The sequence below is a fragment of the Janthinobacterium sp. OK676 genome (assembly GCF_900103595.1).
In the GTDB taxonomy this organism is placed as follows: Bacteria; Pseudomonadota; Gammaproteobacteria; order Burkholderiales; family Burkholderiaceae_D; genus Janthinobacterium.
This window is the reverse complement of sequence record NZ_FNHA01000007.1, coordinates 170,376-333,720: the sequence shown is the minus strand read 5'-3', so window position 1 is coordinate 333,720 and position 163,345 is coordinate 170,376. Positions and strand designations below refer to the sequence as shown.

The 163,345-nt window shown below is 63.1% G+C and carries 153 protein-coding genes, 3 tRNA genes, 1 pseudogene and 1 riboswitch (1 of these 158 running past the window's edge); of the genes and pseudogenes, 55 read left to right on the top strand and 102 right to left on the bottom strand.

The window, feature by feature from the left end; genetic code table 11:
- Positions 1-2: 2 nt before the first annotated feature.
- The 23 genes from BLU39_RS16345 to BLU39_RS16235 form a co-directional block, all read right to left on the bottom strand.
- Positions 3-78, bottom strand: a tRNA-Gly gene (locus tag BLU39_RS16345).
- Between the two features lie 209 nt (positions 79-287).
- The gene (pgsA, locus tag BLU39_RS16340) at positions 288-872 is read right to left on the bottom strand and encodes a CDP-diacylglycerol--glycerol-3-phosphate 3-phosphatidyltransferase (protein WP_034749601.1); all 585 of its coding nucleotides are present in this window, start codon (positions 870-872) and stop codon (positions 288-290) included.
- 127 nt (positions 873-999) lie between these two features.
- Positions 1,000-2,880, bottom strand: a complete 1,881-nt coding sequence (gene uvrC / locus BLU39_RS16335; RefSeq protein WP_092714703.1) for an excinuclease ABC subunit UvrC — start codon at positions 2,878-2,880, stop codon at positions 1,000-1,002.
- Positions 2,881-2,904: 24 nt separating this feature from the next.
- A complete protein-coding gene (gene acpS / locus BLU39_RS16330; RefSeq protein ID WP_092714701.1) occupies positions 2,905-3,300 on the bottom strand; it encodes a holo-ACP synthase in 396 nt (131 codons plus the stop codon).
- A 19-nt stretch (positions 3,301-3,319) separates the two neighbouring features.
- On the bottom strand, positions 3,320-4,084 hold the full coding sequence (gene pdxJ / locus BLU39_RS16325; protein ID WP_092714699.1) for a pyridoxine 5'-phosphate synthase: 765 nt from the start codon (positions 4,082-4,084) through the stop codon (positions 3,320-3,322).
- A 30-nt stretch (positions 4,085-4,114) separates the two neighbouring features.
- Positions 4,115-4,957: a DNA repair protein RecO gene (gene recO / locus BLU39_RS16320; protein ID WP_092714697.1), complete on the bottom strand. Its 843-nt coding sequence runs from the start codon at positions 4,955-4,957 to the stop codon at positions 4,115-4,117.
- A 28-nt stretch (positions 4,958-4,985) separates the two neighbouring features.
- Positions 4,986-5,888: a GTPase Era gene (gene era / locus BLU39_RS16315; RefSeq protein ID WP_046683972.1), complete on the bottom strand. Its 903-nt coding sequence runs from the start codon at positions 5,886-5,888 to the stop codon at positions 4,986-4,988.
- Between the two features lies 1 nt (position 5,889).
- Positions 5,890-6,705, bottom strand: a complete 816-nt coding sequence (gene rnc, locus BLU39_RS16310; RefSeq protein WP_034749615.1) for a ribonuclease III — start codon at positions 6,703-6,705, stop codon at positions 5,890-5,892.
- A 74-nt stretch (positions 6,706-6,779) separates the two neighbouring features.
- Positions 6,780-7,697 (bottom strand): signal peptidase I, encoded by a 918-nt coding sequence (gene lepB / locus BLU39_RS16305; RefSeq protein WP_092714695.1) that lies wholly within the window; start codon positions 7,695-7,697, stop codon positions 6,780-6,782.
- 3 nt (positions 7,698-7,700) lie between these two features.
- Entirely contained in the window at positions 7,701-9,491 is a 1,791-nt protein-coding gene (gene lepA / locus BLU39_RS16300; RefSeq protein ID WP_034749621.1) for a translation elongation factor 4, read from the bottom strand.
- A gap of 303 nt (positions 9,492-9,794) precedes the next feature.
- A complete protein-coding gene (locus BLU39_RS16295; RefSeq protein ID WP_092714693.1) occupies positions 9,795-10,040 on the bottom strand; it encodes a glutaredoxin family protein in 246 nt (81 codons plus the stop codon).
- Between the two features lie 54 nt (positions 10,041-10,094).
- Complete coding sequence (locus tag BLU39_RS16290; protein ID WP_092714691.1) at positions 10,095-11,591, bottom strand: DegQ family serine endoprotease; 1,497 nt, start codon at positions 11,589-11,591, stop codon at positions 10,095-10,097.
- A gap of 231 nt (positions 11,592-11,822) precedes the next feature.
- A complete protein-coding gene (locus BLU39_RS16285) occupies positions 11,823-12,146 on the bottom strand; it encodes a sigma-E factor negative regulatory protein (protein ID WP_092714689.1) in 324 nt (107 codons plus the stop codon).
- Positions 12,147-12,218: 72 nt separating this feature from the next.
- Positions 12,219-12,842 carry an RNA polymerase sigma factor RpoE gene (rpoE, locus tag BLU39_RS16280; protein ID WP_035820241.1) on the bottom strand — a complete coding sequence of 208 codons (624 nt, stop codon included), beginning with the start codon at positions 12,840-12,842 and terminating at the stop codon, positions 12,219-12,221.
- A gap of 66 nt (positions 12,843-12,908) precedes the next feature.
- The gene (locus BLU39_RS16275; RefSeq protein WP_139178314.1) at positions 12,909-13,457 is read right to left on the bottom strand and encodes a hypothetical protein; all 549 of its coding nucleotides are present in this window, start codon (positions 13,455-13,457) and stop codon (positions 12,909-12,911) included.
- A 121-nt stretch (positions 13,458-13,578) separates the two neighbouring features.
- Complete coding sequence (gene fabF, locus BLU39_RS16270) at positions 13,579-14,829, bottom strand: beta-ketoacyl-ACP synthase II (protein WP_092714685.1); 1,251 nt, start codon at positions 14,827-14,829, stop codon at positions 13,579-13,581.
- Positions 14,830-14,858: 29 nt separating this feature from the next.
- Positions 14,859-15,098, bottom strand: coding sequence for an acyl carrier protein (gene acpP, locus BLU39_RS16265; protein ID WP_008449912.1), 240 nt, complete (start codon positions 15,096-15,098; stop codon positions 14,859-14,861).
- A 178-nt stretch (positions 15,099-15,276) separates the two neighbouring features.
- Complete coding sequence (gene fabG, locus BLU39_RS16260) at positions 15,277-16,020, bottom strand: 3-oxoacyl-ACP reductase FabG (protein WP_034749638.1); 744 nt, start codon at positions 16,018-16,020, stop codon at positions 15,277-15,279.
- 53 nt (positions 16,021-16,073) lie between these two features.
- Positions 16,074-17,015, bottom strand: coding sequence for an ACP S-malonyltransferase (fabD, locus tag BLU39_RS16255; protein WP_092714682.1), 942 nt, complete (start codon positions 17,013-17,015; stop codon positions 16,074-16,076).
- Positions 17,016-17,148: 133 nt separating this feature from the next.
- Positions 17,149-18,147 carry a beta-ketoacyl-ACP synthase III gene (locus BLU39_RS16250; RefSeq protein WP_034749645.1) on the bottom strand — a complete coding sequence of 333 codons (999 nt, stop codon included), beginning with the start codon at positions 18,145-18,147 and terminating at the stop codon, positions 17,149-17,151.
- 15 nt (positions 18,148-18,162) lie between these two features.
- Entirely contained in the window at positions 18,163-19,230 is a 1,068-nt protein-coding gene (gene plsX, locus BLU39_RS16245; protein ID WP_076566622.1) for a phosphate acyltransferase PlsX, read from the bottom strand.
- Positions 19,231-19,440: 210 nt separating this feature from the next.
- Positions 19,441-19,623, bottom strand: a complete 183-nt coding sequence (gene rpmF / locus BLU39_RS16240) for a 50S ribosomal protein L32 (RefSeq protein ID WP_034749653.1) — start codon at positions 19,621-19,623, stop codon at positions 19,441-19,443.
- A 235-nt stretch (positions 19,624-19,858) separates the two neighbouring features.
- Complete coding sequence (locus BLU39_RS16235; protein ID WP_092714680.1) at positions 19,859-20,356, bottom strand: YceD family protein; 498 nt, start codon at positions 20,354-20,356, stop codon at positions 19,859-19,861.
- A 222-nt stretch (positions 20,357-20,578) separates the two neighbouring features.
- On the opposite strand from BLU39_RS16235, the gene BLU39_RS16230 reads away from it, so the two are divergent.
- Complete coding sequence (locus BLU39_RS16230) at positions 20,579-21,187, top strand: Maf-like protein (protein WP_092714766.1); 609 nt, start codon at positions 20,579-20,581, stop codon at positions 21,185-21,187.
- A 94-nt stretch (positions 21,188-21,281) separates the two neighbouring features.
- Positions 21,282-22,031 carry an SAM-dependent methyltransferase gene (locus tag BLU39_RS16225; protein WP_046683962.1) on the top strand — a complete coding sequence of 250 codons (750 nt, stop codon included), beginning with the start codon at positions 21,282-21,284 and terminating at the stop codon, positions 22,029-22,031.
- A gap of 76 nt (positions 22,032-22,107) precedes the next feature.
- Here the strand turns inward: BLU39_RS16225 and BLU39_RS16220 are convergent, their stop codons facing one another.
- Positions 22,108-23,025, bottom strand: a complete 918-nt coding sequence (locus BLU39_RS16220; protein ID WP_092714677.1) for a 23S rRNA (adenine(2030)-N(6))-methyltransferase RlmJ — start codon at positions 23,023-23,025, stop codon at positions 22,108-22,110.
- Between the two features lie 275 nt (positions 23,026-23,300).
- Between BLU39_RS16220 and BLU39_RS16215 the strand changes: the two genes are divergently transcribed.
- Complete coding sequence (locus tag BLU39_RS16215; RefSeq protein ID WP_092714675.1) at positions 23,301-23,732, top strand: thioredoxin family protein; 432 nt, start codon at positions 23,301-23,303, stop codon at positions 23,730-23,732.
- A 3-nt stretch (positions 23,733-23,735) separates the two neighbouring features.
- Here the strand turns inward: BLU39_RS16215 and BLU39_RS16210 are convergent, their stop codons facing one another.
- A complete protein-coding gene (locus BLU39_RS16210) occupies positions 23,736-26,009 on the bottom strand; it encodes a xanthine dehydrogenase family protein molybdopterin-binding subunit (RefSeq protein ID WP_175539334.1) in 2,274 nt (757 codons plus the stop codon).
- Between the two features lie 17 nt (positions 26,010-26,026).
- The gene (locus BLU39_RS16205; protein ID WP_092714673.1) at positions 26,027-29,143 is read right to left on the bottom strand and encodes a bifunctional diguanylate cyclase/phosphodiesterase; all 3,117 of its coding nucleotides are present in this window, start codon (positions 29,141-29,143) and stop codon (positions 26,027-26,029) included.
- A gap of 259 nt (positions 29,144-29,402) precedes the next feature.
- Here BLU39_RS16205 and BLU39_RS16200 point away from each other — a divergent pair, with 259 nt between their 5' ends.
- Positions 29,403-29,909, top strand: coding sequence for a DUF1993 domain-containing protein (locus tag BLU39_RS16200; RefSeq protein ID WP_092714671.1), 507 nt, complete (start codon positions 29,403-29,405; stop codon positions 29,907-29,909).
- A 104-nt stretch (positions 29,910-30,013) separates the two neighbouring features.
- Here the strand turns inward: BLU39_RS16200 and BLU39_RS16195 are convergent, their stop codons facing one another.
- Both BLU39_RS16195 and BLU39_RS16190 read right to left on the bottom strand, forming a co-directional pair.
- The gene (locus BLU39_RS16195; protein WP_092714669.1) at positions 30,014-30,208 is read right to left on the bottom strand and encodes a DUF1289 domain-containing protein; all 195 of its coding nucleotides are present in this window, start codon (positions 30,206-30,208) and stop codon (positions 30,014-30,016) included.
- Positions 30,208-30,780 (bottom strand): DUF1415 domain-containing protein, encoded by a 573-nt coding sequence (locus tag BLU39_RS16190; protein WP_034749682.1) that lies wholly within the window; start codon positions 30,778-30,780, stop codon positions 30,208-30,210. Before BLU39_RS16190 ends, BLU39_RS16195 begins: the two co-directional genes overlap by 1 nt.
- Before the next feature lie 327 nt (positions 30,781-31,107).
- Between BLU39_RS16190 and BLU39_RS16185 the strand changes: the two genes are divergently transcribed.
- The 5 genes and pseudogenes from BLU39_RS16185 (at position 31,108) to BLU39_RS16165 (ending at position 36,072) form a co-directional block, all read left to right on the top strand.
- Positions 31,108-32,517 (top strand): transglycosylase SLT domain-containing protein, encoded by a 1,410-nt coding sequence (locus BLU39_RS16185; protein WP_092714667.1) that lies wholly within the window; start codon positions 31,108-31,110, stop codon positions 32,515-32,517.
- Between the two features lie 103 nt (positions 32,518-32,620).
- A complete protein-coding gene (fabI, locus tag BLU39_RS16180; RefSeq protein WP_092714665.1) occupies positions 32,621-33,409 on the top strand; it encodes an enoyl-ACP reductase FabI in 789 nt (262 codons plus the stop codon).
- Between the two features lie 72 nt (positions 33,410-33,481).
- Positions 33,482-33,758, top strand: a pseudogene (locus BLU39_RS16175) (hypothetical protein).
- Positions 33,759-33,763: 5 nt separating this feature from the next.
- A complete protein-coding gene (locus tag BLU39_RS16170; protein WP_092714663.1) occupies positions 33,764-34,285 on the top strand; it encodes a helix-turn-helix transcriptional regulator in 522 nt (173 codons plus the stop codon).
- A 380-nt stretch (positions 34,286-34,665) separates the two neighbouring features.
- Complete coding sequence (locus tag BLU39_RS16165) at positions 34,666-36,072, top strand: DEAD/DEAH box helicase (RefSeq protein WP_076566600.1); 1,407 nt, start codon at positions 34,666-34,668, stop codon at positions 36,070-36,072.
- 87 nt (positions 36,073-36,159) lie between these two features.
- Here the strand turns inward: BLU39_RS16165 and BLU39_RS16160 are convergent, their stop codons facing one another.
- The 4 genes from BLU39_RS16160 to BLU39_RS28660 form a co-directional block, all read right to left on the bottom strand.
- Complete coding sequence (locus tag BLU39_RS16160; RefSeq protein ID WP_070255772.1) at positions 36,160-36,618, bottom strand: acyl-CoA thioesterase; 459 nt, start codon at positions 36,616-36,618, stop codon at positions 36,160-36,162.
- A gap of 84 nt (positions 36,619-36,702) precedes the next feature.
- A complete protein-coding gene (locus BLU39_RS16155; protein WP_092714661.1) occupies positions 36,703-37,071 on the bottom strand; it encodes a hypothetical protein in 369 nt (122 codons plus the stop codon).
- 129 nt (positions 37,072-37,200) lie between these two features.
- Complete coding sequence (locus BLU39_RS28665) at positions 37,201-37,338, bottom strand: hypothetical protein (RefSeq protein ID WP_175539333.1); 138 nt, start codon at positions 37,336-37,338, stop codon at positions 37,201-37,203.
- A 239-nt stretch (positions 37,339-37,577) separates the two neighbouring features.
- Positions 37,578-37,751 (bottom strand): hypothetical protein, encoded by a 174-nt coding sequence (locus BLU39_RS28660; RefSeq protein ID WP_175539332.1) that lies wholly within the window; start codon positions 37,749-37,751, stop codon positions 37,578-37,580.
- A 136-nt stretch (positions 37,752-37,887) separates the two neighbouring features.
- On the opposite strand from BLU39_RS28660, the gene BLU39_RS16150 reads away from it, so the two are divergent.
- The 3 genes from BLU39_RS16150 to BLU39_RS16140 all read left to right on the top strand — a co-directional run bounded on the left by BLU39_RS16150 (position 37,888) and on the right by BLU39_RS16140 (position 41,393).
- Positions 37,888-39,120, top strand: coding sequence for a glycosyltransferase (locus BLU39_RS16150; protein WP_139178313.1), 1,233 nt, complete (start codon positions 37,888-37,890; stop codon positions 39,118-39,120).
- A 188-nt stretch (positions 39,121-39,308) separates the two neighbouring features.
- Entirely contained in the window at positions 39,309-40,292 is a 984-nt protein-coding gene (locus tag BLU39_RS16145) for an EDSAP-1 family PEP-CTERM protein (protein ID WP_092714658.1), read from the top strand.
- 108 nt (positions 40,293-40,400) lie between these two features.
- Positions 40,401-41,393 (top strand): EDSAP-1 family PEP-CTERM protein, encoded by a 993-nt coding sequence (locus tag BLU39_RS16140; RefSeq protein ID WP_092714656.1) that lies wholly within the window; start codon positions 40,401-40,403, stop codon positions 41,391-41,393.
- Positions 41,394-41,409: 16 nt separating this feature from the next.
- Here the strand turns inward: BLU39_RS16140 and BLU39_RS16135 are convergent, their stop codons facing one another.
- From BLU39_RS16135 to BLU39_RS16115, 5 genes are all read right to left on the bottom strand, one after another.
- The gene (locus BLU39_RS16135; RefSeq protein ID WP_092714653.1) at positions 41,410-42,510 is read right to left on the bottom strand and encodes a nitroreductase family protein; all 1,101 of its coding nucleotides are present in this window, start codon (positions 42,508-42,510) and stop codon (positions 41,410-41,412) included.
- Positions 42,511-43,380 carry a ThiF family adenylyltransferase gene (locus BLU39_RS16130; RefSeq protein ID WP_092714651.1) on the bottom strand — a complete coding sequence of 290 codons (870 nt, stop codon included), beginning with the start codon at positions 43,378-43,380 and terminating at the stop codon, positions 42,511-42,513.
- Positions 43,381-43,462: 82 nt separating this feature from the next.
- Positions 43,463-45,037: a methyl-accepting chemotaxis protein gene (locus BLU39_RS16125; RefSeq protein WP_092714649.1), complete on the bottom strand. Its 1,575-nt coding sequence runs from the start codon at positions 45,035-45,037 to the stop codon at positions 43,463-43,465.
- A gap of 121 nt (positions 45,038-45,158) precedes the next feature.
- Entirely contained in the window at positions 45,159-45,356 is a 198-nt protein-coding gene (locus tag BLU39_RS16120; protein ID WP_010399555.1) for a hypothetical protein, read from the bottom strand.
- Positions 45,357-45,450: 94 nt separating this feature from the next.
- A complete protein-coding gene (locus tag BLU39_RS16115; protein ID WP_092714647.1) occupies positions 45,451-48,285 on the bottom strand; it encodes a M16 family metallopeptidase in 2,835 nt (944 codons plus the stop codon).
- Between the two features lie 185 nt (positions 48,286-48,470).
- Positions 48,471-48,621: riboswitch (FMN riboswitch) on the top strand.
- A gap of 95 nt (positions 48,622-48,716) precedes the next feature.
- Between BLU39_RS16115 and ribB the strand changes: the two genes are divergently transcribed.
- A complete protein-coding gene (gene ribB / locus BLU39_RS16110) occupies positions 48,717-49,364 on the top strand; it encodes a 3,4-dihydroxy-2-butanone-4-phosphate synthase (RefSeq protein WP_092714644.1) in 648 nt (215 codons plus the stop codon).
- A gap of 4 nt (positions 49,365-49,368) precedes the next feature.
- Here the strand turns inward: ribB and BLU39_RS16105 are convergent, their stop codons facing one another.
- The gene (locus BLU39_RS16105) at positions 49,369-50,739 is read right to left on the bottom strand and encodes an MFS transporter (RefSeq protein WP_092714642.1); all 1,371 of its coding nucleotides are present in this window, start codon (positions 50,737-50,739) and stop codon (positions 49,369-49,371) included.
- Positions 50,740-50,854: 115 nt separating this feature from the next.
- On the opposite strand from BLU39_RS16105, the gene BLU39_RS16100 reads away from it, so the two are divergent.
- The 5 genes from BLU39_RS16100 (at position 50,855) to BLU39_RS16080 (ending at position 55,756) form a co-directional block, all read left to right on the top strand.
- Positions 50,855-51,730, top strand: coding sequence for a LysR family transcriptional regulator (locus BLU39_RS16100; protein ID WP_092714640.1), 876 nt, complete (start codon positions 50,855-50,857; stop codon positions 51,728-51,730).
- 64 nt (positions 51,731-51,794) lie between these two features.
- Positions 51,795-52,610, top strand: a complete 816-nt coding sequence (locus tag BLU39_RS16095; protein ID WP_175539338.1) for an MlaE family ABC transporter permease — start codon at positions 51,795-51,797, stop codon at positions 52,608-52,610.
- 51 nt (positions 52,611-52,661) lie between these two features.
- Positions 52,662-53,672: an MlaD family protein gene (locus BLU39_RS16090; RefSeq protein WP_092714636.1), complete on the top strand. Its 1,011-nt coding sequence runs from the start codon at positions 52,662-52,664 to the stop codon at positions 53,670-53,672.
- Complete coding sequence (locus tag BLU39_RS16085; RefSeq protein WP_092714634.1) at positions 53,669-54,340, top strand: hypothetical protein; 672 nt, start codon at positions 53,669-53,671, stop codon at positions 54,338-54,340. The genes BLU39_RS16090 and BLU39_RS16085 overlap by 4 nt, the downstream gene beginning before the upstream one ends.
- Positions 54,341-54,427: 87 nt before the next feature.
- A complete protein-coding gene (locus tag BLU39_RS16080; RefSeq protein ID WP_092714632.1) occupies positions 54,428-55,756 on the top strand; it encodes an ATP-binding protein in 1,329 nt (442 codons plus the stop codon).
- Here the strand turns inward: BLU39_RS16080 and BLU39_RS16075 are convergent.
- From BLU39_RS16075 to BLU39_RS16040, 8 genes are all read right to left on the bottom strand, one after another.
- Positions 55,753-57,078 carry a response regulator c-di-GMP phosphodiesterase, NosR family gene (locus BLU39_RS16075; protein ID WP_092714760.1) on the bottom strand — a complete coding sequence of 442 codons (1,326 nt, stop codon included), beginning with the start codon at positions 57,076-57,078 and terminating at the stop codon, positions 55,753-55,755. The two genes, BLU39_RS16080 and BLU39_RS16075, sit on opposite strands and share 4 nt — an antisense overlap.
- Before the next feature lie 14 nt (positions 57,079-57,092).
- The gene (locus BLU39_RS16070) at positions 57,093-58,556 is read right to left on the bottom strand and encodes an ATP-binding protein (protein WP_092714630.1); all 1,464 of its coding nucleotides are present in this window, start codon (positions 58,554-58,556) and stop codon (positions 57,093-57,095) included.
- 14 nt (positions 58,557-58,570) lie between these two features.
- Positions 58,571-59,410, bottom strand: coding sequence for an HDOD domain-containing protein (locus tag BLU39_RS16065; RefSeq protein ID WP_092714628.1), 840 nt, complete (start codon positions 59,408-59,410; stop codon positions 58,571-58,573).
- The gene (locus BLU39_RS16060) at positions 59,407-59,751 is read right to left on the bottom strand and encodes a hypothetical protein (protein WP_092714626.1); all 345 of its coding nucleotides are present in this window, start codon (positions 59,749-59,751) and stop codon (positions 59,407-59,409) included. Before BLU39_RS16060 ends, BLU39_RS16065 begins: the two co-directional genes overlap by 4 nt.
- A complete protein-coding gene (locus tag BLU39_RS16055; protein ID WP_092714624.1) occupies positions 59,744-60,589 on the bottom strand; it encodes a response regulator in 846 nt (281 codons plus the stop codon). Before BLU39_RS16055 ends, BLU39_RS16060 begins: the two co-directional genes overlap by 8 nt.
- A gap of 149 nt (positions 60,590-60,738) precedes the next feature.
- The gene (locus BLU39_RS16050; protein ID WP_139178312.1) at positions 60,739-61,203 is read right to left on the bottom strand and encodes a hypothetical protein; all 465 of its coding nucleotides are present in this window, start codon (positions 61,201-61,203) and stop codon (positions 60,739-60,741) included.
- Between the two features lie 81 nt (positions 61,204-61,284).
- Entirely contained in the window at positions 61,285-62,547 is a 1,263-nt protein-coding gene (locus BLU39_RS16045) for a DEAD/DEAH box helicase (protein WP_092714620.1), read from the bottom strand.
- Positions 62,548-62,627: 80 nt separating this feature from the next.
- On the bottom strand, positions 62,628-63,686 hold the full coding sequence (locus BLU39_RS16040; RefSeq protein WP_175539331.1) for an Lnb N-terminal periplasmic domain-containing protein: 1,059 nt from the start codon (positions 63,684-63,686) through the stop codon (positions 62,628-62,630).
- 164 nt (positions 63,687-63,850) lie between these two features.
- Here BLU39_RS16040 and BLU39_RS16035 point away from each other — a divergent pair, with 164 nt between their 5' ends.
- A complete protein-coding gene (locus BLU39_RS16035; RefSeq protein WP_217635078.1) occupies positions 63,851-64,561 on the top strand; it encodes a hypothetical protein in 711 nt (236 codons plus the stop codon).
- A gap of 34 nt (positions 64,562-64,595) precedes the next feature.
- Positions 64,596-64,952, top strand: coding sequence for a glyoxalase superfamily protein (locus BLU39_RS16030; RefSeq protein WP_092714755.1), 357 nt, complete (start codon positions 64,596-64,598; stop codon positions 64,950-64,952).
- A 3-nt stretch (positions 64,953-64,955) separates the two neighbouring features.
- On the opposite strand, the gene BLU39_RS16025 is transcribed toward BLU39_RS16030, so the two are convergent.
- Entirely contained in the window at positions 64,956-66,125 is a 1,170-nt protein-coding gene (locus BLU39_RS16025) for a mandelate racemase/muconate lactonizing enzyme family protein (protein WP_092714616.1), read from the bottom strand.
- A 99-nt stretch (positions 66,126-66,224) separates the two neighbouring features.
- On the opposite strand from BLU39_RS16025, the gene BLU39_RS16020 reads away from it, so the two are divergent.
- Positions 66,225-67,145: a LysR family transcriptional regulator gene (locus BLU39_RS16020; protein WP_092714614.1), complete on the top strand. Its 921-nt coding sequence runs from the start codon at positions 66,225-66,227 to the stop codon at positions 67,143-67,145.
- Between the two features lie 42 nt (positions 67,146-67,187).
- Positions 67,188-68,051, top strand: a complete 864-nt coding sequence (motA, locus tag BLU39_RS16015) for a flagellar motor stator protein MotA (RefSeq protein WP_035820336.1) — start codon at positions 67,188-67,190, stop codon at positions 68,049-68,051.
- A gap of 15 nt (positions 68,052-68,066) precedes the next feature.
- Here motA and BLU39_RS16010 read toward each other — a convergent pair whose 3' ends face one another.
- The 4 genes from BLU39_RS16010 to BLU39_RS15995 form a co-directional block, all read right to left on the bottom strand.
- A complete protein-coding gene (locus tag BLU39_RS16010; protein WP_092714612.1) occupies positions 68,067-68,465 on the bottom strand; it encodes a VOC family protein in 399 nt (132 codons plus the stop codon).
- A 58-nt stretch (positions 68,466-68,523) separates the two neighbouring features.
- Positions 68,524-69,966 (bottom strand): aminotransferase-like domain-containing protein, encoded by a 1,443-nt coding sequence (locus BLU39_RS16005; protein WP_092714610.1) that lies wholly within the window; start codon positions 69,964-69,966, stop codon positions 68,524-68,526.
- A gap of 9 nt (positions 69,967-69,975) precedes the next feature.
- Complete coding sequence (locus tag BLU39_RS16000; RefSeq protein WP_092714608.1) at positions 69,976-70,560, bottom strand: LysE family translocator; 585 nt, start codon at positions 70,558-70,560, stop codon at positions 69,976-69,978.
- A 483-nt stretch (positions 70,561-71,043) separates the two neighbouring features.
- A complete protein-coding gene (locus tag BLU39_RS15995) occupies positions 71,044-71,376 on the bottom strand; it encodes a DUF6572 domain-containing protein (protein WP_092714606.1) in 333 nt (110 codons plus the stop codon).
- A 157-nt stretch (positions 71,377-71,533) separates the two neighbouring features.
- Between BLU39_RS15995 and BLU39_RS15990 the strand changes: the two genes are divergently transcribed.
- The 8 genes from BLU39_RS15990 to BLU39_RS15965 all read left to right on the top strand — a co-directional run bounded on the left by BLU39_RS15990 (position 71,534) and on the right by BLU39_RS15965 (position 81,941).
- Positions 71,534-72,883 (top strand): transposase, encoded by a 1,350-nt coding sequence (locus BLU39_RS15990; protein ID WP_092714604.1) that lies wholly within the window; start codon positions 71,534-71,536, stop codon positions 72,881-72,883.
- A 123-nt stretch (positions 72,884-73,006) separates the two neighbouring features.
- On the top strand, positions 73,007-73,483 hold the full coding sequence (locus BLU39_RS15985) for a hypothetical protein (protein WP_139178311.1): 477 nt from the start codon (positions 73,007-73,009) through the stop codon (positions 73,481-73,483).
- A 244-nt stretch (positions 73,484-73,727) separates the two neighbouring features.
- On the top strand, positions 73,728-74,120 hold the full coding sequence (locus tag BLU39_RS15980) for a hypothetical protein (RefSeq protein ID WP_139178310.1): 393 nt from the start codon (positions 73,728-73,730) through the stop codon (positions 74,118-74,120).
- A gap of 465 nt (positions 74,121-74,585) precedes the next feature.
- The gene (locus BLU39_RS28235; RefSeq protein ID WP_139178309.1) at positions 74,586-75,017 is read left to right on the top strand and encodes a hypothetical protein; all 432 of its coding nucleotides are present in this window, start codon (positions 74,586-74,588) and stop codon (positions 75,015-75,017) included.
- A gap of 44 nt (positions 75,018-75,061) precedes the next feature.
- A complete protein-coding gene (locus BLU39_RS28230) occupies positions 75,062-75,649 on the top strand; it encodes a hypothetical protein (protein WP_139178308.1) in 588 nt (195 codons plus the stop codon).
- A gap of 517 nt (positions 75,650-76,166) precedes the next feature.
- Complete coding sequence (locus tag BLU39_RS29185) at positions 76,167-76,364, top strand: phage tail protein (RefSeq protein WP_139178307.1); 198 nt, start codon at positions 76,167-76,169, stop codon at positions 76,362-76,364.
- A gap of 48 nt (positions 76,365-76,412) precedes the next feature.
- On the top strand, positions 76,413-76,574 hold the full coding sequence (locus tag BLU39_RS28655) for a hypothetical protein (RefSeq protein WP_175539330.1): 162 nt from the start codon (positions 76,413-76,415) through the stop codon (positions 76,572-76,574).
- A 324-nt stretch (positions 76,575-76,898) separates the two neighbouring features.
- Positions 76,899-81,941, top strand: a complete 5,043-nt coding sequence (locus tag BLU39_RS15965) for a diguanylate cyclase domain-containing protein (RefSeq protein ID WP_092714594.1) — start codon at positions 76,899-76,901, stop codon at positions 81,939-81,941.
- Positions 81,942-81,966: 25 nt separating this feature from the next.
- Here BLU39_RS15965 and BLU39_RS15960 read toward each other — a convergent pair whose 3' ends face one another.
- The 3 genes from BLU39_RS15960 to BLU39_RS15950 form a co-directional block, all read right to left on the bottom strand.
- Positions 81,967-83,466: a nucleobase:cation symporter-2 family protein gene (locus BLU39_RS15960; protein WP_254788991.1), complete on the bottom strand. Its 1,500-nt coding sequence runs from the start codon at positions 83,464-83,466 to the stop codon at positions 81,967-81,969.
- Positions 83,467-83,740: 274 nt separating this feature from the next.
- Positions 83,741-84,169, bottom strand: a complete 429-nt coding sequence (locus BLU39_RS15955; protein ID WP_092714592.1) for a hypothetical protein — start codon at positions 84,167-84,169, stop codon at positions 83,741-83,743.
- Between the two features lie 55 nt (positions 84,170-84,224).
- A complete protein-coding gene (locus tag BLU39_RS15950) occupies positions 84,225-84,659 on the bottom strand; it encodes a FeoC-like transcriptional regulator (RefSeq protein ID WP_139178306.1) in 435 nt (144 codons plus the stop codon).
- A gap of 149 nt (positions 84,660-84,808) precedes the next feature.
- On the opposite strand from BLU39_RS15950, the gene BLU39_RS15945 reads away from it, so the two are divergent.
- Complete coding sequence (locus tag BLU39_RS15945) at positions 84,809-85,522, top strand: S24 family peptidase (protein WP_092714588.1); 714 nt, start codon at positions 84,809-84,811, stop codon at positions 85,520-85,522.
- Between the two features lie 44 nt (positions 85,523-85,566).
- On the opposite strand, the gene BLU39_RS15940 is transcribed toward BLU39_RS15945, so the two are convergent.
- The 10 genes from BLU39_RS15940 to BLU39_RS15895 form a co-directional block, all read right to left on the bottom strand.
- Complete coding sequence (locus BLU39_RS15940) at positions 85,567-87,453, bottom strand: propionate--CoA ligase (RefSeq protein WP_092714587.1); 1,887 nt, start codon at positions 87,451-87,453, stop codon at positions 85,567-85,569.
- A gap of 45 nt (positions 87,454-87,498) precedes the next feature.
- The gene (locus BLU39_RS15935; protein ID WP_092714585.1) at positions 87,499-87,870 is read right to left on the bottom strand and encodes a hypothetical protein; all 372 of its coding nucleotides are present in this window, start codon (positions 87,868-87,870) and stop codon (positions 87,499-87,501) included.
- An 18-nt stretch (positions 87,871-87,888) separates the two neighbouring features.
- Positions 87,889-88,725 (bottom strand): hypothetical protein, encoded by an 837-nt coding sequence (locus BLU39_RS15930; protein ID WP_092714583.1) that lies wholly within the window; start codon positions 88,723-88,725, stop codon positions 87,889-87,891.
- Between the two features lie 14 nt (positions 88,726-88,739).
- The gene (locus BLU39_RS15925; protein WP_092714581.1) at positions 88,740-90,266 is read right to left on the bottom strand and encodes an MBOAT family O-acyltransferase; all 1,527 of its coding nucleotides are present in this window, start codon (positions 90,264-90,266) and stop codon (positions 88,740-88,742) included.
- Between the two features lie 137 nt (positions 90,267-90,403).
- Complete coding sequence (gene prpF / locus BLU39_RS15920; protein ID WP_092714579.1) at positions 90,404-91,594, bottom strand: 2-methylaconitate cis-trans isomerase PrpF; 1,191 nt, start codon at positions 91,592-91,594, stop codon at positions 90,404-90,406.
- A 99-nt stretch (positions 91,595-91,693) separates the two neighbouring features.
- Positions 91,694-94,288, bottom strand: a complete 2,595-nt coding sequence (gene acnD, locus BLU39_RS15915; RefSeq protein ID WP_092714577.1) for a Fe/S-dependent 2-methylisocitrate dehydratase AcnD — start codon at positions 94,286-94,288, stop codon at positions 91,694-91,696.
- 11 nt (positions 94,289-94,299) lie between these two features.
- Positions 94,300-95,454 (bottom strand): bifunctional 2-methylcitrate synthase/citrate synthase, encoded by a 1,155-nt coding sequence (gene prpC, locus BLU39_RS15910; protein ID WP_035819899.1) that lies wholly within the window; start codon positions 95,452-95,454, stop codon positions 94,300-94,302.
- A gap of 71 nt (positions 95,455-95,525) precedes the next feature.
- A complete protein-coding gene (prpB, locus tag BLU39_RS15905) occupies positions 95,526-96,413 on the bottom strand; it encodes a methylisocitrate lyase (protein WP_092714575.1) in 888 nt (295 codons plus the stop codon).
- A 344-nt stretch (positions 96,414-96,757) separates the two neighbouring features.
- A complete protein-coding gene (locus tag BLU39_RS15900) occupies positions 96,758-97,006 on the bottom strand; it encodes a hypothetical protein (protein ID WP_034751890.1) in 249 nt (82 codons plus the stop codon).
- Positions 97,007-97,129: 123 nt separating this feature from the next.
- Complete coding sequence (locus tag BLU39_RS15895; RefSeq protein WP_092714573.1) at positions 97,130-97,366, bottom strand: hypothetical protein; 237 nt, start codon at positions 97,364-97,366, stop codon at positions 97,130-97,132.
- 175 nt (positions 97,367-97,541) lie between these two features.
- Here BLU39_RS15895 and BLU39_RS15890 point away from each other — a divergent pair, with 175 nt between their 5' ends.
- Together BLU39_RS15890 and BLU39_RS15885 are read left to right on the top strand one after the other, a co-directional pair.
- On the top strand, positions 97,542-98,399 hold the full coding sequence (locus BLU39_RS15890; RefSeq protein WP_092714571.1) for an MBL fold metallo-hydrolase: 858 nt from the start codon (positions 97,542-97,544) through the stop codon (positions 98,397-98,399).
- A gap of 121 nt (positions 98,400-98,520) precedes the next feature.
- A complete protein-coding gene (locus tag BLU39_RS15885; protein WP_092714569.1) occupies positions 98,521-99,951 on the top strand; it encodes an MFS transporter in 1,431 nt (476 codons plus the stop codon).
- Between the two features lie 14 nt (positions 99,952-99,965).
- On the opposite strand, the gene BLU39_RS15880 is transcribed toward BLU39_RS15885, so the two are convergent.
- On the bottom strand, positions 99,966-100,871 hold the full coding sequence (locus BLU39_RS15880; protein ID WP_092714567.1) for a LysR family transcriptional regulator: 906 nt from the start codon (positions 100,869-100,871) through the stop codon (positions 99,966-99,968).
- Between the two features lie 6 nt (positions 100,872-100,877).
- Entirely contained in the window at positions 100,878-102,326 is a 1,449-nt protein-coding gene (locus tag BLU39_RS15875; RefSeq protein WP_092714565.1) for a M20/M25/M40 family metallo-hydrolase, read from the bottom strand.
- 175 nt (positions 102,327-102,501) lie between these two features.
- Between BLU39_RS15875 and BLU39_RS15870 the strand changes: the two genes are divergently transcribed.
- The 3 genes from BLU39_RS15870 to BLU39_RS15860 all read left to right on the top strand — a co-directional run bounded on the left by BLU39_RS15870 (position 102,502) and on the right by BLU39_RS15860 (position 104,697).
- Positions 102,502-103,032 carry a GNAT family N-acetyltransferase gene (locus BLU39_RS15870; protein WP_092714563.1) on the top strand — a complete coding sequence of 177 codons (531 nt, stop codon included), beginning with the start codon at positions 102,502-102,504 and terminating at the stop codon, positions 103,030-103,032.
- 120 nt (positions 103,033-103,152) lie between these two features.
- Entirely contained in the window at positions 103,153-103,599 is a 447-nt protein-coding gene (locus BLU39_RS15865) for a glycine zipper 2TM domain-containing protein (RefSeq protein WP_092714561.1), read from the top strand.
- A 147-nt stretch (positions 103,600-103,746) separates the two neighbouring features.
- Positions 103,747-104,697 (top strand): PP2C family protein-serine/threonine phosphatase, encoded by a 951-nt coding sequence (locus BLU39_RS15860; protein ID WP_092714558.1) that lies wholly within the window; start codon positions 103,747-103,749, stop codon positions 104,695-104,697.
- Here the strand turns inward: BLU39_RS15860 and BLU39_RS15855 are convergent.
- Entirely contained in the window at positions 104,678-105,097 is a 420-nt protein-coding gene (locus tag BLU39_RS15855; RefSeq protein WP_092714556.1) for a DUF2177 family protein, read from the bottom strand. The genes BLU39_RS15860 and BLU39_RS15855 overlap by 20 nt on opposite strands.
- A 311-nt stretch (positions 105,098-105,408) precedes the next feature.
- Between BLU39_RS15855 and BLU39_RS15850 the strand changes: the two genes are divergently transcribed.
- The 5 genes from BLU39_RS15850 to BLU39_RS15830 all read left to right on the top strand — a co-directional run bounded on the left by BLU39_RS15850 (position 105,409) and on the right by BLU39_RS15830 (position 112,183).
- Positions 105,409-107,013 carry an FHA domain-containing protein gene (locus BLU39_RS15850; protein WP_254788990.1) on the top strand — a complete coding sequence of 535 codons (1,605 nt, stop codon included), beginning with the start codon at positions 105,409-105,411 and terminating at the stop codon, positions 107,011-107,013.
- 389 nt (positions 107,014-107,402) lie between these two features.
- A complete protein-coding gene (locus BLU39_RS15845) occupies positions 107,403-107,996 on the top strand; it encodes a metal-dependent hydrolase (protein ID WP_092714554.1) in 594 nt (197 codons plus the stop codon).
- 116 nt (positions 107,997-108,112) lie between these two features.
- On the top strand, positions 108,113-108,631 hold the full coding sequence (locus BLU39_RS15840) for a sigma-70 family RNA polymerase sigma factor (RefSeq protein WP_092714551.1): 519 nt from the start codon (positions 108,113-108,115) through the stop codon (positions 108,629-108,631).
- On the top strand, positions 108,631-109,593 hold the full coding sequence (locus tag BLU39_RS15835; protein WP_175539329.1) for a FecR domain-containing protein: 963 nt from the start codon (positions 108,631-108,633) through the stop codon (positions 109,591-109,593). The genes BLU39_RS15840 and BLU39_RS15835 overlap by 1 nt, the downstream gene beginning before the upstream one ends.
- Before the next feature lie 115 nt (positions 109,594-109,708).
- Entirely contained in the window at positions 109,709-112,183 is a 2,475-nt protein-coding gene (locus BLU39_RS15830) for a TonB-dependent siderophore receptor (RefSeq protein ID WP_092714547.1), read from the top strand.
- Between the two features lie 9 nt (positions 112,184-112,192).
- Here BLU39_RS15830 and BLU39_RS15825 read toward each other — a convergent pair whose 3' ends face one another.
- The 4 genes from BLU39_RS15825 to BLU39_RS15810 form a co-directional block, all read right to left on the bottom strand.
- Positions 112,193-113,080 (bottom strand): pirin family protein, encoded by an 888-nt coding sequence (locus BLU39_RS15825; protein WP_092714545.1) that lies wholly within the window; start codon positions 113,078-113,080, stop codon positions 112,193-112,195.
- Entirely contained in the window at positions 113,077-113,475 is a 399-nt protein-coding gene (locus BLU39_RS15820; RefSeq protein WP_092714543.1) for an OsmC family protein, read from the bottom strand. Before BLU39_RS15820 ends, BLU39_RS15825 begins: the two co-directional genes overlap by 4 nt.
- A gap of 126 nt (positions 113,476-113,601) precedes the next feature.
- Positions 113,602-115,923, bottom strand: a complete 2,322-nt coding sequence (locus BLU39_RS15815; RefSeq protein WP_092714541.1) for an SUMF1/EgtB/PvdO family nonheme iron enzyme — start codon at positions 115,921-115,923, stop codon at positions 113,602-113,604.
- Positions 115,924-115,942: 19 nt separating this feature from the next.
- On the bottom strand, positions 115,943-118,258 hold the full coding sequence (locus tag BLU39_RS15810; RefSeq protein ID WP_092714539.1) for a coiled-coil domain-containing protein: 2,316 nt from the start codon (positions 118,256-118,258) through the stop codon (positions 115,943-115,945).
- Positions 118,259-118,590: 332 nt separating this feature from the next.
- On the opposite strand from BLU39_RS15810, the gene BLU39_RS15805 reads away from it, so the two are divergent.
- The 3 genes from BLU39_RS15805 (at position 118,591) to BLU39_RS15795 (ending at position 120,851) form a co-directional block, all read left to right on the top strand.
- Positions 118,591-118,827: a hypothetical protein gene (locus BLU39_RS15805; protein WP_092714537.1), complete on the top strand. Its 237-nt coding sequence runs from the start codon at positions 118,591-118,593 to the stop codon at positions 118,825-118,827.
- Positions 118,828-119,016: 189 nt separating this feature from the next.
- The gene (locus tag BLU39_RS29255; protein WP_332870859.1) at positions 119,017-119,712 is read left to right on the top strand and encodes a YXWGXW repeat-containing protein; all 696 of its coding nucleotides are present in this window, start codon (positions 119,017-119,019) and stop codon (positions 119,710-119,712) included.
- Between the two features lie 107 nt (positions 119,713-119,819).
- Positions 119,820-120,851, top strand: a complete 1,032-nt coding sequence (locus BLU39_RS15795; protein WP_175539328.1) for a transporter — start codon at positions 119,820-119,822, stop codon at positions 120,849-120,851.
- Between the two features lie 60 nt (positions 120,852-120,911).
- Here the strand turns inward: BLU39_RS15795 and rnk are convergent, their stop codons facing one another.
- On the bottom strand, positions 120,912-121,319 hold the full coding sequence (gene rnk / locus BLU39_RS15790) for a nucleoside diphosphate kinase regulator (protein WP_162835757.1): 408 nt from the start codon (positions 121,317-121,319) through the stop codon (positions 120,912-120,914).
- A gap of 10 nt (positions 121,320-121,329) precedes the next feature.
- Positions 121,330-121,455, bottom strand: a complete 126-nt coding sequence (locus BLU39_RS29180; RefSeq protein WP_269799991.1) for a hypothetical protein — start codon at positions 121,453-121,455, stop codon at positions 121,330-121,332.
- A 453-nt stretch (positions 121,456-121,908) separates the two neighbouring features.
- Between BLU39_RS29180 and BLU39_RS15785 the strand changes: the two genes are divergently transcribed.
- Entirely contained in the window at positions 121,909-123,801 is a 1,893-nt protein-coding gene (locus BLU39_RS15785) for a putative bifunctional diguanylate cyclase/phosphodiesterase (RefSeq protein ID WP_092714535.1), read from the top strand.
- Positions 123,802-123,931: 130 nt separating this feature from the next.
- On the opposite strand, the gene BLU39_RS15780 is transcribed toward BLU39_RS15785, so the two are convergent.
- Positions 123,932-125,608, bottom strand: a complete 1,677-nt coding sequence (locus BLU39_RS15780) for a peptide chain release factor 3 (RefSeq protein ID WP_092714743.1) — start codon at positions 125,606-125,608, stop codon at positions 123,932-123,934.
- A 174-nt stretch (positions 125,609-125,782) separates the two neighbouring features.
- Here BLU39_RS15780 and BLU39_RS15775 point away from each other — a divergent pair, with 174 nt between their 5' ends.
- A complete protein-coding gene (locus BLU39_RS15775; RefSeq protein ID WP_092714533.1) occupies positions 125,783-127,840 on the top strand; it encodes a methyl-accepting chemotaxis protein in 2,058 nt (685 codons plus the stop codon).
- A gap of 225 nt (positions 127,841-128,065) precedes the next feature.
- A complete protein-coding gene (locus BLU39_RS15770; RefSeq protein WP_076571666.1) occupies positions 128,066-128,875 on the top strand; it encodes a Crp/Fnr family transcriptional regulator in 810 nt (269 codons plus the stop codon).
- 64 nt (positions 128,876-128,939) lie between these two features.
- On the opposite strand, the gene BLU39_RS15765 is transcribed toward BLU39_RS15770, so the two are convergent.
- From BLU39_RS15765 to BLU39_RS15710, 12 genes are all read right to left on the bottom strand, one after another.
- On the bottom strand, positions 128,940-130,355 hold the full coding sequence (locus tag BLU39_RS15765; protein WP_092714531.1) for a sensor histidine kinase: 1,416 nt from the start codon (positions 130,353-130,355) through the stop codon (positions 128,940-128,942).
- 144 nt (positions 130,356-130,499) lie between these two features.
- Positions 130,500-131,132 carry a response regulator gene (locus tag BLU39_RS15760; RefSeq protein ID WP_034783185.1) on the bottom strand — a complete coding sequence of 211 codons (633 nt, stop codon included), beginning with the start codon at positions 131,130-131,132 and terminating at the stop codon, positions 130,500-130,502.
- A gap of 201 nt (positions 131,133-131,333) precedes the next feature.
- Positions 131,334-131,738 carry a MerR family transcriptional regulator gene (locus BLU39_RS15755; RefSeq protein ID WP_092714529.1) on the bottom strand — a complete coding sequence of 135 codons (405 nt, stop codon included), beginning with the start codon at positions 131,736-131,738 and terminating at the stop codon, positions 131,334-131,336.
- Positions 131,739-131,748: 10 nt separating this feature from the next.
- Positions 131,749-132,096, bottom strand: a complete 348-nt coding sequence (locus BLU39_RS15750; RefSeq protein ID WP_010399205.1) for an integration host factor subunit alpha — start codon at positions 132,094-132,096, stop codon at positions 131,749-131,751.
- Between the two features lie 170 nt (positions 132,097-132,266).
- On the bottom strand, positions 132,267-134,693 hold the full coding sequence (gene pheT, locus BLU39_RS15745; protein WP_092714527.1) for a phenylalanine--tRNA ligase subunit beta: 2,427 nt from the start codon (positions 134,691-134,693) through the stop codon (positions 132,267-132,269).
- 78 nt (positions 134,694-134,771) lie between these two features.
- The gene (pheS, locus tag BLU39_RS15740) at positions 134,772-135,788 is read right to left on the bottom strand and encodes a phenylalanine--tRNA ligase subunit alpha (RefSeq protein WP_034751917.1); all 1,017 of its coding nucleotides are present in this window, start codon (positions 135,786-135,788) and stop codon (positions 134,772-134,774) included.
- A gap of 147 nt (positions 135,789-135,935) precedes the next feature.
- On the bottom strand, positions 135,936-136,295 hold the full coding sequence (gene rplT / locus BLU39_RS15735) for a 50S ribosomal protein L20 (RefSeq protein ID WP_010399214.1): 360 nt from the start codon (positions 136,293-136,295) through the stop codon (positions 135,936-135,938).
- A gap of 26 nt (positions 136,296-136,321) precedes the next feature.
- Positions 136,322-136,519, bottom strand: coding sequence for a 50S ribosomal protein L35 (rpmI, locus tag BLU39_RS15730; RefSeq protein ID WP_038493025.1), 198 nt, complete (start codon positions 136,517-136,519; stop codon positions 136,322-136,324).
- Between the two features lie 227 nt (positions 136,520-136,746).
- Positions 136,747-137,268, bottom strand: a complete 522-nt coding sequence (gene infC, locus BLU39_RS15725; RefSeq protein WP_071650129.1) for a translation initiation factor IF-3 — start codon at positions 137,266-137,268, stop codon at positions 136,747-136,749.
- 51 nt (positions 137,269-137,319) lie between these two features.
- Complete coding sequence (thrS, locus tag BLU39_RS15720; RefSeq protein WP_092714741.1) at positions 137,320-139,227, bottom strand: threonine--tRNA ligase; 1,908 nt, start codon at positions 139,225-139,227, stop codon at positions 137,320-137,322.
- 213 nt (positions 139,228-139,440) lie between these two features.
- Positions 139,441-139,517 (bottom strand) — tRNA-Val (locus BLU39_RS15715).
- A 63-nt stretch (positions 139,518-139,580) separates the two neighbouring features.
- Positions 139,581-139,657, bottom strand: a tRNA-Val gene (locus BLU39_RS15710).
- A 137-nt stretch (positions 139,658-139,794) separates the two neighbouring features.
- Between BLU39_RS15710 and BLU39_RS15705 the strand changes: the two genes are divergently transcribed.
- The gene (locus tag BLU39_RS15705) at positions 139,795-140,259 is read left to right on the top strand and encodes a hypothetical protein (protein ID WP_092714525.1); all 465 of its coding nucleotides are present in this window, start codon (positions 139,795-139,797) and stop codon (positions 140,257-140,259) included.
- 3 nt (positions 140,260-140,262) lie between these two features.
- Here the strand turns inward: BLU39_RS15705 and BLU39_RS15700 are convergent, their stop codons facing one another.
- Positions 140,263-141,375 (bottom strand): acyltransferase family protein, encoded by a 1,113-nt coding sequence (locus tag BLU39_RS15700; RefSeq protein WP_175539327.1) that lies wholly within the window; start codon positions 141,373-141,375, stop codon positions 140,263-140,265.
- Between the two features lie 148 nt (positions 141,376-141,523).
- On the opposite strand from BLU39_RS15700, the gene BLU39_RS15695 reads away from it, so the two are divergent.
- Positions 141,524-142,477 carry a M14 family metallopeptidase gene (locus tag BLU39_RS15695; protein WP_254788989.1) on the top strand — a complete coding sequence of 318 codons (954 nt, stop codon included), beginning with the start codon at positions 141,524-141,526 and terminating at the stop codon, positions 142,475-142,477.
- Here the strand turns inward: BLU39_RS15695 and BLU39_RS15690 are convergent, their stop codons facing one another.
- Together BLU39_RS15690 and sugE are read right to left on the bottom strand one after the other, a co-directional pair.
- On the bottom strand, positions 142,478-142,807 hold the full coding sequence (locus tag BLU39_RS15690) for an SMR family transporter (protein WP_092714736.1): 330 nt from the start codon (positions 142,805-142,807) through the stop codon (positions 142,478-142,480).
- Positions 142,808-142,830: 23 nt separating this feature from the next.
- Positions 142,831-143,151, bottom strand: coding sequence for a quaternary ammonium compound efflux SMR transporter SugE (gene sugE / locus BLU39_RS15685; RefSeq protein ID WP_046684095.1), 321 nt, complete (start codon positions 143,149-143,151; stop codon positions 142,831-142,833).
- 212 nt (positions 143,152-143,363) lie between these two features.
- Between sugE and BLU39_RS15680 the strand changes: the two genes are divergently transcribed.
- The 5 genes from BLU39_RS15680 (at position 143,364) to BLU39_RS15660 (ending at position 147,272) form a co-directional block, all read left to right on the top strand.
- Positions 143,364-143,723 carry a DUF1304 domain-containing protein gene (locus BLU39_RS15680; RefSeq protein WP_092714521.1) on the top strand — a complete coding sequence of 120 codons (360 nt, stop codon included), beginning with the start codon at positions 143,364-143,366 and terminating at the stop codon, positions 143,721-143,723.
- A gap of 163 nt (positions 143,724-143,886) precedes the next feature.
- Positions 143,887-144,468: a hypothetical protein gene (locus BLU39_RS15675; RefSeq protein ID WP_139178305.1), complete on the top strand. Its 582-nt coding sequence runs from the start codon at positions 143,887-143,889 to the stop codon at positions 144,466-144,468.
- A gap of 74 nt (positions 144,469-144,542) precedes the next feature.
- Positions 144,543-145,715, top strand: coding sequence for a helix-turn-helix transcriptional regulator (locus tag BLU39_RS15670; protein ID WP_092714517.1), 1,173 nt, complete (start codon positions 144,543-144,545; stop codon positions 145,713-145,715).
- Between the two features lie 139 nt (positions 145,716-145,854).
- Positions 145,855-146,151, top strand: coding sequence for an ArsR/SmtB family transcription factor (locus BLU39_RS15665; protein ID WP_092714515.1), 297 nt, complete (start codon positions 145,855-145,857; stop codon positions 146,149-146,151).
- A 56-nt stretch (positions 146,152-146,207) separates the two neighbouring features.
- The gene (locus BLU39_RS15660; protein ID WP_092714513.1) at positions 146,208-147,272 is read left to right on the top strand and encodes an alkene reductase; all 1,065 of its coding nucleotides are present in this window, start codon (positions 146,208-146,210) and stop codon (positions 147,270-147,272) included.
- Positions 147,273-147,379: 107 nt separating this feature from the next.
- On the opposite strand, the gene BLU39_RS15655 is transcribed toward BLU39_RS15660, so the two are convergent.
- Positions 147,380-147,601, bottom strand: coding sequence for a hypothetical protein (locus BLU39_RS15655; RefSeq protein WP_092714511.1), 222 nt, complete (start codon positions 147,599-147,601; stop codon positions 147,380-147,382).
- 249 nt (positions 147,602-147,850) lie between these two features.
- On the opposite strand from BLU39_RS15655, the gene BLU39_RS15650 reads away from it, so the two are divergent.
- Positions 147,851-148,462, top strand: a complete 612-nt coding sequence (locus BLU39_RS15650; RefSeq protein WP_092714509.1) for a 1-acyl-sn-glycerol-3-phosphate acyltransferase — start codon at positions 147,851-147,853, stop codon at positions 148,460-148,462.
- Here BLU39_RS15650 and BLU39_RS15645 read toward each other — a convergent pair.
- From BLU39_RS15645 to tssK, 12 genes are all read right to left on the bottom strand, one after another.
- Entirely contained in the window at positions 148,459-149,019 is a 561-nt protein-coding gene (locus BLU39_RS15645; RefSeq protein WP_232731122.1) for a HupE/UreJ family protein, read from the bottom strand. The two genes, BLU39_RS15650 and BLU39_RS15645, sit on opposite strands and share 4 nt — an antisense overlap.
- Complete coding sequence (gene ureG, locus BLU39_RS15640; protein WP_092714505.1) at positions 149,016-149,654, bottom strand: urease accessory protein UreG; 639 nt, start codon at positions 149,652-149,654, stop codon at positions 149,016-149,018. The genes BLU39_RS15645 and ureG overlap by 4 nt, the downstream gene beginning before the upstream one ends.
- Before the next feature lie 23 nt (positions 149,655-149,677).
- A complete protein-coding gene (locus BLU39_RS15635; protein WP_092714734.1) occupies positions 149,678-150,358 on the bottom strand; it encodes an urease accessory protein UreF in 681 nt (226 codons plus the stop codon).
- Complete coding sequence (gene ureE, locus BLU39_RS15630) at positions 150,358-150,882, bottom strand: urease accessory protein UreE (RefSeq protein WP_092714503.1); 525 nt, start codon at positions 150,880-150,882, stop codon at positions 150,358-150,360. The genes BLU39_RS15635 and ureE overlap by 1 nt, the downstream gene beginning before the upstream one ends.
- Positions 150,883-150,895: 13 nt before the next feature.
- Positions 150,896-152,596 carry an urease subunit alpha gene (ureC, locus tag BLU39_RS15625; RefSeq protein ID WP_092714501.1) on the bottom strand — a complete coding sequence of 567 codons (1,701 nt, stop codon included), beginning with the start codon at positions 152,594-152,596 and terminating at the stop codon, positions 150,896-150,898.
- A gap of 1 nt (position 152,597) precedes the next feature.
- Positions 152,598-152,927, bottom strand: a complete 330-nt coding sequence (locus tag BLU39_RS15620) for an urease subunit beta (protein WP_034751935.1) — start codon at positions 152,925-152,927, stop codon at positions 152,598-152,600.
- Positions 152,928-152,948: 21 nt separating this feature from the next.
- The gene (locus tag BLU39_RS15615) at positions 152,949-153,251 is read right to left on the bottom strand and encodes an urease subunit gamma (protein ID WP_034751936.1); all 303 of its coding nucleotides are present in this window, start codon (positions 153,249-153,251) and stop codon (positions 152,949-152,951) included.
- 26 nt (positions 153,252-153,277) lie between these two features.
- The gene (locus tag BLU39_RS15610) at positions 153,278-154,144 is read right to left on the bottom strand and encodes an urease accessory protein UreD (RefSeq protein WP_092714499.1); all 867 of its coding nucleotides are present in this window, start codon (positions 154,142-154,144) and stop codon (positions 153,278-153,280) included.
- A 130-nt stretch (positions 154,145-154,274) separates the two neighbouring features.
- Entirely contained in the window at positions 154,275-156,479 is a 2,205-nt protein-coding gene (locus BLU39_RS15605; protein WP_092714497.1) for a two-component system response regulator, read from the bottom strand.
- Between the two features lie 175 nt (positions 156,480-156,654).
- Positions 156,655-158,820 carry a sensor histidine kinase gene (locus tag BLU39_RS15600; RefSeq protein ID WP_092714494.1) on the bottom strand — a complete coding sequence of 722 codons (2,166 nt, stop codon included), beginning with the start codon at positions 158,818-158,820 and terminating at the stop codon, positions 156,655-156,657.
- On the bottom strand, positions 158,817-161,873 hold the full coding sequence (locus tag BLU39_RS15595; protein ID WP_092714492.1) for a sensor histidine kinase: 3,057 nt from the start codon (positions 161,871-161,873) through the stop codon (positions 158,817-158,819). Before BLU39_RS15595 ends, BLU39_RS15600 begins: the two co-directional genes overlap by 4 nt.
- 162 nt (positions 161,874-162,035) lie before the next feature.
- Positions 162,036-163,345: the 3' portion of a type VI secretion system baseplate subunit TssK gene (gene tssK, locus BLU39_RS15590; protein WP_314606617.1), read on the bottom strand. 67 nt of this gene lie beyond the right edge of the window; the window shows 1,310 of its 1,377 coding nt (coding positions 68-1,377); its start codon lies off the right edge, out of view — the gene reads right to left on this strand; the stop codon is at positions 162,036-162,038.

Here is a 163,345-nt window from a genome sequence, read left to right as displayed (position 1 = left end):
ACTGGAGCGGGAGAAGAGTCTCGAACTCTCGACCTCAACCTTGGCAAGGTTGCGCTCTACCAACTGAGCTACTCCCGCGTCATCAACAACAGGCCAGCATTATAGAGGGATTACAGGGGCTGTCAACGGGCAATATCTGGTCTTTTGCAAAATATTTGGGGTCAGACGAGGACGCCGAGTCCCGTCGAGTCTGACCCCGGTCTTTGCTCAAGGGTTGTATACGGCGCTGAAATAGCCCAACCCAAAGGCAAAAATGCTGGGGTCGCACCCGAAGGGTACGACCCCTTTCAATGAAGATTGCCGGCCTTTTCCTTGATGAGCGGCCACGCCAGACGCAGGTAATAGAACATCGACCACACGGTCAGCACGCAGGCGATCCACAGCAGCTTCTCGCCCCACACGTGGGTGTCGATCGCGCCAAAGATCACTTCGTGGTACAGCAGCAAGGGAATGGCCGTCATTTGCGCGGCCGTCTTGATCTTGCCGATCGAGCTGACGGCCACCGATTTCGAGGCGCCGATCTGCGCCATCCATTCACGCAGCGCGGAAATCGTGATTTCGCGGCCGATGATGATGAAGGCCAGCACGGCATTGACACGGTCCAGCTGCACCAGCACCAGCAAGGCGCCCGCCACCATCAGCTTGTCGGCGACCGGATCGAGGAAGGCGCCGAAGGCCGACGTCTGGTTCCAGCGCCGCGCGAGGAAGCCGTCGAACCAGTCGGTCACGGCCGCAACGATGAAGACCAGGGTGGCGACCAGGTTCTGGTCGCCATGCAGCAGCATCGACGGCGGTAAATAAAACACGCCGACGACGAGCGGTATCAGGGCCACGCGCAGCCAGGTCAGAAGGATGGGAATATTAAAAGGCATAAGAGAGCAATCGGCCGACGGGTAAATTGAACATGAAGAAAGCGTGAAGAAAGCGCCACTAGTCTACATGGCCCCAAGGTATTAGCCTAGTCCGCTTGCCGCAGCGCCGGAGCAGGCCACTGATCCATCAATGTAATTGCTTGTAGATCTCTTCCGCCAGTTGCGTGGAAATGCCTTCCACCGACATCAGATCCTCGACGCTGGCGTCGACGACGCCGCGCAAGCCGCCAAAGCGCGACAGCAGTTTTTGCCTGCGCTTGGCGCCGATGCCTTCGATCTCTTCCAGGCGTGACGTCTGGCGCGTCTTGGCCCGCTTGGCGCGCATGCCGGTGATGGCAAAGCGGTGCGCCTCGTCGCGGATTTGCGCGATCAGCATCAGGGCCGCCGATTCCTTGCCCAGTTCCTGCGGCGCGCGGCCATCGACAAACAGCAGGGTTTCCAGGCCAACCTTGCGCCCTTCCCCCTTGGCCACGCCGACGATCAGGCTGATATCGAGTCCCAGCTCGGCAAACACCTGGCGCGCCATCTCGATCTGGCCCTTGCCGCCGTCGATCAAGACCACGTCGGGCATCACGCCGTCGCCATTCGCCACCTTTTCGTAGCGGCGCATCAGGACCTGGCGCATGGCCGCGTAATCGTCGCCGGGCGTGATGTCGTTGATGTTGTAGCGGCGGTATTCGCCGTTCTGCATGGCGTGGTGGTGGAACACGACGCACGACGCCTGCGTCGCCTCGCCCTGCGTATGGCTGATGTCGAAACACTCGACGCGCAGGCTGTCGAGGTCTTCCGTTTCCAGGCGCAGTGCCTCGGCCAGCGCGCGCGTGCGCGACTGCTGCGACCCCTGCTCCGACAACAAGCGCGCCAGCGAAATCTCGGCGCCCTTCTGTGCCAGTTCCAGCCACTGGCGGCGCTGTCCCTGCGGCTGGAAAATCAGGTTGATGCGGTGGCCGCACTGCTCCATCAGCGCCACCATCAAAGCCGGCTGGTCGAATTCGACATTCAGGATCAGGGTACCGGGGATGAATTTTTCCGTGTAGTGCTGGGCCAGGAAGGCGGCCAGCACTTCCACCTCGATGGCTTCCTCGGCAATCGCCGCTGCATCGCTGAGCTGGCTGGGGAAGTAGGCGCGGTCGCCCAGGTGGCGCCCGCCGCGCACCATGGCCAGGTTGACGCAGGCGCGCCCGCCCTGGACCAGCACGGCGATGATGTCGACATCGGCGTCGCCCGTCGTTTCCATGCTTTGCTGGTGCAGCACGCGCGACAGCGACGCGATCTGGTTGCGCACCACCACGGCCTGCTCGAATTTCAGCTCGGCGGCAAACGCATGCATCTTCTTTTCCAGGTCGGCCAGCACTTCGCTCTGGCGCCCGCGCAGGAAGCGCGCCGCGTTTTCCACGTCGTTTTTATAGTCTTCCTTGCTGATCAAGTCCACGCACGGCGCGCTGCAGCGGCCGATCTGGTGCAGCAGGCAGGGCCGCGTGCGGTTCGCAAACACGCTGTCCTCGCAGGTGCGGATGAGGAACACCTTTTGCAGGATCTGCATCGATTCCTTGACGGCCCAGGAACTGGGGAACGGCCCGAAATACTGGTTTTTCTTGTCCACCGCGCCCCGGTAATACACCATGCGCGGCGCATCGCCATTCGTGATTTTCAAATACGGATACGACTTGTCGTCGCGGAACAGGATGTTGTAGCGCGGCTGCAGCGCCTTGATCAGATTGTTTTCCAGGATCAGCGCTTCCGCCTCGCTGTGCGTGACGGTCGTTTCCAGGCGCGCGATGCGCTCGACCATCATGGCGATGCGGGGACTGGCCAGGTTCTTCTGGAAATAGCTGGAGACGCGCTTTTTCAGGTCGCGCGCCTTGCCCACGTACAGCACCTTGTCGGCGGCATCGAAATAGCGGTACACGCCGGGCAGGTTCGGCAGCTTGGCGACGGTGGCCAGCACCTGCGCGCGCGGATCGGGCGGCGTTTCTGTGGAATTGAGGTCGGATATTGCTTCAGTCATTGCTGGCTCATTGCGCAATCATAGTTACACTGCTTGCTCCACGATCACGAACGCGACCGCATACTCTTCTTCATCGCTGATCGTCACTTGCGCGCTCAGGCGGTGTTTTTCCATGAATTCGGCCAGCACGCCGCTGCAGACGATCATCGGCTTGCCGCTCGGGTGGTTCAGCATCTGCGCGGCGGGCCACGTCATGGGCATGCGCAAGCCCAGGCCGATGGCCTTGGAAAACGCTTCTTTTGCCGCGAAGCGCGTGGCGAGGAAGCGCACGCCGCGCACGGCATTCTTGGCGCTGCGGGCGCGGAATTTTTCCAGCTCCTGCGGTCCCAGTATCTTTTTCGCGAAGCGCTCGCCATGGCGCGCCAGGGCCGCCTCGATGCGCGGGATCTTGCAGATATCGGTACCGATGCCGTAGATCATGCTGCCTCCTTGCTATCGCTTAATAGGCGCTGTGCCCGAGGCGCGTGGCCACCATGATGGCCTTCATTTCGCGCACGGCGTTTTCCCAGCCGACAAACACGGCATGCGCGACGATGGCGTGGCCAATATTCAGTTCCGCAATATCGGGAATGGCGGCAATCGCCTGCACATTGGTGTAATGCAAGCCGTGGCCCGCGTTAACCTTCAAGCCGCGGCCCACGCCGAACAGCACGCCCGCCTTGATGCGTTCCAGCTCCGCCAATTGCTCGGCGCCCTCGGTGTCCGCGTAGCGGCCCGTATGCAGCTCGATCACGGGCGCGCCGAGCTCGGCAGCGGCGGCGATCTGCTGCTCGTCCGCATCGATGAACAGGCTCACGCGGATGCCCTCGCCCTGCAATTGCTGCACGGCCGCCTGCACTTCCTTGAAGTAGCGCACCACGTCCAGCCCCCCTTCCGTCGTCACTTCCGTGCGTTTTTCCGGCACTAGGCAGACGTCCGCCGGCTTGATGCGGCAGGCGAAGTCGATCATTTCCTGCGTCACGGCCGCTTCCAGGTTCATGCGTGTAAGCAATTGCGGTGCGATGGCGATCACGTCCGCATCCTTGATGTGGCGGCGGTCTTCGCGCAAATGCAGGGTGATGGCGTCGGCGCCCGCCTGCTCGGCCAGCAAGGCCGCGCGGATCGGGTCCGGATACGCGGTGCCGCGCGCATTGCGCAAGGTGGCCACGTGGTCGATATTGACGCCCAGGTCGATGACGGGGCCGGAAGGCTGCAAAAAGCTCATATGATGGTGTCCGTAAAGTGCTGAAGTCTATTACAGCTGCATTAAATCGATCAGTATCTGGCGCGTGTTCAAGGTGGCGCCTCCCAGTTGATGGGCCAGCAAAAAGCGCATCAGCAGCTTGCTTTGCGCCTGCGTGGCCGCGTCAAGATAATCTTCGCGCTCCATGTCGAGCAGGGTCTTGCCCGTGATCCTGGGCCAGGCGTCGGCGGCGCGCGCCGGGCGCGGCCCCCGCTCCGGGTCGACCACATAGACCTGCCCCGCATCGACGGCCTGGCGCGTGCCCGTGCAGCGCGTCAGGTCGGCCGCCACGCCCGTTTCCTTGAGCAGGGCGCGTTCGAACTTGCGCAGCACGATGGGCGCCGGCTCATTGTGCGCCAGTTGATTCAAGGTGGCAACGTAGTGGTCGAACAGGACGGGATGCGGGTCGTCGCGCGCCAGCAATTTCACCAGCAATTCGTTCAGATAAAAGCCGCACAGCAAGGCGGTCTTTTCCAGCGGCAGCATGCCGCCCACCCACTCGGCGCCCGTCAGGATGCGCAATTCGGATTTGCCCGTCCAGCCGGCCTGCAGGGGCTGGAAGGTCTGCAGCACGCCGCGCAACTGCGAATGGGGACGCTTGGCGCCCTTGGCGACGAGCGCGATGCGGCCGTACTCGCGCGTAAACACGTCGACGATGAGGCTGGTTTCTTTATGCGGATAGCTGTGCAGCACGAACGCGGGCTGGCCCGTGACCTTGCCGTCGCGCGCGGGCGGACGGCTGCGCCGGGGCGCGGCGGATGCGGCAGTTGCGGCCGGCGGCGCAATGGCCGCCGGCGCAGGGACAACGATGGAGGCTGGCGCAGGATCGTGCAGCGCTGGCGTGGTGGTGCTCATGCGTGTGGCGTCGCCCCCGGGTTGCGGATTACTCGTAGCCGTAGGCGCGCAAGCCCGCCTCGTTGTCGGCCCAGCCCGACTTGACCTTGACCCAGATTTCCAGGTACACGGGGCCGCCGAACAGCTTTTCCATATCCAGGCGGGCCTGGGTGGACACTTCCTTCAGGCGCGCGCCCTTGTTGCCGATGATCATGGACTTGTGCGTATCGCGCTCGACGAGGATGGCGGCGAACACGCGGCGCAGATCGCCTTCCTGCTCGAATTTCTCGATCAGCACGGTGCTCGTGTACGGCAGTTCGTCGCCGACAAAGCGGAACAGTTTTTCGCGCACGATTTCCGAGGCGAGGAATTTTTCGCTGCGGTCCGTGATGTCGTCCGGGCCGAAGATCGGCTGGTTTTCCGGCAGGAAGCGCTTGATTTCGTTCTGCAAGCCTTCCAGCTGGAAATGCAGCTTGGCGGAGACAGGCACGATGGCGGCGAAGTCGCGCATGGCGGCAACCTTTTGCGCGAACGGCAGCAGCACGGCCTTGTCTTTCACGCGGTCCGATTTATTGATGACGAGGATGCACGGCACTTCCTTCGGCAGCAGGTCCATCACTTGCTGGTCGGCCGGGCCAAACGTCCCCGCCTCGATCACATACAAAATCACGTCCGAGGAAATCAGGGTGTTGGTGACGGTCTTGTTCAGCGTCTTGTTCAGCGCGTTCGAGTGGCGCGTCTGGAAGCCAGGCGTGTCGACGTAGATGAACTGCGCGTCCGGCACCGTCTGGATGCCCGTGATGCGGTGGCGCGTCGTTTGCGCCTTGCGCGAAGTGATGCTGACCTTCGCGCCGATCAGCACGTTCATCAGGGTCGATTTGCCCACGTTGGGGCGGCCCACGATGGCGATATAGCCGCAGCGGAAGTTGTCGGGCATTTTGGTGGCTGTCATGCTAGTGTCGATTCTGTTTAGTGTGAGCGGCGATCGCCGGGGCTGCAGGAGCTTGCGCGTCGTCGCTCTGGATGGTGGCAATGCCGGCCAGCTTGAGCTGGGCGGCGCGCGGTTTGGGCTTGCGGCTGGCGGCAGGCGACTTCAGCAGCGCCTGCTCGGCCACGTCCAGCGCCAGTTTGGCGGCGGCTTGCTCACCGGCGCGGCGGCTTCCGCCACGGCCGTAGACCTGGATGTTCAATTTCGGCACCAGGCATTCGATCTCGAATTCCTGGCTGTGGGCGGCGCCGTGGGTGGCCACCACGTTGTACTGTGGCAGCGAAATTTTCTTGCTTTGCAAAAACTCCTGCAGCAGGGTCTTGGCATCCTTGCCCAGGGTTTGCGGATCGACCGAATCAAGGATGGGGATGTAGAAAGCGCGGATCACCGTGCTGGCCGCATCGAAACCCGTATCGAGGAAGATGGCGCCGAGCAAGGCTTCGAGAGTATCGGCGAGAATCGAAGGACGGCGGAAACCGCCCGATTTCAGTTCGCCTTCGCCCAGGCGCAAGAATTGCGACAATTCCAGCTTCTGCGCGATTTCATACAGCGACTGCTGCTTGACCAGATTGGCGCGCAGGCGCGACAGATCGCCCTCGTCGATGGACTTGAAACGTTCGTACAGGATGGAGGCGACCACGCAGTTGAGGATGGAGTCGCCGAGGAATTCCAGCCGCTCGTTATGCAAACTGCTGTGGCTACGATGCGTCAAGGCTTGCTGCAACAGGCCAGCATCCTGGAACGTATAGCCTAAACGGGTTTGCAATAGCTGAAGATTCATTGTTGTTTCTGTGTCATCTGAGTAATTCGGCTGGCCGCCGCGCGGGGAATCGGCGCGACAGCCATGCGGGCGGCTTAGTGTATGCCACCCACTCTTTTCGGATTGCTGAAGTTCATCCACACGAGGAAAGCCTTGCCGACGATGTTCTCGTTCGGCACGAAGCCCCAGTAGCGGCTGTCCGCGCTATTGTCGCGGTTGTCACCCATCATGAAGTAGTTGCCTGCCGGTACCACGCACGTGAAGCCGTCTTCGTTGTAGTCGCAAGCCTCCTTGTGCGGAAAATCCTTCACTTCGCGCAAGTTCAACGTAGGAGCCGGCTCGTCGTTGAGGATGCGGTGGCTGACGCCCGTCAGGTTTTCTTCCAGCTGCTTGTGGTACACGGTGCTTTCGTCGTCCAGGTAGTCGTCCAGCGGCGTGTACGCCACTTCCTTGCCGTTCACCGTCAAGCGCTTGTTTTCATAGGTGATTTTATCACCGGGTACGCCGATCACGCGCTTGATATAGTCTTGCGACATGTCTTTCGGATACTTGAACACCATCACGTCGCCGCGCTGCGGATCGTTGACTTCAATGATGCGCTTGTTGACGATGGGCAGACGGATGCCATAGGTGAACTTGTTCACCAGGATCAGATCGCCCACCAGCAAGGTCGGCACCATCGAGCTCGACGGGATCTTGAACGGCTCGTACAAAAACGAGCGCAGGCAGAACACGAGCGCGATGACGGGGAAGAAGCTGCCCGAGTACTCGACCCAGGTCGGCTGGCGCAACAGGGCCGCCTCGATGCTGGCGCGGCTGCCGCCCGCATCGGACTTGATGCCCTCGGCGGCCAGCTTGGACTGGCGCGCATCGAACTCGGCCAGGGCACGGTCGGCCGCCTTGCGGCGCTGCTTGGACAGATAAAACACGTCCAGGCACCAGACCAGGCCCGTCAACACCATCAGCACGAACAGGATTAAAGCGAAATTTCCTAAAATCACTTGCAGGTTCATTGATTAACCATCCACTTGTAAAATTGCCAGGAATGCTTCTTGCGGGATCTCCACGGAACCCACTTGCTTCATGCGTTTCTTGCCCGCTTTTTGTTTTTCCAGCAATTTTTTCTTGCGGCTGATGTCGCCGCCATAGCACTTGGCCAAGACGTTCTTGCGCAAGGCTTTCACGTTCTCGCGCGAAATGATGTTCGCGCCGATGGTCGCTTGAATCGCCACGTCGAACATCTGGCGCGGGATCAGTTCACGCATCTTGGCGGCCACCTGGCGGCCACGGTACTGGCTGTTCGAACGGTGGACGATGATGGCCAGCGCATCGACTTTTTCGCTGTTGATCAGCATGTCGACCTTGACCACGTCGGCCGCGCGGTATTCCTTGAACTCGTAATCCATCGAGGCATAGCCGCGCGACGTCGATTTCAGGCGGTCGAAGAAGTCCAGCACGATCTCGGCCATCGGCATTTCATACACGAGCTTGACCTGGCGGCCGTGGTAGCTCATGTCCATCTGGATGCCGCGCTTGCCGATACACAAGGTGATCACGGAGCCCACGTATTCCTGCGGCATGTACAGATTGACCGTCACGATAGGCTCGCGCACTTCCTCGATGCGCGACGGATCGGGCATCTTCGATGGATTGTCGACGTTGATCATGGTGCCGTCGCGCTGGATCACTTCATACACGACGGTTGGCGCCGTGGTGATCAGGTCCATGTCGAATTCGCGCTCGAGGCGCTCCTGCACGATTTCCATGTGCAGCAAGCCCAGGAAGCCGCAGCGGAAGCCGAAGCCCAGCGCCTGCGACACTTCCGGCTCGTACATCAGGGCCGCGTCGTTCAGTTTCAGCTTTTCCAGCGAGTCGCGCAGCGCGTCGTACTGGTTCGCTTCCACGGGGAACAGGCCGGCGAACACTTGCGGCTGCACTTCCTTGAAGCCAGGCAATGGCGCGGCGGCGGGACGGTTGGCCAGGGTGACGGTGTCGCCCACTTTCGCCGCCTTCAATTCCTTGATGCCGGCGATGATGAAGCCCACCTGGCCTGCCGACAATTGCGGCAAGGATTGCGAACGGGGCGAGAACACGCCGATGTCTTCCACCAGTTGCACCGAATCGGTGGCCATCAGGCGAATCTTGTCTTTCGGTTTCAGGGTGCCGTTGATGACGCGCACCAGCATGACCACGCCCACATAGGCGTCATACCAGGAGTCGACGATCAGCGCCTGCAGCGGCGCATCGGGGTCGCCCTTCGGTGGCGGCACCTTGACGATCAGTTGTTCGAGCACGTCGAGCACGCCGAAGCCCGTCTTGGCCGAGCAATGCACGGCATCGCCGGCGTCGATGCCGATCACGTCTTCGATCTCGGCAATCGCGCTCGGCGGGTCCGCGTTCGGCAAGTCGATCTTGTTCAGGACGGGCACCACTTCCACGCCCAGGTCCAGCGCCGTGTAGCAGTTGGCGACCGTTTGCGCTTCCACGCCTTGCGACGCGTCCACGACCAGCAGCGCGCCTTCGCACGCCGACAGCGAGCGCGACACTTCATAGCTGAAGTCGACGTGGCCCGGCGTATCGATCAGGTTCAGGTTGTAGATCTGGCCATCGCGGGCCTTGTAGTGCAGGGCCGCCGTTTGCGCCTTGATGGTAATGCCGCGCTCGCGCTCCAGATCCATCGAATCGAGCACCTGCGCCTCCATCTCGCGGTCGGACAAGCCGCCGCACAATTGAATGATGCGGTCAGCCAAGGTCGATTTACCGTGGTCAATATGGGCGATGATGGAGAAATTGCGTATGTTGTTCATTAACTAATATATGTGCGAGTGACGACACTGCTTAACAGGAATCAAGGGGATCATGCCCGGGCCAAACCCGGCGCCCCGCTCATGATAAAAAAAGCGCTCCGAGCAGGACATCTGCATGCCCAGGCGAGCGCTTTTGAAGCGACAGAAGCTGCTGCCTCGGACAGTAGCTTTTTCGACCTCCCCATTTTACCGGATTTCAGAGTAGAAAGCCCGTCTTATGAGGCCAGCACCGGGGCAAGCCGACATTTTCCGCTGTTTTCGGCACCAGAATGGTGCAATGCAGTGTCAATATTGACAATCAAGCTACAGCAGGCAGCGCCGCACGGCCGCCTCGTCGAGAAAATAATGGCATAGCTCGGGCTGCGCCAGGTCGCCGAACAGCACCGGCACGAGCTCGTCAAAACGCGCCAGCAGCGAGGCGTCGGGCGACGCGTCGATGTCGACCACGTCCACCGTAAACGGTTTTCCGGGCGGCTGCAGCAGGAGCAAGGCGTCGAGCATGTCCTGGCAAAGGTGGCAATAACTGCGGGAATAGAGGGTGAAGTGCATGGCGGGCAGGATACCGCATCCCGGCCGCAGCCGGAGTGCGGGATGATCACATGGTTACTTCGCCGACGGGCGCAGCGACACGAATTGCGCCGTATCGCCACGACGCACCAGCACGGCCGACGTCTTCTTCGGGTCGAGCTTGGCGACCAGGGCATTGAACTGTTTAGCATCTTTCACGGCAACGTTATTCAGTTGCAAGATCACATCGCCAGGCTGCAGGCCGGCCAGGGCCGCCACGCCATCGGCATCGTCGACCAGCACACCCGCGTCGATCTTCAGTTCCTGTTTCTTCGCGGCCGGCACGTCGCTGACCTTCAGCCCCAGAGCATTGACGGCTTGCGCTTCCGGCTCCTTGACACCCTTCTTCGCCGTTTTTTCGCTTTCCAGCTCGACGACGGTGACGGGGATGTCCTGCTGCGCACCCTTGCGCCAAACGGTCAGCGTGGACTTGCCGTTGACGGCGGCGCCACCCACCAGGCGCGGCAGGTCGGAGGAACGCTCGATCTGGGCACCGTTGAATTTCAGGATGATGTCGCCCGGCTTGATGCCCGCCTTGTCGGCCGGACCGCCCGGCTCCACCATCGACACTTGCGCGCCCTTGGCGTTCGGCAAGCCCAGCGACTCCGCCACGTCCTTGCTCACTTCGCCGATCTGCACGCCGATGCGCCCGCGCACGACCTTGCCCGTCTTTTTCAGCTGCTCGCCCACGCGCATGGCTTCATCGATGGGCACGGCAAACGAGATACCGTTGTAGGCGCCGGACAGGGTGGCGATCTGCGAGTTGATGCCGATCACTTCACCGCGCATATTGATCAGCGGACCACCCGAGTTGCCGGGGTTGACGGCCACGTCGCTCTGGATCAGGGGCAGGTAATCACCCGTGTCGCGTGACTTGGCGGAAATGATGCCGGCCGTTACCGTGTTTTCCAGGTTGAACGGCGAGCCGATGGCGATGACCCACTCGCCCACGCGTATCTTGTTCGAGTCGCCGATGGTCAGGCGCGGCAGGTTGCCGCCCTCGATTTTCAGCAGGGCCACGTCGGTGCGCGCATCGGCGCCGATCACCTTGGCCTTGAATTCGCGCTTGTCCGTGAGGGTTACGTAGACTTCATCGGCGCCATCGACCACGTGGGCATTGCTCAGCACATAGCCATCGGCCGAGATGATGAAGCCGGAACCGACACCGCGCTGCACTTCCTGCTCTTGCGGCACGGCGCGGCGACCACCGCGTGGCGCCTGCTGGCGCGGCGTCGGCATGGCGCCGCCAAAGAAGCGGCGCAGGAATTCCTGCATTTCCTGCTCATCCTGGCCGCCCATGCCGGGGCCGTTCATCTTCAGGCGCTCGGTGGTGCGGATATTTACGACGGCCGGGCCGACGGCGTCGACCAGGTCCGAGAAATCAGGCAGTTTTACGGCAGGCACGGCGGCCTGCGCCTGTGGCGCCAGGCCCAGCATGGTGGGAGCAAGGAAGACGCCAGCCGTACCGAACAATAAGGCGGAAAGCGTCTTCACTGAAAACGACTTGCTGGCGGCACACATGTTTTTTTTCATGGAAAGTATCTTTTCGAATATGTAAACGGATCAAAACGGATCAGGCGATTGCCTGCGTGCATGATTGGCCGTCACGACGGAACCCCGAGGGCAAACACACCCCGCAGCGCGCATGGCAGCAACAATATATCGCAAAAGCAAGATATTGCCTGTTCACAGTGTCAATCGTACCGAAGTCCAGTGTCAAGAGGGCGACGGGAACGTTAAGCCTGGCATAAGATGGAAAATGCGTCAGCGCTGCGCCAGCGGCCCCGCCTCCAGCGGCTCGGCAGTGCCCGGCGGCACGAGGGCGGCGGACAGGGGCAGCAGCGGCTCGGCATGGGCAGCCGCCGCCTCGGCGGCCAGGCGGCTGGCCAGCCCCGCATGGAACCGGGCGCTCAGTGGATGACCGCACTGCTCCGAACGCAGCACGTCGCCGATATGGCGATAGGCCTCCCATACTTGCCGCCCCTCATCCGTGTCGAGGGCGGCAAAAGCCAGTTCGAGTTCGCTCGCCGCCAGCTCGCCATCGGCCAGGGCGGAAATAGTCTCGTGCAATCGTGTATGCGTATCCATGATGGGTCCTGCCATTTCAAGAAGATCGGTGCGGAAACCGGACGCAGCCATGCCAACCTCATACTCCCCAGATTACCAACGCTTGTCAATTGGCATGTCCAGCAACGGTTTCAATTTCTCCGCAATCACTTCGCGCGCGCGAAATATCCTGCTGCGCACGGTGCCGATGGGGCACGCCATGATCTCCGATATTTCTTCATAGCTCAGGCCCTCGATTTCGCGCAGGACGATGGCCGTGCGCAATTCGATGGGCAGCACATCCATTGCCGCATTGACGGTAGCCGCAATCTGCTTGCTGGCCAGCACCGATTCGGGTGTATTGTTGTCGCGCAATTTATTGCCATCATCGAAGGATTCCGCCTGCTCGGCGTCGGCATCGCTGGACGTGGCAGCGCGCCTCCCTTGCGTAACGAGATAATTCTTGGCCGTATTGATGCCGATGCGATACAGCCAGGTATAAAACGCGGCCTCGCCGCGAAAATGGCGCAGCGCCCGGTACGCCTTGATAAAGGTTTCCTGCACCACATCTTCGGCCTCCGCCGGGTCATGCACAAGGCGCGACACAAGACGCATCAAGCGACGCTGGTATTTCGATACCAGCACATCGAATGCCCGTTTGTCGCCAGCCTGCACCCGCTCGACCAGCAACTGATCATACTCGCGCTCTGTCCTCACGCCCAATGTCCCTGTAGTCATGCAGCGTGGGCGCCTGTATGGATATAGAGTTGGCCCGCTGCAAGAAGTTCAGTGTTCACCCCACATTTATTCTTCCCCACCGCGCGCTGCGATGGCCCGGCACGCCACGGCCAGCGGGCGGAAGGCGGCGCAGCTGCCTCCGCGTTGCACCAGTACCTCCGTGCGCCGCCCTGCGGCATCGGCCAGGCACAGCACCAGCAGTGACGGCCACAGGGTCGAGCCCGGCAACAGGCGCAGGCCCGGCACTGCCGGAGACACCGCCACAGCCGGCTCCGGCATCTCGCTGGCATCCATTTCCGGCGCCCCGCCATGCTCCAGATATACCGCCAGCCGCAACTGGCCAACCGGCGAAATATCAAGCGTCTGCGGCTTTCTGCGCCTGCGCGGCAAAGCCAGCAAAAACACGCCGCCAGCCGCACTCAGCAGCGCGCCACTCCAGCCCAGCGCATACCCGCCCACCAGGTGGCCGGGGCCGGCACCGGCGTCGGACAGGCCCGCAACGGGCCACGTGCCGCTCAAGGGCCAGGCGGCCAGCAAGGCGCACGATCCCAGCACCGCTTGCAACAGACGCAAACAGACAGGCGTGCGGATGACAGCCGCTACTGCGATTGACATACTTCATGGGAAAAAAAAGGCGCGCCGGCAACATGCCGGGCAAATTCAGGCGCCAACGAACGTTGGCGCCGAATCAGCGCTCACTACGGTTTGACCGTAGCGAGCGCTTGAAAGTTCCTGCTTATTTCGCTTTACCGAAAATCAGCGTGCCATTCGTTCCGCCGAAGCCGAACGAATTCTTCACTGCATAATCGATCTTCATATCCCGCGCCGTGTTGGCACAGAAATCGAGATCGCAAGCCGGATCCTGGTTGAAGATGTTGATGGTCGGTGGCGACACCTGATGGTGCAATGCCAGGACCGTAAACACCGCTTCCAGACCGCCCGCGCCGCCCAGCAAATGGCCCGTCATCGACTTGGTCGAGTTGACAACCAGATTCTTGGCGTGCTCGCCGAAGGTGCGTTTGATGCCCATCACTTCCGCCACGTCGCCTTGCGGGGTCGACGTGCCGTGCGCGTTCAGGTACTGAATCTGATCCGCGTTCAAGCCTGCGTTATCGAGGGCCGCGATCACCGATTTGCTGCCGCCGCTACCATCTTCCAGCGGCGAGGTCATGTGATAAGCATCTGCGCTCATCCCGAAACCATGCACTTCGGCATAGATCTTGGCACCACGGGCCACCGCGTGCTCGTACTCTTCCAGCACCATGACGCCAGCGCCCTCGCCCAGCACGAAGCCGTCGCGGTCGGTATCCCACGGACGCGATGCCGTTGCCGGATCGTCGTTGCGGGTCGACAAGGCGCGTGCCGAGGCGAAACCGCCCAGGCCCAGCGGCGACACGGTCGATTCAGCACCGCCGGCGATCATGACGTCGGCATCGCCGTACTCGATCATGCGCGCTGCGGCACCGATGCTGTGCAAACCGGTGGTACACGCAGTAACGATCGCCAGGTTCGGGCCCTTCAGACCATATTTGATCGAAAGGTTGCCAGAAATCATGTTAATGATCGAGGCAGGCACGAAAAATGGCGAGATACGGCGCGGACCGCGCTTTTCGTACTCGGACTTGGTTTCCTCGATCAGCGGCAAGCCGCCGATACCGGAACCGATGATCACGCCGATGCGCTCGGCGTTTTCTTCGGTCACTTCCAGGCCGGAGTCCTGCATCGCCTGGATGCCCGCAGCCATGCCGTAATGGATAAAGGTATCCATGTGGCGGGCTTCCTTACCGGAGATGTATTCTTCGATATTGAAGCCTTTGACTTCACCAGCAAAATGCGTGGTGAATGGCTGTGCATCAAACTTGGTAATCGTGGCAATGCCGGATTTACCTTCAATGATTGCGCCCCACGCCTCGGCAATAGTATTGCCGACAGGTGAAACGCAGCCCAGGCCGGTGACAACAACACGACGGTTTTTAGAACGGCTCAAGCGATTCTCCTGAAGTCGGTCAGACAGGCTTAGGCCTTGACGTGTGCGGTGGCGTAGTCGATCGCCTGTTGCACGGTGGTGATTTTTTCAGCTTGTTCGTCAGGGATTTCCATTTCGAATTCGTCTTCCAGGGCCATGACCAGTTCCACGGTGTCCAGGGAATCGGCGCCGAGATCGTCGACGAAGGAGGATTCGATTTTGATGTCTGCTTCTGCAACGCCCAGTTGCTCAGCGACGATTTTCTTAACGCGTTGTTCGATATCCGACATGTTATGGCTCCAAAGTGTGTGTTACGGAAAGTGCGCGCATTTTATCAGGTTTGCGCGTCCGAATACTAATTTCGGTGTCTGCTGCTAATTCGACCGAAGCTGCTGCTAAAAGATGCGATTATAGACAAAAACGGTCGTTGAATCATGCCACAAACGCCCGCCCCGCCTATCTTTCACATCAATTCATGTACATTCCGCCATTCACGTGCAGGGTCGTGCCCGTGATATAGGCCGCTTGCGGCGAGGCCAGAAAGGCTACCGCTGCCGCCACGTCTTCCGGCTTGCCCAGGCGTGACAGGGGAATTTGCGTCAACAGGGCCGCGTGCTGCTCTTCGCTCAGGGCCTTGGTCATGTCGGTATCGATGAAGCCCGGCGCGATGCAGTTCACGGTAATGTTGCGGCTGCCGATTTCGCGCGCCAGGGCGCGGCTCATGCCTTCCACGCCGGCCTTGGCCGCCGCGTAGTTCATTTGCCCCGGATTGCCCGACGACGCCACGACCGACGTGATATTAATGATACGCCCAGTTTTGGCTTTCATCATGCCGCGCAGTACGGCGCGCGACAGGCGGCCGACGGCCGACAGGTTGGTGGAAATGACGCTGTCCCACTCTTCATCCTTCATGCGCATGGCCAACTGGTCTTGCGTGATGCCCGCATTGTTGACGAGGATGGACAGGCTGCCGTAGGTTTTCTGCACTTCATCGACGACGGCGGCGCAGCGCGCCGCATCGGTCACGTTCAGGACCAGGCCCTTGCCCGTGACGCCTTCGGCGGCCAGGTAATCGGTGATCGCTTGCGCGCCGCTTTCCGAGGTGGCGGTGCCGACCACGGTCGCGCCCTGTTTGCCCAGTTCGGTGGCGATGGCGCGGCCGATGCCGCGCGAGGCGCCCGTGACCAGCACGACTTGATTTGCTAAATTCATGAGTATCCTTAAAGATGGCTGACGGCAGTCACAGCTGCGCTGCCGTTTGCTGTTTACTTGAGCTGCGTCAAAATGCGTTCCAGCGATGCCTGGTCGACGATGGCGTCGCCCACGAGCACCGGATCGATGCGCTTGGCCAGGCCCATCAGGACCTTGCCCGGACCGCATTCGATCACTTGCGTGATGCCGTCGGCAGCGACCTTTTGCATGGTTTCCACCCAGCGCACGGGGCTGGCCGCCTGGCGCACGAGCGCATCCTTGATGCCGGCAACGTCGTTGACGACGGCCACGTCGACGTTGTTGATCAGCGCGATTTGCGGCGCCGAGAACGTCAAGCCGGCCATGTACTCGCGCAAGCGGTCCGATGCAGGCTTCAGCAGCGACGAGTGGAATGGCGCGGAAACGGGCAGCTTCATGGCGCGCTTGGCGCCCTTGGCCTTGGCCAGTTCGCAGGCGCGCTCGACGGCAGCCGTATGGCCGGCGATGACCACTTGCGCTGGCGCATTGAAATTGACGGGTTCGACCACGAGGGCCGGGTTTTCCGCCGCCGCTTCCGCACACACGGCGCGCACGTCGTCGTCCGACAGGCCCAGCACGACAGCCATCGTGCCCTGCCCGACGGGCACGGCTTCCTGCATGGCCTGCGCGCGGAAACGCACGAGCGGCACGGCATCCTTGAAGTCGATGACGCCGGCGGCGACCAGCGCCGAGTATTCACCGAGGCTGTGACCGGCGACGACCGTCGGCACGGAGCCGCCGGCCGCCAGCCAGGCGCGGTAGAACGCCACGGCCGCCGTCAGCATCACGGGTTGCGTGTTGGTAGTCAGGTCCAGCTCTTCCTTCGGACCTTCGGCGATCAGCTTGCCCAGGTCGAATTGCAGGGCGTCCGACGCTTCGGCCACGGTTTGCGCAACCACGGGGTTGCCGGCGAAACCGTCGAGCATCGCGATCGCTTGCGAGCCTTGGCCTGGGAAAACAAATGCAAATTGTGTCATGTCGACTCCGTTTTTTTACTATTTATTCAGCGAACCAAATGCAACTGCTGGGGTACGTCCCTGCGGGATCGGAATTCACTCCACTGGAGTGCATTCCCCCGACGGGTCGGACCCCGAAATCAGCCTCCGGCCATCACATCTTTGCCAACACGGCGCCCCAGGTAAAGCCGCCGCCCACGCCTTCCATCATGACGTTGTCGCCCTTCTTGACCCGGCCATCGCGCACGGCGATGTCGAGTGCCAGCGGGATCGAGGCGGCCGAGGTGTTGCCATGCTGATCGACGGTGACGACCATCTTTTCCAGTGGCAAGCCGAGTTTCTTGGCCGTGCTGTTCATGATGCGGATGTTCGCCTGGTGCGGGATCAGCCAGTCGATCTGGTCCGACGTCATGTTGGCGTGTTCCAGGGCTTCGTGCGCGACTTTTTCCAGCACGGACACGGCCAGCTTGAAGACGGCCGGGCCATCCATGTAGAGGAAGGCGCTGCCGTCGAGCGCGCCGCCAGCCAGGCTGCCCGGCACGCTGAGGATGTTCGAGTGGCGGCCGTCCGCGTGCAGCTTGGTGGCCAGGATGCCCGGTTCCTTCGACGCCGTCATGACGATGGCGCCGGCGCCGTCGCCGAACAGCACGCAGGTGCCGCGGTCGTCGAAATTGAGGATGCGCGAAAACACTTCGGCGCCGATCACCAACACGTTTTTATGCATGCCCGACTGGATGAAGCTGTCGGCCGTGGCCACCGCATACACGAAACCGCTGCAGACGGCTTGCACGTCGACGGCGGCGCAGTTGTTCGTGATGCCCAGCTTGTTTTGCACGATGCAGGCCGTGCTGGGGAAGCTGCCGAAGAAATCGGGGGTCGAGCTGGCGACGATGATCAGGTCCAGGTCGTTGCCGTTCAGGCCAGCCATTTCCAGGGCCTTCTTGGCCGCTTCCACGCCCAGGTCCGAGGAATTTTGCGTTGGCGCCGCGTAATGGCGCGCCGAAATGCCGCTGCGCGAGACGATCCATTCATCGGACGTCTCGATGCCCTTGGCGGCGAGCTGTTCGGTCAAGTCCTGGTTGGTGACGCGCTTTTCCGGCAAGTAGCTGCCGGTGCCGATAATTTTGCTGTAAGTTTTGCTAAAAACAGTCATGCAAGTACCCGTCCACTAAATGGTAGAGCTTGTTGATGTAGGTTCGTCCGGAACTGGCGTGCGCGGCATCAGCTCGGCGATCAGGCTGGCCAGGTGCGCTTGCACGTCATTTTTTGCCGCATCGAAAGCGCGGCGCAAGGCCCATTCAAACGAATAGGCATCGGCGCTGCCGTGGCTCTTGAAGACGAGACCACGCAAGCCCAGCAGGCTGGCGCCGTTGTAACGCGAAGGATTCAAGCGGTTGCCGATGGCTTTCAGGGCCCCGCGGGCGATCAGCGCGCCCAGCATGGTGATCGGATTGCGCTTGAATTCGGAAGTGAGCACGTCTTTCATGAAGCGCGCCAGGCCTTCGATGGCTTTCAGGGTGACATTACCGACGAAACCGTCGCAGACGACGATGTCGGTCGTGCCCTTGAAGATATCGTTGCCTTCCACGTTGCCGTAGAAGTTCAGCGCGCCACGCTCGTGGTCGGCCTGCAGCAGCTTCGAGGTGAGTTTCACCACTTCATTGCCCTTGATATCTTCCGTGCCCACGTTCAGCAAGCCGATCGTCGGCCGTTCGATACCTTCCATGGCGGAAACGAGCACGGAACCCATGATGGCGAACTGGTGCAAGTGATGCGGTTCGCAATCGACGTTGGCGCCCAGGTCCAGCATGTAGGTGGGGCCGTTCTTTTGATTCGGCAAGATGCTGCAGATGGCCGGGCGGTCGACACCGGACATGGTTTTCAATACATAGCGCGACACGGCCATCAGGGCTGCCGTATTACCGGCGGAAACGGAGGCTTGCGCTACGCCGTTCTTGACCTGTTCGATGGCCACGCGCATGGAGGAATCCTTCTTGCGGCGCAGGGCCACTTCCAGGGGATCGTCCATGGTAACTTGTTCGGAGGCATGCAATACCGACAGGCGCGGATGCGTGTCGGCTTTATGTTTCTTCAGTTCGGCACGGATCACGTCTTCCAATCCAACAAGGATCAGTTCGGCTTCAGGTTCATGTTTTACGAAGGAAATTGCTGCGGGGATAGTGACTGAGGGACCGTGATCTCCGCCCATGCAGTCGATAGAAATTTTGATTGTCATTTGTGTTGATTCAATACCGCTGCGGGCGTGCGGCAAGATGTGAATCGGACTGGAGCATATGCAGGGCGCAACATATCATGCACAGACCTGGACAGCGTGATTCAAAATGACGGGTGTGCAAGATGAATTGCAGCCGATAAAAAAGAAGAAGCGGCGCCACGCCGAATAACCACGCAACACCGCTTTCATCTTACCCAACAAAAACGTCGATTACTCGTCGTTTTTGGTCTTCAACACTTTACGGCCACGATAGAAGCCGTTAGGGCTGATATGGTGACGCATGTGTGTTTCGCCGGTAACTGGCTCGACGCTCAATTGCGGCGCGACCAGGAAGTCGTGCGAACGGTGCATGCCGCGCTTGGAAGGGGTTTTCTTGTTCTGTTGAACTGCCATGATGACTCCTAATACATAAGTTCTAAAATTTTAGCACAATCGATTGGCAAATACATGCGAATCGAGTATCCCAGCGGTAAAGACTACCCGAAAATAGCCCGGACCGACATCGTTTATTACAACTACATTTCACTACACTTGCCATACTCGATTACTACACGCGTTTGACACGTTCTCTAAGCGGGATCTCACAAACCTGCGGTTTTTGAGGCCCCCTATAAACTACAACTACTACTTATTCTGGCTTCAAGTCTTTCAGGGCCGCAAACGGCGACTTCTTTTCAGTCTTGAGAGCATCGAGCTGCGCCGTATCGGGGCAGACGTCATGTTTGGGTACCTGCGGCAGGGCCAGCAAGGCTTCATCTTCGATCAGGGCCGCGGCATCCATGCTGCGGCTGCCGACGATCACGTCGATCGATTCATCGTTGATAATTTCTTCGATCTCGTCCGCGTGCTCGTCATCCTTGCCCAGCATCAGAACAGTCGAAGAATCGATCACGTAAGCATACGGAGTCAGGCAGCGCTGGCAAACCAGCTGAACGGTGCCGTTGACCGACAAGGTCAGTTGCGGGTAGCCCAGCTTGCTGGTGCCGCCGACGATCTTCCAGGCGATCTCGCCGGAACTATCTGCACAATCCTTGGTCAACCGGGTCATTTCAGCGACAGGAGTTACACCCTCGCGGCTCCCGCTGATACGACAAAAATCAAAGGCGTCGATCACAAAAGCATTCATTGGTAGAAAATTTCCCCGGAAAACCTGCGATAATAACAGGGTTTTTAGCACGGAGTCAAAGGCTAAGCATCTTTTTTGACGCAATCATTGCCATCAACATGACATTTCATCAACACCGTCATGCCGCATGGAGCCTCAGTTGTGGGCTCTGCGCCCTGGAATTTGCGTGAAATCCCACTGACATCGACCAGCGCGGCCATGCCGGCCGCCATCCACTACCGAATGATACCAACTTCCGCCCCATCGCGCTTGATTCTTGCATCGAGTTCGACCTACCGCAAGGAACTGCTGCAACGCCTGCGCCTGCCTTTCGAGGTGGCCGTCCCCGATCTCGACGAAAGCCCCCTGCCGGGCGAAAGCCCCAGCGCCACGGCCCTGCGCCTGGCCCAGGCCAAGGCGCAGGCCGTGCTCGACCGCTACCCTGGCAGCCTCGTCATCGGCTCCGACCAGGTCGCCACCCTCGACGGCGCGCAGATCGGCAAGCCCGGCAACCATGCCAATGCCTTGCTGCAACTGCAAACCATGCGCGGACGCGAGACCGTGTTCCACACGGCACTGTGCCTGCTCGACGGCCGCCAGAATCCTCCCGTGGCGCAAGTGGAAGACGTCCAGACCCTCGTCACGGTGCGCGACTTGCCCGACGTCGAACTGGACGCCTACCTGCGCATCGAACAGCCGTACGACTGCGCCGGCAGCGCCAAGAACGAAGGCCTGGGCATCGCCCTGCTCGAACGCATAGCCACCACCGACCCGACCGCCCTCACCGGCTTGCCGCTGATCGCCCTCACAAGCATGCTGCGCAAGGCGGGTGTGACGTTTTTTACATTTTAATCACCCTGGGGTCAGACCCGACGGGGGAGTGCGTTCCAGTGGAGCGCACTCCGATCCCGAAGGGACTGACCCCGGCCAATACAAAGCTAACAATATGACCGGCACCCTGTACCTGATTCCCAACCACCTCGGCCTGTCCGACGGCGCAAGCGACCCGCTGAGCCACATCATTCCAGAGCAAGTACGGCAGATCACGTCGCAGCTCGATTATTTCGTTGCGGAAAACGCCAAGACGGCGCGCGCCTTCTTGAAATTGATCGGCAACCAGCATCCGTTGGCCAAGCCATTGCAGGAAATCACGATTTCCGAACTGAACGTGAACACCCCGGCGCAAGCGCTGGCCGGCTTGCTGGCGCCCCTGCTGGCGGGCCGCGACGCGGGCCTCGTCTCGGAAGCGGGCGTGCCCGCCGTGGCCGATCCCGGCGCCGACCTGGTGCGTCTGGCGCATCAGCACGGCATCAAAGTACGCCCGCTGGTGGGCCCCTCGTCGATCCTGCTGGCCGTGATGGCCAGCGGCTTGAACGGCCAGAGCTTCGCATTCAACGGCTACCTGCCCACGGACGCCGCCCTGCGCGCCAAGCGCATCAAGGAACTGGAAAGCCGCTCGCGCAATGAAAAGCAGACCCAGCTCTTCATTGAAACGCCGTACCGCAACGCCGCCATGCTCGAAGCCCTCGTGGCGCAATGCGCGCCATCGACCCTGATCTGCGTCGCTACCGACCTGAGCCTGGACACGGAAAGCGTGCAGACGTGGAATGGCGGACAGTGGAAGAAACAATTAGCCGCCGGAAAGGCGCCTGATTTCCACAAGAAACCGACCGTGTTCTTACTGCTGGGACAGTAATCTCCCGATCATAAAAAAACGCCACGATCAAATGATCGTGGCGTTTTTTATTGCGGCACTACCAAGCAGAGTATGACTACACTCTTCTTGTGCCTGTATTTTTCTGGCCGCCCTTGCCCGTTTCCAACACAAACTTCGCGCCATCGTCACGGCCCAATACCTTCACCAGGTACGGCATGACTTCGCGCAACATCGGCTCCAGGGTGTACGGCGGATTCAAGATGAACATGCCGCTGCTGTGCAAGCCGAAACCATCGGGCGACGGCGTGTTGACCGTCAGGGTCACGTGCAGCCAGTCCGAGCTGGGCAGCTGCTTGAGCTTGTCGGCGAACTGGCGCGATTCCATGCGTTGCAGCACCGGGTACCAGACGGCATACATGCCGGACGGGAAGCGCACGAGGGCGTCGGCCAGGGTGTCCTTGACCTTGCGGTAATCCATCTTGTCTTCATACGGCGGGTCGATCAGCACCAGCGCGCGGCGCGATGGCGGCGGCAGCAGGGCTTTCAGGCTCTGGAAGCCGTCGGCCTTGGTGATGAGCACGCGCTTGCCGCGCACGGTCGGACGCTCGCCCTGGGCCAGCGCATGCGCCTCGACCTTGCGGAAATTGTCGGCCAGAATCTTGGCGTCCGCCGGATGCAGCTCGAACAGGCGCAGGCGGTCTTGCTCACGGCTGACCTTGTCGGCGCAGTACGGCGAACCCGGGTAGTAGCGCATCTTGCCGCTCGGATTCATTTCCTTGATCAGCTTCATGTACTCGGCCAGCGAGGCCGGCCAGTCCGTGCGGTCCCACAGGGGCGCGATGCCCGTTTCGTATTCGGCGTTTTTCGAGGCATAACCGCCGTCGAGCGCATACACGCCTGCGCCGGAGTGGGTATCGATATAACTATAGGCGGTATCTTTTTGATTCAGATATTGCAACAACTGAATCTGCACATAATGCTTCAACACATCGGCGTGATTACCCGCGTGAAAGGCGTGGCGGTAACTCAACATAAGCTGGCTAATTCCATAATAAAAATAAACAAAGGCGGGAGCGCTGACACCGGGCAGGGCATGAAAACAGACTGGAGGGGTCAGGCTGCGGGGCCAGGAAACAGCTAGGACCAGCGTAATCAGCGCGCAATTATCAGCATTATCCACCAGAAAGGTGTATAGCATCAAAAAACACGGCTAAACAAGCCCATGCATTCCCGGGACTGGCATCGCCGGGCGCGGTAGAATACGCGCATCGGGCGCCCGCGCCCATCCGCCCACTAATAGAAACGACCATGCACAGCCTGACCCTCACGACCGATAACCGCGCCGACGTCGCGGCAACCCTGGCCGGTCCGCGCTGGACGGTGGCCTGCCTGTGCGCGCTGTGGTGCGGCACTTGCGGCACCTACCGCGCCACGTTCGAGGAGCTGGCCGCGCGCCACCCGGACACCGTCTTCGTCTGGATCGACATCGAAGACCAGGCCGACGTGGTGGGCGACCTCGACATCGACAACTTTCCCACCCTGCTGATCCAGCGCGAGGACAATGTCGCCTTCTTCGGCACCGTGCTGCCCGACGGCGGCCTGGCACACCGCATGGTGCAGGCGCAGCAGGCGCTCAGCAGCGAAGAACTGGCGGCGCTGGCCACCAGCACGCAGGAACGGCGCGACTGGCAGCAGGACTGTAATCTGCGCCATTTGCTGGCCGCCACCCTGGCAGAGTAAACGTCACGCCAGGCGCAGCGGCAGGCTGCGCAGCCTTTTCCCCGTCAAGCTGAATACGGCGTTGGCCACGGCCGGCGCAATCGGCGGCGTGCCTGGTTCACCCACGCCTTCGGGGTGTTCCGCGCTGGCGATGATGATGGTTTCCACATGCGGCTCCTGCCCCATGCGCAGCACGGGATAGTCGTGGAAGTTGGCCTGCTCCACTCTTCCCTCCTTGAAGGTGATCTCGCCGCCCAGCGCCGCCGACAGGCCGAACAGCACGGCCGATTCCATCTGCTGGGCGATGATGTTCGGATTGACGGCAATGCCGCAATCGATGGCGCATACGACGCGCTGCACGCGAATTTCTCCGTTTTCCACGGACACCTGCGCCACTTGCGCGACGATGCTGCCGAACGACTGGTGCAAGGCCACGCCATGCGCATGGCCGGGCGGAGGAGTTCCTGCCTTGGCAACTGCCGCGTCGAGCACGGCCAGGTGGCGCGGATGCTTGGCCAGCATGGCGCGGCGGAAAGCGACGCCATCCTGCCCTGCCGCATGGGCCAGTTCGTCGATGAAGCTTTCCTTGAAGAACGCGTTGTGCGAGTGCCCGACCGAGCGCCAGTAGCCGACCGGCACGGCGCTGTCGGCGATCACGTGGGCGATGCGCTGGTTGGCGATTTCATACGGCATGTCGAATTCGCCCTCGGCCGTCGTCTTGTCCGGCCCCGCGCCGGGCAAGCCGAAATTGCGCTGCAAAAACTGGTGCGTGATGGAGCCGCTGACGGATTTGTTGTCCCAGGAGGCGATGCGGCCATGCTCGTCGAGGCGGGCCGCAAAGCGGGCCAGCGCGGCGGGACGGTACATATCGTGCTTTGTGTCCTGCTCGCGCGTCCACACCAGCTGCACGGGCGCGCCATCGCACTGCAGCGCGATGGCCACGGCTTGCGCGACCATATCCACTTCCAGGCGGCGGCCGAAACCGCCGCCGAGCAGCAGCACCTCGATGCTGACGTCCTTCGCATCGACGCCGGCCACTTTCGCCGCCACGTCGACGGCGATGCCGGGCGCCTGCGTCGAGGCCCACAGCATCACCTTGCCATTTTTCACCTGCGCGGTGCAGTTGACGGGCTCCATGGCGGCGTGCGCGAGGAACGGCGCGCGGTACTCGGCGCTGACCTGCCGCATGCCCTGCACCGCCTTGCCCTCGACTTCGCCGCTGGCGTGGTAGGCATATCCGGCTTCGCTATCCAACAGGCGGGCAAACTCCGCGTAGACGCCGGCGCTGGACAAGTTCGCCTGCGGGCCAGCCTTCCACTGCGTCGGCAAGGTGGCCGCCGCCTGCTTGGCGCGCCACCAGGTATCGGCCACCACGGCCGCGCACGAAATGCTGCGCTGCGCCAGCTGCGGCGTCAGGTCCAGCACTTTTTTCACGCCGGGCATGGCGAGTATGGGCGCCGCGTCGAACGCGGACAGGGTATCGCCCAGGCGCGGCGGCAAATGCAGGGCCGCATACAGCATGCCGGGCGGACGCGCATCGATGCCGAAACGCGCGCTGCCATTGACTTTCGATGGCGTATCGCGGCGCGGCGCCGGCTGGCCGATCAGCTTGAAATCCCTGGGCAGTTTCAGCACGGGCGTGCCCGGATCGATAGCGGCGGCGCGCTGCGCCAGGCTGGCGTAGCTGGCGCGCCGGCCGTCCGGGTGCAGCACTTCGCCGTCCTGCGTGCGGCACTGCGCGGCCGGCACCTGCCACAGCGCGGCGGCAGCGCTCACCAGCATGGCGCGCGCCGATGCCCCCGCCTCGCGCATGGGACCCCAGCCATCCTTCACGCTCGACGAGCCGCCCGTGACGATCACGCCCAGTTCGCGCGCCGCCTTGGCCACCGTCCACTGCGCCAGCGCTTTGACGCGGCCGTGGTCGTCGGGGTGGAAAGGCAAGCCATCCTGGAGCATGGCGACATTGCCGAAGATTTTATCCATGGGCGCCTGGATCAGCCTGACGCTGGCCAGCGGCACGTCGAGTTCCTCGGCCACCAGCATCGGCAAGGCCGTATGCACGCCCTGCCCCATCTCGCTGCGCGGCATGGCCAGGATCACCGTGCCATCCGTTTGGATCGCCAGCCAGCCGTTGAGGGCCACGGCGCCATCCTGCAGCGGCAGCGGCGCGCTGCCGTGCAGACGCTGGCGCGGCGGCAGCACGCCCCAGCCCAGCACCAGGGCGCCCACGCCGGCCACGCCGAGACCCAGGCCGCCGAGCAGGAAACGGCGGCGCGACGTGTTTTTTTCTGCGGCCATGGGATACCCTTTATTAGTTAATGATCGATCCAGCGCTCCAGCATATCCTGAGCCAGCACCGGACGGCTATAAAAATAACCTTGCGCCAGTTTGCAGCCATGGCGCAGCAGGAAGGCGGCCTGCTCTTCCGTCTCCACGCCTTCGGCAATCACCGACAATTGCATGCTCTTGCCCAGCTGGATGATGGCAATCGCAATCGCTTCGTCGTTGACGTCCGTCGAGATATCCTTGATGAAGGAGCGGTCGATCTTCAGGGTCTGCACGGGCAGCTGTTTCAGATACGCGAGCGAGGAATAGCCGGTGCCGAAGTCGTCGATGGCCAGGCCCACGCCGATGGCGTGCAAGTCGTTGATGAAACCGAGGGCGTCGCCCGTGTTCATGATGACGGATTCCGTCACTTCCAGCTGCAGGCGCTGCGGCTCGAGGCCCGTTTCCTTCAATATGGCGGCCACCATGCCGGCGATGCTGCCCCGCTCGAACTGTTTTACCGATAAATTCACGGCCATCTTCGGCACGTGCAAGCCCTGCGCCTGCCAGCGCACCATCTGGCGGCATGCTTCGTCGAGCACCCATTTGCCCAGCTGGTTGATGAAACCGCTGTCCTCGGCCAGCGGGATGAAGCGGGCCGGCGGCACCAGGCCCAGTTCCGGGTGGTTCCAGCGCACCAGCGCCTCGACGCCGACCAGGCGGCCCGTGTCGATTTCCACCTGCGGCTGGTAATTGAGGAACATCTCGTTCTTCTCGATCGAGCGGCGCAAGAAGGTTTCCAGGCGCAGACGCTCGACGCCCTCGCCCGTCATCGACGGCGCATAGAAGCGGTAGCCGTTGCGCCCGCGCGCCTTGGCCTGGTACATGGCCACGTCGGCATTGCGGATCAACATGTTCAAGTCCAGCGCGTCGTCCGGATACAGGCTGATGCCCACGCTGCAGGTGACGAACAGTTCATGGCCGGCCACCGTGAACGGCTGGTCGAACATGGTCATCAGCTTTTCCGCCACCTGCGTGGCGCCATATTCGCCGTCGATGCGTTCGAGCAGGACGATGAATTCGTCGCCGCCCAGGCGCGCCAAAGTATCGCCTTCGCGCAGGCGGGCCGCCAGCTGGCCGGCCACCTTTTGCAACAGTTCGTCGCCCACATGGTGGCCCAGGGTGTCGTTGACGTTCTTGAAGCGGTCCAGGTCGATGAACAGCACGGCCAGCTGTTCCTGGTCGCGCGCGGCGCGCAGCAGCGCGTGCTGTAGCCGGTCGTGGAACAGCAGCCGGTTCGGCAGCGCCGTCAGCGGGTCGTGATGGGCCATGTGGTCGAGCTTTTCCTGCGATTCCTTGATCAGGGTGATGTCGCTGAACACGCCCACGTAATGGGTGGTGACGGCGCGCGTGTCGCGCACGGCGCTGATGGTCAGCCATTCCAGGTACACCTCGCCGTTCTTGCGCCGGTTCCAGATCTCGCCGCGCCAGAAGCCCGAGACGGCCAGTTCATCCCACAGGGCCTGGTAAAACGCGGCGTCGTGGCGCTCGGAACGCGTCAGCGACGCGTGCCGCCCCAGCGCCTCGGCTTCGGCGTAACCGGTGATCTGCGTGAAGGCGGGGTTGACGGTGACGATGATGCCCTCCGCGTCGACCACCATCACGCCATCGGCGATGTGTTCGAGCACGGTGGCCGACAAACGCAGCTTTTCCTCGGCTTCCTTGCGCGCCGTGATGTCGGCATACACCCAGATGCTGCCTTCGTTCGGGCGCAGCGGGTCGAGCGCGCAGCCGCTCACCAGCGCCCAGAACAGGCTGCCGTCGCGGCGTTTGTACTGGCGCTCCTCGCTGAAGTCGCCGCCCTTGGCCAGCATCGGATACTGGCGCTCGCCCGCCTCCTCGAAGTCATACGACGTCGTAAACACGATGGCGGTGGAATTGCCCGTCATCTCGCCATGGCCGTAGCCGAACAATTCCTCGCAGCGGCGGTTGACGGAAATGATGCGGCGGTGGCGCACGAACATCACGCCGAACATCACGTTGTCGAGGATGGCGCTCTGCTCGGTGAGCAGCGCTTCGATGCGCATCTCGTGGTGCTTGCGCTGGCTGATGTCGGCGATGATGCCGTCGATCCAGATGATGCCCGGCTCGCCCGCCTGCGGCTGGCCATTCTCGGCCACCCAGCGCTCGATGCCGAAAGCGTCGACGATACGGTATTCCAGCGCATACGGCCGCCCGTCGTGCACCGCCTGGCGGACGGCGCGGCGGTGTTCGCGGCGATCTTCCGGGCAGATCAGGTCGGCCCAGGCATGCGTGGTGCCGCGCATGAACTGGCGCGCCGAATAGCCGGAAATGTCTTCGATGGCGTCGCTGACGAAATCGATGGGGCCATCGGGCCGGTAGCGGAAGACGGCGCCCGGCACCTGCGTGACGATGGTGCGGAAACGCTCTTCGCGCTGGCCCACGTCCTCGAACAGCTGGCCGATGGCCGCGCGCATTTGCTCGAGCTGCGCCGTCAGGCGGCCCAGCTCGTCATTGCTGTGCGACGCCAGCGGCGTGTCGAAATCGCCATGCGACAGGCGGTCGGAAAAGCGCGTCAGGCGGCGCAGGGGTTTGAGCAGGCGGCGGTTCAGGAACAGCACGATCAGCGCCATCGACACGGCCAGCTGCGCACCCAGCACGAAAATATACGACATCTGCTTTTCGCGCAGCTCCTGCTGGCTGCGCGCATCGTCCATTTCGACGACGACGTGGCCGATGCGTTCGCCGCGCACGAGGATGTCGCGCTCGGCGCGGTACAGATTGCCCACGGGCCGCTGCGGCGCCTGCAGGCTGATGAATTCCGTGTCACCCTGTCCCAGCACCTTCACCAGCAGCACGGCACGGTCGCGCATCACCGACTCGACCAGCGAATGGGCCGATTCCGCATTCATGTTCCACAGCGACTCCTGCATGCCCAGCGCCAGGATATCGGCATTGCGCTGCAAGGCCTCGTTCAGGCTGGTGCGCGCCGACTGGCGCTCGTGCACGCCGACCAGCACATAGCTGCCGAAGATGGCGGGCACGACGAGGCCGCCGAATACCACCAGCAGCAAGGCGCCATAGATCGACGAGCCGTACAGCACGCGCAGGCTGGCGCGCAGGCGCTGGTAAGGTGAATTAAACATGCGGCAACAGGGCGACAGGGATCAGGCGGGCGATCATTGAACTTTACAGGGGAATCGGTGGTGAGGCGGGAAGAAACTTTATGAGGAGCAATTATGCATGGAAAAAGCGGGGGAAGTCACCAATAAACACACGCCAGCGGTGTCCTCATGTCATATAGACAGGGTGGAAAAACCACACGCGAGCCGGCGCGCCCGGCCGGCGCCAGCAGAAAAACGCGCAGCTTGCTATCATCGCGCCACTTTACCTAGAGGAACCACCATGACCTTCTCCATCTACTCCGCTTCGATCCCCGTCTTCAAACAGATCCTGGGCAGTCTGGCCGCCATCCTGGACAAGGCGGAATCGCACGCGCAAGACAAGAAAATCGATCCGAACGCCCTGCTGAACTTCCGCCTGTTCCCGGACATGCTGCCGTTCGTGCGCCAGATCCAGATCGCCACCGACTTCGCCAAGGGCTGTGGCGCGCGCCTGGCCGGCGTGGCCGTGCCACCGTACGAAGACAGCGAACAGAGCTTCGCGGAGCTGAAGGCGCGCATCGTGAAAACCATCGCCTTCCTGGAAAGCCTGCCGCAAGCGGACATCGACGGCAGCGAAACGCGCGCCATCACCACGGGCAGCGGCGAAAAGACCAAGCACTTCACAGGCCAGACCTATCTGTTCCACTACGCGCTGCCGCACTTCTTCTTCCACGCGACGACGGCGTACGACATCCTGCGTCACAATGGTATCGAAGTCGGCAAGAAAGATTTCATCGGCAGCTATTGATCGTTAGCGTCAACAGTACCGGGGTCAGACCCTCAATGCCGCTCCCACAAAGTCATCGCTGACATGTGAGGGGGTCTGACCCCAGCAGTTGCCGTTGGGTTAAATCAGGTATTCCTGCGCGGATACCCTTGCGCCAGTATCCTCACCCACACCACTTCCTTCTCTTCATCCGTCATCGACACCCAGTGGGCCACTTCCACCACGGTGCGGCCGCAGCCGCGGCAGATTTCATCGAAAGTCGTCGAGCACACGGCCACGCAGGGCGTGTCTGGACGCGGCGGCAATTCCTCGTCAGCCATCAGGATACCTTCGGCAGGCCGAGCTTTTCCCAGCCTTCGGTGCCCAGCGCTTCCAGGGTGGCGATATTCTTGTCGAAGATGTCCGACGCTTCCGGGAAGGCCTCGACGGCGCGCTCGATGCTGTCTTCGCGCAGCAGGTGCAGGGTCGGGTATGGCGAGCGGTTCGTATAGTTGCTGATGTCGTCCTCGAACGTCTCGGCAAACTGGTAGTTCGGGTGAAAACTGGCCACTTGCAGTTCGCCAGCCAGGTGCATGTCTTCCACGGCCGCATCGGCCACGTCGAGAAACTCGTTGTAGTCGAGGAAATCGTTCAGAGTGTACGGGTGGATCAGCAGGGTCGTGTCGATCTGCTCGGGATCCGTGTCGGCCAGGGTTTGCAGCTCGTCCATCAGCATCGCCAGCAAATCTTCTGGATTGCTCGATTCGCACACCACATAGCGGATCTGCTTCTTGACGTGCACGGCCTTGGCGAACGGGCACAGGTTCAGGCCGATCACGGCCTTTTCCAGCCAGGCAACGGTATTGGCGATGATGACGGCGTTGTCGTCGTCGTGGCGCGGCGGGGTGTTCATATACTTGACTCTCTATCAATAAAGCGGCCGGCAGCCGAATGGCCGGCCAAAGCCAAATTGTACGCACTTTTGCGCAGCCTCATACCGGACGGCTGCCAGGCTTGCGCCAGAGCCGGCGCCTTGTATGCTATAACAGCGGCCGAATCACGCATTGGGCAAATTAAATTTGTCATAATTGCATTATTAGAGACTGGAAACATCGCTATTGATAGCTATGTGCTGTCATCATGCTGACATAATTCTTGACTCCGGCATGGGGATATACGTACACTCGCACCTTGATCATGGGTCTGTCCGATGTTTCTCCGACGACAACAATGGAACACTATGCACGAAAACTCCTTTAAATCTACCGTCCTGGCGGCGTTGGCCCTGGCGCTTGCGCCCGCCCTCAGCCAGGCGTACGAAGCCGGTGTTGAGAGCGATAACGCGCCAGTCGCCGCCGCCACACCGGCCCTGATCCCGATGACCGCCCAGGTCACGGCAAAACTCCCCACCCTCGACAACCGCCTGCAAAAGACCGACCGTCTGCTGAAAAATCTCAGCGACAATTCCGATCCGCTGCGCGAAGCCGACGTCTGGGGCCGCATCCGCAGCGGCTATGCGATTCCCGACATCAACAACCAGCTGGTAGCGAATCACGTCAACTGGTACGCCACCCGCCCCGACTACATCGCACGCACGACGGCGCGCGCCTCGCGCTACATCTTCCACGTGGTGCAGGAACTGGAAAAGCGCGGCATGCCGACGGAACTGGCCTTGCTGCCGTTCATTGAATCCGCCTTCAACCCGCAAGCGTTTTCGAGCGCCAACGCGGCCGGCATGTGGCAATTCGTGCCCGCCACGGGACGCGATTTCAACCTCAAGCAAAACATGTTCAAGGACGAGCGCCGCGGCGTGCTGGCCTCGACCGATGCGGCCCTGACCTATCTGCAGCGCCTGTATGACATGTTTGGCGACTGGCAACTGGCCCTGGCCGCCTACAACTGGGGCGAAGGTTCGGTGCAGCGCGCCATCAAGAAAAACCAGTCGCTGGGCAAGCCCACCGATTTCGAAAGCCTGGCCGACCTGATGCCGGCCGAAACGCGCAACTACGTACCCAAGCTGCAAGCGGTGAAAAACATCATCGCCAATCCGTCCCAGTATGGCCTGACCCTGCCGGTGGTCGACAACCAGCCCTACTTCACGGCCATCGACAAGACGAGTGACATCGACATCACCGTCGCCGCCCAGCTGGCCGAACTGTCGATGGATGAATTCAAGGCCTTGAATCCGCAATTTAACCGCCCCGTCATCATCGGCGGCGAAAAGACCAAGATTCTGCTGCCACAGGAAAACGCCGCCAAGTTCACCACCAACCTGGCGCAATGGGGCCATGCCTTGTCGAGCTGGACCACGCACAAGATCACCAATGCGCGCGAACGCATCGAAACGCTGGCGTCGAAATTCGGCACCACGCCCGACGTGCTGCGCCAGGCCAACAACATTCCCCAGCGCACCCGCTTGCGCGCCGGCTCCACCATCCTCGTGCCGAAAACCTCGGCCACGATGAACAACGACATCACCCAGGAAATCGCCGACAGCGCCACCATGCTGCTGGAAGCGGACCGCCCGGAACGCGTCGCCAAGGCCGTGCGCCGCGCCACCAAGGGCGGCAAGGTGCAAGCCGCGCCAATTTCCCTGGTAAAACCGCGCATCCAGCGCGGTGGCAACAGTCGCGCCAAGGCACGTCACTGATCGCCTGATCCGTATTGAGACACCCTACCGGCCGCCACAGCCTTGCTGTCGCGGCCGGTTGTACATCCGCCTACCCCGCCCACCTACCCAGACAGGAGTCGTCATGGCTTTCTTGCAAGGCAAAAAAATCCTCATCACGGGCTTGCTGTCGAACCGCTCCATTGCCTATGGCATCGCCAAGGCTTGCCACCGCGAAGGCGCCACGCTCGCCTTCACGTATGTGGGTGACCGCTTCAAGGAGCGCATCACGGAGTTTGCGGCGGAATTCGGCAGCGAACTGGTGTTCGACTGCGACGTGTCCAGCGATGAACAGATCGGCGCCGTCTTCAACGACCTGGCGCGCCACTGGGATCAACTGGACGGCCTGGTGCACGCCATCGGCTTCGCGCCGCGCGAGGCGATCGCCGGCGACTTCCTCGACGGCCTGTCGCGCGACAGCTTCCGCATCGCGCACGATATTTCCGCCTACAGTTTTCCCGCCATGGCCAAGGCCGCCCTGCCCCTGCTGCATCCGGGCGCGTCGGTCCTGACCCTGACCTACCTGGGCGCCGTGCGCGCCGTGCCCTACTACAACACCATGGGCCTGGCCAAGGCGTCGCTGGAGGCATCCGTGCGCTACCTGGCCGAATCGCTGGGGCCGCGCGGCATCCGCGCCAACGGCATTTCCGCCGGCCCCATCAAGACCCTGGCCGCTTCCGGCATCAAAGATTTCAGCAAACTGCTGGGCTTTGTGGCCGAGCATGCACCGCTGCGGCGCAATGTCACCATCGAAGAGGTCGGCAACACGGCCGCCTTTCTGCTGTCCGACCTGGCCTCGGGCATCACGGGCGAGATTACCTACGTCGATGGCGGCTTTTCGCAAGTGATGGCCGTCAATCCCGAAGTAGAGTGATGCGGTGATGGTCGATTTTTATCGGTTGTCACTTGACAACCGATAAAAATCGACCTACATTGGAGGCATCGCATGGCGCGCTCCTCGCATCCCAAGAAAGAAATCGAAGCGGCGCTGCGCCACGCGGAAAGCCAGGGCTGGCGCGTGGAAGTGGGCGGCAGCCATGCCTGGGGCAAGATCTCGCCCCTACAATGACGACGGCTGCCGCTGCGGCGAATTCTGTATCGCCTGCATCTGGAGCACGCCGAAAAACCCGGGCAACCACGCGCGGGCGATCCGCCGGGTGGTCGATAATTGCACTTTCAACAAACTGCTGCACGACTGCATGCAGCGCAAATCCAGGGGTTAACAATCATGGATTACATCTTTACTCTCAAGTACAGCCTGCCCGACCACGAACACGACCTTGATGCGCTGGCCGAGCGCCTGGGCGGCGGCGGTTGCGACGATGCCCTCGTTGGTATCGGGCAAGCGGGACGCCTGGCGCTGGAATTCACGCGCGAGGCGGCCAATGCCAGGGAGGCGCTGCTCAGCGCCCTGGCCGACGTCAAAGCCATCGTGCCCGATGCCGTGCTGGTCGAGGCCGCCCCCGACTTCGTGGGCCTGACCGACGTGGCGCAGGTACTCGGCCTTTCCCGGCAAAACCTGCACAAGCTGATGAGCAAGCACCGCCACAGCTTCCCCATACCCGTGCATGAGGGCAGCGCCACCATCTGGCACCTGGCCGACGTGCTGGCCTGGCTGCATGCAAAGGGAACGTATCAGCTGGAACGCAGCCTGGTCGAACTGGCGCAGGTGACCCGGCAGATCAATCTGGCCAGGGAAACGCGACAGGCGCCGCCGCTGCCCGCCGACATCGTGGCCATGCTCAGCTAAAAGGGCGAAAACTGCGTATTTCTACTTATTTCATAGAGGAAATACGCCCAAAAACGTGGCAGGACTTTCGTTTCTTCCCATTTAGCCCGTGCAAAACGACGGCAAATACGGTATAGTGTCGTTGTGCGCTGCAATATGTTCCCTTGAAGCGATGGCAACACCGCAGTCATGCACTACAAACTTAGCAGCTTCGCAAGCCTTAGCGCATCCACAGGATGCCGCTTATAAAGCCCTCCCGCCTTGTGTGTCGCACCTGACACCGTCCCGGCGCAAAGCTTTTGTGCCGAAATTTCTTTCTAGTTGAGTCATTTCGTTTTGGTTGGCGTTGCTATTTTGCGTTCTGCTTTTTGCAAGAACGCTGATTTTTACGAAAGAAAAGAATGACATTTGAATCCTTAGGCCTGCATCCGTCCATCCTCGCCGCTCTGACCGAATCGGGCTACACCGCGCCAACCGCGGTACAGTCGCAAGCGATTCCAGCCGCGATCGAAGGCCGTGACCTGCTGGTCTCGTCGCAGACCGGTTCGGGCAAGACCGCAGCTTTCATGCTGCCGTCGCTGCACAAACTGGCCAGCGCCGAACAAAGCGCCGCCGGCAAGACGCCGAACCAGGAAATGCAAGCATCGCGCGCCCGCGGCGAGCGTCCACGCTTCAAGGCTGCCCAGCCAAAAATGCTGGTGCTGACGCCAACGCGCGAACTGGCCCTGCAAGTGACCACCAACACCGACAAGTACAGCACCGGCATCCGCCGCATCAAGGCTGTGTCGATCCTGGGCGGCATGCCTTACCCTAAACAGATGCAATTGCTGGCCAAGAATCCCGAGATTCTGGTCGCCACCCCTGGCCGTCTGATCGACCACATGGATTCGGGCAAGATCGACTTCTCGCAACTGGAAATCCTGGTGCTGGACGAAGCCGACCGCATGCTGGACATGGGTTTCATCGACGACATCGAAAAAATCGTGGAAGCGACGCCGGAAGGCCGTCAAACCATGCTGTTCTCGGCAACCTTGGACGGCGTCGTGGGCAACATGGCGCGCCGCATCACGAAGAACCCGCTGGTCATCCAAGTGGCAAGCTCGAGCAACAAGCATGAAAACATCACCCAGCGCGTGCACTTCGTCGACGATCTGTCGCACAAGAATCGCCTGCTGGACCACCTGCTGCGCGACGAATCGCTGGACCAGGCTGTTGTGTTCACCGCCACCAAGCGTGACGCCGACACCATCGCCGACCGTCTGAACATCGCCGGTTTCTCGGCTGCCGCCTTGCACGGCGACATGCACCAGGGCGCGCGTAACCGCACCCTGGACGGCATGCGCCGCGGCCAGGTCAAAGTGCTCGTTGCCACCGACGTTGCCGCCCGCGGTATCGACGTGCCAACGATCACCCACGTGTTCAACTACGATCTGCCGAAGTTCCCGGAAGACTACGTCCACCGCATCGGCCGTACCGGCCGCGCTGGCCGCAATGGCCTGGCCATCTCGCTGGTGAACCACGCTGAAGGCATGAACGTCAAGCGCATCGAACGCTTCACCAAGCAATTGATCCCGGTCAATGTCATCGAAGGTTTCGAGCCGAAGAAAACGGCATCGGCACCACGTTCGAGCGCCCGTCCAGGCGGCTGGAAACCAGGCGACAACCGTGGCGGCGCGAAGCCAGGCCAACGCACGTTCAGCAAGCCGGGCGCACCACGCAAGGACGGCGCTCCTAGCACCGGCGGCGGCTACAAGGGTTCCAACCCGCGCAGCACCGACGGCGCACGCCGCAGCTACGGCGACCGTTAATCACGGCGCCATGCCGCCAGCAGGCGGCAGGCAATAAAAAACGGCCACCAGATCGCTCTGGTGGCCGTTTTTTCATGTCCGCGGCACTTACTTCTTCGACACCTTCTGGCGCGACAGCTTGCGCAGCTTGGCCTGCTCGAAGCGCGCGTGCTGTTCCGGCGTCTCGAGCGCCAAAGGCGGCACGGCCACCGGCTTGCGGTTGGCATCGACGGCCACCATCGTGAAATAGCAGCTGTTGGCGTGGCGCACCAAGCGCTGCTGGATGTTTTCCGTCACCACGCGGATACCCACTTCCATCGAGGTCGTGCCCGTGTAATTGATCGAGGCAAGGAAGGTCACCAGCTCGCCCACGTGGATAGGCTGCAGAAACATCACCTGGTCCACGGACAAGGTCACCACGTAGCTGCCCGAATAGCGGCTGGCGCAGGCGTAGGCGACGCTGTCGAGGTATTTCAGGATGGTGCCGCCGTGCACGTTGCCGGAAAAGTTGGCCATATCGGGCGTCATCAGGACCGTCATCGTCAGTTCGTGGGCCGACCAGTTCATCGCGCTGTCCAAAGTGTTCTCCAAAGGGGAAATAATAAAAAGAGTGGGGATGTGAAAACCGGCCCCAGGGGCCGGTTGCGGACCTTACAGGCCCAGGGTGTCGATATCGGCCAGCGAGTCGCGGCCCTTGTCGGAAATGTCGTGGCCCTCGCCTTCGGCGCGCGCCACGATGTGGGCTTTCTTGCCCAGGAAGTAAGCCACGTCCGTATCGAGCTTGGTCAGCGGATCGGCGGCGACGGCGCGCAGCCCCATGATGCAACGGCGCAGGAACAGCAGCTGTTGTGCCTTGTCGGTGATGGACAGACGGCCATCGCGTGCATAGCTGAGCAGCTTCAGGCCGGACAGGCGCTTGGCATTGCGGGCAACGCAAGCACTGGGGCGCTCGGTCTTGATGCCGCGTGCAACTTGCTCCAGCGCGTCATATTCATCAGTTGTTAATTTCTCGTTCTTCATTACTTTTCCATAAAAGGCCAGGTGTTCGGCCCCCATGGTACGCGCCCCGCTGCGCATCGGCAACAGGCAACGTGAATCTACCGCCGCCGGCCAGGCGGCCAGGCAGCGGAAACACGGCCGCGACGGCCGTTATTTATAGCTGCGCAACAGCAGCCAAGCCAGGCCGCAACCAGCCACGGCACCCGCCACGACCAGCGCCACGAGATTCTTGCTGGTGATCACAGGCCGCCGGCCCAGGTAGATTTTGTTATGCAAGGAATTGCCCACGATGGTCTCCTGTACAAGAATTTTTATGATGTCTCATTATAAGAACAGAATCGTGACGGCCGCATGACACTCGGCAGTTAGCGCTTGATATGTATCCACTCGGCAACATTTATGCGCATTTTTGTTGTTTAAATGGCGTGGCCCTGACGAGTCCCGCGCCTCCCATTTCCAACTGGAAATAAACAAGGCGCGCGCCGGCCACAGCTGGCCATGGCGCAACGCTGCGGCTGGCAAACCGTTCAATGCATTTTCACGGGCGGCGGCGGCGGCGTGGGTTCCTCGACCGGCACGGGGTCGATGTGCGGCGGCGGTTCCGGCGGTGGCGTGAGAGGATCGCCTTCCGGCGGTGGCGGCATATCGGGTTCGGGCGTGCTGTGCGCACGCAGCGGGACAAAACGGGATTGTGGCTGCATGGTGATCTCCTTTGCCTCACTGTAGCCGATGCGCCCAACTCCTGGCGCCCGCCAGTGGCGCGCGGTCGGGAACTAAACGGCGTGGCGCCACTCCAACTTGCCAGGCATCCCCTCCCGCACGAGTGCAAGCGACCCCATGGCGCGCAAGAAAATCCTCTTTATGGCCGAGGCAGTGACCCTGGCCCATGTCGGCCGTCCCCTGAGCCTGGCCCAGGAGCTGGACGAGGAAGAGTACGAAGTCCATTTTGCCTGTGCCGATGGCTATGACTTTTGTTTCAAGCAAGTCCCCTTTCGGCGCTGGCGTATCGACAGTATTTCATCGCTGCAATTTCTGCAGGCGCTGGCGCACGGCAAGCCCGTCTATACGGAAAGCACCTTGCACGCGTATGTGGAAGACGACCTGCGCCTGCTCAATGCCGTCCAGCCCGACCTCGTGATCGGCGACTTTCGCCTGTCGCTGTCGGTCAGCGCGCGCCTGCAGCGCATTCCCTACATTACCGTCAGCAATGCCTACTGGAGTCCCTGGGTGCGCCAGCACTATACGGTGCCCAGCCTGCCCCTGACGGGCATGCTGCCCATCTGGCTGGCCGATCCCCTGTTCCGCCTGATCCGCCCGCTGGCCTTCGCCTCGCACGCCGTGCCCCTGAACCGCGTGCGCCGCCGGCATGGCCTGCCATCGCTGGGCAGCGACCTGCGGCGCATCTATACGGATGCCGACCGCACCTTGTACGCGGATATTCCGCAGCTGTTCCCGCCGCACGGCATGCCGCCCACGCACGACTACCTGGGCCCCATCATCTGGGCGCCGCCGCTCGACTTGCCGGACTGGTGGCAGCGCCCGGAACTGAGCAGCGGGCGGCCCATCATCTATGTCACCCTGGGCAGTTCCGGCCAGGGGCAATTGCTGCCGCGCGTGCTGCGCGCGCTGGCGCCCCTGCCCGTCACCGTGATGGCGGCCACGGCCGGCACCATCCGCGTCGATGCCGTGCCGCCGAATGCCTATGTCGCGCCTTTTTTGCCGGGCGACGCGGCCGCCCGGCGCGCCAGCCTGGTGATCTGCAACGGCGGCAGCCCCACCAGCCAGCAGGCGCTGACGGCAGGCGTGCCCGTCATCGGCATCGCCGGCAACCTCGACCAATTCCTCAACATGCACGGCATCGTGGGCGCCGGTGCCGGCCTGCTGCTGCGCGCCGACCGCTTCCAGGAAACGGCCTTGCGCCATGCCGCCACGCGCATGCTCGACGATGGACGGGCCAGGCTGGCGGCACGTCAGCTGGCCACGACCATGCGCGACTATGTGCCCGGGCAACGCTTGCTGCCCCATATGCACGCCCTGCTGGGCTCGTTGCCACAAGGCGCCCAGCCTTGACGGGTGGCGTCGGTTTTTCTTACAGCGAGTCCGGCAACACCTGCACCACGTCAACAAAAGCGCGCCAAGTCATTGATTTCAAACGAACCTCATGCGTTGGCATGGAAGTCGCTAGGTACTTGCCATGAGCACCTGCCGACAGGTCTCAGGCAAACCTTCCAGACTCACTCAACCACGAGGTGAATACAATGAAACTCTCGAAACTGAAACTGCTCCCGGCCGCAGCGGCACTGGCCCTGCTGTGCGCCGCCGGTAGCGCACAGGCGGGCGCCTACGGCTATTCGTACAACAACATCTTCGGCCTGGTGATCGCCGTGCCGACGGGCCAGATCACGGTCGCCAACAGCACCACCATCTCGCGCAGCACGGCTACCCTGAATGGCGTGAGCGTCATCAATGGCGGCGCCGGCTCGCTCGATGCCCCACGCGCCAACGTCGGCCCCGTCACCAAGGGCGAAAACGACTTCACGCAGCAAGGCCCCACCGGCACCTTTTCGCGCGGCGATGCGCAGATCGTCAGCACGCAATTCCCTTCGTTCCCGCCGGGTTCCACTTCCACGCAAGCGGTGAACGTGGCCGAAGCCCACCTTGACGGACCGGCCGGCACGGCCGATGCGTCCGGGCGCAACGGCTCGACCACGGGGTTCTCCGTCGATTTCGTCGTCGGCTCGCCCACGGCAACGCTGAGCTTCGACTTCCTGGCCTCGCCCTTCATGCAAGTCTTCCTGCAAAGCACGGTCGGGCAGCTGTCCACGGCCACGGCCAACCTGGTCGTCACCTTCACCATCACGGACGCGGCCGGCGCGACGGTGTTCAACTGGACGCCCGATGGCGTGATCGGCTCGGGCATCTTCGGCGGCACCGAGGCGGCCGATGGCGCCAACCTGAACACCAGCCTGGCGACCAATTTCCTCACGCGCGGCAACCTGTTCACCTACGACCCATCCGGTTGCGGCACGCCCACGGGCACCGGTGTCGGCACAGTGTGCGGCAGCAACTTCAGCTCCGTCAGCAATGCTTTAACGGCTGGCAACTACACATTGACCTTGAATGCGGTGGAAAGCGTGGACCTGGTGAAACAGGCCGCGACGCCCGAACCGGGCACCCTGGCCTTGCTTGGTCTGGGTCTGGCGGGCCTGGGCTATGCCCGCCGCCGCAAGCTTGCCGTCTGAACCAGGCAACAGGGGGGATTTACAGGCGAGGGAGTTTCCTCGCCTTTTTTATGTAGCAAGCCTGTCGGTTTTCCTTACAACACGGCCGACCAGGAGATGAGGATTTTCATGACTACATTTTCTTGCATCCGATTACCAACGGCCCTGCTGGCCTTGCTGTTCCTGGCCAGCAGCGGCACCGCCAGCGCCGCCGCGTATGGCTATTCCTACACCAGCGTCTTTGGCCTGGTCATCAGCAATCCCACCGGCTCCACTACCTTGCTCAGCAACATCGACCTGTCGCGCACCACCGCCACGCTGAACGGCAGCAGCATCATCAATGGCGGCAGCAATGAGATCGACGCGCCGCAAGCGACACGCGGCGCCGTCACCAAGGGGCAAAATGATTTTACCCAGCAAGGCATGGGCAACGCCGCCTATGCGCGCGGCGAGGCGCAAATCATCAGCTCGCAGATTCCCCCGTTTCCGCCGGGCTCGACCAGTACGCATACGGTGAATGCGGCGGAAACCTTTCTCACGGGCGGCGGCAGCGCCGACGCCTCGGGCCGCAATGGTTCCAGCACGGCCCTGGCCATCAATTTCGTCGTCGGCCAGCCGGGCGCGACCCTGGCCTTCGACTTCCAGGCCCTGCCCTTCATGCAGCTGTACCTGGATGCCCTGGCTGGCACGGACTCGGCGGCCACGGCGAATATGGCGATGACGTTTACCATCATCGATGGCAATGGCCAGATCGTTTTCAACTGGGCGCCCGACGGCAGCCTGGGCTCCGGTATCCTGGGCGGCACCGAACTGGCCGACGCCGCCAACCTCAATGCGGGCTACGCGCAAACGCCGCTCACCGGCGGCAGCGTATTCACCTACGACCCCAGCGGCTGCGGCGCGCCCACGGGCACGGGCGCCGGCAAGACGTGCGGCGGGCAATATGGCGCCGTCACGGATAAGCTGGTGGCAGGCAGCTATACCCTCGTGCTGAACATGCTGAACAGTTCCGAGCTGGCCTACGTACCTGGCGTTACGCCCGTGTCGCTGCCGGGCACCTTGCCGCTGCTGGCGGCGGGCCTGGCAGCGCTCGCTTGCCTGGCGCCACGGCGGCGCCGCTGACGCAGGCTGCGTGCCTTTATGGCCCAGCAGTGGGCGCCACCAGCAACTCTTGCAGCGGACGGCGCAAGGAACGCGCGCCGGCCGCCGGCCCCGCACCGATGCGCCCGAGGAACACGGCCCGCTCGACCGCCGCCGCCCCCAGCACGCCCTGGCATTGCACCACCAGTTCCTGCGCCATTTCCTGCATGCCATCGGTGCGCGAAAAAGTGCGCCGTTCGCGCACGTAGCGGGCAAAGATCAGCGGCGTCAGTTCCGGCTGCAATTGCAGCCCCAGCTGCGTGGCCGTCAGCCAGAATCGCTGCATGGCGCGGCCGGCCGCCACATAATCGTCGACATGGCGCGGCGGCGCATCGGCCAGCAGCGCGAAATGCGCGGCGCAATACAGGCCCGGCAGCAAGTCCATCTGCAGCCGCGGGGCGATGGTGCCGCCCAGCCAGGTATTGAAAAAATCCACGCGGCGCCAGCTGTGCATGACCCAGCGCATCAGCCGCGCCGTCATCGCATCGACACCGAGCGCCTGCTCCGGGATGCGGTCGCTGCTGTAGCGCGCGCCCCATTCGATCACGTCGCGGTGCACCTTGTGCGCTTCGGGCATGGTCAGGCGCAGCTTCGCATTGTCGAACATCAGGCGGGCACAGGCCAGGCGCGCGCGCCCGCCTTCGAACCACTGCACTGAGTAGCCCGGTGGCAAGCTGGCCGCCAGCGCCGCCTTTTCACTGGCGCGCAGGCTGCGCGTGCTGAGCCGGCGCCGCTGCACGCTGCGCTGCGGCAAGAAGGCCGCCAGCGGATCGGGCAGCATGCCGGGGCTGTCGACCAAACGCACGTCGAAGGTGGGCAAGGTGTCGGGCATGGACAGGCGCCGGCGCGCCTCCATGCGCAAGCCGTGGCAACTGGCCGCCAGCGCCATGCTTTCGAGCAAAGCCCCCAGTGACAGCTGGCTGGGATGGCCGTCGAGGTCGTACACGCAATGGCTGCGCGTATCGAAACCATGCACGACCACGTGGCGCGCGTCGACGACTTCAAAGCGCCACGGCTGCGTGTTGTCGCCGCTGGGGGCCCAGCGCGCCTGGTCGAGGATGTTTTCCAGCACGGGATCGTTCAGCAGTGCTTGCGCCATTTATGCCCCCTGTGCGGCGCGACGCCGCTTGATGATGGCCATCGTCAGGCGCTGCAGCGGATGACGGTTGCCGCCGGGACGCCATGTATGCACGAGCTTGTTGCGGTAGGCGTCGAAATGCACGCCGTGCGGCGCCGCCATCACCTTGCCGCGTTTTAACAAAATTTTCAGGGCTTCCGTGGCGGCCGCGCCCGCACACAGCTGGCACCCCATGATGGTCGACGGCCCGCGCCGCTCCTTCAGATTGATGGCCGACGGGTCGACCAGGTAGCGAGCATGCAAGCCGGCCGGCGCCAGCCCGACGAGAAAGCGCAAGGCCTTCTCTTCCTCGGGCAAGTCGCCCCAGCCGAAATACTCTTCGAACGTCATGCCGCCCGGCATGAAGCTGAGCACGGCCGTGCCCATGCCCAGCGGCGCGGCCGTGATGGCGGGAATGCCGAGGCGGGCGCAGGCAGCGAAGGTGGCCTGACGGGCCGGAAAGGCAAAGAAATCCAGGCCGTCCACGTACAGGTCGACACCGGCAAAGAACTCGGCCAGGTTGCTGTCGTGTATGCCGTCGGGAAACTGCTTGATGTCGAGTTCGGGATTGATGTCGCGCGCCATCTGCGCCAGCACGGCCACCTTGGGCTGGCCCAGGGTGGAGACCATGGCGCCGGCCTGACGATTGAAGTTGGCGATATCGAAGGTGTCGAAATCGGCGATGTGGAAAGCGCCGATGCCCAGCCGCGCCAGGGTCAGCAAGTGCACGCCGCCGACGCCGCCCATGCCGGCGATGGCCACGCGCTTGCCGCGCAAGCTGTTTTGCTCCGCCTGCGTGACCCAGCCCAGGTTGCGGGCAAATGCCGCGTGATAGGAAAAACCATCTGTCATGCTTACCTCTACTGTACGTCCGCTAAGGACCAAGAAGAATTTGACAGATGGCCAGGCGATAAGTTCCCGCTATAACGAAAACTTAGCGGGCCAAGCGGCGCTGGGCCGCCGGCGCCGGACGCGGCGCCCCTGCCACCGCACCCACCTTGAACACGCTGACGATCTGCGCCAGGCCCGCCGCCTGCTCGTTCATGGCTTGCGCCGCCGCCGAGGCCTGCTCGACGAGGGCCGAGTTTTGCTGCGTCATGTTGTCCATCTCGACGATGGCCTGGTTGATCTGTTCGATGCCGGCGCTTTGCTCGGCGCTGGCAGACGAAATCTCGGCCACGATATCGGTCACGTGCTGCACGCTGGAAACGACTTTTTCCATCGTTTCGCCCGCCAGCGCCACCAGTTTTTCACCGGCGCCCACTTGCTCGGCGGAACTGTCGATCAATTGCTTGATCTCCTTGGCGGCCGCGGCCGAACGCTGGGCCAGGTTGCGCACCTCGCTGGCCACGACGGCGAAGCCACGGCCCTGCTCGCCTGCGCGCGCCGCTTCCACGGCCGCATTCAGGGCCAGGATATTCGTCTGGAAGGCGATGCCGTCGATGACGGCGATGATGTCGCCGATCTTTTTCGACGAAGCATTGATGGCGCCCATGGTGTCGACCACCTGGCTTACCACGCCGCCCGCCTGCGTCGCCACTTGCGAGGCGGAAATGGCCAGCTGGTTGGCCTGGCGCGCATTGTCCGCATTCTGGCGCACGGTCGAGGTCATCTCTTCCATGGTCGACGCCGTTTCTTCCAGCGATCCCGCCTGCTGCTCCGTGCGCGCCGACAGGTCGTGGTTGCCCGAGGCGATCTCGCCCGACGCCGTGGAAATCGATTCCGCATCGGTGCGCACCTGGCTCACCAGATGGGCCAGGTTATCGCGCATGGCCTTGATGGCCATCAGCAAACTCGACGTATCGCCGGGGCGCGTATCGATGTGCGTCGTCAGATCGCCCTGGGCGATTTGCGCCACGATGGCCGCCGCATAGTCGGGTTCGCCACCGAGCTGGCCCAGGATGCGGCGCAGCATCAGGGCCGCCAGGGCGCCCACCACCAGCATCAGCGCGCCGCCGATGGCCAGCAGCACGCCCGCCTGGGCCCAGAACTTGTGGTTGATGTCGTCGATATAGGTGCCCGTGCCGATCAGCCAGTCCCACGGTGCAAATTTCACCACGGCATACATCTTCGCCACCGGATCAGGCAAGCCGGGCCGCGTGCCGTCCGCCTGCACGAGGCCGATGCGGCTGGTGGCCAGGGCCGCGCGGTAGCGGTCGCCCGACTGCTTCATGTTCTTTTGCGGCACGCCGATGCGCGACGCATTCGGGTGCACGTACAGCAAGTCCGTGCTGAAATCGCGCACGAAATAATACATCTCGTCCTTGGCGAAGCTGCCGATGGCCAGCTTGGCCTGCTGCTGCGCCTGCTCACGCGTGAGCTTGCCCGACTGTTCCAGTGCGTACGCCTTTTCCACCGAGGCGTTGGCCAGTTCCACCAGCACCGTCAATTGCTCGACCCTTTCCGCCATCATGGTCTGGCGCAAGGAATACAGGGAGAATGAAGCGATGAGGACGATGCCCAGCAAGGTGCTGAAGCACAGGAGGAGAATGCGCGAACGGAGTGTCATGGGTGCCTGGAAATAAATAGGAAAATTATTGCCCGATAGAAATCTTTTCAGAAAAGCAAAACGGGCGGCGCTACCGGGCTGTGCCCGGCAGGCACCGCCCGCTGTGAGTCTTGTCAGAGGATCAGGCCAAGGCTTCCTTGGCCGCCTCTTCCGGCGTCAAGCCGTCGTAGAACTGGTCGGTAAACCACTCGACCTGCTCTTCGATATGGTCCTGCGCCTGCGCCACAGTGGCGCCGCCAGCCACGAGGAAGCCTTCGACTTCGATACACCAGTTGATCAATTCCAGGGTTTCCGGATCGAGTTCTTCTTTCTTAGCCATCGTGCATTCCTTGCTTGTTAAATTGCGATCACATCAATAAGCGGCAGTTTAACAGCTTCGCCACGCTGCCGCCCATGCTGATCCAATATGAGAATTACTTGGCAGCAATATTTTTGCGTTCCGGATACAACACCACCTGCACATAATTGTGCATGTCCAGGTAGCGTTGCGCCGCCAGCTTGACGGCTTGCGGCGTGATGGCGCGCACGCGCTGCTCGTAGCGCAGGATGTGCGCGGGGTCGCGCCCCTGCGTCACGGAACCCATCAACTGATTCATCCAGTAGTTGTTTTCTCGCAAGGATTTCTGCTGGCGCGTGATCCAGTTCAGCTTGACCTTTTCCAGGTCGGCCGCCGATGGCCCGTCCGTCTTCATCTTGTTGATTTCGGCAAAGGCGGCGGCGATCACCTTGTCCACGTTTTCCGGTCCCGTCGGCAAATTCAAGGCCACCGAATAATGGCCGTACGGATGCTGGCCCATCGAGGTTTCGAAGCCGCCGCCGTAGATCATGCTCATCTTTTCACGCAGCACTTCGATGACTTTCAGGTTCAGCACCTCGCCCAGCGCCTGCAGGGTCAGCTTTTGCTCGTCCGAATACGCCACGTCGCCATTGAAGGTGATGGAAATCGTGCTTTTGGGCTCGCTGCCCATGTAGATATCTTTCTTGACGATGCCGCTTACCGGACGCATGCCCACGTCGCGGTAGGCGTGCGCCACCTCGCCCACGGGCAAGGTGCCCAGGTAGCTGGCGATCAGCGGCTTGATCTTGCCGAGATCAAAACTGCCCGTGAAGATGAAGGTCATGTCGCGCGCGCTGGAAAAGCGCTGGCGGAAGATTTCCAGCGAGCGGTCCAGGCCCACCTTGTCGAAGTCGGCCGCGCGCGGCACGCCGTCGACGCGCGGGTTGTCGCCAAACATGGCGTGCTGGATGGCATCGTAAAACACGGCTTCCGGCTGCGCCATGCTGTTTTTCGCCAGGTCCTGCTGCTTGCCGATGAAGGATTGGTACAGGCCCGCATCCTTGCGCACGTCATTGAAATACAGGTACACCAGTTGCAGCATGGCTTCCACGTCGGCGCTGCTGGCCGAGCCGCCAAAGCCTTCGCTCAGTTCGCCCAGCGAAGCGCCCACGTTGACCGTCTTGCCGGCCAACACTTTTTGCAAGTCCAGCGGCGCCAGGTCCCGCAAGCCCATGCTGCCGACCACGGCGCTCGCGTAGCGGGCGTTGTAGATGTCGGCGTCGCCGAACAGCGACTGGCCGCCAAAGCGGGTCGAGCCCATCAGCACCTGGTCATTCTTGAAGTCCGTGGGTTTCAGCAACACGCGCACGCCATTGCCCAAGATCAGTTCCGTCACGCCGACGGCGCTGTTCAATTTTTCCGAGACGATGCTGCCGCCGGCAGGCGGCCCGTCCATCAGCTTGCTGGCGAGGACTTTTTCCGTGCGCGGCTCGACCTTTTGCTGCTCGGCTTTTGCCACCGCGTCGAGCAATTGCTGCTGCGTCGGCACGCTGGCGCCCGGTTTCGGCTCGGCGCCCATGAAGACCACCAGTTTCTTTTGCTGGTCAGGAATCACCTTGGCCACGGTCTCGTTGATTTCCTGCAGAGTTACCTGCGGCAAGAGTTCCTGCGCGTACAACAATTCATTGGCGATGCCGGGGATGGCTTCCTGCTCCAGGAAGTTGCGCGAATACTCGGCCACGAAGCCGGAGGAATCGGACTTGTCGCGCTCGCTGTATGCGCGCTCGTAATTGCGCAGCATGTCCTTGCGCGCGCGGTCCAGCTCATCCTGGCTGAAACCGAAGCGGCGCGCCCGCTCGTCTTCCTGCACCAGCGCATCGACGGCCGGCTGCACGCCGCCCTTGCCCAGCAAGGCATACGCGCTGAACGATTCATAGCCGCGCACCAGCTTGCCCATGCTGCTGCCGCCCTGGATGAACGGGGGATTGGCTTGCTGCGTCAATTCCTGCATGCGCGCGCTGAGCATGTGCCCGTACAGGTTTTCGATCATCTGGCGGCGGTAGTCGGCAATGGTGACGGGCTCCTGCGCGGCGCGGATCGGGTAGCGGATGAAGACGCTGTCATCGGGCGCTTCCTTGTCCGTGATCACCAGCGCTTCCGTTTGCGAGCGCTGCGGCACTTCCGCATACAGACGCGGACGCGGCTTCGCGGGATTTTTCAGCTTGCCGAAATGCTGGCGTATCATCGCTTCCGCCTGCCTGGGCTCCACGTCGCCAACCACCATCACGGCCATCAGGTCGGGACGGTACCAATCCTTGTAAAAACGCTTGATGGCTTCCGGCTTGAACGTTTTCAGCACGGATTCCTTGCCGATCGGCATGCGTTCCGCGTAGCGCGAACCGTTCAGCAGCTTCGGATACAAGACCTTGTTCATGCGGTCGCTGGCGCCCTTGCCCAGGCGCGCCTCTTCCAGCACGATGCCGCGCTCGCTGTTGATGTCGGCCGGGTTGAATTTCAAGCCATGCGCCCAGTCTTCCAGCACGAGAAAACCCTTTTCCAGGTTTTCCTTCTTGTTCGTGGGAATCGGCAGCACGTACACGGTTTCATCGAAGCTCGTGTAGGCGTTCAAGTCGGCGCCGAACTTCACGCCGATCGATTGCAGATACGAAATGAGTTCATTGCGCTTGAAATGCGTGGAACCATTGAAAGCCATGTGTTCCGTGAAGTGGGCCAGGCCTTGCTGATCGTCATCTTCCAGGATGGAACCGGCTTTCACTACCAGGCGCAATTCCACTTTCTGCGCGGGACGGGCATTTTTCTTGATGTAATAGGTCAAGCCGTTCGGCAGTTTTCCAACGGTTACTTCTGGTGCCAGCGGCAAGGGATCGCTCAAACGGATTTCTGCTTGCGCCATGCAGGCGCACGCCAGCAAGACGGCGCCCGAGACCAGGCGTAATTTACTCAGCTTCATGTATTCTCAACGGTAAGATTCAGTAAGCGTACCTTACACTGAAATCGTGTTTCCGCCATTAAAAACAGCTTAGGAAAAACGGCTTTCCCCGGGCAACTTGACCGGATAACAAACTCGGCAGTGCCCCGCCAGATTTTTTCAGTTGTGCTAAAGTATTGCCGCCGGTCATGTGGACCGGCACAACAATACGTCTTCGGGGCGGGGTGCGATTCCCCACCGGCGGTAAGACCGGCAACGGTCAAGCCCGCGAGCGCCTGTCCAACCTCGTTTGGCAGGGTCAGCAGATCCGGTGTGATTCCGGGGCCGACGGTATAGTCCGGATGAAAGAAGATGTGCAGTAAACGCGATGTCCGCTCGACCTGTCGATGCGGCCGGCTGCGTCTATTCGCTTGCCCTGCAGCGTTTTTCGCCTATGCGAGGAGCGTTTCACCATGTTAGTCAACAGCTATACCCTGCTTTCCAACGACCTCGAAGGTCGCATTCAATCCGCCCTGGCCGCCATGCGCGCCGGCATCCCCGTCATCCTGCTCGACGATTTCGACCGTGAAAACGAAGCCGACCTGATCCTGTCTGCCGAAAAAATCACGCACGAAACCATGGCTCTGCTGATCCGCGAATGCAGCGGCATCGTCTGCCTGTGCCTGCCGACGGACGTCGTCAGCGCGCTGGAGTTGCCGCCCATGTCGTCAGACAATGGCAGCCGCTACGGCACGCCATTTACGGTGTCCATCGAGGCGCGCGACGGCGTCACGACGGGCGTGTCGGCCGCCGACAGGGTCACCACCATCCGCGCCGCCATCGCCCCGGACGCCAAGCCCGCCGACCTGGTGCGCCCCGGCCACGTGTTCCCCCTGCGCGCCGCGCCCGGCGGCGTGCTCGAGCGCCGCGGCCACACGGAAGGCTCCGTCGACCTGTCGCGCATGGCGGGCCTGAACCCGGCCGCCGTGCTGTGCGAACTGATGAACCCGGACGGCACCATGATGCGCGGCGACGATATCGAGCGCTTTGCCGAACTGCACGGCATGCCGATCCTCACCATCGAAGAACTGGTGGAATGGCGCAGCACGCGCGAGCAATAAACTGTCAGGCGGCCACGACCTTCGGCAGATGCACATGCCGGTAGACCAGGCCCGCCGCCAGGCCATACGCGACGGCAATCGTCGCGTAGGCCAGCGGCAAGCGCAGCGACCAGTCCTGCACCATGTGCAGGATGCTGCCGATCAGGGCCACGCCCACCAGGGCGCCGATCTGCCGGTTCGCATTCAGGGCCGCCGCCGCGCTGTTCGCATGCTGCTTGCCGGCCACCCGCATCACGGTGGCCGTCATGGCGGGAATGGCGATGCCGATGGCCACGTTCATGACGGCCGTGCCCAGCGCCAGCAGCGCAAACGGCGTGCCGGGACGCAAGCCCATCAGCAACAGCGCCATCACGGCGCCCACCAGCAAGCCGGCCAGCATGGGCAAGCGCGTGCCATGGCGGGCCGCAATACTTCCCGCCATGAAATTGCCTACCGTATAGGCCGCCATCATGGGCAGCAGGCGCAAGCCCGACTGCAAGGCATCGGCGCCGCCAGATTGCTGCAGGAACAGGCTCAATAAAAACAGCTGGCCGAAGACGCAGAAATTGATCAGGAAACCCACGCCATTGGCCGCGCCAAAGCTACTGCTGTGAAACAGTGCGCGCGGCAACAGCGGATGGCTGCCGCTGCGCTCGCGCCGCAGCAATTGCCCGGCCGACAGCACCGTCAGCGCACCCGCCGCCAGCACGCCGGGCGACAGCCAGCCCAGCACGGGTCCTTCGATCAGCACGAAACTCAGGCCCGCCAGCGCCGCCACGCCCAGCGCATGGCTGAACAGGGATAGATCGCGCGGCTGGCGCACGGGCGCGGCCAGCAGCAGCTGCGCCATGACGATGGCCAGCACGCCCAGCGGCACGTTGACCCAGAACACGCTGCGCCAGCCAAACTCGTGCACGAGGATGCCGCCGATCAATGGACCGGACGCGCCAGCCACGCCCACGAGCGCCGACCAGGCGCCCAGCATGCGCGTGCGCTCGCGCTCGTCGTCGAAGCTGTGCGTCAGCAGGCTGAGCGAACTGGGCATGAACAGGGCCGCGCCCGCGCCCTGCAGCAGGCGCGCGGCCGTTAAAAAATGCCCGTCGGGCGCGGCGCCGCACAGGATCGAACCGGCAATGAAGACGCCGAGGCCGCCCTGGTACACGGCTTTCGGCCCGTAGCGGTCGGCCAGCGCGCCGCCAGCCAGCAGCAGCGCGGCAAACGTCAGGGTGTAGCCGTCGACCACCCAGACCAGGCCCGTCAGCGGTATGGCCAGGTCCAGCGCGATATCGGACAGGGCCACGTTGACGGCCGTGACGTCGAGCATGGCCATGACGAAGCCGAAAGCCAGGGTCAATAGGATCAAGCCGCTGGCGCGGCGCGGTGTGGGGGCGGACATGGTATTCCTTGCAAAGACAGCGGGGCAGCCATTATGCGAGCGTTGCACGATGCAGTAAACAGGCATAAAATCGGCACCTTGATGCAAAAATGCATCACCTACCACAAGGAAACGGATGGACTGGGATAACGCGCGCATCTTCCTCGCCATCGGCCGGGCCGGCACCCTGCGCGGCGCGGCCGCCCTGCTGCGCATCGACCAAGCTACCTGCGGGCGCCGCCTGGCCGCGCTGGAAAGCTCGCTGGGCGCCACCCTGTTCCTGCGCACGCCGTCGGGCTACGTGCCCACGCCGGCCGGCGAGCTGGCGCTCACGGCGGCCGAAGCGATGGAGCGGGCGGCCGACAAGCTGCAGCGCGAGATGCAGGGCGTCGACAACCGTTTGTCCGGCCTGGTGCGCGTGGCCACCACGGACACCATGGCCAGCCATTTCGTCATCCGCGCCATGCAGCAGCTGCACGCGGCCCATCCGGACATCCGCATCGTGCTCAACGTGGCGCCCGCGCTGGCCAGCCTGACGCGGCGCGAAGCGGACCTGGCGGTGCGCGGCGTGCGCCCCACCGACCCCGACCTGATCTCGCGCCACCTCGTCAAGCGCAGCCTGGGCCTGTATGCGTCGAAAAGCTACCTGGCCGAACGGGGCGAGCCCGTGCGCGGCACGGCGCTGGCAGGGCACGACATCGTCATCTACCACCATTCCGTGACGCCGCGCCATGGCGAGAAAATCGCCGGCGAATCCGTCGCCAACGCCAGGGTTGCCATGGAAGTGAATTCGGCGGCCATGCTGCAGGAAGCCACGCGCGCGGGCCTGGGCGTGGCCGAGCTGGCCACCCACCTGGGCGACATCGACCCGCAGCTCGTGCGCATCTGGCCCGAGCGGGCGGAAAGCTATGACGTGTGGCTGGTCATGCATGCCGACCTGAGCCGCTCGGCCCGCGTGCGGGCGGCGGCCGACGCGATTATCCACAGCGTCGCCAGCGTAGGCAGCCAATAGCGGCGGGAGCGGCCCGCGCACGCCAGCCCTGCCAGCCGGGACGGCCTGATGTTAAGATGCCATGATGACCCTATCCGTCTCCCTCATCATCAGCCTGCGCCGCCTGCACCGGGCCACCATGGCCTGGCTGGTCAGCTGGTGGCGCATGCTGCATTTCGCCATCCTCGTGTTTTCGCTGGCCCTGTCGCCGTCGAGCTATAACCGCGACAACCGCCCCATCCTCGCGCACCGCCTGGTGACGAACACGGCGCCCAATCTCGTGTGGTTCAGCGTGGCCTGCGCGCTCGTCAGCCTGGTGCTGATCCGCATCGTCGTCGTCAGCGCGCAAAGCTACGGCCTGTCGCGCTATGCGCTGGAAATGGTGGTGCGCGTGCTGGTGCTGGAACTGATACCGCTGACGGCCGCCCTGTTCGTCGCGCTGCGCCTGACCCTGCCCGACGGCATTGCGTTCGCGCAAATGCGCTCGTCCGGCATGCTTGAGAAAATGCAGCGCCAGGGCGTCGACCTGCTGCGCCGCGAATACTTTCCGCGCGTCATGTCTGGCATCTTCGCCGTGTGGATGCTGGCCATCGTCAGCTGCGTCACCTCGCTGGTCCTCGCCTACATCACCATCTACGGTTTTACGCCGTGGGCGCTGCAAGGCTACACGCGCGTCGTGGGGCAAATCTTCAATCCGGCCGTGGCACTGATCCTAGCGCTCAAGGTCATCTTCTTCAGCTTTGCCGTGGCCCTGATCCCGCTGGCCTCCTCCTACTATCCGGAAGAGCCGCACGGCCGGCGCAACCGCCTGTGGGCCGCGCACGGACTGTCTGAAATGCTGCGCCTGTTTTCCGTCATCCTGCTGGTCGAAGTGGCTTCGCTGATGGGCAATTACTACTGATGCCCGCCACCCCCAGCTAACCTTGATCCATCCATACCAGAGCCAGAAGCCATGAGCCAACCTCCAAATCCCGACCAGACCGACGTCACGGCGCCCGACGCCGTCTTGCCCGCCCCGCCGCCCGTGCGCCACGCCGAACTGAAGGCGGCCATCCTGCTCGTCTTCATGTTCGTGCTGGTGGTCGGCTCCGTCGTCTACCTGATGTATGCGCGCGGCGCCTTCGAAGCCACGCAAACCCTGGTGCTGACGGCCGACGATTCGGACGGCGTGGGCGTGGGCGCCGACCTGACCTTTTCCGGCTTTCCCATCGGCCGCGTGCAGCGCATCGAACTGGCGCCTGACGGCCGCGCGCGCGTCATCATCGACGTGCCGCGCAAAGACGCGCACTGGCTGCGCACCAGCTCCATCTTCACCCTGGAACGGGGTATCGTCGGTGGCGCCAAGCTGCGCGCCTACAGCGGCATCCTGACGGACCCGCCGCTGCCCGACGACGCCACGCGCGACTTGCTGGTGGGCGACATGGCGGCGGAAATCCCCCGCCTGCTGGCCGCCGCCAAAGACTTGCTGAACAACCTGGGCAACCTGACGGGCACCGATTCCGCGCTCGACGGCACCATGCGCAACGTGCAGGCCGTCACCGGCAAGCTCAGCGGTCCGGGCGGCGCCATGGGCTTGCTGACGGGCGACGACAAGCAGTCGCGCCTGCTGATCGAGCGGGCCAACGCCCTGCTGATCACGGCGGACCAGCTGGCGCGCCGCACGAATGGCCTGGTGGCCAATGCCGACACGCGCGTGTTTGGCGACAAGGGCGTCATGACGGATGCGCAGGCGACCATCGTGCAGCTGAACGCCCTGCTGGCCGACACGCGCAACAGCCTGAAAAAAGTCGACGCCGTGCTGGTCGAAGCGCAAGCCGTGGGCGCCAACGCCAAGGCGGCGACAGCCGACCTGGGCCCGCTGCGCGCCGACGTGGAAAGCAATCTGCGCAAGGTCGAACAGCTGGTCAATGAAATCAACCGCAAATGGCCGTTCAAGCGCAATCCGGAGATCAAACTGCCATGAGAAAACTCAATCTCGCCTTGTCCGCCCTGGCCCTGGCAGCCCTTGCCGCCTGCTCCAGCGGCCCGCCCGTGCCGGACTGGAAAATGAATGCGCAAAGTTCCGTCGAACGGTTTCAATCGGCCTATCTGAGCGGCAACGCCCTGGTCGAGCAGACGGAATTCCGGCGCGCCCGCAGCCAGGTGGCCGGCACGGGCAAGCTCGAACTGGTGGCGCGCATCGAACTGCTGCGCTGCGCTGCGCGCGTGGCCAGCCTGGCCTTCGAGGACTGCGTCGGCTTTGACGCCCTGCAGGCCGACGCGACAGACGCCGACCGCGCGTATGCCGCCTGGCTGGCCGGCAAGGCGCAGGCGGCCGACGCCGCCCTGCTGCCGGAAGCGCAGCGCGCGGCCGCCAGCGCCGGCTCGGACACGGCCGCCGCCAGCGCCGTGGCGGCCATCAAGGACCCGCTGTCGCAGCTGGTGGCGGCCGGCGTGCTGCTGCGCTCGGGCCGCGCCACGCCGGAGTTGCTCGACACGGCCGTCGCCACCGCCTCGGACCAGGGCTGGCGCCGTCCGCTGCTGGCCTGGCTGGGCGTGCAGCGCCTGCGCGCCGAACAGGCGGGCGATACGCAGGCGGCACAGCAGATCGCGCGGCGCATGGCGGTCGTCGAACAGCCGCTGGCTCCCTGAACGCTTCGAGGGCGGCCCAAGGCAGGCGGAATCAGGCATAATCGAGCCAGGATGACAGCTATGCCGTGCAGGCAGCGAGGTGTGACGATGCAGTTCGAGGATTTCGACCTTTCCACTCCCGATACCGGCCGCCATGCCGGCGCGGCGCCTGGCGACGATGCGTCAGCGGCCACGGCCGTGCGCCTGCAATACCTGCTCGACAATACGCCCTCCATCATCTATTGCACCGTGCCCAGCGGCGACTTCAAGATGACGTTCGTCAGCAACAATGCCTTGAATGTGCTGGGCTACCAGCCCGAGGAGATGGTGGCCGATCCCAACTTCTGGTTCGACCACATCCACCCCGACGATGCGCCCGGCATCTTTTCCAGCCTGGCGCAGATCTTCGTCGAGGGGGCGCGCGCCTACGAATACCGCTTCCGCGTGCGCGACGGCAGCTATCTGTGGATGCACGACAGCCTGCGCCTCGTGCGCGACGAGCATGGCGTGCCATTCGAGGTGATCGGCTCGCTGACCGATATCACGGAACGCAAGCGCATGGAAGCGATGCTGCAGGCGCGCGGCGAAGAGCAGCAACTACTGATCAGCAAGTTACAGGAAGCGCACGACCAGCTGCTGCAATCGGAAAAAATGGCCTCCATCGGCCAGTTGGCGGCCGGCATCGCGCATGAAATCAACAACCCGATCGGCTTCGTCAACTCCAACATGAGTTCGCTGCAAGGCTATGTGGGCACCCTGTTCGACGTCATCGCCCAGTATGAAGCGGCGATGCGCGAGCCACCCGATGGCCCGGCCCTGGCCGCGCGCGTGGCCCAGGTGCGCGAGCAGGCGGACCTGGCCTTCCTGCAGGACGACATGGTGGACCTCGTGCGCGAATCGATGGATGGCTTGAAACGCGTGCGCGACATCGTGCAGGCGCTGAAGGAGTTTTCCCACGTGGGCGAGACGGACTGGCAAGTGGCCAGCCTGCATGCGGGCCTGGACAGCACCCTGAATATCGTCGCCAACGAATTGAAATACAAGGCGCGCATCGAGAAACACTATGGCGAACTGCCGCAGATACTGTGCCTGGCCTCGCAGCTGAACCAGGTATTCATGAACCTGCTCGTCAACGCGGGCCAGGCCATCAGCAGCGACGGCGTGATCAGCATCCGCACCGGCCATGCCGGCGACTGGGTGTGGGTGGAGATCGGCGACACGGGGGCAGGCATCGCGCCCGAGCACCTGAACCGCATCTTCGAACCGTTCTTCACCACCAAGGCCGTGGGCAGCGGCACGGGCCTGGGCCTGTCGCTGTCGTACGGCATCGTCAACAAGCACGGCGGACGCATCGAGGTGGCCTCGGAAGTGGGCCGCGGCACGCGCTTTACCGTGCACCTGCCCGTCACGCCGCCGGCAGCCCAGGCAGCGCCCTAACCTTCCTTCACGGGCACATACACGCGGATGCTCAGGCGCCCGCCATTCTTGCCTTCGAAATCGAGCAGCTGGGAAATCACGCGGGCCGTCAGCACGTGTTCGGCCGCCAGCAGCATCAGGCCGTCGCGGCTGATCAGGTCGCGCGACAGCACCATGCCCGGTTCCAGCTGGCCCGACAGCACCGTCAGGTCGCGCGCCGCCGGCTCCGTCTCTTCCATGATGGCGCGGAACGCGGCCACCACGGCCGGGTCGTAGCGCTTGCCGACGCTGTCGTAGATCAGGGTGCGAGCCTCCTCGGCGCGCAGGCTGCGCTGCACCATGGCGCCGATCTGCAAGCCGTCGTAGTCCGACGCCAGCGCCAGGATGCGCGCGCCCATCGGAATGGCCAGGCCCACGAGGCCATCGGGAAAGCCGCCGCCGTCGAAGCGCTCGAGCTGCGAGCGCAGGATCACGGAAACGGCGCGCAGCTCGTCGAGCGCCATCAATAATTGTTCGGCGCGCAGCGGATGCTTGCGGAAGGCGGCCAGCTGTTCGCCCGTCCAGGCGCTGGCCGGCAGCTCCAGCACGTCGTCGCTCAGGCTGAGCTTGCCGATATCCTTGAGCAGGGCCGCGATGAACACGTCGCGCGCGTCCTGCCCTTCCAGGCCCAGCGCCTGCGCCAGCTTGCGCGACAGATCGGCCACCCGCCGCGCATGGCCGGCCAGCTTGCCGCCGCGCATTTCGATCAGGTTGGAAAACACCTTGATGGTCGTCACGAACGTGGCCTTCAGGCGCTCGTTGGCCGCCTGTACCTCGTCGTGCGACTGTTTCAGCTGCTGCGTGCGCGTGGCCACCTTCGCTTCCAGGCTGGCGTTGAGCGCCTGCAGTTCCACGTTCTGGCTGGCCGTCAGCGCTTCGAGGCGCAGTTTTTCCTGCTCCAGCGCGCGCCGTTCCAGCGCGTGGCGCACCACCAGCACGATATCGTTCTCGTCCCAGGGCTTGGTCACGTAGCGGTAGATTTCGCCCTGGTTGATGGCGTCGAGGATGGACTGGATGTCGGCATAGCCGGTCAGCAGCAGGCGGATGGTGCCGGGCCAGCGCTGGCGCACCTGGGCCAGGAATTGCGCGCCGTCCATGTGCGGCATGCGCATGTCGGAAATGACCAGGTCCACCGTCTCGCTCTCGAGCAGGGCCAGGCCGGCCGCGCCGCCGTCGGCCGTCAGCACGCGGTAGCCGTGCGGGCGGAACAGGCGGCGCAGCGACGACAGGATATTCGGTTCGTCGTCGACGCACAGGATGGTGGGTGGCGCGGCCGCGATGCTGGCGCTGGTGCTCGTGTTCATGCTGTCCTGTTCGGTCATGGTGCGACGGCCTGCGCCTGGCGCATGGGCAAGGTGATGCGGAAGGTGGTGCCGCTGCCGATGACGCTGCGCACGTCGATGCGGCCGTGATGCTTTTGTACCGTGGTGTAGGCCAGCGACAGGCCCAGTCCCGTGCCCTTGCCGACGGCCTTGGTGGTAAAAAAGGGGTCGAAGATGCGCGACAGGTGTTCGGGCGCGATGCCGCCGCCCGTGTCCTCGACCTCGATCCACACTTCCGTCGCGTTGTCGCTGCCCGTGCGCAGGGTGATGCGTCCGCGCTCCTCGCCCATGGCGTGGGCCGCGTTGACGACGAGGTTCATGATCACCTGGTTCAGCTCGGAAGGCTGGCATTCGATGTCGGGAATGTCGCCATACTCGCGCACCACGTCGGCCTTGTACTTGACCTCGTTATTCACGATATTGAGCGTGGTATCGATGCCCTGGCGCAGGTCGGCCCAGACCCACTCCTGGTGCGCATCCGTGCGCGAAAAATCCTTCAGGTCCTGCACGATGCGGCGCACGCGAGAAATGCCTTCCTTCGATTCGCCCATCAGCATGGGAATGTCGGTGCGCAGGAAGTCCAGGTCGATCTGTTCGCGCAGCGCCCGCAGGCGTGCCGCCACCACGGCGTCGGCGACGGCCGGCTCGGCTTCTTCGTAGGCGTCGAGCATGCTGAACAGGTCATCCAGATAGCCTTCCAGGGTGCCGACGTTGGAAAACACATAGCCGATGGGATTGTTGATTTCGTGCGCCACGCCGGCGGCCAGCTGGCCGATCGAAGCCAGTTTTTCCGACTGCAGCAGCTTTTGCTGCGCCAGCGACAGCTTGCTGTTCAACTCCGTCAGGGCCAAGTTACGCTCGCGCAATTCCAGATCGGCGATCTGGCGCTGGCGGATGTCGTCGGCCAGGCGCTCGTTCATGTCCGCCAGCTGGGCCGTGCGCTCGGCCACCAGGTGTTCCAGGTTGTCGTGCGCCTTGCGCAGCGCCAGTTCCGCCAGGCGCCGCTCGCTCACGTCGCGCAGGGTTTCGATGGCGCCCACCAGGCGTCCCTGGCGGTCGCGCAGGGGCGCCGCCGTGAAATGCAGCCAGTGGCCGTCGGGGCCGATATCGGCAAAGAAATCCTCGGCCTCGTAGGCGCCGGGAATCACGGAAGAACGCTTGAGCTTGCCAAGGTAGAGGTCGTTTTCGCCCAGCGCGATATCGTCGGCCACCAGCAAATCGGCCAGGCAGGCGCGCGGCTGCGGATAAAACGCCTTCCAGTGCTCGCGCGTGCCGACCATCTCGGCGGCCGTAAAGCCCAGCAGCTGCTCGCAGGCGCTGTTCCAGTGCGTCACCACGTGGTTCGTGTCGATGGCGAACGTGGCCACGGGATGGCCATCGAAAAATGCCGATAGCGCGATGGTGTCGCCCTGGCGGCGTTCCGGCGTGGCGGGCAGCGTCTGCCCTGCGTCTGTTTCCATGGCCTCTATCCTGTTCATGCCAGCATGATCCGCGACATTTCATCGAAGGTGTGTTCCGTTTGCCGCAGCAGCGCCAGCCAGGCCTGCTCGTCCAGAGCGACGCTGCGCCAGCCCCCCTCCGACAGGGGCGGCACCAGCGCATCGTCGACGCCGGCCAGGTCGAGCGCCAAGGCGACGGCATTGGCCAGGTGCACGGCCAGCGGCAAGCCGCCCGCTGCCAGGCGGTCGATGCTGTGGTGGTCGGCGACGGCCTGCTGTATCGCCTCGGGAAACTTCCAGTAGGCGGCCAGGGCGCTGCCCACCTGCGCGTGGTCGATGCCGATGACGGCCAGTTCCGCCTCGGCCATCTGGCAGTCATGCGCCTGGCGGTAGCTACGCACGAGCGCGTGCTCGGCCGGGAAGCGCGTCACCAGCACCAGGGTGCCCAGGTCGTGCAGCAGGCCGGCCGTGAACGCCGTTTCGGGATTGACACGCAAGTGCGGCGCCAGCAGGCGCGCGGCAATCGCCGTGGCCAGCGAATGGCGCCAGAACGCCTGGAAATCGAAGCCGCCGCTGACGTGCGCGAAGCTGCCCGTCAGGGCGCAGGCCGTGACGACGGTGCGGATGCTGTGAAAGCCCAGCACGGACACGGCTTGCGGAATGCTGGTGACCTTCGATTGCATGCCGTAAAACGAGGAATTGGCGATGCGCAGGGTCTTCGCCGCCAGGGCCTGATCCAGCTCGATCTTTTGCGCCAGCACGTGCACGTCCGTGTCGTCCTGGTCCATGCTCGACAGCAGCTCCAGCACCACCACCGGCAGCGAGGGCAGTTCCTGTATCTGGCGGATGATGTGTTCAAAGCTGAGCCGTGTCATGTGACGCTCCCTTGCCGGTAGCGCTGCAGCAGCGCCAGCAGTTCCGCCCCTGCGGAATCGGGCGGCGTGGCGCGGAACAGCACGGCCAGCCGCTCCAGCCGGCGGGCCCGCTCCTGCTCGGCGTGCGCCTGAGCGGCGGGGTCGATCACCTCATCCATGACGACGTGGCAGCGCTCTACATTGCGCCTGCGCAAGGCCGTCAGATTCGCCGCCGTCAGGGTGGCGCCCTGCGCCAGCAGCACGGCGCCGCTGGCGTCGTTCAACGCCCGCGCCAGCACCATGCCTTCCTGCGCCTGCTCCATGGAAATCTCGCGTCCGCTTTCACTCACGCTTTCACTCATGTACCACTCCATGACGACTGAGGGTGACGAGGCTGCCGCGCGAGCGCGAATGCAGGCCCATCGGATGGACGGCCACGGCGTACGGCTGGCCATCGATGGCGGCCAGGCGCGGTGCGCCCTGCCCGTCGAACAGCTGCGGCAAGACGATCGCCGCCTCGTTGCCCAGCAGGGCCGCGCCCCGCTCGAACAGATTGGCCGCCGCCGCGTTGATGAAGGCGATCATGCCGTCTTCATCGAGCCCGATCACGGGCAGCGGCAGAAATTGCAGCAATTCGCGCGCGATGCCGAGGCTGACCTCATCGCGGCTGATCTGGTGCTGCTGCTGGTGCACCAGCGCCTGCATGGCGGCATTCGCCGCCGCCAGCGCCTGGTTGGCCTCGCGCAGCTGCGCATTGAGACGGACATTGTCGTCGTCGATGCCCTTCAGGCGAAACGCTTCGGCGATATGCTCGCGCAGCTGATGGTCTTCCCAGGGTTTGGTGAGGAACTTGAAGATGGCGCCCTCGTTGACGGCGTCCGTGACTGCCTGCAATTCGGTATAGCCCGACAGCATGATGCGTATGGTTTGCGGACACAGCAGCTTGGCCTTGCGCAGGAAGTCGGCGCCCAGCATGCCGGGCATGCGCTGGTCCGACACGATGACGTCGACGGCATGGCTGGCCAGCACGTCCAGCCCTTCCTGGCCGCTGCCGGCCGTGAGGATATGGTAGGCGTCGCGCCGCAGCAGGCGCTTGAGGGAAGCGAGGATATTCGGCTCGTCATCGACCAGCAGCAAGGTGCGCGGCGCCGCCGCAGGCACCGCCGTCCCTGGCATGTCATGCTCGTCGTACACATCCATCGGACCATCCTCTCATCGCCATGGCGATATCGGAGCTTGCCTGGAAGGAGAATTTGCCGCGCGAGACCATGTTGCGCGGCAGCCAGCTTGCCTTGAAATTATACGACTAAATATTCCCGTATGACACTAATCCGGCACTTATCCAGCACTTATCCGCGCCTTGCCGGACAAGGCGTGTCGCGGTAAAACACAAAGCCGCCCAGGCCGATGGCCTTGGTGTCGGCTTTCACGCCATACACGAGCGTATTTTTGGCCGCCTCGATGCGCAGCAGGTTCATGTGTTGGACGATTTGCGCGTGCGACAGTTCAAACGATGGCGTCGGCGCCAGTTGCAAACGCAGTTCGGAGGTAGCGCCATCGTAGGCCCAGCGGCCCGGATTGTAGAAGGCGAAGCCGCCATCGAAACGCAGGCTGCCATCCTTGAACTGGGTCAGGCAAATGCCGGGAAATTCGCTGGGCGGGTTGTACCAGGTGGCGGCCACGGCGGCGTCGGCGGGCGCCTTGCCCGGCATCTGCATGCCGCTGCCCTCATTTTTGCCGCCCATGCCGGCGCAACCGGCCAGCGCCGCGATGCAGGCGGCAGCGGCCACCCGTTTGATCATGTTCCTGTGCATTCCCGTCCCCTTGCTTTATAGAAACACAATCTTAGTCCGGGAAGCGTGGTCATTCAAGCGGCTAGCGCACATAAGGAGGATTTAATTGCCCTCGGCCGTTTTCGCCGCCATGGCTGCCGCTTCGCGCAATTTGTCCTTCTTGCTTTTCCGCGCCCCCTTCACGCCACCATTGACCGTATCCGTGACGGGGTTTACTGGCGTAGGCAGTTCCGTCAGCTCGAAACCGGCCACCACTTCGCGCACGATGCGCAAGTCGTTGCGGTTTTCGATCAGGCGGAAATGCGCTTCCGTATCGGCCGTTACGAAACTGATGGCCGTGCCGCTTTCGCCGGCGCGGCCCGTACGGCCGATGCGGTGCGTGTAGTCGACGGCCGAACGGGGCAAGTCATAGTTGACGACGGCCGGCAAGCCGGCGATGTCGATGCCGCGCGCGGCCACGTCGGTGGCCACCAGCACCTGCAAGCGCCCCGCCTTGAAGTCGGCCAGCAGCTGGCTGCGCGTGCCCTGGCTGAATTCGCCGTGGAAGGCGCCCACGTGCAGGCCCGCGCGCTGCAATTTGTCGGCCACGTGTTCGGCCGCGTACTTGGTGGCGACGAACACCAGCACGCGATCCCACTGCTGCTGCAGGATCAGGTAGCGCAGCAGCTGCGTGCGGCGCGGCACGTCGACCGTGATGGCGCGCTGCACGATGTCGGGCTGGTCCTGCGGTTCGGACGCCACTTCGATGCGCACGGGTTCCTTCAGCAGGCCGTCGACCAGCGCCTGCACGCTGTCGGGGAAGGTGGCGGAGAAGAACAGGTTTTGCCGCTGCTTGGGCAGCAGCGCGAGGATGGCGTTGATCTCCTCGGAAAAACCCATGTCGAGCAGCCGGTCGGCCTCGTCGAGCACGCACAGCGACACGCCGCCCAGTTTGACGGCGTTCTGGCGCACCAGATCGAGCAGGCGGCCCGGCGTGGCGACGACGATATCGGCGCCGCCGCGCAAGTCCATCATCTGAGGATTGATCGACACGCCGCCGAACAGCACGGAAATCTTCAGTTTGACGGGCAGCGGCTTGGCCAGCGCGTGCACGGTCTGCCCCACCTGCGCCGCCAGCTCGCGCGTGGGCACGAGGATCAGCGCGCGCACCTGGCGCGGGCCGGATGCGGGCGCCATCAGCGCCTGCAGCAGCGGCAGCGCATAGGCGGCCGTCTTGCCGGAACCCGTCTGCGCGGCGCCCAGCACATCGCTGCCGCGCAGGATGGCGGGAATGGCGGCCGCCTGGATGGCCGTCGGCGCGGCATAGCCGGCCTTGTCGACGGCGCGGACCAGGGCGGGAATCAGACCCAGTGAGGAAAATGGCATAGCGGGCCTTCTTTATTCGTAAAGTGAGACCGGCCGCGAAAGGCGGCCGGTCGGATATGGCGACAGTATAAGGCAGACGGCTACTGGCGTGGCATTTGCAGCGTCGGATGGCCCGCTTCGTCATAGCCCGGCATGGCGCGGCGGATCGCGTGCGAAAAATCAGGATCGTCGTTGGCCGCCCGCGCGCGCGCCGTGACGTGACCCCCATCGCGCAGCTGCTGGAAGGTCTGGCCGGGCACCAGGCCCTTGACGTCGAACAGGTAGCGGTCCAGGTAGCCCGAGGCCATCAGCCGGTAATCGAGCGGCAGGCCCGGCACGATGCGGCGCACCATCTCGAAGACGATGGTGGTGCAGTTGGCCGTCAGGGTGTTGTAGAACTGCGGCTTGTTCTTCAGCGACTGCGCCTCGTCCAGGTAGGCGAGGAACAGCGAGCGCATGGCCGCTTTCGACATCATGACGCGGTACAGGTGCATGTCCTCGCCGCGCGCATTCGTGCGCACGCGCAGGATGTCGCGCTCGTCGGCGGCGATCAGGCTCATTTCGAAATGCTTGAAGAAGCCGCCGATGGCGGAAAAGCGCTCGCCCTTCTCCTTGCGGATCTCGATGGAAAACGTCAGGAAGCGCCCATCCGCAAAGCCGAACGAGATCAGGGTGTGCGCGATGTAAGGCCCCGTCCAGTACGACAGCGCCGTGTCCACCGTGCGCAGTTCGTCGAGGTCGTAGCTGCGCTGCTCCCACTTGACCGTGTAGTCGTCATCGCTGCGCCAGTCGAAATTGCGCACATTGTCCAGGGTGACGAGATTGCCCTTGACCGTACCCGTGACGTTGCGCGCCACGTCATCGGCCCACACCCTTTCCTGCTTCGGCGTGATGAAGCTCCACCACACGAGCAGCAGGATAAACCCGGCCGCATACGGCAGCAGCACGCGCATGTCGCCCCGCATCCACCACAGCGCGATGCTGGCCACGCCCAGCGCGCCCCACAGCAGCGCGCCGATGCCTTGCGCGGCCGTGCCGCCGGACAGCTGGTACCAGAGCGCCAGCGCGCCCCACAGTGCGGTCAACAGGATAATCAGGGAAACGGCCATTTTGCCTATGCTGGCCAGCACGGAGCGGGCTTGGTGTGATAAGAAAGTCATGCCGTGATTATAGAGGCAAGTGCAGGAATAGGTGAGTTCCGGCAAGTATGGGCAAAGTCATCCGGACAAACAATATTGCTAGCGTGGCAATTTACTTCATGAGAACATTCTGCACAAATAAAATGTATAGACAAGGCGTCCTGCCTTGCCATCCAGGAGACACCTTGCCATCGAGTTCACTGTACGCCTTCGCCGGCAGCCTCAATTCCCTCTTCATCGTCGTCAGCCTGTTTGGTTTGTGGTCGCAGCTGCAAAAAATCTGGCAGCGCAAGCGCGATGCCGGCATCGGCGCCGGCAAGACGACGGACATCCTGTCCATCAACCAATTCACCGTCAGCTTCCTTGCATATTGCGCGTTCTTCGTCTACGGCTATTCGATCACGCCGTTCAACCACTACATCGTCTGGCCCCGTTTGATCGCCTCGCTGATCGCGCTGGGCATCCTGTTCGAGATATATCGTGACCGCCGCAGCACGACATCGCGCAATGCGCTGCTGGCCTGCGCGCTGCTGCTGGGCGCGGGTGTGGCGGGGCTGGCCTTCGGTCCCACCTTCAGCGACGAAAAGCGCGTGATCTCGCAAAGCCTGATCGTCGCCGTCACCGTGCTGCTGGCGCAAGGCTATGCGCACCAGATCCGCCTGATCTGGCGCTCGGGCAGGACGGGCGCCGTGTCGTTAAAGATGAGCCAGTTCATCCTGGCGATGGATGTCAGCACCATCTTCTTTGCCTGCGTCATGGGCCTGTCGACAGGCTGGCCATTGCTGCTACTGGTCAGCGTCAGCGCCACGACCAAGCTGATCATCATGTGGCTGTTCCGCTGGGAGAAGACCAGCCCCGCCGCGCAGGTGAAACGCCAGGCGCTGGCCTGCGGCTAGAATGGCGGCTTTCCCACCTGTCGAAAGCGCCGCCATGCATGCTGCCATCCCCATCCTGCGCATCTTCTCGGAAGAAAAGGCGCGCGAGTTCTACCTCGGCTTCCTCGGCTTTACCGTCGACTGGGAACATCGCTTCGAGCCGACGGCGCCGCTGTACACGCAGGTGACCCGTGGCGACCTGGTGCTGCACCTGTCCGAACACCACGGCGACGCCACGCCGGGCGCGGCGCTCTTGATCCCCGTCGACGACATCGCCGCCCTGCACGCGGAATTGCGCGACAGGGATTATCCGTATGCGCGGCCCGGCATCCGCGACGAGGACTGGGGCCGCATCCTGGAAGTGGCCGACCCGTTCGGCAACCGGCTGCGCTTCTGGCAGCGCGGCGAATAACGCTTACTGCCCGCTCAGGGCGCGCATTTCCGCATACAGGTTCGCCTTGCCCTCGAAGCCGATGCCAACCAGGTCCGGCATGGTGATGTGGCCGTTCTCGACCTTGACGCCATCGGGAAAACCGCCAAACGGCTGGAACAGATCGGGATACGATTCATTGCCGCCCAGGCCCAGGCCCGCCGCGATATTCAGGGACATCTGGTGGCCGCCGTGCGGGATGCAGCGGCTGCGCGACCAGCCGTGCTGGTGCAGCATGTCCAGGGTGCGCAAGTATTCCACGAGGCCGTAGCTCAAGGCGCAGTCGAACTGCAGCCAGTCGCGGTCCGCGCGCATGCCGCCATAGCGGATCAGGTTGCGCGCATCCTGCATGGAAAACAGGTTTTCGCCCGTCGCCATCGGCTTGTCGTAGTAGCTGCGCAAGGTAGCCTGCAGTTCGAAGTCGAGCGGGTCGCCCGCCTCTTCGTACCAGAACAGGTCGTACTGGCGCAGCGCCTTGGCGTAGGCGATCGACGTATCGAGGTCGAAGCGGCCGTTCGCATCCACGCACAGCTTTTGCCCATCCTGCAGCACTTCCATGATGGCGTCGATGCGGCGCAAGTCCTCATCGAGCGAGGCGCCGCCGATCTTTTTCTTGACCACCGTGTAGCCGCGGTCGATGTAGCTGCGCATCTCGTCCTGCAAGGCGGACAGGCTCTGGCCCGGGTAGTAATAGCCGCCCGCCGCATACACGAACACTTTTTTATCCGGCACACCGGTGCCGTGGCGCTCGGCCAGCAGCTGGAACAGCGGCTTGTTCTCGATCTTCGCCACGGCGTCCCAGATGGCCATGTCGATGGTGCCGATGGCTACCGAGCGCTCGCCGTGGCCACCCGGCTTTTCATTGGTGTACATGCAGTCCCACACCTTGTGCGGATCGAGGTTGCCGCCGTCATCCGTGACGAGCGAGGCGGGATCGGCGTCGAGGATGCGGGGAATGAAGCGCTCGCGCATCAGCATGCCCTGGCCATAGCGGCCATTCGAATTGAAGCCGTAGCCGACGACGGGTTTGCCGTCGCGCATCACATCCGTGACGACGGCCACCAGGCTCAGGGTCATCTTGCTGAAATCGATGTAGGCGTTGCGGATGGGGGAAGAGATGGGGATGGTCTTTTCGCGGATGTCGACGATTTTCATGCGGGTCTCCTGTGAGTGAAAACAATGACGCCAGCTTAACCGCGATAGTTAGTCGTATAATCTATATCAATTTAAACCATTCTTCACTTGAAGTTAATAATGAAAAGCGACGCCACGACGGAAATGGCCTTTTTTGTGCTGCTGGCCAAGCTGGGCAGCCTGTCGGCCACGGCGCGCGAGCTGGGCATCACGCCGCCCGCCGTCAGCAAGCGCCTGCAGTTGATGGAGCAGCGCCTGGGCGTGCGCCTGCTGAACCGCAGCACGCGGCGCATCAGCCTGACGGGCGATGGCGAAAGCTACCTGGCGCAGGCGCGGCAGATCCTCGACGATATCCGCGCCATGGAGGAATCCCTGGCCAGCGGCAGCGCGCAGCCGCGCGGGTTGCTGCGCGTGAACGCCACCCTGGGTTTCGGGCGCACGGTGATCGCGCCCCTGCTGTCGCAATTCGCCCTGCGCCATCCGCAGCTGGAAGTCCAGCTGCAGCTGACGGACAGCCCCATCAACCTGGTCGAGCAGGCCTACGACCTGGGCATCCGCTTCGGCGACTTGCCCGACACGCGGCTGTCCGCGCGGCGCATCATGTCGAACCGGCGCTTCCTGTGCGCCTCGCCCGCCTACCTGCAGGCGCACGGCACGCCGCAGACGCCCGACGACCTGGCGCGGCACCGCTGCATCGTGCACCGGCAGAACGACGACGCCTACGGCATCTGGCGCCTGAGTCGTGGCCGCGCCACCCACACGGTGAAAGTGCGCGGCACGGTGGCCAGCAACGATGGCGACGTGGTGCTGGGCTGGGCGCTGGACGGCCACGGCATCCTGCTGCGCTCGGAATGGGACCTGGCCCGCTACCTCGACAGCGGCCGCCTGCGCGTGGTGCTGGAAGACTACGCGCTGGCGCCGGCCGACCTGTACGCCTTTTACCCGAGCCGCCACCAGCTGCCCGCCAAAGTGCGCGCTTTTATCAATTTTCTCATCGAGCAATTGCAGCCAGAAGCGGCCACAGCGGCAGAATCAGGTTAAACTACAATATTGCGATATGGCAATATTATGAAGGAGTAGGTTTTGCTAGTCATCCTCGGATTTCTCGTCGTGCTGTTTTCCGTCTTCGGCGGCTTCGCCATGCAGGGCGGTCACCTGGGCGCCCTGTTCCAGCCGCTGGAACTGCTGATGATCGGCGGCGCCGCGCTAGGCACCTTCTTTGTCGGCAATGACGCCAAGGCCATCCGCGCCACGTTCGCCGCCCTGCCCACCCTGTTCCACGGCTCGCAATACACGAAGGCGCGCTACATGGAGCTGATGGGGCTGATGTATGAAATCCTCAGCAAGATCCGCAAGGAAGGCCTGATGTCGGTCGAGGACGATATCGACGACCCGTACCGCAGCGCCATCTTCGTGAAATACCCGTACACGCTAGGCGACGAGCACATCCTGGAATTCATCACCGATTATCTGCGCCTGATGGTGTCGGGCAATATGGATGCCTACCAGATCGAAAACCTGATGGATAACGAGATCGAGACGCACCATGAAGATGCGGAAATGCCGATCCAGACGATTTCGCAGCTGGCCGACGCCATGCCCGCCTTCGGCATCGTGGCCGCCGTCATGGGCGTCGTGCACACGATGGCGTCCGTCGGCTTGCCCCCGGCCGAGCTGGGCGTGCTGATCGCGCAGGCGCTGGTGGGCACCTTCATCGGCATCTTGCTGGCCTACGGCTTCATCGCGCCCCTGGCCAGCTTGCTGCGCCGCAAGCACCATGAAACGGCGAAGATGTACCAGTGCGTGAAAGTGACGTTACTGGCCAGCCTGAACGGCTACGCCCCGGCCCTGGCCGTGGAATTCGGCCGCAAGGTCATTTCCGCCACGGAACGCCCGTCGTTCAGCGAACTGGAAAACCACGTGCGCCAGGTGCGCACGAAAAACTGATTCCAGCGGTTCGCGTCAGGCTTCCGGCGCCGTCCAGACCAGGTTCCACAGGTGGCCATCGATATCCTCGAAGCCCTGGTCATACATGAAGCCTTGGTCTTCGGGCGGATGCGGTATGCGCCCACCGGCGGCCGCGGCCTTGGCGATCAGGCCGTCCACCTCTTCCCGGCTTTCGCAACTGAGGCAAATGACGACTTCATTGGCATCCTTCGCATTCGCCACCGGCTTGCCGATCAGCGACTGGAAAAAATCTTCGGTCGTCAGCATGGCCTGGATGCTGCCGTCGACGATGTTCAGGAACGCCGCGTTCTCGCCGCTGAAGCGGGAATCGAAAGTAAAGCCGAGGGCGGAAAAGAAGGCCCTGGATTTGTCCAGGTCCTTCACGGGCAGGTTGAGAATGATCTGTTTGTGCATGGCGCTTCCTTGCTCACACGTTGACGAAAAAATCGTCGCTCCAGAATACCAATAAAAACTAAAGGAAGGCGCGGGCCAGGCTGGAGCGCGCGCCAGCCACCGCGCGCAGGCGCTCTTCCAGGTAGGCGCTCACGCGCGGATGCTGGCTGAAGGCGACGTTGAAGCGGATGTGCTGGTCGGGCGTGTCGTTGGCCGAGAACGCGGCGCCGCGCATCAGCAGGATCTTGTTGCGGTAGGCATCCTGCACCAGCAAGTCCACGTCCAGCCCTTCGGGCATGCTGCCCCACAGGAAAATGCCTGCGTCGCCGGGCTGCTCGAACAGCACGCCGGCCGCGCTCAGTTGCCGCGTGCTGGCGTTGCGCGCCACCATGATCTTGCGTTGCAGCCGCTCCAGGTGCTTGCGCAGATTGCCGGCCTTGAGCACTTCCAGCAGCACGTATTCGTTCAGCGCAGGCAAGGTCATGATGGAATGGATCTTGGTGCGCATCAGCAGCTTGAGCAAGGCGGGTGCCGCAGCCAGGTAGCCCATGCGCAAGGCCGGGCTCAGCGCCTTGCACAGGCTCGAGTAGTAGATCACGCCGTCCAGTCCGGACAGCGACGCCAGCCGCGTGCTGTGACCCGGCTGGAAATGGCCGTGCACGTCGTCTTCGGCGATCAGGAAGCCATGCTGCTGCGCCATGATCAGCACCTTGTGCAGGTTGGCGGCGCTGCTGCTCCAGCCGGTGGGATTGTGCAAAGCCGTCTGCACGAACAGCAGGCGCGGACGGTGCGCGCGGCAGGCCGCTTCCAGTTCGTCCAGGTCGAGGCCATCGGGACGGCGCTTGATGGGCACCAGGCGCACGCCGTCCTGGCACAGCCTGCCGAACATCAGGAAGTATCCGGGGTCTTCCACCAGCACCGTATCGCCGGGCTGCAGAAACGTGCGGCAGATCAGATCGATGGCATGGGTGCCGCCGAAGGTGGTGAGGATGTGGCTGGCATCCGCGGCGATGCCGATGCCGCGCAACAGCAGCGCGATCTGCTCGCGCAATTCCGCCAGCCCTTGCGGCGGACAGCGCGAGGCCATGCCGGCCGCGCTGCGCGCCAGGCCACGCTGCACGGCCGCCGCCGGCAGCGCGTCCTGCAGCCACGTGGGCGGCAAGGCGCCGCTGCTGGCCAGCAGCACGCCCGGCCGCTGGTCGTTCACTTGCTGGCTCAGCCAGACCGGCTCCTGCTCCTGGCCCGCTTCCAGCGCCACCTCGTCGGGAACGGCGCGGCCGGCGTCAGCGGGGGCGCGCACAAAAAAACCCGTCGTGCCGTGCGTATCGATGACGCCCGCGGCCACCAGCCTGTCATACGCCACCACCACGGTGTTGGTGCTCACCGCGAGCTGCGTGGCGAGCTGGCGGATCGACGGCAGCCTGGTTCCGCCAGGCAGGATGCGTTGCGCGATCTGCTGGCGCAATGCGACCTCGATCTGCTTGAACAGGGCGATGGGCGAGGAGCGGTCGATGGCGAACATGGTGGCAGTCTAGCGTAAAAACGTCAGGGCGAGGACCAGCAGGATGGCACCCATCGTCAAATTGAAGATGCGCTGGTTGCGGGGCGCTTTCAGCACGCTGCGGATAGCGACGCCGAACAGCGCCCACATGGCGTTGCACGGCATGCCTACCACGGTGCCGATCACGGACACCAGCAGCGCGCTGGCGAGCATATTGCCCTGCGCAGGCATGAAGACGGACGCCATGGTGATCGCCTTGAGCCAGCTCTTCGGGTTCAGCGCCTGAAACAGCGCCGCCTGCGCCAACGACACGGCCTTCGGCGCGCTGCTTCCCGCCACCGAGGCGCCGGCAAGTTTCCAGGCCAAAAACACCAGGTACAGCGCGCCCGCGATCCGCAGCAGCTGCTGCGCCATCGGGTACGCAACGAACACGCTGCCCAGCCCCACGCACATGAGCATGGTCTGCACGAAGATGCCGGCCTGGATGCCGAGGATTACCGGCAGCGCACCGCGATAGCCGAAATTGGCGCCGGTGGTGGCCAGCATGACGTTGTTCGGACCGGGCGTGGCGGACATCACAAAGCAATAGCTCATCAGGGGCAAGAGATCGGTCATGGCAGGCAGTCGCAGCGTTGAGAAGGCCCCAGTCTAGAAGCGCGGCACGGCGGCGACAAGGCACAAGGCGGCGCGTACAGGCACATGCTGTATCAGTCGAACGACTGCTACAGCGGCGATACAGGTCGCTCCGCACGGATCAACTTCAGAAACGTCGTTTCATCTGTTACCGCTGCAAGCTGTTCGTGCATGTCACCCCTCTCCGCCCGTACGGCGAGGGATGACCAGCTCTTGCTTGAGCGCGGCAAGAGTCTCGGTTGGGCAGGAGATAAACAGGACAGACCCGATCTCGTCGTTGGATCAAACAGCAACGAAATCGCACACCAGGAACTGGCAAGCCTCACCGGCCCCTGCCACGCCCCATCGGGTTCTCATCTGCCAAGCACTATGGATCAGCACTTAGCTACCGGTGGCGCTTTGCCCCAATGGTACCGTCCGCTTCCGCCCCAGAACAGACCTTCGCTTAACTGATTGCAACTGGCATCAATAGCCGTTGGGCAGACTCATTGCAATGAACTCGACGCCATTAGACTGCAGTTGGGTTCGGGTCGCCGTCAAGAATCGTCCTGCTGCCGTAGTAGGTACATGCTCGTAGACCAGTTCAATTCGAACAGCTTTACCCTGTGCTGCTGGCAACGTTTCGGCCACCTGTCCACTGGTAATAAACGCGAGATAGGCCCCGATTTTTCTCTCGATCAGACTGAAGTGCGCCTCTTGATCATCCCAAGGAAGGTGATCCGAGATTATAAGTACGGCTTTTCCATCAGCCTTCGATATTCCTAACCCGTCGACAACGTCAGAACTATCAATACTCATCGTCTTTCTTTCTGGTCGCAGGTACCAAAGTAACAGTTAATGCTCTGTGAGCGGGCATGGACCGTCCGCTCTTGGCCTATTGCGTTGAAAAACTCCAGTTGAGCACGCGATCTTCACGATTTGCCGCTGTCTAAGCAAAGAAAAGACGGAGGCTGCGATGATGGGACGTCAGGAAACCAAACGGGAGTTGTTCGTCTTGATTAGTCTAAACGAATACGTTCCCGAAGACCATCTACTGAGAGCGGTGGATCAGTACCTCGACCTGACCGAGTTTCGCGAGAACTTGGCTCAGTCGTACAGTCATACCGGTCGACCATCAGTCGATCCCGAGCTCATGGCCCGCATGCTGATCATTGGCTATTGCTACGGTATACGTTCCGAGCGGAGGCTGTGCGAAGAAGTCGGCATGAATCTGGCTTACCGCTGGTTTTGCCGGTTGGGTCTGAAGGATAAGGTGCCGGATCACTCAAGTTTTTCCAAAAATAGACACGGCCGCTTTCGCGATCACGATGCATTTCGCCAGCTATTCGATGCGGTTCTTCGACGTTGCATGACAGAAGGCCTGGTACAGGGCGAAGGGTTTGCAACCGACGCCAGCATGATCAAGGCTGACGCCCAGCGGCAACGTTCCTGTTCAGGCGATTCCGCTATCGATTGGGGTGATCCTGAGCAGGCAAGTCGACCGGTGCGAGAGTATCTGGCAGCTCTGGACCAAGTTAATCCGGTGCCGCCAAAAAGAATCTCGCTGACGGATCCGTCTGCAACCTGGACTGCCGCTGCAGGGCCGGCTATTTTTGCCTACTCAACAAATTACCTGATCGATTTGAAAGCGGGAATGATTGTCGATGTCGAGGCATCCGCAGTGAGCAAGATAGCTGAGCTCGAGGCCACTAAAACGATGATCAACCGGGTTGAGGAGAAATTCGCTATCAAGCCACACCGATTGGTGGGCGATACGAATTACGGTGTTGCTGCAATGCTGGGATGGCTGGTTGATGAAAAGAAGATCGCCCCGCATGTTCCTGTCTGGGACAAATCCGAACATCACGACGGCACTTTCAGCCGTACCGATTTCATCTTCGATAGTGAAAACAATCGTTATGTTTGCCCTGCTGGCAAGTACTTGAAACCCGCTCAGCGTAGCCAGCAGAAAAACCCATTTCGCTATCGAGCCAGCCTGTATGACTGCCAGGCCTGCCAGCTCAAATTAAAATGCTGTCCCAATATGGACATCCGTAAGATCGACCGTAGCCCGCATGAACCTGCACGCGACGTGGCACGGGCCATTGGCAAGACAGACGCTTATCGGCAATCGCGTAGAGAGCGAAAAAAAGTCGAGATGCTATTTGCCCACCTCAAACGCATCCTTAAACTCGGCCAATTGCGCTTGCGCGGCCCCAGCGGCGCCCACGATGAGTTTCTGCTGGCGGCGACGGCGCAAAATCTGCGGAGAATGGCCAAAAAGCTGCTTCCGCCAAAACAGAAAGTGACACTAGTGATGAGCTAAGCGAGCCCAACACCGCCACTGCGTACAATTTTCCTATACATTTACTGCATCGTGACAGGTCTTGGCCAAGAGTTTTTCAACACAATAGGCCAAAAGCGGACAGTCGCACAACAGGATATCCCCGTGGAACAAAACAACTTAAAACCGGAAGCTATGACGACTGACCGATTCGAAGATCTCGGCTGGCATGACAATGCTATTCATGCATTTCGCATCGCCGAAGGGGATGACGGGTGCAGCGGCCAACTGACTCTAGACATCGACTACATCGTCAAATGGATTTCGCCAATAGATGAAGGTGGGCGGTTTTCGTTCGTTGTGTCGCCTGCTGATCTCGTCTTCCATGAAGTAACAGATTTGGTAATATCGATTGATTACGCGTCGTGCTCCGCATCGCTTCAACCAATGACGATTGGTGAGATCCAGCGGGAAGTCTTTACCTACCCGAACGGGTACTCCTCGTTTTCATGGAAAATCGAACTCAATGGGCCGGAAGACAGTTTTATCTCGTTCCACTCTCCACGTATGTCGCAAGTCCTCAAGGGTGAAGCTGTTCGCTCGACGTCTCAATGGTTGATGCCATCCCAACGGACAATGTAATCGACAAGGGCCATGGAAAGGCTGTTGTAGAGAAATTAAAACTTAGAATTTCTCGTTTCGCTGCTGAGAGGAAATGGCCGGTTTGGGTCGGTTCCTGCCTGTCATGGGATGCGCTGGATTTCCCACCTGACAACCTGCTATGCTTGTGCGAAGGGCCGGGTTCGGCCAGAAACGGACCTTCTACCATCGCACGATAATATGAACCTACTGCTCACCTTCATTAGAGCATTTGCAGCGACATAGCGTGCCGCAAGCTGAACGTAAACTTGCTGAACGCTTTTGCTTGAATTGGGACTCGCAGATGCAGGACTGGGATATCACAAACGCGAATGCTGAATTGTTGCCGGTGTTCCTTGGAGCATTGGAGGACACAGCTTTAACGGATGATGAGTTGTATTCCTTAATGGCACTAACCATCGCGTCGGCTGATGAGGCACTTCAGCTCAGCATGGACAGCCAAAGTTCTTTGGCGTCTCTTGCCACATTTTTACGCCAACGCCCGAGCCTTTATGCGTCTACGATAAAATATTGGGCCGAACCAGCTCTTCGAAAACTCGACAAAGAAGAACAGTTCAGTATCTCCGAGTTCATGGCAAACGTTTGGAATCAAATATTGCCGGAACTTAAATCAAATTAGGTATATCGAAAAGCTCCGTCAGTGGTTATGCCTATAAGACGGACTTCCGCTATGGGGCGAAAGCCACCAACAACAGCAGCCGGCCAAGAGCGGAAGTGCATGACGTTATTAAAGTGTAGTTTAAGGTTGCCCGATGATTAGTAAAGAAAGCGCTCCGGCAGCATGGACCACACTGATGTGCGAGCTTGAAGATGCGCAAGAACACTTGACCACGCTCATATCGGAGATGAGTAGGGAGGTTGACTACGATGAGGTAAATCTTCGCATTGATCTCGGCCATGTGTTTGCGCACTTGAACAGGGCTTGGCATCTGCGTGACTTGGCGGAGGACCTCGATCAAGAGCAGTGGGAGCGAGCCGGTCAATTTCCCCAGGACTTAGACCCGGTATAGCTCATGGACGAGATTGGCTGGATTCGGCCAAGAGCAGACAGTCAGTACCTTACTTCAACCTCACCAGATTTGTAATGACCTCAACGTTCGTATTCTCACCGGATTCATTTTGGCTACGCATTCCGGCACAAGTAGAAACTATTTCGATAAAACCGTTTGTCACGCCCTTCGGAGAGACTGACGAATTGCTTTGCTATGTGGGCGAGACTTTGCTTGGCAAGCTTGTGAAGTGTGGCGACGGTGAGGGAAAAGTGATTGCTCTACTGCCTACACTTGACCGTAAACGTGCATATCTTTGGCCAAACCCAGATATGTTTTTGCAAGCGTTGTTGCATGTTCTGCGCTACGAATCCAACGCTGTCTTGTCTTGTGAGCGTGATACCGACCAAGACAAGGTGTTACCGCTGACCGAGTATCATGACGTCGCCGCTGTGCTGACGCAGGTGGTTAAATTTAGCAAAGATGGGGCGGGAACGTGTCCAACATTCCTGTATCAGAAACTGTGATGCCGGTACCGGCCAGAAGCTGCCGTCTGAGTGAAAGAAGGGCAATGAGTAAGAACAAAGTAGGCGCGTTTTTTCTTTTATTTGCGTTAGGGGGCACACTCGCGCACTTTTGGTCGCAGCGAAACATGGACTTAAATATCGCCAGTGTCACGTTTCGAGTTCCAAACCCAGCGATAATCAGCGCTTCTTCGCTGCGAGCGACTAGCGGTGTACTCGATAGTACACAAGGCGCTTTTTTAGAGATTCCCAACGGGCCTTATTATGGGAAATGGGGCGTTCAGTTGCAGTCGAGTGCAGAGCGACGAGCTAATGGATTTCCGTCGCCATTTGACGTTACCGTTGCCGAAGGAACGGTAGGGTCTGCACTTCAACTTACCTCCTTTGGATGGTATAGATGTACAGAGTTATGTGGGAGAGATGTCTGGTACTTCCGACGAAAGCCGACGCGCGACGATTCGACATATTCCGTCGGCTCTATTATTTGTCACGAAACAGAAATTTGTCATTTGTTCTTCTCATATCGTGATGTTGACGTTCAGATTTCACTTCGGCAAAGCCAGATTGAGAATGCGCCAGCGAACTTAAAACAAGCTGCCGAGTTGATTGCTTCTTTAGACGTTACCAGGAAGTGATTTAGTCCAGCTCTGTGAAAGGCTGGCTCATTAATGGGTTCTTCAGCGGGCGAGAACAGGTATCGAAGGTCCGCAATGGGGCGTAAGCGGACACCGCAATACAGAAGCAGCCACCTCAAAAAATCGCAGTAGTTTCGGCCATGCTTTTCAAGAAGGTATTCCCTCACTGCTGATGCTTGCAGGAACGAAAATACAAAGTCAAAAAAACTTCAACGCGAGTACTAGCATTTGACGTTTTTTGTACTAGACTATTTGTCTGAAGTCACCAGCAACCGCTCCAGGTGGAATGGTAACGAAGAACTTTTTCTCCAATGATGGTATTTATGATGGTATTTTTGGATATTGGCTGAGTTAACAGAGCGGTTTTCGATTCCGGCTCCGGCACCAGCGCACAGGATTCAGAAACATCAAAAAGCCATTAACTCCCAAGGGGTTAGTGGCTTTTTTACGTCTCGCCACTCCCCTGATCCAGATTAAACCCGACAAAAACCGGTAGCGATTACGCCAAATTTACGTCATGATTATGCCTCAACAAGCGGTAGATATGGCATCGCGCTGGGCGCGCCCGACCTCTAGCTTATCTTTTGCCGACGAGGGTAACGTGATGGCTAATAGCATCGCCTCGCTTTCATTCGAATACCGCTTCAAGCTCCATCTGATCGTCACCGATGACGCGGGCGACGCCGGCGCCATCATGGTGACCCTGGCCGCTTGAGAAAGTCCACCATTTCAATTTGGTAAAAAATTTCCAGGGGACGAAAATATGGATAAGAAGAAAAGTCCTAAAGAATTATATAAAAATATTCTCACAAAAAATCTAGGGCAACGTCTCGATGAAATGTCCAATTCCGAGAGAATAATATATTGGGGTTTTGTAATAAGTGGGATTATTACAATGATTCTCCTTGTGATTTTTTTAGGGTGAGAATGTTTTTCTAAAATTTTAGCTGATCCGTCTGGGCACCATCGCCGAGGTCGGCGAGGCCAAGGCGCGCGCCTGTACCTGACCGGTAAGCAGCACACACTCATCCCTCCTCCATTTCCAACACGTTCGGCACGTCCGCCACTCCCGCTTTGCCGCGACCTCCACCCCGATCAATTCCCTCCCCACTGGCATTTTTACAACACTCCCCATCAGCCCGCTGGCTCCCCCACGGTTCCCTGCTGATATAATACTTACAATCAAGTAACATTCCGAAATGTGCGCCTTCAGGCTCCCGCAACCGTCTGTGTACTGCTAGCCCAGCCCATGCGCTCCCTTTTCGATCATGAGATCATCAAACAGCTGCACAGCGGTGCCCGCTCACGGGTTTATCGCGCCAGGGCTGCGGATGGCGCCGCGCTGATCGTCAAGAAACCCAATCAGCCCTTCCCCTCCTTTCAGCAACTGGCGCAATTCAAGCGCGAGTATGCGATCGCGCGCCACTGCCGTCATCCTGGCGTGGCGCATCCGCTGGCGCTGCAGCTGCACGGCGGGTGCTGGACGATAGTCCTCGAAGATACCGGCGGCCAGGCGCTCGACCAGGTGTTGCGCGCGCAGGTGGCGGCGCGCAGGACGCCGTCGCAGCCCGCACTGGCGCTGGATGACTTTTTCGACATCGCCCTGCAACTGTGCGCGGCGCTGGAAGAGGTCCATCGTCAGGGCGTGATCCACAAGGACATCAATCCTTCGAACCTGGTGTGGAATGGCGAGCGGCGCCTGCTGCAGCTGATCGATTTCGGCATCGCCTGCGAACTGCCCTACGAAAGCCAGGGCATCGTCAATCTGCAGACGCTGGAAGGCACGCTGCGCTACATGGCGCCGGAACAGACGGGGCGCATGAACCGGCGGGTCGATTGGCGCGCCGATTTCTATGCGCTGGGCGCCACCTTCTACGAACTGCTGGCCGGCCAGGCGCCATTCGAGACGGACGACGAGATGGAACTCGTGCACTGCCACATTGCGCGCAGTCCCGACTGGTCGCACCCGGCGCTGGAAAATTTGCCTGGCCAGCTGCTGCCGATCATCCAGCGGCTGCTGGAAAAAAATGCCGATCAGCGCTACCAGAGCTTGCAAGGCTTGCGCAGCGACCTCGAAGCCTGCCGCGCGCAACAGCCGGCGCAGGCGCTCAAGCTGTCCGACCACAACGGCCGCTTCCTCGTGCCGCAAACGCTGCATGGGCGCGAGGATGCCATCGCCGAGCTGCTGGCGGCGTTTGAGCGCAGCGCCGCGGGCAGGTGCGAGATGCTGCTGGTGGCCGGCCATTCGGGCATCGGCAAGTCCGCCGTCGTCAACGAAGTGCAAAAGCCCATCATCGCGCGGCGCGGCTGTTTCCTGTCCGGGAAATTTGACCAGCTCCAGCGCGACGTGCCGTATGCTTCGCTGATCCAGGCCTTCCAGGGGCTGGTGCGCCAGCTGCTCGGCCAGCCCGAGGAAACGCTGCGCCAGTGGTCCGCCAAACTGCATGCGGCGCTGGGCAGCGGCATCGGCATGCTGGTCGAGCTGATTCCCCAACTGGCGTTGATCGTCGGCCCCACCGATCCGATGCCTGCGTCGGCACCGGCACAGGCCCAGCTGCGCCTGGACCGCCTCTTCCCCCGCTTCGTCGAGGTATTCGCCTGCGCCGGGCATCCGCTGGTGCTGTTCCTCGACGACCTGCAATGGGCCGATGCGGCTACCTTGCGGATGATCGAACTGCTGATGGTCTCGTGCGACAAGAGCTGCCTGCTGTTCATCGGCGCCTACCGCGACAATGAAGTGAGCGCCGCGCATCCGCTCATCGCCCTGCGCGACAAGCTGCTCGCCCGTGACGTGCGCCTGTCCACGCTGTTGCTGGGCGCGCTGACCGAGCCGCAGGTCGCGCAAATGGTCTCGGCCACCGTGCGCGTGGCGGCCCCCGACTGCGCGCCGCTGACCAGCATTTGCTACCGCAAGACGGCCGGCAATCCGTTTTTCCTCAACCAGTTCCTTGCCTCCCTCAATGAGACGGGCCAGCTGCGCTACCGGGCCGCCGGCGATTGCTGGGACTGGGACCTGCCCGCGATAGAGCAGGCCGGATATACCGACAACGTGGTCGAGGTGCTGCTGGAGAAAATCCGCCGCCTGCCCACGGTGACGCAGCACCTGCTGCAACTGGCCGCCTCGTGCGGCAACCGCTTCGCGCTCGACACGCTCGCGCTGGCAGTGGGCCGCGCGCCCCGGAAAACGCAGCAAGACCTGTGGCCGGCGCTTAGTGCAGGATTGATCCAGCCGCTCGACGAACGCTATAAGTACCTCGATGGCGACACCGATGCCGCCAACAGCGGCGTCAGCTACCGCTTCCTGCACGACCGGGTGCAGCAGGCCGCCTACCTGGTCGCCGGCGACGCTGCGCGCGCGGCCAACCATCTCCTCATCGGCCGCTTGCTGTTGCGGCATGCGGCGCCGAAACGTATCGACGAGACGCTGTTCGAGACCGTCGAACAGCTCAATGCGGGCCGCGCGCTGATCAACGATGCGGACGAGCGCGTACAGCTGGCGGCGCTCAATCTGCAGGCCGGCGTCAAGGCACGGCGGTCCGCCGCGTTCCAGTCCACCCTCGAGCACATGCGCACAGGTCTCGACCTGCTGCCTGCGCCGGCATGGGGCGCCCACGCCGGCCTCTGGCTCGACCTGCAGCTGGGCGCGGCCGAAGCGGCCTACCTGTGCGGCCAGTTCGATGCCGCCGAGGCGATCTACCCACTGGTGCGCGCCCTCCCCCTGACGCCGCTGCAGCATGCGCGCTGCATTGCCATCCAGGCGCACCAGTATCAGTTACAGGGCCGCCTGCTCGACGCCATCGCCGTGCAGCGCGACGGCCTGGCGCTGCTGCAGATCGACATTCCGCACGACGTGGCGCAGATGAAGGCGCGCTTCGCCGATATCCTCGCCGACATCGGGCGGCAACCTGGCGCGCAGGCGCCCGACACCTTGCTGGCGGCCGATGAGATGTGCGAGCCGGACGCGGTGGCCGCGATGCAGATGATGCAGGGCCTGTGGATGGCCAGCTACTACGCCGGCCAGCAGGATCTCAGCGCGCTGATGGTAGTGTCGATGACGCGGCTGTCCATACAGCGGGGGAACAGCGATTTCAGCGCCGTCGCCTATGTCGGCTACGCGATGATGGTGGCGCTGTACAGCGGCGACATCGCGCGCGGCTACAAATTCGGCGCAATGGCGATGGCGCTGGCCAGGCGCCGTGCCAACCTGCAGACGCGCACGCTCACGGGCCTGATGTTCGGCGCGCTCAGCAACCACTGGACGCAGCCGCTGCGCAGCTCCGACGCGCTGTACGAAGAGGCGTTTGGCTGGGCGCTGGAAATCGCCGATTTCGTGCAGGTCGGCGTGGTGGCGGCCGTGCGCGCCACCGACCGGCTCATCCTCGGCGACTACCTGCCGCACCTGATGCACGACATCGAGCACGACCTGGCGCTGATGCGCGCCAACGGGCAGCAGGCGATGGCCGATTGCTGCGTCGCCGCCGCGATCCAGCCGATCAAATGCCTGATGGGCCTCCTGCCCCGCCACGACAGCTACGACGATGCCACCTTCAGCGAGGCGCGCTTCCTCGATCAGTATGGCGGCTCGCACCTGTACCGCGCCTACTTCCTGCAGGGGAAGATACGCAACGCCTACCTGTTCGACGGCGCCGACGCCGAGCTGCTGGCCGGCCAGCTCGGCAACGTCACCCAGATCATGCGCGGCCAGGCCAAGGTTGCCGAGTGCAGTTTCTACGCCGCGCTGATCCTGATCCGCGCCTTGCGGCGCAATCCTGCGCGCCCCGATGCGGGCGATATGCTGACCGTGATCGGCACGCTGCAGGAAAACCTCACTGAATGGGCCAGGCACGGCTCGGACAATAGCGCTGCCAAACATCTGCTGGTGCTGGCCGAGATGGCACGCTACCGGGAAGAGCTGCAGCTGGCCACGCGTCATTACCAGCAGGCGATCGACGCGGCCGGCCTGGCCGGCTACGTCAACATGCAGGCGCTGGGCAATGAATTGTGCGGCGAATGCTGGCTCGACCAGGGACATGCGCGCGTGGCCGGCGTCTTCATCAGGGACGCCATCGCGCATTACGATCAGTGGGGCGCGCAGGGCAAGGTGGCGCAACTGCGGGCGCGCCATGGCGCGCTGCTGTCAAGGGTCGACGGCCGCGGCACGCAGCCGCAGCCTGGCCCACATACGCAAGGCAGTTCCGCGCTCGATCTGGTGTCGCTGCTGAAAGCGTCACAGATCCTGTCGAACGAAGTGGGCCTGCGCAATGTGCTGACGCGCCTCATTGCCATCGTGTGTGAAAACGCCGGCGCGCAGGTGGCGCGCCTGCTTCTGCTATCCGAAGGCAGCTATCAGCTCGAGGCCAATATCGATGGTGATGCCGTCACCGTCCTGCAATCGCGCCAGCTCGACCTGAACGCCTCCAGCGACCCGCAGTTCCCGCTGTCGCTGCTGCGCTACGTCGTGCGCACGGGCGCCGAGGTGATCGAAGATTGCATCACGGGCGCCTCGCGCTTTGCCGCCGACCCGTACGTGCAGCTGCAGCGGCCGCGCGCCGTCATGTGCCTGCCGATCCGGCATGGCGGCCAGATCGGCGGCATCCTGTACTTCGAGAACCGGCTGGCCGAAGCGTCGTTCACGGAAGAACGCGTCGCGTTCCTGCGCATGCTCGGTGCGCAGGCGATGATTTCGATCTCCAGCGCCAGGCTGCACGACAGTCTCGAACGGCGCGTTGCCGAACGCACGGAACAGCTGGAAGACGCCAACCGCAAGCTGGCGACCCTGTCCATCACCGACGGCCTGACGGGCCTGGCGAACCGGCGCCATTTCGACGACGTGCTGCGCGCCGAATGTGCGCGTGCCACGCGCGTCGGCCAGCCGCTTGCCGTCGTCATGCTCGATGTCGACTATTTCAAGCGTTTCAATGACCGTCACGGCCACCAGGCCGGCGACGCATGCCTGATCCGGGTCGCGCAGGCGCTGGCGGCCGGCATGCGGCGCGCGGGCGACCTGACGGCGCGCTACGGCGGCGAAGAGTTTTCGATCGTGCTGCCGAACACCGGGGCGGATGAAGCGCGCCAGATCGGCGAAGCGCTGCGGCGCGCCATCGAAGAGCTGGGCATCGCCCACGTGAGCGCGGATGCGCTGCAGGTGACGATCAGCGTCGGCATCGCGGTCCAGTCGGCACCGGGCGCCGCCGATCCGGACACCCTGCTGCGCCTGGCCGATGCCGCGCTGTACCACGCCAAGGATGCGGGACGCAATTGCGTCGAGCTCAGGGTGCTGCCGCCTGGCTGACCGGCATGCGGCGCCAGGCTGCGTTTCAATCGCTGCCATGGCTGTTCTCGCGCGCCTGCTCCTGCGCCTTTTCCTGCGACGTCAAGCCATTGAAGAACAGATTGAGCAGCACGGCGACGATGGCGGCCAGCAGGATGCCGCTGTGCAGCAACGGCGACAGCACTTTCGGCATGTGCTGCGCGTACTGTTCCGCCACCAGCGGCAGCATGCCGAAACCGATAGCCAGGGCCACGATGAACAGGTTGTTGCGGTTGCTCTTGTAGTCGACGCCAGCCAGGATGCGGATGCCGGTGGCGGCGACCATGCCGAACATCACCAGCCCTGCCCCGCCCAGCACGAACGCCGGCACGGCTTCGGCCGTTTGCGCAATCTTCGGGATCACGCCCATGACGAGCAGGATGATGCCGGCCGCCACGCAGACCCAGCGGCTGCGCACGCCCGTCACGCCCACCAGGCCCACGTTTTGCGAAAACGAGGTGTAAGGGAAGGTATTGAAGATGCCGCCGATCAAGGTGCCCAGGCCATCGACGCGCAAGCCGCGGCTGATGTCGGCCTGCCCGACGCGCTTGCCCGTCATTTCGCCCAAGGCCAAAAACATGCCGAGCGACTCGATCATGACGACGATCATCACGAGACTCATGGTGACGATGGCAACCAGGTCGAAAGTCGGCATGCCGAACTGGAACGGCGTGACGATGGCAAAAGCCTTGGCGCCGGCCACCTTGGCGAAATCGGCCTTGCCCAGCGCAAACGACAGCGCCGTGCCGGCGATGATGCCGATCAATACGGCGATATTCGACAGGAAACCGCGGCCATACTTGGCCACCAGCAAGATAACGGCCAGCACGAAGACGGCGATACCCATGTTGTCCAGCGCGCCGTAACCGGGGTTGGCGATCATGGGCACGGGACCGGCCGGCGCGGGCAAGCCGGCCGCCGTGGCGGCAGCGGCCATCTTGACAAAGGCGGGATCGGCGATCTGCGCCATGGCGGGCGGCCCGCCCATGGCCCAGTTCACCCCCACGCGCATCAGCGACACGCCGATCACGGCGATGATGCTGCCCGTGACGACGGGCGGAAACAGGGCCAGCAATCGGCTGATGAAGGGCGCGATCAGCATCGAGACGACGCCGGCACCGATCACGGCGCCAAAGATGCCCGTGATGCCCAGGGCCGGGTTGTTCGCCATGGCCAGCATGGGACTGACGGCGGCAAAGGTGACGCCCATCATGACGGGCAGGCGGATGCCGAAATGCTTGCCTATGCCCAGGGACTGGATCAGGGTCACGAGGCCGCAGCAGAACAGGTCGGCACTGATCAGCGCCGCCACCTGCTCGGGCGGCAGCTTGAGGGCGCGCCCGACGATCAACGGTACGGCAATGGCGCCCGCGTACATGACGAGCACGTGCTGCAAGCCCAAGGTAAACAACTTGCCGGCCGGCAGGATTTCATCGACGGGGGACGGCGCCGCAGGCGCGCTGCCGGGAGTGCTGCGGTGGATGGATTTCAAGCGGGGAGAGGCCATTTACGCTCCAGTTCCTGGGTGACCGCGCCCCGGATGGACGCGGATGAAAGGGAAAAGCAAGAGAGAAACGGGACGACGGGAACACACTGGCGACCGATGATGCATGCGAAGCTCCTGGGATGGGACGACCAAGGTAGCCATGCACGCTTCGTGCCAGGTGGATTGTATACAGTTTGTGGTGACAAACCAGCACGAGGCGCATGGTACCCTCCCCCTTCGCACCGATTTCAGGCGCGCCGCCATGCGCATGCACTAAAAGAGGACGCCAGCGCCGTCAACGTCGCGTCCGCATCTCCTTGACGGCAGCGGCCGCATCTGCCGCCAGTTCACCGATATCCTTGTCGCGGCGCCGGTCGAACCAGCGCACGCTGGCACTCACCAGCCACCATGCCGGCAAGCCGACGAGCGCCATCAGCGGTGCGGCGATGAACAGGAAGCCCGTGGCCGGATCACAGCCATACAGCGCCGCCACCGTTTGCGCGCTGTCAAACAAGCCGGGCCACCACGCCAGCACCACCGACACCAGGACGGGACCGGCAAACGTTGCGATGATGATGCTGGAGCAAATACGGATAAGCGCTTCCTTGCAGTTGCGTGGCCACATGACCATGAAGCTGAGCAAGGTGGCAAAGAAGGCGGCCAGCAAGGGGACGCCCAGCAGCTTGATCCAGGCAGCCCCTGCGGCGGTGATATCGATATGCATGATGTGCTTTCAGTTGCGGCAAAAAAGCTGCGCTTGGCAGCTTGCTTGCTGTCATTCATTTGAGAAATGGCTTGCTGCCCTGCTCTTGCGCCGGGCCAAACAGCGCCGCCACCAGCGGATCGCGGCTGGCCGTGCCGCGCACCCAGCTGGCCGTGCGGCGCACTTGCGGCGGCAGCTCGGCCCAGCCATCGACGTCGTCGTCCTGCTCGCCCAGCGCATACAGGGCGGGCCGCTGGCGACCCGGCTCGGTGCAATGGCGCTGCGCCAGATGGATCTGCCCCATGCCGCACATGTGGCGCAAATAGCGGCTCATGGTGCCCGCATCGAGTCCCAGCAAGGCGGACAACTGCGCCGCGCTGGCCTGGCCCTGCTCGCCGATGTACTGCGCGATGCGGGCGATGTGCAGCTGCGACTTCTTGCCGCGTCCCTGTAACTGGCGCCCCTGCCGCGGCGCCGCCCTGCTTGCAACCAACTGACTACCGTTCAACATCTGCCTGCCCTCCCGTAGCGTCGCCAGCCGGCAGACGCTGTAGTGCGTTTGCGACAGGCAACAAGTAGACTTTATCAATCGCTAATGTTAAAGTCAAGCATTTGGTAATTTATCAAACGGTAAATTTCGGGTTTAATGTGGAGATGAATATGTATCAATACAGACGCGACCGCCTGCTGGCCCTGATCCGCGAGCACTACGACAACACGCGCAAGAAGATTTCCGACGTCAGCGGCTGGAGCGAGGCGCGCATCTCGCAAATCCTCTCGCCCACCTACCGCGAGGGACGCGCGTTCAGCGAAAAGATCGCGCGCAAGCTGGAAGCGGACCTGCAGCTCGATAGCATGTATTTCGACCAGGGCGCGGCGCCCGACCAGGCGACCATGGCCGCGCGCGCGCTGGCCGGCGCGCAGCCCGTGGTGGTGGAAGATGGCGAGGATGAGCGTTTTTACCCGATTCGCAAGGTCAAATTGCGTCTGTCGGCGGGCATCACGGGCTTTGCCATCGAACCGGAAACGCACGACGGCAGCACCATCAGCGTGCCGCGCAGCTGGGTCGAGCGCAATGGCTACCACCCTGAAAAACTGGTGGCGATCAAGGTCAAGGGCGAGAGCATGGAACCGGCGCTGTACGAGGACGACGTGGTGATCATCAATACGGCCGACAACCGGCCGGCCGACGGCATCGTGTTTGCCATCAATTACGAAGGCGAGCCGGTGGTCAAGCGCATGGCGCGCGACATCGGCGAATGGTGGCTGACGTCGGACAACCCCGACCAGCGCAAATACCACCGCAAGCTGTGCCGCGGCAATGACTGCCTGATCGTGGGCCGGGTCGTGCGCAAGGAAAGCGACCGCATTTGAGCGTGAAGTTTATCGAATGATAAACTTCACGCTCAGCATGGCGCTTATGCCAGCGCTGCCTGGATCTGCTGCAGCGATGCCGGGTCGTCCATCGACGTCAGGTCGCCCGGGCTGCGCCCTTCGCAGATGGCCTGGATCGAGCGTCGCAGCAGCTTGCCCGAACGCGTCTTCGGCAGCTGCGCCACGAACAGCACGCGCGCGGGCCGCGCCACGGCGCCCAGCTGGCGGTCGACCACGGCCATCACTTCGCGTTCCAGCGCCGCTTTCGCTTCCACGCTGTCGTATCCCTGCGGGTCCTTCAGGATCACGAAAGCCATCGCCACCTGGCCTTTGAGCTTGTCTTCCACGCCCACCACGGCCACTTCCGACACGTTCGGATGGCTGGTGATGCTTTCCTCGATTTCGCGCGTGCCCAGGCGGTGGCCGGCCACGTTGATGACGTCGTCCGTGCGGCCCAGAATAAAATAATAGCCGTCCGCGTCGCGCACGCCCCAGTCGAACGTGGAATACACTTGCCGCTCGCCGAAGGTGGACCAGTAGGTGTCGACGAAGCGCGCATCGTCGCCGTACACCGTCTGCATGCAACCCGGCGGCAGCGGACCTTCCAGCACCAGCACGCCCTTTTCGTTCGCGCCGCACTCTTCGCCCGTCGCTTCGTTGAGCAGCCTGACCTGGTAACCGTACATGGCCAGGCCGGGGCTGCCCAGGCGCGTCGGCGTGTCGGCCACGCCTTTCGCCACCGAGAGGATGGGCCAGCCAGTCTCCGTCTGCCAGTAGTTGTCGATGATGTCCACTTTCAGTTCGTCGGCGATCCATTGCGACGTGGTTTCATCGAGCGGCTCGCCCGCCAGGTACAGCGCTTTCAATGACGACAGGTCGTATTTGCGCATCAGTTCCACCGGATGCTTGCGCAGCACGCGGATGGCCGTCGGCGCCGAGAACATGCGCGTGACCTTGTATTTTTCAACGATGCTCCACCAGATGCCCGCATCGGGACAGATGGGCAAGCCTTCGTACAGGATGGTGGCCATGCCGGCGATCAGCGGGCCGTACACGATGTAGGAATGCCCCACCACCCACCCGATGTCCGAGGTGGCAAAGAAGGTTTCACCGGGCTTGGCGCAGAAGTTGTACTGCATCGACGACGCCAGCGCCACCGCATAGCCGCCCACGTCGCGCTGCACGCCCTTCGGTTTTCCCGTCGTGCCCGAGGTGTACAGCACGTACGATGGTTCATTCGATTCGAGCCAGGTGACGGGCACCCGCGCGTCCAGGTGCCGCTCGCGCAGGGCCGCGTAATCGACGTCGCGGCCTGGCGTCAGTTCCATCGGCACCAGATGGCGATCGACCAGCAGCACTTGCCTCGGCTTGTGCGCGGCGATGCGGATGGCTTCGTCGAGCAGCGGCTTGTAGGCGATTGCCTTGCCATTGCGCGAACCGGCATCGGCGGAAAACACCAGCTTGGGCTGCGCATCGTCGATCCGGCTGGCCAGGCTGTTGGCGGCAAAGCCGCCAAAGACGACGGAGTGCACGGCGCCGATACGCGCGCAAGCGAGCATGGCGAACGCCGCCTCGGCGATCATCGGCATGTAGATCAGTACACGGTCACCCTTGACCACGCCCAACGACAGCAAGGTGGCGGCGCAGCGTTCCACTTCGCGCTGCAGCTCGCGAAAACTGTAGGTGCGCTCCGTATTCGTTTCCGTGGAAATGGCGATCAGCGCGGCGGCATCGCCCTGGCTGTCCACCCAGCGGTCGACGGCGTTGTGGCACAAATTGGTGGTGCCGCCGACGAACCATTTGGCGAACGGCGGGCGCGAATAATCGAGCACTTGCGAAAACGGGGTGTTCCAGTCGATCTTTTCCGCTTCCTCGCGCCAGAAAGCATCGGGCGTATCGATCGAGCGTTGATAAAAACTTGCGAAATTCATGTCTCCTCCGGTAGTGTAGTTTTCCATGCTTTTTTACTTATCTGTTCATCTGCGTCCCCCGCCCTGGCCATGCTGTTCAGCCAGCAGCTGCCTGGAAAACAAGGCCGGCTGCGCCGCCGCGCAGATGCCGCGCTCTTGCGCGATCCGTTCGCGGTTTTGCGCCAGGCTGGCGCCATCGAGCGACATGCCGAACTGCCCGTCGTCCGGCGCACTGTCCTGTGGCGACATCACGCGCCGCAGCACGATGTCGCCCAGCGCCTTCTTGAAATGCCCCGCTTCCCAGTACCAGCGGGTGGCAGTGCCCCGCTCATTGGCGGCGGGTATCGGCTCGCAGTTGTACGCGCCATAACCGCTGAAATCAGTCAGGGAAATGCGTGCGTCCGGGTACCGCGCCCTGACCGCGCCAATTTCCTGCACCAGCTGTGCTTTCCATTCCTAGAACAAGGGCCACAGCCCCGCAACCTCGAACATGGCCAGCATTTGCGCGTGATACGGATAGATCACCAGCTTGACATCGGCCTGCGTGGCCGCCATCGCCAGCAGAAAATTACGCAGCAATTGAAAGTCTTCGGTGGCAAGGCCGCGCGTCGATTTGCGGCGCAAGTTGGCGGCGCTTTCCTGCGCCCGTTGCGCAAACATCTTGTGGTAGCCGTCGCGGCGCGCATGGCCGCCATAGTCGAGCAAGGGATTGAAGCCGTCGGCCGACATGGTCGCCGCTTCGCCATCATGCTGGATGCGCAGCGTGTGCACGGCATCCTTGACTGACGCCAGCGAGAAAAGCGCATCGAAGCGCCAGAACGCATGGCCATGCGCAGGCGCAGCGGCGGCTGGCGCCGAGCGTGCAACTGGCGCGACGGCGGGATTGAGAAAATCGATGAATTCCATGCCCACGATGACCGTGCGTGGCCGGACGCCCGCCTGGCGCAATTGCGCAAACTGGCTGGCGGACGTGGCCAGGCCCGTGCCGGGTATCGCCAGGTTGTAGCCGGCGCCCAGCGCCGCCAAGGCGCTGGCGCGCGGATCGAAGCCGATCTCGGCGCGCGAATTGCCGAGGATGATGAAGCGCGGCTGCCTGCGCAGCGCATGCTCCTGCTTGATCTGGTTCTGGTAGCGGCTCAGGCCCGGCTTGACGGCATTGAAGTTGTCGCGCCGGACGACGCCGTACAAGCCATACGGATCGACGACGAAGACGAAGGCGCCCAGCAGCACGGCACCGGCCGCCAGCAGCAGCGCCAGGATGGCCAGATAGGATTTGAAAGGAGACGCTGTCATGATGTGCCCTCCCCCTAGAATTGAAAATACAGGAATTCGGCGGGACGGTTCAGGGCCAGCATGCTTGCCAGCGCCAGCACGGCGATGGCCGCCGCCCACCCAGGCGAGGCGCGCCAGGCAAGCATGCGTTCCCCTCCCGCCTGAAAATTCAGCGCGGGATCGAAATGGCGCATGATCTGCTGCGTATTCGGCAAGGCAAAGGTAATCAGCGCAGCCACCGCTATCCACGTCCAGCTTTCAATGAATGCCGTGCCGCCGCCCAGGTAATAAGCCATGCCCATGGCGCCCAGCACGGGTTGGAGCGGCAGCAGATGGGGCGCCAGCACATCGGGCAAGGCCAGGCCAAAGCCGCCTGCCATGCCTTTGATGATCGTCAGGGCGGTCGCCAGGTCGGGCGCGCGAAAGAAGACCCAGGCAAGGCAGACGGCAGTGAAAGTGAGGATCGTCGCCAGGATGTTCACCACCCGCGTATCGGACGGCAAATGCCACTGCCGCGCGACAGCGCTCCAGCCCTTGTGGATGGCCAGGTAGGCGCCATGCAGCGCGCCCCAGACGATGAAATTCCACCCGGCGCCATGCCACAGGCCGCCCAGCACCATGGTGATCATCAGGTTCAGGTAGCGCCGCAGCGGGCCGCAGCGCTTGCCGCCCAGCGGGATATACAAGTAATCGCGCAGAAAGCGCGACAGGGTCATGTGCCAGCGGCGCCAGAATTGGGCGATATTGCGCGATTTATAGGGTGAATCGAAGTTCAAGGGCAGCCGCACGCCAAACAACCGGGACAAGCCGATGGCCATGTCGGAATAGCCGGAAAAATCGAAGTACAGCTGGAACGCATACGCGAGCACGCCAGCCCAGGCGACCAGCAACGATGGCGCGACGGGATCACTGAACAAGGGCGCCGCATAGGCGCCGATATTATCGGCAACCAGCACCTTCTTGGCCAGGCCGATGAAAAAAATCGTGCTGCCGATGGCGATATTGCTGGCAGACAGGCGGAAGGTACGCCGGTCGGCAAATTGCGGCATCATTTCCTTGTGATGCAAGACGGGGCCGGCGATCAGGTGCGGGAAATAGGTGACGAACAGCAGATAGTGGACGAAGCGGCTTTCCTGCACCTTGCCCTTGCAGGTGTCGACCAGGAAGGCGATCTGGGTAAAAGTAAAAAAGGAAATGCCGATGGGCAGAATCACGTGCAGGGCGGGCATGGGCCGCTCCAGCAATTGCGCCAGGCTGGCAAGGAAAAATCCCGCGTATTTATAGTAGGCGAGCAAGCCGAGGTTGGCGGCAATGGCGGCAGCCAGTATCCATTTCTTGCGCGCCGGGGGACTGGCTGCCAGCCAGGCCGCGCAGCCGTAGTTGAAGACGACGGAACCCAGCAACAGCGGCAGGTAGCGGTAATCCCAGTAAGCGTAGAAGAACAGCGAAGCCGCCGCCAGCCAGGCGGCAGCCCATAATTGCTTGCGCCGGCCGAGGATGAAAAAACCGGCCACCGTGACGGGCAGATAGGCAAACAGGAAGATCCATGAGTTGAATAGCATCGCTTTACCTGTCGGGAAGATGGGAGGTCGCCAGGGCCACGCCTTGGCGCCCCGCCATTTTCCTTGTCGCTCCGTTTCGTTGCTAGCAGAAATATCAACTTATCTGCATGCGTATCGGCCCCGCCGGACCTGGCAGCTTAAAACGCGTCGCCGGGAATGCGCACCGCCCCTTCCATCAGCACGCGCGCGCTGCGGCTCATGATCGCCTTGGTGACGCTCCATGCGCCATCGGCCAGCGCCGCTTCCGCGCCCACCATCAGGGTACCCGACGGGTGGCCGAAGCGCACCGCGTTGCGGAGTCCGCCGCCCGCCGCCAGGTTGACCAGGGTGCCGGGAATGGCCGCCGCCGTGCCGATGGCAACTGCGGCCGTGCCCATCATGGCGTGGTGCAGCTTGCCCATGGACAGGGCGCGCACCAGCAGGTCGATATCGGCCGCGTTGACCTGCTTGCCGCTGGACGAGACGTAGCTGGCCGGCCTGGCGACAAACGCCACTTTCGGCGTGTGCTGGCGCTTCGCCGCCTCGTCGAGATGGGAGATGAGGCCCATGCGCAGCGCGCCGTGCGCGCGGATGGTCTCGAAGCGGGCCAGCGCGGCCGGATCGCCATTGATGGCGTCCTGCAGCTCCGTGCCCGTGTAGCCGATGGCGTCCGCATCGACGAAAATCGTCGGGATGCCGGCGTTGATCATCGTGACTTTCAACACGCCGATGCCAGGCACGTCGAGGTCATCGACGAGGTTGCCGGTAGGGAACATCGCACCGCCGCCGCCCTCTTCCTCCGCGGCCGGATCGAGAAATTCCAGCTTTACTTCGGCGGCCGGAAAGGTCACGCCATCGAGTTCGAAGTCGCCCGTTTCCTGTACTTCGCCCTGCGTCATGGGCACGTGGGCGATGATGGTCTTGCCGATATTGGCTTGCCAGATGCGCACCGTGGCGATGCCGTTTGCAGGCACGCGGGCGGCGTCCACCAAGCCGCTGGCAATGGCGAACGAGCCGACGGCGGCCGACAGGTTGCCGCAATTGCCGCTCCAGTCGACGAAGGGCCTGTCGATGGAAACCTGGCCGAACAGATAGTCGACGTCGTGGTCAAGCTTGCTGCTTTGCGCCAGGATCACCGTCTTGCTGGTGCTCGAGGTGGCGCCGCCCATGCCGTCGATCTGCTTGCCGTAGGGGTCGGGGCTGCCGATCACGCGCAGCAGGAGCGCATCGCGCGCGGCGCCCGGCACTTGCGCGCTGGCAGGCAAATCCTGCAGGCGGAAGAACACGCCCTTGCTGGTGCCGCCGCGCATATAGGTGGCGGGGATTTTGATTTGGGGGGTGTGGGTCATTAGAGTTCCTGCGTTGAATTGCTGATTAAACCCAGAGGCAAAGAGCTGGGGTCAGACCCGCCGGGTCTGACCCCTGATTTACGTTGCATCAATCGTGAATTACGCGGCTTTCGAAGACTCGAGGAAATCCTGCGCAAACCGTTGCAGCACGCCACCGGCCTCATAGATCGACACCTCTTCCGCCGTATCGAGACGGCAGGTGACGGGCACTTGCACCGTTTCGCCGTTCTTGCGGTGGATGACGAGGGTCAGGGTGGAGCGCGGCGTGCGCTCGCCCACGACATCGTAGGTTTCGCTGCCGTCCAGGCCCAGGGTCTTGCGGTTCACGCCGGGGAGGAATTCCAGCGGCAAGACGCCCATGCCCACCAGGTTGGTGCGGTGGATGCGCTCGAAGCCTTCGGCCACGATGGCTTCCACGCCGGCCAGGCGCACGCCCTTGGCGGCCCAGTCGCGCGAGGAACCCTGGCCATAGTCGGCGCCGGCGATAATGATCAATGGCTGCTTGCGCTCCATGTACACCTCGATGGCTTCCCACATGCGCGAGATCGTGCCTTCCGGTTCAATGCGCGTGAGCGAACCCGCTTTCACCTTGCCGTCCTCGATGACCATCTCGTTTTTCAGGGTCGGGTTGGCAAACGTGGCGCGCTGCGCCGTCAAATGGTCGCCCCGGTGCGTGGCGTAGGAATTGAAATCTTCCTCGGGCAAGCCCATCTTCGCCAGGTATTCGCCGGCCGCGCTGTCGAGCATGATGGCGTTCGATGGCGACAAGTGGTCGGTCGTGATGTTGTCGCCCAGGACGGCCAGCGGACGCATGCCTTTCAAGGGGCGCGCGCCAGCCAGCGCGCCTTCCCAGTATGGCGGCCGACGGATATACGTCGTCTGCGGACGCCAGTCGTACAGGGGGCTGACCTTGATGCCGTCGTCCGCCTGCGCGGCGAACATCGGAATGTACACCTTGCGGTACTGCTCCGGCTTGACGCTGGCAGCGACGATGGCGTCGATTTCCTCGTCGGACGGCCAGATATCCTTGAGCAGAATCGGCTTGCCATCCGCGTCATGGCCCAGCACATCCTTTTCGATATCGAAGCGGATGGTGCCGGCGATCGCGTAGGCCACCACCAGCGGCGGCGAGGCGAGGAAAGCCTGCTTTGCGTACGGGTGGATGCGGCCGTCGAAGTTGCGGTTGCCCGACAGGACGGCCGTGGCGTACAGGTCGCGCGACACCACTTCATCCTGGATCACGGGGTCGAGCGCGCCCGACATGCCGTTGCACGAGGTGCAGGCAAAGGCCACGACGCCAAAGCCCAGCTGTTCCAGTTCCGGCATCAGGCCCGCTTCCTGCAGATACAGTTCCACGGTTTTCGAGCCGGGCGCCAGCGACGATTTCACCCATGGCTTGCGGGTCAATCCCAGGCGGTTCGCATTGCGCGCGATCAGGCCGGCGGCGATCATGTTGCGCGGATTGTTCGTGTTGGTGCAGCTGGTAATGGCCGCGATGATGACGGCGCCGTCCGGCATCTTGCCCGGCTCGTTCTCGACCACGCCGGAGATGCCGCGCGCGGCCAGTTCCGACGTCGGCACGCGGTTGTGCGGATTCGACGGCCCGGCGATATTGCGCACGACGGACGACAGGTCGAACGTCAATACACGCTCGTACTGGGCGTCCGCCAGGCTGTCGGCCCACAAACCCGTTTCCTTCGCATAGACTTCCACCAGCTTGACCAGTTCATCGTCGCGGCCCGTCAGCTTCAGATACTTGATGGTTTGCTCGTCGATGTAGAACATGGCGGCCGTGGCGCCGAATTCCGGCGCCATGTTGGAAATAGTGGCGCGGTCGCCCAGGGTCAGGTGCGATGCGCCCTCGCCAAAGAATTCCAGATAGGACGAGACGACCTTTTGCTTGCGCAGGAATTCCGTCAGCGCCAGCACGGTATCCGTGGCCGTGATGCCGGGCTGCGGTTTACCCGTCAGCTTGACGCCGATGATGTCGGGCAGGCGCATCCACGAGGCGCGTCCCAGCATCACGCTTTCCGCTTCCAGGCCGCCCACGCCGATGGCGATCACGCCCAGCGCATCGACCATGGGCGTATGCGAATCCGTGCCCACCAGGGTATCGGGATAGGCCACGCCGTCCTGCACTTGGATCACGGGCGACATGCGCTCGAGGTTAATCTGGTGCAGGATGCCGTTGCCCGGCGGGATCACGTCGACGTTTTTAAACGCTTTCTTGGTCCAGTCGATGAAGTCGAAACGGTCTTCGTTGCGGCGGTCTTCGATGGCGCGGTTCTTGGCGAAGGCGTCGGGGTCGAAACCGCCGCATTCGACGGCCAGCGAATGGTCGACCACCAGCTGCGTGGGCACGACGGGATTGACGAGGGCCGGGTCGCCGCCCTGGGCCGCGATGGCATCGCGCAATCCGGCCAGGTCGACCAGGGCCGTCTGGCCCAGGATGTCATGGCAGACCACGCGCGCGGGGAACCACGGGAAGTCCAGGTCGCGGCGGCGTTCGATGAACTGGCTCAGCGAGGCGTTCAGGGTGGCCGGGTCGCAGCGGCGCACGAGGTTTTCGGCCAGCACGCGCGAGGTGTAGGGCAAGGTGGCGTAGGCGCCTGGCTGAATCGCATCGACGGCGGCGCGCGTGTCGAAATAGTCCAGCCCTGTTCCCGGCAAAGCCTTGCGGTGCAGTGTGTTCATATTAGGGGTCATTATTTGCGGTCCTTGATCGGCACGAATTCCAGGTCTTCCGGGCCCACGTAGTTGGCGCTCGGGCGGATGATCTTGTTGTCGATGCGCTGCTCGATGATGTGGGCGGCCCAGCCCGAGGTGCGCGAAATGACGAACAGCGGCGTAAACATCGCCGTCGGCACGCCCATCATGTGGTAGGACACGGCCGAGAACCAGTCCAGGTTCGGGAACATGTTCTTGATTTCCCACATGACCGATTCCAGGCGCTCGGCGATGTCGAACATCTTGGTGGAGCCGGCTTCCTGCGACAGCGAACGGGCCACTTCCTTGATGACCACGTTGCGCGGGTCGGAAATCGTGTAGACGGGATGGCCAAAGCCGATCACCACTTCCTTGTTGGCGACGCGCTCGCGGATGTCCGCTTCCGCTTCGTCAGGGTTGTCGTAGCGTTTCTGGATCTCCAGCGCCACTTCATTCGCGCCGCCGTGTTTCGGACCGCGCAGCGCGCCGATGGCGCCCGTGATGGCCGAATGGATGTCCGAGCCCGTGCCGGCGATGACGCGGCTGGTGAAGGTCGAGGCGTTGAATTCGTGTTCCGCATACAGGATCAGCGAGGTGTGCATGGCTTTTTCCCACGACGCCGACGGTTTTTCGCCGTGCAGCAGGTGCAGGAAGTGGCCGCCGATCGAGTCGTCGTCCGTTTCCACTTCGATGCGCTTGCCGTTATGGCTGTAGTGGTACCAGTACAGCAGCATGGAGCCGAACGACGCCATCAGGCGGTCGGCGATGTCGCGCGCGCCCGGCGCGTTATGGTCGTCTTTTTCCGGCAGGGTGCAGCCCAGCACGGACACGCCCGTGCGCATCACGTCCATCGGGTGGGCGGCGGCCGGCAGCGCTTCCAGCGCCAGCTTTACGGCCGACGGCAAGCCGCGCAAGGATTTCAGCTTGGCCTTGTAGCCTTTCAGTTCCGCGGAAGTCGGCAGCTTGCCGTGCACCAGCAGGTAGGCGATTTCCTCGAACTCGCAGCTGTCTGCCACGTCCAGGATATCGTAGCCGCGGTAGTGCAAATCGTTGCCGGTCTTGCCGACCGAGCACAACGCCGTGTTGCCGGCGGTGACGCCGGACAGGGCGACGGATTTTTTAGGCTTGAAAGTGGCGGCTTGCGGTGCGTTCATTGATTTCTCCAAAAATTGACTAGTCTCGGTTGCGTCACTGCGGGGCCCGCATACGGCCCCTGCTTCTTTACTTATTTCTTTTGCGCGGCGAACAGCGCATCGAGTTTTTGCTCGAAATCGTGGTAATTGATCGATTCATACAGCTCCATGCGCGTTTGCATGGTGTCGACGACGTTCTTTTGCGTGCCGTCGCGGCGCAGCGCCTGGTAGACGTTTTCGGCCGCCTTGTTCATGGCGCGGAAGGCCGACAAGGGGTACAGGGCCAGGCCCACGTGGGCGCTGCGCAGTTCGTCCAGCGTGAACAGCGGCGTGGAACCGAATTCCGTGATGTTGGCCAGGATCGGCACGTTGACGGCCTTGGCGAAGGTGGCGTACATGTCCAGGTCCGTGATCGCTTCCGGGAATATCATGTCGGCACCCGCCTCGACGCAGGCGACGGCGCGTTCCAGTGCCGCTTCCAGGCCATCGACGGCCAGCGCGTCGGTGCGCGCCATGATGACGAAGTTCGGGTCCGTGCGCGCATCGACGGCCGCCTTGATGCGGTCGACCATTTCTTCCTTGCTCACGATTTCCTTGCCCGGACGGTGGCCGCAGCGCTTGGCGCCAACCTGGTCTTCGATGTGCAGAGCGGCCGCGCCGAACTTGATCATCGATTTCACCGTGCGCGCCACGTTGAAGGCGGACGAACCGAAACCCGTGTCGGCGTCGACCAGCAGCGGCAGGTCGCACACGTCGGTGATGCGGCGGATATCGGTCAGCACGTCGTCCAGGCTGGAAATGCCCAGGTCGGGCAAGCCCAGCGAGCCGGCCGCGACGCCGCCGCCGGACAGGTAGATGGCTTTATAGCCGGCGCGCTTGGCCAGCAAGGCGTGGTTGGCGTTGATGGCGCCGACGACTTGCAACGGGGATTCTTCCTGGACGGCCTTGCGGAATGCGGCACCTGCGGAGTATTGAGTCATGTGTTCACCTTATGGGTTTCGGATGGTCCCGAATGTTTCACGGAGTGGCTATGAGCACCAGTATTGCAAATGCCGTGCCAGGCCGGCGCGGCGTCGCAAAAAAGACGTGACGGCAGAGTGAAAACAGGGGGAAGGCGCGCGCCGGCGCTGCTCCACGGCTGTACCGCCTGGTAACAGCGATGTCACGTTTGGCTTGAACAACGTTTCAATATTGTTTCATAATTTCACATTGAAACAAAATATTGAAACATGCAACAGGACTCGGTGAAATCAATGGAAGCAGGAGCGGAAAGAAAAACAGCCGGCGGGTGCCGGCTGCAAGATGAGTGCGGAAAGGTGAGGGATCAGGCCAGCCGCACCAGCGGATTGGCGATGATGTTGTCGATCTGGCGCACGGCTTCCTCGCAGGCGGCGGCAATGGCGCCCTCCTCGTCGTCGCGCACGAATTGCATGGTCGAGCCTTCGAATACTTCCAGTCCTTCCGCCGTGGCGCGCTCGATGTCGCAACTGGCCGACCATTTGCCGTCGGTGGTGGGCACGGCCAGGGGAACGATTTCCCAGCCTTTATAGTGAATTTTGGAACTGCTATTCATGGGGTGCCTCCTTGGCGACTGACTCAATAATGGAAATCGTAGCATGAAGCGCGACCGGCAGCGACGTGTTTCACGCGCCGGCCGTAGCCAGGCTCACTTTCGGGCTAAACGATTTACGCTGGCTCAAGGACGCAGCAGGTTATCCACTTCCGTGCGGGCTACTTCCAGGCCGGCCGCGCATGCCGTCTCGGGAGCCGCATAACCGCCCAGGGTGCGGCTGCGCGTGATCGCCTGCGCCTCGGGCTCCCCTTCGCGCTGCAGGCGGTAGGTAAAATCCCATAGATCGTCGTTATCCTTTTGCGGGGTCACGGAAATCGTAAAACCGCGGTACTGTTCGCTGCGTGCAGTGATATCGTTCATGAATTCCTCCTTGTAGCAATGAGGTTAGCACGCGGCAAGGCCCAGGGTGCGCACGGCAGCAGTGCGCGTGCCTCGGCCGCTTATGCGTTTTTCGCATGCTGAACATGGAATTGCAGCATTTTTTAGCGAACTCTGGCGATATAATAGCCTTCCCTGCCCGTCTCTTGCCGCCGTGATGACTCCTCAAATCCAAGCTTTCTTCGACCCCGCCACTGCCACCGTCACCTATGTCGTGTATGAGGCCGATGGGCGCGACTGCGCCATCATCGATTCCGTGCTCGACTACGACCCGAAGGCGGGCCGCACCTCGACCACCTCGGCCGACAAGGTGATCGCCTTCGTGCGCGAACATGGCTTGCAGTGCCGCTGGCTGCTGGAAACCCACGCACATGCCGACCACCTGTCCGCCGCGCCCTACCTGCAGCAGCAGCTGGGCGGCGACGTGGCCATCGGCGCCGCCATCCAGACGGTGCAGCAGGCCTTCGCGGCCGTCTACCACCAGGACGGTGCGCGCGCCGACGGCTCGCAGTTCGACCAGCTGTTCGCCCCGGACCAGGTTTTTCATATTGGCAAGCTGGAAGTGCGCGTCCTGCACGTGCCCGGCCACACGCCGGCCGACCTGGCTTACCAGATCGGCGACGCCGTCTTCGTGGGCGACACCCTGTTCATGCCGGACGTGGGCTCGGCCCGCTGCGACTTTCCCGGCGGCTCCGCTTCCCTGCTGTACCGCTCCGTGCAGCGTTTGCTGTCGCTGCCGCCGCAGACGCGCCTGTTCATGTGCCACGACTACCCGCCCAACGGCCGCGCGCCGCGCTGGGAAGTGACGGTGGCCGAACAGCGCGCCAGCAATATCCACTTGCGCGACGGTATTACGGAAGAGCAATTCGTGGCCATGCGCACGGGCCGCGACGCCACCCTCGACATGCCGACCCTGATCCTGCCCGCCATCCAGGTCAACATCAATGCGGGCAAGCTGCCCGAGCCGGAAGACAACGGCGTGCGCTACCTGAAGATACCGCTCAATGCGATCTAGCCTGGTGATGTAGTTCCCTCACATGGCGTCAGACGCAATAACACAATGCACATGCTGCGTCTTCCGCCATGCCAAATCCCTCAGTACCATGTGGCGACCCTATCCGAGGATCCGCCACGCCATGCAACCACCGTCAACATCCGCACCACCCGAGCAGCAGACCATCACGCTACCCATGCGCGGCGCGCTTGCCAGCCTGTCTCTGGCCATGCTGCTGCCCGCGCTGGGCACCAGCATCGCCAACGTGGGCTTGCCCGACATGGCCAGGGCCCTGCACGCGCCGTTCCAGGATGTGCAATGGATCGTGCTGTCCTATCTGCTGGCCATCACCGCGCTGATCGTCAGCGTGGGGCGCCTGGGCGACATGGTCGGCCGGCGCCGCCTGCTGCTGGCCGGCATCGCGCTGTTTGCCGCCGCCTCCATCCTGTGCGCGCTGGCGCCCTCCTTGTGGCTGCTGGTTGCCGCGCGCGCACTGCAGGGCCTGGGCGCTTCCGTCATGATGGCGCTGACCATGGCCTTTGTCGGCAGCACCGTGCCCAAGGCCAGGACGGGCAGCGCCATGGGCCTGCTCGGCACCATGTCGGCCGTCGGCACCACGCTGGGTCCCGCGCTGGGCGGCCTGCTGATCGCGCGCTTCGGCTGGCAAGCCATTTTCCTCGTCAACGTGCCGCTGGCCGGCATGGCGCTGCTGCTGGCCTGGCGCTACCTGCCGGCCGACCGGCGAAGCGCCAACGCCAAACGGCCCGTGTTCGACCACCGCGGCACCGTGCTGCTGGCGCTGACCCTGGCCGCCTATGCGCTGGCCATGACCTTGGGCCGCGGCCATTTCGGCGTGGGCAACGTGGCGCTGCTGCTGGCCGCCTGCGTGGGCGCCATCGTGTTCGTCCGCGTTGAACTGAAAGCGCCGGCGCCGCTGATACGCCTGACCATGCTGCGCGCGCCCGTGCTCGGCGCCGGCCTGGCGACCAGCATGCTGGTGTCGACTGTGATGATGTCCACCCTCGTGGTCGGCCCCTTTTATCTCGCGCGCGGCCTGGGCCTGGGCGCTGCCGCCACCGGCATGGTGCTGGCGGCCGGGCCGCTGGTGGCCGCGTTCTGCGGTGTGCCGTCCGGCTGGCTGGTGGACCGCTACGGCGCGCGGCGCATGGGCGGCGCGGGCCTGGGCGGCGCGGCGGCCGCCTGCATGGCGCTGGCCCTGCTGCCTGCCAGCCTGGGCATTCCCGGCTACGCCGCGCCCATCATGCTGCTCACGGCCAGCTATGCGCTGTTCCAGGCAGCCAACAATACGGCCGTGATGGGCGATATCGCTCCCGAGCAGCGCGGCGTCATCTCCGGCATGCTCAATCTGTCGCGCAATCTGGGGCTCGTCACGGGCGCCTCCGTGATGGGCGCCGTCTTCGCTGCGGGCGCCGGCGATATCGCCAACGCCCGGCCAGCGGCCACGATCGTCGGCATGCATGCCACCTTCGGCGTGGCCAGCGCGCTCATTCTGGCGGCGCTGGCGATTTTCACGCTAGGCCGCTCCCAAGGCAGGGCTGAAGACCCCGCATGATGCGCGCGGAGGCATCAGCCCGCGTTGATCTGGCCCGCGCAGACGTCGACCACGCAGCCGCGCAGCCAGCGGTGGGCGGGGTCGGCATCCATGCGCGGATGCCACATCAATGACACGGTTAGCTCCGGCATGCGCAGCGGCAGCGCAAAGGTGAACATGCCGGCGCGCAGATTGCCCGTATGGCGTTCCGGCACAGTGGCGATCAGGTCGGAGCCGGCGGCCAGCGCCAGCGCCGCCGTAAAGCCGCCGACGATGCTGGCGATCGTGCGCTGCAATCCCAGGGCGGCCAGCGCGTCGTCCATCGGCCCCGTATCCTGGTCGCGCCGCGCCACCAGCACGTGCTGGCCGGCCGCATAGCGCTCGGCGCTGATGTCGCCCTGCGCCAGCGGATGACCGCTGCCCACGACGCCCACGAAACGGTCGCCGAACAGCCTGCGCGTGCGCACTTCCGGGCTGGTGAGACTGCCGATCACGCCCGTTTCCAGGTCGATGCTGCCCTCGCGCAGCTGCGTGCTTTCGCGGTCGGGCTTTTGCACGAAGCGCAGGCGCACGCCAGGCGCTTGCGCGCCGATGTGCGCGAGCAGCGCCGGGCCGAAATTCTCCACGAAACCATCGCTCGAACGCAGCGTAAACGTTTGCGCCAGCTGGCGCGGGTCCAGCTGCTCCGCCGGTCGCAGCACGGCCAGCGCCTCGCCCACAAGGTGGCCCACCCGTTCGCGCAGCTCCAGCGCGCGCGGCGTGGGCACCAGTTCACGGCCGGCGCGCACCAGCAGCGGATCGCCCGTCGTCTCGCGCAGGCGCGCCAGGGCGCGGCTCATGGCCGATGGGCTCAAGCGCAAGCGCCGCGCCGCGCGCGTGACGCTGCCCTCGGCCAGCAGCACATCAAGGGTAATCAACAGGTTCAGGTCGGGTAGCGACATTGGCGCTTATTCACCCTGCTCCGGCGCGCGGCCGATCTCGCCGTCGATATTGGCCAGGAACCAGGCCAGCGACGACATCAGGGCCACGTTGCGCTTGAGGTTATCCGGCTCGACCTTGTCCAGGGTGTCGGCCGGCGTATGGTGGTAGTGGAAGTAGCTGTGGCTGTCGACCAGCGGCTCGAAGCTGGGCACGCCGGCCGTTTCCAGGCGGTGCAGGTCGCCCGTGCCCAGCGCGTCGCGGCGCGTGAATGCGTGCGCGCCCATCGGCTGCAGGGCCGCCAGCAAAGGCGCAAACAGTTTTTCCGCCTTCGGTCCCACGCTGGCCCTGATACCGAACGGGCGGCCTGCGCCGCTGTCCATCTCGATGGCCGCATATTGTTTGCCGAGCGCCTGCTTGTGGGCTTCAAAGTAGGCCTGGCCGCCACGCCCGCCGTTTTCCTCGTTCATCCAGGCGATCACGCGGATGGTGCGGCGCGGGCGGTAGTCGAGCTTTTTCAGTGTCTCCACCACGCCCATGGCCGCCACCACGCCGGCGCCGTCGTCGTGCGCGCCCGTCGCCAGGTCCCAGGAATCGAGGTGGCCAGACACCACCACCACTTCGTCGGCCTTGTCCGTGCCCGCCCAGTCGGCGATCACGTTGTAGCTGTCCGCTTCCGGCAGGTTTTGCGGCGTCAGGGTCAGGTGCATCTTCATGGGACCGCGCGCGGCCAGGCGGCCGATCAGCAGGGCGTCTTCCACGGTGACGGCGGCGGCCGGAATGCGCTGTTTGTCGTCCAGGCCCGTGGCGCCCGCATGCGGAATGCGGAAGTTCGCGCCGCCGATCGAGCGCACCAGCGCGGCGGCCGCGCCCAGCTCCGCCGCGGCCCTGGGGCCATTAAAACGGAAACGCGAACCCTGGCCATAGGTGACGCCGGCCAGGCCACGCTCGGCCATCTCCTGGTCGAACGGTGTGTCGATCAGCACGATGGCGCCCTTCACTTCCGGCGCGCGCGCCTTGAGTTCTTCCAGGCTTTTGACGATGATCAGGGGCGCCGTCAGGCCAGCTGGCGCAGTGGCGCCCGAGCCGCCCAGGGCCGTGAGCACCACGCGCTGCGACACGCCCTGCGGACGGCCCGCATAGTCGACGATTTCCGCCGTTTCCACGCCGCGCACCCAGTGCGGCACTTTCACGGGCTGCAGGGTGACGGTGGCGCCCAGCTGGCGCATGGTGTTCGCCACCTGCTGCACGGCGGCGGCGGCGCCGGCGGAGCCGGACAGGCGCGGGCCGATCAAATCCGTCATGTCGGCCAGGCGGGCGTAGGCCCAGTCGCTTTGCAGCGCCGTGTCGCGCACCTGCGCCAGCGCTTGCGGCGTGTTGCCTGGCGCGGCGGCAAAGGTCCCGGCGCTGACGATGCAGCCCAGGGCAAGGAATAAAGCGGAACGGCGCAGTGGCGCGCCAGTCAGGATGGTATGCATGTGATGTCAGTTCCAGTCAACGAAGTCGAAACGGGTGCGCCGTGGCCATGGGCAAGGCGCGGCTTTCTACGATAGCGTATTTATTCTGTCATTGCAGCAACTTTTACGGGATCGATTGCCTGTTTCCCCCGGAGTCGATTACCATCAGGATTCGTGATCGCCACCGGAAACCGACATGCTCAAGGGAACCCTCTGTACCGTCCGGCATTTGCAAGCTGCCGACCTGAACACCTATATTTCCCTCGTCAACGACTTGCCCTCGCGCGGCGAGTTTTTCTCCTTGCAATTCAAGTCGCCCGAGGCCATGCGGCGCGACTTCCTGCAAACGGGCTTTGTTACCGAAGACAGCGAATTGTTCCTCATCGAAGACAAGGCCCAGCACATCATCGGCACGATCACGCACTTCAAGAGCCGCACGCCGGCCTCGCGCGAGATCGGCTACCGCCTGTTCGACCGGCAGCGCGACGGGCAAGGCTACATCAGCGAGGCGACGCGCCTGGTGGTCGACTACCTGTTCAGCGCCTATCCGTATCACCGGCTGGAACTGCTGATGGACCCGCTGAACTTCGGCTCCGAGCGCATCGCGCAAAAGAACGGTTTTACCCAGGAGGGCTTGATACGCCAGGCCTTCTTCATCAATGGCGTGATGCGCGATGCCAAAATGTACAGCCTGCTGCGTCCCGAATGGCAGGCGCGTACGCGCTGACTTGTTACCACCGGGGCAGGATTGTAATAAGTTGTATTAGACGTGGAACAAGCTTGCGGCAGCGGATATAGTCCAGTTCATGCAGATCATTGTGATCTCGCCGGAATGGAAGGAAATGCCATGTTGAACAAGAAACTCCTGGGTGCGGTAATGGTAGCGGCAGTGGCGGTGTCTTCGGCCGCAGTCGCCGGTGACCGCGACTTCAATACCGTTGCAGGCGCCGTTGTCGGGGCGGCCATTGGCAACAGCACCGGCGGACGCAATGGTGCGATCGTCGGTGGCGTCATCGGCGCCGCCGTCGGCAACAGCATCAATACAAATGACCGCTATTACGACCGTGGCGGCTATCGCGGCGGCTACCGCGAAACCTATTACGCGCCTGCGCCGCAACCGGTGTACTACGCACCGGCGCCGCAGCCCGTGTACTACGCGCCGCCACCGCGCTACTACGGCCCGCCGGCTGTCGTCTACGTGCAACCGGGCCGCGGCTACTACCGTGATTATGACCGCCGCGACTACTATGACCGTGGCCACGGTCATGGCCACGGCTGGGGCCATCGCCGCTAAGCATTGCCCTGCATCACCCCGAAGAGACCTGCGCCAGCCTGCTGCCGCAGGTTTTTTTGCGAAATAGGCAAGGTATCGCTCCCGCACGATTTCGGCTAAGCTGTGTCCTATGATCAACATTGCTGGCCGCCTGGACCGCAACAACCGATGCATTTAATCAAAGACGGGCTCGACTTCGCCCCCTGGCTCGATGCCGCCGCCGGCAGCAGCGTGGGCGCCGGCCCGCTGCCGCGCCGCGAGAACCAGGATAACTTCCTGCTGATCGATGCCAGCGGCCACGCCGTCTGCCTGTCGCGCCAGGCGCCGTTCCACTGCCAGGTGCCTGGCTGGCCACGCGGCCATGTGCGCGCGGCCGTGCTCGACGGCATGGGCGGCCACGGCCAGGGGCGCGAAGCGGCGGAAGCGGCCGTGCAAGGCTTGCTGGCCGTGCCCGCCTGCCTCGATACGGCCAGCCTGGCTGCCAGGCTGGATCAGTTGCACACGCGCTTGCAGGATACCTTCGCCAGGACGACGCCAGCCCAGGCGCGTCCACCCGGCACCACCCTGACCTTGCTGGAAGTGCCGCCCGGCGAAGCGCCGCTGCTGTATCACGTGGGCGATTCGCGCCTGTATGAAATTGCCGACGGGGCGGCCAGCATCCTCACCGTCGACCACGTGCCGGCCACCGTGTATGCCATGCGCGGCGCGCTCGACGAGACGCGCTGGCGGGCCACCGTGCATGGCGAGCACCATCCGCAAATCTCGCAGGCATTTATCCTAGGCAACGCCATCAGCGACAGCTTGCAGCTCGACAAGCCATTAATGGGCCTCGATGCGGCCACCTTGCCGCCCTTCCTCGCGCATCTGGGCGACCGCCGCGTGCTGCGCGTGCGGCCCGGCGCCCACTATCTGCTGGCCAGCGACGGCTTCTGGGCCTGCGACGACCCGCTGGCTCTCACGGCCCGCTGGCCCGCCCTGTGTGCCGGCAAGACTGCGGCACAGGCCGTCACCGCCCTGTTGGACGATTTCCTCTCCCATCCGCCAACAGGTTTACATAGCGACAACCTTACCGTGCTGGCGCTGCGCTTCGATGCGGAGTTCACCGTCCCAGGCGGCTAGCGGCCAGGTAGCCGGCAGTCGCCGACACGGCCGACAGCACGGCGCCCCAGGCCATGTCGATCGCCGTCAAGGCCAGCGGCCAGTCGCGCAAGGTCGCATAGTTGCTCAAATCATAAGTGCCATAGGCAAGCAGCCCGAGCAGCGCACCCAGCGCCGCCGCCGTGGGCCCGCGGCGCGCGCGCAGGCCGGGCAGGATGGCAAACACCACCAGCCCCAGCACGTACAGCAGGTAAAACAGCACGGCCGGGCCCCAGCGGGGCGTGTCCGCCAGCAAGGGTCCCAGGGCTGCGGCGTACACCGGCTTCATCAGCACCGCCAGCCACAGGGCGTCGATGGCCAGGAAGACGCACAAGGTGGCGCCATAGGCAATGGCAAGCTGGAGCGGGCGTTGGGCAGGCATGGTCGTCTTTCGGCGTCAGGCGGCGCGTGGGGAACTGTTGCGCCAGCATAATGCAAAAAACGGCACCAGGGGGCGCATGAATGGGGAAGCAAGTCCATGACATATCAAAATAACATATCCAGAAAGATATAAAATGTGTTTTTGAGCAATTATTTCCAGGGCATGCATGACGAGGTGTGACCAGGGCAACGAATTTGGCCAAAAAGAGCGCATTCCGCTGCCGCGAAAGTTGCCAAGCAGGCGCAAAAGCGCGTAAGCTCTCATGTATAACAGAGGGCAGAATGTCCCCGCTCGATTCGAGTCAGAATGTCATGAAAAAATGCAGCAACCCGGAGCACCCGCACTGTACGTTCTGGGTCTTGCCTGGGGATACCGTCTGCGCGGGCAACCACCCGCAAGCGACGACTGCCCCCAGCAGCTACGACCTGTTGACCGCACTGCGCAGCGCCCGTTCCGAGCCATCGGCAACGGCGCTTCCGCACGCCCCTGCACATGATTCTGATAGTCGCGATGCTGTCATTCGCGATGCCGCCATTCAAACGGTAAGCCGCTCCGTGGGGGCCTGCGCCGCCCCCCCGGCGTTCACGCCAGCGCCCGTCGCGCCATCACCGGTCCCTCCCGCCTACCAGCCCGTGCAAGCCCACCTGCACATCAGCGGCTTCGACCCGCGCGCGGCAGGCGGACGGCAAACCCTGAAGATGGAGTTGCGCGGCATGAGTGCCGCCTGCGCGCCGCAGCTGACCTTGCGCCTGCGCTCGGACCTGATCCCGCGCGGGCACGTGCAGCATGATTTCGTGCGCACCACGCGCGGCGACTGGCGTCCCGTGTTTGTCGAGTTTTCCTCGCGCAACAAGGAACACGGGCAATACCAGATCGAAGTGGAAGTGCACAGCCACGTCGACGGCGCCGTGGCGCAGAAATGGGTATGCACGTTTGTCATCCTCGTGCCGCGCCGCGACGCCACCCTGACGGAAATCCACCAGATATTCCTCAGTACGCACAAGAACGTGCGCGTGATGGCCGACGACGCGTCGATCGCCCGCGTGACGGGCGGCGATGGCTGCAACCTCGACGTGACGGCGCGCAATGCCGGCATTGCCCACGTGGATCTGTCCGCGCCGCAAGGCAAGATCGACATGGGCTTTACCACCATCGCCTGGGACGAGGAGTTGATCGAAGTCGACCTTCCCGCCGCCAGCCACTGCCATCCGCACCCGAGCCAGGCCGCCTGTCTCGTCAATGCGGCGCCGGAAGCGGGCGAACAGCGCCAGATCCGCCTGTTCGCGCTGGAAGAATGCATGCTGGGCCGCTTCGAACTGGTGGATCCGGAAGCCGATGTACTGCTCAGCCATTTCAGCCCCGATGGCCAGGACAACAATGGCTTGACGCGGCGCCTGTCGGGCCGCCACGCCATTATCCGGCGCGGCCAGCAAGGCTTTGAAATCGAGGATGTGTCGCGCTATGGTTTGCTGCTCGACGGCGTCTGGCCCGGCAAGCACAAACCCGTACCCCTGCGCCTGGGCATGCGCATCGAATTGTCTGCCAGCATCAAGGGCATCGTCGTGCTCAGCGTCACGGCCCTGCTCGCGCATGGCGTGATCCTGCACCGCATCGACCACGGCGCCCGCGCCGAATGCTTTTATCTGCTGCTGCCCGACACCCAGCCCACGCCGGCCAGCCACCTTGCCACGCCGCAAGCCAGCGGCTTGCCCGTGCTTTTCCACCGCAACGGCGGCTTCTGGCACCTGGACACGGCCAGCGGCAAGGAAACGGCGCTGGCCCCCGCCACCGCGCTCGACAAGCTGAGCGGCTTCGCGCGGCACAAGCGCTTCGCCAGCGAACCGTATCCGGAGTGCTGGATCATCCGCACCGAAGGCGCGGCCCTGTGCGACAGCGCAACCATGCAAACGGCCTGATACAGCACCTCCTGACACCTGACCGCTAGCGCGGTACCAGCACCAGGAAAATCAGCGACAAGCCAATAATGAACACCGCTTCCAGCGAAAACACGAGGGCGGGAATCTGCAATTCGCGCGGAATTTTCATGGCGACACCTCTTCAAAACGTCAAACTGCTTTCAGCATAGCGCGCCCTGCGCCAAATACATTATCAGCCGCACAACATGGTTGTTGACCCGGCATGCATTGCCGAGTCCGCTGACCAAGCTATCCCGACACACAATTTAACAAATTATCAGCAGATATTCCGCAAATAGCCGCCCTTCACGCCCCTGCATACTGTATATTCATCCAGTTAATACCAGCTGACATTTCACACGGCGCCCGCAGGGCGTTTTACATTTCCTATGGCTTCCAACAAAGCGCATCATGCGACCGGTTGGGCTGCCGGCGTGATCGCCGCGGCCCTGGTCGCGCACGCTGGCGCCGGTGGCCCCTATCAAGTGCTGAGCATGCTCGCCTTTGTCATGGGGGCGCTGGGCGGCACGGCGCCGGACTGGCTGGAAGTGGCCTGGTGGGCGCGCACGCACAAGCTGTGGATCACGCACCGCACGTGGACGCACTGGGGCCTGGCCTGGATCGCCCTGCTCGTCTACACGTATCTGCAATTGCCGCATCACCCGTGGGCCCCGCCCCTGTTCGGCTTTGCCGCCGGCGGCATCATGCATCTGCTGGCCGACTGGCCCAATCCGCTGGGCGTACCGTGGATATTCCGCCGCCACTCGCTGCGCTGGTGGAAGAGCGGCCGCCACGACATCATCGTCATCATCGCCGCCTGGCTGGCCGCCACCATCGTGGCCGACCATGTATTTTTTGACGGCATCCACTGGCAGCGCAGCGTCCTGGCGCTGGACAGCCTGCTGCACTGGTCCGCCACTGCCCTGCAGCAAGCCTGGACGGATCTGCAACAGTGGCAGGAACGCTGGCGCCTCGGTGGCTGACGCCGATTGACGGAGGTCGCATGGCAATGTGATAATGAGTATCATTCTCAAACAGCCTAGCCAGCCGGCACCCCCGCGTTCCGTCAGCCCAGCTCTTCCCTTGCCTGGAGAACGCAGTGAGTACCGTCAGTCCCACCCATGCCAATCACCTGAGCACCCTGTACAGCGAGCATCACGGCTGGCTGTATGGCTGGCTGCGGGGCAAGCTGGGCAACCGCGCCGAGGCGGCCGACCTGGCGCAGGACACGTTCTTGCGCTTGCTGGGCAAGCGCGATTTGACACCGCTGGCACCGCTGCGCGAGCCGCGTGGCTACCTGGCGACCATCGCGCGCGGCTTGCTGATCGACCGCTACCGGCGCCAGGCGCTGGAACAGGCCTACCTGGAAGCGCTGGCGCAGCAAGCCGAACCGGTATCGATCAGCGCCGAAACGCATGCCATCATCATCGAAACCCTGCTGGCCATCGATCGCCTGCTCGACCGCCTGGGCGCGCGCACGCGCGCCATCTTCCTGCTGGCGCAGATCGAGGAGCTCAGCTATGTCGACATCAGCCGGCGGCTCGGCGTGTCCCTGCCCACCGTGAAAAAGCACCTGGTGCGCGCCTACACGGAATGCCTGATGCTGGCGGCCGGCTGATGTTCGGCGCATCCTCGTCCACTCCTATCGCCCGCAAGGTCCTGGCCGCCGCCGCCCACTGGCACGTGGAACTCCAGTGCGGCGGCGCCGACCCGGCCGCCCTGCAGGCATGGCGCGACGCCAGCGCCGAACATGAGCGGGCCTGGGAGCTGCTGCAACGCATGGACGGCCAGCTGGGCGCGATACCGGCGGCGCTGGCGATGCCTGCCCTGCAGGCGGCGCAGCAGCGCCGGCGCAGCGCCGCCAAGATACTCGCCCTGCTGGTGGCGGCCGGCGGCGGCATCGCGCTAGGCCAGGCGGGCCTGCAGTCCGCCCCATGGCAAGCGTGGACGGCGTCCTTGCGCACGGCGCCGGGCCGGCGCCGCCACGTGACCCTGGCCGATGGGGGGCGCATGGAGATGAATACGGATAGCGCCCTGGACGTCGATTACAGCGCCGCGCGCCGCCGCATCCGCCTGCACCATGGCGAAATCATGATCACGACGGCGTCCGATGCGCGCCCCTTCCTCGTCGACACGCCGCACGGCGTGATCCGCGCGCTCGGTACGCGCTTCGGCGTGCGCTGCGACGGCGATGGCAGCACGGTCAGCGTCTACGAACACGCCGTGGAAGTGCGCTGCGCGGCGCGCCCGGACGCCGTGCGCCGCCTGCAAGCGGGACAGCAGCTGCGTTTCAGCGCAACCGGCACGCAGGACGTGCAGGCCATGCCCGCGCACCAGGACAGCTGGCTACGCGGCATGCTGGTGGCCGCCGACTGGCCCCTGCAGCAACTGGTGCAGGAACTGGCGCGCTACCGGCGCGGGCGCCTCGCGTGCCACGCGTCCGTGGCGCGGCGGCCCGTTACGGGCACGTATCGGCTCGACGATATCGACGCCGTGCTGGAAAGCCTGTGCGCCTCGCACGGGCTGCAAGTGACGTACTTCACGCGCTACTGGGCCACGGTGGCGGCCCGGGCCACATAATTATTGTCAGTTTTTTTGCGCCAGGGGTTGGTGTTTTGCCCGGCTGCTTCGGCTTCACAAGTAAGAAGCCGATTCATTGGCCATTTTCTTATCCCTCTGAGCAGAAAGACCGAGCATGCAGCTGACCACCCCCGTCCTCCATCCCGCCGCGCGCGCCATCCGCCTGGCCGTCATCGCCATGGCTTGCGCCGCCCCCGCCGTCTTTGTCGCCGCGCCCGCCCTGGCGCAAGGCCAGGCCGCCACCGCCCCGCAAGCCTACGCCGTACCGGCCGGCCCGCTGGCCACCGCCTTGAATGACTTTGCCGTCGCCGCCGGCGTCAGCCTGTCGACCGACCCGGCGCAGACGCGGGGACTGCGCTCGCCCGGCGTGCGCGGCAGCTTTGGCGTGACCCAAGGCTTTGCCCAGGTGCTGGCCGGCAGCGGCTTGGAAGCCGTGCAACTGCCGAACGGCGCCTACGTGCTGCGCCAGGCAGCCGTACCCTCCGCAGCGGCGGCCGGCGTGGAAAAGACCATGGCGCCCGTGACGGTCAGCGCCAGCATGGAGCGCGACCCCGTCAGTGAGCACAGCAATTCGTATGCGGCGCGCGCCGTCACCGTCGGCAAGGGCGTGCAGACCCTGCGCGAAATTCCCCAGTCCGTCAGCGTCGTTACGCGCCAGAAGATGGACGACCAGAATCTCAACACCATCGACGCCGTGCTGGCCAACACCACCGGCATCACCATGTACGACAGCCCCATGGGCGGACGCTATGTGTATTCGCGCGGCTTCATGGTCGACACTTACCAGTTCGACGGCGTGAACCGCGCCATGTACTACCCGCAGGCGAACAGCTTTACCAGCAACACGGCCGTGCTGGACAGGGTGGAAATCGTGCGCGGCGCCACGGGCCTGCTGCAGGGCACGGGTTCGCCGGGCGCCGCCATCAACATGGTGCGCAAGCGTCCGCTGGCGGAAAAGCAGGTGCAGCTGGCGCTGAGCGCCGGCCGCTGGAACGACGTGCGCGGCGAAGTCGACGTCACCGGCCCCTTGAACGAGTCGGGCAGCATCCGCGGCCGCGCCGTGGCCGCGCATGAGCAGCGCGATTATTTCTATGACGTGGCCGACAGCCGCACCGACGTGCTGTATGGCGTGCTGGAATTCGACCTGGCGCCGGGCAGCAAGCTGACGACGGGCGCCAGCTACGAGAAACTGCATTCGACGCCCTTCTTTTCCGGCATGGCCCGCTACCGCGATGGCAGCGACCCGAAACTGCCGCGCGAAACCTTCCTCGGCGCCGACTGGAACCGCTGGGCGAGCCGCCAGACGGCCGTCTTCGCCGAATTCGAGCACCGCTTCGACGCCGACTGGCTGTTCAAGGCCAGCGCCAACTACACGCGCGAGCGGCATGACGTGAAATACATGTTCAGCCAGGGCGCGATCGATCCCGCCACCATGGCCGGCATGATGATGTATGGCGGCGTGTTCGACTACGGCAGCACCAACAAGGGCCTCGACCTGTCGCTCGACGGCAAATTCAACGCCTTCGGCCGCCGCCACGGCTTCAGCGCCGGCATCAACACGAACCGCCTGGAAAGCGACAGCGATTTCAGCCTGGCACTGCTGCAGCAGCCGAACAACCCGCTGCGGCCCAATCACGGCGTGGCCGAACCGAGCGACGCCTGGTTCCGCGAAAACAGCTACCGGGGCGATCCCAGCGTGACGAAAATGACGCAGACGGGCGCCTACGGCGTGGCCCGCTTCAGCGTCAGCGATCCGCTCACCGTGGTGGCCGGCGCGCGCGTATCGAACTACAAATGGAGCAGCGTGTACCGCGACACGGGCGAGGTGTACATCGATCCGTACCGCGAAAACGGCGTCGTCACGCCGTATGGCGGCGTGATCTACGCATTCGACAAGCGCTGGTCCGGCTATGCCAGCGTGTCCGACATCTTCCAGCCGCAAAACCAGCGCACGGCCGAAGGCGCGCTGCTCGACCCGCTCAAGGGGCGCAACCTGGAAGTGGGCGTCAAGGGTGAACTGTTCGACGGCAAGGTGAACACCTCGCTGGCGCTGTTCCGCATCGAGCAGCGCAACCGCGCCGAACTCGACCTGGTCAACACCTGCTCCAGCGGCACCGAGTGCTATTTCTCGGCGGGCAAGGTGCGCAGCGAAGGCGTCGATGCGGAAATCAGCGGCGAAGTGGCACCGGGCTGGCAGCTGTTCGCCGGCTACACCCTGAACAATTTTAAATATCTGGAGCAGACGTCGAACGCGGGCGTGATGTTCGCCAGCACCTACTCGCCGCGCCACATGCTGCGCGCGTGGAGCGACTACCGTCTGCCCGGCGCCCTGCAGAAGTGGAGCGTGGGCGGCGGCGTGAACTTCCAGACGGAGAGCTCGCGCGTGACGCAGAACGTCACGGTGGCGCAAGGCGCGTATGCCTTGTTCAGCGCGCGCGGCGCCTACCAGGTCGGCCGCAACTGGACGGCGTCGCTGTCCGTGACGAACTTGCTCGACAAGCGCTACTACCAGACGGTGGGCGCGCCGGCGTGGGGCAATTTCTATGGCGAGCCGCGCAAGGCGCAACTGACCTTGCGCGCGCGTTTCTAGACGAAACGCTTATGCCGGAGGACGCAATGGCGCCTTCGGCAGCGGAATGAATTCCGTCTCGCCCGGCACGCTCCCCATGCGCTGGGCGGTCCAGTCGTCGGCCGCCTGCGACAATCGTCCCTTGCTCGACGAGACGAAATTCCAGAACAGGAAGCGGTGGCCGTCCAGCGGCTCGCCGCCGATGACGACGAACTGCACCGGGCTGCTGCCCGCCGTCACGACAGGCACCGTGCCCGCTTCCAGCAAGGCCATGGTGTGCGGCGCCAGCGCCACGCCATCGACCAGCACGTCCCCGCTGATCGGATAGATCGCCGCTTCCGGCGGCAAGCCTTCCAGCCGTAATGTACGCCCCGCCTGCAGCGCCACGTCCAGGTACACCGTCCGCATGTAGGTGCGCACGGGCGACGTCCGGCCAAAGGCCGTGCCGATCAAGACCTTGACGACGGCGCCATCGAGCGGCACGACGGGAATGTCGGCTTGCGGCGTGTGCGTAAAACTCGGTTCGTCCTCCTCGTGCGCCTTGGGCAGCGCGGCCCACAGCTGCAAGCCGTGCGTGCGGTGCGGCTGGCCCGCCAGGTCGTGCGGCGTGCGTTCCGAATGCACGATGCCGCGCCCGGCCGTCATCCAGTTGATGGCGCCCGGTTCGATGCGCTGGTAGGAGCCGATGCTGTCGCGGTGGTCGATCGCGCCCTCGAACAGATAGGTGACGGTGGCCAGGCCGATGTGCGGATGGGGGCGCACGTCGTGGTTGGCGTCGGGCGCCACGTCGATGGGGCCGAAATGGTCGAAGAAGATGAAGGGGCCGACGGCCTGCTTGGCCGCCGAAGGCAGCAAGCGCCGCACGACGAAGCCGCCGCCCAGGTCCTTTTCGTGGCTTTTCAGGATGGCCGCGCTCATGCCAGCACCGTCGTGATTTCGGTGGTGACGGCCGTCATCAGCTTGTGGATCGGGCATTTGCCGGCCACGGCCAGCAATTCCTGGCGCTGCGCATCCGTCAGCTCCCCCGTCAGGTGCAGGGTGGCGGCCAGGCGGTACACGCCCTTGCGCTCTTCGCTGGCATCGCGCTCGGTCGACACTTCCACGTGTTCCAGCGGGATACCCTTGTGCCTGGCGTACCAGACGACGGTGAGCGCCTTGCAGGCCGACAGGGCCGCGTCGTACAGGTCGTGCGGCGAAGGGCCGGCGTCGCCGCCGCCCTCTTCCACCGAGGCGTCGGCGGAAATGATGTGGTCGCGCACGTGCACGATGTGGCGCATGGGTAGCGACTGGTCGCGGATGGCTTTGATGGTCATGGCGTTCCTTGGTGCGTTTGGAAAGCCACAATTTACACCGTTTGGCCGCTTGGCGCAGCCCGCTGCCCTGCAAAACTGGTCATGAGATACGGAACACGGCGTGACGACGCTGTACGCAGGACTTGCCTAGTCGAGCGTGCGCGCCACCCTGAACCCCACGATATCGTTCGACAGCACGGTGGAAAAACCGTTGCGCAGGGCCGAACGCAAATAGCGCGGGTGGTACAGCCACGAGCCGCCGCGCAGGATGCGCCGGCTGCTGTCGCTGCCCTCTTCCCACGCGCTGCCATCGACGGGCGCGCCTTCGTAATTGTCGTGCACGACGTCCTGCACCCATTCCCACACATTGCCATGCATGTCGAACAGGCCCCAGGAATTCGGCGCGAAAGTGCCCAGCGGCGTCGTGCCGCCCCGGTACACGCCGCGCGGGCCGCCGTTATACACGTACAGGCCATCGTAGTTGGCTTGCTCGGTGCTGATCGTGTCGCCCACGTTGAAGGCCGTGCGCGTGCCGGCGCGGCATGCGTATTCCCATTCCGCTTCGCTGGGCAGGCGGTACTGGCGGCCCGTGCGTTCGCTCATCCAAGCCAGGTACAGCTGCGCGTCATTCCAGCTCACGCCCACCACCGGGTGCTGGTCGTTCTGCACGAAGCCGGGATTGTCCCAGTCCGTCTCGGAACCGCCCGCCCAGCCGGTCGCCTTGACGAAGGCGCGCCATTCGCCCACGCTGACGGGGTGGCGCGCCAGCGCAAACGGGCGCTCGATGCCGACCCAGTGCTGCGGCATTTCGCGCTCGAGCCACGTCTGCTGCGAGCCGGCCTGGATGGCGGCCTTGTGTTCCGTCTCGTGCGCGCCCATCTGGAAGCGGCCGCTGGGAATCAGTACCAGTTCCGGCCCCTGGCCCGAGCCATCGAGAAAATCGTCGCGCAAGACGCCTTCCGCATTGGGCACCGGTTCCACGTGCTCGGCTTCCGGCGCCGGTGCGGATGCCGGTACCGGGGCAGCGGCTACCGCGGCGCGGCTGGCCTGTTCCTTGCGCGCGCGTTCCTGCTCGGCGCGATAGGCCGCTTCCGCCTTGGCGACGATGGCCTTGCGCTGCAACTCCTGGTGTTCCTGCAAGGCGGTGGCCGCATCGGCTTCGCGGCGTGCGCGCAGCTGGCCGCGCAGCGCTTCCTTGCGCAGCTTGCGCGCCTCTTCCGCTTCGAAATGGCGCTGCGCCTCCTGTTCGCGGCGCAGTTTGTCCTGGCGCTGCTTTTCCAGCGCGGCGGCCTGGATCTCGGCCTTGCGGCGCTGGTCCAGTTCTTCCTGACGTATCCGGGCCTGCTTGAGTTCTTCCTCGCGGGCCTGTTCGGCGGCCAGCGCCGCTTCCCGTTGTTGCTGCGCCTGTTGCGCCGCGCGCGCCTGCTGCTGGCGCGCCTGTTCCGCCAGTTCCTCGGGCGACGGTCCGGCCGCGCGTTCCAGGCTTTCCAGCAAGGCTTGCACGGATTGGGGCCGCAGTTCCGGCGTCAGCGAAAAACCGTTCTGCAGCACTTGCCACTGCTGCGCGTTGAGCGCTTGCGGCGCCGATGGCAAATGGCTGGCATTGCGCGTATCGTCGAACGGCATGCGCCCTTCGAGCATCTGATAGATCATCACGGCCACCGCATACACGTCCAGGCGCGGGCTGGGCTGGCGCTGGTTGGCGCCGGCCTCGGGCGCCCGGTAGCCGTGCGTGCCCGCATTCGGCATGTCCAGCGCCAGGCTGCTGTCCGCATTGCGCACGCGCGTAGCGATGCCGTAGTCGAGCAGCTTGACGTCGCCCTTCGCCGTCAGGAAGACATTGCCCGGCTTGATGTCGCGGTGCACGAGCTTGTGCTTTTCCCACGCATACGACAGGGCGTCCGCCACCGGCTGCAGCAGTTCCTGCACGGTGGACAGGGGCAGCGCGCCCGTGCGCGCCAGATAGTGCTCGAGGTCTTCGCCATCGAGGCATTCCATGATGATGAAATAGCTGGCCGTGGCCGGGTCCTGCGCCCACTCGTAGACGCGGACGATGTTTTCATGCGCGAGCTTGCGCGCCTGGGTCGCTTCCTCGATCAGCAGCTTGGCATGGGTGGCGCTCTGCGTCAGCTGCGGCGGCAAGATCTTCAGCGCCACCATTTCGCTGCTGCCCAGCTCCGCGTGCGTGGCCAGGTCGGTTGCTTGCCACACCTGCCCCATGCCGCCCGTGCCGATCAGCCGCTCGAGCCGGTAGCGGCGGTTTTGCGGGCCGATTTCCTGGCCCGTCATGAAGCCCAGTTCCGTCCCCTGGCGCACGGGCGGCGGCGCGGGCACAGGCGCAACGCCTGGCGGCGCGTACTCGGCGTCGAGGATGGCGTTCTTGCGGCGTTCAAATTCCTGCTCGCTGAGCAGCCCGTCGTCGTGGAGGGCCCGCAGTTCCCGCAGTTTCTCTCGTGCTTTTTGCATCATCTGGGGTAGAACGCTTCCATCAAGGCTGCAAGGCGACGCCGCAGGCGGCGCAGAATTTATCTTCCGGATGGCCCGCGCGCTGCGCGTGGCCGTTCTTGCAGCGGGCCGGCGCTGCTGCTGCGGCGCCCGGCTGCAGCGCCTGCGCCACGGCCATGCCCAGCTGCGCCTGCGCCGACAGGCCATGCGCGTGGGCCGCGTTCTGCAGGTTGATCAGGTCGAGCTGCTGGCGCCGTTCGCGTTCCGCCTGGCCTTCCAGGTAGCTGCGCTCCTGCGCCACGCTGTCCTGCGCCATGCGCATGGCGTCCAGCGGCGCGACGCTGTTCTCGGCCGCCGCCAGCGCCGCCAGCGCGTGGATCTGCTCGGCGCTCATGCCCGCCTGCAGCTGCGTTTTCAGCACTTGCGCCAGCACGGCCGCATTCTGCCCGGCGGCCATCGCCACCTTGCCCGTGTCGCTCAGCGAGCCGATTTTCTCGATGCGGTCGATGTCGATGCGGGCCAGTTCGGCCGCGTGCGCCTGCTGCGCCAGCAGGGCTTCATATTCACCTTTCCAGCGCGCGTAATCGCTTTCGCGCTGCTGCGCCATGGCCAGCAGATCGCGCTGCCATTGCGCTTCCTGTTCCAGCTGGCGCAGCTGCTGGCGCTGTTCCTCGATGGCCAGCGCGTCGAGCTGCGCCAGCTGCGTTTGCTGCTGCAGCTGGCGCGCGTGCACGCCGTCGGCCTCGATGGTGCGCAGCAGCTTTTCCTGCTGCGCGATGGCGTCTTCGCGCGCGCCGCCGCGCCGCAGCGCCGCGACTTTTTCCGCGATTTCCGCCGCCTGCACCTGGGCCGCTTCATCCTTGTGCGCTTCGGCGCGCAGCAATTCGCGCTGGCGCGCCAGCTGCATCTGGTCTTCCCACTCCTGCACCCGCTCGGCCTCGCGCTTGCGTGCCGCATTCACCAGCATCAGGCCCTGCCACGCGGCCTGGTGCTGCTCCGCCTCCAGCTGCGCCTCGCGCCGGGCCGCCTCCGCTTCCGCCTGGCGCAGGCGCGCCAGCTGGGTGCGGCGGCCCGTCTCGTCGTCGATCAGCAGCGCGCTTTCCACTTGCTGCGCGATCGACTGCAAGTGCACCTGGTGCGTAAAGCGCTGCTGCGCCAGCTGGATCTGTTCGCGGCCGTGCAGCTGCGACAGTTCCAGCTCGCTGCGCATCTTGATGGCGGCCAGCGCCCGCACGTGTTCCCAGTTGGCCGCTTCGTCGGCCCGCTGCGCCCCTTTTTGCGCCAGTTCCTGTTCCAGCTCGCCCAGCGCCAGCGCGGCGCCATGGTCGAGCGCCTGGCGCCGCGATTTCGCTTCCAGGATGCGGCCGTACAGGTCGATCTGGCGCCCGCGCAGCGCTTGCAGGCGCTCCGCTTCCTGGTGGTTCAGTTCCGCCTTTTCCAGCGTCGCATCCTGCCGCAGCTCGGCGCGGCGGTGCGCATGGCGCGCCGCCTGTTCCTCGCGGCGGATGCGCTGCCACTCTTCCTCGTCATACAGCTGGTCGAGCTGTTTCATGCGCTCCAGGCTGTGCTGCTCGAGTTCCTGCGCCGGCAAGCCGCCCAGCCACAGGGTGCCGATGGCCGCATCGCCGTCGCCCGCGCGCTTGTCGTGCCGCAGGCTCAGCGTTTCCACGCGCGCCACGGCCAGGCCGCTGGGCGCCAGGCGCTGCGTCAGGGCCGATTGCAGGCGTTCGTTCAATTCGGGCCGCAAGTCGGCATTCGCGTCCATCTCGCGCAGCGCGCGGCTGCCGATGAATTCCAGCGCGATCTGGCGCACGGACGGCAGCAGCAAGGCGTGCAGGTGGGCGCGCGTGACGGCGCCCGGCGCGCGCATGAACTGGCGCGCGAACGCATCGGGCTGGCCCAGCGCGATGTCCACGCGCAGCGACGCGGCCACGTCCAGCAGCTCCGTGCTGGCCAGGCCGGGCAAGTCGAAGTCCAGGCTGACGGCGTCGGCGCGCGCGATCAGCACTTCGGCCGGGCGCGCCGGCAGCAGCGCGGGCAGGCGCGCGAAGAAGGCGGCGCTGTCGTAGTCGCCAGCCGGTATCAAGGTGAAAGCGTCCGATTGCACGATCCAGGCGCGCGACGCGGCCGGCACCTGCAGGCGCCGCGCGGCGCTGCCGAACAGCGAGGACAGTTCGCGCACGCCAAAGAACAGGGCCAGTTGCCCATCAGCAAGATGCCATTGATTGGCATGCAGCACCGCGTCGCTGTCGGGTGCTCCCAGCGACAAGCCGCATTGCGCGCAATAGCCGGCGGCGGCGCCGTTCTTGTGCTCGCAGCGCGGGCAGCGGGCGCCGCCATAACCAAACAATTGGAACATGTGTGACTCCTGATGAGAATAATGGTGTGCGCAACACGGCTGCCAGGCCGATTCTAGCAGGATAGCCGGGCCTCACTTGCCGCGCACAGCATGGGCATGGCAGTGCGCAGCGTCAGATAATGCCATAGAGCAATTGCATTCATATGCGCGGATACAGGGCTAATTAGGCCTCAATTCAAGCGGTCGCCCGCCAGCGTCGCGCGCAGGCATTTCAGCGCCGTTTTTTTGCAGGCCATCCCGCCAAAACCACGGCTGGTCGCATGCGCATGGCGCGCCGGCCCGCGCATGGCTACAGTGCATGCATACCCACCCGCCACCCGAAAGGAACCATCATGAAAGCCTTGAAAAACATGGAAGCCATCTTCACCATCGCCGTCGCCATCGCCTGCGGCGCCAGCTATGCCAGCTTCATGCAGCCATCGGCGGTCAGGACGGCCGACGTGGCGCAAGCGAACGCCATCCCCGTCGTGGTGGTCAGTGCCAAGCGCCTGACGGAACAGGAAAAGAAAATCTCGCTGATCGAGGAACGGCAAGCCTTGCTGGGCAACGCCACCGCCAGCACCTTGTGAGCCTGCGATGCTGATCCCACGCCGCCTGGCGCGCGTTTGAATCCCGCCGCGCCAGGCCGCCATTTGTATCGGCCACGGATACACGGCCACACAGCATTGTGTCAATTGTAATAAGTTGAATCAAAGGCGATCTGCCCGCCTGCAAGCGCCTATAGTCCATTTCAAGCAATCACCGAAATGGAGCACATCATGAAACCCATCACACTCTACGCAGCAGCCATGCTTGCCATCAGCACCGCGGCTTTCCTGCCTGCGCAAGCGATGGCCCAAGGCCAGGTCGGCGTCAGCATTGTCATCGGCAACGCCCCACCTCCGCCACGGTTTGAAAGCGTGCCCGCGCCGCGCGCCGGCTATGTCTGGGCGCCAGGCTACTGGAACTGGGATGGCCAGCGCCACGTCTGGACCGACGGCGAATGGCTGCGCGAACGGGGCGGCAACCAGTACCGCCGCGCCGCCTGGATACAGGAGAACAACCGCTGGCGCCTGGACCGTGGCGGCTGGGTCGAGGCACAGGTGCTGCCCGTGCGCTATGACGACATCCGCATCGCCCCGCCGCCGCCGCGCCGGGAAGCCATCCCGCGCGCGCGCCACGGCTACGTCTGGGCGCCCGGCCACTGGGAATGGCGCAGCCAGCGCTACGCGTGGACGCCAGGCGTTTGGATCGCCGAACGCCCGGGCTACGTGTATGCGCCGCCCGCCTGGAACCAGCGCGATGGCCGCTGGCAAATGGAGCAAGGCCGCTGGTCGCGCGGTCCGAACGGCGACCGTGACCACGACGGCATCCCCAACCGCTATGACCGCGACAATGGCAACCGCCACGACCGCGACGGCGACGGAGTTCCGAACCGCGACGACCGCAGGCCCGACAACCCTCGCCGCTACTAAGTAGCGAACACCAAGGCTACCCTTCGCGGTGGCCTTGTCATTTTCCCGACACATCCGTGTATTAAAATCGCGCGACGATCAATTACACTGCGCGAGAAAGATTCACGATGGCGATGGAAACTGCCGGTTTTACCTACGGTTCGGATACTTCGGGCCTGGTCTGGGGCTTCCTGTTTGGCCGCGAGGCGCAGCCGCTGGCCCTCGACTCGACGGCCGCGCTGGCCTGGCTGGCCGATGGCGCGGCCAGGCCGGCGCAGGAATTCGTCTGGCTGCATTTCAATCTGTCGCATGCGGCCAGCGAAAAATGGCTGATGGCGCACACGCAGCTGGCCCACGAATTCTATGAAACCCTGCACCAGGGTTCCCGTTCCACGCGCATCGAACAGGCGGAAAACACCCTGATCGCCGTGGTCAACGATGTGGTGCACAATTTCTCGTTCGAGGCGTCCGACATTTCCACCATGTGGGCCAGCGTGGCGCAAGACCTCGTCATCACGGCGCGCCGCGCGCCGCTGCAGTCGATCGAGCGCCTGCGCCAGGCCGTCATCAAGAACCACGAGCCGATCCGCTCGTCGGTGGAGCTGCTGATTCATCTGCTGCGCGACCAGGCCGACGTGCTGGTCAACATCGTGCGCGACGCCGTGGCGCGGGTCGACGATATCGAAGACCACTTGCTGGCCGGGCGCCTGGTGCCGAAACGCGAAGACCTGGGCGCCATGCGGCGCGTGCTGGTGCGGCTGCAGCGCCTGCTGGCGCCGGAACCGGCCGCCCTGTTCCGACTGCTGCAACGCCCGCCTGCGTGGGTATCGGAGCTCGACAGCCTGGAATTGCGCCAGTCGACGGAAGAGTTTTCCGTCGTGCTCAGCGACATGTCCTCGCTACAGGAACGCATCAAATTGCTGCAGGAGGAGATCGCCGCCAGCGTCAACGAGGAAAACAGCCGCAGCCTGTTCGTGCTGACCATCGTCACCGTGCTGGCCTTGCCGATCAATATCATCGCCGGCATGCTGGGCATGAACGTGGGGGGGATTCCGCTGGCCCAGCATCCGCAGGGCTTCTGGATCATCGTCGCCATCATCGTCACGTTTACGGTCGTGGCGGGATGGCTGGTGGTGCGCGTGCAACGCAATAGTTCTTAAGCGAAAGCACGGCCTGGCAGGCGAACGGCGGGCGCCGTCCGCCGTGACTGCTTGCCGCGCTTAGCGGTGGTATTCGCCAGCCCGTTCAGGCTGGTAGACGATTTCCTCGATCTTGACCTTCACCACGCCGCCCGGCATGGGCCAGGCGATGCTGTCGCCAACGGACAGGCCCAGCAGCGCGCTGCCGACGGGCGCCAGCACGGAAATGCGGTCGGCCTGGCCTTCCACGTCCTTCGGATACACGAGCGTCAGGCAGAATTCTTCCTTGTTTTCCACCGTGAAGCGCACGGTGGAATTCATCGTCACGACGGTCGGCGGGATCTCTTGCGGCTCGAGCACCTCGGCGCGGCCCAGCTCGTCGAGCAAGGCGGCCTTGTCCGGCGACAAGTTATTACCCAAGGCATACAACAACGCTTCCAGTCGTTCCAGGTCTTGTGACGACAAAATAATTTTTGGTTTTTTTTCCAAGATATCCTCACTATTGATCATCAGGGCGACGTCCGGTTTTGCCGGCGGCTGCTGACTTGGCCGCGGCAGACAAAACAAACAGCATCAGGACGTCCATCATCAGCGGATTATGGACGAACTCGCGGAGCAAGGCCATAGCGTTCTCGCATTCTTCCTTAAAATTTATTAAAATCAATGACTTGCAATGGCCGATATAGACAAAAAGTTAATCCGCGCCGCGATAGCCAGCGGCATTGAAGTTATTCTTGCTGGATTTTGTTTACTGTCAGCATTGTTTTAAGAGAAAAAAAACGGCGAGCAAAAAAAGGATTAAAATTCAGCATGAATTATTATTAGAAAGACACGCCCGCCTTTTTCATCTGTCTCGTCGCCCTGCCAGCTGCCACCGGTGCGCGGCATGGGCACTAAATTGCCGCGCGCCCTGTACTTTCACGCTGCAAAATGACAATATGTCGGCCTTAGCAACACTTGGCAACACGTTGAGAGTTCCGGCTCACTTCGGTTTTCATCAGACTGGAACGTAAAGTATGGCAGGGCGAGGCGGCATCACACGGGGCGGCGGCAAGCGGGGCCGGCAGGAGAATGCGTCATGATGGCGCCATTGATGCTGCCCTCGGCGCAATTGCGCGGCGACCGGATAGCCCGGCTGAATTTGCTGGCCGCGGCGGCCATGCTGGCCATGGCCAGCCTGCTGCTGATCCTCTTCCAATTATTTTCCCTCCAGTCATCCTTCCAGCGCAACCTGCACATCCAGGCCGACATGCTGGCGCCCGCCGCCACCGAGGCCCTGCGCCAGGGCAACCATCTTGCAGCACAACAACTTCTTGCTTCCCTCGCCGCCGCCCCGCACGTCCGACAAGCGCTGCTCTACAACCCGTACGGCGCGCCCTTTGCCCGCTACGCGCGCAGCAGCACCGACGCCGTGCCCGCCGCGCCGCGCAACGGCCTGCACCTTGATTGCCTGGACGGCAGCGCCACGATATTGAAAGCCTTGCCCGGCGGCGGTGCGCTGTACCTGCACGCCAGCCTGGCGCCGCTGTACGCCAGCCTGGCCCAATTTGCCGCCTTCACCCTGCTCGTCTGCCTGTGCGCGTTCGGCCTGACGTTCCTGATGGTGCGCCGCACGCGCACCGCCGCCCAGCAGGCGGAAAACCATTTGCATTACCTGGCCCACGTCGACTCCGTCACGCAGCTGCCGAACCGACATGAATTCAACGACGCCCTGGCCTACGCGCTGGCGCGCGCCGACCGCCAGGACAGCAGCGTGGGCCTGCTGCTGCTGGACCTGGACAACTTCAAGGTGGTCAACGATACCCTGGGCCACCACTGCGGCGACCAGCTGCTCAAGCTCGTGTCCGAGCGCCTGGTGGCCATCCTGCGCGGCACCGACATCATCTGCCGCATCGGCGGCGACGAATTCGTCGTCATCGTCGAACCGGCCGACGACAGCTCGGAAATGGCCAGCGTGGCGCGCAAGATCCTCGCCGTGCTGGCCGAACCGTTCGACCTCGAAGGCCACCAGCTGTACGTCAGCGCCAGCATCGGCGTGAGCCTGTATCCGTTCGACGCCCATGACGTGGCCACCCTGACGCGCAATGCCGATACGGCCATGTACCATGCCAAGCACCAGGGCAAGAACCGCTACGCCGTGTTCAAGGCCGAAATGGAATTGCGCGCCCAGCGCCGCCTGCGCATGGAAGCGAACCTGCGCCGCGCGCTGCAAAACGAGGAACTGTATCTGCACTACCAGCCGCAGATCGATTTGCGCAGCGGGCGCATCGTCGGCGTGGAAGCGCTGATACGCTGGAACTGCCGCGAAATGGGCCAGCTGAGCCCCGCCGAATTCATTCCCGTGGCCGAGGAAAGCGGCATCATCGTCGACCTGGGACGCTGGGTGCTGCAAAGCGCCTGCCGCCAGGCGGCTGCCTGGTACAAGGCGGGCCTGCTCGATTCGCTGGAACACGTGGCCGTCAACCTGTCGGCCTGCCAGGCGCGCGACCCGGGCCTGATGGACGATATCCACGCCATCCTGCACGAAACGCAGCTGCCGCATGGCTTGCTGGAGCTGGAAATCACGGAGGGCGTCCTGATGGACAATATCCACGCCAATGTGGAACTGATGCGGCGCCTGCAGGAAGCGGGCATCCACCTGTCGGTCGACGACTTCGGCACCGGCTATTCCTCGATGTCCTACCTGAAGCGCCTGCCGATCGACCAATTGAAGATAGACCGCAGCTTCGTGCGCGACCTGCCCGGCGAGGGCGAAGCCATCGTCACGGCCATCATCGCCATGGCGCACAGCCTGCATCTGAAAGTGGTGGCCGAAGGGGTGGAAACCTTGCGGCAGGTGGAGTTTTTGAGAACGGCGGGCTGCGACAACGTGCAGGGCTTCTTCTTCGCGCGTCCGATGACGGCGGCGCAGCTGACGGCCTTGCTGCTGGAGCGGCGCGACTGGAGCACGCGCACGATCTTGCCGGCTTGAGTGACTGCCAACGATGGTTGTCGGATGACGGCCGTTGGCCTAATCCGACCTACAGCACCACACCATGAACAGATAGGTCGGCGTAGGTCGGGTTGGCGCAAAGCGCGTAACCCGACACCACTACGCTACATCAAGCCAATTTGGCCGAGTGCTCGCGCGTCGCGTGGAACTTCAGCTTCGGCCAGCGCTCTTCCGTCAGGCGCAGGTTCACGCCCGATGTGGCCAGGTAGGCCATGTTGCCGGCCGCATCGTAGGCCACGTTGTGGCCGAGCGCGTTTTCGAAATCCTGCAGGATGCGCTTGTCGTCGCAGCTGACCCAGCGGGCGCTGCTGATGCTCGTGCCTTCGAACACGGCGTCGACGCCATACTCGTTGAGCAGGCGGCTGGCCACCACTTCGAACTGCAGCACGCCGACGGCGCCCAGTACCAGTTCGCCGCCCTGCACCGGCTTGAACACTTGCACCGCGCCCTCTTCGCCCAGCTGCTGCAAGCCCTTGTGCAACTGCTTGATCTTCAGCGGATTACGGATGCGCACGGAGCGGAAGAAGTCCGGCGCGAAGTACGGGATGCCCGTAAACGTCAGCATCTCGCCTTCGGAAAAACTGTCGCCGATCTGCATGTTGCCGTGGTTCGGCAAGCCGATGATGTCGCCAGCGTACGCCTCTTCCACCTGTTCGCGCGACGATGCCATGAACGTCACCACGTTCGACACCTTGATCTCGCGGCCCAGGCGCAAGTGCTTGACCTTCATGCCGCGCTCGAAACGTCCCGAGCACACGCGCAAAAAGGCGATGCGGTCGCGGTGGGCCGGGTCCATGTTCGCCTGGATCTTGAAGACGAAACCGGTAAATGGCTGCTCGGTCGGATCGACGGAACGCACGGTGGCGTCACGCGGGCGCGGCGCCGGGGCCCAGTCGACCAGCGCGGACAGAATCTCGCGCACGCCGAAGTTGTTGATGGCCGAACCGAAGAACACGGGCGTCTGCACGCCGGAGAGGAATTCTTCCAGGTTGAACGGGTTCGATGCGCCATGCACCAGTTCCACTTCCATGCGCAGCTGGTCCATCTCGAGCGGGAACATCTCCTGCAGGCGCGGGTTGTCGATGCCCTTGATGATTTCAAAGGCGCCGTCGGCCTTCTCTTCACCGGCCTTGAACAGCATGATCTCGTCGTTCAGCAGGTGGTACACGCCGCGGAAGTTCTTGCCCATGCCGATAGGCCAGGTGACGGGCGCGCACTGGATCTTCAGCACCGATTCAAGTTCGTCGAGCAGGTCCAGCGGATCGCGCGTCTCGCGGTCCATCTTGTTCATGAAGGTGACGATCGGCGTATTGCGCATGCGGCACACGGCCAGCAGCTTGATCGTCTGCGCTTCCACGCCCTTGGCCGCATCGATCACCATCAGCGCCGAGTCGACCGCCGTCAGCACGCGGTAGGTATCTTCCGAGAAGTCCTGGTGGCCCGGGGTGTCGAGCAGGTTGACGACGTGGTCGCGGAATTCGAACTGCATCACCGAGGAAGCGACGGAAATGCCGCGCTGCTTCTCGATCTCCATCCAGTCCGACGTCGCGTGGCGGCCCGATTTGCGCGCCTTGACGGTACCGGCCATCTGGATCGCGCCCGAGAACAGCAGCAGTTTTTCCGTCAGGGTGGTCTTGCCCGCATCCGGGTGGGAAATGATGCCGAAGGTGCGGCGGCGCTGCACTTCGCGCGCGATCACGGCCGGCGCCTTGCTGCTCGCTGGCGCTGCTGCGCTGTCCGCGCTGTCGCTGGAATCGGGGGTGTTGATGTCGTTCTCGTTGGCCATATTGGTGACCATAATATGGCCCTCGCAAAAAACCCTCGATTTTACAGAAGGATCGGCCTTCCGTGTGAACTGCTTCACTCTGGCGAACGGCAACATTGGCCACTTCATCAAGGGGTCACAATCCGCAGGCAACATTGCACTGCAGAAATGTTGCCACTCTTCCCTGGAAACCCGATGAAAATCCTCCTCACTCCCGCCATCCGACTCATGCAGCGTTTGCGCCTGCTGCCCAAATTCATGCTTGTCAGCCTGGTCTTCCTGCTGCCTTTGGCGCTGGCGACCACCCTGCTGATCTCGGAGCTGGGCAAATCGCTGGCCCAGGCGCAGGACGCGCAGCGTGGCGTGGCCTATGTGCGCCAGTTGCAGGAAGGCACGCGCCTGCTGCAGCAGCGGCGCGGCCTCGAACACTTGCGCCTGAGCGGCAAGGCGGGCATGGACAATACGGCCCTGAACGCGCGCATCACGGCCGCGCTGGCGGCCCTGGCGCGCCTGCCGGCGGGCGCCGGCCTGCCGCAGGCGGTGGCGCTGAACAAGCAGTGGCAAGCCCTGCTGGGCCGCCAGGCCGGCGTCGCGGCGCGCGACAGTTACGCGGCGCACACGGCGCTGCTGCGCCAGGCGGCCAAACTGGGCCAGCTGGTGGCCGACCGCTCGCACCTGAGCCTGGACCCGGACGCGGGCGCCAACCACCTGAGCGCCGCCTTCACGGCCACCCTGCCCGACCTGGCCGAAAGCCTGTCGGACATCGCCGGGCGCGGCGCCGCCTACATCGACACGGGCCTGTTCGAAGCGAATGAAGATCAACTGGTCAACGCCAACGCCCTGATCGCGCGCCACGAACTGGAACGCCTGCCGGCCCGCTTCGACGAAATCCTCGCCGCCAGGCCGGAGCTGCGCGCCAGCGTGCAGCCGGCCCTGAAAGCCGTGCCGGCCGCGCTGGCCTTTCTCGAACGCACGAAAAACGAAGTGACGAATTCCTACGACCAGACGTCGGGCGCGCAATTCCACGCGGCCGGCATGCAGGCGATCGACGCCCTGCACGCGCTCTCCGGCGCTTCCGCCAGCGCCCTGGACGATTTGCTGGCGCAACGCATCGCCCGCGACGAGGCGCGCCGCGGCCTGATCCTGGCGGCCATGCTGCTGGTGCTGCTGGCCGCCGCCTACCTGTGCGCGGGCTTCTATGCCGCATTCGCGCGCGACGTGACGCAATTGCGCGTGGCCGTCGGCGCGGCGGCGGCGGGCGACCTGTCGCAGCGCATCACCTCGCAGGCGCACGACGAGATCGGCGACCTGGTGCGCGACTTCGGCGCCATGACGCACGGCCTGGCCACCCTGGTGCAGGAAATCCGCGGCGGCGCGGCCGTCATCGCGGCGGCCGGCGCCGATATCGCCCAGGGCAACGCCGCCCTGTCCGGCCACACGGCCACGCAGGCCGATGCGCTGGGCGCCACCGTGGACTCGATGCGCGAACTGACTGCCACCGTGGGCCGCAACGAAGCCCACGTAGGACAGGGGCGCACCCTGGTGGCGACGGCGGCCGACGTGGCCCTGCGCGGCGGCCAGACCGTGGGCGCCGTGGTCGACACCATGGCCTCGATCAAGGCCAGTTCGCACAAGATCGTCGACATCATCGGCGTCATCAACGGCATCGCCTTCCAGACGAATATCCTGGCCCTGAACGCGGCCGTCGAAGCGGCCAGGGCCGGCGAGCAAGGGCGCGGCTTTGCCGTCGTCGCCTCGGAAGTGCGCAGCCTGGCGCAGCGCTCGAACGATGCGGCGCTGGAAATCAAGCGCCTGATCGGCGATTCCGTCGCCACCGTGGATGCGGGCGGCGACCTCGTCAATGCGGCAGGCAGCACCATGCGCCAGGTCGTCGACGCCGTGCAGCAGGTGGCCGTGGTGATCGGACGCATCAGCAGCGCCGGCGCCGAGCAGAATGGCGAGATCGCGCGCATCAACCAGGCGCTGGCGCAAATCGACGACATGACGCGCCAGAACGCGGGCCTGGTCGACGAGGCGCGCGCCGGTTCGCAGCGCCTGCACCAGGAAGGCGAGGCGCTGACGCAGGCCGTCAGCCGCTTCCGTCTGGGGGAACACGAGGCGCCTGCCACGCGCCCGGCATCGGCCGCGACCGTGCGCGACGGCTTGCCCAGCGTGCGTCCGGCCGGCCTGTGGAGCGCCAATAAACCGCGCGTCATATCACAAAATCGCGCGGAACGGCGCAAGGCTAGTTAGTCAAAAGTGTGGACGTAGGACAAGGACTACAAATCCGCCTCAAAATAGACTACAAAGTGGCGACTGCTAATCTTATGTTCGCCACTTACATAAGCTTTTAAAGTAGCTACATCGCGATCTGCACCGCGCGGTCGAAAAAAAGCCGTGACCACATGGATATGGCAACTTTTTTTGACCAGCAACGCGGCAGTCGCACTCCGATGTAAAAAGCCTGTGAGGAATACTATGAACCATACTCAACTTAGCACCCCGGTCCAGAAGAATCAGTTGCTGCCGCGCGCCATGCCGGCGGCCGGACGGGAAATCAAGCTTGCGTCGCGGGTTAGCCTCAGCAGTGCCCAACAAAATGAATTGCTGGCCGCCCTGCCGCGCGCCGCGCTCGAATCGCTGTTCGAAGACCTGGAACTGGTGGAACTGCCTTTCGGCAAGGAACTGTACGCCTACGGCAACAACCTCGAATACAGCTACTTCCCTACCACCGCCATCATTTCGCTGCTGTACGTGATGGAAGATGGCGCCACGACGGAAATCGCCGTCGTCGGCCATGAAGGCGTGGCCGGTGCCTCGCTGCTGGCAGGCGAGCGCGCCATGTGCACGGCTGTCGTGCAAAGCGCCGGCTACGGTTACCGCCTGAAAACGCAAAGCTTGCGCGACGCCTTCAATCAGGGCGGCGCCCTGCCCCAGCTGCTGATGCGCTACACCAACGCCCTGTTTGCGCAAATGGCGCAGAACGCCGTCGGCGGACGCCACAGCTCGATCGAGCAAAAACTGTGCCGCTGGCTGCTGGACCGCCTGGACCGTTCGCCATCGAACGAATTGAAAGTCACGCAAGAGCTGATCTCGATCATGCTGGGCGTGCGCCGCGAAAGCATCACGGCCGCCGCCGGCAAGCTGCAGGAAGAAGGCTTGATCCACTATCGCCGCGGCAATATCACGGTGCTGGACCGCGCCGGCCTGGAATGCTATGCGGGCGAATGCTACAAGGTCGCCAAGACGGAATATGACCGCTTGCTGCGCGACGTCTCACGCTGCTGATCCGCAAGATACATAAAAAAATGGCCAGGCTGCATGCCTGGCCATTTTTTTGCCTCAACTTACCTTACGCCTCGGCATCCGCATCGATGTCTTCCGGTTCCGGCGTCAGCGGCAAAGGAATCACGGCTTCCACGCATGTCCCCTTGCCTTCCGGTCCCGCGCGCACGGTAAGGGTGCCGCCCAGCAGCAAGGCCCGCTCGCGCATGCCCAGCAAGCCGTGCGACATCGGTTTTTGCAGCGCAGCTTCCGTGATGCCGATGCCGTCGTCGATCACGCGCAGCACCAGGCCTTGCTCATTGCGTTTCAAGGTCACGCTGACCATGCCGGCGCGCGCATATTTCATGATATTCGTCAGCGATTCCTGCACGATACGGAACAGGGCAATCGTCAGGGTTGCTTCGCGGTTATCGATATTGATGGCCACGTCCGTTTCGCAGCGAACCGAGCTCATGCGCGCAAAATCCTCGCAATAGCTTTCGATGGCGGCGCACAGGCCCAGGTTGTCCAGCAGGCTGGGGCGCAAATCCTCGACGATGCGGCGCTTGAGTTCCACCGTTTCCAGCAAGGTGGCCTTGGCGCGGCGCAATTGCGCGGCCAGTTCCGGCTGCGTGTGCGCCAGTTGCTGCGTGACGGCGCCCAGATCCATGCTGATCGACGTCAGGTTGGCGCCCAGCTCATCGTGCAACTCGCGCGCCAGGCGCGCTTTTTCCACTTCGTTGACGCTGATCAAATGGCGCGACAGCACGGATAGCTGCTCGGTACGCTTGCTGACCGTCGATTCCAGGGTGTCGTTGGCATTTTGCAAGGCATACTCGACGGCAGCGCGGTTCTGGAAGCTGCGCCGCACCAGCTGGTAAAACATGATCAGCACGAGGATGGCCAGGGCATTGATGCCGATGCCGAGCAGCACGGCTTTCTGGTACTCGTGGTAAAAGGCGGCGCTGCCGGTCGACAGCGCTTCATTCTGTTCGCGCGTCATGATTACCACCTGCAGGCGGATCTCGTCCATGGTGGCGCGGTCATCGGTGACGCGGGAAATGTTGACGATCTCGGCCAACCCGCCCTGCTTGTAGACGTCGATCGATTGTTGCAACATCGACATCTTGCGACGGATCAGGCTTTTCAGCTGGCCCAGGTTTTTCAGCTGGGTGGGACTGCCCGCAAGCAAGGTTTGCAGCTCGTTGAATTCGTTCTCGATTTCCGTGGTGGCCGTCTTCGACGGTCCCAGGTACGTTTCGGAGCCGGAAATGAAATAGCCGCGCAAGCTGCTTTCCGCATCGAGCACGAGCACGTTCAAGTACTGCAGGCGGTCGGCCACGCGGGCGCTCTGGCTGAGCAAGGCATTCGTGCCCTTCAGCGACTGCAGGTTATGATAAAGACTGAAACCATTGAGTACAAGCAGCAAGGCGCAAGTCACGCACAGGATCGTCTTGTAGAGGGGCAGGCGGTGATTCGGGGCCGGTTCAGCGGTGAAATACATCCTGGTGTGCATCCTTAGCAAGGTTCGGCGCGGGAGAGAGCGCCGGCGCCGGCCAATTATAGTCCTCGCCACAATCTGCTGCACTGCACAAGTCGTGCTGGCTAGCGAGCTGAGCGATCATGGTTCCATGATCGCACCGCAGCGCTAGTCAAGCAAATTGTTTTTCATTGCGTAATAGGTCAAGTCGCTGTTGGATTGCAAGCCCATTTTTTCCATGATGCGCGTACGGTAAGTACTGACCGTCTTGATGCTCAGCGACAGAGCCACGCCGATATCGGACACGGTGGCGCCGCGCGCCAGGCGCAGGAAGACCTGGAACTCGCGGTCCGACAATTCCGTATGCAGGGCGGCATTCGTGTCGCGGTCGAAGGACTGCGCCAGCAACTCGCCCACGGTGGAGCTGACATAGCGACGCCCCTGGAACACGGTGCGCACGGCCGTCATCAGCTCGTCCGCTTCGCATTCCTTGTTCAGATAGCCGTTCGCGCCCATCTTGAACAAATTCAGCGCATATTGCTGCGCGGGATAGCCGCTGAGGATCAGCACGGGCAATTCCGGCTGTCCCTGGCGGATCGTGCGCAAGGTATCGATGCCGCTCTGATCGGGCATGGCGATATCGAGCAAGAGCACATCGCAAATTTCGCGGCGGGCGATATCGAGCGCTTCACGCCCCGTACCGGCTTCCGCCACCACACTGAAATCGCTTGACGACGAAAAAATCTGTTTGAATCCAGCTCGTACTATTTGGTGATCATCACAAATGGCAACGCGTATCATTGTTTCCCCTTAAATTTTCCTGGCCTGGGAAAGACTACCGGAACCTGAACGCTGTTCCGGTTCAGCGTCACTAACAAAAACGCAACATTAACATTATATTCAAAATATGGCGCGCCGTACGGTAGCGTCGGCGCCAACGTGGAGCGCCCATGCAGTATAGTCAACCGGTACCGGACAACTCCACCTATATTGGTACAAATCTTATTTTAGCAAGTTTAAAATTGCGATTAATTCATTGCGTATCCATACGCGGTCCAGCGGTGCTTCCTGCGGCACGACAGGCATGGCCGGCAGTACTGGCAGCTCGTCGGCATTGGCATGCGATGCGCCACGGCTGTCGAGCTTGTTGCGCGCGCCGCTGATGGTAAAACCCTGCTCGTACAGCAATTCGCGGATGCGGCGTATCAGCAGCACTTCATGGTGCTGATAATAACGGCGGTTACCACGTCGTTTGACCGGCTTGAGCTGGGAAAACTCCTGCTCCCAGTAGCGCAATACATGCGGTTTGACGCCGCACAACTCGCTCACCTCGCCGATCGTGAAATAGCGTTTCGCCGGAATGGGCGGCAAGGCGATCAACTCGGTTTTACTGATGCGCTCGTTCATCGCCACTCACTCAGGCAGCACGTGCCAGCGGACTGGTCTCTTCGACCATGCTTTTCAGCTTCTGGCTCGCATGGAAGGTCACGACACGGCGCGCCGTGATCGGTATCTCTTCGCCCGTCTTCGGATTGCGGCCCGGCCGTTGCGGCTTGTCGCGCAACTGGAAATTGCCGAAACCGGACAGCTTGACGGCTTCGCCACGCTCGAGCGCGTTGCGGATCTCGTCAAAGAAGGTCTCGACCATATCCTTCGCTTCGCGCTTGTTCAGGCCCACTTGCTCGAACAACAGTTCGGCCAGTTCCGCCTTGGTCAAGGTGGGTAAATCTTTTTCCGCTTCCTGGCGCACTTTGGCAACCAGCATGGCCCGATGCAAATCGGCGGCCAGTGCGGATTGCAGTACGGCGGAATCAACGTCGCTGTTATTAATTTTCCTGCCCTGCCTTTTCTGTGCGCCCGAGCCCGCCACATGGCAAGCTCGTCTACGATTAACGACGGAAAGGCCGTCACGCAAGGCGACGGCCGGTCCGGTAATTACGAACGCAGTTTCGCGTCGTGGCCCTGCTTGGCGGCATCGATCAGGACAGCCATCAGGCCATCGACGACATCGTCTTGCAGGGTGTTTTGAGTATCTTGCAAGCTAATCCGGAAAGCAAGGCTTTTTTCATCCGTTTCCAGCCCTTTTCCACGATATTCATCAAATAAAACAATGGCTTGCACGATACGTGCCGCCGGGCTCGCCTTGGCGGCGGCATGGAAGCTGTCGAGCAGATCCTGCACGGCCACCGATTGCTTGACGACCACGGCCAGGTCGCGGCTGGCGCCAGGGAATTTCGAGATTTCCTGGTACACGGGCACGACTCTTTGCGTCAAGGCAGCGGCGTCGACTTCGAACAGCACGGGCGCCAGCGGCAAGTCGTACTTTTGCATCCAGCGCGGGTGCAATTCACCGATGAAACCGATGACCTTGCCATCGAGCTCCACGTTGGCCGAACGGCCAGGATGCAGGGCCGGATGTTCCGCCTTGGTGAAACGCAAGACCAGCGGCGCGAACAGCGCTTCCAGGTCCGCCTTCACGTCGAAGAAGTCGACCGTGCGCGAGGCCTGGCCCCACTGCTCGTCGGCCACCGCGCCGTAGGCCATGGCGGCCACGCGCTTCGGCTGGGCGTAGCCAGCCACCGACAACGGGCCGTTTTCCACGCTGTCGTCGCGCTGGTAGATGGCGCCCACTTCGAAGATGCGCACGCGGTTCGTCTTGCGGTTCAGGTTGTAGCGTACGTTCGCGATCAGGCTGCCGATCAGCGAGGAACGCATCACGCTCATCTGGCTGGCGATCGGGTTCTGCAATTTGATCGGATTCGTGTTGCCCGAGAAATCGCGCTCCCATGCCGTATCGACAAAGCTCATGTTAACCACTTCCTGGAAGCCCAGGTCGGCCAGCTCATGACGTACCGCAAACAAGGAGCGGGTATTTTCCGGTGCAATCTGCATCACGTTCGCGGCCACGGGCGGCAAGGTCGGGATGTTTTCAAAGCCGTACACGCGCGCCACTTCCTCGATCAGGTCTTCCTCGATCTCGATGTCGAAACGGTAGCTGGGCGAGGTCACGGAAAACACGCCGTCGGCCAGAGTAAATGGCAGGGCCAGGCGCGTGAAGATGTCGGCGATCAGCTCGTCATTGAGCGGCACGCCGATGACTTTTTGCGCGCGCGCCGTGCGCATCGTCACAGGCTGGCGTTGCGGCAAGTTCACCACGTGGTCGTCGACGGGACCGACGGTGGTCGCTGGCGTGCCGCAGATTTCCACGATCAGCGCCGTAATGCGCTCGATGTGCTCGACGGTGGTGGCGAAATCAACGCCGCGCTCGAAGCGGTGCGCCGCATCGGTCGAGAAATTCAGACGGCGTGCGCGGCCTTGAATGGCGTTCGGCCACCAGAATGCCGCTTCCAGGTAAATGCTGTCCGTATCGTCCGACACGGAGCTGGCGTCGCCGCCCATGATGCCGGCCAAGGATTCGATTTCCTGATCGTCGGCAATAACGCCGACCCACTCGTCGACGGCAATGGTAGTGCCATTCAACAGCTTGACGGATTCGCCCGCCTTGCCCCAACGCACGTCGAGGCTGCCGTGAATCTTCGCCAGGTCGAATACATGGCTGGGACGGCCCAGTTCCAGCATGACATAGTTGGAAATGTCGACCAGGGCCGACAGCGGACGCTGGCCGCTGCGCTCGAGGCGCTGCTTCATCCAGTCCGGCGTGACTGCCTTGGCGTTCAAGCCGCGGATGACACGGCCCGTGAAACGGCCGCACAGGTCCGGCGCGCTCACTTTCACGGGCAGGATTTCATCGCTGGAAACAGGCACGGTGCGGAACTGCGGCGCATGCAGGGGCACGCCCGTCAAGGCCGACACTTCGCGCGCCACGCCCAGCACGGACAGGCAGTCCGCCTTGTTTGGCGTCAACTTGATGGTGAATTTCAAGTCGTTGAGCGCAAAGTAATCGCGGAAATTCTGGCCGATCGGCGCGTCGTCCGGCAATTCCATCAAGCCGGCGTTTTCTTCCGACAATTTCAATTCGCGCGCGGAACACAGCATGCCTTGCGACTCGACGCCGCGCAGCTGGCCCACCTTGATTTCAAACGGCTTGCCATCGGCGCCAGGCGGCAGCACGGCGCCGGCCATCGCGCAGACGACTTTCAAGCCCGGGCGCACGTTCGGCGCGCCGCAGACGATGTTGAGCATGGTGCCCGTGCCGACATCGACCTGGCATACATTCAGGCGGTCCGCATTCGGATGTTTTTCCATCTCCAGGACCAGGCCCACCACCACGTTCGAGAACGGCGGGGCGACAGGATCGACGTCCTCGACTTCGAGACCGGACATGGTCAGCAGATGGGCCAGTTCGTCCGAAGTCATCTTCGGATCGACCATGGTACGGAGCCAGTTTTCGGAAAATTGCATAATCAAGCCTTCAAAGGGTCAAAGCTCACAGCGCGAGCGCACAGGCGCTCAAGCGCCATGAATCAAACGGAACAACGTTTAGTTGAATTGCTTCAAGAAACGCAAGTCGCCTTCGTAGAACAGGCGCAGGTCGTTGATGCCGTAACGCAGCATCGTCAAGCGTTCCAGGCCGGAACCGAAAGCGAAACCGATGAATTTCTCGGGATCGAGGCCGAAGTTCTTCACGACGGTCGGATGCACCTGGCCGGCGCCCGACACTTCCAGCCAGCGGCCCTTCAATGGACCGGAGCCAAAGGCGATGTCGATCTCGGCCGACGGTTCCGTGAACGGGAAGTACGATGGGCGGAAGCGCACCTGCAGGTCGTCCGTCTCGAAGAAGGCCTTGACGAAGTTCAGGTACACGCCCTTCAAGTCGGCAAAGCTGATGTCTTCGGCGATCCACAGGCCTTCGACCTGGTGGAACATCGGCGAATGGGTGGCGTCGCTGTCGACGCGGTAGGTGCGGCCCGGCGCGATGACCTTGATCGGTGGCGTATGCGTGCGCGCATAGCGCACCTGCATCGGGCTCGTGTGCGTGCGCAGCAGCAAGGGCTTGCCATCGGTGTCGTTGCCATCGATGTAAAACGTATCTTGCATGGAACGGGCTGGATGGTTTTCCGGGCTGTTGAGCGCCGTGAAGTTGGTCCAGTCGTTTTCGATTTCAGGGCCGTCGGCCACGTCGAAACCGATGGAGCGGAAGATTTCCTCGACCCGCTCCCACGTGCGCATCACGGGATGGATGCCGCCTGGCATGCGGCCACGGCCTGGCAGGGTCACGTCGATCGCTTCGGCGTTCAAACGGCCTTGCATCTGCGCATCGGCCAATGCGTCACGGCGCGCCGTCAGCGCGTCTTCGATCTGCACTTTGACGGCGTTGATCAGGGCGCCCTGCGCCTTGCGCGCGTCCGGGTCCAGCTTGCCCAGGCCCTTCATCATTTCGGTAATCTGGCCAGTCTTGCCCAGGTAGCGGGCTTTGGCGTTCTCAAGTGCGGCAGCGTCTGCGGCGGCGATAAAGTCAGCCTGGGCCGAGACGACGAGTTCTTCTAGGGAGTTCATGCGGCATTTCCTGTTTTGGACATCAATTCTGGACCCGATTATCAAAAGTCCAACAATCAAAAACGGAAACGGGGCATAAGGTGTTAAAACCCCTGCCCCGCTCTTTATGACGTCACCCTACGGATGACGTTGTGCAATAACCGATGCTTACGCAGCGATTTTTGCTTTAACTGCGTTGACAATCGCAGCGAATGCTGGCTTGTCCATCACAGCCATATCGGCCAGGACTTTACGGTCCAGTTCGATATTTGCTTTTTTCAAGCCGTTCATGAATACGCTGTACGTTACGCCATGCTCACGGGAAGCGGCGTTGATACGGGCGATCCACAGGCGGCGGAAAACGCGCTTCTTGTTGCGGCGATCGCGGTAAGCGTATTGGCCAGCGCGCATAACTGCTTGCTTGGCAACACGGTATACACGGCTGCGGCGACCACGGTAGCCTTTAGCTTGAACAAGAATCTTCTTATGACGGGCACGAGCTGTAACCCCACGTTTTACTCTAGGCATAGTAACTCCTTAAATTGAGTGTGAGATTAAGCAGTCGGCATCATGCGCATGACGGATGTGACATCCGATGCGTTGATGTTACGGGTACCGCGCAACTGACGTTTGTTTTTGGTGGTTTTCTTGGTCAGGATGTGGCGTTTGAACGCGTGACCCGACTTGACTGTTCCACCTGGACGCACGCGAAAACGTTTTTTCGCGGAGCTTTTGGTCTTCATTTTAGGCATAGCAATCTGTCCTCTTACGGACAGCTCCATTTATAACAGGATTGCAGGTGGCAACACGACGCTGCGCTTAGATGCCTGCTTTCACATGTTGTGCAGCGGATGCGAGTCCACTACAGTTCGCGCGGCCCGGGCATTGCTGACCGGGCCGCGCAAATTCTGCCTGGGGTGTGACGCCGCGCCAATGCCGGCGCGAGCAGTTTCCACCCACAGTAAAACGCTATTGTATCTTACTTCTTCTTCTTAGGCGAAAGAACCATGATCATTTGGCGGCCTTCCATCTTCGGGAACTGCTCGACCTGGCCATACGGCTCCAGATCGGCTTTCAGACGTTCCAGCATGCGGAAGCCAATATCCTGATGCGCCATCTCACGACCGCGGAAACGCAAGGTGATCTTGGTTTTATCGCCATCTTCAAGGAACTTGATGAGATTACGCAACTTGATATTGTAGTCACCATCATCAGTCCCCGGGCGGAATTTGACTTCCTTCACGAGGATGATCTTTTGCTTCAATTTGGCTTCGTGAGCTTTCTTTTGCTCCGAATACTTAAATTTGCCGTAGTCCATCAAACGGCACACCGGTGGCTGCGCGGTAGGCGCAATTTCCACCAGGTCGACGTTTGCCTCTTCCGCCAGGCGGAAGGCTTCAGCCAAACTTACGATACCGAGTGGCTCGTTATCGACCCCGCTTAAACGCATTTCAGGGGCAGTGATTTCGCCATTGATGCGATGTGACTTGTCAGTAGCTATTGTAATTTCCTTTAAAAATCTTGTAAGACGGTCGTGCAGCGAGTTTCCTCGTCAGGCCTTGGTGTCGACTTCATGTTTGAGTCGCTCTATCAGGGCATCGACGGACATGACGCCCAGATCGACATTGCCCCGCGCCCGCACGGCCACTGTATTGGCATCCCGCTCTTTGTCGCCAATCACTAAGATGTAAGGCAATTTTTGTACGGAATGTTCACGTATTTTATAGGTAATCTTCTCGTTACGCAAATCAGCCTGTACGCGCAGCCCCGCTTTGCGCAGTTTTGTTGTTACTTCTTGTACATAATCAGCTTGAGCGTCGGAAATATTCAACACCGACACTTGTACCGGCGACAACCACAGCGGCATGGCACCCGCATAGTGTTCGATCAGGATGCCGATGAAACGTTCCAGCGAACCGACGATCGCGCGGTGCAGCATGATCGGCACCTGGCGCGTGTTGTCCACGGCGACGTATTCCGCACCCAGGCGGCCCGGCATCGACGGATCGATCTGCACCGTGCCCACTTGCCATGCGCGGCCCAGACTATCCTTCAGATGGTACTCGATCTTCGGACCATAGAACGCGCCCTCGCCCGGCAATTCCGTCCATTCCACGCCGCAGGCGCGCAAGGCCGAACGCAGGGATTCCTCGGCAAAATCCCACGACTCTTCCGTGCCGATGCGATTGTCCGGACGCAAGGCCAGTTTCACATCGATATTCGTGAAGCCGAAAGCCGTGTACACATCCATCGCCTGCTGGTGGAACGCCGTCACTTCGCCGGCGATCTGCTCTTCCAGGCAGAAGATGTGGCCGTCATCCTGCGTAAAGCCGCGCACGCGCATCATGCCGTGCAAGGCGCCCGACGGCTCGTTGCGGTGGCATTGGCCGAATTCGCCGTAGCGCAATGGCAGGTCGCGGTAGCTGCGCATGCCATTGTTGAAAATCTGGATATGGCCAGGGCAATTCATCGGTTTCAGCGCATAGGCGCGGTTTTCCGATTCCGTGATGAACATGTTTTCACGGTAATTGTCCCAGTGGCCCGTTTTTTCCCACAGGCCGCGGTCGAGAATTTGCGGCGCCTTGACTTCCTGATAGCCGTTGACCTGGTAGACATTGCGCATGTATTGCTCGACCTGCTGCCAGATCGACCAGCCTTTCGGGTGCCAGAAGATCAGGCCCGGCGCTTCTTCCTGGAAATGGAAGAAATCGAGCTGCTTGCCCAGCTTGCGGTGGTCGCGCTTTTCCGCCTCTTCCAGGTTGTGCAGATACAGTTCCTGGTCTTCCTTCTTGGCCCAGGCCGTGCCATAGATACGCTGCAGCATCTCGTTTTTCGAGTCGCCGCGCCAGTAGGCGCCGGCCAGCTTCATCAGCTTGAACACTTTCAGCTTGCCCGTCGATGGCACGTGCGGGCCGCGGCACAAGTCCGTGAACTTGCCTTCGGAATACAGCGACACTTCCTGGTCGGCCGGGATCGAGCCGATCAATTCGGCCTTGTACGCTTCGCCGATGCCCTTGAAGTACGCGATGGCTTCGTCGCGCGCGACAACCTTGCGCGTGACTTGCTCATCCTTCTTGGCCAGCTCGGCCATCTTCTTTTCGATCGCCGTCAGATCTTCGGGCGTGAACGGACGCTTGTAGGCGAAGTCATAGTAAAAGCCATTGTCAATCACGGGACCGATGGTCACTTGTGCATCGGGGAACAATTCCTTGACGGCATACGCCAGCAAGTGGGCCGTCGAGTGGCGGATCACTTCCAGGCCGTCGGCGTCCTTATCCGTCACGATCGCCAGTTCCGCGTCCTGCTCGATCAGATAGGAGGTATCGACCAGCTTGCCATCGACCTTGCCGGCCAAGGCAGCCTTGGCCAGGCCAGTACCAATATTGGCCGCAACCTGGGCCACGGTGACCGGGCCGTCGAATTGACGGGCGGAACCATCGGGAAGTCGGATTGTAAGCATATTGATCTCCATATCGGCGCTGGCGCCAGGTAAAACTGCAATGTGGTGTGAACTGAAAAACTGAAAGGAAAACGCGGACGCAAAAAAACGCGGACTAGCCGCGTTTTTCACTTTCTTGAGACAAAGGAAACCCGTTCGACTAGCGTCACTCCCAAAGCTTGGTAGTAGTTCGCGGTGTCATAACCGGTTTACCCTTTCTCTTTAACTGCATTCTGGTGGGCGGTGAGGAATTCGAATCCCCGACCCCTTGGATGTCGACCAAGTATTCTAACCAGCTGAACTAACCGCCCGTAAAACTTTTTTATCGATTACTGCATCAGCAACCGTCTTTAAAACCATCTACTGCCAAATTCTGGTGGGCGGTGAGGAATTCGAATCCCCGACCCCTTGGATGTCGACCAAGTATTCTAACCAGCTGAACTAACCGCCCCGAAGACCAGCATTATAGAGAGGCTTTCCCAGAATGACAAGGGCTGTTTTACAGGAAACTTTAATCCTTTCTCCGGGCGTCAGCCTCCTTTATATGCAGAGGGCCCGGGGCGCGCGGAATGCCGCTAGAATCGCGGCATGAACTCCACCCTATTAGCCTGGCTGAAAACCCTGAGCCGCATCTGCGGTTTTGAAACGGCCGACTCCTTCCCGCCCCATCATCCGTATGCGCGCACGCGCTGGGACGCCGCGTATTTCGATATCGCTTCCGACGTGAAACCCGACGAGATCGAACGGCGCATCTGCGCAGCCATCGCCAACACGCCGAGCGTCTTCGCCTACATCACCAATCCCACGCCGCGCATGCAGCGTGCGCTGCTGAACGTGATCCACGACCGGCTGCGGCGCCAGCCCGGCGCGGGCGCCACGGACCTGGTGCTGATGCTGATCCATGCCTACGCCAGCGACCACATCACGGAAGCCGTGCCCGGCTTGCGCGCCCTGATCGTCAACACGGAACATGAAGACACGAACCTGCGCGTGCATGCCATCCTGGAATTGCTGGTGGGCACGCCGCGCGGGCTGGACGTCATCGACATGTAGTCGTCATGCATGATTGGCGGGCACATAACGCGCCCGCAAGCGCATGAACGGCGTTTCCACCAAGGCATATAAAAGCCAGCCCGTGGCGATACTGACAGCAATACTGACCAGTATCGCCGTGAGGCTATCGGCGCCATGGCCAAAGTCTTGCAAATAGGGCCGCAATAAAATGCACAGCTGCTTGTGCAGCAGATAAATCGCATACGACCACAGGGCCAGGCTGGCCGCGCCCGGCACGCGCAGTTTATACAGGGCACTGGCGGGACTCAACGCCGCGATCAGCAGCAGGGTAAAACTGGCGGCCAGGGCAGGATAGCCGAACACCGTCACCCAATAGCCATAGTGATCGTCGAGGAACACATACAACACCAGCGCCGTGCCCGCGATTCCCGCCAATAAGGTGCGGTTGCCATACGAGGTCAGGCGTGCCCAGGCCTGCGGATGGTAATTTTTCAGCAGCGCCAGCGCCACACCCGCCACCAACTCGTCGAAGCGGCACCACGACGCGTAATAAATATACTTGTAATAGCCAAGGCCGCCACGCGGCGCTTGCACATACTCATCCCACAGATAGGCGCGCACCAGCATGCCCACGATAAAGCTGGCGACCACGGCCACCCACGCCCACAGCAGCGACTTGCGGCAGGCGGCGATCAGCAGCACCACGGCCGGCAGCAGCACGTAGAACTGCTCTTCCACGCACAGCGACCACGCATGCGAAAACGCCGTACCCGGCGTCAGATTGATGTTTTGCGTAAAGGTCAGGAATTTCCACAGCGGCAATAACACACTATCGCCGCGAAACGCGGGCCACAAATAATAGAGGGCCAGGACGGCGTAGAAACTGGGCAAGGTGCGCAGGAAGCGCCGCGCATAGAAACGGGACAAGGAAAAACCGTGCTCGCTGCGCAAGGCCGCAAAGATCTGGTTGCCGATCAGATAGCCACTGAGGGCAAAGAACAGGTCCACGCCCGTCCAGCCGATTTCGCCCCAGAAGCCAAACGCGCCGCCGTCGCTGACGAACAGCAAATAATGGTTCATGAAGACGAGCACGATGGCTGCCGCGCGCAGGGTATCGAGGCCAGACAGGCGCGAAGAAGATGAGGAAGACGACATGGATCTCGGCAAGGAAAAACAACGGTGGCGCCGATCATGCCATGCCGGGCCCGGCCACGCGCACATTTTTACGGGAGCCTGTGGCGAATCCCGCTAAAATATGCCGACCCCGCTTTCCCTTTCCGCAACAGCATAGGATATGTCCAGCATGAGCAGCGCACTCCACTTCAAGTCCATCAACTACACGGGCCAGGGCAGCGGCCCCCGCCTGATCGTCACCGGCGCCGTGCACGGCAATGAAACCTGCGGCACCAAGGGCATACACCGCGTGATGGCTGAACTCGACAGCGGCGCCCTCTCCATCGCGGCCGGCAGCGTCACGTTCGTGCCCATCACCAACCCGCTCGCTTACGCCAAGGGCGTGCGCAGCGGCGACCGCAACCTGAACCGCAACCTCTTCCCGAACGACAATCCGCAGGATTTCGAAGACCGCATCGCCAACTGGCTGTGCCCGCTGCTGGGCCAGCACGACGTGCTGCTGGACTTGCATTCGTTCAACGCCGACAGCCAGCCTTTCGTGATGGTGGGGCCGCGCAACAACGATGGCCCGCTGCAACCGTTCAAGCACGAAGACAAGGAACGCGCGCTGGCGCGCCGCCTGGGCGTGCGCCGCTTCGTCGACGGCTGGCTGCAAACGTATGGCGCCGGCGTACAGCGCCGCCTGGGCAGCAGCGACCAGGTGGGCATGGTCTTGCGCTACGGCGTGGGCACGACGGAATACATGCGCTCGACGGGCGGTTATGCGCTGACCCTGGAATGCGGCCAGCACGCGGACCCGGCCGCGCCGGACGTTGCCTACCGCGCCATCATGAACACCCTCGCCTTCCTCGGCTTCATCGACGCGCCGCAGCCGGAACCGATCGCCGACGCCGACATGGAAGCGCTGAACATGGTTGTCGTACACGACAAGCTCGATGCGGGCGACCGCTTCATCAAGACCTGGTCCAGCTTTGACAAGGTGAAACAGGGCGAGCAGATCGGCGTGCGCGCGGACGGCACGCCCGTGACGGCCGAATTCGACGCCTACATCCTGTTCCCGGACGTCAACGCGCAAGCCAATGCCGAGTGGTATTACCTGGCGCGGGTTGCCGCCAGTTTCTGATTAGTGACCGACGGACTTGGAAAACAAGTTAATCACGAGCACGCCGGCAATGATCAGCCCCAGGCCGATCAAGGCCGGCGTATCGAGGCTTTGCTTGAACCAGAACCAGCCGACGGCGGAAATGAGCACAATGCCCACGCCCGACCAGATCGCATAGACGATGCCGGTAGGAATGACCTTCAAGGTCAGGGACAGGCACCAGAAGGCGATGCTGTAGCCGACCACGGTGATGACACTGGGCCACAAGCGGCTGAAGCCCTCGGAGGCCTTCAAGGCGCTGGTGGCGATCACTTCGGCGACGATGGCGATGGCCAGGTAGAAATACGTCATGGCGAGGCTCATGCTGACCTCCTTTATTGTGGGCTGAGCAGTTTCAAGCCCAGGATGCCGGACACGATCAGGGCGATGCAGGCGATACGCGCGGCGCTGGCCGGTTCGCCCAGCACCATGATGCCGAAGATGGCCGTGCCAACGGTGCCGATGCCCGTCCAGATGGCGTACGCCGTGCCCAGCGGCAAGGTGCGCAAGGCCAGGCCCAGCATCACGACGCTGCCCACCATGGAAACAGCCGTCAGCACGGAAGGCACGAGGCGCGTAAAACCGGCGCTGTATTTGAGGCCGATGGCCCAGCCGATTTCCAGCAAACCCGCCAATACCAGAATGATCCACGCCATGTTTTTCTCCCGAGGCGGCAGGGTCGTCCCCGCCATACAGCCCCCACATCGAGCGGGGTCGTCCCCACAGGAGCAAAGGGAAAAGTATACCATTGGGTGAAAAATCTTGCCCCAAGCACACTATCGCTAGTGCGGCCGCTCTAATCGAAAGTTGCCAAAAAACATGCACTTGGCGGCATAATTGCCGCATCCATTCACTTTCGGGAACAACGATGCTGCTACTGGCCCACATCCTTACCGCCCTCATCCTGCTGCTGCACGTGTATATCGTGCTGCTGGAAACCGTGCTGTTCGATGCGCGCGGACGCAAGGTGTTTGGCCTGTCCAAGGAAAAGGCGGAGATCGTGCGGCCCGCCATGTCGAACCAGGGCTGCTACAACGCCTTTCTGGTCGCCGCGCTGGCGCTGGGCTTTTTTCACCCGGACGCGGCCATCGCTTATGCATTCACCGTGTTCGGCCTGGCCTGCATCGCCGTGGCCGGCGTGTGGGGCGCGGCCACCGTCATGACGCGCATCCTCTATTTGCAAACAGTGCCTGCCGTCATCGCCTTGCTGCTGTTCCACTTCGCCTGATCCCTGCAGGGCGGCCAGCCGGCCGCCCTCCCCCGCTCCATAGCGCCTGCGCATACCTCAAATGGGTGATGTTTCCAAAAAACATGCCCGATACAATTCCTTGTAGCAATAAAAAAGATACCACCAGATACATGGTGGCACATCACAGTCCACAGGGGAAATCATGCAAGCACATCCAACCACCTTTGCCGTAACCTTGCTCGGCTGCCTCATGCTGTCCGCCTGCGGTGGCGGCGGCAGCGACGACACCAGCTCGGGCAGCGGCTCCACCAGCGCCGGCGGCACCAGCGGCACCTCGGCAAACTGCCAGTACAGCAATCTGATCAGCGACGCGGAACGCAAGCAGGCCAGCGCCTGCGGCATCCAGGTATCGGGCAACTACGCGCAGGCGGACTCGGGCTACGACAGCGTCGTTGCCGCCTGCAAGCAGGGGCAGAAAAGCGTTGCCGACACGTACTACAGCGGCACGTACCAGAAAATGGTCGACTATGCGCGCAGCGTGAGCAAGGAACTGGGCTGCGGGCAAAACAATGGCACCACCTTACCCAACAACACCACGGCAAGCAACTACAATTTCTGTGTCAAAAGCACCACCGTCAATGGTAAGCTCAGCTATGAAGGCGCTTGCTACGGCCCCGTCAAGTCGGGCGAAGGCGGCTGCGGCAGCGGCTATAACTACGTGAGCCAGTACAGCAGCCTCAGCACGTGCACGTCCGGCGGCAAAAGCTGGCTGGAATCGCGCTAAGGAAAGGGCGGCCGTTTGTTCCGACCGCCCCTTCCGTTTGTCTTGCCCGTTGCTTGCCGCCATGAGGATCGCCAATGACGCCATCGCTCGCCGTTGCCAGCCAGGCACTGATTACCCTGATCTACGAAGCGGCCACGCGGCATGGCGCCTGGTCGCAATTCCTGGCCGCCCTGGCGCAACAGCTGAAGTCGCACGCTGGCCTGATCTGGGCCAATGATTTCAGCAACCGCTCGGTCGATGTCCAGCTGCCTGGCAGCGGCCTGGCCGCCACCTATGGCTTCGAATCGGACGCCATGGCCAGCTTTGCCAGCTATTACGGCGCGCGCAATGTGTGGCTGGAAGACGCTTCCCTGCACCGCGAAGGCGCCGTTGTCACCGGCTCCATGCTGTTTCCCGACCATTGCCTGAAGAAAACCGAATACTGGACGGACTGGCTGCGTCCGCAAGACATCTTTTATACGGCGGCGGCCATCGTCGAACTGCGCGCCGAGCGCTCCACCAACGTCACCGTGGTGCGCCGCGAACAGGCGGGCGCCTACGACGCGGGCGAGCTGGCGCTGATCCGCAAGCTGATGCCGCATTTGCAAACGGCGTTTGCCCTGCAGCGCAAGCTGCGCCGGCTGGAAGTGCTGTCCCAGAGTTCCACCCAGGTGCTGGAATTACTGCCGTTTGGCGTGCTGCTGCTCGACGCCACGTCGCAACTGCTGTACGCCAACGAACGCGCGCTGGCCATGACGGCTTCGGCACGGCTGCTGCAGCTGCGCGAAGGCGCGCCCCTGTATTGCCCGCGCGAAGCGGACAACGGCGCGCTGCGGCGCATGCTGCATGAGGCCGCGCAAACCGGCACGACGGCGGCAGGCGGCCCCGGCGGCGTGCTCAATCTGAACGGACTGACGGGCGAACAGCTGCGCCTGCGCGTCACGCCCCTGCCCTCCTGGCACAGCCCGTTCGGCTCGGCCAGCGCCATCGCCGTCTTCCTCAGCGACAGCAGCGACCTGATCACCTCGCTGGCGGCCACCCTGCGCAATTTCTATGGCATGACGGTGGCCGAGGCGCGCCTGACGGAAGCGCTCGTCAACGGCTATTCCCTGCAGGAATACGCCGAACGCCAGCGCATCTCCATCCACACGGCGCGCACGCAGATCAAGAGCGCCACCGCCAAGGCCGGCGCCCAGCGCCAGGTGGACCTGGTGCGCATCGTGCTGACAGGTCCGGCCGTGCTGCAGCGCAATCCCCTTCCCGCCTGAATCCTTCAAAAATGCGTGCCGCCAGCACGCTTTTCATTTATATCGTAAGATAGCCATATCGTAAAACAGCGATATTAGAATTGAACAATCACGATATATACATCGCTGGAAAGCGAATTGTATGTTCAGGAGAAACAATATGGATATCGACGCCATCCACAAGGCGCTGGCCAATCCGGTACGCCGGCAGATTTTGCAATGGCTGAAGGAGCCGGAACAGCATTTCCAGGAGCAGGATCACCCGCTGCACCTGGGCGTGTGCGCCGGCCTGATCGACCGGCGCCTGAACCTGTCGCAATCGACGGTGTCGGCGCACCTGGCCAGCTTGCAGAAGGCGGGCCTGATTTCGGCCACCAAGGTGGGCCAATGGAGTTTCTTCAGCCGCAATGAAGCGACCATCCAGGCCTTTCTCGATCACATGCAGCAAGGTTTGTAACAGCAACCCCATCCACATCGCCGCACGCGGCACTCTCGACAGGAAAGACAACCACCATGGCAACTTTATTCGATCCCATCACCATTGGCAGCCTGCAACTGAAAAACCGCATCATCATGGCGCCGCTGACGCGTTCGCGCGCCGGCAATCCGGGCCGCGTGCCCAACGCCCTGATGGCCGAGTACTACACGCAGCGCGCTTCGGCCGGCATGATCATCTCGGAAGCGACGGCCGTCACGCCGCAGGGCGTGGGCTATGCCGACACCCCGGGCATCTGGTCCGAGGAACAGGTGGAAGGCTGGAAACACATCACCAAGGCCGTGCATGACGCGGGTGGCCTGATCGTGCTGCAACTGTGGCACGTGGGCCGCATTTCCGCGCCGCTCTTCCTCGACGGCGACCTGCCCGTGGCGCCCAGCGCCGTCAAGCCGGCCGGCCATGTAAGCCTGGTGCGCCCGCAACAGGAATTCGTCACGCCGCGCGCACTCGATACGGAAGAGATTCCCGGCATCGTGGCGGCCTACCGCCTTGGCGCGGAAAATGCGAAAAAAGCGGGCTTCGACGGCGTGGAAATCCACGGCGCCAATGGTTATTTGCTCGACCAGTTCCTGCAAGACAGCACCAACCTGCGCACCGACAACTATGGCGGCTCAATTGAAAACCGTGCCCGTTTGATGCTGGAAGTGACGGACGCGTGCATCGAAGTATGGGGCGCGGACAAGGTCGGCATGCATCTGGCGCCGCGCCGCGATGCGCACGACATGGGAGACTCCGACCCGCACGCCACCTTCGGCTATGTGGCACGCGAACTGGGCAAGCGCGGCATCGCCTTCATCTGCGCGCGCGAAGCGCTGGGCGACGACCGCCTGGGCCCTTACCTGAAGCAGGAATTCGGCGGCGTGTACATCGCCAACGAGAAAATGGACAAGGCGGCGGCCGAAGCCCTGCTGGCCAAGGGCGAAGCCGATGCCGTCGCCTTTGGCCTGTGGTTCATCGCCAACCCCGACCTACCCATCCGCCTGCACAGCGATGCGCCATTGAACCCGCTGAACCCGGCCACCCTGTACGCACCGGACGCAGCCGGCTACACGGACTACCCGGCGCTGGCGGCCCACGGCTGAACGGCACCCTGAGCAGCAACCAGCGGCTTCCCCCCGGCGGCGGGCGCAACGATACGAACGCAAAGGACTGCGTGACGATCGCGGCGCCCGCCGTTTTTGTCTGTCCTTCAGCGCCATCGGCGCCGTGCCGGCCGGGCCGGACGGCGCGCCTGCACGCTGCTGAAGACACGGCGTATCACCTCGGCCGGCACCGCGTGCTCGCGCAGGTAGGCCGTCGCCACCGTTCGTCCCAGCGCATGATGGAACGCCACGCCGCGCTCGACGAGCTCGGCCATCACTTTGTCCGTTCGGGCATGCTGCCCAGGTACATCATCGATACTGTTTTTCATGCCATGGCTCCTATCGGGTGGATCGACCTTGCATCAAGTTTTGACCACATTGTGCCCATTTAGTGCCCGACACCGTGGCAAAGCATCGTTAAAATAGAGCCCGCAACGGCCCCGACACCGCATGAATAGCGGCCTCGGCTGCTTGTCGCCACCGCCAGCCCCGTATAGAATGCCTGCGCAGAATTTTTGCTTCAAGGAAAATGGCCACCAGCGCCATCCCATTAAGAATAGTGTCACTGAAGGGTATCAATGGACGATTTATTTGTACAAGCGGGCGACTTGCCGACCTGGCACCAGCGCTGCGCGCTGCGCGTGCTGCAGCTGTTTGGCTGGCGCATGCGCTTTCGCCCCTTGCCGGGGCCGCGCGGCATCGCCGTCGTCTACCCGCACACGTCCAACTGGGATTTCATGGTGGGCCTGTTCGGCAAATGGGCGCTGTCGCTGCCCTTCCGCTGGCTGGCCAAGGACTCGCTGTTCCGCGGCCCGATGGGCAAGGTGCTGCGCTACCTGGGTGGCGAACCGGTCGACCGCAGCACCACCAGCGGCACGATACAGCGCCAGGCCGAACGCATGCTGGCCGCCGACTGGTACTGGCTGGCCATCACGCCGGAAGCGACGCGCAGCTACCGTCCGAACTGGAAAAGCGGCTTTTATCACCTGGCCGTGGCGGCCAAGGTGCCTTTGCTGCTGGTCTACATCGACTATCCGAACAAGGTGCTGGGCGTCGTCGACCATTTGTATTTGACGGGCGACAAGGACGCCGACATGGCCGCCATTGCCGCCGTGTATGCGGGCCACCAGGGCTTGCATCCGGAAAAGGCGGCGCCCATCGTGCTGTCGGAACGCCGCCCTGGGGCCTAAGCAACTCCCATCAGCACCACGCCGGCGGCCGTCAAGGCGACGCCGGCCACGCGCAGCATGCGCTCGGCCAGCACCTGGCCGGTGAAACGTCCCGCACCCAGCAGCACAGCCGAGGCCAGCATGAAGCCGCAGGCGGCCGAGGCGGCCGGCAATTCCTGACCATGCGCATTGCCATGCGCCAAGGCGAACAGGCCCACCAACCCCATGCCGAGCCAGTTCGGCAAGGCCAGCGCCAGCGCGATGGCCAGGCCTACCAGCGCCACCGTGGCGGCGATGCCCGTTTCCAGCCCGGGCACCGTCAAGCCCGCCATGCCGGCCAGCGCGCCGAGCAGCATCATGCCGAGAAATGTGGCGGGCTGGGCCAGGCCGCGGCGCTGCTGGCCGCCCCAGATACCCACGCCCAGCATGGCCAGCAAATGGTCGATGCCCGTGAACGGATGGGCGAAACCGGCCAGAAATCCCGCGCTTTCGCCGTGGCCGGGATGGGCCATGGCGGGCATGGCCAGCAGACACAGGGCAGCCACGGCGGCCGTTCTCTTCATCAGTGTTGCAGTCATTGCAGCTCCTTGCCTGGTTGATCGAGCAAACCTTGCTCGCGGATAAAGTCGATGACCACCTGCACGCCGTCGCCGCTGCGCAGGTTGGTGAACACGAAGGGGCGCTCGCCGCGCATGCGCTTGGCGTCCTGCGCCATCACGTCGAGATTGGCGCCCACGTACGGCGCCAGGTCCGTCTTGTTGATGATCAGCAAATCGGAACGGGTGATGCCGGGCCCGCCCTTGCGCGGGATTTTTTCGCCGCCGGCCACGTCGATCACGTAAATGGTGAGGTCCGACAGTTCCGGGCTGAAAGTGGCGGCCAGATTGTCTCCGCCCGATTCGACGAGGATCAAATCGAGGTTGGGGAAATCCGCCTGCATGCGCGCAATGGCTTCCAGGTTGATCGACGCGTCTTCGCGGATGGCCGTGTGCGGGCAACCGCCCGTCTCCACCCCCATCAGGCGCTCGGCCGGCAAGGCGTCCGCGCGCAGCAGGATTTCCATGTCTTCCTTGGTGTAGATGTCGTTCGTGATGACGGCCATGTCGTAGCGCTCGCGCATGCCCTTGCACAGCATTTCGCACAGGGCCGTCTTGCCCGAGCCGACGGGCCCGCCGATGCCCACGCGCAGCGGATTGGAGGTGATCGAAGTCATGGTATGGTCTCTCGTTGTAGTGTTCAGGAACGGTACAGGCGGCTGTACTGCACTTCATGGCGCATCGACAGCAGCGACAGGCCCGGCGCCCAGTTGCCCATCTCGTCGTCTTGCAAGGTTTGCGCCGTGATGGCCGCCGCTTCCAGGTCCGGCCGCAGCGACAGCAGCAAACGCTGCCCCGCCACCTGCCCCAGCGGCACGGATTTCACGCAGACGAGCACCTGGTTTTCAGCCCACGCAAACAGCATGGCCAGCAGCGCCTCTTCGCGGGGAATGGCCAGCGCCGCCACGGCGCAGGCATAGGCCGTCGGCAGGGCCACTTCCGCCTGTCCCTGCAGCATGTCGATCAAGACGCCGTCGGCCACGCCCAGTTCGGCCAGCAATTTGGTCAGGGAATAGCCCATCTGGATGGTTTCGGCGCGAAATTCCGCCGTGTCGCGCGACGCGATGAAGCGCTCGCTCCAGCGCTGCACGGCGCGCAAATCCTGTTCTTCAAACGCCTGCATCAGCCGCCAGCACAGGGGCGCTTCCCAGCGCGCCACCACCTGCGCCAGATGCTCGGCGATCCAGTTGCGCGCCGTGGCCGCGTCGTGCACCAGGCTAGACTCGAGCGCCGCTTCCAGCCCCTGCGAATAGCTGTAGGCGCCGATCGGCAAGGCCGGGCTGGCGAACTGCAGCAAGTGCAGCAGGGCCGACGCCTGCATCATGCGGCGCCCGGCGCATCACTGGGACGGTGGATCTTCTGCCGCAGCGGCACGGGCGCCAGCAAGTGCTGGCCGTGGCCGTCGTGGTGGCCATGGCCGCCGCCGTACGCGCCCGCCTCGGGCTCGAACGGCGCGCTTTCTTCCGTCACCATCGCCTGCAAGCCTTCCAGCATCTCCTTCAGCACGACGTCCTTGCGGATGCGCAAAAAGCCGTCGCCCACCTGCGCCTGCGTGTGGCGGTTGCCCAGGTGGAAAGCGCAGCGCAGCAGGGTATGCGCATCGGCGCACCGCACCAGGTAGGTCGGCTCGCGCGCGGCGACGATCTGCACCACCTGCCCGCCTGGCCCCGTCATGCGCTCGCCGTCGCGCAGCACCGTGCCGCGCACGGTGAACACGGCCACGTCGCCGCCATTCGACAGCACGGCGCGCAGCCGGCATTTTTCGCGCTGGTCGTAGGGCAGAACCAGTTGCGCGGTGGGTGCCCGCTCATCGTCGGGACCTAATTTGGTATGCAAAGTCAGCATGCTTGTCTCCTGCTTAAAATAGAAAATAGCGCTGCGCCATCGGCAGCACGGCGGCCGCCTCGCACACGAGCAGCTGGCCGTCGGCGCGCACGGCATAGGTTTCCGGGTCCACTTCCATGTGCGGCGTGGCGCCGTTGTGGATCATGTCGTGCTTGCGCAAGCCGCGCATGTTCTTCACGGCGATGACGGATTTGTTCAGTTTCAGCTGGTGGCCGATATCGAGGTCGTAGGCCGCCTGCGACACAAACGTAAACGACTTTTTCAGGCCGCCGCCGAAGGCGCCGAACATCATGCGGTAGTGCACGGGCTGCGGCGTGGGGATCGACGCGTTCGGGTCGCCCATCTGCGCGGCCGCGATCATGCCGCCCTTTAAAATCATCGACGGCTTGACGCCGAAAAAGGCCGGCTTCCACAGCACGATATCGGCGATCTTGCCCGCCTCGATCGAGCCCACCACGTGCGCAATCCCGTGCGTGATGGCCGGGTTGATCGTGTACTTGGCGATGTAGCGCTTGGCGCGGAAATTGTCGCTGCGGGCCGTGTCGGGCGCCAAGGCACCGCGCTGCACCTTCATCTTGTGCGCCGTCTGCCAGGTGCGCATGATCACTTCGCCGACTCGCCCCATCGCTTGCGAGTCGGACGACATCATCGAGATGGCGCCGATGTCGTGCAGGATGTCTTCCGCGGCGATGGTTTCGCGGCGGATGCGCGACTCGGCAAAGGCCACGTCTTCGGCGATGGCCGGGTCCAGGTGGTGGCACACCATCAGCATGTCCAGGTGCTCGTCGAGCGTGTTGACGGTAAATGGGCGCGTCGGGTTGGTCGACGAGGGCAGCACGTTGGCTTGCCCCACGGCGGCGATGATGTCGGGCGCATGGCCGCCGCCCGCCCCTTCCGTGTGGAACGTGTGGATGGTGCGGTCCTTGAAGGCGGCCAGCGTATGCTCGAGAAAACCGCCTTCGTTCAGGGTATCGCTGTGCAGCGCCACCTGGATATCCATGCGGTCCGCGACGGACAGGCAGTTGTCGATGGCGGCCGGCGTGCTGCCCCAGTCTTCGTGCAGTTTCAGGCCGACGGCGCCCGCGCGCACCTGTTCTTCCAGCGGCAGCGGCAAACTCACATTGCCTTTGCCCATGAAGCCCAGGTTCATCGGGAAGGCGTCGGCGGCCGCCAGCATGGCGTGCAAGTGCCACGGCCCCGGCGTGCAGGTGGTGGCGGCCGTACCCACGGCCGGCCCCGTGCCGCCACCCAGCATGGTCGTCACGCCGCTCATCAGCGCTTCCTCGATCTGCTGCGGGCAGATGAAGTGGATGTGCGTGTCGACGCCGCCGGCCGTGACGATCATGCCTTCGCCGGCGATGATCTCGGTGGCGCCGCCAATGGGCAAGGTCACGCCAGGCTGGATGTCGGGGTTGCCCGCCTTGCCGATGCCGAAGATCAGGCCATTTTTCAAGCCGATATCGGCCTTCACGATGCCCCAGTGGTCGAGGATGACGGCATTCGTGATGACGGTATCCATCACCTCGGCCGCGCAGCGCTGCGACTGGCCCATGCCGTCGCGGATCACCTTGCCGCCGCCGAATTTCACCTCTTCGCCGTAGATCGCATAGTCATGCTCGATCTCGATGAACAGTTCCGTGTCGGCCAGGCGGATGCGGTCGCCCTTGGTGGGGCCGAACATTTCGGCATACGCGCTGCGGGGAATACTGGCCATCTCAATCCTTTCCCGGTGGAGTGTCTTGCAGTTCGCCCATCACTTCGCCATTGAAGCCGTACACCTTGCGCTCGCCCGCCAGCGCCACCAGTTCCACGGTGCGCTGCTGGCCCGGTTCGAAGCGCACGGCGGTGCCGGCCGTGATGTTCAGGCGCATGCCGTAGGCGCGCCAGCGCTCGAACGCCAGCGCCGGGTTGACTTCAAAAAAGTGGAAGTGCGAGCCGACCTGGATCGGCCGGTCGCCCCGGTTGGCCACCACCACGGTGGCCGTGGCGCGCCCGGCATTCAAGCTGATTTCGCCTTCTTCCAATTGGTATTCGCCTGGGGTCATGAGGGGCTCCTTCTCAAAAAACTACGGTATCGGGTGGTGCACGGTCACCAGCTTGCTACCATCGGGGAAGGTCGCTTCCACCTGGATGTCGGGGATCATCTCGGCGATGCCGTCCATGACGTCGGCGCGCGAGAGTATCTTCGTGCCGTCCGACATCAGCTGCGCCACCGACTTGCCATCGCGCGCGCCTTCCATGATGGCCGCGCTGATCAGGGCCACCGCTTCCGGATAATTCAACTTCAAGCCGCGCGCCAGGCGCCGTTCGGCCAGCAGCGCGGCCGTAAAAATGAGCAGCTTGTCTTTTTCGCGGGGAGTCAGGTCCATGTTTTTCCTTGTGATTCCTTGCTTGTTCAAGTGTTCCAGATGCGGGGCACGACGGCGTCGCGTCCCAGCATGGCGGGGCGCAGCAGCTGCCAGGCGGCCAGCATGACGCGGCGCGCCGCCTCGCTGTCGCCGCACAGCAGGCGCACCACCACCAGCGATTTCATGTGCGTGGCGCCAAACGCGGCGCCGGCCGGCACGCCGATCCCGCGCACGGCCGCCAGCACGGCGGGCGTAACTTGCGTGCCGACGGCGATCAGGGTGGCGCACACCGTGTGGCCCGCCAATCCCAGCGGGCTGGCCATCAGCGCGCCGCCGGCCGCCAGCACGCCCTGTTCCCACCACAGCAGCTTGCCGCCGCGGCGGATCTGCACCTGCTGATCGATGCTGCCCGTGTTGAAAACTTCACCCGAGGCGCTGCGCCCCAGGCAGACGATGTCGCAGCCGATGTAGCTGGCGTCGGGCGCCAGTTCCACCTCGTGGCGCAGGCGCACGCAGGCCTGGTCGAAGAAAATGCTTTCCTGCGGCAGCCACTCGATGGCCGCGCCGCTACCGGCGCGCAGCACGACGTGCTGGCCCGAGACATGCCCGTTGGCGCGGTACCATTTGGCCGCGCCCGGCGACGTGAGCAAGGCGCGCGCGCCCTCGCCCACTGTGGCGTCGACGGCCAGCTGGTCGCCGCCCACCACGCCGCCGGGCGGGTGGATGATGATGGCGTGGCAGACGGCGTCGCCTTCCGGGTACAGGGGCTTTTGCACGCGCAGGGGGCCGCTGTGCGTGCGCTCGACGAGGCGGCTGACGCCATCGTGAAGCGCAAAACCCAGGCGCAGCTGCGCCTGCCAGGCGCTATGCGTGCTGGCTGGTGAAGGCGTGGCTGGATGGGGTCTGTCTGGCATGCGTGGCAATCGCGTAAATAAGCGATTACCTAAGCAGGATATGTGCCAGCGTCAGGGGAAGGAAACGTGAGAATCGCGCACCGCGCTGCAGCGGACGCACCGGCATGGTGCATCGGCCGCACCGCGGTATTTAGGTCGCGGCCAGGGTGCGCCGTTCGCGCAGCAAGGCCGTGAAGGCATCCGCGGCCAGCGGACGGCTGAAATAATATCCCTGCATTTCATCGCAGCCGTGTTCCGTCAGGAAGTCGACCTGTTCGCGCGTTTCCACGCCTTCGGCGATGACGCGCATGTCCAGGTTGTGCGCCAGCGAGATGACGGAGCGGGCGATGGCCGCGTCGCTGCTGCTGGTGGTGACGTCGTCGACGAAGGATTTGTCGATTTTGAGCACGTCGATGGGAAAGCGTTTCAGGTAACCGAGGCTGGAATAGCCGGTGCCGAAGTCGTCGAGCGAAATGCCCACGCCGATATCCTTCAGGCGCGTGAGGGCCGCCACGGCCTTGTCCGGGTCGCCCATCACCGTGCTTTCCGTGATCTCGATGCCCAGGCAAGCGGGCGCGATGCCGTATTTGCGCAAGGCCGCCTCGACGAAGGGCACCGTGCGGTCCTGCGCGAACTGCTTGCCGGACAGGTTGACGGCCACCTTGATGCTGCCCAGGCCCGCGTCGTGCCAGGCGCGGATTTGCGCGCACACGCTTTCGAGCACCCATTCACCGATGGCCGTGATCAAACCGTATTCCTCGGCCAGCGCGATGAAGAGGCTGGGCGGCACCTTGCCCAGCACGGGGTTATCCCAGCGCAGCAGGGCTTCCGCACCCAGCAAGGCGCCCGTGCGCAAGCACATCTGCGGCTGGTAGTGCACGTCGAATTCATCGCGGCCGATGGCGCCGCGCAGCTGCTGCTGCATGGCCAGGCGGGCGCGGATATCGCTGCCCATGCGCTCCGTGAAGAAGGCGTAATGGTCGCGTCCCATTTCCTTGGCGCGCACGAGGGCCGTGTCGGCGTGGCGCAGCACGTCGTCGAGACTGTCGCCATCGGCCGGGCACATGGCGATGCCGATGCTGGTCGTCAGGGCCAGGCGTTCGCCATCGACGCTCAATTCTTCGCGCAAGCCGGCCAGGATGGTTTGCGCCAGCCCCAGGGTGCGTCCCAGCAGGGCATCGTCCTGCAGCAGGATCTGGAATTCGTCGCCGCCCTGGCGCACCACCGTGTCGCCCTCGCGCACGCAGCCGGACAGGAAACGCGCCACCACTTGCAGCGCCTTGTCGCCGACGGCCTGTCCATGCGAATCGTTGATGTTCTTGAAGCGGTCCAGGTCCAGGCACATCAGCACCACCTGCTGGCCGTCGCGCACGGCGTTCGCGCGCGCCTGTTCGAAGCGCTCGCGCAGCAGCACGCGGTTCGGCAAGCCCGTCAGCGCATCGTGGTAGGAGAGGAAGTCGATCAGGTGCTGCTCGGCCTTGCGCTCGCTGATGTCGAGGAAGACGCCGATGTAGTTGACGACGGCGCCATCGGGGCCGTGCACGGTGGAGGCGCTGAGCAGGCAGGGATAGGTGTCGCCGCTCTTGCGCCGCGTCTGCACCTCACCCGACCAGCAGCCGCTGCTGCGCAAGCCCTGGCGCATGGCCTGCAGCACCGCTTCGCCCGTGTGTTCGGCGTGCAGGCGCAGGATGTCCGTACCCACCACTTCCGGCGCCGCGTAACCGGTGATGCGTGTAAAAGCGGGATTGGCCGTGACGATGACGCCCGATGCATCCGTGATCAGGATGGCGTCCTGCGTCGCTTCGAAGACCTGGCCCGACAGGCGCAGCAACTCTTCATTGGCGCGGCGGATCTGCACTTCGCGCGCCAGGGTGCTGGCCACCTGTTCCAGTTCGGCCGTGCGTTCGGCCACCCTCCGCTCCAGGTTGGCGCGCTCCTGCGCCAGCTGCAGCTGCGCACGCGCCAGGCGCACATGGGCGTCCGTGCGGGCCAGGATTTCCTCGGCCTGGAAGGGCTTGGCGATGAAGTCGACGGCGCCCAGCGCAAAGCCGCGCACCTTGTCGTCCGTGTCGTACTGCGCCGACAGGAAGATCACCGGCACCTGGCGCAGGGACGGTATCTCCTTCAGGCGGCGGCATACTTCAAAGCCGTCGAGGCCGGGCATGCGCACGTCGAGCAGGATCAGCTCCGGCGGGCGCGCCTGGGCCGTCCACAGGGCCAGCTCACCGTTCGGCGCCTGGCGCACGGCATAGCCGGCGCCGCCCAGCAAATCGCTCAACAGCTTCAGCGAAGCCGGCGTATCTTCAACGATCAGTACTTCGCCCTTCGAGTTCACTTCCGAAAAATCGCGGTGCATGTAGCAGTTCTCTCAGCTTTGGATGAGGCGCGGCGCTCGTTTGCCGCGCTGGACAAGACATTTCTTTGCGATGAACTACATACCATCATCATAATCTTTATTGCAATTTAGCACCATCCATCAGCGGCACTTGGGACGTCTTTTCAGCCAATCCGATGTTGTCAGCCCACACTTTTCAGGCATCGGCCAGCACGCCTTCCTGCTCCAGCAAGTCGCACAGCTGACGGTACTGATGCTGGTCGAGCATGGCCTGCAGGGGCGCCAGCAAGGGAGCAGCCGCCGCAGGCAAGGCCGCCAGCAGCTGCGCCACCCTGGCCAGGTTCAATTCGCGCAGCGCCACCAGCAAGGCGGCGCGCTCGTCCCCTGCCAGCAGTTGCAAGTCTTGTGCCCGCAGCGCCGGACGCGCCTCGGGCGCCGGTGCTGCCGGCGGCGGCACGGGCGCCTGTGGCGGCGCTTCGGCCGCCTGCGCGGGTATGCTGAAACGGAAAGTGGCGCCCTGCCCCGGCGTCGATTCCACCGTCAGCTCGCCCTTCATCAGCTGCACGAATTCGCGCGAGATGGCCAGACCCAGTCCCGTGCCATCCTTTGGCCCCGCGCTGTCGGCCTGCACGAAGGGCTCGAAAATGCGCTGCTGGTCTTCCGGGGCGATGCCGATGCCCGTGTCGCAGACGGCGAACGACAGCATCCATTGATCGCCACCGCGCCGTTCGCCGCGCACGCGCAGGGTGACCTCGCCGCCGCCGGCGAACTTGACGGCGTTCGACATCAGGTTCAGCAGCACCTGGCGCAAGCGCGTCGCGTCGAGCAGCACGGCCGGCGGCAGGGCGACGCAATCGAGGCGCAGCGTCATGCCCTGCTGCTCGGCGCGCATGCCCAGCATGTCCATCACTTCCTGCAGCAGGGGCGCCAGCGCCACCACGGCCGTCTGCGCCTGCAGGCGGCCCGCCTCGCCCTTCGACAGTTCGAGGATTTCATTGATCAGGGTAAGCAGATGATTGCCCGAGCGGTGGATGATGGCCAGGTTGCGCTTTTCATCGTCGTGCATGTGGGGCGAGGCGGCCATCAGGCGCGAAAAGCCGATCACGGAATTCAAGGGCGTGCGCAGTTCATGGCTCATGTTCGCCAGGAAGGTGCTCTTCGCGCGGTTCGCCGCCTGCGCCTGGCTGACGGCCACCGACAGGGCGCTCGTGCGCTCGGCCACCAGTTCTTCCAGGTGATGGCGGTGGCGCAGCAGTTCCAGTTCGGCCTCGCGGTGCGCCGTGATGTCGTAGTTCGAGCCCACCAGGCGCATGGGCAGGCCCTGCCCGTCGCGGAAGATCACGGCATCGACCTTGATGTAGCGGATGGCGCCATCGGGCCACAGGATGCGGTATTCGTGCGTAAACGCCTGGCCGGCGCCCAAGGCGGCGCGCAGGGCCTCCTTGGCGGCCGGCACATCGTCGGGCATCAGCGCCGCGCGCCAGATCGCCGCCGGCGCCATGCCGCTGTCCGCATCGGCCTTGAATTGCGCGTACATCTGCTCATCCCACTGCAAGGCGCCGCTGCTGACGCTCCAGTCCCAGATGCCGATGCTGGCCGCGCCCGTGGCCATCTGCACGCGCTCCTCGCTGCGCTGCAAGGCGCGGTAGCGGCTGTCGAGCAGCGCCACCATGTCGCGGATGGAGCGGTACAAGGTGCGCAGCTCGCCCAGGAACCACGCTTTCGGCGGCGTGCCGAATGCTTCGCCCTGCCCTGCCTGGATGCCGGCCGCATATTGGCCGATCGCCTTCAGGGGCTTGAGCATCAGGCACCACATGAGCAGCCAGATGCTGGCCACGAGGATCACGTCGAGCGCCACGATCATGGCGCCGATGCCCAGCGCGCGCTGCCGCAGCTGCGCGTGCAGCAGGGCCGGCGTCGCGTACACGGCCACGCTGCCGATGACTTGTCCGCCCATCGTCACGGGGCGCCGCTGCACCAGCCAGTCGGGCTGCGCGGACAGCGAGGAAAAGCTGCCGATGGCGCCGTCCGCCGTGCGGCGCAAGACCAGCGCCTCCTTGCCGACGCCCGGCGTCAGCGAGCTGGCCACCAGGTCGCGCTTGCCCAGCATGCTGCGCATGATGGCCTGCATCTGCTTTTCATCGAGATTCCACAGGGGCAGTTCGATGGCGACGGCCAGCTGGTCCGCGCTCACGGACAGGCTGCGCTGCAGCTGCTGCCAGCGCTGCTCGCGTTCGGACTGGTAAAACAGCACGGCAAACACGAGCAGCAGCGCGGTGACGACAAAGGTCAGCGCCACGCTGACGGCCAGCACGATGGACACGCCGCCCAGGCGCGCGCCCTTGGATGGGTGAAGCGTCATGCGTCTTCGCCCTGCGGCTCGCTGGCCAGCTGCGCCAGCAAGGCACACAGCGGCTGGTATTGATGCTGTTCCAGCATGGCGGCGACGTGCGCGGCCAGCTGCGGCAGGCTGGTCGCCACGCCGGCCAGCACGATGGCGCTGCGCCGCAAATCGAGGGCTTGCACGGATTCGAGCAGCGCCTGGCGCTCGGCCGCACCCAGCTGTCCCAGCGCCTGCCGCAAGTCGAAGGCGGCGGCCGGCACGCGCGGCGGCATGGCGCCGGTGCGCTGGAAGCGCACGCCCAGCTGCTGCTCCAGCATGGCGAACAGGTGTTCCTGCTCGATCGGCTTGCGCAGGAAGCCGTCGGCGCCGGCGGCCAGCGCCTCCTGCTTTTCTTCCTCGAAGGCGGAGGCGGTCATGATCACCAGGCGCGGCTGCGCCAGCGCCGGCTGCGCGCGCAGCCAGCGCGTCAGCGCCAGGCCGTCCATGTCCGGCATGCGCCAGTCGCTGAGCACGATGTCGTAGCGCTGCGCGGCCAGCATGGCTTGCGCCTGCGCGCCGCCCGCCGCCTCGTCCAGCTGGAAACCCAGCGGCGCCAGCAAGCCGGTCAGCAGCTTGCGGCAGTTGTCGTCATCGTCGACCAGCAGCACCGTGCGACCGCGCTGGGCCGCCGGCAGGCGCGCCACGCGACCCGGCGCCGGCGGCGCGGCGGCAGGGCACTGCACGCAGGGCGCGCGCAAGTCGAAGTGGAACATGGAGCCGGTCCCCAGGACCGATTCGACGCGCAGCTCGCCGCCCATCAGGCGCACGAATTCGCGCGAAATGGTCAGTCCCAGTCCCGTGCCGGCCTGCGCCACGGCGCTGTCGGCCTGCACGAACGGTTCAAAGATGCGTTCCAGGTCGTCTTCCGCGATGCCGCTGCCCGTATCGCGCACGGCAAAGGCCAGCGCCACCTGCCCATCGCTCTCCGCCTGGCAGGCCAGCGACAGGGTCACGCTGCCCTGCTCGATGAACTTGAGCGCGTTCGACAGCAAATTGAGCAGCACCTGGCGCAGCTTGGCGCCATCGAGGCGCACCAGCGGCGGCACGCCGGAACGCTCGAGCCGCAGCGCGATGCCCTGGTCGCCGGAGCGCATGCGCACCATCTCGAGCACCTCGTCGAGCAAGCCGTTCAAGTCGACGGGTCCCGCTTGCAGCTGCATGCGGCCCGCCTCGATTTTCGACAATTCCAGGATATCGTTGATCAGGGTGAGCAAATGATGGCCGGCGCGGTTGATGATGGCCAGGTTATGTTTTTCTTCCTCGAACATGCTGCTCGAATCGGCCATCATCTGCGAAAAGCCGATCACGGAATTCAAGGGCGTGCGCAATTCGTGGCTCATGTTGGCGAGAAAGACGCTTTTTGCGCGGTTCGCCGATTCGGCCTCGGTGACGGCCACCGACAGGGCCGCGGTGCGCTGCTGCACCAGTTCTTCCAGGTGGTCGCGGTAGCCGAGCAATTCCTGCTCGCTTTGCTTGCGCTCGGAAATGTCGACGATGCCGCTGCGCACCAGGCGCCGCCCTTCCATCGGCAGGCGCACCAGCCGCACTTCGCAAGGGAAGATGCTGCCGTCGGCGCGCCGCACATTGCGCTCGACCAGGATGGGTTCACCGAGCATGGCGCGGCGCAGATGTTCTTCCATCATCAGTCCCAGCGGCAGGCCGTCGGGCTGCTCACCCGTGTACAGGTCGAACGGCCCGCGCGCCAGCAGCGCTTCGCGCGACATCCCCAGCATGCGCTGCGCGCTGCTGTTGGCATCGATGAAGCGGTCCTGGTCCAGGTCATACACGACGATGGCTTCGGGCGCATGCTCGACGAGGATGCGGAAGCGCTGCTCGCTTTCGCGCGCATCGCTCTCGGCGCGGCGCAAACGGCGGCGCTGCAGCAGCAAGGCGCTCAGCATGCACGCCATGGCGAGAAACACGGCGCCAGCCGACAGCACGGCGGCGCGGTGTTCATGCCACAGCTGGGGCGGGCGGTTGAAGAACAGGGTATCCGGCGGCAGCCGGCTGATGTCGGCATCCCAGCGCTGCAGCTGCTCCCAGTCATACATGGGCACGGGACGCACCGGCGGCAGCAAGGCACCCGGCGCGGCAGGCGCCTTGCCGGCCAATACGGCCAGCGACATCTGCGCCACCTGCTGCGCGGCCCCTTCGATGTGCAGGATGGAGCCGCCCAAGATGCCCTTGCCCACGTTCGTGTTGTACATGCCGAAGGCAGGCACGTTCGCCAGCCGCGCCAGTTCCCCCGCAAATTGCACGGGGGTGGCGATATTGCCGTCCACGTCGCGGTTGACATTGCCCGTCACCAGCAGCGTATCGGCGGGCAGGTGCGCCACCTTCGCGCGCATCTGCGCCAGGGTCAGGCCGTCGAGATACTCCATGAAAACGATACCCTGCCACGCCTGCGCCGCCTGCTGCATGTTGCGCTTCAAGGCCTGGTCGGCCTCGCTGGCGCCGACGGCCATGACGATGTTTTTGGTTTCAGGGAACAGCGCCATCGCCTGCGCCAGGGTGCCGGAAAAATCGACGTTCGCCTTTTGCTGCCAGATGGCCAGAGGGCTGCCGGCCGGCAAGGCCTTGCCCGAGGTGTTAATCGCCAGCACGGGCACGCCGCGCGCCAGCGGCGCCAGGTCCGACAGCAAAAAATCGAGCGCCGGCTGCTGCATGGCGATGATCAGGTCGGCCTTGCGGCCCATCATCTGGGTGTATCTTAAAAGCAACAAATCACGCATCTCGTTGCGCAGCGCGGGATCACCCTGGGTATTCAGATTCAGGTGCTCGACCATGATGTCTTCGCTGGACAGTCCCGCAGCGGCCAGGGCGGCCACATAGGTGCGCGTGTACGATTCCACGCCGGCGCGGCCGTAATCGTAGGCATTAAGGACCAGCACGCGCTGCCCCCGGTGCGGCGGCGCGGCGCTTGCAGCCAGCGCCGGCGCGGCCGCAGCGGCGCACAGGATCAGCAGCAATGCGCGGCCACAGCGGATCACCGCTGCCCTGCCCATCCCGCCGCCAGGCACATCACGCATCATTCGCCATGCCCATGCTCACTCCCGCCTGTCACCATGTTTCAACTATGCGCCGACTGCTCAGCCACCGACACTTACAAAAACATGATAACGTCAACTGCAGGGGCAAGTCTATTGCTTAGGGCAATCATTTCACAATACCCCCGCTCGCAACGCTGGTCATCGTTACGCGGCGGTGCCGCTGATGCCGAACAATTCCAGCTTCAGCCCTTTTATGCCGGACGGCACATAAATCGCAATCGCCTGTGCCTTGATCATGCTGTCATAGATACTGCCCTTGTTGTCGATCGAAAAATAATACGTATTGGGCCGTACCGGCACTTCAGCGGGAACCTGGGCCATATGGCGCAATTCTGCACCAGGCAGCGCCCGGCCCAGTAACAGTTCGATATTGTCAGGAGAAGATATCTTGAACTGCAACGGCACCGTGGCGACCAGTTCCAGTGCCGGCATATCGGCATTTACCGCAAGACAGAGTTCGGTCTGACGGTCAATCCGCGCAGCATCGAGCAAACCGTGATAGTGGGTGTTTTGTTGCGTGTCGTTGGACAGCGCAATGGGGAAGTAGCGCGACAGGAGCACAGTATCGATCAGGTCGCGAATGATGCCATCGAGCTTGCCGAAACCGGGGCCCGCGTCATCATGACAATACGCCGGCAAGTCGCTCAGCGTGTATTTTTTCGAAAACGTCATCAAGCCACCGGCCAGTGCCATCAATTTTTCAAACAGATACACGGGATGATGGTGCCGGTAACTGGCGCAATGACCGAGCGTGGCGCTGGCCGTGCTCAAGGTATTGAGCATCCAGAACGAGGAGACATCTCCGCCGTGAAACTCAACCGTATTCTTACCGGGCTGACGGTGGCGACTGTACAGCGCCTCAATTTTCGCGCCCAAGCGGTCGATCAGCGAATCGAGCATGTTCTGCAGCGAAGACTCGGCGCTGATGGTCAGGCCAGGCGGAATGAAGGAGGCATCGATTTCAAAGCTGCCATTGCCAGCGCGGTACAAACGGATCACCGGGATGGCAAGATAATCATGGAGCGGATCCAGTTGCGACAGCAGATACACGCGCTTCTTCAGGTAAGCCACATCGATGCTGACTGCCTCGCTGTACAGATCCGGGGTTTCGATATCCGCCTGGGCATAGCGCGCGCCTGCAGAGCTCACATTCCCGCCATGCGCCTGCAGCACCGGCAGCGCGGCATAAAAAGTAAAACTATGTTCGCTGGAAGGCAGTTTGGACAGGTCTACAGCACTGGGCAATACATCGCCAAGCGGCGCTTCGAAGAGCTCTCCATCCTGGAAGACGAGCGACATGGCGTCCGCCCGCAGGCTATTGTTGGCCAGTGCGTCCGCATTCCAGCGGATGCCATGCACACCCCATAAATGCGGATTGATGAGTGAGGCCAGACGTTGCAGGCGCGCTTCATGGTAGCGGTCCAGCTGCTGGAATTGCTGGGGACCGATGGCCA

Bases quoted from the DNA above. Each gene is read 5' to 3' on its own strand.
- BLU39_RS15700 (WP_175539327.1), bottom strand. From the start codon at position 141,375: ATGTCGTCTTCCTCATCTTCTTCGCGCCTGTCTGGCCTCGATACCCTG.
- BLU39_RS16295 (WP_092714693.1), bottom strand. From the start codon at position 10,040: ATGCACTTCACCCTCTATTCCCGCAGTTATTGCCACCTTTGCCAGGAC.
- BLU39_RS16005 (WP_092714610.1), bottom strand. From the start codon at position 69,966: ATGTTCGCCATCGACCGCTCCTCGCCCATCGCCCTGTTCAAGCAGATC.
- BLU39_RS15765 (WP_092714531.1), bottom strand. From the start codon at position 130,355: ATGTATTTCACCGCTGAACCGGCCCCGAATCACCGCCTGCCCCTCTAC.
- BLU39_RS16230 (WP_092714766.1), top strand. From the start codon at position 20,579: ATGATACCAACTTCCGCCCCATCGCGCTTGATTCTTGCATCGAGTTCG.
- BLU39_RS16055 (WP_092714624.1), bottom strand. From the start codon at position 60,589: ATGGATGTGTACGACGAGCATGACATGCCAGGGACGGCGGTGCCTGCG.
- lepB (WP_092714695.1), bottom strand. From the start codon at position 7,697: ATGAACCTGCAAGTGATTTTAGGAAATTTCGCTTTAATCCTGTTCGTG.
- BLU39_RS16105 (WP_092714642.1), bottom strand. From the start codon at position 50,739: ATGTCCGCCCCCACACCGCGCCGCGCCAGCGGCTTGATCCTATTGACC.
- BLU39_RS15650 (WP_092714509.1), top strand. From the start codon at position 147,851: ATGGACGATTTATTTGTACAAGCGGGCGACTTGCCGACCTGGCACCAG.
- rplT (WP_010399214.1), bottom strand. From the start codon at position 136,295: ATGCCTAGAGTAAAACGTGGGGTTACAGCTCGTGCCCGTCATAAGAAG.
- BLU39_RS16185 (WP_092714667.1), top strand. From the start codon at position 31,108: ATGCACGAAAACTCCTTTAAATCTACCGTCCTGGCGGCGTTGGCCCTG.
- uvrC (WP_092714703.1), bottom strand. From the start codon at position 2,880: ATGACTGAAGCAATATCCGACCTCAATTCCACAGAAACGCCGCCCGAT.
- BLU39_RS15760 (WP_034783185.1), bottom strand. From the start codon at position 131,132: ATGATACGCGTTGCCATTTGTGATGATCACCAAATAGTACGAGCTGGA.
- BLU39_RS16160 (WP_070255772.1), bottom strand. From the start codon at position 36,618: ATGAACTGGTCGGCCCACGAACTGACGATGACGGTCCTGATGACGCCC.
- fabI (WP_092714665.1), top strand. From the start codon at position 32,621: ATGGCTTTCTTGCAAGGCAAAAAAATCCTCATCACGGGCTTGCTGTCG.
- pdxJ (WP_092714699.1), bottom strand. From the start codon at position 4,084: ATGAGCTTTTTGCAGCCTTCCGGCCCCGTCATCGACCTGGGCGTCAAT.
- BLU39_RS15860 (WP_092714558.1), top strand. From the start codon at position 103,747: ATGCATTTAATCAAAGACGGGCTCGACTTCGCCCCCTGGCTCGATGCC.
- BLU39_RS16220 (WP_092714677.1), bottom strand. From the start codon at position 23,025: ATGTTGAGTTACCGCCACGCCTTTCACGCGGGTAATCACGCCGATGTG.
- BLU39_RS15820 (WP_092714543.1), bottom strand. From the start codon at position 113,475: ATGACCATCAAAGCCATCCGCGACCAGTCGCTACCCATGCGCCACATC.
- BLU39_RS16065 (WP_092714628.1), bottom strand. From the start codon at position 59,410: ATGACACGGCTCAGCTTTGAACACATCATCCGCCAGATACAGGAACTG.
- BLU39_RS16095 (WP_175539338.1), top strand. From the start codon at position 51,795: ATGACCCTATCCGTCTCCCTCATCATCAGCCTGCGCCGCCTGCACCGG.
- BLU39_RS15845 (WP_092714554.1), top strand. From the start codon at position 107,403: ATGGCTTCCAACAAAGCGCATCATGCGACCGGTTGGGCTGCCGGCGTG.
- BLU39_RS28235 (WP_139178309.1), top strand. From the start codon at position 74,586: ATGACCTCAACGTTCGTATTCTCACCGGATTCATTTTGGCTACGCATT.
- BLU39_RS16150 (WP_139178313.1), top strand. From the start codon at position 37,888: ATGGCGCGCAAGAAAATCCTCTTTATGGCCGAGGCAGTGACCCTGGCC.
- BLU39_RS16145 (WP_092714658.1), top strand. From the start codon at position 39,309: ATGAAACTCTCGAAACTGAAACTGCTCCCGGCCGCAGCGGCACTGGCC.
- BLU39_RS15675 (WP_139178305.1), top strand. From the start codon at position 143,887: ATGCAAGCACATCCAACCACCTTTGCCGTAACCTTGCTCGGCTGCCTC.
- BLU39_RS28230 (WP_139178308.1), top strand. From the start codon at position 75,062: ATGAGTAAGAACAAAGTAGGCGCGTTTTTTCTTTTATTTGCGTTAGGG.
- BLU39_RS16200 (WP_092714671.1), top strand. From the start codon at position 29,403: ATGACCTTCTCCATCTACTCCGCTTCGATCCCCGTCTTCAAACAGATC.
- plsX (WP_076566622.1), bottom strand. From the start codon at position 19,230: ATGACAATCAAAATTTCTATCGACTGCATGGGCGGAGATCACGGTCCC.
- BLU39_RS15835 (WP_175539329.1), top strand. From the start codon at position 108,631: ATGTTCGGCGCATCCTCGTCCACTCCTATCGCCCGCAAGGTCCTGGCC.
- recO (WP_092714697.1), bottom strand. From the start codon at position 4,957: ATGAGCACCACCACGCCAGCGCTGCACGATCCTGCGCCAGCCTCCATC.
- BLU39_RS16115 (WP_092714647.1), bottom strand. From the start codon at position 48,285: ATGAAGCTGAGTAAATTACGCCTGGTCTCGGGCGCCGTCTTGCTGGCG.
- BLU39_RS15690 (WP_092714736.1), bottom strand. From the start codon at position 142,807: ATGACGTATTTCTACCTGGCCATCGCCATCGTCGCCGAAGTGATCGCC.
- BLU39_RS16070 (WP_092714630.1), bottom strand. From the start codon at position 58,556: ATGGAAACAGACGCAGGGCAGACGCTGCCCGCCACGCCGGAACGCCGC.
- ureG (WP_092714505.1), bottom strand. From the start codon at position 149,654: ATGACTTCGATCACCTCCAATCCGCTGCGCGTGGGCATCGGCGGGCCC.
- prpF (WP_092714579.1), bottom strand. From the start codon at position 91,594: ATGACCCACACCCCCCAAATCAAAATCCCCGCCACCTATATGCGCGGC.
- BLU39_RS15635 (WP_092714734.1), bottom strand. From the start codon at position 150,358: ATGCAGGCGTCGGCCCTGCTGCACTTGCTGCAGTTCGCCAGCCCGGCC.
- BLU39_RS15880 (WP_092714567.1), bottom strand. From the start codon at position 100,871: ATGTCGCTACCCGACCTGAACCTGTTGATTACCCTTGATGTGCTGCTG.
- BLU39_RS15755 (WP_092714529.1), bottom strand. From the start codon at position 131,738: ATGAACGAGCGCATCAGTAAAACCGAGTTGATCGCCTTGCCGCCCATT.
- thrS (WP_092714741.1), bottom strand. From the start codon at position 139,227: ATGCTTACAATCCGACTTCCCGATGGTTCCGCCCGTCAATTCGACGGC.
- BLU39_RS16040 (WP_175539331.1), bottom strand. From the start codon at position 63,686: ATGACTTTCTTATCACACCAAGCCCGCTCCGTGCTGGCCAGCATAGGC.
- acnD (WP_092714577.1), bottom strand. From the start codon at position 94,288: ATGAACACACTGCACCGCAAGGCTTTGCCGGGAACAGGGCTGGACTAT.
- fabD (WP_092714682.1), bottom strand. From the start codon at position 17,015: ATGACACAATTTGCATTTGTTTTCCCAGGCCAAGGCTCGCAAGCGATC.
- BLU39_RS15680 (WP_092714521.1), top strand. From the start codon at position 143,364: ATGCTGCTACTGGCCCACATCCTTACCGCCCTCATCCTGCTGCTGCAC.
- BLU39_RS16130 (WP_092714651.1), bottom strand. From the start codon at position 43,380: ATGACAGATGGTTTTTCCTATCACGCGGCATTTGCCCGCAACCTGGGC.
- acpP (WP_008449912.1), bottom strand. From the start codon at position 15,098: ATGTCGGATATCGAACAACGCGTTAAGAAAATCGTCGCTGAGCAACTG.
- acpS (WP_092714701.1), bottom strand. From the start codon at position 3,300: ATGATCTACGGCATCGGTACCGATATCTGCAAGATCCCGCGCATCGAG.
- ureE (WP_092714503.1), bottom strand. From the start codon at position 150,882: ATGCTGACTTTGCATACCAAATTAGGTCCCGACGATGAGCGGGCACCC.
- BLU39_RS15925 (WP_092714581.1), bottom strand. From the start codon at position 90,266: ATGCTATTCAACTCATGGATCTTCCTGTTTGCCTATCTGCCCGTCACG.
- BLU39_RS29255 (WP_332870859.1), top strand. From the start codon at position 119,017: ATGAAACCCATCACACTCTACGCAGCAGCCATGCTTGCCATCAGCACC.
- BLU39_RS16205 (WP_092714673.1), bottom strand. From the start codon at position 29,143: ATGTTTAATTCACCTTACCAGCGCCTGCGCGCCAGCCTGCGCGTGCTG.
- BLU39_RS16195 (WP_092714669.1), bottom strand. From the start codon at position 30,208: ATGGCTGACGAGGAATTGCCGCCGCGTCCAGACACGCCCTGCGTGGCC.
- BLU39_RS15660 (WP_092714513.1), top strand. From the start codon at position 146,208: ATGGCAACTTTATTCGATCCCATCACCATTGGCAGCCTGCAACTGAAA.
- pheS (WP_034751917.1), bottom strand. From the start codon at position 135,788: ATGAACTCCCTAGAAGAACTCGTCGTCTCGGCCCAGGCTGACTTTATC.
- BLU39_RS16100 (WP_092714640.1), top strand. From the start codon at position 50,855: ATGGACTGGGATAACGCGCGCATCTTCCTCGCCATCGGCCGGGCCGGC.
- BLU39_RS15955 (WP_092714592.1), bottom strand. From the start codon at position 84,169: ATGCATATCGATATCACCGCCGCAGGGGCTGCCTGGATCAAGCTGCTG.
- BLU39_RS16135 (WP_092714653.1), bottom strand. From the start codon at position 42,510: ATGGCGCAAGCACTGCTGAACGATCCCGTGCTGGAAAACATCCTCGAC.
- BLU39_RS15940 (WP_092714587.1), bottom strand. From the start codon at position 87,453: ATGAATTTCGCAAGTTTTTATCAACGCTCGATCGATACGCCCGATGCT.
- BLU39_RS15605 (WP_092714497.1), bottom strand. From the start codon at position 156,479: ATGCACCGCGATTTTTCGGAAGTGAACTCGAAGGGCGAAGTACTGATC.
- BLU39_RS15770 (WP_076571666.1), top strand. From the start codon at position 128,066: ATGAACCATACTCAACTTAGCACCCCGGTCCAGAAGAATCAGTTGCTG.
- BLU39_RS15805 (WP_092714537.1), top strand. From the start codon at position 118,591: ATGAAAGCCTTGAAAAACATGGAAGCCATCTTCACCATCGCCGTCGCC.
- BLU39_RS16170 (WP_092714663.1), top strand. From the start codon at position 33,764: ATGGATTACATCTTTACTCTCAAGTACAGCCTGCCCGACCACGAACAC.
- BLU39_RS29185 (WP_139178307.1), top strand. From the start codon at position 76,167: ATGATTATGCCTCAACAAGCGGTAGATATGGCATCGCGCTGGGCGCGC.
- prpB (WP_092714575.1), bottom strand. From the start codon at position 96,413: ATGACTCAATACTCCGCAGGTGCCGCATTCCGCAAGGCCGTCCAGGAA.
- BLU39_RS16155 (WP_092714661.1), bottom strand. From the start codon at position 37,071: ATGAAGAACGAGAAATTAACAACTGATGAATATGACGCGCTGGAGCAA.
- BLU39_RS15610 (WP_092714499.1), bottom strand. From the start codon at position 154,144: ATGCCAGACAGACCCCATCCAGCCACGCCTTCACCAGCCAGCACGCAT.
- BLU39_RS16235 (WP_092714680.1), bottom strand. From the start codon at position 20,356: ATGAATGCTTTTGTGATCGACGCCTTTGATTTTTGTCGTATCAGCGGG.
- BLU39_RS15850 (WP_254788990.1), top strand. From the start codon at position 105,409: ATGAAAAAATGCAGCAACCCGGAGCACCCGCACTGTACGTTCTGGGTC.
- BLU39_RS16075 (WP_092714760.1), bottom strand. From the start codon at position 57,078: ATGAACACGAGCACCAGCGCCAGCATCGCGGCCGCGCCACCCACCATC.
- rpmF (WP_034749653.1), bottom strand. From the start codon at position 19,623: ATGGCAGTTCAACAGAACAAGAAAACCCCTTCCAAGCGCGGCATGCAC.
- rnc (WP_034749615.1), bottom strand. From the start codon at position 6,705: ATGAATCTTCAGCTATTGCAAACCCGTTTAGGCTATACGTTCCAGGAT.
- BLU39_RS15615 (WP_034751936.1), bottom strand. From the start codon at position 153,251: ATGGACCTGACTCCCCGCGAAAAAGACAAGCTGCTCATTTTTACGGCC.
- BLU39_RS16020 (WP_092714614.1), top strand. From the start codon at position 66,225: ATGAAAAGCGACGCCACGACGGAAATGGCCTTTTTTGTGCTGCTGGCC.
- BLU39_RS16210 (WP_175539334.1), bottom strand. From the start codon at position 26,009: ATGGCCGCAGAAAAAAACACGTCGCGCCGCCGTTTCCTGCTCGGCGGC.
- BLU39_RS28655 (WP_175539330.1), top strand. From the start codon at position 76,413: ATGGATAAGAAGAAAAGTCCTAAAGAATTATATAAAAATATTCTCACA.
- BLU39_RS15665 (WP_092714515.1), top strand. From the start codon at position 145,855: ATGGATATCGACGCCATCCACAAGGCGCTGGCCAATCCGGTACGCCGG.
- BLU39_RS15995 (WP_092714606.1), bottom strand. From the start codon at position 71,376: ATGAGTATTGATAGTTCTGACGTTGTCGACGGGTTAGGAATATCGAAG.
- BLU39_RS16290 (WP_092714691.1), bottom strand. From the start codon at position 11,591: ATGAAAAAAAACATGTGTGCCGCCAGCAAGTCGTTTTCAGTGAAGACG.
- BLU39_RS15865 (WP_092714561.1), top strand. From the start codon at position 103,153: ATGTTGAACAAGAAACTCCTGGGTGCGGTAATGGTAGCGGCAGTGGCG.
- BLU39_RS15795 (WP_175539328.1), top strand. From the start codon at position 119,820: ATGGCGATGGAAACTGCCGGTTTTACCTACGGTTCGGATACTTCGGGC.
- BLU39_RS15645 (WP_232731122.1), bottom strand. From the start codon at position 149,019: ATGACTGCAACACTGATGAAGAGAACGGCCGCCGTGGCTGCCCTGTGT.
- rpoE (WP_035820241.1), bottom strand. From the start codon at position 12,842: ATGACTACAGGGACATTGGGCGTGAGGACAGAGCGCGAGTATGATCAG.
- BLU39_RS15705 (WP_092714525.1), top strand. From the start codon at position 139,795: ATGAACTCCACCCTATTAGCCTGGCTGAAAACCCTGAGCCGCATCTGC.
- BLU39_RS15930 (WP_092714583.1), bottom strand. From the start codon at position 88,725: ATGACAGCGTCTCCTTTCAAATCCTATCTGGCCATCCTGGCGCTGCTG.
- lepA (WP_034749621.1), bottom strand. From the start codon at position 9,491: ATGAACAACATACGCAATTTCTCCATCATCGCCCATATTGACCACGGT.
- BLU39_RS15830 (WP_092714547.1), top strand. From the start codon at position 109,709: ATGCAGCTGACCACCCCCGTCCTCCATCCCGCCGCGCGCGCCATCCGC.
- BLU39_RS16000 (WP_092714608.1), bottom strand. From the start codon at position 70,560: ATGACCGATCTCTTGCCCCTGATGAGCTATTGCTTTGTGATGTCCGCC.
- BLU39_RS15775 (WP_092714533.1), top strand. From the start codon at position 125,783: ATGAAAATCCTCCTCACTCCCGCCATCCGACTCATGCAGCGTTTGCGC.
- BLU39_RS15815 (WP_092714541.1), bottom strand. From the start codon at position 115,923: ATGATGCAAAAAGCACGAGAGAAACTGCGGGAACTGCGGGCCCTCCAC.
- BLU39_RS15825 (WP_092714545.1), bottom strand. From the start codon at position 113,080: ATGAGCGCGGCCATCCTGAAAAGCCACGAAAAGGACCTGGGCGGCGGC.
- fabG (WP_034749638.1), bottom strand. From the start codon at position 16,020: ATGAATTTAGCAAATCAAGTCGTGCTGGTCACGGGCGCCTCGCGCGGC.
- BLU39_RS16215 (WP_092714675.1), top strand. From the start codon at position 23,301: ATGCACAGCCTGACCCTCACGACCGATAACCGCGCCGACGTCGCGGCA.
- BLU39_RS29180 (WP_269799991.1), bottom strand. From the start codon at position 121,455: ATGGCCTTGCTCCGCGAGTTCGTCCATAATCCGCTGATGATGGACGTC.
- BLU39_RS15855 (WP_092714556.1), bottom strand. From the start codon at position 105,097: ATGCCTGCCCAACGCCCGCTCCAGCTTGCCATTGCCTATGGCGCCACC.
- era (WP_046683972.1), bottom strand. From the start codon at position 5,888: ATGACAGCCACCAAAATGCCCGACAACTTCCGCTGCGGCTATATCGCC.
- BLU39_RS15945 (WP_092714588.1), top strand. From the start codon at position 84,809: ATGTATCAATACAGACGCGACCGCCTGCTGGCCCTGATCCGCGAGCAC.
- BLU39_RS15595 (WP_092714492.1), bottom strand. From the start codon at position 161,873: ATGATGCGTGATGTGCCTGGCGGCGGGATGGGCAGGGCAGCGGTGATC.
- BLU39_RS16050 (WP_139178312.1), bottom strand. From the start codon at position 61,203: ATGCACAGGAACATGATCAAACGGGTGGCCGCTGCCGCCTGCATCGCG.
- rpmI (WP_038493025.1), bottom strand. From the start codon at position 136,519: ATGCCTAAAATGAAGACCAAAAGCTCCGCGAAAAAACGTTTTCGCGTG.
- prpC (WP_035819899.1), bottom strand. From the start codon at position 95,454: ATGAACGCACCGCAAGCCGCCACTTTCAAGCCTAAAAAATCCGTCGCC.
- BLU39_RS16010 (WP_092714612.1), bottom strand. From the start codon at position 68,465: ATGCACAAACAGATCATTCTCAACCTGCCCGTGAAGGACCTGGACAAA.
- BLU39_RS16060 (WP_092714626.1), bottom strand. From the start codon at position 59,751: ATGAGTGAAAGCGTGAGTGAAAGCGGACGCGAGATTTCCATGGAGCAG.
- BLU39_RS15670 (WP_092714517.1), top strand. From the start codon at position 144,543: ATGACGCCATCGCTCGCCGTTGCCAGCCAGGCACTGATTACCCTGATC.
- BLU39_RS28660 (WP_175539332.1), bottom strand. From the start codon at position 37,751: ATGCAGCCACAATCCCGTTTTGTCCCGCTGCGTGCGCACAGCACGCCC.
- BLU39_RS15870 (WP_092714563.1), top strand. From the start codon at position 102,502: ATGCTCAAGGGAACCCTCTGTACCGTCCGGCATTTGCAAGCTGCCGAC.
- BLU39_RS16285 (WP_092714689.1), bottom strand. From the start codon at position 12,146: ATGGATACGCATACACGATTGCACGAGACTATTTCCGCCCTGGCCGAT.
- BLU39_RS16085 (WP_092714634.1), top strand. From the start codon at position 53,669: ATGAGAAAACTCAATCTCGCCTTGTCCGCCCTGGCCCTGGCAGCCCTT.
- BLU39_RS16080 (WP_092714632.1), top strand. From the start codon at position 54,428: ATGCAGTTCGAGGATTTCGACCTTTCCACTCCCGATACCGGCCGCCAT.
- pgsA (WP_034749601.1), bottom strand. From the start codon at position 872: ATGCCTTTTAATATTCCCATCCTTCTGACCTGGCTGCGCGTGGCCCTG.
- BLU39_RS15655 (WP_092714511.1), bottom strand. From the start codon at position 147,601: ATGAAAAACAGTATCGATGATGTACCTGGGCAGCATGCCCGAACGGAC.
- BLU39_RS15965 (WP_092714594.1), top strand. From the start codon at position 76,899: ATGCGCTCCCTTTTCGATCATGAGATCATCAAACAGCTGCACAGCGGT.
- BLU39_RS15890 (WP_092714571.1), top strand. From the start codon at position 97,542: ATGACTCCTCAAATCCAAGCTTTCTTCGACCCCGCCACTGCCACCGTC.
- BLU39_RS16140 (WP_092714656.1), top strand. From the start codon at position 40,401: ATGACTACATTTTCTTGCATCCGATTACCAACGGCCCTGCTGGCCTTG.
- BLU39_RS15695 (WP_254788989.1), top strand. From the start codon at position 141,524: ATGAGCAGCGCACTCCACTTCAAGTCCATCAACTACACGGGCCAGGGC.
- BLU39_RS15750 (WP_010399205.1), bottom strand. From the start codon at position 132,096: ATGCTGGTTGCCAAAGTGCGCCAGGAAGCGGAAAAAGATTTACCCACC.
- pheT (WP_092714527.1), bottom strand. From the start codon at position 134,693: ATGCAATTTTCCGAAAACTGGCTCCGTACCATGGTCGATCCGAAGATG.
- BLU39_RS16125 (WP_092714649.1), bottom strand. From the start codon at position 45,037: ATGACACTCCGTTCGCGCATTCTCCTCCTGTGCTTCAGCACCTTGCTG.
- BLU39_RS16250 (WP_034749645.1), bottom strand. From the start codon at position 18,147: ATGACTGTTTTTAGCAAAACTTACAGCAAAATTATCGGCACCGGCAGC.
- BLU39_RS16225 (WP_046683962.1), top strand. From the start codon at position 21,282: ATGACCGGCACCCTGTACCTGATTCCCAACCACCTCGGCCTGTCCGAC.
- BLU39_RS15875 (WP_092714565.1), bottom strand. From the start codon at position 102,326: ATGCATACCATCCTGACTGGCGCGCCACTGCGCCGTTCCGCTTTATTC.
- BLU39_RS16090 (WP_092714636.1), top strand. From the start codon at position 52,662: ATGAGCCAACCTCCAAATCCCGACCAGACCGACGTCACGGCGCCCGAC.
- BLU39_RS16120 (WP_010399555.1), bottom strand. From the start codon at position 45,356: ATGGCTAAGAAAGAAGAACTCGATCCGGAAACCCTGGAATTGATCAAC.
- BLU39_RS15950 (WP_139178306.1), bottom strand. From the start codon at position 84,659: ATGTTGAACGGTAGTCAGTTGGTTGCAAGCAGGGCGGCGCCGCGGCAG.
- BLU39_RS16165 (WP_076566600.1), top strand. From the start codon at position 34,666: ATGACATTTGAATCCTTAGGCCTGCATCCGTCCATCCTCGCCGCTCTG.
- BLU39_RS16025 (WP_092714616.1), bottom strand. From the start codon at position 66,125: ATGAAAATCGTCGACATCCGCGAAAAGACCATCCCCATCTCTTCCCCC.
- BLU39_RS15960 (WP_254788991.1), bottom strand. From the start codon at position 83,466: ATGGCCTCTCCCCGCTTGAAATCCATCCACCGCAGCACTCCCGGCAGC.
- BLU39_RS16190 (WP_034749682.1), bottom strand. From the start codon at position 30,780: ATGAACACCCCGCCGCGCCACGACGACGACAACGCCGTCATCATCGCC.
- BLU39_RS15990 (WP_092714604.1), top strand. From the start codon at position 71,534: ATGATGGGACGTCAGGAAACCAAACGGGAGTTGTTCGTCTTGATTAGT.
- BLU39_RS16030 (WP_092714755.1), top strand. From the start codon at position 64,596: ATGCATGCTGCCATCCCCATCCTGCGCATCTTCTCGGAAGAAAAGGCG.
- BLU39_RS15785 (WP_092714535.1), top strand. From the start codon at position 121,909: ATGATGGCGCCATTGATGCTGCCCTCGGCGCAATTGCGCGGCGACCGG.
- BLU39_RS16045 (WP_092714620.1), bottom strand. From the start codon at position 62,547: ATGCCATTTTCCTCACTGGGTCTGATTCCCGCCCTGGTCCGCGCCGTC.
- sugE (WP_046684095.1), bottom strand. From the start codon at position 143,151: ATGGCGTGGATCATTCTGGTATTGGCGGGTTTGCTGGAAATCGGCTGG.
- ureC (WP_092714501.1), bottom strand. From the start codon at position 152,596: ATGGCCAGTATTCCCCGCAGCGCGTATGCCGAAATGTTCGGCCCCACC.
- BLU39_RS15900 (WP_034751890.1), bottom strand. From the start codon at position 97,006: ATGAATAGCAGTTCCAAAATTCACTATAAAGGCTGGGAAATCGTTCCC.
- BLU39_RS15620 (WP_034751935.1), bottom strand. From the start codon at position 152,927: ATGACCCCAGGCGAATACCAATTGGAAGAAGGCGAAATCAGCTTGAAT.
- BLU39_RS15780 (WP_092714743.1), bottom strand. From the start codon at position 125,608: ATGGCCAACGAGAACGACATCAACACCCCCGATTCCAGCGACAGCGCG.
- BLU39_RS15885 (WP_092714569.1), top strand. From the start codon at position 98,521: ATGCAACCACCGTCAACATCCGCACCACCCGAGCAGCAGACCATCACG.
- BLU39_RS15810 (WP_092714539.1), bottom strand. From the start codon at position 118,258: ATGTTCCAATTGTTTGGTTATGGCGGCGCCCGCTGCCCGCGCTGCGAG.
- BLU39_RS15895 (WP_092714573.1), bottom strand. From the start codon at position 97,366: ATGAACGATATCACTGCACGCAGCGAACAGTACCGCGGTTTTACGATT.
- BLU39_RS16275 (WP_139178314.1), bottom strand. From the start codon at position 13,457: ATGTCAATCGCAGTAGCGGCTGTCATCCGCACGCCTGTCTGTTTGCGT.
- BLU39_RS15600 (WP_092714494.1), bottom strand. From the start codon at position 158,820: ATGACGCTTCACCCATCCAAGGGCGCGCGCCTGGGCGGCGTGTCCATC.
- ribB (WP_092714644.1), top strand. From the start codon at position 48,717: ATGTTAGTCAACAGCTATACCCTGCTTTCCAACGACCTCGAAGGTCGC.